Annotated in this window: 214 protein-coding genes, 1 pseudogene, 4 riboswitches and 2 other annotated features; of the genes and pseudogenes, 67 read left to right on the forward strand and 148 right to left on the reverse strand. The window is 39.9% G+C overall.

What is annotated here, in order from left to right; genetic code table 11:
- Nucleotides 1-200 precede the first annotated feature (200 nt).
- Together A374_RS04960 and A374_RS04965 are read right to left on the reverse strand one after the other, a co-directional pair.
- Nucleotides 201-1451 carry an MDR family MFS transporter gene (locus A374_RS04960; protein ID WP_156793131.1) on the reverse strand — a complete coding sequence of 417 codons (1251 nt, stop codon included), beginning with the start codon at nucleotides 1449-1451 and terminating at the stop codon, nucleotides 201-203.
- Between the two features lie 205 nt (nucleotides 1452-1656).
- The gene (locus A374_RS04965) at nucleotides 1657-2274 is read right to left on the reverse strand and encodes a DsbA family oxidoreductase (protein ID WP_007201098.1); all 618 of its coding nucleotides are present in this window, start codon (nucleotides 2272-2274) and stop codon (nucleotides 1657-1659) included.
- 200 nt (nucleotides 2275-2474) lie between these two features.
- Here A374_RS04965 and A374_RS04970 point away from each other — a divergent pair, with 200 nt between their 5' ends.
- The gene (locus A374_RS04970) at nucleotides 2475-3104 is read left to right on the forward strand and encodes a deoxynucleoside kinase (protein WP_040340351.1); all 630 of its coding nucleotides are present in this window, start codon (nucleotides 2475-2477) and stop codon (nucleotides 3102-3104) included.
- 63 nt (nucleotides 3105-3167) lie between these two features.
- On the opposite strand, the gene A374_RS04975 is transcribed toward A374_RS04970, so the two are convergent.
- A complete protein-coding gene (locus A374_RS04975) occupies nucleotides 3168-3491 on the reverse strand; it encodes a hypothetical protein (protein WP_007201100.1) in 324 nt (107 codons plus the stop codon).
- Nucleotides 3492-3612: 121 nt separating this feature from the next.
- On the reverse strand, nucleotides 3613-4551 hold the full coding sequence (locus A374_RS04980; protein ID WP_040340352.1) for an ABC transporter substrate-binding protein: 939 nt from the start codon (nucleotides 4549-4551) through the stop codon (nucleotides 3613-3615).
- 186 nt (nucleotides 4552-4737) lie between these two features.
- Between A374_RS04980 and A374_RS04985 the strand changes: the two genes are divergently transcribed.
- The 5 genes from A374_RS04985 to A374_RS05005 all read left to right on the forward strand — a co-directional run bounded on the left by A374_RS04985 (nucleotide 4738) and on the right by A374_RS05005 (nucleotide 8753).
- Nucleotides 4738-5745 carry a FecCD family ABC transporter permease gene (locus A374_RS04985; protein WP_040340341.1) on the forward strand — a complete coding sequence of 336 codons (1008 nt, stop codon included), beginning with the start codon at nucleotides 4738-4740 and terminating at the stop codon, nucleotides 5743-5745.
- Complete coding sequence (locus tag A374_RS04990) at nucleotides 5742-6785, forward strand: FecCD family ABC transporter permease (protein ID WP_007201103.1); 1044 nt, start codon at nucleotides 5742-5744, stop codon at nucleotides 6783-6785. The genes A374_RS04985 and A374_RS04990 overlap by 4 nt, the downstream gene beginning before the upstream one ends.
- A 12-nt stretch (nucleotides 6786-6797) precedes the next feature.
- Nucleotides 6798-7616, forward strand: coding sequence for an ABC transporter ATP-binding protein (locus A374_RS04995; protein WP_007201104.1), 819 nt, complete (start codon nucleotides 6798-6800; stop codon nucleotides 7614-7616).
- Nucleotides 7609-8355 carry an IucA/IucC family C-terminal-domain containing protein gene (locus tag A374_RS05000; protein WP_007201105.1) on the forward strand — a complete coding sequence of 249 codons (747 nt, stop codon included), beginning with the start codon at nucleotides 7609-7611 and terminating at the stop codon, nucleotides 8353-8355. Before A374_RS04995 ends, A374_RS05000 begins: the two co-directional genes overlap by 8 nt.
- Nucleotides 8356-8438: 83 nt before the next feature.
- On the forward strand, nucleotides 8439-8753 hold the full coding sequence (locus A374_RS05005) for a DUF948 domain-containing protein (protein WP_007201106.1): 315 nt from the start codon (nucleotides 8439-8441) through the stop codon (nucleotides 8751-8753).
- Nucleotides 8754-8791: 38 nt separating this feature from the next.
- On the opposite strand, the gene A374_RS05010 is transcribed toward A374_RS05005, so the two are convergent.
- The 7 genes from A374_RS05010 to A374_RS05040 all read right to left on the reverse strand — a co-directional run bounded on the left by A374_RS05010 (nucleotide 8792) and on the right by A374_RS05040 (nucleotide 16055).
- Nucleotides 8792-9862: an NAD(P)H-dependent flavin oxidoreductase gene (locus tag A374_RS05010; RefSeq protein ID WP_007201107.1), complete on the reverse strand. Its 1071-nt coding sequence runs from the start codon at nucleotides 9860-9862 to the stop codon at nucleotides 8792-8794.
- Nucleotides 9863-10062: 200 nt separating this feature from the next.
- Nucleotides 10063-10644 (reverse strand): undecaprenyl phosphate transporter UptA, encoded by a 582-nt coding sequence (gene uptA / locus A374_RS05015; RefSeq protein WP_040340354.1) that lies wholly within the window; start codon nucleotides 10642-10644, stop codon nucleotides 10063-10065.
- Between the two features lie 209 nt (nucleotides 10645-10853).
- Nucleotides 10854-11891, reverse strand: coding sequence for a ribonucleotide-diphosphate reductase subunit beta (locus A374_RS05020; RefSeq protein WP_007201109.1), 1038 nt, complete (start codon nucleotides 11889-11891; stop codon nucleotides 10854-10856).
- Nucleotides 11892-11910: 19 nt separating this feature from the next.
- On the reverse strand, nucleotides 11911-14169 hold the full coding sequence (locus A374_RS05025) for a ribonucleoside-diphosphate reductase subunit alpha (protein WP_007201110.1): 2259 nt from the start codon (nucleotides 14167-14169) through the stop codon (nucleotides 11911-11913).
- Nucleotides 14170-14295: 126 nt separating this feature from the next.
- Nucleotides 14296-14475, reverse strand: a riboswitch (cobalamin riboswitch).
- A 249-nt stretch (nucleotides 14476-14724) separates the two neighbouring features.
- Nucleotides 14725-15141 (reverse strand): CBS domain-containing protein, encoded by a 417-nt coding sequence (locus A374_RS05030; protein WP_007201111.1) that lies wholly within the window; start codon nucleotides 15139-15141, stop codon nucleotides 14725-14727.
- Nucleotides 15142-15232: 91 nt separating this feature from the next.
- Nucleotides 15233-15424 (reverse strand): hypothetical protein, encoded by a 192-nt coding sequence (locus A374_RS05035; protein WP_007201112.1) that lies wholly within the window; start codon nucleotides 15422-15424, stop codon nucleotides 15233-15235.
- Nucleotides 15425-15551: 127 nt separating this feature from the next.
- On the reverse strand, nucleotides 15552-16055 hold the full coding sequence (locus A374_RS05040) for a MogA/MoaB family molybdenum cofactor biosynthesis protein (RefSeq protein ID WP_007201113.1): 504 nt from the start codon (nucleotides 16053-16055) through the stop codon (nucleotides 15552-15554).
- A 165-nt stretch (nucleotides 16056-16220) separates the two neighbouring features.
- Here A374_RS05040 and A374_RS05045 point away from each other — a divergent pair, with 165 nt between their 5' ends.
- Nucleotides 16221-17171: a metal ABC transporter solute-binding protein, Zn/Mn family gene (locus A374_RS05045; RefSeq protein ID WP_007201114.1), complete on the forward strand. Its 951-nt coding sequence runs from the start codon at nucleotides 16221-16223 to the stop codon at nucleotides 17169-17171.
- A gap of 66 nt (nucleotides 17172-17237) precedes the next feature.
- On the opposite strand, the gene A374_RS05050 is transcribed toward A374_RS05045, so the two are convergent.
- Together A374_RS05050 and A374_RS19870 are read right to left on the reverse strand one after the other, a co-directional pair.
- A complete protein-coding gene (locus tag A374_RS05050) occupies nucleotides 17238-17756 on the reverse strand; it encodes a copper resistance CopC family protein (protein WP_007201115.1) in 519 nt (172 codons plus the stop codon).
- Nucleotides 17757-17863: 107 nt separating this feature from the next.
- Complete coding sequence (locus A374_RS19870) at nucleotides 17864-17959, reverse strand: YjcZ family sporulation protein (RefSeq protein ID WP_083841946.1); 96 nt, start codon at nucleotides 17957-17959, stop codon at nucleotides 17864-17866.
- Nucleotides 17960-18171: 212 nt separating this feature from the next.
- On the opposite strand from A374_RS19870, the gene A374_RS19875 reads away from it, so the two are divergent.
- Nucleotides 18172-18261, forward strand: a complete 90-nt coding sequence (locus tag A374_RS19875) for a YjcZ family sporulation protein (protein ID WP_083841947.1) — start codon at nucleotides 18172-18174, stop codon at nucleotides 18259-18261.
- A gap of 95 nt (nucleotides 18262-18356) precedes the next feature.
- Here A374_RS19875 and A374_RS05055 read toward each other — a convergent pair whose 3' ends face one another.
- The 4 genes from A374_RS05055 to yidC all read right to left on the reverse strand — a co-directional run bounded on the left by A374_RS05055 (nucleotide 18357) and on the right by yidC (nucleotide 23324).
- Nucleotides 18357-20408, reverse strand: a complete 2052-nt coding sequence (locus A374_RS05055) for a peptidoglycan D,D-transpeptidase FtsI family protein (RefSeq protein ID WP_007201116.1) — start codon at nucleotides 20406-20408, stop codon at nucleotides 18357-18359.
- A 398-nt stretch (nucleotides 20409-20806) separates the two neighbouring features.
- A complete protein-coding gene (locus A374_RS05060; protein WP_007201117.1) occupies nucleotides 20807-21664 on the reverse strand; it encodes a patatin-like phospholipase family protein in 858 nt (285 codons plus the stop codon).
- Nucleotides 21665-21685: 21 nt separating this feature from the next.
- Nucleotides 21686-22462 carry a Cof-type HAD-IIB family hydrolase gene (locus A374_RS05065; RefSeq protein WP_007201118.1) on the reverse strand — a complete coding sequence of 259 codons (777 nt, stop codon included), beginning with the start codon at nucleotides 22460-22462 and terminating at the stop codon, nucleotides 21686-21688.
- A 115-nt stretch (nucleotides 22463-22577) separates the two neighbouring features.
- Nucleotides 22578-23324, reverse strand: coding sequence for a membrane protein insertase YidC (gene yidC, locus A374_RS05070; RefSeq protein WP_007201119.1), 747 nt, complete (start codon nucleotides 23322-23324; stop codon nucleotides 22578-22580).
- A gap of 535 nt (nucleotides 23325-23859) precedes the next feature.
- On the opposite strand from yidC, the gene A374_RS05075 reads away from it, so the two are divergent.
- On the forward strand, nucleotides 23860-24066 hold the full coding sequence (locus A374_RS05075; protein WP_007201120.1) for an alpha/beta-type small acid-soluble spore protein: 207 nt from the start codon (nucleotides 23860-23862) through the stop codon (nucleotides 24064-24066).
- Nucleotides 24067-24263: 197 nt separating this feature from the next.
- Here A374_RS05075 and A374_RS05080 read toward each other — a convergent pair whose 3' ends face one another.
- Nucleotides 24264-24782: an acyl-CoA thioesterase gene (locus A374_RS05080; RefSeq protein ID WP_007201121.1), complete on the reverse strand. Its 519-nt coding sequence runs from the start codon at nucleotides 24780-24782 to the stop codon at nucleotides 24264-24266.
- A gap of 72 nt (nucleotides 24783-24854) precedes the next feature.
- On the reverse strand, nucleotides 24855-25751 hold the full coding sequence (gene gnd / locus A374_RS05085) for a phosphogluconate dehydrogenase (NAD(+)-dependent, decarboxylating) (protein ID WP_007201122.1): 897 nt from the start codon (nucleotides 25749-25751) through the stop codon (nucleotides 24855-24857).
- A gap of 185 nt (nucleotides 25752-25936) precedes the next feature.
- On the opposite strand from gnd, the gene A374_RS05090 reads away from it, so the two are divergent.
- Nucleotides 25937-26122 carry a cold-shock protein gene (locus tag A374_RS05090; protein WP_007201123.1) on the forward strand — a complete coding sequence of 62 codons (186 nt, stop codon included), beginning with the start codon at nucleotides 25937-25939 and terminating at the stop codon, nucleotides 26120-26122.
- A gap of 127 nt (nucleotides 26123-26249) precedes the next feature.
- Nucleotides 26250-26564 carry a YtxH domain-containing protein gene (locus A374_RS05095; protein WP_007201124.1) on the forward strand — a complete coding sequence of 105 codons (315 nt, stop codon included), beginning with the start codon at nucleotides 26250-26252 and terminating at the stop codon, nucleotides 26562-26564.
- Nucleotides 26565-26602: 38 nt separating this feature from the next.
- On the opposite strand, the gene A374_RS05100 is transcribed toward A374_RS05095, so the two are convergent.
- The 8 genes from A374_RS05100 to thiD all read right to left on the reverse strand — a co-directional run bounded on the left by A374_RS05100 (nucleotide 26603) and on the right by thiD (nucleotide 33200).
- Complete coding sequence (locus tag A374_RS05100; RefSeq protein WP_007201125.1) at nucleotides 26603-27571, reverse strand: sugar phosphate isomerase/epimerase family protein; 969 nt, start codon at nucleotides 27569-27571, stop codon at nucleotides 26603-26605.
- A 14-nt stretch (nucleotides 27572-27585) separates the two neighbouring features.
- Nucleotides 27586-28626, reverse strand: a complete 1041-nt coding sequence (locus A374_RS05105; RefSeq protein ID WP_007201126.1) for a Gfo/Idh/MocA family protein — start codon at nucleotides 28624-28626, stop codon at nucleotides 27586-27588.
- Complete coding sequence (locus tag A374_RS05110) at nucleotides 28623-29660, reverse strand: Gfo/Idh/MocA family protein (RefSeq protein WP_007201127.1); 1038 nt, start codon at nucleotides 29658-29660, stop codon at nucleotides 28623-28625. The genes A374_RS05105 and A374_RS05110 overlap by 4 nt, the downstream gene beginning before the upstream one ends.
- On the reverse strand, nucleotides 29657-30403 hold the full coding sequence (locus A374_RS05115) for a ThuA domain-containing protein (protein WP_007201128.1): 747 nt from the start codon (nucleotides 30401-30403) through the stop codon (nucleotides 29657-29659). The genes A374_RS05110 and A374_RS05115 overlap by 4 nt, the downstream gene beginning before the upstream one ends.
- Before the next feature lie 227 nt (nucleotides 30404-30630).
- The gene (locus A374_RS05120; protein WP_007201129.1) at nucleotides 30631-30867 is read right to left on the reverse strand and encodes a hypothetical protein; all 237 of its coding nucleotides are present in this window, start codon (nucleotides 30865-30867) and stop codon (nucleotides 30631-30633) included.
- Between the two features lie 75 nt (nucleotides 30868-30942).
- Nucleotides 30943-31593: a thiamine phosphate synthase gene (gene thiE, locus A374_RS05125; RefSeq protein WP_007201130.1), complete on the reverse strand. Its 651-nt coding sequence runs from the start codon at nucleotides 31591-31593 to the stop codon at nucleotides 30943-30945.
- A 3-nt stretch (nucleotides 31594-31596) separates the two neighbouring features.
- Nucleotides 31597-32400 (reverse strand): hydroxyethylthiazole kinase, encoded by an 804-nt coding sequence (thiM, locus tag A374_RS05130; RefSeq protein ID WP_007201131.1) that lies wholly within the window; start codon nucleotides 32398-32400, stop codon nucleotides 31597-31599.
- Nucleotides 32400-33200 carry a bifunctional hydroxymethylpyrimidine kinase/phosphomethylpyrimidine kinase gene (gene thiD, locus A374_RS05135; RefSeq protein WP_007201132.1) on the reverse strand — a complete coding sequence of 267 codons (801 nt, stop codon included), beginning with the start codon at nucleotides 33198-33200 and terminating at the stop codon, nucleotides 32400-32402. Before thiD ends, thiM begins: the two co-directional genes overlap by 1 nt.
- Before the next feature lie 67 nt (nucleotides 33201-33267).
- Nucleotides 33268-33371, reverse strand: a riboswitch (TPP riboswitch).
- Between the two features lie 318 nt (nucleotides 33372-33689).
- Here thiD and A374_RS05140 point away from each other — a divergent pair.
- Nucleotides 33690-33920 (forward strand): IDEAL domain-containing protein, encoded by a 231-nt coding sequence (locus A374_RS05140; protein ID WP_007201133.1) that lies wholly within the window; start codon nucleotides 33690-33692, stop codon nucleotides 33918-33920.
- Nucleotides 33921-34105: 185 nt separating this feature from the next.
- Nucleotides 34106-35041, forward strand: a complete 936-nt coding sequence (locus A374_RS20475) for a YecA family protein (RefSeq protein ID WP_007201134.1) — start codon at nucleotides 34106-34108, stop codon at nucleotides 35039-35041.
- 46 nt (nucleotides 35042-35087) lie between these two features.
- Here the strand turns inward: A374_RS20475 and A374_RS05150 are convergent, their stop codons facing one another.
- From A374_RS05150 to A374_RS05175, 6 genes are all read right to left on the reverse strand, one after another.
- Nucleotides 35088-36182: a GerAB/ArcD/ProY family transporter gene (locus A374_RS05150; protein WP_007201135.1), complete on the reverse strand. Its 1095-nt coding sequence runs from the start codon at nucleotides 36180-36182 to the stop codon at nucleotides 35088-35090.
- The gene (locus A374_RS05155; protein WP_156793133.1) at nucleotides 36179-36352 is read right to left on the reverse strand and encodes a hypothetical protein; all 174 of its coding nucleotides are present in this window, start codon (nucleotides 36350-36352) and stop codon (nucleotides 36179-36181) included. The genes A374_RS05150 and A374_RS05155 overlap by 4 nt, the downstream gene beginning before the upstream one ends.
- A complete protein-coding gene (locus A374_RS05160; RefSeq protein WP_007201136.1) occupies nucleotides 36330-37547 on the reverse strand; it encodes a Ger(x)C family spore germination protein in 1218 nt (405 codons plus the stop codon). Before A374_RS05160 ends, A374_RS05155 begins: the two co-directional genes overlap by 23 nt.
- A gap of 2 nt (nucleotides 37548-37549) precedes the next feature.
- Complete coding sequence (locus A374_RS05165; RefSeq protein ID WP_007201137.1) at nucleotides 37550-39040, reverse strand: spore germination protein; 1491 nt, start codon at nucleotides 39038-39040, stop codon at nucleotides 37550-37552.
- 144 nt (nucleotides 39041-39184) lie between these two features.
- Nucleotides 39185-40213 carry a YkvI family membrane protein gene (locus tag A374_RS05170; protein ID WP_040340358.1) on the reverse strand — a complete coding sequence of 343 codons (1029 nt, stop codon included), beginning with the start codon at nucleotides 40211-40213 and terminating at the stop codon, nucleotides 39185-39187.
- Nucleotides 40214-40362: 149 nt separating this feature from the next.
- Nucleotides 40363-40638, reverse strand: a complete 276-nt coding sequence (locus tag A374_RS05175; protein ID WP_007201139.1) for a hypothetical protein — start codon at nucleotides 40636-40638, stop codon at nucleotides 40363-40365.
- A gap of 230 nt (nucleotides 40639-40868) precedes the next feature.
- On the opposite strand from A374_RS05175, the gene A374_RS05180 reads away from it, so the two are divergent.
- Nucleotides 40869-41273 carry a phage holin family protein gene (locus tag A374_RS05180; protein ID WP_007201140.1) on the forward strand — a complete coding sequence of 135 codons (405 nt, stop codon included), beginning with the start codon at nucleotides 40869-40871 and terminating at the stop codon, nucleotides 41271-41273.
- A gap of 42 nt (nucleotides 41274-41315) precedes the next feature.
- Here A374_RS05180 and A374_RS05185 read toward each other — a convergent pair whose 3' ends face one another.
- Nucleotides 41316-41567 (reverse strand): flagellar biosynthesis anti-sigma factor FlgM, encoded by a 252-nt coding sequence (locus tag A374_RS05185; RefSeq protein WP_007201141.1) that lies wholly within the window; start codon nucleotides 41565-41567, stop codon nucleotides 41316-41318.
- A gap of 15 nt (nucleotides 41568-41582) precedes the next feature.
- On the reverse strand, nucleotides 41583-41822 hold the full coding sequence (locus A374_RS05190) for a hypothetical protein (RefSeq protein WP_007201142.1): 240 nt from the start codon (nucleotides 41820-41822) through the stop codon (nucleotides 41583-41585).
- A 272-nt stretch (nucleotides 41823-42094) separates the two neighbouring features.
- On the opposite strand from A374_RS05190, the gene A374_RS05195 reads away from it, so the two are divergent.
- A complete protein-coding gene (locus A374_RS05195; protein WP_007201143.1) occupies nucleotides 42095-43402 on the forward strand; it encodes a purine/pyrimidine permease in 1308 nt (435 codons plus the stop codon).
- An 18-nt stretch (nucleotides 43403-43420) separates the two neighbouring features.
- Here A374_RS05195 and A374_RS05200 read toward each other — a convergent pair whose 3' ends face one another.
- On the reverse strand, nucleotides 43421-43684 hold the full coding sequence (locus tag A374_RS05200; protein ID WP_007201144.1) for a hypothetical protein: 264 nt from the start codon (nucleotides 43682-43684) through the stop codon (nucleotides 43421-43423).
- Nucleotides 43685-43836: 152 nt separating this feature from the next.
- On the opposite strand from A374_RS05200, the gene A374_RS05205 reads away from it, so the two are divergent.
- From A374_RS05205 to A374_RS05265, 13 genes are all read left to right on the forward strand, one after another.
- Nucleotides 43837-44262: an organic hydroperoxide resistance protein gene (locus A374_RS05205; protein WP_007201145.1), complete on the forward strand. Its 426-nt coding sequence runs from the start codon at nucleotides 43837-43839 to the stop codon at nucleotides 44260-44262.
- A 252-nt stretch (nucleotides 44263-44514) separates the two neighbouring features.
- Nucleotides 44515-45243 carry an amino acid ABC transporter ATP-binding protein gene (locus A374_RS05210; RefSeq protein ID WP_007201146.1) on the forward strand — a complete coding sequence of 243 codons (729 nt, stop codon included), beginning with the start codon at nucleotides 44515-44517 and terminating at the stop codon, nucleotides 45241-45243.
- Nucleotides 45244-45259: 16 nt separating this feature from the next.
- Nucleotides 45260-46060, forward strand: a complete 801-nt coding sequence (locus A374_RS05215) for a transporter substrate-binding domain-containing protein (protein ID WP_007201147.1) — start codon at nucleotides 45260-45262, stop codon at nucleotides 46058-46060.
- Between the two features lie 56 nt (nucleotides 46061-46116).
- Nucleotides 46117-46770 (forward strand): amino acid ABC transporter permease, encoded by a 654-nt coding sequence (locus A374_RS05220; RefSeq protein WP_007201148.1) that lies wholly within the window; start codon nucleotides 46117-46119, stop codon nucleotides 46768-46770.
- A gap of 11 nt (nucleotides 46771-46781) precedes the next feature.
- Nucleotides 46782-47495 carry an amino acid ABC transporter permease gene (locus tag A374_RS05225; protein WP_007201149.1) on the forward strand — a complete coding sequence of 238 codons (714 nt, stop codon included), beginning with the start codon at nucleotides 46782-46784 and terminating at the stop codon, nucleotides 47493-47495.
- Between the two features lie 246 nt (nucleotides 47496-47741).
- Nucleotides 47742-48278 carry a YdcF family protein gene (locus tag A374_RS05230; RefSeq protein WP_007201150.1) on the forward strand — a complete coding sequence of 179 codons (537 nt, stop codon included), beginning with the start codon at nucleotides 47742-47744 and terminating at the stop codon, nucleotides 48276-48278.
- A gap of 114 nt (nucleotides 48279-48392) precedes the next feature.
- On the forward strand, nucleotides 48393-49916 hold the full coding sequence (locus A374_RS05235; protein WP_007201151.1) for a spore germination protein: 1524 nt from the start codon (nucleotides 48393-48395) through the stop codon (nucleotides 49914-49916).
- Between the two features lie 21 nt (nucleotides 49917-49937).
- Nucleotides 49938-51044 (forward strand): GerAB/ArcD/ProY family transporter, encoded by a 1107-nt coding sequence (locus A374_RS05240; protein ID WP_007201152.1) that lies wholly within the window; start codon nucleotides 49938-49940, stop codon nucleotides 51042-51044.
- Entirely contained in the window at nucleotides 51031-52110 is a 1080-nt protein-coding gene (locus tag A374_RS05245; protein ID WP_007201153.1) for a Ger(x)C family spore germination protein, read from the forward strand. The genes A374_RS05240 and A374_RS05245 overlap by 14 nt, the downstream gene beginning before the upstream one ends.
- A gap of 105 nt (nucleotides 52111-52215) precedes the next feature.
- Nucleotides 52216-53217: a C40 family peptidase gene (locus A374_RS05250; RefSeq protein ID WP_007201154.1), complete on the forward strand. Its 1002-nt coding sequence runs from the start codon at nucleotides 52216-52218 to the stop codon at nucleotides 53215-53217.
- Nucleotides 53218-53350: 133 nt separating this feature from the next.
- Nucleotides 53351-53704: a DUF2512 family protein gene (locus A374_RS05255; RefSeq protein ID WP_007201155.1), complete on the forward strand. Its 354-nt coding sequence runs from the start codon at nucleotides 53351-53353 to the stop codon at nucleotides 53702-53704.
- A gap of 137 nt (nucleotides 53705-53841) precedes the next feature.
- On the forward strand, nucleotides 53842-55272 hold the full coding sequence (locus tag A374_RS05260) for an alanine/glycine:cation symporter family protein (RefSeq protein WP_007201156.1): 1431 nt from the start codon (nucleotides 53842-53844) through the stop codon (nucleotides 55270-55272).
- Nucleotides 55273-55438: 166 nt separating this feature from the next.
- On the forward strand, nucleotides 55439-55639 hold the full coding sequence (locus A374_RS05265) for a cold-shock protein (protein WP_007201157.1): 201 nt from the start codon (nucleotides 55439-55441) through the stop codon (nucleotides 55637-55639).
- A gap of 89 nt (nucleotides 55640-55728) precedes the next feature.
- Here A374_RS05265 and coaA read toward each other — a convergent pair whose 3' ends face one another.
- The 4 genes from coaA to A374_RS05285 all read right to left on the reverse strand — a co-directional run bounded on the left by coaA (nucleotide 55729) and on the right by A374_RS05285 (nucleotide 60920).
- Nucleotides 55729-56691 (reverse strand): type I pantothenate kinase, encoded by a 963-nt coding sequence (gene coaA / locus A374_RS05270; protein ID WP_007201158.1) that lies wholly within the window; start codon nucleotides 56689-56691, stop codon nucleotides 55729-55731.
- Nucleotides 56692-56932: 241 nt separating this feature from the next.
- Entirely contained in the window at nucleotides 56933-57874 is a 942-nt protein-coding gene (locus tag A374_RS05275) for a magnesium transporter CorA family protein (RefSeq protein WP_007201159.1), read from the reverse strand.
- A 168-nt stretch (nucleotides 57875-58042) separates the two neighbouring features.
- Nucleotides 58043-60241, reverse strand: coding sequence for a sensor histidine kinase (locus A374_RS05280; RefSeq protein ID WP_007201160.1), 2199 nt, complete (start codon nucleotides 60239-60241; stop codon nucleotides 58043-58045).
- Entirely contained in the window at nucleotides 60219-60920 is a 702-nt protein-coding gene (locus A374_RS05285; RefSeq protein WP_007201161.1) for a response regulator transcription factor, read from the reverse strand. Before A374_RS05285 ends, A374_RS05280 begins: the two co-directional genes overlap by 23 nt.
- 207 nt (nucleotides 60921-61127) lie before the next feature.
- Here A374_RS05285 and A374_RS21265 point away from each other — a divergent pair, with 207 nt between their 5' ends.
- Nucleotides 61128-61259: a hypothetical protein gene (locus A374_RS21265; protein WP_274517044.1), complete on the forward strand. Its 132-nt coding sequence runs from the start codon at nucleotides 61128-61130 to the stop codon at nucleotides 61257-61259.
- A gap of 80 nt (nucleotides 61260-61339) precedes the next feature.
- On the opposite strand, the gene A374_RS20480 is transcribed toward A374_RS21265, so the two are convergent.
- Together A374_RS20480 and A374_RS05290 are read right to left on the reverse strand one after the other, a co-directional pair.
- Nucleotides 61340-61486, reverse strand: coding sequence for a hypothetical protein (locus A374_RS20480; RefSeq protein WP_156793134.1), 147 nt, complete (start codon nucleotides 61484-61486; stop codon nucleotides 61340-61342).
- Nucleotides 61487-61516: 30 nt separating this feature from the next.
- A complete protein-coding gene (locus tag A374_RS05290) occupies nucleotides 61517-62485 on the reverse strand; it encodes a S8 family peptidase (protein WP_007201162.1) in 969 nt (322 codons plus the stop codon).
- A 371-nt stretch (nucleotides 62486-62856) separates the two neighbouring features.
- On the opposite strand from A374_RS05290, the gene A374_RS05295 reads away from it, so the two are divergent.
- Nucleotides 62857-64113, forward strand: coding sequence for a DHH family phosphoesterase (locus A374_RS05295; protein WP_007201163.1), 1257 nt, complete (start codon nucleotides 62857-62859; stop codon nucleotides 64111-64113).
- Between the two features lie 49 nt (nucleotides 64114-64162).
- Here A374_RS05295 and A374_RS05300 read toward each other — a convergent pair whose 3' ends face one another.
- A complete protein-coding gene (locus A374_RS05300) occupies nucleotides 64163-64789 on the reverse strand; it encodes a LysE family transporter (protein ID WP_007201164.1) in 627 nt (208 codons plus the stop codon).
- A gap of 132 nt (nucleotides 64790-64921) precedes the next feature.
- Here A374_RS05300 and A374_RS05305 point away from each other — a divergent pair, with 132 nt between their 5' ends.
- Nucleotides 64922-65185: a hypothetical protein gene (locus A374_RS05305; RefSeq protein WP_007201165.1), complete on the forward strand. Its 264-nt coding sequence runs from the start codon at nucleotides 64922-64924 to the stop codon at nucleotides 65183-65185.
- Nucleotides 65186-65235: 50 nt separating this feature from the next.
- On the opposite strand, the gene A374_RS05310 is transcribed toward A374_RS05305, so the two are convergent.
- The 14 genes from A374_RS05310 to murQ form a co-directional block, all read right to left on the reverse strand.
- Nucleotides 65236-66186 carry an ABC transporter permease gene (locus A374_RS05310; RefSeq protein WP_007201166.1) on the reverse strand — a complete coding sequence of 317 codons (951 nt, stop codon included), beginning with the start codon at nucleotides 66184-66186 and terminating at the stop codon, nucleotides 65236-65238.
- Nucleotides 66179-67105: an ABC transporter ATP-binding protein gene (locus tag A374_RS05315; protein WP_007201167.1), complete on the reverse strand. Its 927-nt coding sequence runs from the start codon at nucleotides 67103-67105 to the stop codon at nucleotides 66179-66181. Before A374_RS05315 ends, A374_RS05310 begins: the two co-directional genes overlap by 8 nt.
- Nucleotides 67106-67118: 13 nt before the next feature.
- A complete protein-coding gene (locus tag A374_RS05320) occupies nucleotides 67119-67814 on the reverse strand; it encodes an ATP-binding cassette domain-containing protein (protein WP_007201168.1) in 696 nt (231 codons plus the stop codon).
- Nucleotides 67811-68197 carry a GntR family transcriptional regulator gene (locus A374_RS05325; protein WP_007201169.1) on the reverse strand — a complete coding sequence of 129 codons (387 nt, stop codon included), beginning with the start codon at nucleotides 68195-68197 and terminating at the stop codon, nucleotides 67811-67813. Before A374_RS05325 ends, A374_RS05320 begins: the two co-directional genes overlap by 4 nt.
- A 3-nt stretch (nucleotides 68198-68200) precedes the next feature.
- The gene (locus A374_RS05330) at nucleotides 68201-68974 is read right to left on the reverse strand and encodes a hypothetical protein (protein WP_007201170.1); all 774 of its coding nucleotides are present in this window, start codon (nucleotides 68972-68974) and stop codon (nucleotides 68201-68203) included.
- A 790-nt stretch (nucleotides 68975-69764) separates the two neighbouring features.
- Entirely contained in the window at nucleotides 69765-70634 is an 870-nt protein-coding gene (locus tag A374_RS05335; RefSeq protein WP_007201171.1) for a MurR/RpiR family transcriptional regulator, read from the reverse strand.
- 3 nt (nucleotides 70635-70637) lie between these two features.
- Complete coding sequence (locus A374_RS05340) at nucleotides 70638-71546, reverse strand: N-acetylglucosamine kinase (RefSeq protein WP_007201172.1); 909 nt, start codon at nucleotides 71544-71546, stop codon at nucleotides 70638-70640.
- Nucleotides 71547-71599: 53 nt separating this feature from the next.
- Entirely contained in the window at nucleotides 71600-72691 is a 1092-nt protein-coding gene (locus A374_RS05345; RefSeq protein ID WP_007201173.1) for a DUF871 domain-containing protein, read from the reverse strand.
- Between the two features lie 5 nt (nucleotides 72692-72696).
- On the reverse strand, nucleotides 72697-73029 hold the full coding sequence (locus A374_RS05350; protein WP_007201174.1) for a PTS lactose/cellobiose transporter subunit IIA: 333 nt from the start codon (nucleotides 73027-73029) through the stop codon (nucleotides 72697-72699).
- A 27-nt stretch (nucleotides 73030-73056) separates the two neighbouring features.
- Entirely contained in the window at nucleotides 73057-74388 is a 1332-nt protein-coding gene (locus tag A374_RS05355) for a 6-phospho-beta-glucosidase (protein ID WP_007201175.1), read from the reverse strand.
- A gap of 27 nt (nucleotides 74389-74415) precedes the next feature.
- Nucleotides 74416-74700 carry a hypothetical protein gene (locus A374_RS05360; protein ID WP_007201176.1) on the reverse strand — a complete coding sequence of 95 codons (285 nt, stop codon included), beginning with the start codon at nucleotides 74698-74700 and terminating at the stop codon, nucleotides 74416-74418.
- A gap of 21 nt (nucleotides 74701-74721) precedes the next feature.
- Nucleotides 74722-76008 (reverse strand): PTS sugar transporter subunit IIC, encoded by a 1287-nt coding sequence (locus A374_RS05365; RefSeq protein ID WP_007201177.1) that lies wholly within the window; start codon nucleotides 76006-76008, stop codon nucleotides 74722-74724.
- A gap of 41 nt (nucleotides 76009-76049) precedes the next feature.
- Entirely contained in the window at nucleotides 76050-76358 is a 309-nt protein-coding gene (locus tag A374_RS05370) for a PTS sugar transporter subunit IIB (protein ID WP_007201178.1), read from the reverse strand.
- Between the two features lie 11 nt (nucleotides 76359-76369).
- The gene (gene murQ, locus A374_RS05375) at nucleotides 76370-77269 is read right to left on the reverse strand and encodes an N-acetylmuramic acid 6-phosphate etherase (protein ID WP_083841952.1); all 900 of its coding nucleotides are present in this window, start codon (nucleotides 77267-77269) and stop codon (nucleotides 76370-76372) included.
- Nucleotides 77270-77489: 220 nt separating this feature from the next.
- Here murQ and A374_RS05380 point away from each other — a divergent pair, with 220 nt between their 5' ends.
- Complete coding sequence (locus A374_RS05380; protein WP_007201180.1) at nucleotides 77490-79091, forward strand: glycoside hydrolase family 10-like protein; 1602 nt, start codon at nucleotides 77490-77492, stop codon at nucleotides 79089-79091.
- Nucleotides 79092-79180: 89 nt separating this feature from the next.
- Here A374_RS05380 and A374_RS05385 read toward each other — a convergent pair whose 3' ends face one another.
- The 8 genes from A374_RS05385 to rpiA all read right to left on the reverse strand — a co-directional run bounded on the left by A374_RS05385 (nucleotide 79181) and on the right by rpiA (nucleotide 91082).
- A complete protein-coding gene (locus A374_RS05385) occupies nucleotides 79181-80977 on the reverse strand; it encodes an IucA/IucC family protein (RefSeq protein ID WP_007201181.1) in 1797 nt (598 codons plus the stop codon).
- On the reverse strand, nucleotides 80964-82292 hold the full coding sequence (locus tag A374_RS05390) for a lysine N(6)-hydroxylase/L-ornithine N(5)-oxygenase family protein (RefSeq protein ID WP_007201182.1): 1329 nt from the start codon (nucleotides 82290-82292) through the stop codon (nucleotides 80964-80966). The genes A374_RS05385 and A374_RS05390 overlap by 14 nt, the downstream gene beginning before the upstream one ends.
- The gene (locus A374_RS05395) at nucleotides 82270-82848 is read right to left on the reverse strand and encodes a GNAT family N-acetyltransferase (RefSeq protein WP_007201183.1); all 579 of its coding nucleotides are present in this window, start codon (nucleotides 82846-82848) and stop codon (nucleotides 82270-82272) included. Before A374_RS05395 ends, A374_RS05390 begins: the two co-directional genes overlap by 23 nt.
- Complete coding sequence (locus A374_RS05400) at nucleotides 82841-84592, reverse strand: IucA/IucC family protein (RefSeq protein ID WP_007201184.1); 1752 nt, start codon at nucleotides 84590-84592, stop codon at nucleotides 82841-82843. Before A374_RS05400 ends, A374_RS05395 begins: the two co-directional genes overlap by 8 nt.
- On the reverse strand, nucleotides 84585-86096 hold the full coding sequence (locus tag A374_RS05405) for a pyridoxal phosphate-dependent decarboxylase family protein (protein ID WP_007201185.1): 1512 nt from the start codon (nucleotides 86094-86096) through the stop codon (nucleotides 84585-84587). Before A374_RS05405 ends, A374_RS05400 begins: the two co-directional genes overlap by 8 nt.
- Complete coding sequence (locus A374_RS05410) at nucleotides 86093-87451, reverse strand: aspartate aminotransferase family protein (protein ID WP_007201186.1); 1359 nt, start codon at nucleotides 87449-87451, stop codon at nucleotides 86093-86095. The genes A374_RS05405 and A374_RS05410 overlap by 4 nt, the downstream gene beginning before the upstream one ends.
- 453 nt (nucleotides 87452-87904) lie before the next feature.
- Nucleotides 87905-89821, reverse strand: a complete 1917-nt coding sequence (gene thrS, locus A374_RS05415; RefSeq protein WP_007201187.1) for a threonine--tRNA ligase — start codon at nucleotides 89819-89821, stop codon at nucleotides 87905-87907.
- Nucleotides 89822-89861: 40 nt separating this feature from the next.
- Nucleotides 89862-90088: a binding site (T-box leader), on the reverse strand.
- A 42-nt stretch (nucleotides 90089-90130) separates the two neighbouring features.
- Nucleotides 90131-90353, reverse strand: a binding site (T-box leader).
- Nucleotides 90354-90416: 63 nt separating this feature from the next.
- The gene (gene rpiA, locus A374_RS05420; RefSeq protein WP_007201188.1) at nucleotides 90417-91082 is read right to left on the reverse strand and encodes a ribose-5-phosphate isomerase RpiA; all 666 of its coding nucleotides are present in this window, start codon (nucleotides 91080-91082) and stop codon (nucleotides 90417-90419) included.
- A 142-nt stretch (nucleotides 91083-91224) separates the two neighbouring features.
- Here rpiA and A374_RS05425 point away from each other — a divergent pair, with 142 nt between their 5' ends.
- Complete coding sequence (locus tag A374_RS05425) at nucleotides 91225-93048, forward strand: APC family permease (RefSeq protein ID WP_007201189.1); 1824 nt, start codon at nucleotides 91225-91227, stop codon at nucleotides 93046-93048.
- A 315-nt stretch (nucleotides 93049-93363) separates the two neighbouring features.
- Here A374_RS05425 and A374_RS05430 read toward each other — a convergent pair whose 3' ends face one another.
- From A374_RS05430 to A374_RS05440, 3 genes are all read right to left on the reverse strand, one after another.
- Nucleotides 93364-95514, reverse strand: a complete 2151-nt coding sequence (locus tag A374_RS05430) for a type IA DNA topoisomerase (protein WP_007201190.1) — start codon at nucleotides 95512-95514, stop codon at nucleotides 93364-93366.
- 122 nt (nucleotides 95515-95636) lie between these two features.
- The gene (locus A374_RS05435; RefSeq protein ID WP_040340364.1) at nucleotides 95637-96134 is read right to left on the reverse strand and encodes a DUF1643 domain-containing protein; all 498 of its coding nucleotides are present in this window, start codon (nucleotides 96132-96134) and stop codon (nucleotides 95637-95639) included.
- A gap of 174 nt (nucleotides 96135-96308) precedes the next feature.
- Nucleotides 96309-96830 (reverse strand): DinB family protein, encoded by a 522-nt coding sequence (locus A374_RS05440; RefSeq protein ID WP_007201192.1) that lies wholly within the window; start codon nucleotides 96828-96830, stop codon nucleotides 96309-96311.
- Nucleotides 96831-96973: 143 nt separating this feature from the next.
- On the opposite strand from A374_RS05440, the gene A374_RS05445 reads away from it, so the two are divergent.
- The gene (locus A374_RS05445) at nucleotides 96974-97579 is read left to right on the forward strand and encodes a GNAT family N-acetyltransferase (RefSeq protein ID WP_007201193.1); all 606 of its coding nucleotides are present in this window, start codon (nucleotides 96974-96976) and stop codon (nucleotides 97577-97579) included.
- Between the two features lie 280 nt (nucleotides 97580-97859).
- Here the strand turns inward: A374_RS05445 and A374_RS05450 are convergent, their stop codons facing one another.
- Nucleotides 97860-98312: an OsmC family protein gene (locus tag A374_RS05450; protein ID WP_007201194.1), complete on the reverse strand. Its 453-nt coding sequence runs from the start codon at nucleotides 98310-98312 to the stop codon at nucleotides 97860-97862.
- Nucleotides 98313-98480: 168 nt separating this feature from the next.
- Between A374_RS05450 and A374_RS05455 the strand changes: the two genes are divergently transcribed.
- On the forward strand, nucleotides 98481-99650 hold the full coding sequence (locus A374_RS05455) for a SpoIIE family protein phosphatase (RefSeq protein ID WP_007201195.1): 1170 nt from the start codon (nucleotides 98481-98483) through the stop codon (nucleotides 99648-99650).
- A gap of 49 nt (nucleotides 99651-99699) precedes the next feature.
- Here A374_RS05455 and A374_RS05460 read toward each other — a convergent pair whose 3' ends face one another.
- The 6 genes from A374_RS05460 to A374_RS05485 form a co-directional block, all read right to left on the reverse strand.
- Nucleotides 99700-100551 carry a CheR family methyltransferase gene (locus tag A374_RS05460; RefSeq protein WP_007201196.1) on the reverse strand — a complete coding sequence of 284 codons (852 nt, stop codon included), beginning with the start codon at nucleotides 100549-100551 and terminating at the stop codon, nucleotides 99700-99702.
- A gap of 14 nt (nucleotides 100552-100565) precedes the next feature.
- Complete coding sequence (locus tag A374_RS05465; RefSeq protein ID WP_007201197.1) at nucleotides 100566-103271, reverse strand: ATP-binding protein; 2706 nt, start codon at nucleotides 103269-103271, stop codon at nucleotides 100566-100568.
- Nucleotides 103272-103869: 598 nt separating this feature from the next.
- A complete protein-coding gene (locus tag A374_RS05470) occupies nucleotides 103870-105246 on the reverse strand; it encodes an L-cystine transporter (protein ID WP_007201198.1) in 1377 nt (458 codons plus the stop codon).
- Between the two features lie 158 nt (nucleotides 105247-105404).
- Nucleotides 105405-105851, reverse strand: a complete 447-nt coding sequence (locus A374_RS05475; RefSeq protein WP_007201199.1) for a GNAT family N-acetyltransferase — start codon at nucleotides 105849-105851, stop codon at nucleotides 105405-105407.
- Complete coding sequence (locus tag A374_RS05480; protein WP_007201200.1) at nucleotides 105848-106777, reverse strand: nucleoside hydrolase; 930 nt, start codon at nucleotides 106775-106777, stop codon at nucleotides 105848-105850. The genes A374_RS05475 and A374_RS05480 overlap by 4 nt, the downstream gene beginning before the upstream one ends.
- Nucleotides 106778-106793: 16 nt before the next feature.
- Nucleotides 106794-106982, reverse strand: coding sequence for a hypothetical protein (locus A374_RS05485; protein ID WP_007201201.1), 189 nt, complete (start codon nucleotides 106980-106982; stop codon nucleotides 106794-106796).
- Between the two features lie 347 nt (nucleotides 106983-107329).
- On the opposite strand from A374_RS05485, the gene A374_RS05490 reads away from it, so the two are divergent.
- Nucleotides 107330-108439, forward strand: coding sequence for an AI-2E family transporter (locus A374_RS05490; RefSeq protein ID WP_007201202.1), 1110 nt, complete (start codon nucleotides 107330-107332; stop codon nucleotides 108437-108439).
- 25 nt (nucleotides 108440-108464) lie between these two features.
- Here the strand turns inward: A374_RS05490 and A374_RS05495 are convergent, their stop codons facing one another.
- Genes A374_RS05495 through A374_RS21270 form a run of 5 tightly spaced genes read right to left on the reverse strand, consistent with a single transcriptional unit; the run spans nucleotide 108465 to nucleotide 113963 of the window.
- Nucleotides 108465-109268 carry a glycosyltransferase family 2 protein gene (locus A374_RS05495; protein ID WP_007201203.1) on the reverse strand — a complete coding sequence of 268 codons (804 nt, stop codon included), beginning with the start codon at nucleotides 109266-109268 and terminating at the stop codon, nucleotides 108465-108467.
- Nucleotides 109268-109948 (reverse strand): class I SAM-dependent methyltransferase, encoded by a 681-nt coding sequence (locus A374_RS05500; RefSeq protein ID WP_238535156.1) that lies wholly within the window; start codon nucleotides 109946-109948, stop codon nucleotides 109268-109270. Before A374_RS05500 ends, A374_RS05495 begins: the two co-directional genes overlap by 1 nt.
- Nucleotides 109917-110657, reverse strand: a complete 741-nt coding sequence (locus A374_RS05505) for a glycosyltransferase family 2 protein (RefSeq protein WP_007201205.1) — start codon at nucleotides 110655-110657, stop codon at nucleotides 109917-109919. Before A374_RS05505 ends, A374_RS05500 begins: the two co-directional genes overlap by 32 nt.
- Nucleotides 110654-111739, reverse strand: a complete 1086-nt coding sequence (locus A374_RS05510; RefSeq protein ID WP_040340344.1) for a glycosyltransferase — start codon at nucleotides 111737-111739, stop codon at nucleotides 110654-110656. Before A374_RS05510 ends, A374_RS05505 begins: the two co-directional genes overlap by 4 nt.
- Nucleotides 111740-111764: 25 nt before the next feature.
- Nucleotides 111765-113963: a collagen-like repeat preface domain-containing protein gene (locus A374_RS21270; RefSeq protein ID WP_007201207.1), complete on the reverse strand. Its 2199-nt coding sequence runs from the start codon at nucleotides 113961-113963 to the stop codon at nucleotides 111765-111767.
- Nucleotides 113964-114185: 222 nt separating this feature from the next.
- Here A374_RS21270 and A374_RS05520 point away from each other — a divergent pair, with 222 nt between their 5' ends.
- Complete coding sequence (locus tag A374_RS05520) at nucleotides 114186-115424, forward strand: aminopeptidase (protein WP_007201208.1); 1239 nt, start codon at nucleotides 114186-114188, stop codon at nucleotides 115422-115424.
- A gap of 105 nt (nucleotides 115425-115529) precedes the next feature.
- On the opposite strand, the gene A374_RS05525 is transcribed toward A374_RS05520, so the two are convergent.
- Complete coding sequence (locus A374_RS05525) at nucleotides 115530-116171, reverse strand: C40 family peptidase (RefSeq protein ID WP_007201209.1); 642 nt, start codon at nucleotides 116169-116171, stop codon at nucleotides 115530-115532.
- A 411-nt stretch (nucleotides 116172-116582) separates the two neighbouring features.
- Here A374_RS05525 and A374_RS05530 point away from each other — a divergent pair, with 411 nt between their 5' ends.
- A complete protein-coding gene (locus A374_RS05530) occupies nucleotides 116583-118445 on the forward strand; it encodes an endonuclease/exonuclease/phosphatase family protein (RefSeq protein ID WP_007201210.1) in 1863 nt (620 codons plus the stop codon).
- A gap of 61 nt (nucleotides 118446-118506) precedes the next feature.
- Here the strand turns inward: A374_RS05530 and A374_RS05535 are convergent, their stop codons facing one another.
- Genes A374_RS05535 through A374_RS05550 form a run of 4 tightly spaced genes read right to left on the reverse strand, consistent with a single transcriptional unit; the run spans nucleotide 118507 to nucleotide 121873 of the window.
- Complete coding sequence (locus A374_RS05535; RefSeq protein ID WP_007201211.1) at nucleotides 118507-119109, reverse strand: response regulator transcription factor; 603 nt, start codon at nucleotides 119107-119109, stop codon at nucleotides 118507-118509.
- On the reverse strand, nucleotides 119106-120236 hold the full coding sequence (locus A374_RS05540; RefSeq protein WP_007201212.1) for a sensor histidine kinase: 1131 nt from the start codon (nucleotides 120234-120236) through the stop codon (nucleotides 119106-119108). The genes A374_RS05535 and A374_RS05540 overlap by 4 nt, the downstream gene beginning before the upstream one ends.
- Nucleotides 120237-120977 (reverse strand): ABC transporter permease, encoded by a 741-nt coding sequence (locus A374_RS05545; RefSeq protein WP_156793148.1) that lies wholly within the window; start codon nucleotides 120975-120977, stop codon nucleotides 120237-120239.
- On the reverse strand, nucleotides 120977-121873 hold the full coding sequence (locus tag A374_RS05550; RefSeq protein WP_007201214.1) for an ABC transporter ATP-binding protein: 897 nt from the start codon (nucleotides 121871-121873) through the stop codon (nucleotides 120977-120979). Before A374_RS05550 ends, A374_RS05545 begins: the two co-directional genes overlap by 1 nt.
- Before the next feature lie 193 nt (nucleotides 121874-122066).
- Between A374_RS05550 and A374_RS05555 the strand changes: the two genes are divergently transcribed.
- On the forward strand, nucleotides 122067-123050 hold the full coding sequence (locus A374_RS05555; RefSeq protein WP_007201215.1) for an NAD(P)H-dependent flavin oxidoreductase: 984 nt from the start codon (nucleotides 122067-122069) through the stop codon (nucleotides 123048-123050).
- Nucleotides 123051-123091: 41 nt separating this feature from the next.
- On the opposite strand, the gene A374_RS05560 is transcribed toward A374_RS05555, so the two are convergent.
- From A374_RS05560 to A374_RS05585, 5 genes are all read right to left on the reverse strand, one after another.
- On the reverse strand, nucleotides 123092-124273 hold the full coding sequence (locus A374_RS05560; RefSeq protein WP_007201216.1) for an aminotransferase: 1182 nt from the start codon (nucleotides 124271-124273) through the stop codon (nucleotides 123092-123094).
- On the reverse strand, nucleotides 124270-124770 hold the full coding sequence (locus tag A374_RS05565) for an Lrp/AsnC family transcriptional regulator (protein WP_169313998.1): 501 nt from the start codon (nucleotides 124768-124770) through the stop codon (nucleotides 124270-124272). Before A374_RS05565 ends, A374_RS05560 begins: the two co-directional genes overlap by 4 nt.
- Before the next feature lie 554 nt (nucleotides 124771-125324).
- Nucleotides 125325-126650: a GntT/GntP/DsdX family permease gene (locus tag A374_RS05570; RefSeq protein ID WP_007201218.1), complete on the reverse strand. Its 1326-nt coding sequence runs from the start codon at nucleotides 126648-126650 to the stop codon at nucleotides 125325-125327.
- Between the two features lie 835 nt (nucleotides 126651-127485).
- Entirely contained in the window at nucleotides 127486-128247 is a 762-nt protein-coding gene (locus A374_RS05580; RefSeq protein WP_007201220.1) for an arylamine N-acetyltransferase family protein, read from the reverse strand.
- Between the two features lie 57 nt (nucleotides 128248-128304).
- Nucleotides 128305-128805 carry a GNAT family N-acetyltransferase gene (locus A374_RS05585; protein WP_007201221.1) on the reverse strand — a complete coding sequence of 167 codons (501 nt, stop codon included), beginning with the start codon at nucleotides 128803-128805 and terminating at the stop codon, nucleotides 128305-128307.
- Nucleotides 128806-129062: 257 nt separating this feature from the next.
- On the opposite strand from A374_RS05585, the gene A374_RS05590 reads away from it, so the two are divergent.
- Together A374_RS05590 and comJ are read left to right on the forward strand one after the other, a co-directional pair.
- Complete coding sequence (locus tag A374_RS05590; RefSeq protein ID WP_007201222.1) at nucleotides 129063-129497, forward strand: NucA/NucB deoxyribonuclease domain-containing protein; 435 nt, start codon at nucleotides 129063-129065, stop codon at nucleotides 129495-129497.
- Between the two features lie 30 nt (nucleotides 129498-129527).
- Nucleotides 129528-129926 carry a competence protein ComJ gene (gene comJ, locus A374_RS05595; protein ID WP_007201223.1) on the forward strand — a complete coding sequence of 133 codons (399 nt, stop codon included), beginning with the start codon at nucleotides 129528-129530 and terminating at the stop codon, nucleotides 129924-129926.
- A 56-nt stretch (nucleotides 129927-129982) separates the two neighbouring features.
- Here comJ and A374_RS21105 read toward each other — a convergent pair.
- From A374_RS21105 to A374_RS05640, 10 genes and pseudogenes are all read right to left on the reverse strand, one after another.
- Nucleotides 129983-130222 (reverse strand): annotated as a pseudogene (locus A374_RS21105) (GNAT family N-acetyltransferase); the annotation flags it as partial.
- A 15-nt stretch (nucleotides 130223-130237) separates the two neighbouring features.
- Complete coding sequence (locus A374_RS05600; protein WP_238535155.1) at nucleotides 130238-130759, reverse strand: hypothetical protein; 522 nt, start codon at nucleotides 130757-130759, stop codon at nucleotides 130238-130240.
- A gap of 393 nt (nucleotides 130760-131152) precedes the next feature.
- A complete protein-coding gene (locus A374_RS05605) occupies nucleotides 131153-131590 on the reverse strand; it encodes a universal stress protein (protein ID WP_007201224.1) in 438 nt (145 codons plus the stop codon).
- 214 nt (nucleotides 131591-131804) lie between these two features.
- Nucleotides 131805-132299 carry a DinB family protein gene (locus tag A374_RS05610; protein WP_007201225.1) on the reverse strand — a complete coding sequence of 165 codons (495 nt, stop codon included), beginning with the start codon at nucleotides 132297-132299 and terminating at the stop codon, nucleotides 131805-131807.
- Between the two features lie 171 nt (nucleotides 132300-132470).
- The gene (locus A374_RS05615; protein WP_007201226.1) at nucleotides 132471-133706 is read right to left on the reverse strand and encodes an MFS transporter; all 1236 of its coding nucleotides are present in this window, start codon (nucleotides 133704-133706) and stop codon (nucleotides 132471-132473) included.
- A 269-nt stretch (nucleotides 133707-133975) separates the two neighbouring features.
- Nucleotides 133976-134737 (reverse strand): peptidoglycan recognition protein family protein, encoded by a 762-nt coding sequence (locus tag A374_RS05620; RefSeq protein WP_007201227.1) that lies wholly within the window; start codon nucleotides 134735-134737, stop codon nucleotides 133976-133978.
- 160 nt (nucleotides 134738-134897) lie between these two features.
- Nucleotides 134898-135242: a hypothetical protein gene (locus A374_RS05625; RefSeq protein WP_007201228.1), complete on the reverse strand. Its 345-nt coding sequence runs from the start codon at nucleotides 135240-135242 to the stop codon at nucleotides 134898-134900.
- 79 nt (nucleotides 135243-135321) lie between these two features.
- Entirely contained in the window at nucleotides 135322-136122 is an 801-nt protein-coding gene (locus tag A374_RS05630) for a polysaccharide deacetylase family protein (protein WP_007201229.1), read from the reverse strand.
- Nucleotides 136123-136181: 59 nt separating this feature from the next.
- The gene (locus A374_RS05635) at nucleotides 136182-136391 is read right to left on the reverse strand and encodes a hypothetical protein (RefSeq protein WP_007201230.1); all 210 of its coding nucleotides are present in this window, start codon (nucleotides 136389-136391) and stop codon (nucleotides 136182-136184) included.
- A 25-nt stretch (nucleotides 136392-136416) separates the two neighbouring features.
- Nucleotides 136417-137175 (reverse strand): TrmB family transcriptional regulator, encoded by a 759-nt coding sequence (locus A374_RS05640; RefSeq protein WP_007201231.1) that lies wholly within the window; start codon nucleotides 137173-137175, stop codon nucleotides 136417-136419.
- A gap of 121 nt (nucleotides 137176-137296) precedes the next feature.
- On the opposite strand from A374_RS05640, the gene A374_RS05645 reads away from it, so the two are divergent.
- Nucleotides 137297-138478, forward strand: coding sequence for an MFS transporter (locus A374_RS05645; protein ID WP_007201232.1), 1182 nt, complete (start codon nucleotides 137297-137299; stop codon nucleotides 138476-138478).
- 132 nt (nucleotides 138479-138610) lie between these two features.
- Nucleotides 138611-138754 carry a hypothetical protein gene (locus tag A374_RS20890; RefSeq protein WP_169313997.1) on the forward strand — a complete coding sequence of 48 codons (144 nt, stop codon included), beginning with the start codon at nucleotides 138611-138613 and terminating at the stop codon, nucleotides 138752-138754.
- Here A374_RS20890 and corA read toward each other — a convergent pair.
- The 3 genes from corA to A374_RS05660 all read right to left on the reverse strand — a co-directional run bounded on the left by corA (nucleotide 138727) and on the right by A374_RS05660 (nucleotide 141492).
- Nucleotides 138727-139698 (reverse strand): magnesium/cobalt transporter CorA, encoded by a 972-nt coding sequence (gene corA / locus A374_RS05650; RefSeq protein WP_007201233.1) that lies wholly within the window; start codon nucleotides 139696-139698, stop codon nucleotides 138727-138729. The genes A374_RS20890 and corA overlap by 28 nt on opposite strands.
- Nucleotides 139699-139974: 276 nt before the next feature.
- The gene (locus A374_RS05655; protein WP_007201234.1) at nucleotides 139975-140835 is read right to left on the reverse strand and encodes a 1,4-dihydroxy-6-naphtoate synthase; all 861 of its coding nucleotides are present in this window, start codon (nucleotides 140833-140835) and stop codon (nucleotides 139975-139977) included.
- Nucleotides 140836-141492 carry a futalosine hydrolase gene (locus A374_RS05660; protein WP_007201235.1) on the reverse strand — a complete coding sequence of 219 codons (657 nt, stop codon included), beginning with the start codon at nucleotides 141490-141492 and terminating at the stop codon, nucleotides 140836-140838. It lies immediately after the preceding gene.
- Between the two features lie 299 nt (nucleotides 141493-141791).
- On the opposite strand from A374_RS05660, the gene A374_RS05665 reads away from it, so the two are divergent.
- Complete coding sequence (locus A374_RS05665) at nucleotides 141792-142079, forward strand: hypothetical protein (protein ID WP_007201236.1); 288 nt, start codon at nucleotides 141792-141794, stop codon at nucleotides 142077-142079.
- Nucleotides 142080-142269: 190 nt separating this feature from the next.
- On the opposite strand, the gene A374_RS05670 is transcribed toward A374_RS05665, so the two are convergent.
- From A374_RS05670 to A374_RS05710, 9 genes are all read right to left on the reverse strand, one after another.
- The gene (locus A374_RS05670) at nucleotides 142270-143349 is read right to left on the reverse strand and encodes a lytic polysaccharide monooxygenase (protein ID WP_007201237.1); all 1080 of its coding nucleotides are present in this window, start codon (nucleotides 143347-143349) and stop codon (nucleotides 142270-142272) included.
- A gap of 172 nt (nucleotides 143350-143521) precedes the next feature.
- Nucleotides 143522-144094 (reverse strand): UbiX family flavin prenyltransferase, encoded by a 573-nt coding sequence (locus tag A374_RS05675; protein ID WP_007201238.1) that lies wholly within the window; start codon nucleotides 144092-144094, stop codon nucleotides 143522-143524.
- Between the two features lie 158 nt (nucleotides 144095-144252).
- Nucleotides 144253-144648 carry a hypothetical protein gene (locus tag A374_RS05680; RefSeq protein WP_007201239.1) on the reverse strand — a complete coding sequence of 132 codons (396 nt, stop codon included), beginning with the start codon at nucleotides 144646-144648 and terminating at the stop codon, nucleotides 144253-144255.
- Nucleotides 144649-144749: 101 nt separating this feature from the next.
- Complete coding sequence (locus tag A374_RS05685; RefSeq protein ID WP_007201240.1) at nucleotides 144750-145451, reverse strand: 5'-methylthioadenosine/S-adenosylhomocysteine nucleosidase; 702 nt, start codon at nucleotides 145449-145451, stop codon at nucleotides 144750-144752.
- Nucleotides 145452-145548: 97 nt separating this feature from the next.
- The gene (locus A374_RS05690) at nucleotides 145549-146025 is read right to left on the reverse strand and encodes a hypothetical protein (protein WP_007201241.1); all 477 of its coding nucleotides are present in this window, start codon (nucleotides 146023-146025) and stop codon (nucleotides 145549-145551) included.
- A 42-nt stretch (nucleotides 146026-146067) separates the two neighbouring features.
- The gene (locus tag A374_RS05695) at nucleotides 146068-146637 is read right to left on the reverse strand and encodes a nitroreductase family protein (protein ID WP_007201242.1); all 570 of its coding nucleotides are present in this window, start codon (nucleotides 146635-146637) and stop codon (nucleotides 146068-146070) included.
- A 14-nt stretch (nucleotides 146638-146651) separates the two neighbouring features.
- Nucleotides 146652-147689, reverse strand: coding sequence for a nicotinate-nucleotide--dimethylbenzimidazole phosphoribosyltransferase (cobT, locus tag A374_RS05700; RefSeq protein WP_040340374.1), 1038 nt, complete (start codon nucleotides 147687-147689; stop codon nucleotides 146652-146654).
- Between the two features lie 31 nt (nucleotides 147690-147720).
- On the reverse strand, nucleotides 147721-148365 hold the full coding sequence (gene bluB / locus A374_RS05705) for a 5,6-dimethylbenzimidazole synthase (RefSeq protein WP_007201244.1): 645 nt from the start codon (nucleotides 148363-148365) through the stop codon (nucleotides 147721-147723).
- Between the two features lie 186 nt (nucleotides 148366-148551).
- Nucleotides 148552-149823, reverse strand: coding sequence for an alkaline phosphatase (locus tag A374_RS05710; RefSeq protein ID WP_007201245.1), 1272 nt, complete (start codon nucleotides 149821-149823; stop codon nucleotides 148552-148554).
- A 335-nt stretch (nucleotides 149824-150158) separates the two neighbouring features.
- Between A374_RS05710 and A374_RS05715 the strand changes: the two genes are divergently transcribed.
- Nucleotides 150159-151361 (forward strand): aminotransferase-like domain-containing protein, encoded by a 1203-nt coding sequence (locus tag A374_RS05715; RefSeq protein WP_007201246.1) that lies wholly within the window; start codon nucleotides 150159-150161, stop codon nucleotides 151359-151361.
- A gap of 68 nt (nucleotides 151362-151429) precedes the next feature.
- Here A374_RS05715 and A374_RS05720 read toward each other — a convergent pair whose 3' ends face one another.
- The 3 genes from A374_RS05720 to tatA are packed head-to-tail and all read right to left on the reverse strand — an operon-like array spanning nucleotide 151430 to nucleotide 154155.
- Entirely contained in the window at nucleotides 151430-153166 is a 1737-nt protein-coding gene (locus A374_RS05720; protein WP_007201247.1) for an alkaline phosphatase D family protein, read from the reverse strand.
- An 18-nt stretch (nucleotides 153167-153184) separates the two neighbouring features.
- Complete coding sequence (gene tatC / locus A374_RS05725) at nucleotides 153185-153964, reverse strand: twin-arginine translocase subunit TatC (protein ID WP_007201248.1); 780 nt, start codon at nucleotides 153962-153964, stop codon at nucleotides 153185-153187.
- Nucleotides 153965-153981: 17 nt separating this feature from the next.
- The gene (tatA, locus tag A374_RS05730; protein ID WP_007201249.1) at nucleotides 153982-154155 is read right to left on the reverse strand and encodes a twin-arginine translocase TatA/TatE family subunit; all 174 of its coding nucleotides are present in this window, start codon (nucleotides 154153-154155) and stop codon (nucleotides 153982-153984) included.
- Nucleotides 154156-154318: 163 nt separating this feature from the next.
- Between tatA and A374_RS05735 the strand changes: the two genes are divergently transcribed.
- From A374_RS05735 to A374_RS05745, 3 genes are all read left to right on the forward strand, one after another.
- Nucleotides 154319-155038 (forward strand): YqeB family protein, encoded by a 720-nt coding sequence (locus A374_RS05735; RefSeq protein WP_156793138.1) that lies wholly within the window; start codon nucleotides 154319-154321, stop codon nucleotides 155036-155038.
- Between the two features lie 73 nt (nucleotides 155039-155111).
- Nucleotides 155112-155435: an ArsR/SmtB family transcription factor gene (locus A374_RS05740; RefSeq protein ID WP_007201251.1), complete on the forward strand. Its 324-nt coding sequence runs from the start codon at nucleotides 155112-155114 to the stop codon at nucleotides 155433-155435.
- A 352-nt stretch (nucleotides 155436-155787) separates the two neighbouring features.
- Complete coding sequence (locus A374_RS05745) at nucleotides 155788-156300, forward strand: YqeB family protein (RefSeq protein WP_007201252.1); 513 nt, start codon at nucleotides 155788-155790, stop codon at nucleotides 156298-156300.
- Between the two features lie 46 nt (nucleotides 156301-156346).
- Here A374_RS05745 and A374_RS05750 read toward each other — a convergent pair whose 3' ends face one another.
- Entirely contained in the window at nucleotides 156347-157249 is a 903-nt protein-coding gene (locus tag A374_RS05750; RefSeq protein WP_007201253.1) for a cation diffusion facilitator family transporter, read from the reverse strand.
- Nucleotides 157250-157445: 196 nt separating this feature from the next.
- Here A374_RS05750 and A374_RS05755 point away from each other — a divergent pair, with 196 nt between their 5' ends.
- A complete protein-coding gene (locus tag A374_RS05755; RefSeq protein ID WP_007201254.1) occupies nucleotides 157446-159782 on the forward strand; it encodes a heavy metal translocating P-type ATPase in 2337 nt (778 codons plus the stop codon).
- Nucleotides 159783-159830: 48 nt separating this feature from the next.
- Here A374_RS05755 and A374_RS05760 read toward each other — a convergent pair whose 3' ends face one another.
- The 3 genes from A374_RS05760 to A374_RS05770 all read right to left on the reverse strand — a co-directional run bounded on the left by A374_RS05760 (nucleotide 159831) and on the right by A374_RS05770 (nucleotide 162177).
- Complete coding sequence (locus A374_RS05760) at nucleotides 159831-160184, reverse strand: VOC family protein (RefSeq protein ID WP_007201255.1); 354 nt, start codon at nucleotides 160182-160184, stop codon at nucleotides 159831-159833.
- Nucleotides 160185-160269: 85 nt separating this feature from the next.
- Nucleotides 160270-161403: a PQQ-dependent protein gene (locus A374_RS05765; RefSeq protein ID WP_007201256.1), complete on the reverse strand. Its 1134-nt coding sequence runs from the start codon at nucleotides 161401-161403 to the stop codon at nucleotides 160270-160272.
- 72 nt (nucleotides 161404-161475) lie between these two features.
- Complete coding sequence (locus A374_RS05770; RefSeq protein WP_007201257.1) at nucleotides 161476-162177, reverse strand: hemerythrin domain-containing protein; 702 nt, start codon at nucleotides 162175-162177, stop codon at nucleotides 161476-161478.
- A gap of 158 nt (nucleotides 162178-162335) precedes the next feature.
- Here A374_RS05770 and A374_RS05775 point away from each other — a divergent pair, with 158 nt between their 5' ends.
- A complete protein-coding gene (locus tag A374_RS05775; protein ID WP_007201258.1) occupies nucleotides 162336-163061 on the forward strand; it encodes a Crp/Fnr family transcriptional regulator in 726 nt (241 codons plus the stop codon).
- Between the two features lie 46 nt (nucleotides 163062-163107).
- Here A374_RS05775 and A374_RS05780 read toward each other — a convergent pair whose 3' ends face one another.
- From A374_RS05780 to A374_RS05860, 17 genes are all read right to left on the reverse strand, one after another.
- Entirely contained in the window at nucleotides 163108-163602 is a 495-nt protein-coding gene (locus tag A374_RS05780; RefSeq protein ID WP_007201259.1) for a hypothetical protein, read from the reverse strand.
- 159 nt (nucleotides 163603-163761) lie between these two features.
- Nucleotides 163762-165174: an MFS transporter gene (locus A374_RS05785; RefSeq protein ID WP_007201260.1), complete on the reverse strand. Its 1413-nt coding sequence runs from the start codon at nucleotides 165172-165174 to the stop codon at nucleotides 163762-163764.
- 233 nt (nucleotides 165175-165407) lie between these two features.
- Nucleotides 165408-165959, reverse strand: a complete 552-nt coding sequence (gene cobO / locus A374_RS05790) for a cob(I)yrinic acid a,c-diamide adenosyltransferase (RefSeq protein WP_274517045.1) — start codon at nucleotides 165957-165959, stop codon at nucleotides 165408-165410.
- Nucleotides 165956-166723 (reverse strand): uroporphyrinogen-III C-methyltransferase, encoded by a 768-nt coding sequence (cobA, locus tag A374_RS05795; RefSeq protein ID WP_007201262.1) that lies wholly within the window; start codon nucleotides 166721-166723, stop codon nucleotides 165956-165958. The genes cobO and cobA overlap by 4 nt, the downstream gene beginning before the upstream one ends.
- On the reverse strand, nucleotides 166716-167351 hold the full coding sequence (locus A374_RS05800) for an NAD(P)-binding protein (RefSeq protein ID WP_007201263.1): 636 nt from the start codon (nucleotides 167349-167351) through the stop codon (nucleotides 166716-166718). Before A374_RS05800 ends, cobA begins: the two co-directional genes overlap by 8 nt.
- Nucleotides 167348-168880 (reverse strand): cobyric acid synthase, encoded by a 1533-nt coding sequence (locus A374_RS05805; protein ID WP_007201264.1) that lies wholly within the window; start codon nucleotides 168878-168880, stop codon nucleotides 167348-167350. Before A374_RS05805 ends, A374_RS05800 begins: the two co-directional genes overlap by 4 nt.
- Nucleotides 168873-170246, reverse strand: a complete 1374-nt coding sequence (locus A374_RS05810) for a cobyrinic acid a,c-diamide synthase CobB (RefSeq protein ID WP_007201265.1) — start codon at nucleotides 170244-170246, stop codon at nucleotides 168873-168875. The genes A374_RS05805 and A374_RS05810 overlap by 8 nt, the downstream gene beginning before the upstream one ends.
- Nucleotides 170247-170260: 14 nt before the next feature.
- Nucleotides 170261-171388 (reverse strand): cobalt-precorrin 5A hydrolase, encoded by a 1128-nt coding sequence (locus A374_RS05815; protein ID WP_007201266.1) that lies wholly within the window; start codon nucleotides 171386-171388, stop codon nucleotides 170261-170263.
- Complete coding sequence (cobM, locus tag A374_RS05820) at nucleotides 171385-172158, reverse strand: precorrin-4 C(11)-methyltransferase (RefSeq protein ID WP_007201267.1); 774 nt, start codon at nucleotides 172156-172158, stop codon at nucleotides 171385-171387. The genes A374_RS05815 and cobM overlap by 4 nt, the downstream gene beginning before the upstream one ends.
- Nucleotides 172158-172859, reverse strand: coding sequence for a precorrin-2 C(20)-methyltransferase (cobI, locus tag A374_RS05825; RefSeq protein ID WP_007201268.1), 702 nt, complete (start codon nucleotides 172857-172859; stop codon nucleotides 172158-172160). The genes cobM and cobI overlap by 1 nt, the downstream gene beginning before the upstream one ends.
- Nucleotides 172856-174067, reverse strand: a complete 1212-nt coding sequence (gene cbiE, locus A374_RS05830; protein WP_007201269.1) for a precorrin-6y C5,15-methyltransferase (decarboxylating) subunit CbiE — start codon at nucleotides 174065-174067, stop codon at nucleotides 172856-172858. The genes cobI and cbiE overlap by 4 nt, the downstream gene beginning before the upstream one ends.
- Nucleotides 174051-175166 carry a cobalt-precorrin-5B (C(1))-methyltransferase gene (locus A374_RS05835; protein WP_007201270.1) on the reverse strand — a complete coding sequence of 372 codons (1116 nt, stop codon included), beginning with the start codon at nucleotides 175164-175166 and terminating at the stop codon, nucleotides 174051-174053. Before A374_RS05835 ends, cbiE begins: the two co-directional genes overlap by 17 nt.
- Before the next feature lie 2 nt (nucleotides 175167-175168).
- Nucleotides 175169-175816 carry a precorrin-8X methylmutase gene (locus A374_RS05840; RefSeq protein ID WP_007201271.1) on the reverse strand — a complete coding sequence of 216 codons (648 nt, stop codon included), beginning with the start codon at nucleotides 175814-175816 and terminating at the stop codon, nucleotides 175169-175171.
- Nucleotides 175816-176592, reverse strand: coding sequence for a precorrin-6A reductase (gene cobK / locus A374_RS05845; protein ID WP_007201272.1), 777 nt, complete (start codon nucleotides 176590-176592; stop codon nucleotides 175816-175818). The genes A374_RS05840 and cobK overlap by 1 nt, the downstream gene beginning before the upstream one ends.
- Nucleotides 176589-177485, reverse strand: coding sequence for a sirohydrochlorin chelatase (locus A374_RS05850; protein ID WP_007201273.1), 897 nt, complete (start codon nucleotides 177483-177485; stop codon nucleotides 176589-176591). The genes cobK and A374_RS05850 overlap by 4 nt, the downstream gene beginning before the upstream one ends.
- Before the next feature lie 21 nt (nucleotides 177486-177506).
- Nucleotides 177507-179135, reverse strand: coding sequence for a precorrin-3B C(17)-methyltransferase (cobJ, locus tag A374_RS05855; protein ID WP_007201274.1), 1629 nt, complete (start codon nucleotides 179133-179135; stop codon nucleotides 177507-177509).
- A 33-nt stretch (nucleotides 179136-179168) separates the two neighbouring features.
- Complete coding sequence (locus A374_RS05860) at nucleotides 179169-179555, reverse strand: (2Fe-2S) ferredoxin domain-containing protein (RefSeq protein WP_007201275.1); 387 nt, start codon at nucleotides 179553-179555, stop codon at nucleotides 179169-179171.
- Between the two features lie 186 nt (nucleotides 179556-179741).
- A riboswitch (cobalamin riboswitch) is annotated at nucleotides 179742-179926 on the reverse strand.
- 228 nt (nucleotides 179927-180154) lie between these two features.
- Here A374_RS05860 and A374_RS05865 point away from each other — a divergent pair.
- From A374_RS05865 to A374_RS05875, 3 genes are all read left to right on the forward strand, one after another.
- The gene (locus tag A374_RS05865; protein ID WP_156793141.1) at nucleotides 180155-181399 is read left to right on the forward strand and encodes an FtsW/RodA/SpoVE family cell cycle protein; all 1245 of its coding nucleotides are present in this window, start codon (nucleotides 180155-180157) and stop codon (nucleotides 181397-181399) included.
- 117 nt (nucleotides 181400-181516) lie between these two features.
- Entirely contained in the window at nucleotides 181517-181786 is a 270-nt protein-coding gene (locus tag A374_RS05870) for a hypothetical protein (protein WP_007201277.1), read from the forward strand.
- A 20-nt stretch (nucleotides 181787-181806) separates the two neighbouring features.
- On the forward strand, nucleotides 181807-182064 hold the full coding sequence (locus tag A374_RS05875) for a hypothetical protein (RefSeq protein WP_007201278.1): 258 nt from the start codon (nucleotides 181807-181809) through the stop codon (nucleotides 182062-182064).
- Nucleotides 182065-182090: 26 nt separating this feature from the next.
- Here the strand turns inward: A374_RS05875 and A374_RS05880 are convergent, their stop codons facing one another.
- From A374_RS05880 to A374_RS05890, 3 genes are all read right to left on the reverse strand, one after another.
- Nucleotides 182091-182762, reverse strand: a complete 672-nt coding sequence (locus A374_RS05880) for an O-methyltransferase (RefSeq protein ID WP_007201279.1) — start codon at nucleotides 182760-182762, stop codon at nucleotides 182091-182093.
- On the reverse strand, nucleotides 182737-183549 hold the full coding sequence (locus A374_RS05885; protein ID WP_007201280.1) for an alpha/beta fold hydrolase: 813 nt from the start codon (nucleotides 183547-183549) through the stop codon (nucleotides 182737-182739). The genes A374_RS05880 and A374_RS05885 overlap by 26 nt, the downstream gene beginning before the upstream one ends.
- Nucleotides 183550-183618: 69 nt before the next feature.
- A complete protein-coding gene (locus A374_RS05890) occupies nucleotides 183619-184344 on the reverse strand; it encodes a ZIP family metal transporter (RefSeq protein WP_040340378.1) in 726 nt (241 codons plus the stop codon).
- A gap of 135 nt (nucleotides 184345-184479) precedes the next feature.
- On the opposite strand from A374_RS05890, the gene A374_RS05895 reads away from it, so the two are divergent.
- The 9 genes from A374_RS05895 to A374_RS05935 all read left to right on the forward strand — a co-directional run bounded on the left by A374_RS05895 (nucleotide 184480) and on the right by A374_RS05935 (nucleotide 194958).
- Nucleotides 184480-185430, forward strand: a complete 951-nt coding sequence (locus A374_RS05895; RefSeq protein WP_007201282.1) for a nucleoside hydrolase — start codon at nucleotides 184480-184482, stop codon at nucleotides 185428-185430.
- Between the two features lie 828 nt (nucleotides 185431-186258).
- On the forward strand, nucleotides 186259-187017 hold the full coding sequence (locus A374_RS05900) for a MerR family transcriptional regulator (protein ID WP_007201283.1): 759 nt from the start codon (nucleotides 186259-186261) through the stop codon (nucleotides 187015-187017).
- 125 nt (nucleotides 187018-187142) lie between these two features.
- Nucleotides 187143-188486 (forward strand): TrkH family potassium uptake protein, encoded by a 1344-nt coding sequence (locus tag A374_RS05905; protein WP_007201284.1) that lies wholly within the window; start codon nucleotides 187143-187145, stop codon nucleotides 188484-188486.
- A 20-nt stretch (nucleotides 188487-188506) separates the two neighbouring features.
- Complete coding sequence (locus A374_RS05910; RefSeq protein ID WP_007201285.1) at nucleotides 188507-189172, forward strand: potassium channel family protein; 666 nt, start codon at nucleotides 188507-188509, stop codon at nucleotides 189170-189172.
- 88 nt (nucleotides 189173-189260) lie between these two features.
- Nucleotides 189261-189815 (forward strand): hypothetical protein, encoded by a 555-nt coding sequence (locus A374_RS05915; protein ID WP_007201286.1) that lies wholly within the window; start codon nucleotides 189261-189263, stop codon nucleotides 189813-189815.
- A 466-nt stretch (nucleotides 189816-190281) separates the two neighbouring features.
- A complete protein-coding gene (gene pepF, locus A374_RS05920) occupies nucleotides 190282-192069 on the forward strand; it encodes an oligoendopeptidase F (protein WP_007201287.1) in 1788 nt (595 codons plus the stop codon).
- A 361-nt stretch (nucleotides 192070-192430) separates the two neighbouring features.
- Nucleotides 192431-192895: a pyridoxamine 5'-phosphate oxidase family protein gene (locus tag A374_RS05925; protein ID WP_007201288.1), complete on the forward strand. Its 465-nt coding sequence runs from the start codon at nucleotides 192431-192433 to the stop codon at nucleotides 192893-192895.
- A 162-nt stretch (nucleotides 192896-193057) separates the two neighbouring features.
- Entirely contained in the window at nucleotides 193058-193753 is a 696-nt protein-coding gene (locus A374_RS05930) for a FadR/GntR family transcriptional regulator (RefSeq protein WP_007201289.1), read from the forward strand.
- Complete coding sequence (locus A374_RS05935) at nucleotides 193753-194958, forward strand: CynX/NimT family MFS transporter (RefSeq protein ID WP_007201290.1); 1206 nt, start codon at nucleotides 193753-193755, stop codon at nucleotides 194956-194958. The genes A374_RS05930 and A374_RS05935 overlap by 1 nt, the downstream gene beginning before the upstream one ends.
- A gap of 42 nt (nucleotides 194959-195000) precedes the next feature.
- On the opposite strand, the gene A374_RS05940 is transcribed toward A374_RS05935, so the two are convergent.
- On the reverse strand, nucleotides 195001-196518 hold the full coding sequence (locus tag A374_RS05940) for a PH domain-containing protein (protein ID WP_007201291.1): 1518 nt from the start codon (nucleotides 196516-196518) through the stop codon (nucleotides 195001-195003).
- A complete protein-coding gene (locus A374_RS05945; RefSeq protein WP_007201292.1) occupies nucleotides 196515-197009 on the reverse strand; it encodes a PH domain-containing protein in 495 nt (164 codons plus the stop codon). The genes A374_RS05940 and A374_RS05945 overlap by 4 nt, the downstream gene beginning before the upstream one ends.
- A gap of 337 nt (nucleotides 197010-197346) precedes the next feature.
- Here A374_RS05945 and A374_RS05950 point away from each other — a divergent pair, with 337 nt between their 5' ends.
- From A374_RS05950 to bioA, 4 genes are all read left to right on the forward strand, one after another.
- Nucleotides 197347-197826 (forward strand): LysR family transcriptional regulator substrate-binding protein, encoded by a 480-nt coding sequence (locus A374_RS05950; RefSeq protein WP_274517046.1) that lies wholly within the window; start codon nucleotides 197347-197349, stop codon nucleotides 197824-197826.
- A gap of 140 nt (nucleotides 197827-197966) precedes the next feature.
- On the forward strand, nucleotides 197967-198545 hold the full coding sequence (locus A374_RS05955; RefSeq protein WP_007201294.1) for a biotin transporter BioY: 579 nt from the start codon (nucleotides 197967-197969) through the stop codon (nucleotides 198543-198545).
- Complete coding sequence (gene bioD / locus A374_RS05960; protein WP_007201295.1) at nucleotides 198524-199231, forward strand: dethiobiotin synthase; 708 nt, start codon at nucleotides 198524-198526, stop codon at nucleotides 199229-199231. The genes A374_RS05955 and bioD overlap by 22 nt, the downstream gene beginning before the upstream one ends.
- Entirely contained in the window at nucleotides 199228-200607 is a 1380-nt protein-coding gene (gene bioA, locus A374_RS05965) for an adenosylmethionine--8-amino-7-oxononanoate transaminase (protein WP_007201296.1), read from the forward strand. Before bioD ends, bioA begins: the two co-directional genes overlap by 4 nt.
- Nucleotides 200608-200689: 82 nt before the next feature.
- Here bioA and A374_RS05970 read toward each other — a convergent pair whose 3' ends face one another.
- From A374_RS05970 to pulA, 5 genes are all read right to left on the reverse strand, one after another.
- On the reverse strand, nucleotides 200690-202357 hold the full coding sequence (locus tag A374_RS05970; protein ID WP_007201297.1) for an alpha-keto acid decarboxylase family protein: 1668 nt from the start codon (nucleotides 202355-202357) through the stop codon (nucleotides 200690-200692).
- A gap of 114 nt (nucleotides 202358-202471) precedes the next feature.
- Complete coding sequence (locus A374_RS05975) at nucleotides 202472-204880, reverse strand: transglycosylase domain-containing protein (protein ID WP_007201298.1); 2409 nt, start codon at nucleotides 204878-204880, stop codon at nucleotides 202472-202474.
- A gap of 344 nt (nucleotides 204881-205224) precedes the next feature.
- Nucleotides 205225-205389, reverse strand: coding sequence for a hypothetical protein (locus A374_RS20490; RefSeq protein ID WP_156793143.1), 165 nt, complete (start codon nucleotides 205387-205389; stop codon nucleotides 205225-205227).
- 12 nt (nucleotides 205390-205401) lie between these two features.
- Nucleotides 205402-206076 carry an MgtC/SapB family protein gene (locus tag A374_RS05980; protein WP_007201299.1) on the reverse strand — a complete coding sequence of 225 codons (675 nt, stop codon included), beginning with the start codon at nucleotides 206074-206076 and terminating at the stop codon, nucleotides 205402-205404.
- 271 nt (nucleotides 206077-206347) lie between these two features.
- Nucleotides 206348-206497: riboswitch (cyclic di-AMP (ydaO/yuaA leader) on the reverse strand.
- Nucleotides 206498-206694: 197 nt separating this feature from the next.
- Nucleotides 206695-209577, reverse strand: coding sequence for a type I pullulanase (gene pulA / locus A374_RS05985; RefSeq protein ID WP_007201300.1), 2883 nt, complete (start codon nucleotides 209575-209577; stop codon nucleotides 206695-206697).
- Nucleotides 209578-209788: 211 nt separating this feature from the next.
- Between pulA and A374_RS05990 the strand changes: the two genes are divergently transcribed.
- On the forward strand, nucleotides 209789-210526 hold the full coding sequence (locus A374_RS05990; RefSeq protein WP_007201301.1) for a SurA N-terminal domain-containing protein: 738 nt from the start codon (nucleotides 209789-209791) through the stop codon (nucleotides 210524-210526).
- 116 nt (nucleotides 210527-210642) lie between these two features.
- On the opposite strand, the gene A374_RS05995 is transcribed toward A374_RS05990, so the two are convergent.
- On the reverse strand, nucleotides 210643-211881 hold the full coding sequence (locus tag A374_RS05995; protein WP_007201302.1) for a helix-turn-helix domain-containing protein: 1239 nt from the start codon (nucleotides 211879-211881) through the stop codon (nucleotides 210643-210645).
- 54 nt (nucleotides 211882-211935) lie between these two features.
- Nucleotides 211936-213189 carry a helix-turn-helix domain-containing protein gene (locus A374_RS06000; protein ID WP_007201303.1) on the reverse strand — a complete coding sequence of 418 codons (1254 nt, stop codon included), beginning with the start codon at nucleotides 213187-213189 and terminating at the stop codon, nucleotides 211936-211938.
- Nucleotides 213190-213431: the final 242 nt, after the last annotated feature.

Consider the following 213431-nt stretch of genomic DNA (forward strand, 5'->3'; position numbering starts at 1 on the left):
TGATTCCATGGAAATCCAGGTAGTGCGCTTCCTTGTGATTGGCCGCCTTGGTTCCACGGAAATCCGGGTTGTGTGCTTCCTTGCGATTGTCCGCCTTGGTTCCACACTGGAAACGGATAGTGCCTATTAGACAAGAAACTCAGCTCCTTATACGTTTACTCCTCTCATGATATGCACCCCTGTCCTTTTTGTATAGGCAATTAAGACGAAGATGAGCTTTTACTTGTTACAGCCTTAGCGCTGTAATCTTGTTTGTATTTTACATGCTGTCCTAGTTGAAAAAAAGGTAATGCAAGTAAAGAGAGAAGAGCTAATGAGCCAAATACATAAAATCCGTGAGAAAAACCAAAGAATTGTAGTAGTACGCCGCCAATCCATGGTCCTACACTAAAGCCGATGGATCGTAATGACATCGCTCCAAAATATGTTCCTTTCATATGTTTGGGTGCTAAATCATCGAGTAAGACATCACTATTTACATAGACTATAATTTCACCAACCGTTAACACAACCATGGATAGAATAAGAAAGAAAGCGTTCGTAGAAAGCCCAAATCCTGCTAAAGCAAGACTAAATGCGAGACTCCCTACACAAAGACCAAACATCGGTGAAAATCGTTTCATATAGCTTGTCAGAGGATACTGTAGTATGAGCACTGTCAATGCATTGGCAACAATTAAATATGAAAACAGTGCAACGCCATTTGTAAATAGAGCTGAATTTGCTGTGTATTGAGCAAGCGTTGTATCCATTTGAGCTTGTGCCATCAAAACAACCATATTTCCAAGTAAAAATAAAAATAAGACACGATCTTTCGCTACGGTGGCAAGCGCTCTTTTTATGCTTATTTTTTCTTCTTTTTCTATATGTAAGCTCCGCTGATACTTTTTCATTAATATGCAAACGAGCAGTGCATATAAAAAGTAAACGCTTGCTGTAATATAAAAAGCCGACATCGAATGTGACGTCCCTAAGTACGTTCCGGCTACAGGACCAATCGCTGCGCCCACATTAATTGCAAAATAACGCGCATTAAACACACTGAGTCGATTTTCTTTTGTAGTAACATCTGACAACAGCGCTCTGGAAATCGGCTCAAACCATGAACGACACAATCCGTTTAAAGCATTTAATAAGAGAAACGTACCGACACTTTCTGCGAGTGCAAAGCCTAAAAAAACACCGCTCCACGCAAAGATAGCCAGAATCATCACCGGAAATCGGCCGATACGATCCGATAAATAACCGCCAATAAACCCACCAAATGTCCCTGTTAAAGCACTAATACCAATAATGAGACCAATCGTTTCTGGTGCGATTCCCCGTTCTTGATACAGGAAAATCGCTAAGAATGGCATTGTCATAAAAAAGGCCGCTCTTGAAAATAATGTTCCTATTATAATCGCTGAAACGATTGGGTGATATCGTCGCCTTTTGCTCATTATCCCCATTACAATCCCCCCACAATTTTCGTTTCTATACACTTTACGACTTAAATGTTATCATTCTTCAAACAATAAAGAACGTATCTTATGGAAAAAAACACACATTTTCTTCTTTCATAAAAAAACTTGCTATAGTTTACATATCCCTACAACCCCTTTTTCATTATATAGTGTAAAGCCCCACAGGTATGGTACCTGTGGGGCTCCTTTTTTAATAACACGAATCACCATCACAAAAATCCATTTTTGCATCACGAATAGCACAACGAATCATTTTCTCAAGAGCAGATTGTTCAACAAAACCGTCGCACTTACGATCACCTATCGTGAAGTGTGGCACATTCTCCATGGACTTCATGTTGTATTTTTCTTTTAACGTCTCTAACCTTAATCGATACCTTTCTTCTTGCAAGGCAGCAGGAAAGCTCTCTTTTTCGAGTCCACTTTTTGCCGCTATGTCCATTAGAACGGGCAGATCGCTAATATCGTCGCCTGTAATAAAATGCGCTTCGTATACGTTTTGTCTAAATATATCATGTTTATTGTTGTCTTTTGCAATTAAATACCCAATTTGAGCATTATAAGTTGACGGATTATACTTAGGCATTTTAATGTCTACTTGAAGTTTTTTAGAAATAGGTTTAATAATGTCCGCCCATTCCTTGTAATTATCTTGTTCTGACTGCCACGATTGTTCTTCATGGTTCAAAAAGAAAGGTAGCCAAGCAACGTGAACATCCTTGCCGTTTATAGCCTGATTAACAATAAACTGCGTTAAATAGCTGTATGGACATGTAAAGCTAGAGTACACTTTTAACGTCATAGTCATGAAGCTCACCTTCCTCAATGTTGATTTAAAAGGACTCATCTCCATCATAGCAAAACCCGTGTAAGAAATGTACTATCCAGCTTTTCATAAAAATGATATATTTAGAAGGCGTCTACGCAAGAACGTACTATATATAGATACGTACATACACTTATTAATGGAAATGCAAGACATACAGGAGGCTTTTTTACGTGATTTTAATGGCAGGAATGATAGGGACAGGAAAAACAACTGTTGCCGAGTTGCTAAGTCAGGCGCTCGACACTGAAACATTTTATGAAAGCGTAGGAGACAATCCTATTCTGCCTGATTATTATGTTGACCCAAAAAGATGGGCTTTCCCACTTCAAATTTACTTTTTAAATACGCGCTTTAAAACGATTCGACAGGCAATGTCTCACGAAAATAATGTTCTGGATCGCAGCCTTTACGAAGATCTTATTTTTGCTGAGTTGAATTACGAAGCTGGTAATATGACAAAGCTTGAATTCGAAACGTACAGCGATTTACTCGAAACAATGATGGAAGAAGTCGGTGCAGGAAATCGTCGACCAGACTTACTTATCTATTTAGATAGCGACCTACAAACCGCGCTACATCGCATTAAGCAACGCGGCCGTGATTATGAACAAATTGATCTTCATCCTGAATTGCTTCACTATTACACGACATTGCATGGCAAATATCGCGAGTGGATTGCTCATTATAATAAAACTCCTGTTCTCGTAATTAACAGTGACCAATTTGATATTTATAATGAACAGGATGCAAATGAGTTAGTTGCCTTAGTAAAGTCCACACTAGAAGAATTGCAATTAGCCACAGTATAATTTCCCTTTTCCCACCTTAAATTACGCTGTTACCTATACAATGACATACGACAACAAGCTGCCCTAGGGTAGCTTGTTGTCATTTAATATTCCCATCGATGCAATGTGTGATTTTGTTAGAGGTTGTCCATGATCATGAATAAACTGATAGACATGTTTTAGACATTGGTCATATTGATCATTTTCTTGATCATTATGATACGAGACGTACGGCACATGCGAACGCCAAAATGTGCCCATCGCTGCCTCGTCGCACGCTTGAAATAATTTTGCAAGCTCGTGCGCCTCATCCTCTGTTGCACAAATTTCAAATTGAAAGCTCGCAACGGAAGAATCTGTATGTATTTCACCTGATTCAACATTTACATAATACGTTGTCTTCTCCACTAAAAACCACTCCTTTATAGAGTAGCTTGTGATAATGACAGCCACTTCATTCTTTTCTCTTAAGAAACTTTTAAGCGCACGTAAAAACGGAGGCCGCCTTAAGACGCCTCCGTTACGTTTATTATTTTTTAATGATAAATTTCTCGATATCATCTAACAGAAGATGAGCCGCTTTTACACCACCAGCTGTATTCCAAATAGCGTCAGATACTTTGTAAGCATGTCCTTTTTGAACACCTTTTAATTTTTTCCATAGCGGATCATTTGTCCATTCTTTTTCTTGTTGAGCGGCTTTACCGTCTCCCATTTCAAATGTGAAATAAAAAATACGATCCCCATCCATCATCGGAGTTTGTTCTTTATTTACTTCTGCAGCAAAATCATCTTTTGCTTTAATTTGCGGACGTTTAAATCCTATTTGTTTTAAGATTTCCCCTGAAAAAGAATTGGTAGAATAAATGCGGGAAACGCCTGGCAAGAAGCGAACAACCGAAATTTTCTCGTCTAATTTCTTACCTGCTTCTTTTTTGAGAGCTGCTACACGCTGATCGTATTCCTTAAGAACATTTTCTCCCTCTTTTTCCTTATGTAATGCTTGGGCATAAAGCGAAAAATTATGTTTCCAGTTGCCACGTAAGTCTTCTGCAAATACCGTTGGTGCAATCTTATTCAATTGCTCATACACTTTTTCTTGTCGTACTTTATTTCCAATAATGAGATCTGGTTTAAGAGAAGCTACTTTTTCCACACTTACTTGTGATTCATCTCCAACAACCGTTACACCGTCCATGTCTTTCTTAATATGATCGTACCATGGGTTACCTAACCACGATTTAACAGCGCCAACTGGTTTCACACCTAATGCAAGCACAGCTTCTGTTCCTTCATTCGTGAGAACAACCACACGTTTTGCACTTTTAATGGTAGCTGTACCCATCGCATGCTTAACACTATATCCCTCTGTCTTTCCTTCTTCTTTTTTCGTAGAAGCGCTATCATCTTTGCCACACGCTGCTAGTAATAATAGGGACAAAGCGGCAATAACCACTCCAAATTTCATAATTGCTGAACGTAAACCTTTCAATGTGTTCCCCTCCAAGTGATAATCATTTTCAATTACAATATGCATATTACAGGAAACTGAGAAAGAATGTCAACAACTATTTGATAATGATTCTCAAAATCATTGACATTACTTTCCGTCTTTTTTAAACTTAAGAAGTAAATATAGATGGCAGGGGTATGTATGAACGGAATCATTCGATCAACGAAAGGAAAAGCGATTCTACTAATTAGTCTCCTTTTCATATTATTAGCTTCTATGATTGCAAGTATTGTCTTTGGGTACACAGAAACAAGCTTTCAGACGGCCTGGAATGCCTTGTTTCACTTTAATGGCTCTACCGCACATCTTATTATTCAAAATACGCGCTTACCACGAGCGCTCATAGGTACAGCAGTCGGCATTTCTTTAGCACTTGCAGGGGTTCTTCTGCAAGCGATTACGAGAAATCCCATTGCATCCACCGATGTATTTGGTCTAAATGCCGGTGCGGGCTTTTTCATTGTTAGCGCCGTCACCTTATTCAACGTTAGTTCCTTACAATCCTTTATGTGGCTAAGCTTTGCAGGTGCTGCTTTAACAGGTATTGGCGTGTATGCGCTTGGTTCAGCTGGAAGGGGCGGATTAACACCGATTAAAATGACGCTAGCGGGAGCTGTATTAGCGGCCATGTTTGCTTCTTTAACACAAGGTCTACTCGTCGCCAATGAGAAAGCATTAGACGAAGTTTTATTTTGGTTAGCGGGCTCCATTCAAGGGCGCAAGTTAGAATGGCTCCTTGATGTATTACCGTATATGGGCGCTGCGTGGCTGCTTTCCTTCCTTCTCTATAGCCAGCTAAACCTTTTTTCACTAGGCGAAGATGTGGCTAAAAGCGTGGGGCAACGAACCGTTCTTTTTAAATGGCTTGCCGGTCTATGTATCGTAATCTTAGCTGGTAGTTCAGTAGCCGTTGCCGGTCCCATTAGCTTTATCGGTATTATCGTTCCACATTTTGCACGTTATTTTGTTGGCTACGATCATCGGTACGTTCTTCCTGTTTCTGCACTATTTGGGGGAATCCTTTTAAACATCGCCGATTTATCAGCACGCTATATCATCATGCCAGAAGAGGTTCCAGTCGGTGTAATGACCGCAATTATCGGTACACCAATTTTTATTTATATTGCCAGAAAAGGAACATTCAAATGAAGAAGTTTGCATCCATTCAAACAAAAAAAGTTTCGTTTTTACTTCATAAAAAAGGACTTATGGTTAGCTTGTTACTTGCGATTGTCGTTATCAGTGCGATCGTTGGAAGCTTAAGCATTGGAGATACACTCTTGTCTCCGCTGGAAGTAATTGCTTCACTGATTGGTACTGGAGATCCTGGTACCTCCTTAATTGTTAGCGAATTTAGGCTACCACGAATTCTCATTGCGACGATTGCGGGCGCCGCTCTTGCCCTATCTGGCAGCATCTTGCAAGGGGTCGTTAGAAATCCGCTTGCATCACCCGACATGTTAGGTATTACACATGGGGCAGGGCTTGCTGCTGTTGCCTTTATTACGCTGTTTAGCAGCGGTCGGCAGTTAAACGTTAGCATTCATTATTTACCGGTTGCTGCCGTAACTGGTGCCATACTCATGGCAATTCTTATTTATATTCTTGCTTGGAGTAAAGGGATCTCCCCTGTTCGCTTTATTTTAATTGGCGTTGGGCTGATGAGTGCCGCCCAAGCATTAACATCACTAATGATTTTACTTGGACCGATCTATGCAGCGTCTCAAGCGACAATTTGGCTAACCGGATCAGTGAACGGATCAAGTTGGAATGACGTAATGAATCTATTACCATGGTTCATAGTACTTCTACCACTGTTAGTTATCATCACCCGTCAACTTAATGTGCAAGCACTCGGTGATGACGTTGCTGAAAGTGTTGGTCACGCTGTTCAAAAATGGCGTATTGCGCTATTGCTCATTAGCACTGTATTAGCAGGATCCGCTGTCGCTTTCGCAGGGGCAATTGGCTTTGTAGGACTGATTGCGCCACACATTGCTAGACGATTAGTCGGCCCTTCTGCCGGCTCACTCTTACCAGTAGCTAGTTTACTTGGAAGCTTGCTTGTCGTATTAGCTGATTTAGCAGGCAGAACACTCTTTGCACCAATGGAAGTACCAGCTGGTGTTTTTACTGCCGCCATTGGGGCTCCATACTTTATCTATTTATTGCTTAAAAACCATGGTTAAGGGGCGATTAGAATGACTTCATTACAAACCGAATCATTAACATTATCCTATGGAAAACAAACCATTATTGAAAACTTACATTTTACGATTCCAAAAGGAAAAATTACGGTTCTAATCGGAAGTAACGGATGTGGTAAATCAACGTTATTGCGCTCAATGGCTCGTCTGCTTACGCCATCTCATGGCAGCATTCTCTTAAATGGAAAAGATATCGCCAAGCGGCCAACGAAAGACATTGCAAAAGAGCTTGCTATATTGCCGCAAGGACCGAGCGCTCCTGAAGGCTTGACCGTTATGGAGCTTGTGAAACAAGGGCGTTATCCTTATCAATCATGGTATCAACTATGGTCTAAAAAGGATGAAGAAGCTGTTCAACGTGCTCTAACAGCAACGAATATGAGCGAATTAGCAGATCGTCCTGTTGATGCGCTTTCAGGCGGGCAGCGCCAACGTGCTTGGATTGCAATGACCCTTGCACAACAAACAGAAACCATATTATTAGATGAACCAACGACCTACTTGGATATGACTCATCAAATCGAAATTTTAGATCTCTTATTTGATTTAAATGAGCAGGAAGAACGGACCATTGTGATGGTTCTTCATGATTTGAATTTAGCCTGTCGCTATGCGCACCACCTCGTCGCTATTCAAGGTAAATCAGTATTTGCTCAAGGTGCTCCAGAAGAGATTATGACAGAACGTCTCGTATCCGATGTCTTCTCTCTTTCTTGTCATGTTATGAAAGATCCTATTTTCGGAACACCATTGTGCGTACCTTTCGGAAAAGGACGCAAGCCCAACAAAGCACGGGAGGTTTATTATGCTTAATTCATTAAACTGGAGCAGTTCGGAGCAAGCTTATTTTGAAAAGACGTGTCATTTTCAATTTCAATTTTCAAAAGAACATGTAGCGATGGAAGCCTCCTCTTTATTCGAAGACAAAAAGCTTGAAGCATTTTTAACAACAATTGGACCAAAAATCGGGTCTGAAAATAAACGTGTTATCGCTTCTTTGTTCTTTAAACGCTATGCTTTTTGCTGTCTAACGTCTTCACTATACGCAATGACCTTCTTAAATAAACAATTTGATATGCGCGTGCAAAATGTCATGTTAATTGATGAAGGCGAACACCAAAGCTGGTTGCCTTCTTTCTCACTTAAGAACCTAGAAGGCCTTTCAATGGTTGGAGATCGTCGAAAATGGCGAGAGTCTGCCTTAACAACTCTATTTTCCGAAAATATTACGCCAACGCTTCAACAGCTTGCCTCTGTAACAAAAGCGTCCAAAGCGATGTTATGGGAAAATGCCTTTATTTATATTGTCTGGTTGTATCAAACATGGTTGCACGAAGATCATTCACCTGAACTAAAAGCCACCATTGCAGAAGATTACGCGTACATTGTAAAGGAAGCACAAGGGACATTATTTAATACATCAAAAAATCCATTTTCGTCCTTCATAGATGCTTGTGAAAAAAATCATTTTACAAAGCGGACCACGTGTTGTTTATACAATCAAACAGAGGCCGGTACGTGTTGTAAAACATGCCCTAATAGCTCCTTTTAACGCTCTAATTCTTTTCTGAAGTGTTTTATTGTTTGTGTAATAATAGAAAAGGGAATACACTCTTACTAAAAGGAGGTTTCTTTGTGATCCTTATCTATTGTAGCCTTGTACTTATTGTTCTTTCTCTAATATACTTAGGGATAACTGCTATAAAAATAGCAAAAGAAAGCCAGAAAACAATGGCGCATGTGAATCAAACTACGCAACTCATGCAAGCCCGCGTTGGAGACATTACAGCGCAAACTGACCTTTTAAGCGAAAAAGCTCAATATTTAAAGTTTGATATGAACCATAAAAAAGAAAGTGTAAAAAGCATTGGCACGTCTCTTAAAGAGTTAAAAACAAGTTCCATCACTTTATTTAAGCAACTTAAGCCTTCTTCTAAAAAAACGTCATAATGAAAGAGACTGCAATTTTTTCGCAGTCTCTTTTTCTCTTATTCAAAACGTTGTAAATGCGTTGTTAGCTTATTATAGGCTGTAAAAAGTTCATGCATGAGTTCTCTTACACTTTTTGATTGAACAAGCGTAATTCCTTGACCGGCCCATAAAGACATGTAATTTCCTTCATGAACTGATTTTGCCCATTGACGAAGAGGCGTAGTGAGCTCATGTTGAATTGGATAAGGAAGTGCTTCAATATTCTTCATTTCAGTAATAAATTGATTGTTAATACCACGTGCGAGTTTTCCGGAGAATGCTTTTGTTAATACAAGATCACGCTCACTTGCTTGTAGAACAGCCTCTTTATACACCTGATGTGCCCCGCTTTCCTGAGCTGCTAAAAAGAATGTACCTAACTGTACTGCGCTTGCACCCAACATGAAGGCTGCTGCCATTCCTCGAGCATCCATAATTCCACCGGCTGCAATGACCGGAAGTGCTACAGCATCACATATTTGTGGAACGAGCGCCATCGTTCCAATTAAGCTATCCTCTTCGCGATCAAGAAACGTACCACGATGTCCCCCAGCTTCACTTCCTTGCGCGCAAATGATATCGACGCCAACTTGTTCTAACAACGTCGCTTCTTTTACAGAAGTTGCCGTCGCAATGACGATCATTTGAGCTTCCTTCAACCGATCTACTAGTGCTTTGGAAGGAAGATGAAAGGTAAAGGAAATGATTTTTACGTCGCTCTCCATCACGGCTTGTAGCTGTTGCTCAAAAAAAGCAAAAGGATCCCGTCGAGACGGTACTTGTTGTTCAAGAGACTTCCCCGCTCCTAATGCACTCAAACGGCGTTGCATTGCTTGGACAGCTTCTTCTTGAACGAAGGTCTCTACTGGCAGAAATAAATTCACCGCAAAAGGTTGCTTTGTTTGTCGTTTAATCTCTGCAATGGCAGCCGTAATGTCCGCTGCTTCCATATATCCTGCTCCTAACGTCCCTAAACCGCCATGCTCACTCACAGCAGCGACTAAGTCTGGGCCGCCTGGGCCACCCGCCATTCCTGCTGAAATAATGGGATAACGCACACCACATACTGTTTGTAAACAATGCTTCAACGTTCGTCTCCTCCTCGTTCTCCATAATTACCTCTAAACAAAGCATTCGCTACATTCAATGTCTCATTTCCCTACAAAACATTCAAAAGATACGCTTTTTTCAAGTGACAATGCGCTCTTTGCATACTATCGAAGGGGCAGAAACAGCATAACAACGAAAAGGAGTCCACATCATGGAAGGGCAATGATGTGGACTTCTTTTAAGACACACGTTTATTTTTCATCATTTTAAAGAGAACGGCAACGAATAGCAGTGCTAAAGCTCCAATTGTAATCCATGTCGTATAAGGTGCAGCAATTGTTTTAATATTTTCCCAATTACTACCAAGTTTACTACCTAGCATAATAAATAAAATAGACCACGGTACGATGGCTACTGCAGTATATACCGTGAATTTCAAAAAGGACATTTTGGCAATTCCCGCTGGAATAGAAATGGCATGTCGTACTACCGGTATAAAGCGCGCAAAGAAAATGACGCCTGTGCCATACTTTTTAAACCAGTTTTCTGAAACATCAATATGCTTTTTTGAGATTAATAAATACTTTCCAAACTTTTCGAGAAACGGCCTTCCCCCATAATAGCCCATCCAATATAAAAACAGTTGAGCAAGTGTACCACCAATCGTACCCGCAATGACGGAGCCAACGAATGTTAAGCGTCCTTGTGAAATCATATATCCAGCATAGGATAGAACAAGTTCACTAGGGATAACCTCTACCATTAGACCAAGCGCAATACCGGTGTGCCCAAGGCCAACGATCCATTCCAATAGGGACATAATCGCTTCTTTCAAGACGTTACCTACTTTCTGTTGTGATAATCCTTTAGATCTTTGTTTTTCGTTTCTTCTAGTTTATGATAGAAACAATAAATTAGAAGAAAACCATGTAATAGAAAGGACTCCTATCTCGCTAGAGTAGGAGTCTAGATCACGTCTCTTATTTTACCATTATTACATCCTTTTTTGAAACAGGTTCCCGAGAAACCTTATAAGTCATCAAAGCCATTTTCATCTGATACTTTCGTATATTGCCTTGACTTCTGCTCAAAGAAATCACTTTTTCCATCATCTACATTTTCGTATGCCTTAATCCATTTCATTGGGTTCTCACGATAGCCTTCAAAAGGACGCTCTATACCAAGTTCATTCACGCGCTTATTCGCCATAAATTTAATATAAGCTTCTAGTTCATCCATATGAAGTCCGGTAAAGCGATTTCCTATAATATAGCGTCCCCACTGAATTTCTAACGCTGCCGCTTTCTTAAATGTAGTTTGAACAAATTGAACCGTTTCTTCACAATCTAATTCTGGTACTTCTTGAAGCAACGCTTGAAAGATTTGTGTAAAAAGACGCACATGCAATTGTTCATCACGATTAATGTAATTAATCATCGTACTAGAGGCAACCATCTTTTGATTGCGTGCTAAATTATAGAAAAAGGCAAAGCCTGAGTAGAAGTTTAAGCCTTCTAATATTACATCATAGACGATGCTCTCCATAAATGTTTTCGGTGTTGGGTTGGCTACAAAAGCTTCATAGCCTTGAGCAATAAAATCATTGCGTTCTCGAAGAATCGGATCGTGCTTCCAATACTCAAATATTTCATCTTGCTTTTGTTTATTTACGAGACTCGAAAGCACGTAAGAATACGATTGATTATGCACCACTTCCTGAAACGAAAGAACGGTCATAAGTGCTGATAAACTTGAATCTGTTAAATAATCAGCCACCCTTGCAGAATAATCCGTTTGAATGCTATCTAAAAAGGCCAGTAGACCAATTACTTTATTAAACGTCTCTTGCTCATCACCGGAAAGCTGTGGATATTGTTTAACATCACCAGACATATTGATTTCAAACGGTGTCCAAAAATTAGCAAGCATGTTTTTGTAAAGTGGATATGCCCACGCGTATCGAACATCATCCCAATTGAGAACATTTGAACTTTTTCCATTAATAATCCCTGTTGAAGCATTAGGTGCATCAACATCGTATAATTTTCGCTGCGTTAAAGATTTCATTTTTTATCCCCCCGTAGTCTTAACTTGAACAGCTTTCACATGCTTCTAGCTCTGACTGCGAAGTAGAGCGAGTATAATACGTCGTTTTTAACCCTGCTTTCCAAGCGGTCATATGAAGATCAAGTAAATCTTTTGCTTTAATTGTATTTTTCACATAAAAATTAAACGAAATCGCCTGATCTACATGACGTTGTCGTGCAGCGTTTTGTTTAATACTCCACTTTTGATCAATTTCATAAGCAGATTTATACAACCATGTCGTTTCAGCATTCAAGTCAGGTGCTGTAACTGGGATTTTATAATCCTTTTTCTCTTCAGAATACTCTTTCTTAAAGATAGGATCTGTTGACGCTGTTGAATTTGCAATTAAACTCGTCGTTGCATTAGGCGCAACTGCCATTAACCATGCGTTTCTTAGCCCCGAAGAAGCGACTTCTTTTTTTAATTGTAGCCACCGTTCCGACGTATAGCTGCGCTTCTCAAAGTACGTGCCAGTCTCCCATTCTGAGCCTTGAAAAACAGGGTATGCTCCTTTTTCAATAGCAAGCTGATTACTCGCCTTAATCGTTAAGTAAGCGATTTGTTCATACAAAGCATCATTGTATTGTACCGCTTCTTCTGATTCCCAACGAATCCCTTTTTTCGCTAATAAATGATGTAACCCAAATGTCCCTAACCCAATCGCACGGTATTTTTTATTCGTTAGCACCGCTTGTTTTACTTCAATGCGATCTCTATTTAAATCAATAACATTATCAAGCATGCGGACTTGAATAGGAATAAGTCTCTCTAGCACATCTTCTTCCACCGCTTTTGCTAGTGAAATCGAGCTTAGATTACATGTTACATAGTCTCCAGGTCTTTTAGTGATGATGATTTTCCCATCTTCAGTATATTCTTCTGTGACAGTCGTAGCCGAACTATTTTGCGCAATTTCCGTACATAAGTTGCTACAATAAATCATGCCAGTATGTTTATTAGGGTTGTCACGATTGACCGCATCGCGATAAAACATATACGGTACACCGGTTTCAAGCTGACTTCTCATAATCCGCTTGAAAATATCAATTGCGGGAATAACGTCATATCCGCCAACCCCTTTTTCACCAAAACGACCTGCCCGGGCTGCTTGGACGCAGTCATAATATCGCTCACGGAAGCTGCCTGCCCCTACTTTTTCATCATAATAATCATCTAATTCAAAGCCCATGACTTCCTTAATCATATGAGGATCAAAAACGTACCAATCTTCTCGTGCTTCTGCTTTTTCCATAAATAGATCAGGCACACTTAAACCGAGAAACAGATCGTGCAGTCGTTGACGCTCGTCACCGTTGTTAAGCTTTGCATCGAGAAAAGAAAGAATGTCTTTTCCAAAAATATTGTAGTAAACAGCAATGGCTCCTTTTCGCTGACCGAGTTGGTCCACACTTACTGCTGTTTGATTTAGTAGCTTTGCCCACGGTAAAATACCAGACGAATTGCCAAGGAATCCTCGAATCGATGATCCTTTACTACGAATTTTTCCTAAGTAGACAGCAATCCCGCCTCCACCTTTTGATAACGTAGCTGCATCGGTTGTTGCATCATAAATACTGCGTAAACTATCATCGACCGTATCAATAAAGCAACTAGAAAGCTGACCATAACTTTTACCCGCATTTGCTAAGGTTGGCGTCGCAACCGTCATATACAAATTCGACATAGCCCAATAGGCTTCTTTCACAAGCGAGAGGCGTCGTTCTCGAGGTTCCTCACTCATAAGCGTCATGGCGATAATCATAAACCTTTCTTGTGGTAGCTCGTACACGTCACCTTCATGCGATTTTGCTAAATAACGATCTGCTAAGGTGCGTAAGCCAATGTATGTAAACTGAGTATCTCTTGTCGGGATGATCACTTTTTCTAGCTCTTCAAGCTCACGACGGTCATAGCACTCTAGTAACATGCGATCATAGATTCCTTTGTCTGTTAAAAGGGTTAATAAGCCATGTAGGTTGCCGTAGCCTTCTTTTGCACCCGTCTCTCGATTCATTGCCGCCTCTTCATATAAACGGCTTAAATGAATGCGAGCCGCTACGAATGTCCAGTCTGGTTCATTCATCGTTACCCGTTCAAGCGCATGTAAAATAGCCGATTGGACGAGAGATTCATCGCTTTCACCTCGTTCAACATAACGCAACATTCTTTCTTTATACGATTCACTCTCCATGTGTGGAAACGATGCTAAGCTTTCTTCTATCCAAAGAATAACCTTATTCGTAATGGTTGTTGTCATTCTTTTTCCTCCTACATCCCTTGTTTTCATAGCAATAAAAAAAGCCCATCCTATTGGATGAGCATAAAAAACGGCACAAATAAATAAAAAAACTGTACCGTTTTTGGTTCTCAATCCCCGAAGAATCAAAACACAGAAGAAAAGGCAGGTCTACTGGCTTATGCTTCATCCTACTCTGAGCCTTCCCGTACGAATTACGTACAGTGGTTTCTCATTTCGTCCACAAAACAGTTGCGGGGACAGCTCCGGCTTTTTCCGGATTCCCTATTAAGTCAAATTCGTGACACCTTTTCTTCTGATTACTATATTTAGTTTCTTATATCAACTTTCACACTAAATATAGTGAAAGTCAACCCTTGATTTTTTGCAACAGCGGAAAAAACGCGGTGCAATCCGCTTTCTTTTTTTATCGTTTCTTAAAAAATAGAGCTGTTTTCAATCGCTTATGTTTCGAAAAGATAGTCTATCATGATTGCTCGATCTTTAACAATAAAAACAACCTTTTTTAGAAAAAACCCCTCATTAAAGTTTATGAACTTTAATGAGGGGTTCCTACTATAATTCTTTATTGTTCCATATTGTATTTGCGCAATATTTAATAATGTCACGGCGACGAATAATTCCAATAAAATGACCTTCATCATCTGTTACAGGAATAAAATTTTGGTCAGTTGATAACGTAATTAAATCTTCCATGTTTGAATTAATAGAAACCGAAATGTTGTTTACACGTTGAGGAACATCATTCAGTTTCATTTTCATCACTTCAGTGTAGCCAATATCTAACGCGTCCTTCAACCTCCACAACAAATCGCCTTCTGTCAATGTACCGACATACTTCCCGTTTTCAGCAACGAGAGGTACCGACGTATACTTATGATATGACAGCTTTTCTAGAGCCTGCCGTATAGTGGACTCAGGATTTAAATACTTTACCTGCTCCTTTGGCAGAAGATAAAAAGCGATATTCATGCAGTAATTCTCCTTTAGTTCTATAATGCTGTATCTACTTGTCCATTTATTAAGCGCCAAACAGATTATTTCTTCCCTCTCAAAACGTTAGTTAAACGTTCTTTTTTTCTTTAGGAGGAAGTTGTTTTTCATATTCGCTGCGCTTATATTCATCTTCTAATTGTGATAGCGGGGTATTAAGTAGTGCTCTTCGCCGCTCATGGCTTAGCAAACTTTCTTTATGAAGTGCTCGAATAAGAAATGCTTTCCTCGCTTCGACAGCTTTTCGCAATTGTCCTTCCATCATATCCTCCTGATTAAGCGTTTTCATAATACTATACGATTCCGACTACAAAAAGTTTCATCTTGTCTACTGAATCATATGGATGTACTTAAACGTATGAAGAAGATGGCTCTTTATGCACCAAACCTTATTTATTTATTTCTGCCACTATGTGACCAATCTCTGGTGCAATTAATTTGTCTAATGCTAACTTGGCTGCTCCTCGCGAGCCAGGAACGGAAAAAACAGCGGTCAAGCCAATGACACCCGCAATCGCTCGTGATAAAAGCGCTGCTGATCCAATGTCCTCCGTATAACTTAGCATGCGAAACAATTCACCAAATCCAGTAATTTCTTTTTCAAATAATGGAGAAAGCGCTTCAATCGTTACATCTCGTTGTGAAAGACCTGTTCCCCCATTTAAAAGAATAACATCTAGTTTACGTTCACAGCCCGAGAGAACAGCTTGTTGAATGCTGTGCACATCATCGGTCACAATTTCATAAGCAACGATCGTATGGCCATTTATTATCATTTGTTCTTTCAAAAACTGACCCGTTAGATCGCTCTCTTCATTTCTTGTATCACTTATAGTAATTACTTTACAACGCAATGCTGCTTTTGCTTGTTGTTTATGTTGTTCTACGCTCATGAGCGTTCTCCCTTCAAAAAACCTTACAAAAATATTATGATTCATTTAGTAGTCATTGTCCACTAATAACCCCATTTGGTAAATCGTAATATTTACGCTTTGCATTTCGAATACTTTCCGTTATAATGGTAAGGATTGTTGACCTTACTGAAAGGAAGTTGCATCATGAAATTTCGCTGCATCGCTATTGTTTCGTTGATATTTCTCTTCGTTGCAAGCGGCTGTGCTCCTCATACAGAACAAAAAACAAAAGATCCATTAGACGTGACAACTACACTTTACCCTCTACAATTTTTCTCAGAGCAGATTGGTGGCCGCTATGTCCACGTTCGGAATGTTGTTCCGCCTGGTAGTGATGCTCATTCCTTTGAACCAACTACGCAAGACATGGTGTCTATTGCGGATAGCAACGTTTTCATATATAACGGAACTGGCGTGGAAGGCTTTGCTAACAAAGTTACTGATATTGTAAAAGATGAAGGTGTAATGACGGTTAAAGCGGCTACTGGCATTCCTTTAGCAAGACTCTCGCACGCACAGGACGAGGAAGAAGAACACGCTGGACATCAAGAGCATGACGAGCACGACGACGGAGATATTGATCCGCACGTTTGGATTGATCCTCTTTACGCGATTGATTTAGCAAAAAACATTGAACAGTCATTTAGTAAGCTTCGTCCGCAACACAAAGCGTATTTTCAAAAAAACTTCTTTACATTAAAAAAAGAGTTACTGCGCATTCATCAATCCTTTCTATCTGTCACAAAACATAAGAAAAACAAAGAAATGATTGTATCACATGCTGCCTATGGTTATTGGGAAAAACGTTATGGCATTCGCCAAGTTGCTGTAACTGGCATTTCCCCATCACAAGAGCCTTCACAAAAACAGCTACAAGCGCTGATTTCTCATGTAAAGCGAACGCACACTTCTTATATACTTTTAGAAAAAACAGCAAGTGATAAGATCGCCCGCATTGTGGAACAAGAAGCAGGCGCAAAAACACTTACATTAAGAAACTTAGAAACATTAACGCCCCAAGAAGAAAAAGCTGGGGAAACCTATCTTTCTTTAATGAAACAAAATGTAAATGTACTGCAAAAAGTACTGAAATAAAAAGACGAAGTAAAGAGGCATTATACTCTTTACTTCGTTTTTTGCTGTTCATTATCAAATTACGTCTTACTTCTTCCGACGAATGATAACAACTCCGATGATTAAGAGAATTAAAACAACACTTATGATGGCAATCATCGGCGTACGATCTTTCTGTTCTTCTTTTGATTTAGTTGCTTGATCCGCCTTTGCTGGTTTTTCCTCTTTTGTTACGTTAGGTTCCACTTTTGACGTAGATGATTTATCTACCGTAAACTCATAACTATTTTCAATCTTATGGCTGTCCGCTCCGATAATTTTATACGTTACAGTATATTTACCATTTTCAAGCGGCTTAGCAAACGTTCCCGTCATCATGTTTCCTTGTACGGATACAGTTGCATCAACAGCCTGTCCATTTTTCGTAACGGAAAGCGTACTTAAATTCTCAATCTTCGTTTCAAAGTGAAGCATAACTTGCTTCACATCTTTTTTAATTACTGCATTCGCGCTAGGATTTGCTTGCTTTAAACCAGTATGAGCAAATGCCTTTGATGAACCTGCAAATACAACGAATAACAACACTAACATTATGTACTTTTTCATACTACATCTCCTTTAATCATTCTTACACATTAACTGTAAGGGATGCAGCAACAAAAAACCACCCCTCGTTCGGGTGGTCTTTTGCTCACAGATTGCCTAGTTAAGGCTTAACCGAACGCACAAGCACATCCAATGATAATTAACAAAATGAACAGAACAACTATAAGGGCAAATCCATTGCCACAACCGAATCCATAAGACATTTTGTTGCCTCCTCTTTCGAGTGAAATATAATCTACACTCCTAACATATGTCGGTGGCAAACATTGGGTACCGGCACATTCGTCTATTTTTTGGATAGAAATGCGACTTGCCCAATTTCGTAGCTAATCCTACAAAGGCCTATACATCTCCTATCGGATTGCCATATAGTGATAAGGAAATGTTGGAATCTCTAATAAAGGAGGAATAACAGATGGGATATGCAATTGGCGGCAACGGTTTTGCCCTCGTCGTCGTACTCTTTGTCTTATTGATTATCATTGGTTGCGCATGCGCATTCTAATGAACGCTAGTATCGCTTAGTAAATTCTTTTCCATTCATTAGCCCTAACACAACCCATTTAAAAAGCACTGAGCGAGATGGCTCAGTGCTTCTTTTTATTCTTTCGGTTTTTTACGTTTTTCTTTTAGTTTCCAATATTCTTCTAACGCTCGTTTACCGATTTCTTTATTTATATTTTCGCCTTTTGTTGCTCCAAATGGCGCTACAACTGCAAAGGCTACTTCTGGTTTATCGAACGGTGCATAGCCAACGAGTGTATGGTTGTCTTTATTACTAATTAGATTACCGTTGCTATCATACTTCTTAACCTCTGCTGTTCCTGTTTTTCCTGCAGCATTATGATACACAGAGCTATTAAAGTCTTTCGCGGTCCCTTGAGACCCATGCATAACTTGCCAGAACCCTTGTTGAACACGGTTAATGTACTCAGGTCTCATGTCTATTTTATTTAGGATCTTCGGCTCAAAGCGATCAACAACCCTACCTTCTTTACCCGTTTCCGTCGAAGGCTCTCGTATTTCTTTCACAAGACGTGGTTGAACGCGATACCCACCGTTTGCAATGGTAGATACATACTGAACCATTTGAACAGGCGTATACGTATCAAACTGACCAATCGCTAAGTCAAGCATGTTACCGAGCTGTTGATAGCCACCATTGTAGCCCGTCGACTCATTAGGGAAATCAATTCCTGTTCGTATCCCTAAACCGAACTGACTAAAGTAATAGCGCATCACATTATAGCCAAGTCGATAGTCATTTCCATAAAATTTTCGTTCATTATAACTATACTTACCAAGACGCATTGCAATATTAAACATGTATACGTTAGAAGAGCGTTCAAGAGCGGTAAGTTCATTGATACTACCCATGTTCGTATACGATTTTTTGGTGGTATTTCCGATTTTTACTGGGGCATCGTAAATATATTCGCCAGTAGAAATCGCACTTTTATGAAGACCTGTTAGTACAGTTGCCCCTTTGACGGCAGATCCCATTTCAAAGGCGTTAAATAAAGCGCCATAGGAATCGTTACTATATTTTCCGTCTTCATACTTCTTACCAGCAATGGCATAAATTCCACCTGTTGTCGGATTCATCATCACAATGTAGGCCGAATTCATTAGTTCATTTCCGCCTCTAGCTTTTGCCTTTTTTAATTCTTGTTCAACGATATTTTCTAAGTTATGTTGTAAATCCATATCAACGCTTAAAACTAAATCTTTACCTCGTTTACCCGCAATTACTTTTGGATCTCCGATGGTTTTTCCCGTTTTCGGATTGGTCATGTACACACTTTTTTCTTTCGTACCACGAAGAGTATCTTCATACTGTGACTCAATTCCCGAAACACCAATCTGATCATTATTGTCGTAATTTAAGGCTTGTAGGAAGGCCTGTTTTTCTCGTGGGATTTGTTTCACTTGACCAAAAATGGTCTTTAATGAATCCCCAAATGGATATTGACGATCCGCATCCGGCATTACATCAATGCCTGGAAGCTTATCTAGGTTTTCCGAAACGACCGAGATTTCTTCGTCGGTAAGCTCTTTTTTAATCGGTGATGGAGAATAGGCATAGCCTGTACTCATTTCTTTACGAACCGCTAACACGTTTAAGTCTTCTTTCGTGAGTGCTTGAATCTCATCTTTCGTAATGCGGCTTTGCAATAAATTATCGAGTTCTTTTCCTTTGAATTTCTTCGCCTCAGCGGCGCTGATCCGCGCATCTATGAGCTTCTTTAGGCCTTGTTCTTGAAGTGACTTTTTGAAAATGAAAAATTCTTGTTTGTCTTTTTCAGTAATTCTCTTTTTCTTGATCGTAACATGTTGTGCAATCCACTTAGCCGTGTCATATAATTCTTGAGACTTTGTACCCGATGTTTTCGTATATGTAAGCGTGAAATACGGTTTATTATCTACTACAACATTTCCGTAGCTATCAAAAATCTTTCCACGAGGCGCTTCTTTTTTCGCTTCTTCTTTTTTAATGGCCTCTGATTCTAAACGCTTTTCTTCACCTTGTACGATTTGCAATACTCCTAATCGTAATATTAAAATCGAAAACAGCAGGAAGACTGCGACGAATAGTACATTCAGTCGAAAAGGAACATGGTTTTTCTTTTTCTTTTGGACCTTTTTTCCCATTCCTTTTTTCCTCCTTCGTTATCTTACAATTACATTATAAAAATGAGTCCTCTCTTAGATTACTAAAGTTTCATAGGGATTCCAAGTTTTTCATGCAATATTTAAGAAAATAAGCTGAATATTTTTCTTGCGAGCAACTAAGTAGGTTTTCCCTGTTAAAGGTATATTTTTACCACCTTCTAAAAATTTTACCTCTAACGTTATTAAAATGCCATTCTTTTCAGAAAAAAATTATGGCGGAACAGTAACGAGTAACGTCGGGAAAGCGATCTACGATGTGGATTTTTCCATAGCTTTTGCGTGCCATAAGATGACCTATGCATATAGATGAGAACACGAACAAACAAAAAAAGCCCAAAAAGCATGTATTGCTAGCTTTTTGGGCTCAAATGAACGGTTTACAAGGTGTACAACCAGCTTTCTAACCGATTATGTAGCAGTGCTGCATCTTCAACACCTTGTTCATATAGAGCTGCCAATTTATATGGATTTCGTTCTGTTCGACTCACCTTTAACTTTTGCAGAGGACGAATAACAAACACTTCTTGTTTGCGCTCCAGTTGCTCAATGTAAGCTAACGTTTCATTATATGTTTTATACCGTTCTAATAAAACAGGCATAAGCCCTGGTAGCTTTTTATAAAGCTGTTTAGCCAACCAGTTCCACTTTGGCTTTTTTTTTCGGTATCCGACGTTTTGGGTGAGAATAATAACATTGCGTCGGTGCCCGTCCCACTGTGCTTTTCGAATTGGAATGGGATCAGATACTCCACCATCAACAAGCATTTGCTCATTATACGACACAGGTGGTGACATAAAAGGAATAGACGAGGAAGAACGTAAAATGGTCATAATATGTTCTTCATGCTCCTTACTATTGTAGTAAATGGGTTGACCTGTTGTAACATCGGTAGTCCCAATCACCAATTGCTCCTGTGCCTGATAAAACGTTTCAAAATCGAACGGTACATGCTTATTGGGAATGTCATCAAAAATAAGGTCCATTCCAAATAAACTTTTTTTCTTCAATAATAAATTTCGATAGGAAATATAATCCGGGTGTCGAACAAAATCAAGGTTAACGACCCGATTTCTTCCTTTTTGGCGAGACAAATAGGACATAGCATTGCATGCTCCTGCTGAAACACCGATTACATATGGAAAATATAAATCATGCTCCATAAAATAATCCAATACACCTGCTGTGTACAGCCCTCTCATGCCTCCACCTTCAAGTACAAGGCCCGTTCCTTGCATGTTTATGCTACCTCTCTTCTTTTAAATCAAACCTGCTTTTCGTAACCCATACCAAATGCCATCTTCATGAACTGGTTTCGTAACAAAGTTAGCGGCTGCTTTCGCTTCTTGTAAACCATTGCCCATTGCAATACCTGTTCCTACATGCTGTAGCATTTCTATATCATTAAGCGCATCGCCAAACGCAAACGTGTTCTCGCGTTGAACAGGCGTTCTTTTTAATAACTCTTCAATCCCTTTAGCCTTAGAACCGCCTGAAGGCATAACATCTATTGCTAGTTGATGCCAACGGATAAAGTCAAATGTGCCATCATATTGTGTGCGATATCCCTCATCTTCAGGATGTTCACAAAATAAGAGGGCTTGATAGATCTCATTATGATGATAATAACTTGGATCAAACGTCGGATACGCTGGCAATAAATGCTTCGTACTTTCATGTACATTATCGGCAAATTCTTTATTTCCTGTAGCACAAGCGTGATCAAGAAACACCATTGGATGGTTAGACCGTTCCGCAATCGTTTCTAATTCCTTTAAACGTTCTACATCAAGCACTGCTTTATAAATCGGCTCACCTTTAAACACAACATAAGAGCCATTGAAACTAATAAACGAATCTATTTCTAACTCCTGTAAAATATGCTCAAACATAAAGGGAGCTCGTCCTGTCGCAATGCCGGCATGAATCCCCTTTTTCTTAAGTTCCGAAATCGCTTCTTTTGCAGAATCAGGAATTTTTCCTGTTGCTTCATCGATCAATGTACCATCTATATCAAAAAACACCATTTTTTCCATTGTAACGTTCCACTCCTTATCTTTTATCTATGATGAATTTCGTCTTGAAGTCTGTCAACTTTTCAGACTTCACGTAAAAAGCCTTCCCATTACGGAAGGCTTTTCCACACTTCACTTACGAAGACATACGATTTAAAATCACCGTCTGAACAATCGCAATCACATTTCCAACAATCCAATACATTGGCAGCACCGCAAATAAGTTCCAGGATGATACAACAATAATGAGCGGCATAATGTAACCCATCATTTTTAATTGCGGATTCATTTCGTTCATTGATGCATTCATCACTTTTTGCTGCACAAACGTTGTTAGTGCGGCAATGATCGGAAGGAGGTGAAGAGAATCAGGATGTCCAAGTTGAAACCATAAAAAGCTATGCACGCCAATTTCCGGTGTGCGAATAATGGCATAATAGAAAGCTATGAGTATAGGCATTTGTATGAGCAGTGGTAGACAGCCCATCGAAATAGGATTTACCTTGTGCTGCTGATACAGGTGCATCATTTCTTGTTGAAGCTTTCGCTGTGTTTCGCGATCCTTACTGCTGTAGGTTTCTCGTAGCTTTACAATTTCAGGTTGCAATTCTTTCATTTTCTGTTGCTTTTTTTTCGAGTAGAGTGCTACTGGAATAAGCAATAAGCGAATGACAACAGTCAATAAGATAATAGCTAGTCCATACTCTCCTGAAAAATAACGAGCCACATGTCTAATGAGCCAAGAGAGTGGATAAACAAAATAGTGACTCCAAATGCCTGTACTATGTTCATCAACAGGTGCTCTACTGCACCCCGCAAGTACTACGATTCCTATCAATAAAAGCCATAACCGACCGTTTCGTGTGAGTCCTAATCGTTTCAATATTGTTCCTCCTTGATTGTTTTGTAACATGACAAACAACCAAAGAAGAAGGACCTTCACAATCGTCGGGTGATATTTTGTTATATTTACAATACATAATTCCTGTTCGCAAAAAATAAAACGACGTGAACGGTTGTCGCTTATTTTGCTTGTTTACGATCAATTGGGAATTTTCAAGTTGTAGATTCTGAGCTGAGATCAACGTCGGCATCTCTTTTGCAAAATGCTTACCGACGCTTATTAAAAGAACCGAAAACAACATGGAGACTAACAACAATTCAGGCATGAACCATTCGATAGGACTCACCTCCTCAATGCTTAGTATACTACATTTCTTGATTTGTGAAAAACGCATACGTAAGTTCATAAAAAAAAGACGGCGCTCCCATCAGGGAAACACCGTCTTTTTTCAAAGCTATAGGGGGATAAAATACTATACGGCAAAGGGCGCAGTTTTGACACAATTTTTTTTTAAAAAGGGATGCATAATTTGAAAACCAATTATACACACTAGTAGTACAAGGAGGTGATACATATGGCACGTAACAACAGTTCAAATGAATTAGTAGTAAGTGGAGCTCAACAAGCTCTTGATCAAATGAAATATGAGATCGCTTCTGAATTCGGCGTACAACTTGGTGCAGACACAACTTCCCGTGCAAACGGATCAGTAGGTGGCGAAATCACAAAACGTCTTGTTCAAATGGCTGAACAACAACTTGGTGGCGGATACCGCAGATAACCAATCTCTCCTCAAAAAAAGGCAGCGAAAACGCTTGCCTTTTTTCATTGTTTCTTTGTTTATAAAAGAATATAAAAATAGCCAGGGTTCTCGTATCCCTGGCTGGAAAAAGGTATCTTTATTATAACATGTACTTCTTGAATTTGAAAAAATTAAAACGCTTTCTTTTCATTTTTTTTAACTTGCCACATCACCCCTTACTCCCACGGCTTTTGTGTACCAAACTCTTCAACTAACTTTTTACTGTTTTCGCGACGTTTTCTTCGACTTTCGGAACGTTCTTCAGCTCCGTTATGCAACCACTTTTCCTCTTCCGTTTCAGGAACGACTCTCGGAACAGGTGTAGGTTTTCCATCTGCTCCTAAAGCAACAAACGTTAAAAAAGAAACGGCACATATTTTTCGCTCGCCTGTAAAAAGGTTTTCTGATGTAATCTTTACGAATACTTCCATTGATGTTTTATGTGTCCACGTTACAAACGATTCTAAACAGACGGATTGTCCCACTGATATGGGGTATAAAAAGTCAACTGAATCCGTCGATGCTGTTACGACGTTACAGCGTGCATGCCGAATCGCTGAAATTGCAGCCACATCATCAATGTATGCCATTAGTTTTCCGCCAAACAATGTTCCATGATTATTCGTGTCTGGCGGCAATACAAAACTTGATTTTACCGTTCTCGATTCTCTTACTAGTTTTTCTTTTACGTCCATAACTTCTCATCCTCTCCCACTTTATTATATAGAAAAAAACCTCTGCCATACAGCAAAGGCTTAAAGAAATCATTATTTTTTAACGATATCATGTCCACCAAACTCATTACGCAAGGCGGCAACCACTTTTCCGTGAAACGTATCATCTTCAAGCGAGCGAAATCTCATAAATTGACTCATGGCAATAACAGGAGCCGATGCTTGGTATTCTAACGCAGCTTCAATCGTCCATATGCCTTCTCCAGAAGAATTCATGACCCCTCGAATTTCCTCTAACTTAGGTTGCTTTGAAAAAGCGTTTTCCATAAGTTCCATTAGCCAACAACGAATAACGGATCCATTATTCCACACGCGTGAAACGGCCTTATAGTCATAGTCAAATTCGCTTTTATCCAATATTTCAAAGCCTTCTCCAATCGCTTGCATCATGCCATACTCAATACCGTTATGAACCATTTTCAAGAAGTGACCGCTACCAGCTACACCCGTTTTCATAAACCCATTTTTTATTGAAACTTTTTCGTACAGCGGAGAGACGTAATCAACCGCTTCTTGATCGCCACCTACCATGACACAAACACCATGGCGAGCACCATCCGTTCCTCCGCTCGTTCCACAATCAACAAGATGAATGCCTTGTTCTTTTAACTCACTATACCGGCGTAACGTATCTTTGTATTTAGAATTTCCAGCGTCAATAATAATATCACCTTTTGCTAGATGAGGAACTAATGAACCGATGACTTGATCTACAATATCCCCAGCCGGAACGAGTAAAATGATAGCCCGGCGGCCGGTAAATTTTTGAACAAGCTCTTCTAAAGAATGAACACCTTGCGCTCCTTGCTTTGTGATTTCTTCCACCGCTCCTTTATTTTGATCGGTGGCAATCACGTTAAATTGATGATCCAACATATTGAGCGCAAGATTATAACCCATCTTGCCAAGTCCTACTAATCCTATTTCCATTCCTAACACATCCTTTTTCAATGGTAAAACATCCTTTTTAGTTATGCCACAACCTTGTTTTTTTTAACCAATCTAGGTCGTTATTTATGCCGCTTATGAATCTCTTTTTAACGAAAAAGTCTTTTTACTCATAAAAATGCTGGAAAAGGAGTATAATATAAGTATTACAAATAAGGGGGATACCCATGGCTTTTTTTTCCAAGAATCCGATCGAACCTGTACCCGATGTTGAAACGAAAGTGTGGGCATGTGAAAATGACCAGTGCACATGCTGGATGAGAGCGGATTATTCGCTACAGAAAACGCCTAACTGCCCAATTTGCAATTCTGAAATGACTCAAGAGATTCGCATGCTTCCCGAGTTAAAATAAGAAGATTTACTTTGCATAAGCGCTCCTTCCGAACTTTTTTCGGACAAAGGAGCGCTTTTTGCATAAATCGATTTGGCGTTTTAAACATCGTCCTTACGGGTAGTAAGTTAAAAAGGAGGAATTTCAAATGAGTTCAACAACAACAAAAGTAACAACAGGAGTACTTGTCGGAGGAGTAGTAGGGGCAGCGGCTGCCATGCTACTAACACCAAAATCAGGGAAAGAAATGCGTCAGCGTTTAGCTCACCAAACGGCAAACTTAAAAGATAAAACGATCGAATTAAAAGATGAAGCGGTATTACAAACGAAGTTAGGTACAATGGCTGGGAAGGAAAAAGCATCTAATTTAGTAGGTAGTGTTAAAGATAAAGCAGCAGGTGTTTCGAACCAAGCCAAAGAAAAAGTATCAGCTATGATGAGTAGTTCTTCTACGAATGAATGAACAATCCCCCTTTAACTAATATGTTAAAGGGGGATTACTTATGTCCACCACATGTCCGTAGGTGTTTCGTGAATGAGTACTTCGTTTAAATTTTTCACAGCTCTGTTAAAGCCTTCATTAATAGACATTAACGGATCTTCATGCTCAATGCTTACAACATAATCATAACCATACGCACGCAGCGCTGAAATCATATCAGACCATTCTTTTAGACTATGACCGCAACCGACTGAGCGGAACGTCCATGCCCGGGTACGAACGTCGCCATACGGCTGCATATCGGTTAAGCCATACATATTAATATTGTCTTGATCAAGATACGTATCTTTCGCATGAAAATGATGAATAGCCTTCGCTTTGCCTAATATTTTAATGGCAGCCACTGGATTTATACCTTGCCACCATAAATGACTTGGATCTAGATTAGCACCAATAGCATCGCATGTTTCTTCTCGAAGCTTCAACAGTGTATAAGGTGTATGGACGAGAAAGCCACCATGAAGCTCCAAGCCTATTTTTACATTTCTCTCTTTTGCATAGTGCCCCCATTGGCGCCAATAGGGAATTAATTTCTCCTCCCACTGCCACTTTAAAACATCACCATATTCGTTGGGCCAAGGCGATACAGGCCAATTGGGATATCGCGCTTCTTCATGATCTCCTGGTGTACCCGAAAAACAATTCACAACCGGCACGCCAAGTAAGTGTGCTAAATCAACCGTTTTAACAAATGTTTCATGACAAGCGTCAGCAAATGCACGGTCTGGTGACAATGGGTTTCCATGGCAACTTAACGCGCTAATTTCAAGATCGCGTACGGTAATCGCCTGTAAAAATGCTGTCCGCTTTTCCTCACTTGCTAACAATTCATCTACGTTACAATGGGCATCTCCTGGATAGTTTCCTGTTCCGATTTCAACAGCTTTTACTCCAGATGCCTTCACATGATCCAACATCTCTTCAAAAGATAGCTCTGAGAACAGGACGGTAAATACGCCAAGCTTCATCGATAAATCCCCCTTTATGATAATGTAATGCTGCGTTTTAAATCACTACTCTTATAAATAGTTTCAATAAGATAGGAGACTTTACGTGCTTCTTCTGGCTTCACAAGCGGTTCTGCCAATCCTAAACAACTATCAATAAAATGAATGGCTTGGCTGATGCCAGGATCTTCTTCACCAGGAATATAAGGAGCGACTGTATCAAGTAACATACCGTGTTTGGCTTGGTTCACATGAAACGGAAAGACATCAAGCCCCCCTCGATCTCCGGAAATACTTACATTTTCAATATCAGCTTGAATGTTTGCTGACCAAGAAGTTTCTAATAATAGAGTGGCTCCATTGTCAAAACGGATATAGGCTGTAACATGATCATCTACATCAAACGTTTCGTAATCAAAGTCTCCCCATTCATTCACTTGTTCTGGCATTTTACTTAACGTATTGTATTGCGAACCACTCACTTCAACAGGCGTTGCATCTCCCATGAGCCAGAGCGCTAAATCAAGCAAATGACAGCCGTAGTCCATTAAACTGCCACCACCTTGCAGTTCTTTATTCGTAAACACACCCCAACCTGGTACTTTTCGTCTTCGCATCGCTTGAACACGGATCACAATCGGTGTACCAATCTCATTAGCAAACATGACTTTCTTAGCCGCTTGGGCATTTTTCATATAGCGATAATGGTAGCCGATCGCTAACACTTTATCCGCTTTTTGCGCCGCTAGGAGCATTTCATCACACTCTGCCACCGTTAATGCCATCGGTTTTTCACATAAAACGTGTACATCTGCTTGCAGAGCAGCAATAGCAATCTCACTATGAAACTTATTCGGTGTGGAAATAACAACCGCATCTACAAGGGACAATAGCTCCTCATATGTATCACTCACATGATCAACCTTAAACGTTCGCGCTACTTCTTTTGCTCGTTCCTTATTCGTATCATAAACACTTACAATCACTGCTTTATCTTGTACAGAAGAAATCGCCGGCATATGACGAGACTGTGCAATCCCACCAACACCTATAAAACCAACGCGTACGAGGCTCATGAAAGCACCTCTGTGCGAATAGAAATGGTTCGTTTTTCTTGGTGTGCTTTTAAAGCTGCCATAATGACCGCTAACGAACGTTTTCCTTCTTCACCAGAAACCGCTGGTTCACGATCTTCTTTTATACAGGTCACAAAGCGATCAATCACACCCGTATCGTTTTGACCGCCGCTATCATTACTTTGAATGTGCCCTAAAGCATAATTAACAACCGTACCATCACCGTATTGGACAATGAGCGCATATTCTGGATGTTCCTCTAACCGCACTATTCCTTTTTCACCATAAATAATTGTCGAATTATCTTCTTTTCCAACATAAGACCAACTAGCTGCTAATGTGCCAATCACACCGCTTTCCGTTTTTAAAATACAAACAGCTGTATCATCTACCGTCGCTTGTTTTTTTGCGGATGTTTCTACAAACGCTGCCACCTCTTCTATTTCTTCATTTAAGAGAAAACGAAGCAAGTCTGTTTTATGGACACCTAAGTCGCCCATCGCTCCGATTTGAGCTTTTTCTTTTTGAAAAAACCAACTATTTTCTCCATCTACACTCCATGATTCTGGCCCTGGATGACCAAAGGCTGTTCGGAAGCTATATATTTTCCCAATTTCCCCAGTTGCAATAAGCTCACGAGCTTTTTCATGAGAAGGTACAAAACGTTGATTATGAGCAATCATTAGTTTTTTACCATGTTCCTTACTCGCTTGAATCATCCGTTCAGCTTCTTCAACAGACACTGCCATCGGCTTTTCACATAAAACATGTTTTCCCTTTTGAAGAGCCGCTATTGTCATGTCTGCATGTAAATAATTCGGTGTACATACACTTACCGCATCCATTTGTTCATTTTCTAGTAGTGCTTCATAAGAATAATAAGCTTTTGCTCCATATAATCGCGCCATTTCATCAGCTCGTTGATGATTTGTATCACATACCGCTACAATAGAAGTCATTACATGATTCTCATACTCTGGCAAATGTCGAAAACGAGCAATACTGCCACACCCGATTACGCCTACTTTAATCATCGTTTGTTGTCTCCTTTTGAATTTGTTTTTGCTCCGATTGGCTCAAGCGGCTCCGCATGACCATAAGTTGGCATTGCACTTCCCAATCCAGCAGCCCATTTCACACTATTGGAAATTGTGCGCTGAATGTCTGGATGATGATACGTTGGGTATGTTTCATGGCCTGGACGGAAATAAAAAATTTTCCCTTTACCACGTTTATAGGTACAGCCACTGCGGAAAACTTCCCCACCTTCAAACCAACTCACAAAGATTAATTCATCCGGAGCTGGGATATCAAAATGTTCGCCATACATCTCTTCTTGCTCTAACGTTATGTATGAACCAAGACCCTTCGTAATTGGATGCGCTGGATCAACGACCCACAAGCGTTCTTTTTCATTCGCTTCTCGCCACTTTAAATCACAAGACGTACCCATTAACTTTTTGAAAATTTTCGAAAAATGACCTGAATGCAGCACAATTAAACCCATACCCTCTAGCACCCGTTCATAGACACGCTGAACGACTTCGTCCCGTACTTCATCATGAGCTAAATGGCCCCACCAAATTAATACATCTGTTTCATTTAATACAGCCTCTGATAAGCCATGCTCCTCTTCATCTAAAGTTGCTGTATTGACTGTAAAGCCATCTCTTTGTAAAAAATACTGAATCGTTCCATGAAGGCCTTCTGGATAGATTTTTCTTACATTTTCATTACGTTGTTCATGCCGATTTTCATTCCATATAGTTACCTTCATCGTTTATATCCTCCTAAAATGAGAGCGTAGTATAGTACAACGTAAACGTTTACGCAAAACTACAAAAAAACTTCTTTTCTTAAAAGAAAGCGTTTTATCTACATTGTAAGCAACTCTCGTTATTTGTCAATCCAACTACTCCAAAAAATGGTTGAGTTCCATAAAAAAAGCGAATTCGATTCGTAATGATGTACGATTCCAATTCGCTTACCCTTCTTTCTGTCCTTTTACCATTCTTGAAAAGCAAGCCATATAAATAGGACTGTTACACTCCCACTAAACCAACATTCAGCAGTCGTACCATATATCTTTCGTTCAATCGTACGAAACAGAAAAACAGTTGCCACAAGCAAAAATAAGGTAGCCGCACTATTGACATATAAGCCATTCCATATCGCTAAAAGAAAGGCTGCCACGCCGATGCCATATTCAAAACCAATCCAGCATTTACTCTTATTTTTCATGAACATCGCCCCTCTCGTTCGTTCCTTTGTATAGTACGAAGAAGAGGCGATATTCGTGCGTTAACCGTTTATTACTTATTTTGAATGGCTAACGGCTTCTACTAGATTACGAGTGGCTTGCTGTGGGTGATCGGCATGACTTATCGCTGTTATGACTGACACCCCATCCGCTCCTGCACGAATGGCTATATGAGCATTTTCAGCTGTAATGCCTCCAATTGCGACAAGAGGGATTGTTAGGTCGTTAGCACGTAATTGTTCTAACACATTTCCTCCCATTACTTCTCGGGCATCACGCTTCGTTTCTGTCGGAAAAATTGGGCCAACTCCAAGATAATCTGCACCAAGCGCTACCGCTTTTTTCGCTTCTTCTAACGTATGAGCAGAAATTCCGAGCAATTTTCCTTTCGTTTTCTCACGAATATGCTCTAAATCGCCATCTTCTTGTCCGACATGTAAGCCGTCAGCATTGATTTTTAGCATTAACGCTACGTCATCATTGACAATAAAGGGAACATCGTATTGATGACAAAGCGCTAATAAACGACGAGCAAGCACTTCCTTATCTTCTCCCTGAAGAGCGCCGGGCCCTTTTTCTCGGAATTGAAAAAGTGTTGCTCCGCCTTTTAATGCCTCTTCTAAAACTTCTTGTATCTCATGATTCAGACAGTTGTTACTACCTGCTATAAAATAAACGCGCAGTTTTTCTGCAATGTTGCATTCCATAAGTTACATCTCACTCCATCTTGAAGCTGTTGTAAGCTCTTCTGATTTTAGGTTAAATAAAGCATCAAGTAAATGAACTTGGAATGTTCCCGGCCCATTTGCTGTTTCAATCGCCCGTTCTGCGGCCAAACCTAGCATCGTAAGGGCAGCTGCAGCTCGCTCCACAATGGAGCACTCTGTCTCGAGTCCTTTAGCTAAGAAGAGGGCGATCATAGAGGAAGAAAAGCATCCTGTACCCGTTACATAGGCTAACATTTCATGACCACCTGTAATGGCAATGGTTTGCGAGCCGTCACTAACATAGTCTTGTTCACCAGTGATCGCCACTGCCGTATTAAACTTACGTGCCGCTAACTGAGCTAACTGAGCTGATGTACCATCCAATTCTCCATCGACACCTTTTCCACTCCAGTTGCCTTCATATAAATAAGACAACTCTGCAGCATTTCCACAAATAAGATCGGGACGTACCTCTTCAATCAGTTGTCGCACGGTCTCACTTCTAAGGCGACTTAATCCTACTCCTACTGGATCAAGCACAACAGGAATGTTTTGTTCTTTTGCTTTTTTTCCGGCTGCAATCATTCCTCGTAACCAAGATGGATCAATTGTCCCAATATTTAAGACGAGAGCAGCTGAAGCAGCGACAGCCTCTTCTGCTTCTTCTTCACTATGTGCCATCATTGGGCTTCCCCCCGCTGCTAACACACCATTTGCTAAAAAATTCATCGTTACAAAATTCGTAATATGATGAATAAGTGGTTTCTCTTCACGAATCGTTTGCAATAAAGTACGAATATCCTTCACTATACATTCCTCCTATACGCCCAATGATTTGTTGGGCCATGACCATTTCCAATATTTAATGGGTGACTAATCGCAGCTTGTATAAAAGCTTTAGCCGTCTCTACCGCTTCAAACGGCGATCGACCGAGCGCCAATTGTGCCGTAATTGCCGCTGCAAATGTACAACCTGTTCCATGCGTTTGCTTCGTTTCTATGCGCTTACCTTTGAATTCATGCATACTGCTACCATCGTAATATAAATCAACTGGTTCTTCGATTCCTTCTAAATGACCACCTTTAATCACAACACCTTTAGCACCAAGACTATGCAAATATTTTGCTGCTTCTTCGCGATCCGTTCGACTTACAATCTCTTTACCAGTAAGTTCTTGTGCTTCGGGAATGTTAGGTGTAATAATTGTTGCTAGTGGCAGTAAATGTTTCTTTAATGCTTGCACCGCCTCTTTTTTTAACAAGTCTGCTCCGCCCTTAGCAATCATCACTGGATCCACAACTACCTTTTCCCAGCCATAGCGCGCAATATGATTTGCCACAACTTCAATGATTTCAACACTAAACAGCATGCCTGTTTTAATCGCTTCCGGACGAAGATCTTCCTCAATCGCCTCTAATTGACTACTAACATGCTCGACAGGTATAGGATGAATATCCTTCACTCCTAATGTATTTTGGGATGTTATTGCCGTAATGACTGACATTCCATATGCACCAAGCTCTTGAAATGTTTTTAAGTCTGCTTGAATACCGGCTCCTCCACCGCTATCGGATCCCGCAATCGTTAACGCCTTACCCGTTATCATCTTTTTACAACTCCTTCTTTTACGTTACCTGTAAACAACAAAAAAACGCCCCGTAAGGATACAGTGGGCGTTCTACACACCACTTCCCTACGCCGGAATAAACCGGATCAGGTTCAAAGGGTCAAAGGTCAAAGCCTTTTCTCAGCTATAGAAGCTCCCCTAGTGGACACAGGTCAAAAAATTGATTTGCTTCTATCGTAACGGACACAGCGGAAACCGTCAAATATTCGAAAGCGATTGTCGAAACAAGCAGAAAATTGCGTTTAAGCGGATCATAAATCGGGGATAATGAAAGAACATAACAGTATAACAAAGTAATTTTCCTATCAGCATGTTAGCAAATAATAAAAAAAAATGACTCTATAACATTCCTATGAAAGAAGGTGAATTCAGAAATAACTAAATTTTCAGATAAAATACTTGCTATTCATGCAATCCGCTATTATACTGAGTGAAACTTAACCATTTTTATTCAAGGAGGAGTAGAGCATGAAAGACAACACGTCCTATAACCAAAATATGAACGAACATAAACATGGCAAAGCTCAGAAAAAAAATGATCCGTTCGCTTTTGAAATCGTTGCTCAGTTGATCCTTGATGAATCGCTGCATCACTTTCAAATCAAACGGTATAAACAACAAATAGACGAAGCACTCATGAATAAAGATGAGGAAGCTTTTCATAAACTTACAACAGAATATTTAAAGTTGCTAGATTAACCATCTACCAACTCGTGTGTAAAAACAATCCAATCTACACTGGATTGTTTTTTTGTGCTGTTTCTTTACGTCTTCACCTGACAAATTCGAGACAATTAGTTGCAATATCATACCAATATGCTAGTATTTACAAAGGAAATTATTTTTTTATTAGCATACGCAATTGTGCAACAACGGAGGAAATTATGGGTAAAATAGGTAGAAACGAACCATGCCCTTGCGGCAGCGGAAAAAAATATAAGAATTGTTGTGATACAGCATTTACGACGCGCACGTTAAAGAAGTTTGTAAAAATTAGTACACACCAAGCAGATCTTATTAAATTCGCCTTCGATCGTCATCAAGATGCAATCGGAGAAAAAACTCGCAACGCATTGCAATCAATTACTGTCACTCAAGAGCAAATGCAATCTGTCGCTAATGTGTTAGTTTGCAATGAAGTTTTGAATGGGACAACGGATGAAGGAATAACACCGATTGAACAATATGTAAAAACGGTGGATACTTCTGAAGATGCTGAAATAGTTAAAGTAGTAGCAAGTTGGAAGAATACAGCGCCGACAATTTTAAAGGTAAAAGGCTATGTAAATGGTTATACAGCTCAATGTGAAAATGTTCATACAAATGAGATGATGACACTATCGCTTGGTAATCGCACAAAGCCTGCTGTTGATTCTTTCGTTCTAGGTTTTCCTATTTTTGCAGGAGAGCATTACGAATTCTATATAGATTTCTTAACGATTGATCGTCAACTCACAGAAATCGAAAGCGTCTTACCACTACATGCTAGCAACTTCACTCAAGCACTAGGTACGCTACTCGGACAAAGTCCATCATCACAAACGGATGTTGCTGACGTCAATGAACAAGAAGATGACGTTCTTTCTCTCGTTGGACAGCACTTAACACAACAAGGGTTCGAAAAAGCGGCTGCTTTCTGGAGTGTATGGTCCAAAGAACATCAGCCTACCATTCGAAAAGCAGAACCATATGCAGCAGCGCTTCATTATAAAATTGCGAAAGATGAACTAGGCGAACACGTAACACAAAGTGCATGTGCCACATTATATGGCATCTCAGCATCTAGTCTTTCTACTAAATACCGTGCTTTTAAAGCATAAAATACGACGAAAAAAAGAAACTGTTTATATAAAAGCAGTTTCTTTTTTATTCCGTGCTAGTTGTATGTTTCTTTAAAAAGATGCCTACAGTCATAATGACCGTTAACAATGCATACATGGAAAACCACCACAATGTCCAGTTTCGTGCGACAAACTCTGTAAATTGCATCATATTCCCATGAATATGGTTACTTAATGACCATACTAAAATACCAGCAGGTAGTATAAACGGGTGAAAGTTCTCATGTTGTGCCACGTGTTGTAAGCCAAAAAATGCAGTAAATAAACAAATGGTTACTTTTACAAAAATACCTACAATCCATACTACAGCAATTAAGATTTCAATACGTTCTAATATTTTAAAGAGATTAATTGTTCGCATAAGCTCATAGGTTGGATACGACATACGACTGACCATAAAGGCACCATCACAGCCTATCACGATAATGATTGTCATCGTAAGCACTAAACCCGAGATGACTATAGCCAGTAAATACCGTTTCATTATCTTTCCTTTGTGTGTAACAAAAGTAAACAAACTAGAAAAAATAATGATTTCAATAAACGGAAAACCTGTTGTCGTATATGCGCCTTGCATCATTTTTCGGACTGGCATTTCAAAAGCTGGTTTAAAGTAATGCCACTGAAAACGGTTTAGCGTGAGCAGAAGAGAACCGAAAAATAATAGAGCCATAATTGGGTTTAAAAACTCATTTACTCTCGATAAATTGTTTAATCCCGAAAATGTAGAGTATAGCGCTACACAAAGTAACATAATTTGAAAAATCCACACGTTTGTATTAGGCAATACATTAGAATTCATAAAGTTACTTAAGTTTCGCACCACATAGGCACAGAGGTGAAGTGCATAAAAGACCAAGATTAAGGAAATAGCGCGTCCCACCCACTTCCCAGCTACCTTCTCTACTATTATAAAAATGGACTGGTAATGATATTTAGACAATAAATAAATCCAAATCACATTTAGCACTAAACCAATTCCAATTGCAATTAACATAGATACCCAACCATCTTGCTTAGCATAAAAAGCTGTTAAATCCGGAGCCATTAATAAAGAACTGCCGGTCATAAAGCTTACTAGCAACCAAAACAGTTGAGAAGAACTTAAAATGTGCTTCATAGCTTTTCTCCAAACCATTTACTATAAATAGGTTCAAATAGATTACCAATCCAGCGATTGAGATGGAGAAAATCATGCTCGGTTAAATAACTATACGTATATAAAATGGTGAATAACCAAAACCCGATAGTTACCAATACTAATGCTTTATTTTTTTTGATCGTTAACACTTTCAATTCTCGCTCCTGTCGTTTCTAACTTCATATCAACATGAACTTTTATGTTAAACTGCGACAACGACTTGTCTTGTTGCCTTTTTTGGCGCCAAAGTACTGGATTTGTTTCATATAACATTTGACCTAAACCGAGGATATCAACTTTGTCTTTTTTCGCACGGTGAATCATCGTATTAATATTTTTTTTCATTTCGTCGGAAACAAGCTTTTCAATTTTTGTAAGTGTTTTAGGATTGCCTGTAACCATGTTACACGTCACTTCTTGTAAGTACCCTTTTCCACTAATAGAAATAGTAAAAGTCACATCCTTGCCGTGAATGTTTGGTTTAAGCTTAGAGTGTATAGATTTAGCCACATACGCTAAATGTCCCTTTTTTCTATTGGGACAAGAATTTGTCATTAATGTAACTGCTCGTGCTCGCCCTTTAGCAAGCGTCCATGCTTCAGATTCTTTATACGTCATCCAGCGCTTAAAATGATCTTTATTAAATACAGCAAGACCCGTCATAATAAAATTTTTATTATTTGCTCGTATATCACTTAAGTTGGACATATTGCCATCATCCTTACTCGGTTTATAAATACGCACTCCAGGAATAACGGGATCCGTATGCTCACCATATAACTGACGGACAATGTCTTTTTCCATCACCACATTTGAGAACCCTGTTGTCATCGCAGAAGATATTAAACGGTTTTGTAACGATTCACTAGGAATTTTAAAAATGGCCGTATACATCGATAAAACTTCCTTTGCTGTTGTTCGGGTGGCAATAAATACTGGAACGGTTTCACGAAACTCATAATTGCGTTCCATAAAGTCAAACATTGGCTTAAGTCCTACTTTTTTGGCATATTCTTCTCCTACAATAACGCTATTTATGTGCGAGTACACTAAGTAACGTGGAGCAATGCGACCAGCAATTTGTAAAGCATCATAAACAGTTCTTCCGGACACAGTGTACGTATAAACAGAGCCTCCTACGCCTCCAGAAGGTGCCCCACCTTGATTTCCAGCTGTTCCTCCTGCATGAACGACTTGAATATGAACATCCGTTTTCCCATTTTTCCCAGCATCCACTCCTACAGATGAAACGAGTAGCACATCATTTAATTCTCGTCGACCTGAACACCCAACTAAGAGCGTGCACAAAAGTAAACACGTAATTGCCTTCGAAAGTCTTTTCATGATTACCTCTTTATTTTCTTGTACAGTTTTGTGTTTTTCCACCAAAATGGTAAACGCAGCATTGTATCATTCGCATCACCTGTTAAAGGTTTAGGTGAAGTAAAGTATGGTTTACCCATAGATTTTAGAGAACATAGGTGCGTCAGTAACAAAATATAAAACATAATCATGCCAAAGATTCCTGTCGTCGTTGCAATGACCATGAGTACAAACCGTAAAATCCTTGCTGCACCGCTAAATGCATAAAAAGGTGATACAAAGCTAGATATAGCCGTTAGAGAAACGACAATTACGATGGCTGGAGATACGAGACCAGCTGCCACCGCTGATTCACCAATAACAATAGCTCCTACAATGGAAACTGCTGAACCGATTGGTCGAGGCATGCGAATACCAGCTTCACGGAGAATTTCAAAAATCACCTCCATGATGAGTGTTTCAATAAAAGCAGGAAACGGGACTCCTTCTCGCTGAGCGGCAAGACTGACTAAAAGTTGTGTAGGAACAAGTTCTTGATGGAATGTCGTAACAGCTATGTAGAGTGCTGGTAGAGAAAAGGAAATTAGAAACGCTAACACACGTACTATTCGAATCGCACTTGATAAGTCATATTGATTGTAGATATCCTCTGCTGCCTGAAAAAAAGAAACAAATGTAATAGGTGTTAATAATACGAATGGACTTCCCTCAACTAAAATCGCAATTTTTCCTTCTGTTAATGAAGAAGCTACAACGTCTGGTCGTTCCGATGAATGAAACGTAGGGAATGGAGAATATCTGTTTTCATTCAGCATTTCCTCAATCATTCCACCTTCAAATACGGAATCAGTCGTCATCGTTGAAAGTCGATTCATAAGATCATTCAACACCTCTTGATCCGCTAGGTTATGCATATACGCAATTAAGACCGATGTATTTGTTAAGCTACCTATCTGCACCATATGGAAGCGTAGTGCCGGATTAGAAATCCGGCGACGCAGTAAAGTTGTATTAATTTGTAACGATTCTACAAAGCCCTCTCTTGGGCCACGCACTGTTGTCTGTGATTCCGGTTCATCAATGGCACGCAGTGGAAAGTGCTCTAACGGCACAGCGTAGCCTATTGTAAGGCTATTAACAAAAATAGCAACTTGTCCTTTTAAAATTCCATTAATAAGTGGTCCGAACGTTTTGAACTCATGAACGAGCGAGCTGACTTCAATTTGTTCCATAAATTCTGGTGCCTCAATTTCTGGAGACGTTTGTTGCCAGCGGTGAACTGGTTCAAGAATAGATAAATCAATTTGTGATTTATTAACAAGACCTTCAATAAAACAGACGATAAATGGTACGGGACGATCGCGAAAATAAAGAATCTTAACGTCCATACTGTCACCTAAAATTTCTTTTAAGTAAAAAAAGTTTTCATTACTATCCGGAGAAACTTCTATATTTTGATAAGATGCCTTTTCTGTTCCAACACGCGCTTTTGATGGCCCTCGATTTTTTTTCATCTGCTTCACCTCATTTCTTCTGCTCATTTTCTGCAATTTAGCTAATTTTATGCACAAGAAAAAGCTCGCTTAAAGAGCGAGCTTTTCTATCAAGTCATTAATCATCTAAAACAATACCTCTTTCAATTCATTAATTTACCAATTTCATGACGTAACCGTTTTTCTTCGGGCTAAAATGACCATAAATAAAAGGCCAATCGATCCAAACAGAGGATAGATATAATGAAGCAACGACGAATATCCAACTAAACTTATTAAGTAAGCACCTAGTAGAATGATGAGCATCACGATTAGCGAGGGTAATGCCAAGACCTTCTTAATCGTAGCAGTTAAACCGAAAAGATTACCAATTAATGTAGAGAAAATCTCTCCGTAAACGACAGCTAAAAAAAGCAAATGTAGCGGCGTACCTAGTTTCTCGACGATAAAAGCAACGGGTATATTAAAAGTTTGTGCTTGTGGATGAACGTACAGTGCATACTGACTATTAAACAAAATAAAGGCAAGGCCCATTCCACCGATTATACCGCCCCACGTAATACTTCGACGATCACTAGCTTCCCATCCGAGTGGAACAAGAACTGCTTGAGCAAGCGTTAAGTTAAATGCCACATACGTAAAAGGACTCCATAACCATGAAATGTTACGTATAAAATCTTCTTTTACAAAAAGTGATGGTTGTACAACAGAAAAAAAGGAAGTACATGCGATCACCATTGAGAATAAAATCATAATTGGAACAATAAATACATTCGCTGTTACAAGCCCGCTCATTCCTTTTCGCATCACGAGTAAGCAGCACACAATGGTCGCTATAACACCCACATGAAACGGAAGATGAAGTTGCTCTTCAAAGAGAGCACCTGCTCCTGACAACATTACCGAGGTTACACCAAATAGCATGATAAATAACACCATATTAATAGCTATGGAAAGCTTTTCTCCAAATAATACAGTAGTTAATTCCTCGTATGTTTTTGCCTCCGTATGTCTCGCTAGATGCATGATCTTTGTTCCTAAAGCAATAAACAACCAACCAGCAATGCCAATGCCGACAAACCCCGCTGTTCCGTATTTTGTAAAAAACTCTATGATCTCACGACCTGTAGCAAAGCCTGCTCCTACAATCGTACCAATATAGACTGCAGCAATTTGAAAGGCTTGTTTCCACATTTGCACCGTATCTGCCTCCTCTTCTACTAAAATGTATGCTTGTACCTACACTTTAGAAGGAAAAGCAGGCTGCGTTTTGCTTCAATCTTACTAAGTTAGCATGCAAAAAAAAGGTAGTATGGAGAGGTTCTCTCCACACCACCTTTTTATTACGCTTTCTTTTTCCGTTTTGGTAATTTATCCAACAACCAACCTTTGCCAATTTCACAAAACCGAATCGGCATTTCTAAAGAGAGTAAAATACAATCTTTTCCTACTATATTTAAAATCCCAGTTTCCTCGTTGAGAGCATTTACCTCGGCTCCCTCCGTCCCGGCCACCGGAACGACCATTTTTTCGTTATTGATTCCTTTAATTTTAAAAACCTTGCCATCATAAGACACCTTGTGACAATGTGGAGGAAGACCAAGTGTAATTTTGTTCATATTATAAGACCTCCTTTAAGATTTTCTCTATTGTAACAGAAATCCACACTAATTGTTCTGAATTTTGTATTTTTTCAAAAATATTTTTTATTGTACAAAAATTTCTCATCATTCATACCCAATCAATCATCTATTTTTAACATGATGGTTGATTGTACAAGCACAGACGAAGAGCATGCATAACTTATAGTAGAGCTCTTTTTTTGTGAAGAGTTCGTAGGGGGTTTTTTATGAATCGATTTGAACTTTTATTGAAAGGCGGAATTGCAGGAATCGGCGCATACATGGGCAACGTATTTGGACCTATGTCACCAATGCTTACCGCCCTTGTCTTCTTAGCTGTGATTGACTATGTTTCGGGCGTCTGTGCTGCAATCTATCAAGGGAAGCTATCTAGCTCAGCAGGTTTTAAAGGGATTATTAAAAAAGTGATTATTTTTTGTATTGTTGCTGCCGCTCACTCACTTGATTTATTATTTGGTGGTGAAGCTATTCGCAGTGCCGCCATCTTCTTCTATATTTCTAATGAGCTTATTTCCATTATTGAAAATGCTGGAAAAATGAACATTCCACTTCCACGTGCTTTTACAAAAGCGATTGCGGTCTTAAAAGATCGTGAAAAAAATGAAAACTAAAAAAAGCTCATCACTGCTTCTTAGTGATGAGCTTTCTACGTATTACATATTATAATGACGTGCAATTTTCTTTGCTACATCATTAGGATTAGGCTTATATTCCTGAGCTTCAATGAGCTTTTTTAATGCTTCGATCTTTGCTTCTCTCTCTTTTGTACCTTGGCTGTATAATTGTTGTGCTGCAGTTGAAATTTCTATGGAATCTTGGCGCACGGTCGAAGCTTGTTGCGATCCATCATTGCGCTGTTTTCCTTCTCTCACTTCGAATCCTTTTTGAATGTGATTGATTTTCATACTAAGCCCCTTAATTTACAGTGTGACATCTCCAACGCACACCCAGTCATCTTCAATTTCAGACGGTTCTAGGTAACGCATAAAAAGTCGCTGACAGCTTTTATCATATTTACCTTCGAATTCTTTTTCATTTCGTTTCGATTCACAAAAAAAGTGAATGGAATCTTCCGTGAAAAGATAAGGTGTGAAATTCTTAAAATCCTCCAAATTTCTTTCTACCCATTCTAGAATATCTTCTTGTTTCACTGTTTTCATAATCTCTTCCCTTGCCCCATTTATTATGATGGTTGTTTGAATGTATGTATGAATACCCAATGAAATTCCTTCATAAACACACAAAGATATTTCTAACAGGTTTCGAACCTACATTACATTAAATGGGGGTAAAATTCAATTCCTTTGTCGATTTTATTTTTTCATTACGATTATTGGCGCTTTTACTTTTTGGGAAAAAGCCTTTCTCTCTCGTTAGAATGGGTCTATAATAGTACTCATGTCTAAAGATTATAGTCAGAAGGTGTTATACAATGAAGGTTGTCTTTTCTTCTTTTCAATGGCTCGTTTTTATTCTAGCAGGCAGTATTGTCGCCCCGATTTCAATTGGAGCCGCTTTTCATTTATCACCATTAGCTACAGCTGAGTTATTGCAGCGTACTTTTTTTATTATTGGCATTTCTGGCCTTTTACAAGTAATGTTCGGTCATCGTCTCCCCATTACAGAAGGACCTGCAGGATTATGGTGGGGCGTTTTCATTGTTTATTCTGGATTAATAACCGCTGGGTCTCTTAGTGGTTTTGACGTACTACATCAATTAGAAATGGGCATGCTTCTTTGCGGTCTTCTTTTTATTTTTCTCGGATTAATGCGCTGGATTGGGCATATTAAAAAATTATTTACGCCACTTGTTACAGGAACATACTTAATGCTACTTGTCGCCCAATTAAGCGGCTCATTCATTAAAGGGATGCTTGGCATTGGCTACTTCTCATCTCATGTTAACGGGAAAATCGCTCTTATTTCTATTGGGATTTTATTGCTTTCCGTTACGTTAAGTTTTTCGAATAACCGCCATTTAAAAAGCTATTCTATTCTTATTAGCCTTGGTGTGGGTTGGCTTGTTTTTTCACTGTTTCATTTAACAAAACCATTAACGGCAAGCACGCAATGGATGACTTTACCTACGTTTTTTTCCTGGGGAATGCCCCATTTCAGTGGTGGCGTTGTCATAACTTCTATTATGATCGGGTTCTTATTATTAGCAAATATGGTCGCTAGCGTTAATGTAGTTGACACACTTTATAAAAAAGCCAATCAACCGCACAAAAACGTGAACTACAATGTAACAACAACCGTGATGGGCATTACTACTGTTTTCGCTGGCATCTTCTCCGCCATTGCGTGTGTTCCCATCTCCGGAACAGCTGGATTTATACTCACAACAAAAATGTACCAGCGCTTGCCTTATATTTTAGGCTGTGCTCTACTCGTATTCATTAGTTTTTTTCCACCATTAACTTTTTTCTTTGCAAGTATTCCCGCTCCAGTAGGCTACGCAACGATTTTCATTCCGTTCTCTGGCATGATCGGGTTAGCACTAAAAGAATATCGGTCGGTACCCTTTAATGACAACACACTGTTTATAATCGCTACATCGCTCATGATCGGCCTTGGTTGTTCCTTTATTCCTACAAACGCATTAGTAGCCTTACCAAGTATTTTTAAAACTGTCTTAAATAACGGCCTCATCGTTGGCATGTTAATGTGTATTCTATTAGAACAAGGTATGAAATTAAAACAGACCAAAACGAAAACAAGCGACTCTCCTTCTCCGTAAAAGGGGGTCGCTTCTTTTTTACACTTTTTCGCATTTGTTTTTACAAATAAAGTGAAGCACGTCATCTTCTTCATCAAACAAGCGTGAACCTACAAGTACACCTTCTTCATCATAAAACGTTGTTTGGAAAAAACCACGCCCTCCTTGAGGTACATAGCGTATTCTCCCAATTTCTCGCTGAACATCAGGTAACCCTGATTGAAATGTAAATTCAAATTCGCGCTCAGGATTTTTTACTAATCCTTCGATGGCAACTTTTAATTGCATGGTCTCTACGTCCATCTTCCTAACCTCCAGTTGTTTCTTATAGAATTCCCATTTTATCTGAAGCTAAACCTTCCCTTCTTTCATAAAAAATTCAAGGTTTAGAATCTCTTCTTTTAGAGAATGTTTATGGAGAAACAACTAATTACACTTGAAGGAGCGAATGACTCATGAGTAAAGGATTATATACAGCAAATGCTACAGCACAAGGTGGACGTGAAGGAAAAGTCACAACTAATGATGGCAAACTAAACTTACGCTTAAATATGCCTAAGGAATTACAAGGTTCAGGAGGTCCTGGAACAAATCCAGAACAATTATTTGCTTGTGGTTATGCAGCTTGTTACCATAGCGCATTACAACTTGTGGCAGGTAAACAAAAAATGGATATATCAGACAGCAGTGTAACAGCAGATGTGACAATTCATAAAGATACAGACAATGGCGGCTTTAAGCTTTCTGTCGTTCTAGCGGTTGCGATTCCAGGACAAGATCAAGCTACCGTTCAAAAACTCGCTGATGAAGCCCATCAAGTGTGCCCTTATTCAAAAGCAACACGCGGTAACATTGATGTTGAAATTTCTGTACAACAATAAATCATGCATACCAAGCAAAACCGGGAATCTTCTCCCGGTTTTTTGTTTTTTTATGTCTTTCCCCCCTCTTTTGTTCCTGCTCCTTGTCTAGACACCATCTCACCATGAAGAAATTCCAGTAAACGAGTTATTAATTTCAATACATATTTTTTGACAATTTTAGAGGTTTTTAGGGTTTTACGTCGAATGATAGAATACAGAAATTTCAATAAATAGCTCGTTCATGACGACATCTGGAAAAGGAGGATTGGATTGATTACATTTCAAAACGTAAATAAATATTTTGGTGATTTTCACGTCTTAAAGAACATTAACTTAGAAGTAAGCGAAGGTGAAGTCGTTGTCATAGTTGGTCCCTCTGGATCAGGAAAAAGCACGCTTCTACGCTGTATTAATCGCTTAGAAAACATTACAGAAGGATCTCTACAAGTGAACGGCCAGTCTGTCAATGCACGTGAAACAAACATTAACACGTTACGAAAAAATATTGGCATGGTTTTTCAACACTTTAATCTTTATCCTCATATGACTGTCCTACAAAACATTACACTCGCACCGAAAAAAGCATTAGGAATTACAGATGAAGAAGCTAAAAAAACAGCGATGCTTTATCTTGAAAAAGTAGGTATTCCCGACAAAGCAAATAGCTATCCTTCTCAGCTATCAGGCGGCCAACAACAACGTGTGGCCATCGCGCGTGGCCTTGCCCTTCATCCATCTATTATGCTCTTTGATGAACCAACCTCAGCGCTTGATCCTGAAATGATTGGCGAGGTTCTTGATGTGATGAAAGCACTCGCTAAAGATGGCATGACAATGGTTGTTGTTACACATGAAATGGGCTTTGCCCGCGAGGTGGCCAACCGCGTCGTCTTTATGGATCACGGTGCCATTTTAGAAGATAGCGCACCTACCGATTTCTTTGCCTCACCGCAAGAAGAGCGCGCTAAGCTCTTTTTAAGTCGCGTACTTAATCATTGAAAAAGGGGAGAAAACAATGAAACAAAAAAAACCATGGATTTTTATACTTCTTGCTGTTCTTGTGTTGAGTATGCTTGCGGCATGTGGCAATGACAAAACATCAGGTTCAGGAGAAGACACGCTTGCTGCCATAAAAAAACGCGGTAAGCTCGTTGTTGGCGTCAAATATGATACACGATTGTTCGGTTACAAAGATCCAGGTAGTGGCAAGGTAGAAGGATTTGATATCGATATTGCGAAAGCACTCGCTAAGAAAATTTTTAAAGATGAAAACAAAATCGAACTAAAAGAAGTTACGTCTAAAACGCGTGTTCCTATGTTGAAAAACGGGGATATTGATGCCATCGTAGCGACAATGACCATTACAAAAGAACGAAAAAAAGAAGTTAATTTTTCCGATGTATATTTTGAAGCCGGTCAATCGCTACTCGTAAAAAAAGGCAGCTCAATTAAAAATGTAAATAGCTTAGCAGGCAAAAAAGTATTAGCGGTAAAAGGTTCAACGTCTGTTAAGAACATTAAAAAGGCAGCGCCTAAAGCACAGGTCCTAGAATTTGAAAACTACACAGAAGCGTTTACAGCGCTAAAAGCAGGGAAAGGTGATGCGCTTACTACTGACAACTCCATTCTTTATGGAATGATGGAAGAAAATCCGAAATATGAAATGGCTGGCGATAAGTTTACAGATGAGCCATATGGCATTGCCATGATTAAAGACGATACAAAGTTTACGGACTATGTTAATTCATTCTTAAAAGAATTAAAAGACAGTGGCGAATATGAAAAAATAAAGAAAAAGTGGATTAAACAACAATAATAGAGCCGAGGGCAGATGGGTCACCATCTGCCCTTTCGTAAGAGGAGGAGCGCTTCATGCCTGACTTTAGCATTTTGACCGATCATTGGGATACGTATATCGAAGGATTTTTAACAACGATTAAAGCGAGCTTATTAGCTCTTGTACTTAGCTTTATTCTTGGTACAATTATTGCCGTCATGCGGATTGCCCCTATCGCACCGTTAAGATGGCTTGGCACACTATTTGTTGAATTTTTCCGCAACATTCCACTCGTTTTAATATTGTTTTTTTGCTACTTCGCCTTACCGGAAGTAGGCTTACCGTTAGATGGATTTCAAGCGGGCACTATTGCACTGACAATTTATACGGCCTCCTTTATAGCGGAAGCCATTCGTGCCGGTATTATGGCTGTCAATACAGGACAAATGGAAGCTGGGCGCTCGTCTGGATTAACGTACATCCAAACGATGCGTTATATTATTTTGCCGCAAGCGATAAAAATTGTTATTCCACCGCTTGGTAACCAATTTATTAATCTTGTTAAAAACACGTCTGTGCTTGGTATCGTTGCCGGACTGGATCTTATGTATTTTGGTGACTCGATTTCATCGGAAACGTACGATGTTTTTAATGTTTATATTTTCGTTGCTGCATTTTATCTCGTTCTAACCGTGCCCTTAAGTTTATTCGTCGGGTTCCTAGAGCGGAGATTAGCAGTCACTAGTTAGGAGGAGGATTATTGGATTTTTTTGGTGCTTACTCATCAGATAATGTGTTATTCTTACTAGAAGGCTTAGGCAATACGTTATTTGTCGCGGCCATTGCCATTGTTTTCAGTTTTCTCCTAGGAAGCATCATTGGGATTTTACGCTACGCTAAAATACCGGTTGTCTCTCATCTACTCGCTATTGGTGTAGAAATCATTCGTAATTTACCACTGTTATTGATTATTTTATTTACGAAATTAGGTTTACCTGAAGTGGGCATTCAGCTCTCCGTGTTCTCAGCCGCGATTATTGGCTTGATCGTATTCGAATCTGCAATGTTATCAGAAATTGTCCGCAGTGGCTTAACGAGTATTGAAAAAGGTCAAATTGAAGCTGGGAGATCGTCTGGTTTAACGTACATACAAACAGTGCGCTATATTATTTTGCCACAAGCATTGCGACGAATGGTTCCTCCAATCGTTAGCCAATTTATTTCCTTGCTTAAGGATACATCGCTTGCTGTCGTTATATCGTTACCAGAACTTCTTCATAATGCACAAATAGTGTATGGAAAAAATAGCAATTATGTAATGCCGATTTTTATTCTTGTAGCTGCCATGTATTTTATTATTAACTTCAGCCTATCCATTGCTGCACGAAAGTTAGAACAGAAAGAACGCAAAGGAACAAAAGCTGCAAAAGCAACCATTTCAAACGAACCATATACAGGTAGCACAGCACTCTAATGGTACGTAGTAAGGATGTGTGTAGTTAGCATGAAGAACGTCATACGGCTGCTTCTCTTTATCGGAGGCAGTCTTACATTCATTTATAGTTTATATTGCCTTTTTAGAAGAATAGACGCTGGCGGGATCGTACTTTTCCTTCTTGCTTGTTTTTTTCTTTTCAGTAGCTTTTTTTACAAACGAATTCTTCACTTTTTTTCTTTACATAAAGGATGGCGTTGGATTTGTATCGTTAGTGGAACCTGCATGATATTAGCAAGCATTGCTTTAGAGGCTTTCATTCTTTCTTCTATTAATAATGATCAGCCTTCTTCAGTAGATTATGTTCTCATATTAGGTGCTGGTTTAAAAAACGACAAGCCCACACCGGTTCTAAAAGAAAGGTTAAATACCGCCATTGCTTATTATAAGAAACATCCTCACACAACGCTTGTAACGAGTGGAGGGCTCACAAAAGGGGATCATACATCTGAAGGCGAAGCAATGGCTCAGTACTTAGTTATGCACGGTGTCCCGAAGAAAGATATTGTTCAAGAAACAAAGTCAAAAAGCACAAGTGAAAATATCGCTTTTGCCTCTAAGCTTATGAAAAAAAGAATCGGTAACCATAAACATCACGTTCTTCTCGTCAGCAATGACTTTCATCTTAAGCGTGCTAAAATGCTCGCTTCAAAAGAAGGAGTCATTCCTTATGGTCTTGGTGCTTCCACACCACTACCAGTCATCCCTCAAGTTCATGTGCGCGAAATACTCGCTCTAGCAAAATACTTTCTTTTTGAATAAGCATTGCTTAAAGCATCCTTAATATGGATGCTTTTTCTTTATGAAGAACGTACATATCCTAGCCGCATTCTCGGAAACCTAAAAACACAGATTTTTTGACAGGGAGGTTTCGGCATGTTCGGTTTTTCAAAAAATAAGGCAAAGAAAAAAAAGCAGCAAGATTCTTCCGCTGGAGCTTCTGGCGGTGGAGACATCACGTTTGCCGAGCTTATAAAAAAATGTGAGCAGTCTCACGATTTTGTCACCTTTAAAAAAGGCGTAGATCATCCATTTACGCTGTATTATTACAAAGCGATGGTTAACCCATTAGTCATCCATCAAATTTTGCTGCCACAATTAATCCAACATACCGATGTTTCACTAAAAAAATTAGAAAAACTGCTTTCACTAGAAAGTACCGTTTATACGAATGATGTTCAGAAAATCCAAAATAGCATTCTCACTGGTTCTATTTTTATTTGTTCCGAGCACGAAAAAGGCTATGGCATTCTTGTTCCTGCAGCAACAGCTGAAAAGCGAACAATCTCCATTCCTGAAACAGAATTTAGTGTAATAGGACCAAAAGAGGCTTTCGTAGAAACGATTGAAGTAAATATGAATATGATTCGCAAACGATTACCTATTCCTGAGTTGCAAATTAAAGAAATGCGGATTGGGAAGCTTTCAAAAACACGGGTTGCGATTTTATTTATAGACGGTATTGCCAACAAAGAAAATATTGAAACCGTAACGCAACGGATCGAGAAAATTGAATATGATCACATCATTGATAGCAACTATGTGTTACAAATGATTACCGACAAACAAACATCGATCTTCCCGCAATTAATTAATACTGAACGACCAGACCGTGTCGCCTCTGTTCTAGCAGAAGGAAAAATTGCAGTGTTAGTAGACGGTTCACCGAGTGCTTTAACAGGACCAACAACGATTACGGAGTTCTTCTCTTCCTTTGAAGATTATTTTCTTTCATGGCACGTTGCTTCCTTTTTCCGCTTAATTCGTTTGTTTGGTGTTTTATTTTCTGTGTTATCAACACCCTTGTACGTTGCTGTCTTAACATTTCACTATGAAATTATTCCAAGCGATCTTCTAGGAACCTTAATCGCCTCACGGTCAGGGATTCCTTTCCCTCCCATAGTTGAAGCAATTATTTTAGAGCTAGCGATTGAGTTGTTACGAGAAGCCGGTGCCCGGCTGCCATCGAAAGTAGGGCAAACCATTGGGATTGTCGGCGGAATTGTTATTGGTACAGCAGCCGTTCAAGCAGGCTTAACAAGCAACGTTTTACTGATTATCGTCGCATTAGCTGCTCTTGCATCGTTTACAACGCCTGTTTATCAAATGAGCAATACCATTCGTCTTCTTCGTTTTCCGCTTATCATTTTTGCTCAATTTTGGGGAATGCTAGGCGTAGCGATTTGTTCTGCCTTATTACTTGGTCATTTATTGCGGCTTACATCCCTTGGACGCCCTTACTTAGAACCCATTTTCCCATTAAGACTAGCAGACTTTCGCGATGCGCTTTTTCGGTTACCGTTTAATAAACAAACGAGACGACCTGAACATTTATTAACGCAAGACCCCAATCGTCTTAATAAACAAAGAGTAAACAAAAAAGATGATATTGATGAATAACTTCTAAAGGAATGTGACGTTATGACACTTATACAACCACATGAAAAAAGCCTTGTATCACCTTATTTCGCCTTTTATTTGATTGTTTCTATGCAAATAGGTGTGGGAATTCTTGGCTTTCAACGCTATATTGCGAAATCGTCAGGTCACGATGCATGGATGACCGTAATGATCGCTGGCGTTGCGATCCATGCGCTTGTTTGGATGTGCTATTCTTTATTGAATAATAGCGGTGGTGACCTCGTTTCGATTCATGAACAGTTATTTGGTAAATGGGTTGGTGCTGTATTTAGCACGCTGTTCTTTCTTTATGCTGTTTTTTTGGCACTAACCGCTCTACGTACGTACATTGAAGTCATTCAAGTATGGATGTTTCCGCATATTAACGCTTGGGGAATTGGCTTTTTATTGATTTTTGTTGCCTACTATTTTGTAAGTGGAGGCTTTCGCATCGTAACAGCTCTTTCCTTTTTTTGTGTTTTAATTGGTACCCCAATTATTTTCTTAAAATATTTTGCGCTGAAAAATTCTCATTTCTATAATTTACTGCCTTTGTTTGATCATTCTTTAATGGATTACTATGCAGGTACGAAAGCGATGACGCTTAACTTTCTCGGCTTTGAAATGTTGCTTATGTATTACCCTTTTATAAAAAATCCAGCAAGCAGCCATAAATGGTCGCAATGGGGTGCGTTCTTTACACTATGTATTTATACCCTTACCGCCCTTGAATCCTTTGCTTACTATAGTCAGGGACAGTTAAAACATACCATTTGGGCTACAGTTACTATCTGGAAAATTGTCGAATTTCCATTCATTGAGCGCTTTGAATATATTGGTATTTCAATGTGGCTATTTGTCATTTTACCGAATATCGTCATTTCCATTTGGGTTGCTACCCGTATTTTTAAACGGGTGTATACTATTAAACAAAAATATTCTATCTTTCCCATCATGCTTTTATTGTGGATTGGCTGTTTTATTTTTAAAGATCGACAATTCATTGATGCCTTAAATACGTACGTATCTCGAATTGGCTATTACCTCATCTTTTTTTACATTCCACTTTTATTCATTATTCAGCGCATCGTCTTAAAAGTGAAAGGAACAAAACATGCGAAAATATAAAGTATGGTTCATAACTTTACTGCTATTAACAGCGTGTACTCCCCAAAAACAAGTGTTGGAAGATATTGAGCTTGTCGGAACTGTCGGCTATGATTATGCTTCAAAAGATTTAGTAGAAGCTTCTGCCGCCTGTCCGATCGTGACCGGAGGATCTCAGCAAGCCACATTAGAAAATGTTGTCTTTTCCGCAAAAGCACATACGAGTAAAAGTATTCGTCAAGAACTCCAAGCGCAATCCCCTCGCCCATTTGGGTCTGGCAGAATTGGGGTCATCTTATTTGAAGATAAATTAGCGCAAAAGGGAATTACTAAAATCATTGATTCACTACAGCGTGATCCTTCTGTCGGTCGTAATATTTTCTTAGCTGTTACAGAAGGAAAAACCAAAGACATGTTAACAAAAAAGTACGTGGTGAATGATATTGTTCCCGTTTATTTGAAGAAGCTAATTGAACAAAACATTAACTTAACCATCCCAAGAACGAACTTTCACCATTTTAACTATTCTTATTATGGCAATGGCAGTGACCCATTCATGCCGCTCTTAGCAGTCAGTGGAAAGTATATAAAAATAACGGGACTCGCCCTTTTTGATCATTCCAAATATGTCGACCATATTAGCTTTGATGATTCAATTATCTTTAAATTCATGTATCAAGACTTCCGCCAAGGTTCACATGAGTTTAAAATGAAAAACAACCGTTATTTGACACTTGAAAACTTAAATTCCAAAGTAAAATATGAATATAAAGACATTCTTGGTTCACCAAGGTTAACCATGCATATTAAAATAACCGGCAAAGTAAATGATGCCGCCGGACTTAGCCTCTATAAGCCACAAGACATTACGAAAATTGAAAAAACAATAAAAAAAGAACTAGATCAGGATGCAGAAAGGCTTGTGAAACAATTTCAAGAAAAGCAAATTGATCCACTTGGCATTGGGGATCGCGCACGCAGTAAAGTACGTAATTTTACCTTTAAGGAATGGGATCAAAAATACCCAACGATGCCGGTTACTGTTTCTTCAGAAATTAATATTACGCAATCAGGTATCGTTGAATAAATAAAGTTCACTCTTAGAAACTTTTTTACGAAAATATAAAAAATAACAAGGAAACAATCTCCCTCATACCGAACGTTTACAGCAAACGAAAAATGAGGTGATTGGATGAAATTTCGACAGTTTGCTGGTATGTTAGCGGCTGCTAGCCTTACGTTGTCTTTCTTTTCAACAGATGTATTGGCCTTTGATTCTACTCATCATACCGCTTATGTTGATGTGGCGGCCGCTACCCTATGGGGGACGCCTTCAGATGCACGACCGCTAGATCAACCTTCTTTAACTAATCCTGTTGATTTAAGAAAATGGACAACAAGTATGACGTATGATGAAAAGCTTTGGTTAGTCGGTCCGTTAGAAACACAAGCATTGTATGGAAATAAAGTAACAATTACTGAAGAACAAGGGGATTGGGTAAAGGTCGCTGTTGATGGCCAACCAACGCCTCGCCTAGCTACCGGATATCCTGGGTGGATGCCAAAACGACAGCTCACCTACTCGAAATCATTTCGCCGCATGCAAGATAAGCCGTTTGTTCTAGTGAAACACCCAACAACATGGCTATTTAAAGACAGCAAGCGTAAACAGGCTGACAAAGAGATTAGTTACAATACACGCTTGCCGATTACTGATGTACAAGGCCCAACGATTGGCGTCATGATTCCAAATGGCGAAACACGCTACATCGAGCGTGCACATATTAAGATCTACTTTATGAAAGAAGCCATTCAACCCCCTTCTCCGGATGAACTCGTTAATGAGGGTAAAAAGTTTATTGGTCTTCCTTATTTATGGGCTGGTACCTCTGGATTTGGATTTGATTGTTCTGGATTTACCCATACCCTATATAAAGCCGCAGGCATCACCATTCCACGAGATTCTGGACCTCAATCGCAAGGCGGCCAGCCTGTTGCAAAAGAAAACTTACGAAAAGGCGATCTTCTCTTTTTTGCTTACGATCAAGGCAAAGGAAAAGTTCATCACGTGGGGATGTATGCTGGAGACGGAAAAATGATTCATTCACCAAATACGAGTACAACCGTCCGCATCGATCCAATCGAAGGAATTTATAAAGAAGAGTTTGCTGGCGCAAGGCGCTATTTACCATAGCAACACGCCCCGAACAGCGAGACCGTTCGGGGTTTTTCTTTTGACTAAAAACAAGACTTCACTCTAACATTTACTTGTGCTTGCATAAAACCACGTTTCATTGAAGAAAATAATGGAAAAGGAGGCCTATGCCATGCAGAGCTTATTACTAAAAATTGTTTGCATTCCTCTCATTCTTCTTCTTTGTACGTTTTGGTTTGAGAGCGTTACATTTAATCAACCGCTTCCCTTTCTAATCATTACGATCATTTTGGCGCCTATTAGCGTTGTGATGGAGTATATTCTCATACCTCGCATTGCCCGATGGGTGATTACCGTTCTTGATTGGATTCTTGCCTTTTTGCTTGTTTATATCGTTAGCTCACTAATGACAGGCGCTTTTGTCACGCTGTTTGGCGCTTTTCTTATTGCTCTTTTTTACACTATTGTCGAATGGCTTATTCATAAGCAGCTCGCTTCACAGCAGTTGAATCATTCCTATAGTTAAGTGATCTGTCACGAGGAAGCTCATAACTTCATCCTTTACGTAAAAAGTCCTTGATTTTAGATTGCCAACCATGTTAGCTTTTGTTACATTTGTAGTAATTGTTTTTTTTCAACAAGAATACACAAAAGGAGAAAACTATGAGCTTTTTTACAACATTGTTCAACTTTTCAAATGATTATTTATGGGGAATCCTCCTCATCATCATGTTGATTGGAATTGGACTGTATTTCAGCGTTCGCACGAAATTTGTGCAATTTCGTATGATTTTTGAAATGTTTCGTCTCTTAGGAGAAGGAGCAGTCCAATCAGGGGAGAAAAAGGGCGTATCTTCTTTCCAAGCATTTTGTATTAGTACGGCTTCACGAGTTGGTACAGGAAACCTTGCCGGGGTAGCATTAGCAATTACAACTGGGGGGCCTGGAGCGGTCTTTTGGATGTGGCTAATTGCTTTAATTGGTTCAGCCTCCGCTTTCGTGGAAGCAACGCTTGCCCAAATTTATAAAGTAACTGATGAAGCAACCGGAACGTTCCGTGGTGGCCCTGCTTATTACATGGAAAAAGCACTCAATGCTCGTTGGATGGGTATTTTATTTTCGATTCTCATTTCTATTACGTTTGGCTTAGCTTTTAACTCTGTACAAGCAAATACGATTGCAAGTGCCTTTAACAACGCTTTTCATGTAGATCCACGTTGGACAGGTCTAATTATTACGGTTATTACAGCACTTATTATCTTTGGTGGAATCACTCGCATCGCGAAAGTGGCCGAGCTAATGGTTCCATTTATGGCTGGTTTGTATATCTTACTTGCAATCTATGTGATTGCAACCAATATCCCAGCACTACCAGCGATGTTTGAACTTATTTTCAGCGATGCCTTTAACGGCTTTAAAGGCTTGTTAGGTGGTGCAGTTGGTGCTGCCATTATGCAAGGAATTAAACGTGGTCTATTTTCCAATGAAGCAGGGATGGGGAGTGCACCAAATGCGGCGGCAACTGCCAATGTAACACACCCAGTTAAGCAAGGGCTTATTCAAGCACTAGGTGTATTTGTGGATACACTTGTTATTTGTAGCTCGACTGCTTTCATTATTTTACTTTCTGGCATGTATAAATCCTCTAATTCTGATGGAATTGCGCTTACACAAGCTGCATTAGGACATGAAATTGGTTCATGGGCAACAACGTTAATTGCTATTATTGTTTTGCTTTTTGCGTTTAGTTCAATTGTAGGTAACTACTACTATGGTGAATCAAATATCGAATTTATAAACAGCAATCGTATTTGGCTATTTATTTACCGACTTGCTGTCATCGGCATGGTTATTTACGGTTCTGTTGCCAAGCTTGAATTCGTTTGGAATTTAGCGGATTTATTTATGGCATTAATGGCGATTGTTAACTTAATTGCCATTGCACTTCTCGGAAACATTGCTTTTAAAGCACTCCGAAACTATAAAGAACAAAAACGTGCAGGGAAAGATCCTGTTTTCTATAGCGACACGATTCCTGGTTTAAAAAATATTGAAGCATGGGAATCTTCTAAGAAAATAAATAAAACAAAGTAAAACAAGATAACACACTTGATTAATACGATGAATCATGATACATTAAGAATAGTTATTTTTGTTCGGTACATGACTTCTTCGCAAAGTGTTGCGTCTTGAATGATATTTGAGCAGGAATAGTAATAAAACGTGGATGTATTCATATCCACACAGGAGGACATTTATTATGTTACAAGGTAAAGTAAAATGGTTTAACGCTGAAAAAGGCTTCGGTTTCATCGAAGTAGACGGACAAGACGATGTATTCGTACATTTCTCTGCTATTCAAGGCGACGGTTTCAAAACACTTGAAGAAGGTCAAGATGTTTCTTTCGAAATCACTGAAGGCGCTCGTGGACCACAAGCTGCTAACGTAACTAAAGCGTAAGCTTTTGTTATCTATAAAAAAGCTCCCATCTGGGGGCTTTTTTTTATGCGTAAAAAAAGAAGCCCTTGCAAGACAAGAGCTTTCTTTTTTTACATTTTACGCATTTTCACACCAGATACAGTATGATCTTTCCCTTTTTCTAGTATAAGATGAGCGCGGTACTTCGTTGGTAAAATGTTTTCATGTAAGTTCACACCATTAATCGTATTCCATATCGATAAAGCAAACTCATCTGCTTCACCATCTTTAATCGATGCATAGCGATGAAAATACGATACAGGGCTTTGAAAGGCTGTATTTCTTAGAATTTTAAAGCGTTCCACATACCATTCTTTAATATGTGCCTCGTCCGCATCAACGTATAATGAAAAATCAAAATAATCGGATACAAAATTTTGAGGCATCTGCTTATTGCGACGTTGTTTTGGCACCTGTAACACATTAATTCCCTCGACAATGACAATATCAGGCTCCGTTACTGTTTGAACACGATCAGCCAAGATATCATATTCTAAGTGAGAATAAATCGGTGCTTCCACATGCTTCTTGCCAGATTTAACATCCGATAAAAAGCGAATTAAATTTTTCAGATCATAGCTCTCTGGGAAGCCTTTACGCCCCATTAATCCTTTTCTTTCTAGCTCACTATTTGGATATAAAAAGCCATCGGTCGTGACGAGTGCAACTTTTGGTGTATTGGACCACCGTGAAAGCAACGCTTGAATCATCCGAGAGGTCGTGCTTTTACCAACCGCTACAGAACCAGCTATTCCGATAATAAATGGCGGCTTCTTCGTTTGCCTTTGTAAAAAAGCATTTCGTTGCTGATGAAGCTGTTGTGATGAAGTCACGTATAAGTTTAATAATCGGCATAATGGCAAATAAATGGATGATACTTCATCTAAAGATACATTTTCATTTATTCCTTGCAGTTCGGCAATTTCCCATTCTGTTAGTGGTTGAATATCCGCTGAATACAAGCTAGCCCACTCTTCCCGTGAAAAGGACAAGTAGGGAGACAACGATTCGCTGTCTAACATGGTCTGGCTCATTTCTGGCATCTCCTTTTTGAGTCACTCATTCTTAAGCTGTTTTAGTTTATTAGTTAAATGGTTTTTTCTGCTGTTTTACAATCGTACCATACATTGTAGTCACGTGTTAACATGATTGTAAACTGAAAAGCATTCAATTAGAAAGCGTTTTCTTTTTTTCTTTGTTACAAACGATTTTCGAACGAGTAAAAAAGGGCTCTTCTTTACAAGAAGATACCCTGATTTATATCTCATTATCCGACTATTTTCGAAAGAATCGCTTTTTCCAAAAAATAAAGGCAGCAAAGGCAGCAACAGAAAAGACGATACAAATAACAATTAAAAATGCATGTGATGATTCCTGAAATGGAAGTGGGATGTTCATTCCATAAAAGCTTGCAACCATCGTTGGCAGAGCTAAAATAATCGTAATCGCTGTTAAGAACCGCATTTCAATATTTAAGTTATTTGAGATTACAGATGAAAAAGCATCCATTAAGCTTTTTAAGATGTTGCTATAAATTAAGCTCATTTCAATAGCCTGCTTATTTTCTATAATAACGTCTTCTAATAAGTCCTTATCTTCTTCATACATCTTTAAGTAACTAACTTTTAATAACTTTTCTAACACGGCATCATTTGATTTCAAGGAAGTGGCAAAATAAACGAGGGATTTTTCCAAACTTAACAATTCAAACAGATCATTATTTTTTAAAGATAGTCGTAGCTCCGTTTCAATTTGCTCTGTTTTTCGATTAATTTGACGCAGATAGCGCAAATAGTACGTAGCAATCATTTGTAGTAGTTGAAAAACGAATCTCGTCTTCTTATACGTGTAGAAATTTTTCACTTTATGTTTTGCAAATAACTCCAAAATAGGATTATCACGAAGACATACCGTTATAAAGTAAGAATCGGTCGTAATCATCGCTAGTGGCAGCGTGTCATATTGGATCCCATTTTCATCAGAAGCAATGACAGGAAGGTCAACGATAACACTAACCGTACTTCCGTCTTTCTCTGCTCTTGAGCGCTCTTCTTCATCGAGGGCATCACGAATAAAATCGGGGTCGATCCCAATTTTTTCGACAACATGCTCAATTTCTTCATTCGTCGGAGCAATGAGATTAATCCAGCATCCTTTTTGAATTTCATCTTTTTCAACCAATTGATTTGAACTTTCTGTGTAGTAAACTTTTAGCATATGCTATACCTCATACTTTTCGAGTCTATCCCTATAATAAAACAAATCCATTGAAAAATGTAAACCGTAACGATATTTTTTCAAAAAATATCATGAAAAACGCTTATTTCATAAAAAATAAGGCATCGTAGCTTACATTAGGATGCCTTATTTCTCTATTTTTCTATTCTATGCAAGATCGATTTTAATGATTGCTTTAAATAAATCACCTTCATTGTCAATATCCATCGTACCACCATGTAAATCGATAATTGATTTTGAAATGGCAAGCCCAAGTCCAGAACCTTCTGTATGACGAGAAGCATCGCCGCGCTTAAAACGTTCGAATAATTCATCGACATTACTTCCAAGTTCGAACTTCGAGACATTTTTAAAAGAAATAACCGCTTGATTGTTTTCTATATGCAATGAAATGTAGACGCGTGTATGTTCTAAAGAATAATTTAAAATATTACCCAGTAAATTATCAAATACGCGCCAAATCTTTGGCCCATCTACAACCGCATGCATGGGGCGCTCACTAATCGACGTACGAAATTGCAAGGTAGAGCTTTGAATCCGTTCATCTTGTTCAGCCATCGCTTGTTGGAACAATTGCACAAGATCGACTTTAGAGCGATGAAGCTCAATGTTGCCACTAGCCATTTTAGACGCTTCAAATAAGTCATCGATTAAGATTTTTAACCGTTTTGACTTTCGATCAACTATCTCAATATACGCATTGCGAGTCTCTTCGTCTAAATGTGGCGTTTTTAAGAGCTCACTATACGTAATGATCGAGGTTAATGGTGTTCTTAAATCGTGGCTAACATTTGAGATGAGTTCCGTTTTCAACCGCTCACTTTTTGCTTCTGACGTTTGCAGTGTTTTCACACCTTGCTTGAGCGTATTGATATTGCGCGCTAAATTCGCAAGAGGAGACTTCCCTTTAAACGGCAAATCTTCAACCGTTTTCCCTTCAGCTAGCTCTTTCGTTGTTTTTATGATGTTGTTAAACTTTGCTAAGCGATAGCTAAAATAAAAATAGGATGGAATGACAACAACAACAAAAAGAAAAAGATAAATAATTGCCGTTCCACTTGTTTGTACAGCAATTGGAACCCCAAATCCTGCCAAGAAAATAACGATAAATAATAAATGAAAGCGCGTAAACAGTCCAAAATGCTTGAAATTTTGTGGCATAGCTTTCCAAAAGCGATACGTTAAAGAGCGTTGCCAGTCTTCTTTGAGCGTTTCTTTTAAACCAGCACGGTGGAATAACCAAATGATTTGAATGATATAACAGGTCAAATAAACTATGTCTGGGATTAAGCGAATAAAATCCCAATTTCTCCAAAATTGCGCGAGATCATTAAAAACAACAAGTCCAAATATTGATGTAATACCTAAAAGAATAATACGTAAATCAAGGGGAAAGACCTGATATACTTTACGTGCTCGCCACTTTCCTATTTCATTAAATAACTCTTTCTTTTTACCAATCCAAATCGTTAACACACTTGCGATGATTCCTGCCACAAGAAGAAGAATACATAGTAATCGTTGATAATTGTAATATTTATAAGCATTATATATATCTTCACTATTCTTAAAGGTTGATAAAATTCCGATTTTCCCTTCAAATTGACGTGAGTTTACATTAGTATTTACAGTATTACTATATTCACTTAACTCTAACTTAAGGTCATAGTCGCTCGTCTGGTCACCAAAATCCAGATCATTATCAACGAATGACTTTAGAAAAACGGTGTTCTCTTCTTTCAAGTCTTTACCAGCATTCTCAGATGAGGCACCAGGAATATTCGTATATTCTTTACCGTTCTCTTTATTTTTTACATAATAGAGAAATGATTGTTGCCTTTTAGCAAACTCCCTTTTCAGTTCTTGTATTTTTTGGATTAAAAGGTCTATTTTACGTTCTTCTTTTTCTTTAATACGCTTTTTTACATAGTTGTCGTCACGGAAAAATTTTTTTAGTTTTTCAATTTTTTGATCGCGTTCTTTTTTGTAACTTGTAACAAGACTTGTTTCTTTAATATCTTTAGCCTCTTCTATTTTTTCTGCATATGTCTCTTTAAGATCCCTAATTTGTTCTGTTAATGAACCCTTAGCTGTGCGGTAATTGTTAATATCACTTCCGCTAATGGTAATTTGTTTTTTTAACGTTTCCGCTTTTGGTAAATCAATGAGAGCTATATTTAATTTATTTACAAAATCATTATATTCATATCGAAACTCCTCTGTATCCCAATAACTTTGTGTATATTTAATTGGTGTGAAAAACGCTGACAAAACACCACCAATTCCTATTATAAATAGAAGTAACCATATGATTATGCCGATTTTACTTTTCCATTTTATAGCCAACGCCCCACACCACCTTTAAATACATCGGATTTTTCGGATCAATTTCAATCTTTTCACGGATTTTTCGAATGTGAACGGCGACTGTATTTTCGGCATTGTAACAAGGCTCTTGCCAAACGCGTTCGTAAATGTCATGAATGGAGAACACACGCCCCGCATTTGTCATTAGCAATTCTACAATGCGATATTCAATCGGTGTGAGCTTAATAAGTTCACCGTCAATCGTAAGCTCTTTTGCTTCTAAATCAAGCGATAGCCCCTTTACTCGAATGACTGTGCTTTCCTTTTGGCTTCCCTCATATGTTCCAAGTGTGACATAACGACGAAGCTGTGATTTGACGCGTGCAACCAATTCCACCGGATTAAAAGGCTTGGAAACATAATCATCCGCCCCAATTTGTAATCCTAATATTTTATCGGTATCTTCACTTTTAGCACTTAGCATAATAATAGGAATGTTTTTTTGCTCGCGTATTTTAAAAGCCGCACTAATTCCGTCAAGCCTTGGCATCATCACATCTAATATTATTAGATGGACCTCACGTTCATTTAAGCGTTCCAGCGCTTCGATTCCATCCTTTGCTTGGATCACAGTTAATCCTTCATTACGCAAGTAAATCTCAATCGCATCGCGAATTTCTTTTTCATCATCAACAACTAATACTGTAAATTCATTCATGGTCTCTAAACCCCCCTGAAAAAGTATAACATGGTTTTTTTCTCTAATTTGTACTATACCTTGAAAATCTTAACATTCATGTAGTATAAATCTTAAGACTTTCTTAAGAAGGAGGTACTTTAGGGTATGTTTTTCAAATCCGAAGCGAAGACATGCTTTTATTTATGGTAAAATAACTTCTATGACAATCCAACTGGAGGAAGACATATGAAGTCATTACTGATCAAAGCCGGATTGGTAGGCGTGATTGCTCTATTGCTTTATCCTGCAAATAGCGCCCATGGTCAAACGCAGGATAACAACACAATGGATCATTTGCGCACACTGCGAACAAAATAGCGCTATTTTTTCCCAACTCCTATATACATAAAAAAAAAGGGTTTAATCATCCCTCGATGATTAAACCCTTTCTCTCTATTTCACGCGCCTTTTGCTCGTTTTTTGGGACTCGTGGACTTCTTTTTTGCAGGGGGTGTTTTTTTGCTTTTGCGGTTCAGCTCTTCAACCATTTTCAAGACAAGCATGGCAAAGCTAATCATGAGCATAATGACTTGATATACCGCCATTCGCAACAACCTCCCTTTAAAATTAACAACTCACTGCATGGAGGTAACAGACTGTGTTTGACGTTGACAGGCTTTTCGTGATTCACTGTCTAAATAGACGAGACCATTGCCTTCTCCACGTTTTGATAAACAAATGGTCGTCGTATTCTTACATAACTGCGCATAGACTTCTGGTTCCGTCAATCCTCGCTCAAATTCTTTCTCTTCTTTTTGGATGAGTAAGGCAATTGCTCCAGACACATGAGGCGTAGCCATCGATGTTCCGGATAGTTTTGCATATTTTCCACCAGGAAACGTAGAGATAATGTTCACACCTGGTGCTACAACATCAATTTCATCGTTCGTATTGGAAAAGGAAGCTAATTTTTTCTGCTCATCAATGGCACCAACTTGAACCACTTCCTTATAATAACCAGGATAGCTTTGCTCATCGCTTTTTTCGTTCGAATCTCCCTCGTTCCCAGCAGCACAGACAACAACAATTCCCTCTTCAACGGCCGTTTTGATTGCCTCATGCATGTTAGGATCATCTTCTGGTCCGCCAAGAGACATAGAGATGACGCGTACGCGCTCTCCCTTATCACCTCGCCACGAGATAGCATAGCGAATTGCTTCATTAATCCCTTCATAACTGCCACTTCCTTGTTCATCTAGAACACGCAAGATTAACAGCTTCGCTTCGGGTGCTACCCCCGTTACTCCTTTAGCAGAAAACGAGGCAGCAATCGTCCCTGCCACATGTGTACCATGATAGTGTGCATCTGAATAATCAGAAGGATCACCACCAATAAAACTCCGGCCACCAATAATACGATCCTTTAGATTAGGATGCGTACCATCACACCCTGTATCTAAGACGGCCACCACAATGTCGGTGCCTTTCGCGTCTTCTTGCCACATAGCTGGCGCATTCATCATCTGTACACCATATGGAATCATTTCATCTAATTCAGGCATCACTTCTTCAAGGGCAAATGGGATTAACCTCACATTACGCATTTAGCTCTTCCTCCTTTGTATTACGATCTTTTTTCGAGAACGAAGCAACTAAAAAAAAAGCTATGCCACAAAGAATACAGACAAACCGAACAGGCGCCTCCTTTCTTCTTGCTATAACTTTCCCTCGAAGTAATGAGAATGTTTGTTTGTATAGTTTATCATTGTAATATACTGTTTTCAACCAAATATTGAAAAATAAGGAATACTAATTATTCTTTTTTGAAAATGCACAAACAAAGGACTTTAGTCCTATTTTTAGCTAGTGTTTCATGAAGAGAAATACTGACAAGCCATTTCTCACCTTTTAAGGTTGAAAGAAAACGCTGGTGCCTATACTATTGAAGGTGGACTTAGAAAGGAGGCGGCTTTGCATGAAGCTTTTTTCACACAATGATTTGGACGGAAAATCATGCGGAATTGTTGCCATGTTAGCACTCGGTGAAGAACAAGTAGAAACATTTTACTGTTCACATGAAAATATTAATCGCCGAGTAGCGGACTTTATTAGCGATGAAACCCATAAGAAGCGAACTGTATACATAACAGATATCGCCGTAAACGATGAGGTAGCAAGTGAGCTACAATCACAATTCGAGGAAGGTCGCGATGTTCAACTAATTGATCATCACGTAACCGCCAAACATTTTAATGATTATCAATGGGGCTGGGTTACCTCTGAACAACCGGACGGAAAACTGACATCAGCAACCTCTATGCTCTACCAGCATTTTGTAGAAAAAGGGTTATTAAAGGATGAAGGCGCTCTTAAAGAGTATGTAGAACTTGTTCGTCAATACGATACGTGGGAATGGTTCGCTAATGAAAATGAACAAGCGAAACGGTTAAATGATTTATTTTATTTACTGCCTCCTGGTGAATTTGAAAAGAACATGATGGAGCGTCTGAAAACAGAAGCTCATTTTTCGTTTACCGATACCGAAGAGACGATTTTAGCATTAGAAGAAGAAAGTAAGAAAGCGTATATTTCCAAAAAACAACGCCAAATGGTTGAAGTATGGGATCACGAGTATGAAACAGGAAAAGAACGATACCGCATTGGGATTGTTCATGCAGAAAGTCATCATTCAGAGCTTGGTAACGAATTAAATCGTGAGAATCCTCATCTTGATTTGATTGTCATTTTAAATATCGGCGGCAAACGAGCCGGCTTTCGAACGATTTATGACGAAGTAGATGTGTCAAAATACGCTGCTCAATTTGGCGGTGGAGGTCATCCGAAAGCGTCTGGTTGTACAATGTCACCAGCAGCATTTCAGCGCTTCGTCGTTCCTGCGTTTGAAAATCAACCTCGAAAACGTGATGCTCGCGACAATGAATACAATCTTAAGGAAAATGAAGCTGGCACTTATTATAGCAATCATGTACGTGAAAAAATCTTTATTTATAGAGCAGATGATGCTTCTTGGTCTATTCATTATCAAGGAAAGACACTTCATGAAACGTTTGCTACTTATCACTTAGCTGAAAACTATTGTAAACGTCATTACAATTGTTGGCTTATGAATGATGAAAAATATCTCGACTTTTTAGCTTCCTCTCTTCACCTTAGTGCGGAAGAAATTCAAGACAATTACCACTCCATTATGCGTAAAATTTCTTTATTCTAACAGTAACGCTTGCTAGTGCCAAATTAGGCATGTAGCAAGCGTTCCTTTTTTAATGAATGAAAAGCTGAATTGCCTGATAGCCGAAATAGAAACCAAAACAGATGAGCGTTAGTCCTGATAACTTACTAATGAGCAGGACAAAGCGGTCTGGAACAACTTTTCGAAACGTACTCGCTACTAAAGCCATAAAAAAATCCCACAATAAAATCCCCGCATAGATCGCTGCACTATAGACTATTAATTGACTCGTTTCATAACGACTTACTGTTTCCGCAAGCACCGCACCGTAAATTCCGATCCAAAACAAAATGGTTAACGGATTGGTCAAAGACATAAAAAAACCTACAAAAAAACAGCGTAGCTTTTTTTCGTGTTGCCGCTGGTCTCCCACCTCGGGTAATGCGGTCGTTTGCATGCTTTCAATTCCTGTATACAAGAGAACAAAACAACCGAATAACCATAAAAACGCTTTAATGAGCGGTATGTCTAAAAATCCAACGAGTCCCATGTATACAAAGAACATATACACCGCATCTGCTGTTGTTGCTCCTAATCCTAATAACCAAGCATGCCAAAATCCAAAACGCATTCCTTTATCCATTTGTGCCGCATTAACTGGTCCAATTGGCGCAGCTAATGAAACACCAAGCAATGCATACTTTATTAAAATCCCCACTTAGGCCCTCCTACTGTTTGTCCATTTGTCCAAGTATATTCCGATCAGGCGCCTCGTAGGACACTTTTATAGGTGAATAAATGATGTGCTAAACGAATAAGCTAAAGGCAATAAGAAAAGGAGCGACTGCTAATGGATGAAAATATGCAGTATGCACGCACCCTTGATCAGGTGGAGGCGGCGCGAAAAGCGATTGAAGAAGCACAAAGCAACTACAACCCAGAAGAATTTCAGAATGCTAGACAGCTGTTATCCATTGCAAGACAAGGAGTAAAACAGACCGAACACGATGCAACACTCAATCCAACTCAACAAAAAGAACTTTTTCATGCACGCGAACATTTACGACATTTACAAGAAACCATCCACGCGATTGAAATAACCCGTTATACGTGAAAAACTCCCGAGCCACTCGCATACAGCGAATGATTCGGGAGCTTTTTTAATTAAGCAGCAACGTCGCGCTTTTTAAAGACGACAACGGTGAGAACGGTAAAGACAATAAAGTAAACAAGTAAGACGGCAATAGAGAAGTTTAAAGTCATTCCTTTTACAAGTGGTGTTCTTCCTGCTGTATACATTGTAAGATCTGTATTGGCAAACAACACATACTTAGACCAACTATATTTACTAATAAACGACATTATTATAGAGCCTGACATTGAAAGGATAATTGAAGCTGCAATTGCTAAAGAGCTATTGCGGAACATGACAGATAGCATGAACGCAAATGTTGCCATAATAATTAATTCTATACAGCCATATCCATATTGTTTCCATATTTCCCCAAAAACATTCATCGTTTCAACGTGACCATTTACATATTCTAAGATTGGTTGTGAAGCCCCTTCAAAACCATAAACAAGACCACCAATAATGAAAGATGCAACAAAGTTCAATAGCAACAGTACAATGGCAAACAAAATTACGGCAATAAACTTCGATAAGAGAATCATCGTCCGACTTGAAGGACGAATAAGGAGCATTTTAATGGTGCCAGCTGAAAATTCCCCTGCTACACTTCCACCTGCCACAATGAGCGTTAATATGACGATTATAGAAACCATACTAGTACTTTTTTGTAAGTAGTCTGCTACACTCCGAATTGGCTGATAATTATGTTTTATGCGGTACTTGTTAATTTCAATTTTTTCAGTGTTATATTTAACAATACCAGGATTGCTTTTCGCTTCTTTTTTTATTTCTTTTTGAAGCTGAACATTTTCCGTTTGTAATTTTTGTTTCCAATTTCCTGTAACGGTCTCATCTACTATGTTCTTAAACAGGAATGCTGTAATTAGTACTAAAGCTACTAAAATACCCATCATTACAAATGTGCCTGGCTTACGATAAATTTTCATATTTTCATTTCGAATTAATCCCCAAAAGTTAGACAACGCTTTCCCCTCCTGTTACTTCTAAGAATTTTTCTTCTAACGTTTGTGTTTCAGCTACAATACTATAAATGCGAACGCCTTCTACAACGAGCGTTGCCGTTATTTCTGGAATATCTTCTCGCTCCACAATCATCTCAATATAATCATCACCTGTTCCAATTTCTCCTTCTTTAAGATGATGACGGGCAGCTTTTTCAGCTGCTTGAGGCTGATCGACAACAAAGCGCACCTTTTTCGTTCCAGCACCTTGCACAAATTCGCGCGTTGCTTGCAAACCAATTAACTCACCTTTTTGAATGATCGCAATGCGGTCGCACATTAATTCCATTTCAGATAGCAAATGACTAGATACGATGACAGCTATGCCTTCTTTACGAGCAAGGTCCCGTAAATATTCACGTATTTCACGAATACCTGCTGGATCTAATCCGTTCGTAGGCTCATCTAAAATTAAGACAGATGGTGAATGGAGAAGAGCTTGCGCAATTCCTAAACGCTGACGCATTCCTAATGAGTAGCGTTTTACTTTTTCATGAATACGATCCGTCAGCCCTACAAGTGCCACAACTTCTTTAATCCGTTGCTTTGATACACCTTTTACCATACGACTAAAATGAAGTAAATTTTGATAGCCTGTTAAAAACTTATACATTTCAGGGTTTTCAACAATAGCACCCACATTCGCAATGGCTTCTTTATATTGCGTCTTAATATTTTTTCCCTTGATCGTAATTTCACCACTAGAGAGACTCATTAAGCCAACCATCATACGAATGGTCGTTGTTTTCCCCGCCCCATTGGGACCGAGAAAACCAAACACTTCTCCCCCATGTATATCAAAGCTTAAGCCTTTAATAATTTCCTTACTTCCAACGCTTTTTTTGACATCTTTAAGCGACACTAATACGTTATTTTCCATTCTGTCTCCTCCTTTAATCTTGATACGCTTGCTTCATCCATTCAACGACCGTTAATCCGTGTATTTCTCTCATCGTTTCTACCTCTTCAATGCTAACAACTTCACCGTTTTTTAATAACATCACCATATCTAGCAATGGTTCGATTTCTATGATTTCATGCGTAGATAATAGTACCGTCTGTTTTTCAAAATCCAAAAACGATATTAAGCCTTTAACGATTAAGTCTCGTACAATGGGATCAAGATTTGCTAACGGTTCATCTAATAAAATAATCGGTGCTTCACGCGAAATGGTTAGGATCATTTTTAAACGGGCCCGTTTTCCTTTTGATAACTCTTTTACTTTTTGCTTCTGATCGAGCTGCATAAAATTAATCATTTGATTCGCTTTTTCAGTGTTGAAATCTTGATACAGAGCTTCATAATACGCGACGGTTTCTTCAACCGTATAAAACGGATAATAGGCATCATTCTCTGAAAGGTAGGCAATTTTTTTTGAAATAAGGCGTGATGGACGTTCACCTAAAACACTAACCGTTCCTGTCGTTGGTTGAATCAGTCCCGAAATTAATTTAAGGATGGTCGACTTACCGCTTGAGTTTTCGCCAACGATGCCAATAAATTTGCCTGTTGGCAGAGAAAAGGTGACTTCCCGCAAGGCTTTTCGATTTCCACGGTACTTTTTGGTTACCATATTAAATTGAATCACTGTGCATCGCTCCCTTCAGCATCCGAAGCAATGTACGAGCGCAAACCTTGCATCATTTCATCCGTAGAAAACCCCATTTCTTTCATTTCAGTAAAAAAAGTGTGGATATGTTCTTTTTTTAACTGTTGGCGAAGGTCCTGAAGAACCTCTTCGTTTTCCGTTACAAACGTTCCTTGTCCGCGCTTCGTTTCCACGATTCCCATCCTTTCAAGCTCGCTATACGTCCGTTGCACTGTGTTAGGATTTACTCCAGACGTAACCGCCATCTCTCGTACAGAGGGTAATTTTTGTCCCATTTTAAGTTCATCACGTAAAATTTGTCGGTTGATCCGATCTGCTAATTGGACATAAATGGGCTTGGAGGCATTAAAATCTTCTGGCATCTATTACACCTCTACTTTTCGATCGACTAACATGGCTGCTAACAGGAAAAACATCACCGTGATCGCCCCGTAGTAAACAATATTACCGATATTAAAATCAGTGAAAATGCGAATAAGCTCGTAATTTTCTGTAATCGTCGCTCCCTTTGTCCAGCTAATATCGCCCCAGGAAAACAAATATTGAAACAACGTACTATCTTCCCACTTTGCCATAAAAAACGGGCTTATAAAAAAGAAGCAAACAAACAAAACACCACCGCTGATTTTACCGATTGTTTTGACAGTAGCCATATAAAAAGCCCAAACAAGTTGCAGAAAAACTCCTGTTGATAGTGAATTAAATATGATAAAAAAACTACCTAGAATAAATAACAAGCCGATTTGCCCATTTGGCATTTGTAGATCTTGTATAACAGACGACGCACAAATGATTACACTATAGGCTGATCCAGCGATCAAAACCAATGATCCAATTAAGCCGTATAATCCCACAATTAATTTAGCGAGCAATAAATGACGAGCCGATAGCGGTGTTTGTAACCATAAATGAAAGAGTTTTTGTTCTTTACGCAAGCTTAGCCAAGAAAATAGCGCTAAGTAGAACAGTTGCGCAACTAAAAAAGTTAACGAAACAAAAACGTATACAGCAGGACTTTGAATTTTCCATGCTATAATTCCTGCCATTCCTAACAAACCAGCTTGAATTCCCCAACTCCAAAAAATCATGGATCGATTCATTCGCCATTCTTTCGCTAATTGGCCCCTCCAAGGGTTCATGTATGCAACCTCCTTTGATGAATTGATCTAGTGTACTAGTGACATAATACACTAAACAAAAAAACTTTGTCAAAAGGTTTTTTTCTTTAGCATGATGCATAGACCTATTTTTCAAACAAAGAGGCGGGAACACAATACTTCCTCTGTTTCGTGGTGCATGCGGGGAATGGACTTGGTCTTGCGCAAACGGGGGCTTCTGTGCGCGATTCGGAATCTCTTGTTGAGCTTTACTCTTCTTGCCATCATTAAAGAGCTTTTACGCTATTTCCTCTCATTTTTGAGCGCATTTACGAAATTATCTCTTCATTTTCTCTAATTTTCATCCCTTACCTACCTTGTTGTAAGCAATTTACCTGGTCTGCGCGCGAATCAGGGGCCCTTGCGCGCGAACGAACCTAGTCTGCGCGCGAATCAGGAACTCCTGCGCGCGAACGAACCTAGTCTGCGCGCGAATCGGGGGCTCCTGCGCGCGAGTTGACTTCCCGTGCGCGTTCATTCCAATTTTTGGTGCATTCTATGACTGCTTATATACGCAAAATATTCTAAAATAAAACAAATGAGTGACATTAAAAAATGGCTTGATCATCGAAACGGATGATGAAGCCATTTTTTATGTGCTAAGGCTGTTTATGTCGCAGCCTCTTTATTATGCGCATCTCTAGCAGGCAAACTCCCTAAAGGTCGTCTGACCTGGTTTGTGAACAATGTGAAGTCTCGAATACTCTTGCACACAACTTACTCTTTTTTCCATGATCGAATGGCTTGCACACGCTGGTTCATTCGACCGATCTTACCTTTCTAATTTTCGCTGTGTAAACGCACGAACAGACTCTCGAGAGCGCTTCATTTCTTGTTCATATTCACTATAATACTTGGAAACATATGCATAAAAAATCATACTAATTGTAAGCAGTTGCGCAAATAAAGAGCTTGTTGCAGCACTTCTTAATGGTGCTTCTGGAGCCCGCACATGTTGCAGAGAAAGATTCACTTTCTTTTCAAGAGTATTCGTACCAAACCTAGTGAGGCCAATGGTTTGCACACGATAGGCTTTAGCGATATCTACTAATTGTAGAATTTCCGGTGTTTCGCCACTATTGGAAATACAAAATAATACAGCCTTTCCCTTGGAAGCAGCTAAGCTGGCTGCTGTTAAATGTGGATCTTGGTGGGCATGAACCGCTTTGCCCAATCGCAGCCACTTATGGACTAGATCTTGTGCCACAAGCCACGAAGCCCCCAGACCATACACATAAATCACCTCAGCCTCTTTCATCGCCTCAATTACGGCATAGACTTTATCTTCTTGCAAATGATGCGCTGTCTCTTGAATTGCTTGCACAGAATTCGCTACAATTTTCTTTTTGATAGAAGTAAGTTGCTCATCTGGCTCAATATCGTAAAATCCTTTCACTTCTTGTGATGTTGAGCGTAAAGAAGAAAGTAGCACTTTTAATTCTGCATAACTAGGTACAGCAATCGATCGACAAAAGCGCGTCACTGCCGAACTGCTCGCTTCAGCTTCTTTTGCTAGCTCGTGAATGGTCATCCGACTCACCTCGTAAGGATGATGAAGCACATAGTGCCCAACTTTCCGCTCTGACGTTGGTAATTGTGCTACCACACTTTGAATGCGTAGTAGTATGTTTGTTTCTTCCATTCTCTACTTCCCCTTTATGTCTCTCCAATGTTTACTAAATAAATAATAACATCCTTTTGTTGCCGAAATCGGTGTAAAGAGATAGTCCAAACCATTAATCCTCTCTTCCATGTGATGAATAAAGGATGCTCGTACAATTTCACAATGCTCAAAAATGCCACCATATCCCGCTATACGCATCTGTTGGTTTTCACATCGGTTCAACACAGAGATCGTCAACTGTGCAAGCTTTTGACCAGCTTCTTTTAAAATGCCTAATGCTGTATGCTCTCCTTGATCTCCTTGCTGTTGAACGATGACTGCTAGTGCTGCAATTTTATCTTTTGTTGCGCTATAAACAAAGGACTTTATGTCATGCACCGTTTTCAGTTGAAGCGCATGAAACACTGCCTGTGATAACGCACTTCTCGGGATACGTTGATCCTCTTCACTCACCATATGACGTAAGGCTTGGATCGCGATCCAATAAGCACTGCCTTCATCACCGAGTAAATGCCCCCATCCGCCACCACGTAAGTACTGATTGTGACAGCACCCTAAACAAATAGAACCTGTTCCAGCAATCGTTAAAATTCCATCCTTCCCTTTAAACATTGCCGCATGAGCAATAGTTGCATCATCTTCAATCTGACACGCGATCCCGGGAAAGTTTTTTCTCATATAGAGCTGTAGCGCTTCTACTGTCTGCGGTGTATACCCTGCCATTCCAATCCAAATACCACAGCATGATCCTTCCTTAATGGCAGACATACTTTGTTGTACGGCCTCGGCAATATGCCTACTTGCCTCTTCATGATGAAGTAATAAATTCCCGAAAGAGGACACACCATGCCCGATTTCTTTACCAGCTAGTGTATAAGCTACCGCCTCTGTTTTCGTTCCACCCGCATCGACGCCAACCATAAACTTCATCACAGATCTCCTTTCGTGTAACAGACAAAAAAAGAGTGCGCACAGCACTCTTTCTATTCTTTAATGGTCTCAAATTGAAACGTATCCCACGGCTTTAAGTGATGGAGTAAAAACAGTTCTTCTTCAACAATGTGTCCCACCACATTTGTGTTCCCGGAATTCTCCATATCTTGCAAGGCGATTTGTAATTCACCTTTATATTGACCGTACCCATTATTATCAATTAAAATGTCACCGCGTTGAATAGGTTTTGTATTGATAGCTGGAAAATCAAATGCTTTATACGTAACCCGAGATTGTGTTGAACGAATGAGATAATCTGACACGTCACCACGATAGACATGCCGCTCTTGAAGCACAATCTTTTTCTCTAAAGCCGTAATGTGCTGATCTAGCTGAACCGTTAACGTTAGACTCTTCTGATCGAGAGCTGCTAACGATTGAAGCTCAGCCTCTGATGCATAGGCATTTCCTATAAGCAGATCATCGATAAGTCCTGTAGCAACTAGATGCTTCGCTTGCACAAGAAGGGGTAGCGTTCGATGGCGTTCGAGCGTACATAATCCTTCCGTAATTTCCCACGGTCCAAAGGTGGCAGCTTGTGAAGAAATAAAGCAGGCCGTGCGAATGTTGTGCTTTCTAAAATTTTGACAGCATTCATAGAAGTGCGCTTCACTTAAGCCAGAATAGCGATGAGGATAAAAGTTATGAGAGCCTGTTAAACGCTCGCGATTCGGTTGATAGGACATAATGTTATCTAAATAGCGCGTGTTGTTACTCATATTAATTTCAATATCTAGTTCATGATCATTATGCGTCATAAGTGCCTCTTCACGGCCACTAAAACCGAGATCTAATCGGATGCCTGTCGCGCCTAAATCAGCAAAGAAAGAGAGATCATTATACGATATGTCAAGCTTAGTAAACACGCGTGGTGAAATATCAAGCACTACGTCCATACCGAGCTGTTTTGCATAACCAATGACTTCTTTAAATCGTGCGATAATCTCTTCTTTTTTTCCTTCTGCTGATAGTAAACAAGTAAATAGTTTCGAAAAGCCATAGCGATGTGCTAACGTGATATACGCTAGATCGTCTTTTGGCGTTGATACCTCAGGATAAATGGATATGCCTAGCTTTCTCATCACCCTTATCCCTCCCGACTCGCTTGAGGCGCAAGTTTTTTCACAATAGAAATCATATGCTCAATTAGCTTTTGTTCACTCATAGCTGTCATTAAGTGATCTTGTGCATGTACTAACAATAAGGTTTGCTCTGCAGGTTCACCATTTAGCTCTGCCGTAATTAATTTAGTTTGCGTTCCATGTGCTAAGCGCATCTCCTCTTTACTATCATTCATGAGTTGTTCTGCTGTAACAAAATCAAAGGCCTCAGCCGCTGTTAAAGCTTCAAAACACATACCTCGTGCATTACCGGCATGCGATATGATTTTAAAAATATCCATTTCATGCTTCGTATTCATCGGTTCATCTCCTCATGATGATTCTACTCATTTTGTTTCTGAAAAAAATTGTGGTAAATACGCTTTATGTGCCGCTAACATCTCCTTAAGAACGGTTTCTGCTAATTCTTCATCAGGAACGAGCGGATGAATCGCCATGGCAAGAAGCGCTTGTTCATAAGAGCCTGTTACAGCAGCTTTAGCAGCTACTTGCTCATAGGATTTAATTTGTTGAAGTAAACCATGAACATGAATAGGAAGAGCACCCATTGATAAAGGAGTGGGGCCATGTTTTCCGACGATGCAATTTACTTCGACGACAGCATCTTCTGGAAGTTCACGTATAGAGCCGTTATTGCGAACATTTAATACTTGAACATCTCGCGTATCATTCACGATTGAAGCAATGACATTGCAAGCAACGTCACTATAATACGCGCCTCCCCGTTGCTCTAATTGCGGTGGCTTCACGTGCAAGTCTTCAGACTCATAGAGCTGGAACAACTCTGTTTCCAACGTTTTTACGACTTCTGCTCGCGTATGGCCGGAATGAAACGCACGTAACTCTTCTTCTAAAATTTTCTTCGTTTGATAGTAATAACGGTGATACGGACAAGGAACAAGCCCTAATGCTTTTAGAAACGTTCTGCCCCACGGTAATGGTGCGATATTTTTCATACTCAGCGCCATCTCCGGATCGCTCAATAATTCTAAGACAGCGTCCGTTACATCTTCTCCGTCTACGTACACATGGGTACCAAAGACAAGATGATTTAATCCAGCAAAATCGATAGATACGCTGTCTTTTTCTACTCCTAGCATGCTGGCAATCGATTGATGCATGTTATATGGCACATTGCAGACTCCAATTACTTTTTGGTGTGCGCTATAGCGAAGTAATGCTTCAGTTACTAAGCCTGCTGGATTCGTAAAATTAATAAGCCAGGCGTTTGGACAATAGGTTACAATGTCTTTTGCAATATCCAGTAACACTGGAATGGTTCGCAATGCTTTAAATAACCCACCTGCGCCATTCGTTTCTTGCCCAATTATGCCATGTTGCAACGGAATGCGTTCATCGATGATGCGTGCATCTAACAGCCCAACTCGTAATTGTGTTGTTACAAAATCAGCACCTTGCAACGCCTTTTTACGATCAAGGGTTGTATAAATCGTCAGATCAACTCCTGCTTTTTTAACCATGCGACGCGCTAACGCTCCGACGATTTCCAACTTTTGATGACCCGCTTCTATATCGACAAGCCACAATTCACGAACAGGTACCTGCTCATAACGCTTAATAAATCCTTCTACTAACTCAGGAGTATAGCTTGAGCCACCGCCAATCGTTACGACCTTAATTCCTTGTTTCTTAGTCATAGTTCGCGCCCTCTTTTCGTAAAAAACTTACATAAATAGAATGGCAAAGCACGTAATTCCGCTCACTACTAGCAAAAGAGCAAACACACCAACAAGCGCTTTCCTTTCCCGTAATCTACCCTCTAGTAAACGCAATACACCTGTCATTCCTATACTGACAGCAAGACTATTAACAACGAAGAGAGAGAGATTTTCTGATAAACCCATTCCTACTAACAACGGATGACCACACACATTCATTAGAAAAAGAAAGAAAAAGAAAACAAAGGCACTTCGATAACTAAAGTAGTGGAGACTAGACGCTTTATTCACTGTAATCGCTCCCTTTTTTTCTCATAGTGCTAACGTGTTATGATCACTCACATCCGTTGTCTGCTCTTGAAGTAATAATTTCTTATCATAAATTCTAAAAAAAGGTAAATAGACAACGATAGAAATCGCAATGTTTATAAGAACAAGAATGATCGCTCGCCAATCGCCACCTGTTGCTAAATAAGCACCGATGGGCGCTGGTAACGTCCATGGTACCTGTACGTAAGTAGCTGTTACAAAGCCTAAGGCGGTTGCTCCATACGCAAGAGAAGCGCCTATAAGTGGTGTTACAATAAAAGGAATGATAAGCACTGGATTTAACACAATGGGCATACCGAAAATAACAGGTTCATTTATGTTAAAAAGAGAGGGAACGACGGTTGTTCGAGCCATCGTCTTGCTATAGCTCGATCGTCCGACAAGAAACATTGCAATTACTAACCCAAGCGTAGCACCTGAGCCACCAATCCAAACGAACCATTGAAAAAATGTTTCTGGCGCAATATGCGGAATAGCCTGACCACTAGCAACAGCGCTTGAGTTGTTACCTAAGTAAACTTCCCATACTGGTCGAGCTACCGCTCCAACGACAGACACACCATGAATGCCAAATGACCAGAAGAAGGTAATGAGGAAAACAGGAATGAGGACACCTGGTAATGTATCTCCTGCCTTGACGAGCGGTGCAACGGCACGATCGACTAACGAGTGCAAATTAACTCCGAAAACAACGGTAACGATCGTCATAATGATTAAAACAATAGCAACGGGAATAAGAGATTCAAAGGAACGAAACACAGATGGCGGTACCGAGTCTGGTAGTTTAATCGTAAAATTACTGTGCTTACAAAGCCTCAGTACTTCAACAGCAAAGATGGAAACGATCATGCCCACAAACAAGCCATGTCCACCAAGGTTGGCCATCGGTAAAAAGAAGGCTGTATTAAACGTTTGAACGCCGATACTAAACAAAAAAGCAGCAACGGACAATAACCCACCCGATAATGGATCAAGCTTATAACTTTGTGAGAGGTTATAACCAATTCCAAACGTAATATAAAGCGTCATGATAAACATGGTTAATCGATATGGAATCAGAATTTCACTGATATGACTTGCAGCCCAATGAGCAATCATTGAGTCTTTTGGAACAGGCGGGAAAGCAATAATTAGAAAGATACTCCCGAAAATAATAAACGGTAAGGCTGACACAACGCCGTCACGAATCGCTCGTAAATGTTTTTGTTCAGACAGCTTTGCCATCGGTGTTGAAAAATTCTTTTCTAAAAATGCAATTAACTTTTCCACCGTTGATCCCCCTTTTAAATGACTTGCTCAATTTTTGTTAATTACTGCTGTACTCCTTGTTTGACGACTTTTAATAACGTTGGTCCTCCTAGTGGGTTATAGGCTTGTGGCGGTATTAGTTCACATGGCACCGAAGCTTCTGTTGCTTGTGCTAAAAACGTGTCAAATATATGGCGCACTTGCGGAGCTACCATCGCTAAATCCCAACCATTCTTTACTTCCTGTGCAAACTCTTGGGTACCTACTGCTTTCACTTCAAGGGCTAACCCTTCTTTCGCCGCTTCCTTTTTAAGCGCATTAACGACGATGGCGCTCGACATACCTCCCGAGCATACAAATAAAATTTTCATCTTTACTCCTCCTAATCTACAATTGACTGTCGTATAAAGCCCCGAGCCGCATCTAGCTTCTCAACTGCCTCTTGTTCATTTACATTTGTTAAAAGCATTACGATCGCTACTTTTGGCCGATTGTTTGCTTTTTCCAAGTAGTATGTCGCTTCATCGTATGAACACTCCGTTGCTTCCATCACAATTCGCTTGCCTCGTTCAATCAGTTTTTCATTCGTAAGCTGTAAATCTACCATTAAATTACCATATACTTTTCCTTGTAACACCATCGCAGCCGTGCTGAGCATATTACATACTAGTTTTTGAGCTGTTCCGGCCTTTAAGCGGGTAGAGCCGGTTAGAATCTCCGGTCCTGTTTCAACTTCAATCGCTATGTCTGCTAGTTTGCTAATGCTTGCATTTTTATTGCAGCTTAGCGCAATGGTTGTTGCTCCAAGCGAATGGGCATACGTTAGTCCACCCATTACATAGGGTGTTCGCCCACTTGCCGCGATGCCTACGACAACATCACGAGAAGTTAACTGTACGTTCTTCAAGTCTTTAGCGCCCTCTTCAAAACAATCTTCAGCACCCTCTACCGCTTTAAGAAAAGCTTGCGATCCACCTGCAATCAATCCAAGCACTTGATCTGGTTGCGTATTGAACGTCGGTGGACATTCTACAGCATCCAATAATCCAAGACGGCCACTCGTTCCTGCTCCCATATAAAGAAGACGTCCTCCATTCTGAAAGGCCGCACTGATTTTTTCCACACTTCGCGCAATGTGCGGAAGTTCTTGCTGCACACAGAGAGGAACCGTACAATCTTCTTCATTCATTACGTGTAATAACTCCATCGTCTGCATGATGTCTAAATCCATTGTTTTTGACAAACGATGCTCTGTTGATAAATGCTCCAGCAATACGATCACCCTTTTCTCAAGAAGGTTTGAAAGCGCTTTCTTTTACAGGTAAAATGTACCACCTTTAAAATATAATTTCAATATGATTATTAAAAAATTAAAAAAGTATTTCAAAAACTGTTCTATCATTCCTTAAATGAAATAAAATGGTATAATCGTTCTTTAGACCACCTTCAAAAGTCCTACTACTTGTACACTATTATTTTAAAGAAAAGAGGTTTTAAGATTGATGAAGTTAACCGTAAAAGCCCCTCTATTGCCCATCATCCTGTTCACATTTCTCCTCTCCCTACTTGCACTCACTACAGAAGCAGAGGCCACCTCTTCAAAAGCCATGAAAGTCCTACCAGAAGCACAACGAGAGCTTCGCGCTAGCTGGATTGCCACCGTGCAAAATATTGATTGGCCCTCCAAACCAGGGTTACCAATCGACGCACAAAAAAAAGAGTTTACCCTCTTGCTTGATCAACAAAAGAACATTGGAATGAATGCAATTGTCATGCAAATTAAACCGGTGGCTGATGCCTTTTATCCTTCAAAATACGGACTTTGGTCACAGTATTTAACAGGTGTTCAAGGACAACATCCTGGCTATGATCCCCTTGCCTTTATGGTCAAAGAAGCACACAAGCGAAACATGGAATTTCATGCATGGTTTAATCCGTATCGCGTGACTATGCCACTAGGAAAAAAGGCAGAAAAGAGTGATGTCTACTCCCTACCATCTAATCATCCTGCTCGCCAACATCCGGACTGGGTCGTGCCATATGGACAACAATTGTACTTTAATCCTGGACTGCCAAGCGTGCAAAAATTTGTGACGGCAGGCATTATGGAAGTAGTGAAACACTATGATATTGATGCCGTTCACTTAGACGATTACTTTTATCCTTATAAAATAGAAGGTGTCGCTTTTCCAGACGAAGATACGTACGCAAAATATGGAAAGAAACAATTCTCCACCATTGGAGATTGGCGCCGCAACAATGTAAATGAACTCGTAAAGAACATTCATACATCCATTCACTCTGTTAAAAAACATGTAAAATTCGGCATTAGTCCGTTTGGTGTCTGGCGAAATAAAGCAAAAGATCCTACAGGCTCTGATACAGCAGCTGGAGTAACCAATTATGATGATCTATATGCCGACACACGAACGTGGATTAACAACGGTTACCTTGATTATATTACGCCGCAACTGTATTGGAACATTGGTTTACCAGTAGCGGATTACAGCAAGCTTGTCGACTGGTGGAGCAAGGAAGTGAAGAATAAAAAGGTTCATCTTTATATAGGGCAAGCAGATTATAAAATTAACACGGTATCGAACGGGGTAAACAACTGGTTTGATCCTAATGAATTACCGAATCAAATCTTACTCAATCGAACGTACAAAGAAATAAAAGGAAGCATGCATTTTAGCGCGACGAATGTTCGAGATAATCCACTCGGAATTGCTGACCGATTGCAGCACGATTTATACCGCGCACCGGCCATCATCCCATCTATGTCATGGTTATCTATGAAAGCACCACAACCACCAACGCTTCGTCACGTTCTCGCTAAAAGTAAGCACGTCTTTTTACACATCTCCAACAACAAGAATACTAACGATACCGTCTCCTATGCTGTGTACCGTTATAAACATACCGAAAAAAACAAACGCACAAAAGGCGTTTTACTCGCAACACTTCGGAATAAAAAAACGTTGCAAACTTTTTATGATTATTCCGTTAAGAAAGGCACGACGTATACGTATGCGGTAACTGCCATTAATCGCAATCATCATGAAAGCACACCCTCTCCTGGGGTAACCGTTACCGTTAACTAACAAAAAAATCCGAACAGAATTGTGATTTACCTCTTTTTGAAGCGTTCCTAGAGGTTGTTCACGATACGTGTTCGGATTTTACTGTTGTTTTAGACAATACGTGCTGGTGCAAACTGAGCTAACACATTCGTTACTTTGCCATAATGAGAAGCATGAGGACGATCCTCACCATCTTCATAACCATAATCAACCATGCGATTACGATTTAAACAAAGCTTGGTAAACTGAGGTCGAAAGAGTGAAAACAGCTCGAACCGTTCGGCAAGCTCTGGGAACTGTTGCTGATACTTACTTATTTCCGCTGCTAGCAACTGCCAGAAAACCATTTCATCTAGCACGTCTTTTCGATGCAGCAACTGCGATACATAACGGAAATTACAAATAAATAAACCAGTAAAAATAAACTGCGTTAGCCCTTCTGGTGGCTCACTTCGCAAGACAGCTTTTAACTCAGGTGCTAGGTCGGCAAGTTCAGGAAATGGCTGATCACTAATATTAACGTCATCCACAAAGTCTTTAACCGCTAACCGATGAGGTGCTCCATTTTTTAAAACGAGAATCGTATTTTGTCCGTGCGGAGAAAAAACAACGCCATATTGATACATGTAATGAAGCAACGGTGGCATGAGCACATGAAACAGCTCTTTCACCCAGTCTTCTGCCGTTAGACCCGATTTCTCCATGAAACGTTGTATAAGGGGACGACCATCACTGCCAACATGATGTAACGCGGCAAGTGTGATCGCTTGTTCACCTTCTTCTAAATAACTGTATATGCTTTCTCTCCAAATCACACCTAACATTTCAAGATACTGATACGGCGCACCAGGTAACTTTTCATACAGTGAATGAGCTACATTGATACTCGCAATTTCTCCTGGCAATATAACACGACACGTCTTCTGTAAAAAAGCATCCTGATCCGCAATCTCTTTAATAAACGTTGTAATTCTAGGCGCAATGACTGTACGCTCTGCTGGCAAACCACGATAAACGAGCGTATTTAAAATACTCATCGGTAGCTTGACATGATGCTTCTTACGATGCGATGTGTTTGAAAACGTTCGAATTGATTGCTGCGGCAAATAGGAATCACTGCCAACACCGACAGGAACGATTTCTTGTTGCGCAATTTCCTTTGGAAAGTGCTGAATAATGACATTTTCCCATTGCCAGCTATGCACGGGCATGAACACATAGTGCGCAGGGTCCAACTTGCGCTTCTTTAATTGTTGTCGAAAGTGCAGCCGCTCTTCTTCTGATAGCTCATGCTCCATAAGCTTTTCGTAGGAAACAGATGCTGTACTTTGAAAAGAAGCGCGGTCTTTTACCACAGCAATCCATAGTAAGTGCACCGCTTGTTTTTGTTCTGGGGCATAGCGGACATAATCATCATAGCCAAATCCAATTCGCCCTTTGTTATAGGTAATCCATGGATGTCCTGACATTTCCCCCTCTAATGCTTCATACGAAAGCTCGATCATCTCATCCGCGGTTTTCGAATGGTTCGTTAGTAGATGAACGTCCGCTAACAGTGTTGCCTGTATTTCCTTCACTAAATGCCCGGTTGTTTCCACGCTCATCCCAATGTCCTGACGAAGCTGTACTAAAAATTCTGGCGCGGAAATAACCAAGTGCTCCCCATTTCGTTCACAAGTAATCGTAGCTACATCTACATCAAAACTATCAAAGGCACGTGGTTCAGCAGAAAAGGCATACCTATAACCTTCATTCGTAAGAAATTCATACTGATTCGGTCCTGTTTGCTTCGGAACAATCATTTGTTCATACATAAATTCCGCAAGCATTTTTCCGACCAGTGTGCGATTCGCTCGCTCCCACGCCTCACGGGTCACATTTCTTTGGAGCATTTCAAATGGTTGCATACGCTTCTACTCCCTTCTTTTTTGAAAGACTATGAAACTGTTGAAAAACATAGTGGTCGTGGATCGGGTAAATCGTTCGTTGTGCTATGGCATTCAGAATGACGGCGTTTCGATACGCCCCTAATCCGAGATCTGGAGCAGCAACGCCATGCGTATGAAGCTCACCATTTTGAATAAACAGTTGACTATTTTCCGGGAAATTTGTCTTTATTTGATAGTCCCGGGAAATAAGAAAGCGCCCCCTGTCATCTTTACAAAGATCGTTCTCCAATGAAGAGAGAAATGGGGGAAGTTGGCGCTCATAGCCTGTTCCTAGTACAACGATGTCCGTTTCATGGGTAACCGCTTCTTCACTTACCCGCTGTGCGCCGCGCACGATATAGGAATTCTCTTGTTTTTCAATCGCTGCAATTTCTGTCATCGCTTGCAATACGATGTTAGGTTGCTTCCCGCCAATAGACTTCTCATATAACACGTCATAGATCGCCGCAATCGTTTCCATATCGATGCCTTTATATAACAAGCTTTGCTGTTGTAACAACTCGTCTTTTTTCTTTTGCGGCAATCGGTAAAAGAAATCTATATAATCAGGCGAGAAGTATTCCAACCCTAACTTTGAATATTCCATTGGGAAAAAGCCATTAGAACGTGTGAACCATGTCAACTGTTGCGTATCTTTTAGCGTACGGGCAAGATCCAAAAACACCTCTGCCGCACTTTGTCCAGAACCGATTACTGTAAGCGAGCGTGCCTCCTTACAGTGCTGTTGTTTTTGTACATAGTGAGCTGAATGAAACACATGAGCATCTAGAGCTGGTTGCAACGCCTTTGGTACAGAAGGAACACTTCCGATCCCTAACACAACATGCTTAGCCTCATACGTCGTTACTTCCTTCGTACGCAAATCTTGAACAGTGACTACAAAATGGGCATTCGTTGCCGAACGTTCGAGACCGATCACTTCTTTTGAAAAATGACAGTTTTGCAACTGAGAAGCGACCCACTGACAATAGTGATTATATTCCACTCGAGGAATATGAAATTTTTCAAAAAAGTAAAAGTGATACAAGCGGTTTTGCTCGTGTAAATACGATAAAAAACTGTACCGACTTGTTGGCTGAATCATCGTTACTAAATCCGCAAGAAAAGGAACTTGTAAGGAGCTACCTTCAATGAGCATTCCTTCATGCCAAGAAAATTCAGGTTTCTTATCAAAAAACAAACAATTTAATTCGGTATCTGCTGCGAGCGCAGCCATGCCTAAATTAAAAGGGCCAATGCCGATCCCAATGCTATCGTACACGTTCGTTCTCATGCTGCCACCTCCTGTTGAATGTTTCTCTGTCACACATCATAAGCTGTGCTTTTTTATCAGGCAGTTGAATGGTTGCTTGTTTTTCAAAACCACATGCTTGAAAAACACGTATCATTTTTTCATTTAAATAATGAGGCTCTGCGACAATTCTTGTCGTGCGTTGATCTTGCCATTGAAAGGCAACCATCGCTTTTAAGAGCGGTAAGGCTAAGCCTTTTCCTAAGTAGCTAGGCTCTCCAATTAATAGATGAACGCCTTGATCGTAAGGTAATGCATCATAATAAGAAGCAAGCACATCATCTTTTACCCAATAAGACTCCCAATAGCTCATGGGCACACCGTCGATACAGCCAATATAGAGCGTTTGATGCTGATCGGCTAACGCTTGTTCTAAATGCTGTTTAAAAGCTGCTTTTGGACCATTCAACTGCCAGTAAGGAATGACGTGCGGCTCATTCATCCATTGATGCAGTCGCTCGAAATCTTCACTCATTGTTACTTTGCGAAAAGCAATCTCTTGATCTACGTGTGGACTGTGCTGCCGAAAGTCAAACATGCTGCAGCACCTCTTTTAAAAGAAGTGGATTTGCTACTGACACATAGACTGATTGATCTTCCATGGCCCCTACTAGCTCATCCATATCAAAAAAGCGTGTAAGAAGGTTAGCTTTACAAGCTAAAGATTCATGTTCTAGCAAACTCGTAAGAAGTGGTGATGATTTTTGTTGCTGTAAATACGTTCTAACAATACTAAGTAATACTTCTTCTCCTACCAGCTTGCCACAACCAAACGCATTAATTAAGCCAAAATAATGATTAAAAAATAAATAATAACGCAAACGCTCATCCGCCACTTCTGCTGAGCAAATCGTTTCACTATGTTCACTTAATGCTGGACATAGAGCGCGCAATTCATCTGCTTTCGATTCCGCATAATAATAGCCTTGATTGTCTCGGTAATAAAAAGCAGATGGATAGCCATCCTGTAAAGCAAGCACTGAATTTTGTTGATGTGCTTCAAGCGCTAGTCCATACGTTTCATATAGAAATAACATGGGTAATAGCGAACACTGTACATAACGATGAAACCAGTCTACACTTACTTCCTCTGTCGTTCGCCCTTCCCGAGCAGCAATTTCTTTGATAATGACGGTTAGACGGTTGGGACCGCCACTGCGTAAGTCTTGACACAATCCAGCGATTAAACTCACATGCTGAGCTTGATCAAGGAAAGGATTTTCTCGAATCACCACTTCAAAGCCTGACTCTTCATCAGCAAGATTCACCGTTAAATACGCCGGATCTTGAATAATATGAAAGTCAGGAAAGTGTGTATGTACAGCTTGCTTGAGGCCATTTTTCCAAAGCGAAGACATTTCAACGCCACGTGCTAATTCTTTTTGCTTATTCACACGCAATGAATTGGTTATTTTTACAGGTACTGAAAACTTGTACATATACGGTGCCTTTTGTTCATAAACGGTGCGTAGAGAACTCGTCGCTGCATAAGGGCGCCCAAGCTGACCGAGTGAATAGATGAGCTCTTGACGCATGAGCTGTTGGACGTCTTCTCGTTGCAACAGTTCCCGTGCCTGTAGCGGATGAGCTGGAAGAAGACAATAACCCGTCTTTTGTTCAATCGTCACTCCCTCTTGTTGTAGCTGTTGTGCCACTAGCTCTTGCGCAGTACGATCGACGGTTGAATCTTGTACAACGAGCGAATGATGCACTTGGAAATAATGCAGTGCAAAGCTTCCTTGCAACTCAGGTGCATAAAGCGCTTCTTCTAGCGCCGTCATGCCTTGCTTACTTTTTGGCGTCGGATGTAGTAAATGACCAATTAATAAAGACTGCTCGGCTTCAATAAAGGAAAAGTCGGTGGCAGACAACTGTTGTTCATCTTTTAGTCGCTCCGAAAGATATCGTTTAATATTCTGACAGCTTAGAATGACGCGTAACATGAGTTCATCCTGTGTATCAACACGCTTATATTCGATCATAAGCTCTCTGCATAAAAGCGCTGTAAGCGTTATGTAATCTCCTTCCATGAGCTGATCCTCACTACAACCATAATAGATTGGAAAGGCAAAAAGATGCCTTCCCGTTAGCGACCAATAGCGAAGCGGTACATAGATGTTCAACTGTTGATGTGGTAAAGAAACCTTTAGCACATGATCTCTGGCTGCTTCTATCAAGCGAGGTTGATATGATTCATAGAACTCCCCATTGCCTGTTTCTTTTATATAACAATTTAAAAAGCATTGAATGGCTGCTCGTTCTGCATGTTCACTGCTAGTCACGTCCGTTCCCTCCACGTTGTATAAAATTCTGTCCGATTCTCTCAATATCATCAAGTAACGCTCGCAATGCTTCCATCGTTATCCGTGGGTTCAATAACGTTACTTTTAAATAAAGACTGCCCTCATACGTTGTTTTTGCTATGACAGCTTTGCTTTCATAAAACAATTGGTGATGAATCTCTTTTGTCATCTCGTCTCTCGCATAGTCACCTTTTGGCTCATAGCGAAAGACAACGGCGCTTATTTCCGGCTCTTTATTGACAACCACAAAGTCCGGAGACAGATCTAATTCCGTTGCGAAGCGCCGTGCTACTTGCAGCGTATCATCAATCATTTCTCCAAATGTTTCTAGCCCCATTGTTCGCAGAGATAGATAGAGCTTTAATGCATCAAAACGACGTGTCGTTTGAATCGATTTATTAACGAGATGCACCAAACCGTCTTCTTCATCCATTTCAGGATTTAAATAATCTGCATGAAAGGTAACATAACGGAAATGAGCTGCGTTTTTCACAAAAAAAGCACCACAACTAATTGGTTGATAAAACAGTTTATGAAAATCAATACTTAAGGAATCTGCGAACTGTATGCCTTGAATCTTACGAGCACCTTCTTTACTAAAAGCTAGCGCGCCACCGTATGCGGCATCGACATGAAACCATAAGTCATGAGCCTCGGCGAATGCAGCAAGCTCTTCTAACGGATCAATGCTTCCAAAGTCTGTCGTTCCACACGTTCCAACGATCGCAAATGGTGAAAGATTTTCTTTTTGCAATTGCGCAAGCTTCACTTGTAAATCAGTAAGAGAAAGGCGCTGTTTCTCATCTGTTTCAACAAGAACAACAGAACGCTCGCCAAGTCCGAGCTGAGAAGCCGATTTTAAAACCGTAAAATGTGCCGCCTTTGAACATAAAATGCGCATAGTGCCCGCTTCCTTGGGCAGTCCATCTCTTTGTACATTATGATTCCAAGTTTTTTCACAGTAAGCGTCACGCGCTAAGAGTAAGCCCATATAATTGGATTGCGTACCTCCACTCGTAAACGTACCATCACTTGTTTGACCTAATCCGTAAAGTGACGTTAACCATGCTATTATTTTTTCTTCGATATAGGTAGCTGCTGCACTTTGATCCCATGAATCCATTGACTGATTGAACGCCGAAATGAGCATTTCTCCAGCTAGTGACGGTAAAAGTGGCGGACAATGAAGGTGCGCCATGCAATGGGTATGATTCACATGAATGTTATGAGCAAGAAGTGGCGTTAACTCAGCAAGCACCTGATGTAATGCTGTTTCCTTTGCCTCAGGCAATGAAAGACGATTGACCTCTTCGGCTACTTGCTCAGGAGAAGCCCCATGATAAGGGGCCTTCATCCTTTCTGTAACGGCTGATACCACATCGACCGCTGCAGCGACGCTTTCATAGTACGCTCTCAAGCCTTCTTGTCCTTCATGTAGAAACCATTTTTCATAAGGTAAAGTAGCGGTAGTATTCGTACTCATCTCTTTGTTTCCTCTACTGCGGCAAGAAGGGATTCTTTAAAAATAACCATAATGTCATGCAGTTGTTGCTCTGTTACAATCAGCGGTGGTAAAAAGCGCATAACACTACCATGTCGACCGCCCACTTCAATCATTAATCCCCGATTAAAGCATTCTCGTTGAATGCTTTTTGCTAGCAAAGGATGGGCGGGATAGCTACCACTTTTACTTCTTGCTCCCGTCGGATCTACCATTTCCACACCAATCATGAGTCCACGGCCACGAACGTCCCCGATTTCTTTTATGAAATGCTGCCATTCTTTTAACGTTAGCATGAGCTTCTCACCCATCGCTGCTGCATGATCGCTTACTTGATGCTTCTTTATATAACGAAGTGTTGCTGTTCCTGCTGCCATCGCAAGCTGATTCCCTCTAAATGTACCGATGTGAGCCCCAGGCTGCCATTGATCTAACGCCTCATCATAGACAACGAGAGCTAGCGGTAAGCTTCCTCCGATTGCTTTTGAGATTACTACGATGTCAGGGACAATCCCCGCATGCTCAAAGGCAAACATTTTCCCTGTTCGCCCTACACCTGTCTGAACTTCATCGATAATGAGAGGAATATTGCGTTCTTTTGTTATGCGGCGCATTTCTTGCAACCATTCTATTGGCGCTGGAATGCTTCCCCCTTCTCCTTGAACAACTTCAAGAATCATAGCTGCTGGAGGAAGAATGCCACTTTCAGGATCATCTAATAACTGTTCAATATAATGTGCGCTTATAAGATGTGTCTGCTCGCCTCCAAAACCAAATGGACAACGATATTGATACGGATAAGGAAGAAAATGAACATCTGGAATCAAACCTCGTACGTGTTCTTTCGGGCCTAAATTCCCGCTAATGGCCATGGTTGCATGCGTCGCTCCATGATAGCCACCTTGAAACGTTAAGATGCCTTGTCGACCTGTAGCTGTTTTGGCAAGCTTAATGGCCGCTTCAATGGCGTCGCCCCCTGTTGGGCCACAAAACTGTACTTTCGCACGTTGTGCAAACGAGGCAGGTAAACTATCAAACAACTCGGTAACGAATTCTTCTTTCACAGGTGTTGTTAAATCTAGCGTATGAAGCGGACGCTGATCTGCTATGACTTTTTCCATCGCTTCAATAACAACCGGATGATTATGACCGAGTGCAAGCGTGCCCGCACCCGCTAAGCAATCGTAATATCTGCGACCATCCGCATCCCAAACGTAAATTCCTTCTGCCTTTTCAATCGCCAATGGTAAACGACGCGGATACGACCGCGCACTCGATTCTCTTTTTTCCTGTTGCTCTAAATATTCTTCATTTCTACTCCGTTGTGTCGTTGCCATCTATCAAAACTCCTTATTAGGTAATTGATAACGATTATCATTTTCATGTACAAACTTACTCTAACTGATAACCGTTCTCATCGTCAATCATACTTGAGAACCATTCTCATTCTTCATTATGCGTTCGTATGCAAGGCTGGTTTTAAGCCTTTTATCGTCGTTTGTTAGGTATTTAGACCTAGTTTAAAAGAATTCTATATTGTTTTTATTATGGAGCTGGGGGCGCCTTCCGAATCGAGAGTGCCTTTTAAATGATGTATGCAACTAAATCGACCTCCTTTAAACGTAAAGAACGGCCTGGTTTCATAGCCGTCTCCCCTCATTTCGAGCTTTGCCTTTTTGCTACCTTCTTATAAAAAATATATTTTAAGCTTGACAAGCGCACTTCCCAGTCTAAAAAAACGAAAAAAAGAACGCCATGGTGTGCGTCCTTTTTTCGTATTGTTTCCCTTGTTAGGCGTTTTTTTCTTGGATTTGAAGAAGCATCTTGTCAATGACCTGATCTACCGCTTGAAAAGAGGAGTGGTCTTCTTTATATTTGCGAACATTCATGCCTCTTTTTTGTTGCTCTTCATCACCAACGATGAAAACATATGGTATTTTCTTTAACTGTGCCTCGCGCATTTTATAGCCTAGTTTCTCCTCGCGCTCATCGCTTGAGACTCGGAGACCCGCTGCCGTTAACTCTTGAAGAAGTTCTTGTACATAGGCACCGTGTATTTTAGGAGAAACCGGAATAATAAGCGCTTGCACAGGAGCAAGCCATAATGGAAAAGCACCTCCATAATGCTCAATTAAAATGCCTAAAAATCGATCTATAGAACCTAAAATGGCTCGATGAATAACGACCGGTCGTTCTTTCTCATTATGTTGGTTAATATAATGAAGATTGAACTTTTCTGGCATTTGAAAATCAAGTTGAACAGTCGCACATTGATGACTTCTCTTTAGACAATCAGAAATATGGAAGTCGATTTTCGGACCGTAAAACGCCCCATCTCCTTCATTAATACGATATGGTAAGTTAAAGCGCTTAAGCACATTTTCTAAAGCTGCTTCCGCTTCATTCCACAACGCATCATCTCCCATAGAGTGTAGTGGTCGTGTTGAAAGTTCAATACTATACTCAAAGCCAAATGTACGATACACTTCGTCGATTACGAGAAGCACATTGTATATTTCTTCTTCAATTTGTTCGGGCGTTACAAAAAGATGAGCGTCATCTTGACAGAAGGAACGAACACGCAAAAGTCCATTTAATGCGCCACTGTATTCATGGCGATGAACATGACCAAATTCGGCTATTCGCATTGGTAACTCCCGATAAGAACGTAACTTATTTTTAAATATCAGCATATGACCGGGACAATTCATCGGCTTTAGCGCAAACTTCGCCTGATCCACTTCAGAAAAATACATATTATCATGATAATGATCCCAGTGCCCAGATTCCTCCCATAGCCGTTGATTCATAAGAAGCGGGGTTTTTACTTCATCAAAGCCACGTTGTTGTAAACTGCGCAAATAGTGCTCTAGCTCATTGCGAATGATTTGACCTTTTGGAAGATAAAAAGGCATTCCCGGCGCTTCTTCAGAAAACATAAATAGCTCTAATTCACTTCCGAGCTTTTTATGATTTCGCTCTGCCGCTTCTTTAAGAAATTGCGTATGTTCTTCTAATGCTGCTTGCGAAGCAAAGGCAATCCCATAAATTCGTTGCATCATCGCATTATTAGCATCTCCTCGCCAATAGGCTCCCGAAACCGATACGAGCTTAAATGCTTTAATCCAGGCAGTTGATGGTACGTGAGGGCCCCTACATAGATCAATAAAGTCTCCTTGCTTATAATGGGTAATTACGCTTCCCTCATCAATAGCATGTAATAGCTCTAGCTTACGAAAATCACCTTGTTCTTTCCAATAGCGCTCACTTTCTTCACGTGACACTTCCATTCGCTCAAACGCTAAATTTTCTTTTATAATTTTGCGCATTTCTTGTTCAATTTTCACTAAATGTTCTTGTGTTAACGATTCATTCAACTCAAAATCATAATAAAAACCATGCTCAATCGCTGGACCTACCCCAAACTTTACATCTTTATATAATCGTTTCACCGCTTGTGCTAATACGTGAGCTGCACTATGGCGCATGATTGCTAGCCCTTCTTGATCTTGAAGTGTATACAGCTTTACCGCTCCATCTTCTAAAATAGGTTCATTATAATGTAATGGTTTACCATTCACTTCGCCTGCCACGACTTTTTTCTTTAGCGAAATCGCAATACGTTCAGCCACATTTTCAATCGTTACACCCTCATTAAATTCTTTCTTTTGTCCATCTGGAAATTGAAGCTGCCGTTGTCTCTTCATAGATCCCACTCCTTTATATAAAAACGCACACCCTCCCTATGATAGGGACGAGTGTGCGTTACCCGTGGTTCCACCCTGGTTCCTGTTCCTTAACAACAAACAGCTCCATTTCGCGATAACGTTGCGTCTACGGCAAAGGATACTCTTATTTCCCCTTTGCAGCTCCAAGGTGGTCAATTACTAGGATCATCTAGGAGGCTTGCAGCCGAGACCTCCCTCTCTGTAGGATGTTCACTTAGTAATTGGTGTCCTTTTCTTTGCTTTTTTTCTATATATGAGATGACATAAAAAAACGCACGCATCCCTCTCTATAGGGACGAGTGCGTTTTACCCGTGGTTCCACCCAGATTCCCAACAAACATCCGTTTGTTGGCTCTAGCGCTTTAACGCAGCGTGTACGGTTGCTAGCTACACCTCTGTTCACTAGCTCAGCTTAAGGATGGTTAATCATTTCCCTTGTTGAGGAGTTTTCAGCAACCTCCCTCTCTGTACAACCGGTTGAAATGACTGTTGTTCCTATCATTGCTTTTTACGTTCGTTTTTAGATTTATAATAGAATATACAATATACTCCAAAAAGATACAACCATTACTTTCTATTTTTTATAAATTCTTACTTGATCTCCCTCTCCAACAATGAGCGTGTGCGCCATATTTAAGAAAAGTCCATGTTCAATGACACCTGTTAGCGTATCAAGCCAGGCGGCAAATGCCTCTACATTCTCATCCTGTGGCAGTTGAATATCAACAATATAATGACCACTATCGGTAATGAATATTTCTTCATCACTTCGACGTAATTGAGGTTGTAGTCCCTTCTGTTCAAATAGCGCTATACTATGCGATGCCCCAAACGGTAACACTTCAATGGGTAATGGAAAAGCACCTAACGTTTTTACTTTTTTCTTAGCATCAACGATCCAAATGACTTCTTTAGAAGCTTTTGCTACAACTTTTTCATATAAGAGTGCGCCTCCGCCCCCTTTAATTCCATTTAAGTGATCATCCACTTCATCGGCACCATCAATCGTCACATCAATATGTGAAACATCATCAATCGAAACGAGTGGAATGCCCCATTTGTTTGCTAAATCGGTCGTTGCTTGTGAAGTAGCCACCCCTTTGATCGATAAGCCTTCTTGTACACGTTGCGCCAATGCTTTTAACATATAATAAGCCGTTGAGCCTGTGCCAAGTCCAACAACCATTCCGTCTTTTATATAGTCACTTGCTCGCTCTCCTGCTAACTGTTTCTCATTCATTTCATAAAACTCCTTTACTTCTAAAAAAATAACTTCTATTAGCATACACGTTTACCCATCATAAGAGAAATTTTAGGATTGCAAATTTGTATTTTTGGGGTATCATAAACTATTGTTATAACTTAACTTTGGCGGTGAAACTATGCTCACGAATATGAAACGGTTGTTAATCGGACGACCGTTAAAATCAGCGCAAGCTGGTGATCAAAAATTAAATAAATTAAAAGCTTTAGCCATTCTTTCATCCGATGCATTATCGTCCGTTGCTTATGGAACGGAACAAATATTAATTGTGCTCGCAACTGTTGGTGTTGTTGCTTTTTGGTACTCGTTACCGATTGCTATTGGTGTACTTATTTTATTGCTGGCGCTTATTCTATCCTACCGACAAATTATTTTCTCTTATCCTCATGGCGGTGGTGCCTATGTGGTATCAAAGGAAAATCTCGGGACTAATTATGGATTAATTGCCGGTGGGTCGTTGCTTGTTGACTACATTCTAACTGTAGCGGTTAGTGTGTCAGCGGGAACGGATGCGATTACATCTGCCCTTCCATCGTTACATGCTCATAATGTAGCCATTGCTGTTGTACTCGTAATGATCATCACGATTTTGAATTTACGCGGGTTAACGGAATCAGCAACGATTCTTGCTTACCCTGTCTACTTATTTGTTCTCGCTTTAATTGTCATGGTAATCGTCGGAATCTATCACATCGCAACTGGCGCGGTTCCTGCGACTGCACATACACCAGTTGGTACATCGGTTACAGGCTTAAGTCTTTTTATATTATTACGTGCTTTTGCATCGGGTTGTTCGGCATTAACTGGTGTTGAAGCTATATCAAATGCCATTCCGAACTTCAAAAGTCCACAGGCTCGAAATGCGGCGACAACCCTCATTATGATGGGGTCACTGCTCGCTATTTTATTTACAGGCGTTACGTTCCTTGCCTATTGGTATGGAGTGGGACCTAAAGGAGACGAAACAGTCGTTTCGCAAATTGCTGCAGAGACATTCGGACGAAGCTATGTGTATTATTTTATCCAAGGAACAACTGCTCTCATTCTTGTGTTAGCTGCCAATACAGGGTATTCAGCGTTTCCACAGCTAGCTTATAACCTAGCAAGCGATAAATTTATGCCACGTATGTATACGATGCGCGGTGATCGTCTTGGTTATTCAAACGGTATTATTACGCTCGGTGTTGGCTCCATTTTGCTCATTATCGCTTTTGGAGGACAAACAGAAAACCTAATACCTCTCTATGCTGTTGGTGTATTTATTCCTTTTACGCTCTCGCAAACAGGTATGATTATTAAATGGGTTAAAGAGAAGCCTAAAGGTTGGATTCCAAAACTAACAGCGAACTTAATTGGTGCGCTCATTACATTAACTGTACTGCTGATTTTCTTAATTACAAAGTTCTCACAAGTATGGGCTGTTTTCATTTTCTTACCATTAATTATTATAATGTTTCATCGCATTCACCGTCATTATCGTGATGTTGGTGATCAATTGCGTCTTGAATCTGAACAACCACCGATTCCAATTGAAGGAAATGTCATTATCGTTCCCGTTGCTGGTATGACACGCGTTGTTGAGAACTCAATTAATTACGCTAAAACGTTATCTGATCAAGTGATTGCCGTATATGTTGCGTTTGATCGCGAAGACGAAAAACGCTTTGAAGAGAAATGGAAGCAATGGCAACCAGATATTCGTCTTGTTACCTTGCATTCTCAATACAGAAGTATTATTGGGCCACTTACGAAGTTTATTGATACAGCAAGCAATAAAGCGAAAGAATCAAATTATTGGGTAACAGTTCTCATTCCTCAATTTATTACGAAGAAAAACTGGCATAATATTTTGCACAACCAATCAAGTTTATTAATTCGTGCCTATCTTCTCTATCGAAGAAATGTAGTAGTTACGACAGTACCATATCGCTTTAAAAAATAAAGGATTACACAAATAAAAACACAATGTACTTACAATTATAAGTCATTGTGTTTTTTTGTCATTTATATGGTAAAACTAACATAAGGAGAGTTATCTAATACATTGATTGATAGAACTGTTACAGGCTACAACAACGCCCAATCACAACTCGTTGTTATACTCTTAGCGGTTATAGGAAAGAGGTATCCCGTTCAATTAATGCTCCTACATTACACAAGAAACTTCTACTTTAACCTGGGTTGTAATGCACTGCACGTAACCTACTTTCATTCATTTGCTCACAATAAAACCGTGGCCATCACCACGGTTTTAGTATTACAGTTTAAATTCAATTTTAAACGTCTCTGGATTTAGTTTTAATGCTGCTGCAAAAGGGTTTCCTTGTTTGTTCTTAAAGCCTTTGAGTGTCGTTGTTTCACCTTTTTCTAACAAGCGTTTCGCTTGTGCGGGCGATAGTTTCTTTTTGGCAATGATCCCGGAAATAGAAAATTTACAGCCTTCTTTGTAACCTGAACAACCGTAAAAATGATTGCGTTTAATATACACCACATCTTTACCACAGACAGGGCACGTACCTACCCGCTCTGCGCCACCTTTTGGTGATGAAACCGCAATATGATCCACCTTCCATGATGATGCTCCTGCCATTGCCTCCGTAATAACCTTTTGTGTCATGCGCCGAGTCAGCTCCATGAATTGACGGGCATCCGCTTTCCCTCTACCAATTTCAGAAAGCCGTTGCTCCCACACAGCCGTTGTTTCGGCCGAAGTTAAAATGGACGTTTCGCCAATCGCATCAATCAATACTTTTGCTTTTTCGGTCGCAAACACTTGGTTTTTCACTACGCTAATATAGTTTAAGACTTCAATTTTTTTAATAATGCTACTGCGCGTAGCCTCTGTTCCTAATCCTTGGACTTGCTTTAGCACTTTACTTAATTCTTCATCTTCAATCGTTTTTCCCGCTGTTTTCATAAGCGTCACTAGACTTCCGAGCGTATACCGCTTAGGCGCTTGTGTTTTGCCTTCGGTGACAGTTGTTTTCTTGGTACATCCTTCTGCACCTACAGCTACATCGGGTAACAGCGCTTGCTCTTCGTCTTGATCAAGTGGCTGATACATCACTTTCCGCCAGCCTTCCTGGATGACAACTTTTCCTTTTGAAAGAAATAAATCACGACCGGCGATCAACGTTGAAATTGTCGTCGTATCGACAATCGTCTGTTCATGGTGAGCCGCAATGACACTTTTAATAATCAAATCATAAATGTTGCGCTCATCCCTACTTAAAGAAGATGGGTCTTTAACGTTTTCGGTCGGAATGATGGCATAGTGATCCGACACTTTAGCGGCATTTACAAAGCGTTTATTGCCCATAATCGTCGGTTTAGGCGCAGGCAGTACCTGCTTATACGCCGGGTATTGCTCTAGCTTTGCTAAAATAGCCGGTAAGGTTTTTGCCTCTTCTTGCGTAATATGCGCGCTATCAGATCGCGGATAGCTGACCAGTTTCTTTAAGTAGAGCTCACTCGTAATATTCAATGTCTTTTCAGGCGAATATTTAAAAAGCTGGTTCGCCTTAGCTTGAAGAGTGGATAAATTAAACAGCAGCGGTGGCTCATAGGCTTTGCGCTCTTTTTTTACATCGGTAACCCGTCCTGCTTGACCATGACTTCGTTGTTGCACAAGCTCGGCTTCTTCTTTCGTCTTCATGCGACTATTGCCTTTGTCATCGTGCCATTTTCCTTGAAACGTCTCATTTCCCATTTGTAGCGTTGCGAGTACTTCATAAAACGTTTCTGGTTGAAATTGCTCAATTTCGCGTTCGCGTTTAACGATCAAAGCAACCGTAGGTGTCATTACTCGACCGGTAGGAAACGTTTGCCGGCCCGCACCATTTTTTTGCATGAGAATCGTATACACACGGGTTGTATTTAAGCCTACAAGCCAATCAGCACAAGCGCGTGCATATGCTTCATAAAAAACAGGCAGCGTTTCTGCTCCAGACTTCAACTGATGAAACCCATCTAAGACTGCTTTTTTCGTTAACGAAGAGATCCATAATCGCTTCACAGGTTTGTTACACTTCATATGGATAAGCAGTGACTTATAAATAAGTTCTCCTTCACGACCAGCATCCGTCGCGCCAATAATTTCGGTTACAGCCGGCTGAAAGGCTAGCTTCTTAATGAGTTGAAATTGCTCCCACTTAGACGATGACACTTTGTAGCGAAACCGCTCCGGCATCATTGGCAACGTCTCTAACTTCCATTTTTCCCACTCTGGCTTGTACTCTTTCGGTGGCACAAGTTCTAATAAATGCCCTACACACCATGTTAAGTAAGCACCTTGCTCAAACGGAGCCTGCGGGGGAATCTCATAATATCCTTTATGCTTTTTCACTTTAGAAAAAGGCCCGGCAAGCGCCTGAGCCTGAGAAGGTTTCTCTGCAATAATTAGCTTCATTCCTTGCTCCTTTTCACACCTTATAAGAAGAAGGCGAACATTTGTACTGTTAAGTATAGCATGAAAGATAGGAGGTCGTCACGAATACTGTTGTGAAAAAGTGAGTACGCAATGTAGTACGTTTATTCATAAAAAGGCTGTGGAACTTTGTTTGCTGCAATATACAATGGATGTCTAGGGTGACCGTTTTGAGTTCGCTCTATCGTGCAAATAGCGGTTGAATTCGCGTGAAGAAGTAACTGTAGCACCGCCTGGTCCCTCCTAAACAACTTACCATTTACTCCCCAAGCGAGGATTACTTTTTCACTATTCGCTACCGCCTGCAAAATATAGTGATCGTTGTCCTTTCCAATCGGATCCAGTGCTTCGCGTAACTTGTTAGGGTTCGTCGCTCTATACGCAAACAAATTCACAACTTCTAATGAACCATAGCCCCAATCTTTCGCAAACTGTACACATCTCCGTAACGTAGGATCATCTGTTAAATGATCAGCCGTACTTGGATTAAGCATAATAAAAGTAACCTTTGGGAGTGTGTGCTCCCAAATTCTCCATAAGGAATAGCGATACTCGCCATCAATAACCGCCCCACTACTATTCTCTACTAGTCTTGTATCCACGCTAACTTTTATCGTAAGCACCTCGTTTCTTAACATGGTATATTTTTATTGATTTCCTACGATTCAGCTAGTCTCCTAACACTTCATGACGTAAAAAAGGTAGATCAACGTCATCTACGAAAAACGCATTTCTTAAGAAATGCGCGCTTCCTAATTATTTATATTCCTTCAGAGCTAGTTTTTCGTATTCATCACTTTTTGCTGCTCATACATGTAGTAAATATAATCCGTCGCTACACCTTTTTCTCCTAATTGATGAAGCATCGCCGATAAGTTACCTCGATGATACGTGCCATGATTCACAACATGTTGCATAAAGTCACATAAAGGTGCGGTCGCTTCACCAAGTGCAGGATGATGGATGGTAAGTAACGCCGTGGAATCTTCTGTTTGTTCCAGAAGCTCAACAAACTGTTGCAATAAGTTTTCATGCTTTTTGTGTAATTCATCTAGATTACACTCTAATTCTGCTGTTAGAGATTGCAGTAACATGACGACTTCATCATAGCTTTTACCAGAAATAACGGCATACCAAAGGTAATCTGTTTTTACCATATGAAGAAGGGTATCACGAATACTTGGGAATACACTTTTTAGTTCGGTTGTTGTTAACTGTGCAGGTAAAGCTTGCACGTGCATAAACCACTTTTTGTTTGCCCAGCGATGATAATGGATGTTCTTCAACGCAGAATCCATAGACAGTTCCTCCATCTTCTCTTGACTTCATCACTTCTTATAATTCACGCTCTACCGAAAGAATTCCTGCTTGTCCAATAACAGGAATCTAAACGTTTATTGAAGAATAATTGAGGAGGATTGAACCTAGTAAGGAGGACTGTATGGGCCATTCACGCGTACGACTCCAAGAGATGACTCTCGCTGATTTTCCTAGTGTTCATGCGTACGCTTCACTACCAGCTTGCGCAACGTATCAAGCGTTGGGACCGAACACTGAGGAAGAAACCTATGCCTATATTCAGCAAGTAGTAGAAGAGGCAACCTATGAGCCGCGATCACGTTTTGTGTACGTAATATGCGAGGGAACCACCTCTGTACACGGAATTGGTGCGGTTGAATTACAAATCAAAGACCCCATTCAGGCTGTTGGTGAAATGGGCTATATTATTCATCCGCACTATTGGGGTCGTGGCTATGCGACAGAAGCCGCCGCGCAACTTCTGCAGATTGGCTATTCTTTTTTACGGTTGCAGCGAATTTATGCTACGTGCCATCCTGGCAATAAAGCTTCTTCTTCTGTTTTAGAGAAACTCGGCTTTCATTACGAAGCACTGCTTCCCAATCATATAAAAAGAATGGATGGCACTTGCAGTAGTTTTTTATACAGTCTTTTAAAAGAAGAATGGCAAGCGTTACGAGGACGAGAAAAGGACTTAGGGTTCAATGCTTCCTCTGTTTTATCGCATCTTCTGGAGCTTGAATCTTGATTTGCTCGCTTCTTAATTTCCTGCCCATACTTTGAGAGAGGTTTTGTCTGGCTTGCACGCGATTCACTTTGTGACTTTTTTCTACTCAATTTTTTGCCGCACTTGAGACTTTATTTTCTTCCTCCTCTCGCTTACGTTTCACACGTTTGCATCTGTAAGAGAAAAGACAAGCACAACATAAACGTGGCGTTACGTTCATGTCAGGAAGCTTGAAATAACCTGTAACATAAAAAAATGGCTTCAACATCAAAAACTGATGCTGAAACCATTTTTAAATTACTTAATCTGCAGCAACCGTAATGGTTGCTTCTAACGAAACATCAATGTTCCCTTGAACAGCTCGCGTAATCATACAAGATGCTTCCGCCTTTTCGGCTAATCGTTGCGCGCGTTTAACATCGTGAGAAGAGGCATTCTGTGCTAAGACGATAACTGGCTTGTGTATAATTTTCTTATACGTAATGACACCATTTGTTTCATCAACAATTCCCTCTGAAGACATCGTGAGAGATTTCTTCGTTAGGCCGCTGCGCTCCATCATCGCTGCAAGGGTAATAATGTAACATGTCGCCGCAGCGCCAAGTAACATTTCATCAGGGTTCGTTCCGATGCCTGGTCCATCCATCTCGGTAGGTATGGATATCGCCGTCTTCAAATGTGCGGTTTCAATCTCGCCAATGTCATTTCTTAGACCTGGCCAATTCGCTTTCAAATGAAATGTATGTTCTGCCATATTACAATCTCCTTTACAAGTAGTCTTCTTGCATTGTAACAAACTGCGTTAGCCACCGCAGGAAATATGCTAACAGAGTTAAACTATCTTTTCCTATAGAAAACATATAAAATAGTAAAGGGTGTTGTTTGTGACTAGAAAAGAAACACTAAAGGGGAAAAAAGAAACATGTCTATTCTTTTAGTAGATGATAATTCGGTTAATTTATTCGTCATCGAAAAGATTTTAAAAGGCGCTGGCTATGAAGATACCGTTTCTCTCTCATCCGCACAAGAGTTGTTTAATTATCTACAGCTTAATGATCCTACTGCAAAAAAAAGTGATGTGGACTTAATTCTCCTTGATATTATGATGCCAGAAATCGATGGTATTGAGGCGTGCACACAAATACAACAATCAGAGCGCTTAAAAGATATTCCTATCATCTTTATTACCGCACTTGAAGATAGTAATAAGCTTGCGCAAGCGCTTGATGTTGGTGGTATTGACTATATTACTAAACCGATTAATAAGGTAGAGCTGTTAGCGCGAATTCGTGTTGCGCTTCGTCTAAAGTATGAAAAAGATTGGCATATGGAACAAGAGAAAAAAATGCGTGATGAACTTGATTTAGCGATGCAAGTACAACGAAGCCTGTTAAATCCACCATTACAAGATGACTATATTAATATTAACGTTTCACATTTGCCGTCATTTAAGCTTGCTGGTGATATGTATTATTGGCACCGTTTTAATGAGCATCGGTACGGCGTTATTTTATTAGATATGATGGGACATGGCCTCTCTTCTTCTCTCGTGTGCATGTACATTTCCTCAGTTATGCGAGATGCTATTAAAATGTTAGAAGATCCCGAGCTTGTTATTCAAGAATTAAATCGATACATGGCGCTGTTACACAATCAGAAGAATTTATATAATTACTATTTTACGTGTATCTACTTAGTCATTGATACGAATGAAAAAACGATTGAATATGTGAATGCTGGCCATCCGCCCGGCTATGTCCTGGTTGACGATACAGAGCTGGTAATGCTTGAACGTAGCTGTGTACCAGTAGGCTTTTTTGATTCAATCGACGTTAAAAAATCACAGTTAACGTTTACAAACGATGCACAGCTTTTACTCTTTACTGATGGGGTCGTTGAAGCAAATCGGGATGAAAATAAGATTTTAGATAAGTTGAAATACATCGCTTCTCAAAAATGGAATCAAACTATCACATCCCCGATTCACCTTGTTATTCCGGAAGAAGAATTACAGAATCAGCAGGATGATATGTGTATCTTAATGATTCAAGCGACTGCTAGCAAAAAACCAGCTTCCATGACAACATCATAAGTTGAAAGAAAAGCCGTATGAACAAATGTTCATACGGCTTTTCTTATGTTTAGTGTTTTTTTCGATAAATTTTTTGTAGCGTAGAGAATTCTTCATAGCCAGTGGCACATTGAGAGAACCGTAACGATTCTTTATTCCCAAGCCCTAAAAAGCCGTCTGTACATAAGCTTTCATAAAACAGCGACTGCACTTCATTTTGCAACTCACTCGTAAAGTAAATGAGTACATTTCGGCAAATAATGACATGAAACTCATTAAAGGATGAATCGGTTACTAAATTATGCTGCGCAAATATAATATTTTTTAGGAGCGAAGGTTCAAAATAAGCAAAATGATTATCTGCTGTATAATATTCTGAAAAAGCTTCAGAACCTCCAGCTTGCAAATAATTTTTCGTATAGGTTTGCATTTTTTGTAGCGAAAACATCCCTTTTTTCGCTTTCTCCAATACTTCCTCATTCATATCGGTAGCATAAATCGTCGTTTTCTCCATTAAGCCTTCTTCTTTTAAAAGAATCGCCATTGAATATACTTCTTCACCCGTTGCACAGCCTGCATGCCAAATACGAATACTCGCTAACTTCTTGAGCTCGGGAACGACGGTATGTCGAAACACTTTAAAAAAATCGGGATCACGAAACATCTCTGTTACATTAATCGAAAAATCATTTAAAATCTTTTCTACAAAGCCACTTTCATGGAAAAGCTTTTCCTGCATCGAAGAAATGGTTGTAGCGCGCTCCATGCGCATCCGATTTTGCAAGCGCCTAACGATTGAAGAACGCATATATTTGCGAAAATCAAAACCCGAAAGTCGATACACTGCTTCTAAAAACAAATCGATTTCCATTTCTTCCATCGGCGTGAGATAATCTTCTTGTGATAACCCTTGATCGTTCATACATACCCGCATCCTTACTGATTTGAAATCCACACACGCATCACTGAAAACAATTGCTCAATCTTTAGCGGTTTGCTTACATAATCCGAAGCACCCACTTCAAGACATTTTTCGCGGTCATTTTTCATTGCTTTTGCCGTTAACGCAATAATCGGAATGTCTTGATATGCTTCTTGCGCACGAATGGCCTGTATCGTTTCATATCCATCCATCACTGGCATCATAATGTCCATTAAAATCAAATCAAGATTTTCTGTTTCTTCTAATAGCGTTAGACATTCATGACCATTTGCAGCTGTAATGACTTGCATTCCTTCATTTTGGAGCGCCGTCTTTAGCGCAAATATATTACGTTGATCATCATCCGTAATAAGAACGGTTTTCCCGCTAAAAAATCCTAATGCTCCTTGTTCGTTCGGTGGAAGCTTCTCTTCAACCTCTACTGTTGCTGCGACTTCTTGTAAGACCGTTTCCTCTTCAACCGAAGCAAGCGTTGTTACGCCTTCTGGTAAGCTCGGTAAATACATGTAAAATGTACTTCCTTTTCCTTCTTCACTTTCAAGTTCCAACGTACCACCTAAAAGTTTAATAAACTCTAAGCTAATCGATAAGCCGAGTCCTGTTCCACCAAACTTACGCGCGGTTGCTCCATCACCTTGCTGAAAGGCTTCAAATATATGGTCATGCTTTTCTTTTGGAATACCAATGCCCGTATCACTAACGGCAAAGCATAACCAATGATTTGCTTCTACCCTTTTCTCTTTTGGTGCTTGTGAAGAAATATGAACCGCCACCGTGCCTCGTTCGGTAAATTTAATCGCATTAGATAATAAATTCTTCAAAATTTGTTGAACTCTTGTTTCATCGGTATAAATGAGTGGCGGAACGTCGTTTTCCATCGCAACCCGGAAATCCAGTCCTTTTTGTTGTGCCACATGCGCAAAATTACGCTCTAATTGTTGCGGTAATTCACTCATATTCACTTCATTGAACAGCATTTCAAGCTTTCCAGCTTCTACCTTTGACAAGTCAAGAATATCATTAATTAAGTGCAGCAAGTCTTGTCCAGAAGAATGAATGACCCGCGCAAATTCCTCATCTTCCGCTAATTGATGGCTAGCTGCATTTTCCGCTAGCATCTCTGACAAGATTAAAATACTATTTAATGGCGTCCGTAATTCATGAGACATATTGGCTAAAAACTCAGACTTATACTTCGAACTTAACGATAGTTCTTGCGCTTGCTCTTCAAGCTCATTTTTTGCTTGTAATAACTCGCGCGATTTTCCTTCTGCTTCCAAGGATCGTTGCTCTAATTGCTCATTAATCATTCGCAATTCTTCGGATTGCATTTGCAGTTCCTCAGATTGCGTTTGAAGTTCTTCCGATTGTGCCTGAAGTTCTTCTGTTAAAGCTTGTGATTCTTTTAACAAGCGAACGATTTCCATGCGTCCGCTAATACTATCAACTGTTAATCCAAAGGTTTTTGTTACATTTTCAATTAAGGCCTTATGTTCTTCTGTAAAGGTTTGTAACGTTGCTAATTCTAAAACAGCAATCGTATCGCCTTCAAATAAGACAGGCACAATGATCACGTTTTTTGCTTGCGCTTCTCCTAACGCTGAGGAAACTAAAATATAGTCGTTCGGGACATTTTCGATAAGCAAGGGACTCTTTTCAATAGCACATTGACCGACTAACCCCTCTCCTATAGTAAAGACATCGCGACCAACATCAGCCGCCGTTCCGGCAAATTGTCCTTTTTTTATAAACTTTTTAGAATCCATACTTTCACGTACATAAATCGCGCCATAACTCGCATCCGTACTGCGAGCTACACCTGAAATAAACGTAGTACCAAGCTCATTCATTGTAGCTTTTCCTTGGTATTGACCGACAATTCCATTTGTACTTTTTTGTAGCCAATCACGCTTTTCTACGGAATCTAATAAGTCATTCGTCGCATGAGCAAGCTCGCGTATTTCATCCTTCGTTTTTACAAAAATTCGCTTTGACACATCGCCACCATTAGATGTCATCGCTTTAATGGATGCGATCACTTCTTTTACGGTATTAACAATAGATCGAGAAATAAATAAAGCAAGTCCAATGGATAAAGCAATTACCACGACGAGCAGCGAAATAAGACCATACGTTAAATTTTTATTTCTACTATCCAAATGAGCGGCTCGCTTTTCTGTTAATGAAATTTCAGTTGAGCGAAATTGTTCAAATTGCGAGCGAATATTTTCAACGTTTTGAATACTGTTTTCTTGTTGTAATCCCTTAACAGCTGCTGCATTTTTGTTATTTTTCTTGAGGGCGATGATGGGCTCACCTGTTTCATTAACCCATGACATCATCGCTTTTTTAATGTTAATTAAATTGTTTTGTTGAGAGGGGTTATCCGCTAATAATGAATAGAGTTGATTAAAATCGTCTCTCCAGCTATTTTCTGCTGCATTATACGACTTTAAGAAACGTTCACTACCCGTTAACACATAGCCTCGTTGCCCATTTTCCATTTCTAGAAGCTTTTTTTCAATTTCGTTTGTAAGACTATGCACTTGCAAATCATGATGAATAATGAAGTTCCGTTCTTTTTGCATGGTAGAAAGTTGATTATTGACCACAAAAATTGAAATCACAAGACATACAATAATCACTGCATAACCAGTTATAATTTTAGCAGAGATACCAAATCTATTTTTACCAATCATTCCTTGTTCCCATCCTGACTTATTTTGACGTCATCCAACACCACTTTTTATTATAAACAACTATGTTAATGTTGGATAGCAAGAGAAGCATAGTTTTTCTAAAAAAAGAAATAAGAAAAGACTTGGGACATTCTATTTCCTCAGTTTTGTGACGCATTCGCGAGCTGGGCTCTTGATTTGCTTTCTTTTTGATCTCTTGCACGTGCTATGAGGGATGATTTGCCTTGTTTGTCGGCGATTCGAGCGTTCCTGCGCGCGAATCGGGTGCTCCTGCGCGCGAATCGGGTGCCCCTGCGCGCGAATCAAGCGTCTCTGCGGGCGAATCGGGTGTCCTGCGCGCAATTCAAACGTCTCTGCGCGCAATTCACTCTTTTCGAAATCCTTAATTTGTTTCATGCTATTTCTAGAGACTTTTGCGTTTGATCCGTCTACAGGGAAAAGCAAAAAACTAGGCGTTGCGTTCATGACAGGAAACTTAAACGCAAGACAACCTAAAATGAAAATAACAAACGACATAAAAAAACAGCTTCAGCATCAAAAAACGATGATGAAGCCATTTTTTATGAGTAGGGTTGTTTATGTCCCAGCCTCTTTCTTCTTACAAATCTCCGAGCGGCTCGTTGTATACTTGCTCATCTAACTCATTGCGAACTTTACTACTTAAAATGCCTGCCGTCATAGAGCCAGACACATTTAATGCCGTCCGCCCCATATCAATGAGCGGTTCAACGGAAATAAGCAATCCTGCTAAAGCAATAGGTAGATTTAAAGAGGATAAAACAAGGATGGCCGCAAACGTTGCTCCCCCTCCTACACCAGCGACACCAAACGAACTAATTACCACAACCGCAAGTAAGGCTAGTATAAAAGAAGGCGTTAACGGATTAATGCCTACTGTCGGCGCAATCATTACGGCTAACATCGCTGGATAGATGCCTGCACAGCCATTTTGACCGATTGTTAAACCGAATGATCCAGCAAAGTTAGCCGTTACCTCTGGAACGCCCAGCTTCTTTTGCGTGCTCACATTCAGTGGTAACGCCCCAGCACTTGTGCGTGACGTGAAGGCGAATGAGAGGACGGGAATTGCTTTTTTTATATACGTTAACGGGCTTAGCCCGGAAAAAGTAATAAATAACAAATGCAGAATAAACATAAAAAGAAGTGCTACATAAGACGCAATAACGAACGTACCAAGCTTAGCAATGGCGTTAAGATCACTTACTGCTGCTGTTTTCGTCATGAGTGCTAGTATGCCATAAGGAGTTAATCGTAGCACAAGTTGAACGAGTTTCATCACAAGCTCATGAAGAACAGTAACGCCCTTTTCAAAATAAGCGACTTCCGGTCCTTGCTTACGCCTTATTCCTAAATAAGCGATGCCAAGCAACGATGCAAAGATAACTACAGCGATCGTTGAAGTAGGTCGCGCTCCCGTAAAATCAAGAAAAGGATTAGCAGGTAGTAAATCAAGTATTTGTGCTGGTAACGTTTTATCTTTAACTTCTGCATATGACATTTGCAGCTGCGATGCACGAGCCATTTCGGCCTTTCCTTTTACGATTGAATCGGCATCTAAATGAAAGGATAGTGCGGCTGCAATACCAACAGCTGCGGCAATCGCTGTTGTCATCAGTAAGAACGCAAGTACCGTGCCTCCTAATTTACCAACATCTTTCGTTTCCTTTATTTTTGTAAACGCGGAAAGAATGGAAACGAAAACAAGTGGTATGACGACCATTTGTAGCAATCGAACATAACCGCCACCCATTAAACTAAACCAATCATTTGAAGAAGTCGTTACAGCTGACGTACTATCGTACACATATTGCAAACTAAAACCAAAGATCAGGCCTAAAATCATAGCAAGAAAGACACGTTTTGCAAACGACCAGCCTTTTTTCTTTAACCAATAAAGACCTCCGGCTAATAGAAGTAAGATGATCACATTAACAATGGTCCAAATCGTTGTCACGAGCCATTCCCTCCTTTAGCTTTCGATAACCTCTTTTTCTCCTCCTTTTTGTTCAACTAAAAAAGCGACTACCTTTCGTAAGGTGAGTCGCTTTTCTCACTGCTTGTTGCAGCGGTGAGCCAACCCCTTGCCCCACTATATTCTAGGCCGCGGTTGTCCTATTCTGATTTTAATACTTTATACATCACAATATGTGGGCCGATTCCAGGTAAGTCAAACACGGGACCCTGCTTACGTAATCCTAGCTTTTCATAATAGCCACTCACTTCTGTTCGCGCATTGCACCACCAAACATCTGCCTGACGTTCATTAAGCATTTGTTCGGCATAACGCAATAGTGAGCTTCCAGCCTTTTCTTTACGAAAGTCACTTTTAGTTGCCATTCCCCGCAAACGATAGTGCTGTTTTCCTATAATGCTAGCTTGTACTTCGCAATAAAAAGAAGCGATCGAAATTAATTGATTCTCTTTAAATGCACCAAGATGAAACGTCTTTTTATCGAAATCACCATCAAATTGGCACGATTGCAAGGGTTGATTTGGACGAAGAACTTCTTGGCGAAGAGCATACGTTTCTTCTGCGGAAATTTCTTTAATCGTAATCATGCGAACAAACCTTTCTGAACACGCTCTAAGAAGTGCTGCGTAAATCGTTCACGATCAACGCGGAGCGCTACATCAATTCCAGACGGCGCTTGTTCTCCCACGCTTTGACCCCGACGCTCACCTTCTCGTTCTACGATCACATTCATTTTTTCCGTTTGTACAAAGCTTTGGTCAATCGCTACCCCAACAGCTAATGGATCATGCAGCGCACAACCGCCAAGCTGAGGATTTTCTTTTTCATAAAAATCCATATAAAAGTGGCACATTTGGGCAAAAAGCTGACCCGCCTTCGTCCCGCTATGCTCCCATACTTGTAATTCATCTCGCTTTAGCAACGTTTGCATCGTGACATCTAAGCCAATCAAGGTAACAGGTACGCCTGATTGCAGTACATAATGCGCACTATCGGCATCGCCAAAGAAATTTGCTTCCGCATAGGGTGTCACATTACCCGGCACTGTAACAGCACCACCCATCATAACAATGCGGTCAATTTCTTTTACCAAAGATGGTTCTTTTTCAAGAGCAAGTGCTACGTTTGTTTGGGTCGCAACTGTAATGAGCGTCACTTCATTCGGAAACGCTTTCACCATAGAAATAATAAAATCTACTGCGTGTTCTGTTTCTATTACATCGTTAACATCTGGAAACTCTGCATTACCAAGACCGTTATCACCGTGTACTTCATAAGCACGATGCCGCGTATCGCTCTGCTTAAACGGATGCTCGGCGCCTTGGAATACTTTAAGCTCTGGGGATTGAAGCAACGCTAGAATTTGTTTTGTATTTCGTGTTGCCTCCTCTGCCGAAACATTACCATAACCAGTCGTAATTCCAAGCAATTCAATTTCTGGGGATTGAAGCGCATAGGCGATAGCTAGCGCATCATCAATTCCTGTATCAACGTCTAAAATTACTTTTTTCATAGCCATCTCTCCTTTATTATCTCATTCCAATGTATAAACCAAGTCCAACGATGCAACAAAGGATGAGTACTACATAAATTCCCGACAAGCGAAATAAATTACTTTTCGTTGATGAACCGTACTTCTCATCCTTTTGTAGACCGACCATTACTGTTAATAACGTAACAATAAGACCTGCTCCAATTGCAATAAAAATAGCTGTCATTGGAATCCCCCCTCTCCCTATCGTAAAGGAGCTTTCCTTTAAATGCCACTATGTTTTTCAAGACTTTTTTGACAGTCGTGTTTCAAATAGAATCATAGCAGGGAATACTAATGCTAGTAGGTTCAACATTCGAATTTTTATAGAATGGTAACAGGACTAAGGAGAAGCTTGTAGAATGTGTTAGTAAGCTTTTTTTGTGCGTCATCCACTAGAAAGGGTTAACTTTCTATCACGTTACACGCTACTCATGGTAAAATAAGAAAAATCCCAACATAAGAAGAGACGTACTGTATCTTATTGCTCCTTTTTGTACTACAACTTGCACTATATGAACTTGAGGTGATTCGATGCCAAATACTAAGTTTTTTCGATTTGGTTATACCATTATAATACTACTGCTTATTATTCTTCTATCTTCTAAAGTAAGCTTTATTTTTCATCCAATTGAGATTATCTTTAATACGCTTTTCTTTCCGCTTCTCATTGGTGGGGTCATTTTTTATTTACTTCGTCCTATTGTGTACTACTTACATAATAAAAAAGTACCGAAAGTCCTTTCCATCCTTTTAATTTATTTGCTCTTTATCGGGCTTGGGACGTTGCTTGTCTTTTTAATTGGACCGAAGTTACAAGATCAGTTTGAAGGACTTATTCGTAACATTCCAGGCATTGTTGACTCACTGAACCAAAAGATTAACACGTTACGAGAAAATAAATGGTTTGATCGTTTTCAGCATAATGACTTTCTATCGCTTGATAGCATTATGACAAAAGCAAGTGAGTACGCTAAAGAATTCGCCAATGATATCGGCTCTAAAATTACCGACATTATCGGTATTCTAACAAGCATTGCAACCATAATTGTCACAGTTCCATTTATCGTTTTTTATCTCTTAAAAGACAGTCAAGGACTTGGCACGCGTGCTGTCCGTTTCTTACCTTACTTACAAGCAACCGAAGCAAAGAAAATTATTAAAGATATGGATGAGGCCGTCAGTTCGTATATCCAAGGACAAGCACTCGCAGCTTTTATTGTTGGGGTAATGATGTATATAGGATACTCCATTATCGGTTTACCGTACGGACTAATCCTTGCCGTTATTGCTATGATTACGAACATTATTCCTTTTCTCGGTGCTTTTATCGCTTTCGTGCCTGCAATCATTATTGGACTCATCACCTCTCCGGTCATGGCCATTAAAGTAGCTTTTGTTGTTATTGTTGTTCAACAAATTGATGGAAACGTTACGTCGCCACTGATCATGGGAAGAAAACTTGATATCCATCCATTAACAGTCATTCTAATCTTACTCGTAGCCGGAAATTTAGGCGGCTTACTCGGGATGATTCTCGCTGTTCCTACCTATGCTTTATTAAAAGTAATTGTGAGTCATACGTATCGTTTATATCGATTAAGTAAAGACAAAGAAAAAGATGGGATTCAAATTATTGAATAACGCTAAACGAAAGACAGTCGGTCTCTCAAGAAGTCGACTGTCTTTTACTTTCTTCAACGTTCGCCACTTTCTCTAAATCTTTTTTCCGATAGAGATGCAGCGCTGGATAATGTGTGTCAACATACAAAGAAAAACCTAACGCTACGGCACGAATACAAAAATGGCGATCTTCACCCCAAAATGAAACATTCTCTAATTTAGAGAAGTTAACACCAGCCTTAAGTACTTTGGCACTAAGGAGTGTACATGCCCCGAGCCCACCTACCTTATAAACACCTTTCTCGCGCAACTGTAATAAAAAAGCATACATTCTTTCCCTTTGTTCTGCTGCCGTTTGTTGCTTATGCTTTTCAAACATAGAATATTCATCTTCAAGCCAAACTTGCGGTAATTCCATCGCCCCCTCTTTCCACTGCGTCCAAAAAATCTCACTTATAATCTCTTTTTGCAAGCTACATAAATGAGAAAGCGTCTGCGGATGTAACACAAGATCAGAGTCTACAAGAAATAAATAATCAACAGCTTGCCGAAGAGCCTCAGCAATAAAATAATTTTTAAACTGCGCTACTTTCCATACAGATCGATCATCCCAATAATGTGTATCCTCATCTTTCCGATACCCTTCTGAATCGTCAGCGGAAATCACGATGGCATTCTCTAGTGAGGCCGCAGCATTTCCTAACAATTCTGACGATGCTTTTTGCTCATTATGATCAATGAATAAATAGCTAACAGTAAAATCACGCGTCACTAATTGCTGTAAAGAAGTTAAGAAGGCAGTTAAAATGGCGGGGTCCTGACGAATGGGACTAGCAATCATAATCCGCATTATGATTGCGTTCCTGTTAATTCTACGAGAATCCATTTATGAGTGGTCCACGTTTCTTTATAAAGTTCTTTACATGTATAAACTTTCTTTAAATCTTCTAAAAAAGGATAATGATGAAAATCATCGATTAATACGAGTGTACCTCGTTGTAATACATGTCGAAATAAAGGAAAAGCGAGAGAACGCCCATTACCGTGAGGACCATCTAATAAGAGAACATCGATTGGCTGTTCTTGTAGAACAGCTGGTAATTTAGTATAAAATGCATTGCGAACCGTATAGTGATGACGCTGTTCAAAAGGGAGCGCCGTTACGCTTTTTTTCCATAGAGTAAGAGGATCATCGCTTATAAAAATCGCCTCTTTTCTTTCCTCTGTTACGGTTGATAAAGAATCATAAACAATATGGATGGCATCAACTGTTGCCGTTTTCAGTTTCAGTGCATATCCCCATTCGCTATCGTGCGTGATGGTCGTTACATTTCCTAAAAACACACCTTTCTCCATTAAATATTTCCAATATACTGTCGATCGCCCACCGCCTAGTTCAACAACAGTTGCGTTCGGCTTTGCATGACGAGCAACGTGAAAAAAGGCACTTTTTGAAATAGAATGATCTTCACAAATAGCTGCACTCTCATGAATAGCCTCATGCTCTATCACATTTCGAATCGCTTGCACGTTCAATGGCATCTTCCTCCCATTCTAGTAAGTGAGGATTTGCGTCTAAAATTGACTCATATTGACCTAAACTACCATATTTACCGTCTGAATCTAACGCTTTATATCGCTCATACTTTGCGCAACGATCCTTAAGCGTTGACCAGCCTAAGTGTTGCATGCGATAAGGTAAGCATTGATAGCTAAATGACTGTATCGTGGTTGGGAACCTTCCACAATGAAGTGGCTGAGTAAGCCATTCGTACGGAATATCTTTTTTGTAACGAACAAGAAAGGGGCGATATATCTTATGAGCACTCCAATATTGATCTTCTCGATAATGAGTGGCGGACCACATATCGTACATTCGAAAATAAAAAGCATCTACCTCTGAACAACGGGTATAGTGACGGATTTGATGATAAAAAGACGTTTCAAATCGTTCATCTGCATCCATCGTCAAAATCCACTCTGGATTAAAACTTGTTGCCACTTCCCATTGTTGTTTTCGCAAGGCAACTTCATTGGTAAATAACGATGTGTTATTACGAATAATTTGGTGTGATGTATGACGTAACACGTCTAAACAGCAAGCTATGGTACGATCTGTGCTTCCGTCATCAATAATGACGATATGATCACAAATGGTTTTATACTCTGTTAAAACTCTTTCTAAATATCGGTTTTCTTCATTTTTTACAATCATCGACAACAGTAGATGAGGATTCATAGCTTTTGTTCCTGTCGATCACGTTGAAAAAACATTTCATTTGATAGGATGGATGAATGACTGTCGTTCAGTCGCATAGCTTCTTTATGATGCTCCATAGCCTTTTGACGATTATTTACCTTTTCGTAACATACCGTTAATTGAAGATGTGGAAGCCAAGACCAAGCTGCTTCATTATGGGTAATTCCTTTCATTAGAGGCTGTTCTTTTCGCTCTAGTGCTTGTTCATACCAATAGATGGCTTGACGCAGATGATTCCCTTCTAAATAAATCGCCCCTAATCGACAGCAAACTTCTGGGCGAGGTACATCGTAAATAAAACTGCGAACCAAACATTCAAGCTCCTCTTCCGTTTCATATAACATTTCATAACATTTTGCTAGTTTAAGACATGCGGAAATCCGATCCTCTACCCACCCCTCTTTACAGTCTAAGAAGGTTGTATAAACTGAGATTGCCTCTTCCCAATAACTATGATCGAGTAGTTCGTTGCCATAATAAAACATATCTCGAACACTCAATTCCTGCCCACTCTCTAGATAACGATGATAAATTTTCAAATTACGGTCGTTATATGCTTTCTCCTTTTTATGCAGAATAGAAAGCTCCGTTGTTACAATAACCCCAGACACTTCTAAGTATTCATGAACGACTCCTTGCCACTTAAACTGACACGCTCGTTTAACAAGCCGATTCCTCACAATACTTTTCGTTGGCTGCCCTCTTTGGTCAAAGGCCAGGTGATAATTCATTTGAACACTATCAACCTCTGGAGAAAGGTTTTTTTTCAATTGAATAAAGGCCTCTAAATCATTTTTATGAAAGACATCATCTGCATCTAGCCACAATATATACTCTTTAGATGCGTGAGAGAATGAGAAATTACGAGCTAACGCAAAATCATCCTGCCACTGAAAGGGAACTATATGTTCCGTATATTTTTGCGCAATACGAAGCGTATCATCTGTCGATCCAGTATCGACAATTATAATTTCATCAACCACATCCTGCACTGAACATAAACACCGCTCAAGCACGGCTTCCTCATTCTTCACAATCATACAAAGACTAATTGTAATCACTTTTTTCTCCTTTCCTATTGATCGCTTAAGTTCCACTCCCAAAACAAACTGCATTCACATTTCTCGCTTCCACTGCTGAGCTAAGCACATTTAATACCGTTGTATATTCAATGGTAATTGTATAAGCATTCGTACCTGTAGCACCGACTGTATCTACATACGTATTAGAAGTAACAAATCGAATCGTTCCCGATGCAGAGCCACCCCGCGTAATCGTTACCTCGTTCAGCAACGTCCCATTTCTCCGAATACGTAAGCTATAAGAGAAGTTCCACGCCAATACGCCTAAAGTAACTGCTACTTGAGTTGTATGATCAATTTTCACCCTTTGACCACTTACTACAGGAACGTTTAAAGTTTGTATGGTTGTCTCTCCTGAAAGAGGTACAGACAGAGAGACATTTGCGCTATTATCGTAAAGTGAGTTTAATGCTGGTACTGAACTCCCTGTTGCTCCAGTAGCACCTGTTGCTCCAGTGGAACCCGTTATACCTGTTTGACCCGTCACTCCTGGTAGACCTGTCGAACCCGTTTCTCCAGTTACACCGGTGTTACCAGTTGCTCCGGTTGTTCCTGTTGTTCCAGTGGAACCCGTTATACCTGTTTGCCCCGTCGAGCCCGTTACACCTGTCGAGCCTGTTACTCCGGTGACTCCCGTTGCGCCAGTTGGACCTGTTGTTCCCGTGGAACCTGTAATACCTGTTTGACCCGTCACTCCTGGTAGACCTGTCGAACCCGTTTCTCCAGTTACTCCGGTGACACCCGTTGGGCCGGTTGCGCCGGTTGTTCCCGTGGAACCTGTAATACCTGTTTGACCCGTCACTCCTGGTAGACCTGTCGAACCCGTTTCTCCAGTGACTCCAGTGACTCCCGTTGGGCCTGTTGCGCCGGTTGTTCCCGTGGAACCTGTAATACCTGTTTGCCCCGTCACTCCCGATACACCTGTCGAACCCGTTTCTCCAGTGACTCCAGAGACTCCCGTTGGACCTGTTGTTCCCGGTAGACCTGTCGAACCCGTTTCTCCAGTTACTCCGGTGACACCCGTTGCCCCGGTTGTTCCCGTGGAACCTGTAATACCTGTTTGACCCGTTGCTCCCGTTGCTCCCGTTATACCTGTCGAGCCCGTTTCTCCAGTTACCCCGGTGATACCCGTTGCCCCGGTTGCTCCGGTTGTTCCCGTGGAACCTGTAATACCTGTTTGCCCCGTCGCTCCCGTTATACCTGTCGATCCCGTCTCTCCAGTGACTCCCGTTGGGCCTGTTGCGCCGGTTGAACCCGTGGAACCTGTAATACCTGTTTGCCCCGTCACTCCCGGTAGACCTGTCGAGCCCGTTTCTCCAGTAACCCCGGTGACACCCGTTGCCCCGGTTGCGCCGGTTGAACCCGTGGAACCTGTAATACCTGTTTGCCCCGTCACTCCTGGTAGACCTGTCGAACCCGTTTCTCTAGTTACCCCGGTGACACCCGTTGCCCCGGTTGTTCCCGTGGAACCTGTAATACCTGTTTGCCCCGTCACTCCCGGTAGACCTGTCGAGCCCGTTTCTCCAGTAACCCCGGTGATACCCGTTGCCCCGGTTGCTCCAGTTGAACCTGTAATACCTGTTTGCCCCGTCGCTCCCGTTATACCTGTCGATCCCGTCTCTCCAGTTACCCCGGTGACACCCGTTGCCCCGGTTGCGCCGGTGGAACCTGTTGGACCTGTAGCTCCTGTTTCTCCTTGCACTCCAGCTAAACCTGCAGCTCCTGTAGGCCCTGTTGCACCCGTCGCACCTGTCAATCCAGTCGCACCAATCACAGAAATACCTGTCACATTCATAATAGGATCAGGAGGATCGTAAATGGCCAAATTTAAAAATGAGCGTTCAATAAGAGAAATTAAAATCGCTTTAGAACAACAATCATCACAAATTAGAACAATTAACTGTAATATTTTATTTAAATACGATTGAAGTAATATTCCTAACCCTTTTGGCGTAAATGATGATCCATTTAAAAATGTACTTAACGTCTGACTAATGACAACTAACTCTTGATAAGCTGGCCTCATATTCAGTTCACAAAATAAAGCATCCAGTTGATAAATTGTTAAAGAAAGAAAAGAACGTTTTTCCATTGTAGGGTTCGAGAAGATCGTTACTATTTGATTAGACAGTGAAAAAATAAGATTAGAGAGTCTTTTACTTTGCAAAAAAGAAATTTCCACGCAACCTGCTACTGTATTCATTTTTTTCTGCTTTAACCTGCATTCATCACACAAGAATTTTCGATTATGTTTACGCAATGGCTTACCGCAATGGAGACAGCGTTTACTCACTAAAATCCCCTCACTAGAAAGCATCCTTCTTGTCATGTTTATGCACTCTCTAGTAAATGTAAGACATTGTAAAATGAATAAAATTTCACAATTTACAGACTTATAGTAAAATAAAAAACAGGAGGGATTATAATGACAAAAACATTTGAAGAAAAATTCAATGACTATGCTGAGCTAGTCGTTAAAGTAGGACTTAATTTACAAGAAGGACAACGTTTATTAATTAAGGCACCAATGGAAGCAGCTGGTTTTGTTCATAAGGTAACTGAACACGCATATAAAAATGGTTGCAAGCGTGTCTTTGTAGACTACAAAGATGCTGCATTAGAACGGATTCACTATACATACGCAGCTGAGGAAGTCTTAGAAAACTTTGCACCTACTTGGGAACAAGAACTATTCACCTCTTTAACAGAACATAATGATTGTTGCCTACTCATTACTGGAGAAGCACCGAATGCTTATAGCGGTATTGATAGTAAACGACTAAAGATGGTAACAAAAAATAACGCCAAACATACGGAAGCATTTACAAAGGCACGGTTGAATGGTGAGGTTCCTTGGGTGATTGCTGGTGTCCCTACAAAAGGGTGGGCTGCTTCTGTCTTTCCAGATCAAACAGAAGAAGAAGCTATTGCATCACTGTGGGAAGCCATCTTCCAAACCGTCCGAGCAGATGTTACGAATCCAGTAGAGGCTTGGGAAACACATGTACAATCATTAACTCAAAAAGTAAATTTCTTAAATGAAAAGAGAATAAAAACACTTCACTACCGCTCAACAGGAACCGATTTAACAATTGAACTTCATCCCGATCATCTATGGATGGGCGGTGGACACCAATCTACTGCTGGAAAAATGTTTATACCCAATTTGCCAACTGAGGAAGTGTTTACAGCTCCTTTAAAATACGGAGTAAATGGAACGGTTTCGAGTAAAAAACCACTCTCAGCAATGGGGAACATTATTGATCATTTCTCTCTTACATTTAAAGATGGTAAAGTGGTAGATTACGCTGCAGAAAAAGGTTATGACACCTTAAAAGAATTACTTTCTTTAGATGAAGGTATGCTTTATTTAGGAGAAGTTGCCCTTGTACCTCACGATTCACCAATTTCAAATTCAGGCGTTATTTTCAACAATACATTATTTGATGAAAATGCCTCTTGTCACTTAGCAATTGGTAACGTCATTTCTATGAATATCGAAGGTGCAGGCGCAATGTCAAAAGAAGAATTAGAAGAAAAGGGAATTAATAGTAGCACAGGACATACGGATTTCATGATTGGTTCCCATGATTTACACATTGAAGCAGTTGATTATCAAGGACATTCTTTCACTTTATTCGCTGATGGAAATTGGGCTATTTAACCTAGCAACAACGTCAGTAGTGAATACGTACAAACTAGAATAGTAGGAAAATTTGCCCGTCATAAAATATCTTTTATGACGGGCTATCACGGTATAGAGAATACATTAACGGTATCTTCTTGCTCCTTCGTAATGTTTTTTCCAATACGGATTATCCAGCTCTGCTTCGGTTACTCCTTTTGTGGAAGAAGCATGCATAAAGTTTCCATTACCACTATAAAGTCCTGCATGAGAAACACCAGATCCTTCTAAATCAAAAAAGACAATATCCCCCGGTTTAAGCTCTCCTACTCGATCCCCATGCTCATATATATCTTTAACAACTCTCGGTAAATCTACGTCTGTTGCTTCTTTAAAAATATAATTCAGATATCCACTACAATCAAACCCCTTTGGTGATTCCCCGCCCCATACATACGGTGTACCCCTATATTTTTTTGCTGTATCAATTAGCTTTCCCGGATCAAATGCATTGAGTGCACTAAGCACACTTTTACCCGCGACGCCGTCTACTACTAAACCATTGGCCTTCTGAAAAGATTTCACTGCTTGTTCGGTTTGCGGCCCATAATATGCTAGCTTGTCTTCCGAATAGTAGCCTTCAGCTCGTAGCTTTTCTTGTAACTGTTTCACACCATGATTCACCATCTCTTTATGTAATGTGTGATCGTCAAACTGTGCCTGAGCAGATACAGGACCTCCTACAAGAACAGCAACGCCTAGTAAGCTCCCTAAAAATTTTTTCAATATAATTATCTCCTTTTATCCATCTCAAATCTTCTACATCGTAACAAAGAAAAATCACAACAATATAAAAGGAAACTTACAATCCCTTTACAAAAATAGCATCATTTCACCTACTCACGTCCTCTTGTACTATACTATTCACCCCTTAAAACTACGAATCTACTTATTACTTCTATATAAAGGAAAAGGATGTACTATTTCCGCGGAAATGAAAATAATTCAAAAATAAAAATTAATGCCTATTTACTTTTTGGATAATAGGTATATATGCTCATTTTAAAATGAAAGCGCATTTATTCGTCAAAATACATGATATATTTACACTATTCGGCCTGTTACTTTAAAAAAAGACAGGTCTTCTTTACCCCGTATAGTTTTATACTAAAATCATAGGACGAAGGGTGAATTACGATGAAAAAACATACTGTAAAAAAAGGCGGACGGCTTGCACTACTTGTACCGCTTGTCGCTGGACTCATTATACCGGCTACATCAAGCTCGGTAGCAGCAGAGGAAATGAAAGCACTTCGCATTCACGACATTCAAGGCGCTACTCATGAATCACCATACGCCAATCAAAATGTCAAAGAAGTAGAAGGTGTCGTAACGTATGTTGTCGACAAAAACAACTTTTACATGCAAGATTTGCAACCAGATGATGATGACCGTACATCAGAAGGTATTCTTGTCTTTAAAAAGAATCACGGTTTAGCAAAAGGTAATGTTGTAAACGTTTCGGGGATTGTAAAAGAGTGGGTTCTTGATGGGTATAATGAGAAACTAACAACTGATTTGCCTGTAACAGAAATTAACGCAGATACAGGTGGAACAGTGACAGTTACTGAAAAAAGCCACAGTTTACCAGCACCTGTTATTCTCGGAGATGCAGGCAGACACATTCCAACTAAAATTATCGATAATGATAATTTTGGTTCATTTGATCCAAAAGAAGATGGCATTGACTTTTATGAAAGCTTAGAAGGCATGCTCGTTACTGCACAAAACCCAAAAATTGTTGCTCCACAAGCAAACGGTGAACTTGCTGTCGTTACACAAAATGAAGGAAATACACCGTTTAATACATCAGGTGGTATTAACATTGCAAAAGATGATTACAACCCTGAACGCATTCTTGTAAACATGGGGGATCGTTCATTTGTTGCCAAATCAGGTGACTATTTCACGGGTGATATTTCTGGTGTTATTAGTTATGGATTTAGCAATTATAAGCTTTTAACGAAAAAAGAAGATTTACCGACCTTCCATGAAGGGTCAACAAAGCCAGAAACAACAAAGATTCAGAAAAAAGATAAAAAACTAACGGTAGCAAGTTTTAACGTAGAAAACTTCTCAGCTGTAAAAACAGGAAAAGACAGCACAAGCGATGAAAAGGTAAGCCGCATTGCCAATTCAATTGTCGGCAACTTAAATGCACCAGATATTGTTGGTTTATTAGAAATGCAGGATGGCAGTGGTCCTAAAAATGACGGTACCGTTGACTCAAAAGCAAGCGCTGAGCGCCTCATTAAAGAAATCACTGCAAAAGGCGGACCAACTTACGCTTATACAGATATTACACCTGAAGATGGAAAAGATGGTGGTGTTCCAGGCGGGAACATTCGTCAAGGGTTCTTATACAACCCAGAGCGCGTACAATTAGCTCCTGGAAAAAAAGGAACAGCTACAGAAGCAACGCAATATAAACATGGTCAGCTTACATTAAATCCAGGGCGAATCGATCCAACGAATAAAGCATTTGAAAATAGCCGTAAACCACTTGTTGGACAATTTATTTTCAACGGCAAAAAAGTGGTAGTCATCGGAAATCACTATAATTCCAAAGGTGGCGACGAGCCGTTATTTGGTAAGCATCAACCGCCAACTTTAAAAAGTGAAGTACAACGATTAGAAATCGCACAAATTGTTAATCATTTTGCTAAAAATATTCGTCGCGACAATCCAGAAGCGAACATCGTTATGGTTGGTGACTTTAATGACTTTGAATTCACGCCAGCTCTGCAAACAACCATTGGTAAAGAGTTCACGGATATGATTACGAAAGTACCTTACGAGCAACGTTATACGTATTCATACCAAGGAAATGCGCAAGTGCTTGATCATATTATTCTATCTGACAACGTTGCTAAAAAAGCAAAAGTAGATGTTGCGCACATTAACTCACAATTTATGGAAGCACATGGCCGTGCTAGCGATCATGATCCTGTCATCGTTCAATTTAAACCAAAGAAAGAAACAGGTGGTTACGACCGTTAAGCAGTAAAGGCACTTTATGAAAAAATCCGAATGGAGGTTTACCTCCACTCGGATTTTTTCGTTATATCCAACCTTTTTCTTTGGCGATGATGATTGCATCCATCTTATTTTTGGCATGTAATTTTTGATAGATTTCAGAAATATAGTTTCGCACCGTACCCGACGATAAGAATAACGTATGTGCAATCTCTTTTGCCGTATATCCATCTGCTACTAAACGCAGTACGTTTTGTTCTCTCATTGAAAGTGGATTACCCGCTCCAATTGCTCCGACAATAAGCTCGGGCGCATACTCTCTTTTTCCACTGACCACCTGTCGAATACATTGTGCTAAAGCATCACTAGACCCATCTTTCAATAAATAACCGTGCACACCCGCTTTGATCGCTCGTTCAAAGTAGCCCGGACGCGCAAAAGTAGTAACGATGATTACTTTCGTAGCCAGTTGTTGCTCTTGCACTTTTTCAGCTACATCAAGTCCAGTCATGAGCGGCATTTCAATATCTAGTAAACAAACGTTCGGCTGCAACGTTTGCAGCAAGTGCAACGCTTCCTGGCCATTACCCGCTTGCCCAATCACATGTAAATCTGCTTCTAAATCAAGTAACGAACCGAGTGCTCCCCGGAGCATTCCCTGATCTTCTGCAATAACAATTGTAATCATACTCCCATCTCCTCTTGGCGATGATTCATAACGATAGGAAGGGTTATGACTACTTGGGTGCCAGCCACTGCATGGATTGTTAGCTCACCATCTACTAAAGAAAGCCGTTCTTGCATACCTTTTAGACCGTTTCCTAACACCAGCTCTTCCTCTATTCCTCGACCATTATCCGATATACAGATGGATACTTCTCCTAATGAGCGCTCAATAACAATTTCACAGCGCGTTGCTTCTGCATGCTTCACAATGTTCGTTACCGCTTCCTTCATACACATACTGACTATATTTTGCATGAATTTTGGAACATTTAACAGCGTTGGATCTCCTTTTAGCTCAAAAGATATACCAGCTGCTTCTAACAATTGTTGAATGGACACACATTCTTCAGCAACTGTTGTTGTTCGCATCTCTGTGACCAATTCTCGAACTTGCGCTAAGGCAGCGCGTGATGTTCCTTCAATATCTTTTGCTTCTTGACACGCCCGCGCCGGATCTACCGCAACTAGTTTATGAAGAAGCTGACTTTTTAATGTAATTAACGAAAGGGTATGACCGAGAGTATCATGTAAATCACGAGCAATGCGCATGCGTTCTTCTTTTTGAACAAGTGCTTTTATTTGCTCATTGGCCTCATATAGCTCCTGCTGTAGCTGTTGCTTTTTCCGACCAGATCGAATGGCAAAAGCCATCCCAATCATCACAAACAGAAAAGGAACAGTATAGAACCATGTCTTCCAATCAACATGATTAAAAAAAAGAAGGTAGGCAACTGCTAATACTTCAGTAGCAATAAACAAACCTATCATTATACTAAATTTTTTCTTCTCCTCATAAAAGGAGAGCATAGGTGAAATAAAAAATCCTAGCATCATGTTCATTGGATGAGCGTACAAAGTAAGAACAACTAAAAGACAGAGCTGAACAAAAATCAACTGATCATAGCGACGTCCTTGTACAAAATACAACTGGCGGTATAAGACTAAAAACACAGCAAGCAACGTGTAAATGATGATGCGTTTCCAGCCAGTTTCATTGCTTGCCCCTAGTAATGGTAAAATAAAATAAACAAGGCCGATATAAGGATAAAATCCCTCTTTTTTCGGAAAGAGTCGAAATGACTTAAACACTTACGCAACACCTTCCTGTTTCTTGTGAATATATAGCGATACTACCATAAAAAGCAAGAAATAACCTATTAAACTTGCCATCATTGAAAGAGATGGATAATGCCCTGTCGTAATGGCCCAGGCACCTGAACCATACTGATAGGATGGAAGGTAGTGCACCATTTTTTGGACAAGAGACGGAAATACGTCTACAGGCATCCATAATCCACCTGTGATTGCGAGTCCTAAATAAAGTACATTAGCAATCCCCGCGGCTGTATCTACAGATTTCATCGTGCCAATCATTAACCCTAATGCTAGAAATGGCAAAGACATAACAAGAATCCAGCAAGCCGCACCAATCCAGCTACTCCACGTTAACTGAATATCATTCATAACATAACCTACTAAAAAAATAATGATAATAGACACTACGTGAATAAGCGTTTGACTCACCATTTTCGCTAAAAAGTAAAGCGAAGAAGGAAGTGGCGTTACCCGTAAATAATGCGTCCAACCAAAAGCTCGTTCTTGAACGAGTCTCATTCCAATGGACATAATAGAGGACCCCATTACACTAAAGACTGTCATCGACATTAAATAGTGTATGTGCCACGCTTCTTCATTTTTCATAGGAATTGAAATGATTTTCGTATATAAAAAGTAGAAAAAAATCGGTACACAAAGCGACCATATCACGTAAAATTTATTCCGAAACAAGCGTCTCAATTCCGCCTGACATTGTGCAATAAACATTGTCATCATATGGCCTCCCCCTTAGTTAAGGTTTCAAAAGCGACGTCTAACGATCCTTGTGATACCAAAATCCCATTCACATTCCACTGCTTTTCAAACAACGCTTGTAAGACCCTATCAGAATTCTCTACTTTAAGAATAATTCTTCCATCATCCTCTTGAACGTCCTTCACCGTCGGTAGCTCCGCACACATGGAGCATGTAATACCTGAACCCGGAATAAAGGAAATGACATGCAGCGCTAGCGATCCTTTAATGGTTGCGACTGAACCATCTGCAATGAGTGTTCCTTGCTTAAACAGAAGTAAGCGATCAGCTACCTCATCCGCTTCTTGTAAATAATGGGTCGTAAAAACAATCGTTTTTCCTTGCTGTTGTAAAGCGTTAATTGTTTGCCAAAATAAACGGCGTGCCGTAACATCCATACCGACTGTAGGCTCATCAAAAAATAACAGTTCTGGATTACCTGCTAACGCTAAAGCAAAGTTAACTCGTCGCTTTTGACCACCTGATAACTTTTCCACTCGCCGCTTCAGATCATTTGGTGTTAGCCCTGTTAATGTCATTAACCTTTCAAATGAAAGGGGCGCACTATAATAAGAACGAAACAATTGCAGCAATTCGCCAACTTTTAAGCCATCCATTACACTTACGTCTTGAAGCATCGCCCCTAACCGCTCCTTTACTCCCCGTGCATTAGGGGTATGACCAAACAAGGTCACCTCCCCACTTGTTGGTGTCATCAATCCTAGCATTAAAGAAATTGCGGTCGTTTTCCCAGCCCCATTTCCGCCAAGAATAGCCGTTGTTTCACCTTTACGTAGCGTAAAAGACAAATCTTGAAGCGCCTGTTGCTCTTTATATAGTTTTGAAACATGAGAAAAAGTTACGATATCATCCACTCTTGCCACCTCCACCTTCTACTTACAGTGTACGTTTTCAAGGTGCTGCTAGTTAGTAACCTCTGTCATCACTACAAGATGACAACTGTCATGAATATTTACACTTGACCTACTCTTCTTATTTGCAGTACCTTTAAAGTAGCTTATAAAATGAATGGCTATTCATTCATTTTTAATCGAGAGGAGAATACTTGTGTCTAATCAATCGCCTGAACAGTTTGTACAAACACTCGAACTACCTGTGATTTCTGCACCGATGTTTCTCGTTTCTAGCCCAAAGCTTGTAATTGAAGGATGCAAAGCTGGTATTATTGGGTCTTTTCCTTTATTAAATGCCCGAACAAGTGAACAATTAGATCTCTGGATGGAGGAAATTACAACGGAATTAGCGGCCGCCTCTCTTTCATCTCCTGCCCGAAAAATTGCTCCGTGGGCTGTCAATATTATCGTACATAAAACGAATACACGCTATGCGAGTGATCTTGAACTGATTGCCAAGCATCAGCCGCCAGTCGTTATTACTTCACTTGGTCATCCTGGTGAGGTCGTAGATATTGTCCATGAATATGGCGGTCTTGTCTTTTCGGATGTCATTCACTTAGCACACGCTAAAAAAGCAGCTCAAACAGGAGTGGATGGCTTAATTCTCGTCTGTAACGGCGCTGGTGGTCATGCTGGAACACTTAATCCCATGGCCTTTGTCGGCGCTGTGAAAGAATTTTGGTCGGGACTAACAATTCTTGCTGGCTGTATTTCTAGCGGCGAAGATGTTTTAGCTGCAGAAGCACTCGGCGCTGACCTTGTTTATATGGGCACGCGATTCATATCAGCTTCCGAAAGCTTTGCAAGCAATGAGTATAAAGAAATGCTTATTCACTCTTCCTTTGAAGACTTACTTTACAGCGATGCCTTTAGTGGTGTTCATGCCAACTATTTAATACCGAGCATTGAAAAAGCAGGTCTTGATCCAGCTAATCTTACTGCAAAAGGCAAAGTAGACATGTCACATATCGATGCTTCCAATGCAAAAGCTTGGAAAGATATATGGTCAGCAGGACAAGGTGTGCATCATATTAAGCATGTTCAGCCAATGAAAGAGATTATAGCCGAGCTTCGTCACGGCTACGACACAGCTCTTCAACGAGTAATGACCAAATACCGCATGAAGCAATCTTAATGAAAAAAGAGCGTCAACTCTTCTGAGAGTGACGCTCTTTTTTATGATTGCAAAGATTGTACGAAACGCTGAATGCGCCGCATCGCTTCCTCTAGTTTAGGAATGGACGATGCATAAGAGCAACGAATATACCCTTCGCCACTTTCTCCAAATACATTACCAGGTACAACAGCTACTTTTTCTTTTAACAATAGTTGCTCAGCAAATTCTTCAGATGTTAAGCCGGTTTCTTTAACACATGGAAATACGTAAAAAGAGCCACCAGGGAGATGACAAGCTAACCCCATTTCATTTAATGAACGCGTCACTAAACTGCGGCGCTGACGATAGCTTTCTTTCATTTTCATGACATCTTTTGCTCCATTACTTAATGCTTCGAGCGCTGCATATTGTGCCATCGTTGGTGCACACATCATCGTATACTGATGAATTTTTAACATAGCCGCAATAATTTCCTTTGGACCACAAGCAAAGCCCAGTCTCCAGCCAGTCATCGCAAAGGCTTTTGAAAACCCGGAAATTAAAATGGTCCGCTTCTGCATGCTAGCGATCGATGGAAAGCTAGTGTACGGCTCATCGTATGTTAGCTCACCATAAATCTCATCTGAAATAACGAGTAAATCATGCTTTTCAACCATTTCAGCAATGCGTACTAATTCTTGTTTGCTAAGGACAGTACCTGTCGGGTTATTCGGGCTACAAAGAAGCAATGCTTTCGTTTTTGCTGTAATCGCTGCTTCAATTTGTTCAGGCTGCAACTTAAACTCTTGATCTGGTTGCGTGTGAATCGGAACAGGTACACCACCAGCTAATGTAATCGTCGGTGCATACGATACGAAGCTTGGCTCAACGACAATCACTTCTTCACCAGGATTTACTATGGCCCGCAGCGCGATATCAATCGCCTGAGAAGCACCGACGGTAACGACCATCTCTTCTTCTGGTGAGTAGGTAACTTGAAAGCGACGACGCATGTACTTGCTTATTTCTTGACGCAACTCTAGTAGTCCAGCATTTGCCGTATACGCTGTATATCCACGCTCTAAAGAGTGATAACTCGCTTCAATAAACGTCCATGGAGTTACAAAATCAGGCTCCCCAACTCCGAGTGAGATTACATCCTCCATCGAAGATGCTAAATCAAAAAAACGACGAATGCCTGATGGCTTAATGGCTTGTACATGCTGAGACAAGTAGTTTTTCTTTTCTTTTACAGAAATCATGGTGTCACCATCATGCGTTTGTCTTCTTCTTGATCTGAGAACACCAATCCATCATGCTTGTATTTTTTAAGTACAAAATGCGTTGTTGTACTAATCACCGAATCAATCGTTGATAACTTTTCAGAAACGAACTGAGCCACTTCAGCCATCGTTTTTCCTTCAATGGATACTGACAAATCGTAAACACCTGACATGAGATAAACCGCCTTCACTTCAGGAAACCGATAAATACGTTCCGCTACTTTATCAAAACCGACACCGCGTTTTGGCGTTACCTTCACATCGATCATAGCTGTCACCGCTGCTTCATCTGCATCTTTTGCCCAATTTATAATGGCAGAATAGCCCAATATGATGTTCTCTTTCTCTAACTTTTTAAGCATTTGTGACGTTTCTTCTTGCGTTATATTCATTAAGTTTGAAATGGTTGAAATATCTAAACGACCATTTTTTTCAATTAATTGTAGAAGTTCGCGTTGTTTCGCGTCCACATTCATCACTCTCTTTTTATAGAATATGGAGAATATTATAACAAACCATAAATAAAAGCCAATGAATTTTGTAAAAATCACGATAATTTATGACCTAAAATATTAATTACAAAAGATTATGCATAGGGAATTCATGAAAAAAGAAATTGATGAAATTGTGACTACTGAACGTACTTGTACCTACAAGTTCCGCGGCAGAGGTTATACTTTTTATATCACCTATTTACTTTTTAAAAGAAACGGACTATACCTATGTAAAAATCGGTTTAACGAATCAAGAGTTACGTACCATTATTACGCAACAGTTACTGCTACTCTTTTTTGTTCCAATCGCTGTCGCTTTTGTTCATAGTACATTTGCCTTTATTGCGTTTCAGAGCTTTTTTAAACTTTCTATTTTCAGTGAAGTAAGCAGTGTGCTCTTAAGCTTCCTTTTGTTGCAAGTACTCTATTTTTTACTATTACGCTCTCGTTACTTACAAAACATACTTCGTGCACTATAAAATCTACATTATACGAAAAAATCCACGACTACTCAGAAGGAGTCGTGGATTTCTTTTTTATAAAACTGCGCTTAGTAACATCGCGCCACCAAAGGCGATAAAAGAGAGCAATGTTTCAAGCACCGTCCACGTTTGGAACGTTTCTTTGACACTTAAACCGAGGTATTCTTTCACCATCCAAAAACCCGCATCATTTACATGAGAAAACATTAACGATCCTGCACCGGTTACAATGACGAGCAATTCAACGTTAACACCGCTCATATTTTCTATAATCGGCGAGATAATGCCGGCCGCTGTCGTAAGGGCAACGGTTGCAGAACCCGTCGCAATCCGAATAAGACCAGCAATAATAAAGGCGAGTACGAGTGGAGATAGCGCTAAATGTTGAGACATTTCACCGATTGATTTGCCCACACCACTATCTATTAAAATTTGTTTAAATCCGCCGCCAGCACCAATAATCAAAATAATGGAACCAACCGGCAGTAGGCTTTCTTCTGATAATTTCTTTAACTGATTTCTTCCCATACCTTGAGCCATTCCGAGAAAATAAAAAGCAACAAAAACACCAATTAACAAGGCAATTAACGGGCTTCCAATAAAGGACATTACTTCTTTTACTGTCGATGAAACGCCTAAATAAGGGGCAAGTGTCGCAACAACCATCAAAATAACAGGAAGTAAAATAATAAAGAAGGAAAGACCAACAGATGGGAGTTGCTTCGATTTCTCCTCACCACTAATTAATCCTGGTTCTCCCTTAGGCACAACTCGCTTATTGATCCATCGCGCAAAGACAGGCCCCGCAATGATCGAAGCTGGTATCGCGATGACTAATGAATACAACAATACTTTTCCTAAATCAGCATTATAAATTTTAATAGCCGTTAACGCACCTGGATGCGGAGGCACAAGACCATGAACAATGGATAACCCAGCAATAACCGGTAAAGCAATTAATAATAGATTTTGTTTTGACGTTTTATGAATAGAAATAACGAGTGGTAATACAATTAAGATTCCGACTTCAAAGAATACCGGAATTCCAATGACGAAACCAGATAGCAGCATCGCCCAAGGCAATAGCTTCACTCCGAGCTTGTTGACAAAGAACTGAGCTACCTGTTCACCTGCGCCAGAAGTTGCCATCATTTTTCCAAGAATCGTACCGAGAGCAAGAATGCCTACTAAATGACCAAGAACGCTACCAACACCTGTTTCGTAGGCGCTTACAATTTGATTAAGAGAAAGTCCGGTGACAATCGCCAGAAATAAACTTGCAATGACTAAACTAATAAAAGCATGCCATTTGAATACAGAAACTCCTATGATGACGATTACAATTGATAATAGTGTCATAAGAAGTAAATAAGTTGTCATAAAAAATCCACCTTTCAAGCAACGTATCACCGCGGAACATCGCTATAAATCCTTATCTATCGTAACAAATAATAAAAGAAAATGCTTACAATATGCTTTAGCAGATTAAATAAGGAAAATACCAGGACACAATACTTCCTCTGTTTCGTGGTGCATGTGGGGATTGAACCTGGTTTGTGCGCCAACCGAGAACTCTTGTGCGCTTTACGCTTTTCGCCATTATTGAAGAGCTTTTACGCTATTTCTTCTCATTTTTAAGCACATATACGAGATGATCTCTTCATTTTCTCTCTTTTTCATCCCTTACCTACGTTGTTGGAGGCAATTTACCTGGTCTGCGCGCGAATCAAGGGCTCCTGCGCGCGAACAAACCTGGTCTGCGCGCGAACGGACCTGGTCTGCGCGCGAATCGAAGGCTCATGCGCGCGAACGAACCTGGTCTGCGCGCGAATCGAAGGCTCTTGCGCGCGAACGAACCTGGTCTGCGCGCGAATCAAAGGCTCCTGCGCGCGAACGAACCTGGTCTGCGCGCGAATCGGAGGCTCCTGCGCGCGAACGAACCTGGTCTGCGCGCGAATTGGGGGCTCCTGCGCGCGAACAAACCTGGTCTGCGCGCGAATCGGGGGCTCCTGCGTGCGAACGGACTGCCCACTCGCGTTTACAGAAGAGTTTGCTCTCTGCTCTAATTTTTGGTGCATTCGATGGCTGCTCATATACGCAAGAGAATCTAACATCAAACGAACGAGCGACATGAAAAAATGGCTTGATCACCGAAACGGATGATGAAGCCATTTTTTATGTGCTAAGGCGATTGATGTCCCAGCCTCTTTTTATATTAAAAATAGTTTTTTTTCAATTGCTGAAAGCGTTGCTCATCAATTGATTCTTTATGAAGCTTGCCATCGTACCATTCGGTCCACGATGTAGCGGTTAACGTTCGGCTTCCATGTGGTGTTAGTTTTGTGAAAAGCAAGCCTTTATTAAAGGGTGATTGCTCATCTTGTCTTATGATGCGTTGAATATCGTTTAACACTGCTTGCTCATTATGAAGAGGTTCCGTTGAAAAAGCATAACCCGTCTGCCACTCCGTATGTTTATTGTTAACAATCATTTCTAATACATGATTTCCAAAAGGTGTCATTTCACGTCTAATTCGGAATTGACCATTCGCTGACTGCACAATCTCTCCGTTTAAAGGAACGGGCACTAGAGGAAGGTTACCACCAAATCCTGTGTCTACTAAGTAATCTTTACCCTCATGGTGCAGTAAAATTGCAACATGCGTTCCACCTAGGTCCGTAAAGGCTTGTTGCTCGGGGTTAAATACCTCGCCGCGAATAAGGCGGACATGAAACCCATTTTCTTGAAGAAAATAGTATAGCAGGCTATTTAGTTCGTAGCACAAGCCACCCTCATTGCGTTGTAATAGTTTTTCAACTATTGACTCTTTCGTAATAGCCTGACAACGCTGTTCAATAATAGCTGCATTTTCAAAGGAAAACGTATACGCAATCGTCGGCAAAAGTTCCTTTATGTCTTCAAACGTTAGTTGTTTCTCATGAAGATTGATTTTACTTCGGAATCTTTCATCTAACATAATAGTCACCTCTTCCTCATCATACCTCGCCATACTTTTTAAAGAAAAGGAACTTGCTTATAAATCTAACGCCATTAAATCTTCATCATAATAACAATCATCAACCTTTAATGCTTTTTGCTCTACTCCATACGTTTGAAACCCTTGGCTTTCATATAATCGTTTTGCTCGTACATTGCTGGATACGACCATAAGTAATAACCTCATAAAGCCCCGTTCTTTTCCTTTTTCAATAGCCGCTCGTAACAACGCTTGACTCGCACCCGTTCCACGGCTTTCCGGGCTAACATACATCGCTGTCACGTTCGCTTTATGCTTCATTTTTTCAAGTGGTACAGGAACGAGCGAAACCATTCCTACAAGGCTCTCATTTATAAAGGCACCAAATGTATAGCTGTCATCTTTACTGAAACGTTGTTTTAATTTCTCAATTGGTTCCTCTTCCTTCATAGCCTCTTCGTAGGAAACGGCAAAGGCCGCTGGTGTTTGCTGAAGGGCTTCCAACCTTAGTTCCCAATAAGCGGGGGCATCTTGCTCCTGTAGTATGCGAACTTGCATCGTAACTTTTCTCTCCTGTCTTACGCTTTTTCTTTTATTATCTCCTTGATCAAAACTTTTGCAATCTTTTTATGCTGTAAAACTACGGTAAAATCTCTAATGCTATTTCCCTATAAAAATGTTTAAAGACGCGTCAACGCTTCCATTCTCCTAATAAGTGATATTGTCTTTTAATGCAATCGTAAAGGTTGTTTAATAAAAAGATTTTACAATTGTATTATAAACAAAATAAAATTTTATCTTTGGAGGCATAACTTATGAAAGTAAAAGCGTTTCTTCTTGGTGTACTAGCACTTGCTGGTGTGTTCGTTGGATTTGACTTACAGAATTCACACGGCACATCCTTTGCAGCCAAAAAAGCTGCCAATTATGATGAAAGCGTTACACTACCAATGGCAAAATATCCTGAAACAGGGAAACATATTAAGGATGCCATTGCTGCTGGTCATTCAGCTGTATGTACGATTGATCGTGGTGGGGCTGCTGACCGTCGCAAAGAATCATTAAAAGGATATCCAACTAAACCAGGTTATGATCGTGATGAATTTCCAATGGCTATGTGTAAAGAAGGTGGTAAAGGGGCGGACATCCGCTATATTACGCCAGCTGATAATCGTGGTGCCGGATCTTATATCGGTAACCATGTAGAAAACTATCCAGATGGAACAAAAGTTTTAATTTCTGTGAAATAAGGAATAGGCTACAAAAAGGAGTGTTCTTTCGTGAACAAACTACTTATTTCTTATTCTCAACTTATTATTACAAATACCGACGAAGAACATTCATCGTTTCAATGGAGCGATGAAGATGTTAAAAGAGGTTATAGTGTGCAACGAGGCGCTGTTGCAATTGAGGCAATCAATAATGATGAAAGTGAAATTGAGGTAATCGTAGGATCTTATCTTCCAAGTGAAAAGGCTACAGTGACATATTCACTGCCATTTCCCGTACGCGCTGACTCAATCATCGTTACAAGTCCTGGTGCTGTGACGCTTCCGTTTTCAGTACCAAAAGGAACCTATCAACTTCATGTTGAAGCTATTCCTCTCCAACAACCAACTGATGACGGGCTATTTCCTGTCCGCTATCAGCTTTATTTTGATACCAATGGGTCTAAATAGTCCAAGAACCAACAAATCACCTTCCTATAGGCATGTTGTTGGTTCTTTGATCGTTGTTATGTATTTAATTCTCCATGTACTTCTTTAATACTTTTCCCACCTAAAAAAGCATGTCCCATTTTCAGCGTACCTACCGTTTGAAAACCATATTTTTCATACACTTTAGCGACATTTTCATTAATCGCCGTTACCCACAGTTGGGGAATGCCTCTTCTCATTATTTCAGATTGAAGATGACCGATGAGTGCACCTATTAAGCCTTTTCCACGAAAAGCTTTAATCGTCCCAACACTTTCGAGGCGCGCTTCGTTTTAATGCTGAAAGATGCAAGCTAAAGAGCATGGAATGGAGTTTTCACGCAATAAATAATAAGTAAACGCCGGATTTGTGAATTGTTTCTTAAAAACTTGCGCTACATTCGTCTCATTTCCATTCTCCCATATGTTTCGTTCTACCTCTAAAGCTTCTTGAAAATGATCTTCTGTTACGATTTCAATTGATCTATCTGGATGTTGAATGTGCTGCTCTATTTGAGAGTTCCATACTTGCACCGGGTTACTTAGTTCCTCATAGTGAAATCCTCTTGCCAACAGCGCAGCAATCAAGGCGCTTTGCTGCTGAGTTTCATAAATATAAAATCGAGGAATTATATGCTTGGATTGGAAATACTGTATGACTTCATCAATGACTTGCTGCTCATGAGCGTGATTAGAGTCGTAGTAATTCGGCTGCTTTTCATTACAAAAAATGGCGCCCCAAGCAGTATCTTTCCGGTTTGTAAACGTGTCTAAATAGGCAAAATCCAAGGCCAACATAGATGATAACTGTAGCATAAACATTCTCCTCTCATGAAAATTATACCATTTATAATAAAGCACACTATTTCCCCTGTTTTGTGGCGCATTCGCGAGCTTGGCTCTTGATTTTCTCTCTTTTTAATCCCTTGCACCTGCTTTGAGGGAGGATATATCTTGTTTGCACGGAAATCAATCTTTTCGGGATCATTGATTTGCTTGGCACGCTATTTCTAGAAAGCTCAACTCTCTCTGGCATGCTCCTGCGTTCGACACGTCTACATGTAAAACAGCGCGTTCAAGACAGGAAACTCGAACGCCAAACAAGCGACAATGAAAATAACAAGCAACAAAAAAATGGCTTCAGCATCACAAACCGATGATGAAGCCATTTTTTATGAGGTAGGGCTGTTTATGTCCTAGCCTCCTCATTTATTGATTTCTAACAATCAACACATCACACTTCGCATAACGAGCGGTATGTTCAGATACGCTTCCCATAATAAAGCGATCGACACCACTCATACCCGTCGCACCACAAATGATTAAATCAGCCTGATGTTCGCTAGCGATTGTTTTTGCTAATGTTGTTTTTGCTGAGCCAAATTCAATGACCGTTTTCACATGAGCTACGCCGTGCTGATGTGCTTCTTCTTCAAAATTTTTCAACAGCTCTTCGCCCGCATCTTTTGCTTTTTCCGCCATTTGGGTATACCAATCATAGGTTGAAAACGTTCGTGCATCTACAACATGTGCTAAGATCAGTTCTGCCTCATTTTTTTTAGCTACTCTTACTGCTTTTTCAAAAGCTAATTTGGAAGCATTAGAGCCATCCAATCCTACTAAAATATGTTTGTATGGTTGATCCATGATCAATTCCCCCTTTTATTACCGTCTTGGCTATATAAAAAAGCGCAAGCGGCCTGTGGATTAAATGAAATACCTCTTTAGCCTCACCACACCTTTTCTCCTATGTCAGTGGCTACATCTATAAGATATATGAGCTTTAGAAAAAATAATGTGAATTTTATCACATGTACCCATAAAAAAACCGTACAACAATCGTTGCACGGTACTGCCTCTATTAAGCCGGATAGCCCCCTCCAGGAGGCGGCCAAGCGCCAAACAAACGGCGTAGCAAAACAATTTCACCAAGATGGTATGTATTATGAGAAGCAATGTTCCGAAGAATCCCTGCATTCGATTCTGTTGGAAAAAAGTTTACACCTTCATCTAGCGGCAAACTTTTAGCATACGAAATCGCTTGGTCTAGCCCATTCAAAAATGCCGCCAACGTGCGTTGCCATTCTTCGGAAGTTGGCGCTTTTTGTTCTGGCCAGCTTTCTGTTACACTCTTTGGTCTCTCTGGTTGCTTCCCTTCTAAGTACTGTAATAAAAATGTTTGCCAATAGTTCATATGCCAAACTAGTTGGTAAATTGTATAAGGAACGCCTTCTATTTCTTTCCCTACAAGTGCTTCGTCCAGATCAGATAAGGCTCGGGCAATGGGAAGATGTCCTCTCTCACCAACTAACGATTTTACGAGTGCCTCTGAAAAAGCTTGATTGGCTTCAGTCATGATTAAACCTCCTATTTTCACAATTACTTGCTATTATTTCCAATTTTCTTGCAACACAATCTCTGTGTTAAAGCTGTGTTTCATATTTTACCTTACTTCAATTAAAAGTAAAAATAATTGAAGCCTAAAAAAAGCCCAATAGGAAGAACCATTGGACTTTAGGATCACTAGCTATACTTTGAGAATGTGTTTCTTTTTCAAAAGAGGAACTAAGATGAGAACACCGAGAAGCATTAAACATGCGGCAGTTTCATAAATAGTGAGAATGGACAAATGGGCTTTCATCCAGCCCCCAATCGACATCATTACTACCATCGCCCCCATAAAGAGTGGATTCAAAATGCCCATCACCCTTCCAACGAAAGCTTCTTCTGTATTTTGTAAGATCATTGTATTAATACCAATTTGAATACACGGCATAAAGAGGCCCGATATAAACTCCGCCATGAGTGTTACCCAAAACGTAGTGGAAAAGCCCATAGCAATAAGTCCAATCGCATTAATCGTCATGCCTATAGCTAATAGCGTTTGAGGTTTCATTTTTTTAGCAAGCGAAAGAATGAATCCACCGCCTAAAATCATGCCGATTCCAAAGGCAGCTAACAACCATTGCAGCATCTCTTTCGGTAATCCGAGTCGTTCCGTTACTAAAAAAACAGCAAGTGGTTGGGTCATCCCAATGGCAAGCCCCGCAGCAGCAAAACACCCTCCTAACAGCGTTAATAGCTGGTTGGAAAGAACGTAACGAAAGCCTGCCTTCATTTCTTGTATCAAGGTCGTTCGTTCAGTTCCTCGTTCAACCTCACGATCTTTCGGTAATCCGATGAGCGCAAATGCTGAAAGAAAGAAGGCACAACCCATAATGCCGATTGCCGCCATAATTCCGAATTGTTGATACACGACTGTTCCAAGTACAGGTCCAAGAATCATAAATAACGCAAAAACCGTTTGGTACATTGCCATACCCGGCTGAATGAGCGCTTCTGGAACGTGAAGTTTAAATAATTTCATGCCGGCAGGCTGAGAAAACTGCGATAATATGGAAGAAAGAAGCGTAGCAAAGAAAATCATTTTCCAGCTACCCACAAGCAGTGTAAGCAATACAAGAAAAACCGATGCACCACTTAACAAATCACAGCTAATCATCGTTTTTCTTGGCTTCCATCTGTCCGCGAACGTCCCACCTATAAATGAAAAAAGGAAGATGGGCGCAAATTCCGCTACGGAAATTAAAGAAATGGCAATGGGGTTTTCCTTTGTTTTCTCAATAACAAACAAAAGAATGGCAAAGTTCCGTACCCAAATCCCAATTTGTAGAAAAAGGACCGAAAGTAAAATGGTTCGGATCACCCTATTTTGAAGAAGCGCTAGCATGCCCGTACGTTCTTGCGCAGCTGTTGTTGACATAAAAAAAGAAGCCTCCTTATCCCTATTTCTGGACAGGAGGCTTCGCGAACTGTTCACACAATCATACGTTACTAGCAACATACAAAAGAGGAACAAACTGAAGAATGCCTGAACAAATCCTATCCAGAAAATAATCGTACTACATATACGAATCTTTTTCTTAGAAAATAGGATTAATTGTTCATCGGCCCATTCTTCACCCTTCCGTTACGTAATACCTTTATATTACCTCATTATAGTTCTACATTCAAAGTTTATTACAAAAATTTTCAAGAAAATAAAGCTGCCCATGTTTTTGGACCGACTATTCCATCTACTTGTAACTTTTTTGTTTTTTGAAACGTTTTAACAGCAGCCGTTGTGATTGGACCAAAAATACCATCACTTTTTACATTCAATTTCGCTTGAATTTTTTTGATGTTTTGAACGTCTTTGCTTCCTGTTTTAATCAAGTGCCCAGGATAAGGCTCGTCTTTTATTAAACAACGATAGTATTCGTTAATAATGTCTTTTCTAAGCTGATCATAGGTTTTACCATAACGCTTGAGTGCATTGGAAGGATCATCACGACGAGGTGGATCCAGTTTCTCATGACCAATCCATCGGCTCGGATCAAATTTAAACACATATGATACGTATGCACAATACCAAACATAGCGCTTATATGCTTCAGCAAAGGTAATATTGCCACCGAAGCATAGTTCTACACCTACTGCTTTATCATTCGCATCATCACCAAAAAGTTCATTATCTTCTGGTCGATTGTAACGAACATGAAACGCTTTTTCTGCTTTACCGGTCGTTAGTGGAATGATTTCTAAAATGGTTTGATCATCTATAAACGTATGAGCACTCGCTGAACTAGGGTCGTTCGGAGTGGAATTAAAATATTTTTGATTGTTACGCGCTGTAGAACCTGGGTTACCTGTATCATGAAGAACGCCGAAATTCGGTGTAAAATAATCTCCACCACGACGTGTTCCTTTTTGAATATAGTCTTTACTAACTTTATATTTCATGTTGAATTTCACAAAAATCCCCCTTTACATCGGAGCAATTGTAAATGCAAATAAAAGCAGACATTGCCCCACTATATTGTATGAACCATCGTCATTGTTTGAATGGTTCCTTGTCCTACGAGCAAAAAAAACAGGAAAGCGCACGTTTTCCGCCTTCCTGTTCGTTCCTATTCTATGCTCTTTGCCACCATCGCTTTTTTTCAGAAGTCGTCACTAAACGCTCCAATTTTTCATTGATCTGAAGTAACGCGTCCTTCACTTCCTGTAACTGAGCGCTAAGTACTTCTTGCTGTTGAATCACTTCTCCAATGCCCTCAATCGCTCCTCCATCTCCTGAAAACAGATGGTCCATCGCTTCTGTTTGACCAAAACCAAGCTGATTAAGTAAGCCATCTTCTTTTAAAAAATTAGCCGCCATCATCATCATGCCATTTAAATCCAGTGTTTCTTCACCATGTTCAAAAGGTGAGGTGGTTGCCTCATTTCTTCTTTCTTTTTCATTATGGCTTTCGGTCATGAATAAGCCCCCCTTTTTTAATACATACAGTGATGCTTTCGAGCTATTGTATGCAAAAGGAGGCTCATTGGTTATTCGCCTATCGAATTTCATTAAAAATACGAAACGGCTCTAGATCTGGGTCTTGTTTAAATAAAGAAGCAAAGCGCTCGTGTTTCATCATAAGCTGTGAAACCGTTACGAATTTATAGCCTTTTTTCTTTAAAATGGGCAAAATCATTTTCACTGCTTTTACCGTCTCTTGACGATTGCCACCTGCATCGTGCAATAAGATAACATCACCATTACGCACGTGAGAGACAACATGCGTAGCGATCGAACTTGCCGATGGATGCATCCAATCTCTCGGATCTTGATGCCACGACCATAGTAAAATTTTATAGCCCTTTTTTATCGTATAATTAATAATCGGCTTATTTAACGTTCCACCGGGAGGACGAAAAAGCTTCACTTGATTTTTTTGATATTGTTCAATTAGCTTCTCGGTTGCATCAATTTCTTTTTTATAGGCCGATGGAGGAAGCCGATAAGGGTGCGTATACGTATGATTTCCGAGTTCATGCCCTTCTGCCACTTCTCGCTTAACGATGGCAGGGTGACGTGCCACATTGCGTCCTACAAGAAAAAACGTTGCTTTCGCATCATATTTTTTTAACGTATCTAAAATCTCATTTGTATACGCTGGGTTTGGTCCATCATCAAACGTAATAGCCACTTCTTTTCGCTCGGAAGGAAGATCCCAAACTACTTCACCTTTTTTCTCATAATAAAACCGATTAATCTTAAAAGCGGCACCTGTTTCCATTGGGTGATACATAATAAGGCAGCCCGAAAACAGAGCACTTAAGATTAGCGTTATCCATCGTTTATGAACCGCCATGCAATCCCTCCTGCTGTTTTACTCCATCCTTATTATGCAGCAAGAAAGAAAAAACATTCCTAGATTTCTTCACCTAAAATAGGACTATTTTTAATGTAATCCCATTGTGATTGAATATCGCTCCTAAGCTGCTCATTCTTCATGTTGAGGAGCTGATCCATTGATCCCCGCACAAGAATCCCTTCTTTAAAATCCATTAACTGTATGATGATCTTGTGAGAGACGGCTTCACGCTCTTTATACATAAAATGATACCGAAGCTCGTTCATCCACTCTCCTCCAAATCACAAAAAATTAATATCGTAGCTTAAGAAGCAACGCTTTTACTGCCTCATCCTTCATGACAATATCTTTATATTTTCGTGTGATTTCAGTAAGTGCCACATCATGATAAAAGAATTCGGTTAAAAACATAACAAGTGGACGTGCTTCTGTCGTAATGGCTTGCCATTTCGTATCTTCAATACCTGCAAATAACATTTCTTGTTCATCAACAACGAGGAGGCGACTTCTTTCTAATGCGCCATGATGTGGCTCTGGAATAAGCGTAGAAACGTGTTTAAGCGAAGTAGTAATGTGACCAATCACATGAATGGACACATCCACTCCATCTTGTTCCTTTGCCTCTAACAGCGGAAGAAAATGCTCAATATCATCATACCAGCCTGAAAACACAATGGAGGTGTCCGCCTTATGAAGCATCGTTTGCATAAAAGCCTGAATGGAGTGATTATCTTTTAATGTCCATACACGATCATCTGCTATCACTTTTTTTTGTTGGGCCGCCTTTAACTGCTTTACATTCTCTTCAAAGTCCGCTTTTAATTTTTCAATTGCCTCATCTAACGGCAGCGGCACATACAATCGCTTCTTCTCGACCGTCGTTTCTAAAATCATTCCCTTTTCTAAAAGACGGTGCAGCACTTCATACACTTTAGATCTTGGAACGGCCGATCGCTTGACTACATTAGTGGCATCGAGCGGTTCAGATGATGTGAGTAAAGCTTGATATACTTGACTTTCATATTGTGTAAATCCGAACTGTTGAAGCATCATTAAACTCCTTTATAACCATAATCATAGCTAAATCATACCATAGGTGAAATAGGACTTGAAATCATCATAAAAAATGTTACTATTACAGTGGTAACATTTTTTAAAAGGATGATGATATATGAACAAACGTGTCTACCTCCTAACGATTGTTTCGTTCGTCGTTGGCATGGTTGAATTAATTATTGGTGGTATATTAGATTTAGTGGCTAAAGACTTAAATATTAGTCTTGGTCAGGCTGGCTTTTTAATTACAGTATTTTCGCTTGTATTTGCCATAGCCTCCCCTGTTCTTCTTGTCGTAACAGCTAAGATGGAACGAAAAAAACTAACACTCATTACGCTTATTGCGTTTTTCTGCGCGAACTTAGTAGCTATTTTTAGCTTTTCCTATAGCTTACTTGTGCTTGCTCGAATCTTATCAGCTGCAAGTGGTTCATTGCTTGTGGTCTTATGTATCACAATGGCATCGAGTATCGTCACAGAACAGTACCGTGCTCGAGCCATTGGGGTAATCTTTATGGGTATTTCCGCTTCTCTCGTACTTGGTGTTCCGATTGGATTATTACTCGGAAACGCCTTCGGTTGGCGGGCGCCCTTTATTTTCATTGCCGCTTTAACACTGCTTTCATTGGCTGGCGTTTACTTTTTCATGGATCGTATGGCACCTAAACCATCCGTACCGCTTTCCGTACAAATACGTACGTTAAAAAATCGAAAACTGCTTTTTGCTCAATTAACTTCCTTTTTATTTTTAGCTGGTCATTTAACGTTATACGGTTATTTAACACCTTTCCTTAAAGAAGCTCTTGGCTTTGGAGGAACGATGGTCAGTATCGTTTACTTAATTTTCGGTTGTGCTGCAGTCACTGGTGGCGGCATCGGAGGTTTTCTTGCAGATCGATTAGGAACAGCTCGGTCCATTATTAGCTTTATCGTTTTATTTGCAATCATTATGTTCGTTATTCCGTATACGACATTTTCAGTTCCTGTTTTTCTACTTGTCATGATTATATGGAGTATGCTTAGTTGGGCAATTACTCCCGCTATGCAAAGTTACCTTATTGAGTCATCCTCTGCAGAAACAGCAGATGTACAACAAGGCTTAAACAATACAGCACTTCATTTAGGGATTGCATTCGGATCCGCTGTTGGTGGCTACGTTATTGAACAATCATCCGTGCTATCAAACGCCTCAGTTGGCGCGTGCTTTATTATCGTGGCACTTGTAACGAGTCTTATTTCGATAACAGCTGGTGTACGTCGTTATAAAGTTAAGCATCCTAACCATACTGCTTCATAAAATTAGAAAGAGCTCAACAGCCACATGGCCGTTGAGCTCTTTCTAATGAACTGTCTCTTTTTCTTAAAAATGCGCATACTAGTGTAGAAAGCCTTTTTTTATCCTAATGGTCGTAACAAAGGAGGCGTAATCATGAAAAATGAACAGCAACCGATTTTAACCGATGAATTTCTAAAAGAAACTGCAAAAGATATTAATGAAGAATATGGTTGGGATTCTGCTGTATCAAATGAAGACAACAACTTGTTCTATAATAATTCATTCTTTTTAAAATAACGCCACATTCCCCACGTTAAAACAATTAATAAGCCAACAATCACAACGGTTGCTAGCGGGGAGTGTGCATATGGCAAAGGTACGTTCATGCCAAAGAATCCTGTCACAAAGGTGAGCGGTAACATAATCGTTGAAATGAGTGTAAGAACATTTAACTTTTCACTCGATTTTGCGTTAATAATGGAATAATACGTGTCGAGTGCACTGTTAACGAGATCACGTGACGTTTCCGTCGAATCTACAATTCGTTCCAAATGATCCACTAGATCGACGAAGAACGGGACATTCTCTTCACGGATATCAATTTTCCATTGCCCATCTACGGTCATGAAAATCCGCCGTTGCGGCAAAATGACGCGTCGAATTAAAATAATCGTTCGCTTTAACGATAAAAACTCTTCAGTTACGCCCCGTACACCCTCTTCATATATTTCATTTTCTAATTCATCAATCCGAATGCCAATGCGATCGAGAATTGGAAAATACTCATCCGTAATTCCATCAATGAGCGCATATAATAACAGATCCGCTCCATTTTTCATATACTTGCAATGACTTGTACAAATCGCATCCATTTGTCCTAGCCATCTCATTCGGTCTTTATGAATCGTTACCACATAATTAGGCCCGACAAAAACATTTAATTCGATCGTAGAAATTTCATTTTCTCCCTCTTCATCATAACGAGGTGCATGAAATACGTAAAACTGATAATCTTCATAATCATCCATCTTAGCGCGTGGGCTATCGTGAAGACAATCTTCAATTGCTAACGGATGAAAATCAAAAAGAGCGGCTATATCGTATAGCTCTTTATTCTTTAAATCAAACACATCAATCCATAATAAATTCCCTTGATCTTGTAAACAGCTATGAACATCTGCAAAGGCAAGATCTGTTTTCATTAACTGTTGTTGATGATCGTATAAATACGTTTTAATCATTTCCCTCACCTCTTTTGTAGTCAGAGGCAGTAAAGGCTGTCGTTATTCTTCTTTAAAACGTAGTAGAGGAACATGAGCACTTCGTTGCCTCTTTCATCACTTTCTTTATATTGCACTGATAATTGGGGCCATCTGCGCCCATGAAATCCCCACCTCCTGAATTTGTGTAAAAAAATAAAACTATTGCCAATATATGAAAACTCCATAGAAAAGTCAATCACTTTTTTATGTACAGCTCTAAAAAGACCCTCTCAATGATTGAGAGGGTCTACCTATTTAGTAAAGAATGGTACGTGCTAATTCAGTCGTATAATCTCGTTCTGGAATTAATCCTTCTTTAGCAGCACGATTTAGTAAGCCTGTAATGGCCGCGAAACCATCCTCTCCAAGATTTTCTGTAAATTCATTCACATACAAATCGATATGTTGTTTCGCTACTTCTTCTGAAAGTTCACTTGCGTGTTTCATGACATAGTCACGTGAAGCTTCTGGATGCTGCCACGCATACTGCACAGACTGTCTAATCCATTCGGAAATGCGCTCGTGATCCATATGTTTTTGGACGATAATTGCCCCTAACGGTATAGGTAAACCGGTATCTTCTTCCCACCAACTACCCATATCTGCTAACATGGTTAATCCATAATTTTGATACGTAAAACGCGCCTCGTGAATAACAAGTCCCGCATCAATTTTACCTTCACGAACGGCCGGCATAATTTCATCAAATGGCATTACAACGGTTTCACCGATTCCACCAGGCACGTGATCAGCTGCCCATAATCGAAACAGCATGTACGCCGTCGAACGTTCTGATGGTACGGCTACTTTTTTCCCCGCGAGCATTTCTGGTTTCGCATGTTCTTCACCATTTACGAGCACCAATGGGCCACAGCCACGTCCGAGTGCACCTCCACAAGGTAAAAGCTTGTACTCATCAAGTACATACGGAAGCGCTGCATAAGAAATTTTCATAATTTCTGGCCCTTCTTTTCGTGCTGCTAGTCCATTCGTAATATCGATGTCGGCATAGGTTACATCGAATGATGGCGCTCCTTCTACCAAGTCATGAACGAGCGCATGAAAAACAAAAGTATCATTTGGACAAGGCGAAAAAGCAATCGATTGTTTAGTCATTTAAAGTACCTCCACTAAGTATTTACTCACTTCTTGTAATGATTGCAGTGCTTCTTTTATTTTCCACGAGGATCGATCGCGTGGACCAACAGGATTAGAAATGGCACGAATCTCTAAAAACGGCACATTAAATGTTTGCGCGGCCATTGCCACGCCATAGCCTTCCATCGCTTCAGCTGCCGCTCTTGGCGCCCGTATTTGCAGGCGCTGAGCCGTTTCTTCTGTACCAGTCACCGTTGATAGCGTTAAAATGGGCGCTATACAACTTTTCAACTGAGCTTGTTGACAGCGTGCTAGAAGGGCTTTTGCAACACTATGCTCCGTTTTAGCAACAACAGACGCTCCAAACCCTAGTTCATCCAGCGTTAAAAAACCATCCTCTGCTTCTGCTCCTAAATCAAGGGCAATGCTTTCATCAGCAATGACAAGTGAGCCGATGTCCGCTTTCTCGACAAATCCGCCAGCGATGCCCATATTAATGACGAATTGATAGTGATTCGTATGTAGTGCTTTTGTGGTAGCAACAGAAGCGGCTACAGGACCTACTCCGGCAATCTCTACATGGAAGCCCTCTTTCATACCAATACCAGCTAACACCGCTTGGCGCTCTGCTTCTACAGACGTCATGATTAGTACTGTTTGCTTGTTTTCACTCAATCTCGTTACTTCCCTTCTTTAGAAACATCCACTGTAAAGGGTAGCATGTTCCAAGACTTCTTTTCCACTATCAAGTTCTGGCAAGATGGCTAGATTGCTAATGTCTCACCGTTATGTTTTACTAAATTGTTACTGATGGAGGTTTTTAGGATGAAAAAAGGCTATGTTGAATGATTTGATTTTTCACAACCACGTAGTGTAAAAAAGGCGCTAGAAGGCTTGTTACATAACAAATAGTAGGTAGCCTTACCGCACTGTGGAATGGCGAGAAACAAACGCTTGAAGAATTAGCAGGCTATGTGAAACATCCAGACTGGCAAATCCGTCAGCAAGCGCATGAAAGGTATCGCGATAGCTTGAATCATTCACCGCAAGAACGCAATACCATGTTTTCTACATTGATGCATGATTTTAAAAGCGATGTGATGGACTATAAGGATGAGCAGGACTGGACAGAACATTTTTTTGAATCACCATTTTATTTTATTGAGTATGGTATGGCTCAAATTGGTGCCTTCCGGTTGTATCAACAATTTAAGAAGATCCAACCGGTATGCTGCAACGCTTTAACGAGGCTTTATCTTTAGGAAACCGTGTCTCTATAGCCGAAGTGTAGGAAGCAGCAGGAATTTCATTTGATTTCTCAGAAAAAGTTGTTCAAGAAACGATGACTTTTATTGAACATGAACTTAAAGCATTAAAGACAAAAAAGCAAATCTCACGCGTCAGTAAACTGAAAAAAGAACGAAAGCGATGTGCTTTCGTTCTTTACATTGACTATGCAATTACTTTCCAAAGGGAAGAGTGAATCCAATTCGAATCGCCGTGTCCTTCGTAATCTTTGGTTGCTTCATACGTTTTTCCTTTATACGTGACACGATCTCCTTTTTTATACGCTGCTTTTGCGCTCCATTCCTTGAGATGCGTTGCCACTTTTTCTTTTGTTTTGACCGTAAAGAGACTGCTTTTCGCTCCTTCTTTTCCTGCTTTGCTAACAGCCGCAATTTGATAATGATACGTCGTTTTAGCTGCTAAGCCTTTGTCAAGAAATGCTGGATCTTTCGTTGTGCTTACTTTTTTCAGCTTGGCTCCCGTGCCGCGGTAAATAGCATAATGATCGGCATTTTTAACACCAGACCACATGAGAGAAACGCTAGAAGACGTCGTTTTCATACTATGAACACCTGTCGGCTGATCAGATGACGGTTTTTTAGTTGGCGGATGAGGTTCGTCCGTTTTCGGCGGTAGTGTTCCGTTATTTACAAGGTTAATATCAATCGTGCTATAAAATGCATTTGACGTATCCGCAACATCCCATACCGCTAAGATGACGTAGTATCCACTACGATCTTTTGGTAGGGAGACTTTATGAGAAAGTTTCGTAGAGGCCGCAGAGCCATCATGCTTGATCGTTGTTAATTTTTCAAAACTTGCGCGCGTTAATGGCTGATTCGGATTCCAGCCTTTTTTCGTAATATAATACGTCCACTGACTCGTATTATGAGCCGCTGTGTAACTCCAAGTAAACGTATTTTCCCCACCAGTCATCGTCGTCTTATGCCAGCGATTGGTCGTCTGCTGATCAAGAATTCCCCCAAATAACCCACCAGCAGAAGCGATTTTTCCATCAGCTGGTCCTTTGGCAGGGAACCCTTTTGGCGCCTCTAAACTTTGTGGTTCGAACGCCACGCCACCACACTCTTTATTTAAAGAACCGAAGGCTGAGCTACATAAAGCGCTTCGACTCGCAGGCTTTGATACATAACCGTGTGCTGATGCTTGTTGCGGAATAACAAGACTCCCAAGAACCCCTGCTGTTACCATTGCTGCACTTACTTTTTTCCATGTATTTTTCATTTTGTGTTTTCCCCCTAGATGTTTGATTCAAAACAAAGTTCGCCTCGTTGATTTACTTTAAGAGTGTAAACACACAAATGTCATGTAGCCAACATATTTGTAACATAAAAGTAATTCTTACAATTATTAAAAAAGCGCTGAAGTCATAGACTTCAGCGCTTTTTTAATAAAATTAGAGATCTTCTCCCCAACGCGGAAATTCACCAGTTTCCAAATCAAATAAATCTAACACGCGTCCAACCGTTTGATTGACAAGATCATCAATCGTTTGTGGTCTCGTATAGAAAGCAGGTACTGGTGGGAAAATGATGCCGCCATTTTCCGTAACGGCTTGCATGTTTCGGATATGCGTGAGTGATAGTGGCGTTTCACGCAACATAAGCACTAAGCGCTTTCGTTCTTTTAATACGACATCGGCGGCACGCGCCACTAAATTATCCGTCATACTAAACGCAATTTGCGACATCGTCTTAATAGAACAAGGGGCAACAATCATGCCCATCGTCGGAAATGAGCCACTAGAAATGGCAGCACCAATGTCTTTCACCGAGTAGGTAACATCCGCCAATTCTTTTAATTCTTTCATCGTAAGATCAGTTTCATAATGAAGTGTGCTTTGAGCTGATTGACTTACAATTAAATGTGTTTCAATGTCTAATTTTCGTAATACTTCAAGTAAGCGGATGCCATAAATAATACCGGTTGCCCCTGTAATAGCAACGATCATTCGTCGTTTTCGTTCCATATCTTTCACCTTATATTCATGATCTATTTTTAAGGATAGTTATAAAAAAAGATTACGTTTATGTATTATAACTACGGATGAAAAATTTTTAAGTCCTTATGAAAGCATTGTACCAATATCATCACGAAACCGCAAACTACCTTTATTAAATAGGAGGACTAACGATGATAACGATAATATGTGCTATGCCATTTTTTCATTTGAGGAGAGGTCAAACGTAGTTTTGATGATCCAAATAGGGTAAAATCAATATGTTTTCCGATAAATGGAGATCTTACACCATCTTCTTGCCAAGTGGCCTTCATAATAGTATGTACTACTTTCCCCGTCGTTTTTTGAATAGTGAATATTGCAGTGGGAACTGTCATTGTGTCATCATAGATCCGAATTTCTTTCTTAGTGACAACTAACTTTTGCTTGTATTCCCCATTCCAATACCACTTGCCTGCTAGGCTTCTAGCATCAAATTTTTTAACATAGCTTGCCTCTGTCTCTTGTTGTACGTACACCATACATAGCATCATACAAGTGAATATAACTAGTATCTTTTTCACTTTCACTACCCCCTTTTCCTTTATCATACAATAAAAACATACTATATACCTAGTTATTTCAGACTAAAAAAGAGCTTTTAGATAAAAGCTCTTTCATGGTATTAACGTTTTCTTACGATAAGTGAAATCATTTCTAACCCAATTTCAGTAGATGTTAAGTCTGCTTGTGTAACGTAGCGATTATAGTCAGCAACTGCATTTCCATTAGCGTAGTTAGAAACGTCCTTCACAGCGACAAAAGGGATTTCTCCTAAGAAAGATAATTCTCCATACGTCCCACACTCTGAATCTATAAATGTACCGTTAAATGTCCTTTGCAATTGTTGCGCGGTCGTCCCATTTGCTATAAAGCGGTCCCCACTAATACATCTGCCTGTTACGTAGCGAAATCCTACTTTCTCACTTGCCACTTTAGCAATTTCTATAAGGGTGGCATTTGCATAAAACGTACCTTGACCTAAAAATGGAGGAACCGTCAGTGGTTCACCTAATGGCGTAAAGTTCACATCATATTGCAATGCATTCGTGACGATTGCAATATCTCCAATAGCAGCTAGTTGAGGTTGCAAAGATCCAACATTGCCCGTTGAAATAAATGATGTAATGCCATACTTCTGATTTATTCTTCCAAACACATCGCTCATTTGAACTTTGGTATAGCCTGGTGAAGTAATAATGATGGGCTTTCCATAAAAAAGAGAAACATAAACAGTGATCCGATCAAATGACGCCACATCAATAATTTTTCCTTTTTGGGCAGCATACCGTGCATTTTCCTCACTATCAACAAACAAACAAAGCATAGCGTACGCTCCTTTTCCTTCTATTCATCTATGGACATAGAATCCGTACGCTATACTATGCAGTTAGTAGCCTTATGGGACAGGCTATATGCTTATTTTATGGAAATAAAACGCAGTTGATGGGCACATCATGGACAGTGAGCAATGCATGAAGCTGACCTTGATGATGGTAAACATGGGCAATCAATTGCTGCATCCATTCGATTTTCGAACGTGTATGTCCCCACCAGCTACGACTTCTCACTTCCCATAGCGACCAAGGTGTTGAGCGTGCTTCATGAGTAACCACTTGTAGCGAGAGAAGCAGTTGCTGTTTTATTTCTGTTCTTGTCTGTGGATCATGCGTAGCATAAAAATGATTCATTTCCGCTTCACTGGCTTCATTCATGATTAAAATATCTGCTTGTCCAATCACCGAAAGATGTGCCAATAAATCATGCACATTTCGCTTCTCATGACCGAGAGACAAGGAAAAATGATGATCATGTAGTTGATCAATAATCGTCAGTAAAGACGTTGTGATTTCTTGAAGTTGTGAGATCATTGCCTCAATAAAAACTGCCGAATCCTTCACACCTTTGGAACTCCTTTTCTTTATTTAAAGAGTCATTACACTTTAGAGCCAAATTGTTTTCTCTTCAAAAGGAGTACGTTTTGAAGGCTTCATTTTTTCTAAAGCTTGCTCATCCGGATAACCGATGCAAAGGTTGCCTATAATTACTTCATTTTCTGGCGAGCCAATAAATTCATGCATGCGTTGATCATGAACAAGCCCAACTCCTCTTGTTCGCCAAACAAACCCTAGTCCAAGTTCTTTTGCCACAAGCCACATCGAATGAATAGCGCAGCAAACCGCATATTCATTATCTTTTGATGCCGCTTCATCTCCTGGTACAATTTCACTCGTAACGACGATGTTAACTGGTGTGTTTCGCAACGACTTTAATGAACTCTCCACAAGGTTTGGCTTGGCTTTGAATCGTTCTTGTAAATAGCCTTCCGCTAATTTTTCATAACGATCTTTCGCCTCTCCTTTAATAACATAAAAGCGCCACGGTTCTCTCATACGATCATTTGGTGCCCAGGTCGCCGCTTCTAAAAGCGCTTTAATTTTTTCATCTTCAACCTCGCGCTCCATATAGTCTCGTACACTTCTTCTTTCTTTTAATTGCAGTAATAATGACATCTCTATCTTCCTCTCTATTTGTCTTTTCCAGATATACTTGCCGTTTGAAACGTGGCCATTTCAGCTAACATAAGAGAAGCTGAATGAACTACCGAGAAAGCAACTGCTGCCCCACTTCCCTCGCCGAGACGCAAGCCTAAATCAAGTAGAGGCTTCTTTCCTAAATAAGCGCTTGCCACTTCATAGCCTTGTTCTGTTGAGCGATGACCACAAATCATATAATCCGTTGTAGCTTCACATAGTTCTTTTGCTAGGATGGCAGCAACTGTACAAATAAAACCATCCACAATGATAGGAATACGGCGAGTCGCCGCAGCCAACATTGCTCCAGCCATCGCGCCAATTTCTAGACCGCCTACTTTCATTAACACGTCCAGTGGATCTTTGCGGTTTGGCATTCGATTGCGTAATGCTCGTTTAATAACCGTTGTTTTATGTAAAAGCTGTTCCTCAGAAATCCCCGTTCCAATTCCAATTACTTTTTCTACAGACATACCACTAAATACAGCTAACATCGCGGAGCTCGCTGTTGTATTGCCAATACCCATTTCACCGAGCACTAAGCATTTTGCTCCTCGATCCATTATGCTCATGGCTTCTTCATAGCCTGCCGTTATGGCTGCCTCTGCTTCTGCTCTTGTCATCGCATTCTCATTACACATGTTAGCGGTTCCAAAACGAACATGGCGATTGACGACAGCCTGTTCTGTTACCGAGGTTGCTACCCCAACATTAACGATTTCAAAGAGCGCACCAATTTGCCTACTAAATACATTGATGGCCGCACCACCATGAACAAAATTTAACACCATTTGCGCCGTAACTTCTTGCGGAAATGCTGATACTCCTTCTTCTACAACACCATGATCTCCAGCAAATACGAGGACTCCTGGTGGTGTTACAACAGGAAAAGCGTTACCTGTCATCCCTGCTAAATCTCCTGCTAGTTCTTCTAATCGTCCAAGACTTCCTAATGGTTTGGTTAACGTATCGATGTGTTGTAAGGCAACTTGTCTCATCTCTTGATTCATTCCCGTAATTGTTTCCATCATATTCAACATACCTTTTGTCGCCACCTATCTTTTACGCTTTTGTATTCCAGTAGTTATGAAAAATGAGCGGTTCTAACGAACGCCGTTTTTCCCAATTTTTTTGTTCTAAAATGGGTTGTGTAGGATAATCATCGGTATACCCAATTGATAGAAGTGCTACCGGTTCAACATGAGGAGGAATGTGCAAAATGTCTCTTACATCATTTTTCTTGTAAAAACTAACCCAGCCCATCGCTAGCCCTTCCGCACAAGAAGCAAGCCACATATTTTGAATGGCACATGCCGTTGATAACAGATCAGTTTCTGGAATTGAATTTCTTCCTAGTACATGCGAGCCACCACGCGTTCCGTCACACGTAACGCAAATCGTGAGCGGCGCTTCCTTTAAACCCTCAATCTTCAAATCGAGAAATTGTGTTCCCCGTTCTTCCTCAAAGTGAATAGCTAGCGCTTTCCGTTCTTTTTCCGCTGCCCAAGCAAGTTTTTCCTTGACTTCTGGAGCAGAGATGATAATAAAATTCCATGGTTGCATAAATCCAACTGATGGGGCATGATGACCTGCTTCAATAATCCGTTGAATTTTCTCTTCTTCTACAGGGGTAGACCGAAACGTTCGGATATCTCTTCGTTTATAAATAACTGAATATATGGCATCACGTTCATCTTTAGAAAACATTAACTCACTCTCCATCTTTATCAAGCTTGCTTTTATTTTACATGAACTTTAGAACTTTTTCAGAAGAGATTTCTAAAACTTGTCTACTTTTCTTGTAACCAATTGATACGTAAAGTTCCTCATTTCACATAAAAAAGTCTTCATCGTCACGAAACACGATAAAGACTTTTTTAATCTAACCTCTTACTATTTTTTTAAGTGTAGTGCTTGTTTTATAGCTTTGTGAATGTTTGTATTTTCATACACACCTGCTAGCGCTCCGGATCCAGGTCCCATTGCCGTTAACGGTACAGGTTGTCCACCGTGGGAATTTGTTGTCCAGTCCAGAATGAATTTTTCTTTAGAATGTGCCACTGTAAATGGACCATCTTCTTTAGAAATACCATCGCCGCTTTCATCATTGTTATTGACCTCTTCGATGGTTAACCCACCACACTCATGATCACCAACGACTAATACAAGTGTATCTTTATGTTTTTTTGCATAATCTTTCGCAATTTTAACGGATTGATCAAGCTTACTTCCAGCTTTCATCATAAGCTTCCCGTTATTTTCATGCGCCATTTCATCAATGCCCTCTTCTTCTACCATCAAGAAGAAACCTTTTTTATTTTGAGATAAAGTATCTAGTGCTTTTTTTGTCATTGCAGGCAGAGGAACGACTGGTTTGTATTCATCACCTTGGCCTTCAGGGCGTTGTTCAAACATTTCTTCATTCGCGAACAATCCAAGAAGCTTTGAACCTTTTGCCTTTTTTAATTCTTTGTCACTCGTTACATAGTTGTAGCCCATCTTTTTTGCTTTATTAACAAGATTGCCTTCTGTTCCTTTGCTCGCTTCTTCTTGATCTTTAGCAGGATGATCTGCAAAGGCACCTTTTTTTCCTGCCGGATACCAATAGTCTTCACCGCCGCCTAGCATGACATCAACTTTGCTTTTTGTAAGAAATTGATTCGCAATTTTGCTCTGCTCTTTTCGATTCTCTACATGTGCTCCACCAAAGGCTGCTGGAGTAGCATCTGTTATTTGACTTGTTGTTACAAGACCCGTTGCCTTTCCTGCTTTTTTAGCCATTTCCAAAACCGAAGTCACAGGCTTCTTGTTCACATCAACACCAATGGCACCATTATACGTTTTTACGCCGTTAGACATAGCCGTTGCAGCTGCCGCAGAATCAGTGACTGGCGCTGTTGAATGCGTGTGTACGATACCCGCAACTGGCATTTTATTCATCTCTAAATCATCGTTCATCCCCTTATATGCTAAGCGAATGGCTTCACGATGTGACATTCCCATACCATCACCAATAAACACAATGACATTTTTTGCAACAGCTGCTGATGGTGTCGCCTTTTTATGATGTTTAGCTTCTTTAGCCTCAATGGTTTGTCCCATTGATAGTGAAGATAATAATGTAAGTGATAAGGCACCTGCAGCCCATTTTGTATATTTTTTCATGTGAGTTGTCATCTCCTAATCATGTGATACGTTTATTGTAAGAAACAACTATTAAGGCTCTATAAATACAATGTAATGACTTTGTAAATTTCTTTCACACACAAAGTATGCGCTATTACATAACAAAGAAATCGCCCGATCAATTAGAAGTAAACGAAATAGACCATAGATTTTTTTTACAAAAATGAATGTAAAAGGTAAAGTATCCGCTTACAAATACATTCTTTTTAGAAAATTCATGAAAATATCTCTTTCTTGCTTATTATGCATTGACATTCCTATGATAAAGCGTAAAATGGGCATTAAACTTTTTTATAAAAACCGAGGTGTCTGTTTTGAATTACACATTTGCTGATCGCGTTCGCTCCTTGCAGTCTTCTGCAGTGCGAGACATTTTAAAAGTCGTTAACCAAGAAGGCGTTATTTCATTTGCTGGTGGATTACCAGATGATCAACTTTTCCCACTAGAGGGAATTGCAGATTCATTTGCGAAAGTATTTGCTTCAGGAAAACACGGCCTTCAATATACAGAAACAGAAGGTTACTTACCACTACGTGAAATTTTATTAGACCGCATGGAGAAAAAAGGAATTAATAATTATACGACGAAAGAACTTATGTTAACAACCGGTTCACAACAAGTAATTGATTTGTTTGCGCGTGTGATGTTAAATCCTGGTGATGTCATTTTAACCGAAGATCCAACGTATTTAGCTGCTCTACAAGTGTTTCACTCCTATGAAGCAACAGTGATTGGCGTGACAACCGACGAAGATGGCATGATTATGGAAGATCTAGAAGAAAAGATTCGTGTGTACCAGCCAAAGTGTATTTATGTTGTCCCGACTTTCTCTAATCCGTCAGGAAAAGTATGGTCCTATGAGCGTCGAGAGAAACTTGTATCACTCGCTCACGAACATAACTTTATTGTTCTTGAGGATGATCCATATGGAGAATTACAATTCAATCGAGAAGAGACGTATACACCAATTGCTGCTCTAGATAATGGAACTTCTGTCCTGTATACGAGTACTTTCTCAAAAACAGCTGTACCTGCTTTACGGACTGGTTGGGTCGTTGGTCCTTTTGAAATTATTGATATGATGTCACAGGCGAAACAAGCGAATGATCTTCATTCTAACTCGCTATCACAGCAAGCACTGTATCATTTTTGTACAAGCTACGATTTGGATGGTCATATTGAAACGCTCATTTCTGAATACGAAAGTCGTATGAATCTCATGTATGATTTGCTAAAGAAAGCTGATTTACCTGGTTTAAAGCTAACGAAACCCAAAGGCGGTATGTTTTTCTGGCTAGAGCTTCACGAGAAATTAAATACAACGGAACTACTTCCAAAAGCCGTTGCTCGCGGTGTAGCCTACGTTCCTGGAGAGCCATTCTTTGCCTCTCAACCGAAAACAAATACACTTCGCTTAAACTTTAGTCATGCCACGACGACACAAATTGAACATGGCATCGCTATTTTAACAACCTTATTTAAAGAAGCATTAGAAGAAGCAGAAGTAACTGTATAAAGACACATAGCTAAGCGGCTTTAGCCCTTTTTTAAAAGGAGCTAAAGCCTCTTTTTTACTACACGACATTAACGCGTGATTTCTAAATGTTTTTGTTGTTGCTTTTGGATTGCTTTTTTATGAGCAGTCAAGCGATCTTGTTCAACAAGAGAGGATTGCTTACGTCCACCGTCAATCGTCATCGAAGAGACTTTCTTTAAACCTGTTTGATCTTTTTTATAAATAAAAGAAGCACGTGTTGAGATGGCTGCACCTGGTTCCGTGACAAAAGGAAGCACGCGATAATCACTTTGCCACTGATGCTCTGTTACTTTACAACGAACATACCCCCGGTAATCATTAAAAAATTTTATATGAGGGTTTTGTTGCAGAATAGCATCTGTATCTTTCCGTTGATCGGCACCATTCCCCCCAGATGTAATCGAAGTTCCTACAAACTCAGCCCCAAAAATCGGAGAACTAGCTTTATTAAAATCAAGCAATAAATTATTCGCCCAACTTGCGTGCACATCGCCAGACAACACAATAACATTGTTTAGTTTCTTTTTCGCTATAGTATCAATGATTCGTTGACGTTGGGCAGGATAACCGTCCCATGAATCCATGCTATAGACGGGTGCTTGGGTCGTTCCGAAATTCCATTGTGAAAAAAAGATTTGCTGTGCCATCACATTCCAATTCGCATGCGACCGTTGGAGTTCATTGAGTAGCCATTGTTCTTGTTTCTCACCAAGCAATGTTCGTTTTGGATCCATCGACTCTTGAGATGGCGGCTTATTGCCATCTCCATTCGCTTGATCGTCGCGATATTGTCTTGTGTCAAGCACGTTAAAGGCAGCTAGCGTTCCGTATTGAAAAGAACGGTATAATTGCATATCAGGACCCTGTGGCAATGTTGAAAGACGTAGTGGCATATGTTCATAATAGGCTTGGTAAGCTGCTTGCCGCCGTTCAATAAAGGCATCTACCGCCTGTCCTTTTTCAGGAATTGTATTCGCATAATTATTCTCAACCTCATGATCATCCCACGTCACGATCCAAGGAAAAGCAGCATGTGCTTCTTTCAAATGGGCATCACTACGATATTGCGCATAGCGATTACGATAATCTGTTAACGTCATGACTTCCTCAGAATGATGCGTGCGAATATTTCCGGTTGGAGAAATATATTCATTAGGGCCGTATTCATAAATATAGTCCCCAAGGTGCAACACAAAATCAAGCTTTTCTTTTGCCATATGGTGATACGCCGTGTAATAACCATGTTCATATTGTTGACAGGAGGCAAAGGCAAACGTAAGAGAGGACACACGGGCATCTTCTTTAGGTAGTGTCTTCGTTCTCCCTATCGGACTTAACTCATGTCCTGCTTGAAAACGATAATAATACGTTTTATGCGCCTCTAACCCGCTTACCTCGACATGAACAGAATGTCCTAGATGTGGCGTCGCGAGCGCGGTTCCTTTTTGAACAACATGGCGAAATGCTTCGTCTTTTGCCACTTCCCAGGTGACGGGTACCGATGCTTTACCCATTCCCCCTCCATTTAATGGATCGGGTGCTAATCGTGTCCATAGAACAACGCTATCTGACAAAGGGTCGCCTGATGCAACGCCTAATGTGAAAGGGTAGCTTCGGAATTTTATAGCAGCATTTACTTTTAATGAAGGAATTGATTGCGCTAGTAATAAAGCCAACGATAAACCAGCTACTTTCCCCGATCCTTTTAAAAACGCCCGCCGATCAAAAGGAATCCCATTTTCACTTTTTTCTTTCAACGATTTCATCCAATCTTCCATAGGCATCGTAGACATTCTCCTTTATTAAGATGTTTTTTGCCAATTTCTACGTGCAGTCTCTTCTGATCGTTGCTTTTTTTTATGTACGAGTTGGGATAAGATAATGCTTACTTCATATAGAAATAAAAGTGGAATCGTTACGATGAAATCGGACACAAAATCTGGTGGTGTAATAAGGACAGCTGTAGCAATTAATAAGAAATAGGCAATCTTGCGAAACTTTCGAAGCAGCTGCGGTTGAATAATACGAAGAGACGTTAGAAACATAGTGATGAGTGGAATCTCAAATAAGAAAGCAAAAGGCAACGTTATATTCAACATAAATTGAAAATAATAAGATGCTGTAAAAAGCATTTCAAATCTACCCTTTGTTATGGAAAGAAGAAATTGTAAAATCATTGGATATACAACAAAATACCCAAAGGCAAGACCACCGATAAAAAGTAAAAACAAAGCCGGAATATAGCGAAGAGCGGTTCGAGCTTCGTGTTTAGAAAGAGCTGGAGAAATAAAAAGCCAAAGCTGAAAAGCAGCAACAGGAATCGTACAAGCAACCGCTACAATACATGCAAGCAGCATATACAGCCAAATAACGTCAGTCGGACTCAAGAGGGCTAGTTTATGGTGGAGATCGCGAACAAGAAAATCATAGATATCTTGTACGTACAGAAACGAGCCTACAAGAAAAAGAAAAAAACATAAACACGTGATCAACAATCGTTTTCGTAATTCTGTGATATGACCAATGAGCACCATTTCTTTCTTTACGCCTCGCGCCTGTGTGTAACGTTTTAAAAAGGTCATGTACTACCCTCACTTTTTTATTTGTCCTCTTTCTTTCCTTCCGTTGACATCAGTTCGGATGCAGACTGTTTAAATTCTCGTAACGTATTACCAATTGCTCGTCCTAACTCCGGTAATTTTGATGGCCCAAATATAATTAACGCAAGTACAACAAGCAGTACTAATCCTGGAATGCCGATGTTTTGAAACATCTTTCCTCCCCCTTTCTTGCACAAAAGTAAGAGCTATCTCTACGATACCCCTACTCTATTAAGCACATATAAACAAAAGGTGAATAATTTGTAAAATAATTCCTTGGGGCTTATTTTTTTATGGTAAACTTTTTCTATAAAAATCATTAAGAAAAGTAGGTGCATGATGACTGTCCACTCAAAAGAAAGTACAAGTGTCGGATACACTCCAAAAGAGCGGCGTTTTTTGTATGGATTATTAAGCTTAACTGGCCTTATTCTCGGTTATTTTCTACCTAAACTAGCCGCATGGGCTCTTACGCTTCCTTGGATTCCATTTTCAGGTCCTCTTAGACTCATTACTTCTTTCAATCACTTTTGGCCTAATCTAGCGATTGCTGGTGGGGGCCTTATAGCCGGTATCCTACTCGCCTTTTATCTTATAAAAGAAGCGGGTCACCTTGAAGTAACGGATGATCATGTGTCTGTTACGATTGATGAGCGCAGCTATGCTTTTCCCCGCGAAGACATAGGGGCGGTTTACTTTGATCAAAAAAAACTTGTGTTGTTAACGATTACTGATGTCGAAGTAATGAAAGAGCATCTCGATTTTTCTTCTAAAAAAATAAGAGATGCTTTTACCACTCATTCTTATCCTTGGTATGATCGTGATCCATACTTTAATGAATACAAGCGCTGGATCCCTGATAGCAACGACTTACCATCAAGTGTAAATGCCATCTTCAAAGCACGTGAAAAAGCGTTAAAAAATGAAGATGTTACTGATAGCATTGAACTGCGTGAAGAGCTACAAAAACTCGGCTTTAATGTTCGTGAAGAAAAGCTTCGTCAATATTGGCGAACCATCACTGCGCTTGAGCAACGTTCTCATCATAAATTGTGAGTAATGAACGTTTGAGTTATAACGTCATTCACCGTATACTGTAAGAACAATGTGAAGAAGAGGAGCGCTTGAAATGGAACAAGAAGAACAAGTAACGAACGTACTACATGAGCTAGATAGCGAAACACTTTTTATCGTGTCCCAAACATTTAAAGCACTCTCAGATCCGACACGCATTCGAATTTTAACACTGCTGTTCGATGGTGAACACTCTGTAAATGATATTGCAGAACGACTTTCTTTGCTTCAAAGTACTGTCTCCCATCAACTACGCTTCTTAAAAAACCTACGGCTCGTCAAGTATCGTCGTGAAGGAACGTCTATGTACTATTCACATGATGATGAACATGTGATTGACTTATTAAAACAAACGATTGAGCATGCTCAACATACGTAAATAATAGTACGAAAAAAAGGCATGCTGTCATGTAAAATAACAGCATGCCTTTTTATGTGTAGCACTATCCTTACAGGCTCGTATTCAAGCTGTTCATCACTAACGGCTTCGTAACTTACCTTCTGAATTTCCTCATGATAGATTTTATGTCTTCCCCTTATCCTTCTTACTTAACATGAAACCTCAGCTATCATAGTAATAGCTATAAATACAGTGTAAACGCCATAGACAATCTAACACTTATATGGTACGATTTTACTGTTTCGCAGTCTAACAATGTGTAAGCTATGTAGCGTATTTCTTTTGAAATTAAGTTGTTTTACACTAAACACATGAAGGGTAGATTCGCATAATGGATAAGCGTTATTATACAACGATTGAAGCATCTTCATTTGATAAAGGGCTTCTTTATGTTGTTTTCAGTGTACTCGGACTTTCCTTTGGTTTCTTTTTATTGAAAGCTACTCTTTGGATTCTCTCTTTTCCTATGATTCCTAAAAAAGGACCCTTTCTTTTAATTAATTCATTGAATAATTATTGGACAATTCTTACCGTAGGGATTCTTGGATTGATTTTAGGGGTTATATTTAGTCATCAGCTTTTTCAAAATATGATGACGTTAAATATTAATCATGAAGAAGTACAAATTACAATTGGCAAACGCTATTATGAATATCCAAAAAACACGATTTCTTCACTATATGTAAGTAACTCGAAGCTCATTATTATTAACGAAACCGGTGAGGTAGTCTTACAAGAAACGATCGCATACTCACCACATAAAGTCGCTCAAGCTTTCCAGAATCATCATTATCCATGGCGCGACTCTGCACAACCTAGTTCCCCTCATACGATGAATACGTAATAAAAAAGCGAAGGATCCTTTTTAGGGATGCTTCGCTTTTTACCGTTTACACTTTGTGATCATCTTCTAATGAACACGAATATGAATTCGTTTCTAGTTGAATCGTTGCATGCTCTATATTAAACCGATCATGAAGATCAGCCGTCACTTTCTTTAAAAACATATCACTATGTGTTAATGAATGTAATACAATATGAACACTTAATGCCGTTTCCGTCGTACTCATTCCCCATATATGCAAATCATGTACAGACAGAACACCTTCTTGCTTTCTTAAGTAAGCTAGTACGTCATCTGTTTGGATGCCTTCTGGTACAGCATCTAAAGAAAAATGAATTGATTCTTTTAATAAACTCCACGTACTTGTAAATATAACAATGGCAATAAGTAAACTCACAATTGGATCAAGCCATGTTAGTCCTGTCCCATAAATAATGGCCCCGGCGACAACTACACCAGCGGATACAATAGCATCAGCTGCCATATGTAAGTAGGCCCCTTTTATGTTTAGATCCTTTTTTGATCCAGACATGAACAATACCGCTGTAAAGCCATTAATAAGTATACCGATGCCAGCAACGATCATAACACTCACCCCGGCAACAGGCGCGGGTTGCCAGAAGCGTTGGATTGCTTCCCAAGCAATGGCGCCAATTGCTACGAGCAATAAAAGAGCATTTAACAACGCTGCCATAACCGATGATTTTTTTAATCCCCACGTATGTTTTTTAGTTGGCAGTGCATTGCCCAGCCGAACTGCAATCCAGGCAATGGCAAGCCCTAATACGTCACTTAAATTATGTCCAGCATCTGCTAGTAACGCTAACGAATCAGCAGTAATGCCATAAATAACTTCAATGATAATAAAAAGAGTATTTAATACGATGCCAACTGCAAATGCTTTTCCATAATGGGTTGGATGATGATGATGATCATGATGATGTGCCAACCTTGTTCCTCCTCACTGCTTACCTTCTACCCTACCTATTTCCCGTTTTCAAAAAATTTATACACAAATGATTGACCAGTGGCAAAATGGAACATATAATAAATTTAAGTCAATATATGAGCATCTAATCATATAATGAATTTTAACATACAATCACTTAATCCATACTACTAGGGCGAGTGGAGTTGAAGAATCAATGGGTACAACTAAAAAAAGCGAATGGCTCCTGGAAGGACTAGATTGCGCACATTGTGCAACAAAAATTGAACAAGGCGTCGCCCAATTAGATGGGGTAGCTCTATGCCACGTTAATTTTGCAACGAAAACTATGCAACTTGAAACGGCTGCGGGGAAAGAAGTAACTTCTGCTGCAAAAGCACTTATTCATCAATTAGAACCTGACGTTACCGTTCGTGAGAAAAAGAGAAAAGAATCGCAACAAGTATTCATGTTGCAAGGGCTCTCTTGTGCACATTGTGCCACAAACATTGAAAAGGAAACAAGCCAATTACCTCAAGTTACCGCTAGTTCAGTCGACTTCGTTGCTCGAAAACTTACGATTATAGGCGGTACCCCTTCAACTGAACGAACAGAAGCCATTGTTTCGATTGTTCACCGTCTAAAGCCTGAAATAAAAGTCATTGAAGATGAAGGTTCTGCTGCGCAAGCTCAGGAAAAAAATCACACGAAACCTCTCATTATGCGAATTTTAGCAAGCAGTTTACTGTTAGGCATCGCAACGCTACTCACACTCCCAGAATCGCTTACTGTCGCCTTATTTATCGTTGCTTACCTCCTCATCGGTGGTGATGTCCTACTAAAAGCAGGTCGCAATATTATGCGTGGTCACGTATTTGATGAGAATTTTTTAATGGCTATTGCAACAATTGGCGCTTTTGCCATTGCGCAATATCCTGAAGGCGTAGCCGTTATGCTTTTCTACCAAATTGGAGAATTCTTTCAAGGAATTGCTGTGAATCGCTCACGGCGTTCCATTACAGCCTTAATGGATATACGACCTGATTATGCCAATCGAAAAATAAATGAAGTGATTGAAAAGGTACCTCCTGAAGATCTTTCAATTGGGGAAACGATTCTTGTCCGCCCTGGAGAAAAAGTTCCGCTTGATGGCGTCATCATTGAAGGGCGAGCTAATGTCGATACATCGGCTCTTACTGGTGAATCTGTGCCACAAAGTGTAACTGTTGGCGATGAAATATTAAGTGGTTCTATTAATAAAGATGGTGTAATTACAGTATCCGTAACAAAAGTTTACGGAGAATCAACGGTTTCAAAAATTCTAGAGCTAGTTCAAAATGCGAGCAGTAAGAAAGCTCCAACTGAAAACCTTATTACGAAGTTTGCAAAATATTATACACCGTTTGTTGTTATGGCTGCTACCGCACTCGCTTTTATCCCGCCATTATTAATAGCGGACGCGACTTTTTCACAGTGGATCTATCGAGCTCTCGTATTTCTTGTCATCTCCTGTCCTTGTGCGCTTATGGTTTCCATTCCTCTTGGCTTTTTCGGCGGAATTGGTGGAGCATCCAAAAAAGGAATACTTGTAAAAGGAAGCAATTATTTAGAAGCACTAAACGATGTGAAATATGTTGTTTTTGACAAAACAGGGACGTTAACAAAAGGTGTTTTCAAGGTTACAAGGATCGTACCTGAAGCTTCCTACACGAAGGAACAGTTGCTTCTGTATGCTGCTCTAGCTGAAGCACATTCTGCTCATCCGATTGCTTTATCCATTCGTAAAGCATACGGACACTCAATCGATCAAACGCGTATAAAAAAGTATCAAGAAATTGCCGGACAAGGAATTTCTGTACACATTGATGATTGTCATGTTTTAGCAGGAAACGAAAAGCTAATGAGAAGTCATCAACTGTCTGTTCCTCCTGTTCATGAAATGGGCACGCTTGTTTATATCGCCATTAACCATACGTTTGCAGGCTATCTTCTTATTTCGGATGAAATAAAAGAAGATGCAAAAGAAGCCATTCTTGCTTTAAAAAAACTTGGCATTAAAAAAGTGATGATGCTAACTGGTGATGCAAAACATGTAGCGCTTGCAGTGGGCAAACGTCTCGGATTAGACGAAGTGCATGCTGAACTACTTCCTCATCAAAAAGTAGAGCAACTCGATCAACTGTTTGCTCAAAAAAGTTCAAAAGAAAAGCTAATTTTTGTAGGAGACGGCATTAATGATACGCCCGTCCTAGCGCGTGCTGATATTGGGATTGCAATGGGCGGACTCGGTTCAGATGCAGCCATTGAAGCAGCTGACGTTGTCATTATGACAGATGAGCCATCCAAGATTGCTACTGGGCTTGCTCTAGCAAAGCGCACGCGACGAATTGTTTATCAAAATATTACACTAGCACTTCTCGTTAAAACGATTTTCCTAGCGTTTGGTGCCTTCGGATATGCGACCATGTGGGAAGCCGTTTTCTCCGATGTAGGTGTTACGCTCCTAGCTGTTCTTAATGCCATGCGCGTCTTGCGTGTCGATCAAGTAGAATAACCATTAAAAAAAGCCATTGCGTTGTGATGGCTTTTTTCACGCTTTCCATTATTCAGTAGCCGTTACTTCAAACAATAAACCATCCAATGCTTGAAAGTAAAATGAATACTGCCCCCGCACAATTTTGGGTACACCTGTGGAGTAGCCATCGGCAACAAGCCTTTGATGTATCTCATCTACTTCTTGTGCTGTTGTCACATAAAATCCGAGATGAAAGCTGAAAGGATATGTTGGATGCTCCCCTCCTAAACTACTTAAAACGAGTGTAAAACCACTCTCATCTTGCAATACTTTTATCACATCGTTACAATCATTTCTAGCTTTAAATTTAAAGTAATGAATAAAGAAACGTTCTGCCTCTTCCAAATTATCAACGCATAAATTTAAATGATTAAGCAACATGTACTCCCACCTTTCGTTCACTTGCCATCGTATCAAGTACATGTTTATGCTCAATCTTTTATAAAATGTATTGTTTTCTTTTACTTTATAAAGGCTCTGTACAAATGGTAAGCAAATCAATTCCAAATGGTGTATTTCCAACTGGTATATTCCCAATAAATGTATTACTTACTAAATCGACGACAGAAACCGTACCACCATTGCTATTCGTTACATAACCTAACTTACCATCAGGTGTAATAGCCATTTCTACTGGAACATCAAAACCGCCTGTAATCGTTCCTATAATCGTATCTGTAGCTGTACTGATAATTGTCACACTGTTATCACTCTCATTCACAACATAGGCTAAACTTCCATCTGGACTGATGGTAACACCAAATGGGGCACTTGTAATTCCAATGCTAATCGTAGAAGTTACTGTATTGGTCGCCACATCAATGACGGAAACCGTTCCATCTCCATTATTTGCAACATAAGCTTTCGCCCCGTTTGGTGTAATAGCTACTTGTTGTGGAATGTTTCCAACCGTAATTGTCGTAGTTTCTGTATTGGTTGCGGGATCAATGACGGAAACCGTTCCATCTGCTTGATTAGTAACAAGTATTTTATCACCACTAGGCGTAATCGCAAGCGCTGTTGGTTGACTATTTACACCGCTGCCGACTGGAATCGTAGCAACATTTTGAAATGTTGTCGTATCTATAACAGTTACCGTACCACTATTCCCATTTGAAATGTACGCAAGTAAGCCATCTGGTGAAAAAACAACAGCCGTCGGACTATCCACAACAAACGTTTCTTCGACCATTAACGTTCTCGTATTAATGATGGAAACGGTATTACTCGTAAAGTTTGAAATATAAACATATTGACCACGAGGTTGCACCTTTACATTAAAAGGCCCTTCTTGGACTGTAATAACAGCAATTACTTCATTGGTCGTTCCGTTAATGACAGAAACGGTATTATCTCCAAAGTTACCAACATAAATATAGTTTGTGCATATGGGGGAAGGAAAATTTCCTACAAATACAGACACGACGTCACAACAGTTAAATGTAGCGATCGTGCCATTTTCACGAACACCTTGGATACACCCCGTCATCGGTGATAAAGACGTAAGCGTCACTCGTAGTAACGAAGAAGTCGTTGACAATAGAACGATGAATTTAGAACCCAGCGGAAGACGAAATAAAAAATCACAAATACAGGACATACGCTTGCATTCACCTCATTTCATTAAAGTGTATGCAAGGCAAATTAACATCGTTCGGGCTGTCCAAGACTGTCATTTAGATAAAGACTGTAATGCTTGAAGCACTCTTGGAAATAACACATAATTTTCTAAATAGAAATGTTCCATAAGATCTGTTTCTAATTCATCGAGCTTTATATAACTCTGTTGAGTAACGATGCCTTGTTCATTTGTTATCAAAAAATCATTCGTTAGTTCACGAAGATCTTGCATAAGACTACTAATATGATGATGTTCGTGATGCAAATCCGTAATATATTCAGAAAGATCAATAAGCGCATGAAGTGTTGGTGACTTTTCATAAGCTACTATTTTCGGAAAAATCACTTCTTCTTCTATGACAATATGTTGCTCCAGCTCTGTTTTTACTATAGAAAATAAAAAGGCAATTGCTTCTTGATTGACGTGACAAGACTCCTCGTTTTCCTGTAACATGCGATGCAGCTGAGGTAAAACCATATATAAATAGGAATGATGGGCATCTATAATATATGAAACAAGAGCATGAAGTGATTGGTTCTCCCAATCTATTGCGCCTTGTTCTTTATGGATTAGTTTATTTAACTCACTGAGCGTTGACTCAGCATCAAGCTGAAAACTGCTCATAACATGAGCCAACGTATCATGACCACATAATGAATAATTAATGCCATGCTTTTTGAGATAATAACCCATTCTTGGATAGTGCCGTAGCATTTGACTAATCGTCTGTGTAACGTCGACTGTCTGCTCCATTGCTTATGCCCCCCTCTATTCTTTTCTCTTACTATACGAAATATTTGTTGTGAGTACCGTGACACATATCACATAAAAAAATCGGGGAATTCCCCGATACCCGAAAACTTGTCTCATTTTTATACTGTTAATAAGAAGTAATGAAGGAGGCAACCAACATGAAGACTTGTGACATTCCTCGTGACTATAATGCCGTACAAAATACAGAAGTTTTTTCGGAAGAAACTATCAATATCTTAAATGAATTAAGTATAGAGTGTCGGATTTCCAAAGGAACCATGCTATTTATCGACCATGAGCCTGCAACCAAACTATATTTCGTAAAAGAAGGGATTGTAAAAGGAACAAAAGTAACAGAGGAAGGTAAAGAACTCGTACTATCCATGTTTCAAAATGGCGATTTGATAGGTGAGTTAAATGCATTAGGCGATGAAAAATATAACTTTAGTGCCATTGCCTCTACCGATTGTGTTGTAGGTGTTATTCATCAAACCGACTTAGAAGAACAAATGCGTTTGCACGGTGAAATGGCGCTCGAATTTGTACGATGGACCGGCCTTATGCACCAAATCACACGTTCTAAGTTACGCGATCTTATGCTTTATGGGAAGAATGGCGCATTATGCTCCACCTTAATTCGTCTTTCCAATTCCTACGGTAAAATGAGCAAAGATGGCATTACACTAACGCTACAGCTTACGAATGCAGAGCTAGCTGAACTTGTAGGTACTTCAAGAGAAACGGTCAATCGTATGCTTGCGGTTTTGAAAAAAGATCAGATTATTCATCACGATCTCCAAGGAAATTTCGTGATCACAGATCTTCATTATTTAAAAAACATCTGTAACTGTGAAGAATGCCCGTTGCATGTTTGCCGAATTTAACGAAAAAACGAAGCATGTGCGCAACTGACACATGCTTCGTTTACGGTTAATTGAATTTTTTAAGAAACGTCTTAAATGGTGCGACTTCTTCACCATCTTTTGTATATTGAGGGATAAAGGTAACGATTTTCCCTTCTTGAAACAAGCCGATAATTTTCTTGTCTTTCCCATTGCTATGTACGTTGAGCAGCGTCATCGCATACTCATCTTCGCCTTTTTCATTATTTACGGATTTTTCAACCGTTACTTTCGTAATTTTTGGCGCTTTTTGTTCAATGAGCTGTTTAAAAAGCGCTTTCGCTTGATCTGTAACATAGTCTTCAACAAATTGTTCTTTCTTCTTTTGATCCGAACTGTTTAGCAACCCAAAAAATTCTTTTGAAAGCTGCTCTTTCGTTTTTTTCTGAACCTCTTTAGGAGAAGCTTCTTTCGTTTCACGATGAGCTGCGTTTGTTTTTGATTCCTCTTTTGCATTGCCACAACCACTCATTATACTTGCTGTCAGGGCTGCGATCATGCTTGCTGCGATCCATTTTTTCACGAAAAACACGCCACCTTATTCATTATTTTCCTTATCGTACCACAATTTCCTTCTTCTTTAACATCCATTTAAGATAATTTTAAGATTTATTATTGTAATTATTTAAATATTTTTTTTCGTTAAAAAAACGCAGCTTATTAAAAAGCTGCGTCCTTCTTTTTAAGGCTTTTCTATTTCTTCTTTCCACCATAGAGCTTGTTTTGGTTGAAGTGTATGAAGCTCTTCTTTCTTTTCAATTGCTGGTTTAGAGCCTCGTAAAGAACGACCTGCTGTTTCTTTTACAAAGAATAGCATGACAACTAAACCAATGCCACAAACTACCATTAAATAATAAGCTGGTGCCATTGAATTGCCTGTCTTTTTAACAAGCCAAGCTAAAATAAGTGGGGCTGTACCACCAAATAAGGATGTTGATAAATTAAACGTAAGTGCCAATGAGCCGTACCGAACCTTTGTAAAGAAAAGAGAGGGTAACAGCGACGGTAAGACGCCTTCAAAGGCTGCACACATAATTCCTAATAACAAGACCCCGCTAAAAGTCGGCACAATAGAAGCTGTTCCAAACATCATAAAGGAAGGAATGCTTAAAGCAATTACACCTATTAAGGCCGCAACAATTACTTTATTCCGTCCAATTTTATCACCGAGATAGCCTGATAGTATAACGAAAGGAATCATTACAATCATGACAAATAAAATAATGACTAACCCTTTTGATTCACCAAATCCCACTTGTTCTGTTAAATAAGAGGGCAAGTACGTAAATTCAAAATATGTCATCGTGTTAAAAAACAATACGATCCCCATAGAAATCAATAATTCTTTCCAATACGTTTTAATAATATACACAAAAGATACTTTATTCTCTTCTTGCTCAGATTCTTGCATTTTCTTAAAGGCTGGTGTTTCTTCCAGCTTTGAACGGAAGTATAAGCCAACGAGTCCTAATGGAGCTGCGACGAAAAAAGGAATTCTCCATCCCCAAGCTAACATAGTATCTGATCCAAGGGTAAGCGTTAAGATCGTTACTAATCCTGAACCACAAATGTAGCCAATTAACGTCCCGACTTCTAAACCACTTGCTAAAAAACCACGTTTCTTATCAGGTGAGGATTCCGCAATAAATGTCATCGCACCGGCGTACTCTCCTCCTGTAGAAAAACCTTGAAGCAGTCGAGCGGTAAGTAATAATATAGGAGCAGCAATACCAATCGATGCGTAGCCTGGAATTAGACCGATACTTAAAGTAGAAGCTGCCATCATAATAAGCGTTATCGCCAATACTTTTTTTCGACCGAGTCGATCACCTACTAATCCAAAGACAATCCCACCAATTGGGCGCGCTAGAAAGGCGACAGCGAAGGTAGCAAAAGAATAGATCAACTGAAATCCACCGCTAATTTCAGGGAAAAATACCTTCCCAATAATAACGGCTAAATAAGAATAAATGCCAAAATCAAACCATTCCATTGCATTTCCTAAAGCTGTACCAAATACAGATTGCTTTGCGACTTTTGCATCTACAACAGTCACATCTTTTTCTGAGAGTCGTTTTTTACTTTTTCGTTCCACGCACCCTACCTCCTCCTGTCGTATTACTAGCTAGTTCCCTATCCTTTCATACTTCTAACCTGTCTATTCTTGGTATGTGTTAAAAATAATGGCGAATCGCTTCCTTTACGAAGGGATCCCAGTTTCGTCTCAATGTCTCGTTAGATAGAAAGATTCCTAGTAAACCAAGCACTAGAATGCCATTTACCTAACGCAAAAAAAATAGCAGACCGACGAATCGGAGCTGCTATTGCTTAAAATTCTATTCCTTTGATGGCGGGTATACCTTCATCATAGTAATGTTTAACAGGCTGCATTTCTGTAACAAGATCGGCAAGTTCAATTATTTCTTGCTTTGCGTTTCGTCCCGTTAAAATAACATGCATGTTGACGGGGCGATTACGCAGTGCTTCTATTACTTCCTGAAGCGGCAATACATCATCAATTGGAAATTTTTCTATACTTAATGCATTATTAATTTCATCCAGTATTACCACATCATACTCCGAATTGTTAAGCTTTTCTTTTGCTAGTGACCATGCGTTTTGCAACGCCACACGATGTTCTTCCGGTGTTTTTGTCCACGTAAATCCAACGCCGCATTGTTGCATTTCGATACCAATCTTATCAAATAAAAGCTTTTCACCATACGTTCGAGATGGCGATTTAATAAACTGTAACATACACACTTTTTTACCTCGCCCTACTGCTCGAATGGCTAAACCGAGAGACGCTGTCGTTTTTCCTTTACCGTCTCCTGTATAAACAAGTGTCATCCCTCGCATCGCACGCTTCCTCTCTCTTATGAACTCGCCATGACTTCACGATCGAACCAACGAATCTTCTCACGCAACTGCACGACATCTCCAACGATAAAAAGTGCTGGATGTGAAATGTTCGCTTGTTGTGCAACGTGTTCAATTGTTTCTAAATTACCGGTTACCGTACGCTGTCGCTTCGTTGTACCCCACTCGATGACTGCAGCCGGTGTTGTTGATTTTTTGCCATGCTTTATTAATTCCGTACATATATGATGCATATTGCCAATTCCCATATAAAAGGCAAGCGTATCGCTTCCAAGTGCAAGCGCCTCCCAATGAATATAATCTTGTCCCTTCTCTTGACGACCATGTCCGGTTACAATCGTAAAAGTCGTTGCATGATCACGATGCGTAACGGGAATGCCCGCATAAGCTGGTGCCGCAATACCCGCTGTTACACCAGGAACAATTTCAAAGGGAATTTCATGATAAGCAAGTACTTCCGCTTCTTCGCCGACACGTCCAAATACACACGGATCGCCACCTTTTAAGCGCGTAACAACTTTCCCTTGTAACGCTTTTTCTACTAACACATCGTGAATCTGTTCTTGAATCAGAGCATGCTTTCCAGGAAGCTTCCCGCAATAAATAAGCTCTGCATCCTTTTTTGCGTACTCTAAAAGTTCCATATTAATTAAGCGATCATACGCAATAACATCCGCCTGCTGAATACACTCCATACCACGCACGGTAATGAGTTTCGGATCGCCCGGCCCTGCTCCTACTAAATATACTGTTCCTTTATTCATGCGCTCCGTCTCCTTCCTTACACCACACTTGAAACAAGCGCTCTTGTTCTTGTCTCGATTGTTGCTGAAATTCTTTATCTAGCAATCTTGTTAATATTTCTTTGCGTTTCGCTTCCTGTTGAATCGTTTCTTTTACCGTTTGTCTCGCTTGCGCAAGAAAATCGAGATAGGCAGCAAACTGAGCATCATACGTTGCCGCTAGGTCTTTCGTTATTTGCTTTGCAACACCAGGACTAGCACCGGTTGTTGAAACCGCAATGGTTAGTTTGCCACGCGTCATGCGCGCCGGTACGGTGAAATTCCCAGTCTCTGGAGCATCCACAACACAAAGTAATGACGAAGACGCCGTTGCCTGTGCTACCGCTTGATTCACAGTCTCGTCATTCGTTGCTGCTATAACAAGGAACGCATGAGTAAGATCACTTGTTTGAAAGTTACGTCTTTTCCATAGAAGTTCCTTTGCGTTTGCCCATTGTTCTACGTCAGCAGAAGCTGTTGGACTAACCACCGTAACGTTTGCACCTGCTTCTTTTAAACATTTGATTTTATGTGTAGCAATGCGTCCGCCTCCAATAACGACAGCTTTCTTGCCTTGCATATCTAGCATGATTGGATAGGGCTGACTCATACAGAACTCCTTTTTAGCATCCTGTTCTCTTGATACACACGCATATGCTCATATAGTTTATCCATGTTTACATGCGTGCGAACATGATCAGCTAACGTGTTAAAACTTTCTTCACGAAGTTCTAAAAAACGCAATGGTTCTATCTTTTTTGGTGCACCTTTTTGCACACGAAGTTGATTTAATAAGGCAAGACGAAATTCATCATTATGAAAAAGATGATGAAAGTACGTACCAATAATTTGTTCCGTTTCGTTTTTCACACCATCTAAATGCCCGTTTTGCGTTTGAATCCAACGATTGGCGTCATCATCAATGACCGATTGTCCCATATGTATTTCGTAACCGTTAATCTCATAATGCTTTTCAGCAAACAAAGCAACGCCTTGTGAACGAACTGTCGTTTTCTCTTGTAATAACGTTGTCGTAATTGGCAACAGCCCTAAACCACGTTCTTCTTCGTGCGTTGTTTCCACATGATCTGGATCACGTACAATCGTTCCAAGCATTTGATAGCCACCACAGATGCCAAATATTTTTGTTTTGCCTTGATTCGCTAACTGCAGAATTTCATCGTACAAGCCTGAATTCTTAAGATGTTGTAAATCCTCAATCGTATTTTTACTGCCGGGTAAAATGAGTAAATCGGGCGAATGAAGCTCTGACGCTTTTTTTACGAAGCGAACCGAACAGTCCTCTTCGGCAAAGAAAGGATCGATATCTGTAAAATTTGAAATCATCGGATATTGAATAACAGCAATGTCTATTAATTTTTGCGCATCACGGTGTTGTTGATAACTACTGAGCACAACAGAATCCTCTGCCTCAATTGTCAAATTCGGAATATAAGGAATGACGCCAAGCACCGGTACGCCAGTATACTCTTCAAACCATGACAGTCCTGGTTCTAAGAGGGTTACATCGCCACGAAACTTATTGATGACCACCCCAACAATTCGTGCCCGATCTTCCTTTTCCACTAATTGGAGTGTACCTACTAGACTAGCAAACACGCCACCTTTTTCGATATCACCGACAAGAATCACAGGTGCATCAGCCAGCTGTGCTACTTTCATGTTGACAAGTTCACGATCATTCAAGTTTATTTCTGCCGGACTTCCCGCTCCTTCAATTACGACACATTCATATTGTTCATAGAGACAGTGAATAGCTTCTTCTATTAAACGCAACCCTTCATTATAGAACGAGCGACGATAGTCAAAAGCATTCATATTCTTATACGGCTTGCCGTGTACAACAATTTGCGAATCATTTTCACGACTTGGCTTTATAAGAATAGGATTCATATATGTCGTTGCCTCAATACCGGCAGCTTCTGCTTGCACTCCTTGAGCCCGACCGATCTCCCTACCATCAATCGTAATATATGAATTTAATGCCATATTCTGCGATTTAAACGGAGCTGTTCGGTAACCATCTTGTGAAAAAATGCGACATAGTGCCGTTGTAATCACACTTTTACCTGCGTCAGAATGAGTGCCTTGAACCATAATGGAAAGAGAATCACGCATGTTGTTTCCGCTCCTGACAGACTTTCATCCAATTTTCTACCATTTCTGGAGAGGATGCGAAATGAAAATGTGCGTAACCGGCGACAAGGTTATTCACTCGATACCCTTCTTTTTTCACACCACGCATCCCTTTCGTTTCATACGCATAGGTCAAGTCTTCCGTTGCTTGAAACGTTGAATAATGAAATTCATGGCCTTTCGCTAGTTGACCTTGCTTCAATAAAAAATGCTCGTGTTCAACTGTAATTTCTCGATAACCGAGCGCAGCACGCTTACGTTGCATAACAGCCGTCCCAGGGATGACACCGACCATTTCATGCGTAGCTCCATCGGTCGTTTGAATGGCTTCTGTTAAGTACATAAAGCCACCGCACTCTGCAAGGGTAGGAATTCCGGCCTGAATAGCTTGTTTAATTGATTGTTTGACTGCTGTCATTTGCGACAATTCTTTAGCGAACTCTTCCGGAAAGCCACCGCCAATATATAGTGCTTGTGCATCTGCTGGTACTACTTCTCCTTTTAACGGGGAAAAGAAGTGAAGATGTGCTCCGTACGCTCTTAATAGTTCCAAATTCTCTTCATAATAAAAGTTAAAAGCAGAATCACGAGCAACCGCTACGTTTACAGGAGGCATGTCACGTGTTGCAAAAAGGGACGAGGGCTGCTCTGTAAGCGCTGGTGCTTCGGCTAGTTGAAGCAACAGATCAAGATCGATGGTTTCTTCCACTAATTGTCCGAGCTCATTGAAGAAAGGATCTAAATCACCTCGCTCAATGGAAGGTATAAGACCTAAATGTCGCTCAGGAATGTGCAATGCCTCATGACGACTTAAATAGCCAATCACAGGTACATGACATTCTTGCTCAATCGCTGTTTTCACAATGTTAAAATGACCTTTTGAACCAACTTTATTGGCAATGACACCCACAATGTTCGGACCCGTAGCAAGCATTTGAAAACCTTTCACAATTGCCGCTGCACTGCGGGCCATACTTGCACAATTTACGACTAGAATGACGGGACTTTCAGTTAACATGGCGACCTCAGCTGTGCTTCCAGCATTGGTTCGCGGATCTTTTCCATCAAAAAAGCCCATTACGCCTTCAACAACGGCAATATCAGCATCCACTTGTCCACGGTGAGCAATCTCCATAACCGCTTCTTTTGAAGTCATCCAACTATCAAGATTACGTGAAACACGTCCCGTTACTGCTGTATGATAGGTTGGATCAATATAATCTGGGCCACATTTAAAGCCTTGAACAGTTAACCCACGCTGATGCAATGCCTTCATAATGCCGATCGTTACTGTCGTTTTACCAACACCGCTTCCTGTTCCAGCAATAACAATGCGCTTATTCCCCATACTCGTACTCTCCTTCATTCGTGAGAAATGAGTCCAACCGAAATCGTTACATTTCCTGATTTTTTCTTAACAAGTTCTAACGCAGAGGCGCCACTTGCTAGCTTAGCAGCCGGTTCACTAACTCCATAAGCACCTGTATATTTATAAACGGTTTGTGAAGGGTCTTCAATCGTAACCTCATTAAGTTGTTCCGGTGTATAGCACGTAAAGTCCCAGTTAAAGCGCGCCACCGTATCAAGCAACCCTTGTTCGTCACTCTTCAAATTAATGGTGGCAATTCCTTTCACACTTTTAATAGAAATACGTAATTCAGTTAACGTTTCCTCAATAACCTGTTGAATTTCTTCTTGTGACGTGCCACGATTACAACCTATACCTAGAATCACGACTTTCGGTCGATACAGAACGCCATTGGTAAGAATGCCTTGTTCCTCTTGCGTTAATAAGCGATGTGTAATAACGAGTGCCGCATCTGGCTTATGTTGCAGTGCCTCGGCAATTGAAGGAACTGTAAATAAATGGGCAGGCATCGGACGATCTTGCTCCCACCACCCTTTTTCCCCTGATTCTTGAACAATCGCTACCCGTTCTTCATTAACTACTGAAGCCGAAACGGGAGTAAGCTTCTCTGCGGAATCCCATACCCAACCGAATCGTTTTCCGAACAGATCAACAGGAATTGTTTTCTGCACATCTGATGCGGTCGTAATGACAGGAGTTGCTCCTAGTAGCGCCGCAATTTCCTTTGTTAGTTCATTAGCACCACCAAGATGTCCAGAAAGAACAGAGATGGCATATTGGCCTTTGTCATCTAGCACGACCACACCAGGATCGGTTTTTTTATCTTTTAATATGGGTGCAATCATGCGAACGACCGCACCGAGTGAAATAATTAAGATAATTCCTTTATATTCTTTAAAAAGAGCAGGTAACAGTAAGCGCACACTGCCTTCAAACAGTTGAATGTGCTTTGCCGATTCGTCTCCTTTTTCAAACTTTTTCATATAGTACAAATCAGTCTGTTGAAAAACGCCTTGTAATTTACGAGCAAGCGCTACCCCGTGCTTTGTAATAGCAACGAGCGCATAATCATGTCTCGTTACGACGTTAGGCACACTTCCTTCTAGTAGCACATGGTTCATGATGTAACTCCTTTTCGGAATCCGTGGGTAAATGTTTTATCATAAAGCTTGGAGCGAAAATCCTTTTCATGAATGTGCTCATCGAGTGCCCAACCCGCTAAAATCATTACTTGCTTTCGCATCCCATTACGCTTTAAGTCTTCATCTAATTGCTCAAGCGTCGTTCGGACAATTTTTTCATCTGGCCAGGTTGCTTTATACACAGCAGCTACAGGCGTATCTTTACTCCAGCCTGCTTCTAAAAACTCATTAACGATTTTTTTCGTAAGCGTGGCACTTAAAAAGAGCGCAATCGTACAATGATGACTAGCCAAATCTTTTAATTTTTCCCGATCCGGCATTTTCGTACGACCTTCTGCTCGTGTTAAAATAACCGTTTGTGTTAAATCAGGAACCGTTAGTTCGGCACCGATCGCGGCAGCGGAGGCAAAGACTGAGCTGACACCAGGAATAATTTCTACATGTACACCTTGTTGTTTTAAGAGCGTCATTTGTTCAAGTGTTGCGCCATAAACAGCGGGATCACCGGTATGAACACGCACAACTTTTTTTCCTTCTTTTACGTAGGACACCATTGTGTTGACCATTTCTTCTAAGTGCATTCCAGCCGTCTTAATTACTGTCGCATCTTCACGACTTTTTGCAATCAGTGCTTCACTTACGAGTGAATCTGCATACATCACCACATCTGCTTCTTGCAACAACCGTAACCCTTTTACTGTAATTAAATCCGGATCTCCTGGACCTGCTCCAATAATTGTTATCTTCATTATTTTCTCACCACCATTAATGTTAAGTATTCAAGCTCTGCATGCTCTAGTTCATTTATATCCCAAACCACTTCTTCATCAGATGTTACTTTTGTAACGACTTTTGCTTTGTCCATTAAGTTCAATTCACGCAACACGTTAAGCATAAGCGGCATTACTTTCGCTACTTTAATAAAAAAGATGCAATCATGCTCCACAATCGCTTTTTTCATGGCTTCATAATCATCGCGGGCCGGAATAATTGCAACATGATCATCGCCTTCTGCTAGGGCAAGACCTAGTGCAGAAGCTGTCCCATTAATGGAAGAAATGCCGGGAACGGTTTGGATTGGAACGTCTGGATGACGCTCTTTCATCATGTTCATCATATGAATGAACGTACTATACAAAAGCGGATCGCCCTCTGTTACAAAGGCAACATCTTTTCCTTGTGAAAGCTTGTCATAAACCGTCTCCACAGTATGGGACCATTCGCGTTCTAAAATGACTGGATCTTTTGTCATCGGAAAAATGAGGCCTAGCATTTCTTTGCCACTATCTTTTAAATACACATCTACAATCTTATGCGCATAACTTTTCGTACCTTTGCGTTTTTTCGGATACGCAATAACGGGAGATTCTTTTAATTTACGAAAAGCTTTTACGGTTAATAGTTCTGGATCTCCTGGGCCCACGCCAAGTCCATATAATGTACCTGTCATCCTTCTTCTCCTACTTTCTGAGTTGCTTTAATAATATAAATAGGATTTAATCCTTCAAATCGCGTTAAATTAAGAATTGGCTTACTTCTGGAAATTTGTGCAAGCGTCACGTTTGTTTCATAGTTACGTTGTTTAAAAGCCTCAAGTGCTTGAGCTAAGTTTTCAATCGTCACCGCATTTAAAACAATTGCCCCACCAGGCTTTAGACGACTGCAGCACACATCAAGAATTTGTTCCATTCCGCCTGCTGTTCCACCTATAAAAATAGCATCTGGATCTGGAAATTCTTCAAGACGTTCGGGGGCTTTACCACCAATTGCCGTAATGTCAGCTCGAAACTTCTTCATATTTTCATAGCAGTTTGCTAAGTCCTGCTCATTTTTTTCGATAGCAAATACCGCGCCTTCTCGTGCTAATTTTGCAGCTTCAATCGCTACAGAACCCGTACACGTTCCAATATCCCAAACCGTACTATCTTCTCGAAGAGCAAGGGCACCAAGACTTAAGGTGCGAATTTCTTTTTTCGTAATAAGTCCTTTATCCGGTTTACGTTGTGTAAAGGCTTCATCTTCCATACTAAAACGCCAAGAAGGTCCTTCTGTTTCTTGCTTTAAGATCACGACATTTAACGATGAACCCTGCCACTGAGTCATATCCTCTAGCGTCATATGCGTACAACGCTCTGTTTCGCCACCTAAGTTTTCAGCTACAAAAGCGCTATATTCTGTCATCCCAAACGAAAGCATATAGTCGGCAATGGCAGCTGGAGAATTTGTTTCATCCGTTAATAATGCAACCTTTTTCTTACCATCCACTTTTTGTGCCAATCCTTTTATTGAACGGCCATGTAAACTAATTACGCGTGCATCTTGGTGACTTTCTTTCATTTTGGCAAAAGCCAGTTGCACCGAGCTTACATACGGATAGATATCGACATCTACGCGCTGAGCTAAATAGTGACCAATTCCAAAAAAGAGCGGATCGCCACTAGCTAAAACAACAACGTTTCGCTGTTCGTTCTGCAACTGAGCTAAGAGCGCCTTTAAACCACCTTTAATTACTAGCTTTTCCCCTTTATAGTGGGGGAAAAATGCTAAATGACGTTCGCCACCGACGAGCAACTCGCTGTCTTCAATCATTTGTAAATAGGGAGGCAATAAATGATGTATTTCATCGCCCATTCCAATTACTTTAATGCTCGCTGTCATGTTGTACCGCCTTTCCTAATAACTCACCTTTTAACGTATAAAGACTAGTTGAAACAACAAGTCCACCTTTCATTTCTTGCCATGCATGTTCATTACAACTGCGACAAAGTTCCTCAAAGAAGGCAGTTACACCATGTTCAGCCATTAACTCGCCAACCTGAGAGGCTGTATTTGCTTCTTTTACCTGCTGAATAAGCTCTATAGCTGCACCTGCTCGTTCAGCTACTTCTGCTAAAAACGCAAAGTTAATTGGCGCGCTTTTGGAATGAACCATCATGACACCTTGCGCAACTTTAGAGAATTTCCCCATCATACCTACTAATGAGACTCGCTTCATTCCTTGGCGTTTGCACTCTTTTAACGTAAAACCAACAAAGTCACCCATTTCAATAAAAGCTTCTTCCGGAAGTTCAGGATATTCTTTAATACCATACTTCTCGCTACGACCACCGGTTGTGATCACAACATGCTCACAACCGCTCGCTTTTGCTACCGATAACGCTTGTACGATACTCGCTTTGTACGCAGCAGACGAAAAGGGAATAACGATTCCCCTCGTGCCGAGAATCGATATACCCCCAATAATGCCTAAGCGACCATTTAACGTTTTCTTGGCAATCTCTTCCCCAGCCGGTACAGAAATGACGATTTTAACGCCGCGGTTACACTCATGAAGCATCAGTACTTCATGAGCCATTTCGCGTAACATTTTACGAGGCACAGGGTTAATGGCCGCTTCACCGACAGGGATCGGCAGACCTGCTTTCGTTACGCGTCCAACACCTACCCCACCGTCAATCACAATAGTGTTATCTTCATGCCATGACACTTCTGCTAAAATAAGCGCTTGATGGGTCGCATCAGGATCATCACCAGCGTCTTTAATCGTACCAGCTACTACCGCTTCGTCTGAAACTTCACATTGCTCCATTTGAAACGTTGCGAATTTCCCTACAGGCAAGTAAATCGTCGCTTCCGTTTGTGGCTCTCCTGTAATTAACGTTATTAATGCCGCTTTCGCAGCAGCAGTTGCACAAGCTCCTGTCGTATAACCTTGCCGAAGATTCTTCTTTTCTTCAGCACCTGTCTTACTTTTCATCATTAAACCTGTTCAGCGAGAAGAGAAATAGCATTCAGTGCCGCTACTGTTACCGTACTACCACCTTTACGGCCGATATTCGTAATAAATGGAATATCTAGCTTTGCAAGTTCTTCCTTCGATTCTGCTGCCGACACAAAGCCAACTGGCATTCCAATTACAAGACCAGGCTTTGCTTCTCCTTCTTTTACAAGACGAATAAGTTCAAGAAGAGCGGTAGGTGCATTGCCAATCGCATAAATGCCGCCGTCTGCTTCTTTAATCGCCTTACGAATGGAAATGATGGCTCGCGTTGTATTTAAGCGTTTCGCTTCTTTCATCACATCATCATCAGATATGTACACGTTTACTTCACCGCCGTACTTTTCAATGCGGTTTTTACTTACGCCAACTTGTACCATTTGCACGTCAGCAACGACTTTCTTTCCACTACGAATGGCTTGAATGCCTGCTGTAATAGCATCCTTGTGAAACAGCATACTCTTACCTAATTCAAAGTCAGCAGAGGCATGAATGACACGACGAACAACCGGATATTGTTCTTCTGTAAAAGGATGTTCACCAATTTCCTCATCGATCATTTCAAAGCTTTTACCTTCAATCTCTTGTGGTTGTACTGTTAGTGGTTTAAATTCTGTCTTAAAATCCATTACGAACGTACTCCTTTCCATTCCCGGGAAATATGGGCAATGACCTCATCATAGTGTGAATATTGATTTTCATACTGTATTTTGGGGCGTTGAATCATAATGACGGTAATCCCCATGTCAAGAGCTGCCTCTACTTTTTCATCAACAGCTCCTTGTTTTCCGCTCTCTTTTGTAACCATCACATTAACATTAAATTGTTGAAACAACGCTTGGTTGAATGCTTTTGTAAATGGGCCTTGAATAGCTACGATATTTTTTTGTGGAAAGCCTAGCGCTTCACATTTTTCCATATTATCTTTCCGTGGCAACATGCGCGCAATTAAGGTCACATCGGGTTGATGTAACAATCGGTCGGTAAACGTTTGCAACGTTTTGCTACCTGTTGTAAGCATGACAACGCCACCCATTTCCAACGCTTTTTGCGCCGCTTCTTCATACGTGCTTACTCCCCAAAGGTGGGGATGCTCATACGTTTGCGTATCGCGCTCATAACGAATATAGGAAATGCCTTTATCTTTTGCACCCGCTATCGCATTCTTACTTGCTTCTTCCGCAAAAGGGTGGGAGGCATCGATAATCGCAGTAATACGATGCTGCTCAATCATCTCGCCCATTTCTGCTTGATTTAAACGACCTACATGCACATCAATGTGCTGATTATTCAACTCAATGGCTGCATTTTCCGTAACCACCGTTGCAAGTAATGGAAAGCCCGCTTGCTTCACTTGGATCGCAAGCTCTCTTGCATCACTCGTCCCAGCTAAAAACAAAATCATACTTTTTGTTCCTCTTCTTCATGATGGTGATGGTGGTGATGATGATGACCATGATCGTGGTCATGATCGTGATGGTGATGATGGTCAATATGCTCCATCGCATCAATACGATATTGACACGTATCACAATTCATTTTCACTTCACCCTGTAGCACTTCCGCAACACGATCGAATAAAATGGTTTCTAGCTCTGGATGAAAGCCGAAATAGTTTGCTAGTTCAAACGTATGCTGCGGATACTGTGTCGTAAAATCATCCACCATTTTTTCCAGACGGTTAATTAAAATGCCAGTAAATAAGAAATAAGGTAAAATAATGACTTTTTTAGCACCTAGTTTCAAACAACGCTCTACGGCTTGGGCAACTAAAGGATCTGTTACGCCCATAAAGGCTGGCTCTACGAGTGTATAGTCTAATTTTTCCCATAGAAGGCGGGCAATTTTATAAAGATCACTATTTGCATCCGGATCACTGCCACCACGACCTAATAAGATGACAGCCGTATCTTTAGCAGGTGCTGCTGTATTCTCACCTAATTCTTCTAACCGTTGTTGTAAAATGGTAAATGTAGCTTCATGAATACCGATGGGACGTCCATAAGCAAAGCTCACATGAGGATAGGTTTCTTTTGCTTCATCGATTGCTGCTGGAATATGAATTTTTGAATGACCAGCTGGCAAGAGCATAATAGGCACGACCGCTACACTTGTTGCGCCTTTTTTCACACACGTTTCAATTCCTTGATGAATTGTAGGTGCCTCAAATTCTAAAAAACACGTTTCCACTAAAAGCGTAGGATCCATTTTCGGTATCATATTTTTTATAAATGACCGAACTTGTTCATTACCTTCTTGATCTCGACTGCCATGACCTACCATTAATACTGCTCTCATTGTTTTCCTCCTTTAATATCTTTAATCGCCACAAGGGGCAGGTTCTAACTCAATGACTGGTGCCATATCTTTATGCTTAAAGCCTTGCACTGATTGAACACGTTTGAAAAATTTAAAGAAACGTTCATTTGGGTGACCTTTTTCTTTATATTCCTCAATAACAGCGGTTACAAGGTTAACAAGATCCTCAGGTTCTACGCCTTCCATTACAGGTTGGGCAGAATGAGCGGTACGGCTTAATGGCTTTCCACCTAAAAACAGGTCAAACTTCCCTTTTCTAAACACGATTCCAATATCTTCTTGAACGCCTCCGTAGCAAGCCATGCCACAGCCATTAAAGCCAAGCTTTAGCTCTTTCGGTAAACTCATACCACCAAGCTCTTCTTGTAACTGCTCAACATAGGGAATTGAATCATGCTTTTCACCATCACAAAAATCACATGCTTTTATTTGCAACACATCGCCCGCTGGAAGCAATAAAAATCCTTCCCGTTCAAGACGGCTCGTAATGACTTCTGGAGTAGCAGTAGAAAGCGATACTTTAATATAATGATGCGGCGTATATTCCATCTCCCCATCATCCCCAACAATTTCAGCCAATGTTAGCAGCTGCTTCGATGTGAATTTTTTATTCACTATACCTGGACTAACGCCAAATTCAAGAATGGATTCCATGCGATTTGAGCGATGTTGTGTTTCTAAGACAGGTTCCGCTTGCTCACCCGCCACGAGTGATAGCGCTTCGGTCGCAAGCGCCAAAGAATCCATCGCAACCGCTTTCTTGTCAGTTGATGCAATTGGTAGCGCTTCCTCTTCTTCGTCTTGTAATGCCCATGGCTCATTTTCTTTGCGCAATCGTTCATGTGGCTTTAACCGTTGTTTCTCTGTATTTAGCGTATACTTACGCTGATATCCTCGCGGTGTAATTAACTTATTGTCATCGTATAAAAAGGTTTGTGAATTTCCAACAATAACAGTCGTTAACATTCCGATATCATGGTTAAGCATCTCTGCTAAATTCGTAATGATCACTTCCTCTCGTTCACGATACGCACTTTTCACAAGACCAACTGGCGTTTCAGGTGAGCGATGTTGCAGTAATATCCGCTGTGCTTCTACAATTTGTCGCGTTCTTCTTCCACTTTTCGGATTATAAAAAGCGATTACAAAATCTGCTTCTGCAGCAGCTTGAATTCTTTTTTCTATGAGTTTCCATGGCGTTAAGTGATCGCTTAAACTAATCGTACACGCATCATGCATAACTGGTGCTCCTAGAAGCGAAGCACACGAATTGATCGCTGAAATGCCTGGAATGACCTCAACCGTAACACCGGTACTTTCCTTCCAGCCTCGTTCCACAAGAACCTCATAAACAAGTCCACTCATACCGTATACGCCCGCATCACCACTTGAAATGACAGCAACTGTCTGACCTTCTTCTGCAAGTTTCACAGCAGCCTGAGCACGGCTCACTTCTTCCGACATGCCTGTACTAATAATTTTCTGATCCGTAATGAGCCCTTGAATTAACTCCACATACGTTTTATATCCTACGATACAGTCGCTCTCTTGGAACGCCTGCTTCGCACGTTCTGTAATATGATCATAGCTTCCCGGCCCAAATCCGATGATGAGCAATTTCCCTTTCATCTTTGTAGCCTCCTTTTTCCACATCTGTCCTCGTTATACCGTTTCTTTTTTCTTATCTTTTTCAATACCGCGCACACGTTCAGTTGAACCTGCACTATGCAGAACTTCTTCACTGTACTCATAAATTAAATGCTGTTGAAGTGGCACGCCATCTCGTAAATGTTCTGTAACGATGCTCCGCGCTATTTGTTCATCTGGCACACTATACCAAGCTCCCTCTGGATAAACAATGGCCACACAAGCATCCTTACAGCGACCATTACAGCGTGTGCGTGTCGTATGAATCGTCTGATCAAGTCCTTGTTTTGTAATCTCATCACGAAGGGCGACAGTAACTTCTTCGCCTCCCTTTTTGTTACAGCTTGAGCCATTACAAATGAGTACATGATGCTTCATACCATTTAAATTCCATGTCGTCATTAAAACCACTCCACTCTATTAAAAGTACAATACAAAAAAGGCGCTCTATGTGCGAGCCCCCTTAATCATTACTTACTATCAATCTCGGAGGTAACACATAGACCGCCTTGCACTATTAGCAAAGTTGATCCGCATTATACAGTCAACGACCTATATCTGTACATACAACATTCTCCCTCCGAGAATTGTATAGCTACTTTAAAAGCAGGTCTCCTGGCTTGCACTTCACTTGAACTCCATCTCCTTCCCGGCCAGTGGCTAGTGGACTATGATAGGTTCATCTGTGCTTACAGTAACGGGGGCTGCACCGGACTTTCACCGGTTTCCCTATTATCTCAATAACATTGAGCACTCTTAAAGAAATATGCAATTTATAAATCTTCTTTCCTAAACCTACTATACTTTCAGGAAATTCACAATAGTTATTTAAAGTAGAGAAGACCAATCATAGACTAGAAAATCCTCCTATAATCGTCGTGATCAAGGATTGTTCTCTTGCAAAAAAATGATTTCTCCCAATCTTCACTATGGAAATTTTATTAAATTTTCACCATTTTGTACAAATAACTTCAAACATATGGTAAAAAGCAGTATAATAAATGGATAGTTTTCTAACGAGCATCTTATTGTTCAACAAATTAAAGAAGAAGGTCATAGATGTGCAGGAGATTAAAGAGTTTTTTTCCAAATTAGATTATGGTTTATTATTTTTTCTGTTTCTATTTAGCATTATTAGCTGTCTTTTTGTATTTAGTGGTCAGCAAACAGGACAGTATGAAGCAAACTTTGTGCCAAAACAAATAGGATGGTATGTCTTTAGTATATTGCTCATGTTAGCCGTTGCCTTTCTAGATTTTGATCAATTAAAACGGCTCTCTTGGTATATATTTGGTTTTGTACTTGTATTTATTATTATCCTAAGATTCTCACCCGAATCAATCGCTAAGCCCATTAACGGTTCAAAGGCTTGGTTTCAACTTCCGTTACTAGGTTCATTTCAGCCCTCTGAATTTATGAAAATTGCCTTTATTATTTTATTAAGTAATATGGCTGAAAAGCATAATGAACGCTACATAGCTCGTACTATTTCATCTGATTTTCGACTTATTGGTAAAATGACCCTTGTTTGCCTTGTTCCTTTTATATTCGTTTATATTCAACCTGATACTGGAATGATTATGTTATATTTAGCGATTATCATTCCTATCCTTATAACATCAGGTATTAGTTGGAAAATCATTGCTGCCGTTGCTGCCTTACCGACCATTATTCTTTCAACCTTACTCGTTCTATACTTTAAGTACAACGATTTTTTTGAATCGCAACTGCTATCGCTCGTTCAAAATCATCAACGTGAACGCATTAATGGATGGTTAAAGCCCTACGAATATGTGAATGAAGGCTATCAAACGAAGCAGGCCATTACTGCCATAGGATCTGGCATGGTTTCTGGAAAAGGCTGGACAGAAGGTAATATGTATGTTCCGGAAGCACATACTGATTTTATTTTTTCTATGATTGGCGAAGATCTTGGTTTCGTCGGAACAGCTGCTGTCGTTACTTTATATTTTATTCTTATGTACAAAATCATCGGTATTGCTCACGGTAGTAAAAATTCCTTCGGGGGCTATATGTGTGCGGGTATTGTTGGAGTATTATCATTTCAAGCCTTTCAAAATATCGGTATGAATATCGGTCTCTTGCCGGTAACAGGGGTAACATTGCCCTTTTTAAGTTACGGTGGAAGTTCGCTTCTATCTAACATGATTCTTATGGGTCTTGTTGTAGGTGTCAAAGTACAAACGCGGAAATTCATGTTTGAAGTCAATGATTTAAAAATGTAAAAAAGGAAAGTCTCTGTATGAAGTGGAGACTTTCCTTTTTTATTTACTGCCAGGCACTCTTTACTTTCCTAGTAATACGCTATAGGTAAATGCCCTTATGAGAGGAGCGTACTGTCTATGAATGAATGCTCGACCTGTAATTGTCTATGCCAACAGTTAGATGCTTCTAAACGAGGGAAAACCTTTTTTATATTTTTACAAGGAGCACTCTTACCCTTAGGGATTAGCATTGCAACGCCTCCAGCATCTACGTTATTTACATTAGTTAGCCATGATGCTTCTTCGTGTTGTGTTATCTTTTCCTTTCTCGGTGCTTCTGGAGAACCTCGCATTCTCATTTTAGACTGTCGACAAATTGCTGCTATTGTTCCTGGTATTCTTACGTAACGATTAAGGGAGGATAAAAAATGAGTGTACAATGTTGTTCTTGCGGAAGTTGTCTTTGTGATTGGTTTCAAACAACACAAGCAGGCACCAACTTTTTATTAATTCCAAAAGCACAAAGCAATCCGTATCCTATTTTATTTACCTTTGTGTCTTATTGCGTAGATTCTTGTTGTGTAACCCTAGAATTTCCTGGGCCAGGGCGACCTGCTATTTTCATTGTAGATTGTTCAAAACTTGCTGGTGTTATTCCTTTAGCTACACCAGCTGACCTTGCCTAACTCGTTACTTCTTGCCAATAGCACCCCTAACCTTTGTCCCGCACTACACCTAAAATAAACCCATCATAACCTTTAATGCCAACGGTTTGTAGCGCCGTTGCCTCAAGTCTACCTTCAGACTGCAACTGTTGAAGAAGTGCTCGAGATCCTATAACACTCTGATCCTTACTTTCTTCGTCAATAACGTGACCTTCTCTAACAACATTATCGATGACGATGATGCTACCTGGCTGCGAAAGCGTAAGTGCCCATTGAAGATAGTGAGGATTATTTCCTTTATCTGCATCAATAAAGATTAGATCAAAAGATTGTTCCTCTTTCGCAGCAAGCAGTGGAAGTAGCTTAAGTGCAGGGCCAACCTTAATTTCAACTAACGAAGCTACGTTTGTTCGTTGCAAATTACGTAGCGCCACATCGGCATGCTTTTGTTCATATTCAAGCGTAATAAGCTTGCCATCCTGCGGTAATGCTCGTGCCATCCAAATCGTACTATAGCCGCCAAGCGTGCCAATTTCTAAAATTCGCTTTGCTCCTTTTATTTTTGCTAGTAAGTATAAAAACTTTCCTTGACTAGCCGACACATCAATAGGTGGTAATCCTGCTTCTCTATTCGCTTCTAGAACCTCATCCATCGCTTCTTCCACCATATGTAGCGACTGCGTTAAATAAGCATCAACGTCTTTCCAAACGTTCTTCACTAAGTACTACCTCCTGTGTAAGAAAGGATTGAAGACATTTTGTATAGGTTTCTCGTTCCTCCGCACTAGGCGCATGGCCAGAATGTTCAAATTCAACAAACTGTGCGCCTTGAATGAGATGCGCAGTTTCCCTTCCGTAATGTGGTGGATTGAGTCCATCATGTTTCCCACTAATGACAAGCGTTGTTGCTGTAACCCTCGAAAGAACTGTTCGAAAATCAAAATGCGTGATGGCATTTTGAGCGGCTTGACGCTCAATCTCACTCCAAACATATACTTGCGGTTCAATTTTCATTGCCCACTCCATTACTTTCTTTACATCATGGTATATATATGGAACAAGATGATTCATGACTTCTTCTTGTGGGATATCATGTAACGTTTCTTTATGCTGTTCGATCAGTTCCGCTATAGATGACGATTGACTGTAGGATTTCGTGACAACAAGAATAAGCTTTTCAATGCGCTCGGGAACTTCAGAAGCTACTCCTTGTGCGATATAACTTCCCATCGACACACCGAGTAGTGATGCTTTCGCTAGATGTAACGCATCCATAAAAGCAATCACATCTTGAATAAGGTCGGAAAGTGTAAATTGCGCTGGCTTTTGGGAGCATCCATGTCCTCGTGCATCGAGCGCAATGACGCGGTAATGAGCTTGAAGTGCTTCTTTTTCTATTTCCATCGTCTGCTGGTCACCACCAAGTCCGTGAAGCAAAAGGACTGGCTCTCCCTGCCCGCATTCTTCATAATAAAGTTGAATACCATTTACTTGAATTGTCGGCATTATTCTACTCTCCTTTTCTTCTCTTTTCCCCACCTTCGACAAGTTTCTCTCAAATCCTTTTTGTCGCTTTTAGCGAAGAAAATGGGTAAATGAAACCATCATGAGAAAACCAAGAATAAACGACAAGGTCGATACGCGCTCATTGCCATCACCGTGACTTTCCGGAATAAGTTCCTTATAGACGATAAAAAGCATGGAACCTGCCGCAAATGCTAATCCATAAGGAATAATAAAAGCAAAAGATTGTCCAAATAAGACCCCTACAAGCGCTGCTATTAATTCTACGCAAGCCGTTAATGAGGCAAGCATTGTTGCTTTGAATGGTGAAACGTTTTGTGTCATTAAAAACAGCGCAATCAAAAACCCTTCTGGGATATTTTGCAAACCAATTGCAAAAGCGACGACCGGCGCTAGATCCGTAGCACCACCTGCATAACTAATGCCTACCGATAACCCCTCTGGCAAATTATGAAGCGACATTGCAATGAAAAACAGAAAAAAACTTGACTTCGTTTCTAACGAAAGATTATTTTGTAAGTCCACATGCGGCAACGTACTTTCTAGAAGTGTTAATACGAACGTTCCAACTAACACGCCTACAATTAACACAAAAACATTCGATAGCTTGATAGCTGATGGAATTAATCCATAGGCGGAAGCAGCCACCATAATCCCAGCCGTGTATGCTAGCAGGATATCTTTTCCTTTATGTGTTACGTTTTTAATAAAAAAGACCGGCAGTGCCCCAATTGTCGTACATAGCGATGAAAACACAATGGAACTAAAAATCATCATATTCACCACAGCATGTCCCCTAACCCATGAATCTATTACAGCTTATGATGAGAAGTCTCCTTTTAAAACTTTCTTCTTTTTTTCACCTTTCCTCATATGCTTTTAGAAACAAAATCAATAGAAAGAGGTGATGCAATGGGAAAGAAGGTATTATTATTTGCGGATGTAGGCATCGATGATACGATTGCCCTTATTTATGCAAGTTTAAGTAAAGAAGTAGACATTGTTGGAATTGTGGCTGACTATGGAAATGTGCCTCGGAAAATGGGGCTACGAAATATTACGTATTTAACACGTCTGTTTCCGTTTTCTCCAGACACAAAAGTCATTCTTGGTGCGGAAAAGCCAATGACCGGAGAAAATCCCGTCTTCTATCCAGAAATCCATGGTGAGCAAGGACTTGGTTACTTAACACCTCCAGAAGATTTATCGCCAAACGGCTATAGTGAAAATTTTTATGAAGTAGTATCCATTATTAATAAATACGCTGGAGAATTAACCATTGTAAATACCGGTCGCCTTACTTCACTCGCTAGTATGTATATTTTATTTAACGACTTAATGGATCAAGTAAATGAAGTGTATGTTATGGGAGGCGCTTTTTGGGTACCTGGAAATGTAACAGCCGTATCAGAGGCTAACTTCAATGGCGACCCGATTGCTGCAAAAATTGTCTTTCGCTACGCAAAAAACTTAACAATTATTCCCTTAAACGTCACAGAGCATGCCATCGTTACGCCACAAATGGTCGATTATATTCAATCAAAAGGAAAAGCAAAAATCATTAAACCCTTGCTAGATTTTTATTATCAATTTTACAAGAGACGCAATCCAAGTATAGTAGGAAGCCCTGTTCACGATGCATTAACACTCATTGCAGCCATTAATAATAGCATGTTTTCATTTGGAACGTATCCTGTATATATGGACATTAATTCCGGTGTCACAAAAGGACAAAGCATTGCCGATCTACGTCCCTCTCCGTCCATGACCAATTCAGAGCGGAGACACCGCATTGCTTTCTCATTTGACTATCCTTTGTTTTATCATGATTTTATGTCGATTATGACTGGGGAAACTGTTTAAATTTCTAAGACGAGGCTGAGACATAAACGCCACTAACACATAAAAAATGGCTTCATCATCGATTTCGGTGATTAAGCTATTTTTTCATGTCGCTCGTTCGTTTGTTTTTAGATTGTCTTACGTATGTGATGAGCCATCGCAGCACTAAAGGATGCAAGCTCTTCTATAATCACGCGTAGACCAGATAAATCGCTTCCAGCAACGGTGTAATGGATGATCAATAGAGCAAATGAAGAGATAATCTCGTAAATGCGCTCAACAATAAGAAGAAATAGCGTAAAAGCTCTTCCATCATTGCGAGAAGAGTGAAGCGCGCAGACCATGTCAATTCGCGCGCAGGAGCCCTCGATTCGCGCGCAGACCATGTCCGTTCGCGCGCAGGAGCTCTCGATTCGCGCACAGACCATGTCCGTTCGCGCGCAGGAGCCCTCGATTCGCGCGCAGACCATGTCCGTTCGCGCGCAGGAGCCCTCGATTCACGCGTAGACCAGATCAATCGCCTCCAGCAACGGTGTAATACATGAAAAATAGAGCAAATGAAGAGATAATCTCGTAAATGCGCTCAACAATAAGAAGAAATAGCGTAAAAGCTCTTCAATAATTACGAAAAGAGTGAAGCACACAAGAGATTCTAGTTCGCGTGCAGGAGATCGACTATAAACGCAATCCAAGTCAATTCCCCCGCATGCGCCACTAAACAGAGGAAGTATTGTGTCCCAAGTCCGTCTTTTTTTGATGTTATAGATCAGCCATTACAAAAAAACAAAAAGAAGTATTGACCTTCACGTTACGTCAAGCGATATGCTAGGAACAGAAAGGAGGAATAATGTGGAGTATACGATCCAACAGCTTAGTAAAATTGCAGGTGTAACGACACGCACGCTCCGTTACTATGATGAAATTCAGCTCTTAAAACCATTGCGACTTAACAAGGCGGGCCATCGAATGTATGGTGAAAAAGAAGTCAATAGACTACAGCATATCTTATTTTATCGCGAACTCGAACTACCACTGCATACCATACAATTGATTCTAAGTGATTCGGATTTTCATGAGCTCAACGCATTGCAAGAGCATTACGCACAACTCTTACAAAAAAAAGAGCGCATGCAATCGCTTTTACAAACACTTGAAAAAACAATGGCTTCACACGAAGGGAGATTAATGATGTCCGCTCAAGAAAAATTTGCAGGCTTTAAAACTGAACAATTATTAAAAAACGAAGAATTGTATGGCGAAGAATTAAAAGAACGATATGGCGAAGCTGCTGTCCTTGCTGCCAATGCAAAGTTTCAAACATTAAATCAAGAAGAGTATTCAGTTGCACAAGAGATTGAAAAAGAAATGATACATCTCTTGAAAAAAGCAATGGATAGTGGCGATGCTAAGGGGAAGCTTGCCGAGCAAGCTGCCGCTCTTCATAAAGAATGGCTTTGTTATTATTGGCCATCTTATAGTAAAAAAGCGCACGCTGGCTTAGCCCATCTATATAAAGAGGATGAACGTTTTTCTGCTTACTATAATCAAAAACAATCAGGTATGACCTCCTTCTTAGTAGATGCTATTCTTCATTACACAAAAAAATAATGCATAACAACTCCATGGAATGGGCGTTACATCGCTTTCCTTATGGAGTTGTTTATTTTTAGAGCCTAAAACAAACAATAAAGGGAATACATAGTGAAAGCATTACACAAAAAGGAGAACGTTGAATGAAAACAAACAAGCAACCACTCTTAACACCCCCGAAAATGCTCGTTATAGGATTTGCTCTTATGATTCTACTTGGGATGTGCCTTCTAACTTTGCCAATTGCAACAGTTGATGGTTATGGACTTTCTTGGTTAAATGCGCTTTTTACTTCTACGTCCGCAACGTGTGTAACAGGGTTGATTGTCGTTGATACGGGAGATTCATTCACGCTGTTTGGACAAATTGTAATTTTAAGCTTAATTCAAGTGGGTGGACTAGGGTTTATGACCTTTGCTACGTTTGTTGCGTTTCTTTTTAAACGAAGAATTTCATTTCGAGAACGTCTTATCCTTCAAGAGGCGTTAAATACAAATGAACCTCAAGGCATTGTCAAGCTTGCTCGCACCGTTTTGCTATTCACAGTTACTTGTGAACTGATTGGAGCCCTTTTGCTTGCTTTGCGTTTTTCATTTGATATGCCGATCAAAAAAGCGCTTTACTACGGAGTATTTCATGCTGTCTCTAATTTCAATAACGCGGGTTTTGATATTATGGGAAATTTCAAAAGCTTAACAGACTATAAAGAAGATCCCGTCGTAACGTTGACAGTTAGTTTTCTTATTATTTTAGGAGGAATTGGCTTTATTGTCGTTAATGATGTCCTCCACCATAAACGTAATTTACGTTGTATAAGCTTACATTCAAAAGTTGTGATTACGGTTACACTCATTCTTCTCGTAGCTAGTACAATTCTAATTTATATACTGGAGCTACATAATCCGAAAACGTTAGAGCCATTATCACTACACGGAAAGTGGCTATCCTCATTTTATCAGGCGGTCACTCCGCGAACGGCGGGTTCGAACACCCTTAACATTACTGATTTAACACAACCTACCTTGTTTTTTACGATTATTTTAATGTTTATCGGTGCTTCGCCAGGTTCAACCGGTGGAGGGATCAAAACAACAACATTTTTAACGCTCATAGGTGCAGCCTGGTCACAAATTAAAGGAAAAGAAGATGTTGTTTTTTTTCGTCAACGTATTGTACCGACGATGATTTACAAAGCGCTAACTGTGAGTCTTAGCGCCATGCTCCTTGTCATTACCGTGACGATGCTCTTATCTATTACAGAACATCAAGCACAATTTTTGAAGCTTCTCTTTGAAGCAGTCTCTGCCTTTGGTACAGTTGGTCTTTCGATGGGCCTCACCCCTGAACTAACACCTATAGGCAAACTACTGATTGTGATTACCATGTTTATTGGCAGGCTTGGCCCGTTAACTGTTGCTATTGCCCTTGCCAAGCGGAAGGAAAAAGAGTTTTATCGCTACCCAAAAGGAAAATATATGATCGGATAACTATAGAAAGAAGGTAGACTATGAAAAAACAATATGCTGTCATTGGACTCGGACGATTCGGATCTCACTTAGCACGTGCTTTATATGATGAAGGAAATGAAGTAATAGGTATCGATCTAAATGAAGAAAAAGTGGAAGCTTATCAAGATTCTCTTAGCCAAGCTTTCATCGCAGATAGTACAGAGGAAGCTAGTATGAAAAGCCTCGGTCTTCGTAACTTTGATGTTGTTATTGTAGCAATTGGTGATGATATGGAATCAAGCATCTTAACTGTCGTGCTCTTAAAAGAGTTGGAAGTGCCCTATGTAGTGGCAAAAGCATTAAGTAAACGTCATGGTCTCGTATTAACGAAGGTAGGCGCTGATCAAGTTGTCTTTCCAGAACGTGATATGGGGTTACGTTTAGCCAAACGATTGATGCATCCTAATATCATCGAGCATTTGAAACTATCGGATGATTATAGCGTAGAAGAAATTAAAATCCCAAGTTCCTTAGTAGGAACCTCCATACAACAATTAAATATTCGTAAACGCTATCGTATAAACGTTATTGCGATCCGGCATAAGACCGATAAGATGTCTATTTCACCGCATCCTACTGACGTGCTGACAGAGGGAGATTTATTAGTGGTGATTGGAACGAATGATGATTTAAAAAGCTTTTCAGATACGTTAGAAAATCAGTAGGCTCGTGCCTTTCCACTTTTCCCTTGTGCTGCATAACCTGTCTTATAGTCGTAACAGATTATACTACAAGGAATGGAAGTGCACAGCTGTGGATACAATTGGTTCCATTAGTACAAGAAAAAGAACGAGTGAAGATCTTCAAAGAACAATATTCGAGACGGCAAAAAAACTCGTTGGACGAGATGTTTTTTTAGGCACCATTCTCTTTAATTACCGCGGGAGACTTCTAGCAGTAAATAAAGACGGTTCACTACTAGCAACCATATTAGCCTCTTCAGGCTCATTTAAAAGAATTCGTGTGGACCTACCTCTCGTTAATCAACTGTGCCCGCTCTCCTCAGCCTATCCACGAGCAGGAGACTTATTTGCGCCAGAGATTGTCGGAGATCGCTGGTATAACATCGCTATGCTTACGAACACGACTCCTGATTTAGAAACAGCTCTAACTAACAAAGCACGCACATTTGAAGGAAAAGTTGCCGTTATTGAAACGGATCTATACAACTACATTGGTACACTAGCTAAAGTAACAGATGACTATCTATTTATGACGCAAATTATTGATGTGGATCCTGCCTATTCTATGAACTTTCGTATTTCAACTAATTTAATAACAGAAGTATCGCAAGTTCCTTATTCCTAAGCAAGATTTGTAAAAGGCTGAAATGTGATTTCAGCCTTTTTTACGTACCTCCTGAAAGACGACAACCTGACTTTTCAATCATCTTGCTTTTAAGTCTGAAGTAAAAAGGCTACAATGCAAGTAGTACCTCATTCTTAAACTTTGATAAGAAATGGCGAGAAACGAAACTCATACAGTTAGTTGAGCCTCTATTATTAATGAAAACGGAATGGTGTCGACTAACTATAAGTCAATACCATACATACTTTTCAAACCCTACAGTAGTCGTGCAGCTTTCAGTTAAACAATACCGCTACTAGACATTCCACCTCTAGGATGACGAATAAATCTGGCAATCCATTCAAGTAACGGTTTATTCACTTATGCAGATTGGACCCTTGTTACAATGCTTCTTTAAGTTACACTCATGTTCTTACCTGCTTTATAATACATTTAATTAAATCCAGTAATACGAAAGGATGTTACGATGAAACACTATAATTCTCGAGAAGAAGTCCCTACTCATGAAAAGTGGGACTTAACAGATATTTATTCCTCTCTTTCAGACTGGGAAAAGGACTATCAACACGTTTTAGATATGACAGAGCAATTAAAGAAATACGATGGGAATATTCAATCTGGAGCGACCCTCTATGATTATTTAAGTCGCAGTGAAAATCTGTCAAAAACGTTTAATCTTGTTTATGTATATGCCATGTTAAGTGGTGATCTCGATACAAGAGATCATCATGCACAGTCACTGTTAGATCGAGCAAAGCATGCTAGTGTAAAAGTAAGTGCAGCCTCTTCCTTCTTTATGCCTTTTTTACTTAGCCTGGAAGAAGAACAACTAAAAAAATATATTGAAGAAGAGTCACGTCTTGATTATTTTGCCGAAGATTTATATGATTCGTTCCGCTATAAGCCTCATGTTCTATCAAAGGAAGAAGAACAAATTGTTTCCCGTCTTGGCGAAGCTATGTCCTCCCCAAGCAACACATTTGGTATGATAAATAATGCAGATATTATCTTTGGTGATGTAACCGACGATGATGGAGGAAAAGTTCCGCTCACACGTGGAATGTATGCAAAACGCATTGAAGACGAGGATCGGTCTGTACGCCAAGAAGCGTATAAAGCGTATTACAAGCCGTATACAGAAATGAAAAATACGATTGCTTCTACACTAGCAGCCGCTATCAAAAATAATGTGGCTATGGCAGATATCCGTCACTATCCTTCTGCCTTAGAAAAATCGTTATTTGCTGATAATGTATCTCTTTCTGTTTATGAAAATTTAATTGAGACAACCAAAGCGAATATAGAACCGATGCATCGATACAATCAGATTCGCAAAGAAAGATTAAACGTTGATGAACTTCGTCAATATGATTTAAGTGCACCGCTTGTTTCCGGTGTGAAGCTTGAAATTCCATACGATGAAGCGTATGAAACGATGCTTCTAGCTCTTCGCCCATTAGGAGATGACTACCAAGAAACGCTTCGTAGCTTTAAAGACAAACGGTACATCGATGTTCGTGAAACACCTGGCAAACGTTCTGGTGCTTATAATCTTGGCGTTCATGGTGTTCATCCATTCGTCTTATTAAATCATCAAGATGACCTTGATAGTTTATTTACGTTAGCTCATGAAATGGGACACGCCATGCATAGCTATTATTCTAATAAACATCAGCCACGTATTTCAGCTGGCTACAGTATTTTTGTTGCTGAAGTAGCCTCCACCGTAAACGAAGTATTACTGATTCATTACCTATTAGAAAAAGAAACAGATCCTACGATTAAAAAGCATTTAGTCAATCACTTTATTGATCAATTTAAAGGTACGCTCTTTACACAAGTAATGTTTGCTGAATTTGAAAAGCGTACGCATGAGCTTGCACAAAAAGGGCAACCGCTTAATGCAGAAGTGTTCAATTCTGTTTACGAAGAGCTTTTTCAAGAATTCCAAGGAGATACACTTGTCTTTGATCCTGAGGTAAAATTCGGATGGTCACGCATTCCTCATTTTTATCGTCCATTCTACGTCTATAAATACGCAACTGGCTATATTTCAGCCATTCATATTGCCACTCGTCTTCTTGCTGGTGATCAAGAAACACTTAAGACGTACTTAACGTTCTTAAAAAGTGGTAGCTCAGATTATCCGATTGAACTACTAAAGAAAACCGGAGTAGACTTAACAAGTGAAGAACCGATTAAAAGCGCTATGAAAAAATTCAGTGAGCTTGTAGAAGAATTTTCAAAACTATAACAGTTGAGGCCGAGTCATAAACCGCCCTAGCTCATTAAAAAATGGCTTTATCATCCGTTTTTGGTGATAAAGCCATTTTTTTATGCCACTCGTTATTTTAATTTTAGATTGTCTTACGTATGTAAGCAGCTCTTGTAAGAACCAACAATCGGAGTAGGATGCAAGCCCTTCAATGATCGCGAAAAGAGTGAAGCGCGCAGGAGCCCTCGATTCGCGCATAGATCAGGTCAGTTCGGTCATAAGAACATCCGAATGTGCCACAAAACAGAGGGAGTATTGTGTCCCAAGCCCTTTTTTGTTCTAACTCTTACGTATGATTCATACATTAATGGAGAAAAGATTTGTATGAAAGGAGCTTACAATGCGATTATATGATTTTACGAAATACACACCATTGAATATGCAAGAAATTCTAGAGGTACTTGATACACAAGAAATATCTGTATTAGGAACAATAGGAGACAGCCGGGTTAATCTTGCCCCGATGTACTACGTTACATCATTCTCAAATGAATGCTTAACGGTTTACATGTACAGTAAGGATAGTGGTACAAAAATAAGAAACATGTATAACAATCAGGATGTCGGCGTTGAAGTCCAAGGAGAATATAAAGATCGACGCGGACCTGTTTTTAAATCCGTTGTTGTTAATGGGAGAGCAGTCATTTCTACGGATTCACAAGAGATTGCATTTGTTGAGCAAAAGTTTATAAAAAAATACGGAGAAATCCCGGGATTGTGTGACTTTAGTAACGTCGCCATTATTAGAATTCAAGCTCAAAAAGTCGGTGGACGGCTCTATAATCAAGTTTCTGATTGTAAATAACCTAGCGCGTTTACACATTATGTGTAAACGGCTTTTTTTATGTTCAAAAGGTTCTTTTTTATAATTGAGTTTCCTAAAACATTTTTATTTTCATTTTACATACACTATGTTAGTATATCGGATGTACCAATCATCCTACGTTTAAAAAAGAGGGAAATAAAAATGAACATTCAAAAAGCAAATCGGTTAACGCTCGTTGAACAAGTAACAGCGCAAATGGAACAGCTAATTGAAAGTGGCGAATGGAAAGTTGGTGATAAACTTCCCCCAGAGCCAGCACTTATGGCTTGTTTTGATGTGAGTCGTAACACATTACGTGAAGCGATTAACTCGCTTGTTCACACTGGACTCGTTGAGAAAAAACAAGGAATTGGCACGACTGTAATCGGTTCTAGTCAACTTGGTATGGCTCTGCAAAAGAAAGTACGAAAATTAGATTTACTAGACACATTAGAAGTTCGTCTGACGTTAGAACGTGAAGCGGCCCAGCTTGCTGCACTAAGAAGAACATCAGAAGATTTACAGCACATGGAAGAGCAACTTAGGCGTTGTCAGGAAGCAGCAGAGATGAACGATCCTTGTCATTTTAGCAAGATGGATACGCTTTTTCACAAAGCTGTGATTCAGGCCACGCACAATAGCCTTTTCATAGAACTCTATGAGAGTATTACAGATTCAATGCAGCACTCAATTTTAACCATTATGAGCATGAAAAAAAGTATAAAAATTGAAAGAGATGTACATATAGATCTTTTCGAAGCGATCCATCAACAAAATGCCGTATTAGCCATGGATTGTGTTACATCGTATATGGAAAAGGCAAAAACATCTCTTTCCATGATGTTGGAGGAAGAATAATGGAAAAACCATTAACAATTGAAGATCAATCAAAAGACAGCTCTATTCGCACCTGGATGCTCGTCATTGGTGTCATTTTCATCGCAACAAATTTACGTGCACCGATTACAGCAGTAGGACCGGTCCTTTCGTCCATTAAAGACACATTAGGTTTATCTAATGCTATGGCTGGCAGTATTACAACGATTCCATTGCTTGCGTTTGCCATTTTATCGCCATTAGCACCAAAAATCGCTAATAAAATTTCATCTGAAGTAACTGTTTTTTTAGCGTTACTTTTTTTAACACTTGGTATTGGACTAAGAATCTTCCCTTCACCAAGCTTACTATTTATCGGAACAGCTATTATCGGCCTTGCGATTGCTATTTGTAACGTGTTACTTCCTAGCATTATTAAACAAAACTTTCCGCTACAGCTTGGTGTAATGACCGGAATTTACGGAATATTTATGAACGTATTTGGCGCAATGGCTTCAGGAATTAGTGCACCACTAGCTAATAAAATTCAATATGGTTGGAGAGGCTCTCTTGGTTTTTGGGGCATTCTTTCCTTCGTGTCATTACTCATTTGGAGTGTACAGCTCATTAAACGAAACAAAAATACAGTAGCACTTCAAGCGAAACCGGAAGTAGAACAAAGCATATGGCGTTCTCCGATTGCATGGAAAGTTACAGCTTTCATGGGGTTACAATCTCTGTTTTTCTATACGCTAATGACATGGTTACCTGCCATTATGGCAGATCATGGCTATTCTACAAATGAAGCCGGCTGGATTGTATCTTTAATGCAAGTTGCTATTATTCCAATGACGTTTATTATTCCAGTCATTGCTGGCAAAACTCAGAAGCAAAGTATGCTTGCTCTCATTACAGGGATTCTTTTTGTGATCGGTTCAGGAGGGCTATTAACAGGGGCGTCTTTCCCTGTTTGGATTATTATTCTTGGCATTGCAAACGGTAGCGCCTTCGGACTATCGATGATGTTCTTCGCACTGCGCACAACGAGTTCTAAACAAGCGGCTGAATTGAGTGGTATGGCTCAATCCATTGGTTACTTACTTGCTGCATTTGGTCCAAGTGTATTTGGTGGATTGCATGATGTAACAGGAGATTGGAAAGCTCCTTTACTATTGATCACGGTTATGTCCCTATTCATTTTGCTTGCAGGCTGGGGCGCCGGTAAAGGAAAAATTTCAGCGAAGTAAAAAAAGAGGGGCAGCATCCGTTAATGATGTTGTCCCTTTTCTTTATTTTTTTTGATCCTCATTTACTATTGATATTTCTTGGTCTCGCTCACGATACCAAGTGAAAAAAGTATCAGCTAAGGGAATTGGAACGCCCGACAACCGAAACCGATGAAGAACCGGCTTGCCTCGATTACTCGTCACAATGGTTGCCAGGTCAAACCATTTTTGTATAGGGCCTCTTTCAACACTAACGTCTATTACTTTCGTTCGCTTTGTTAAAAAGAGCTCTGTGCCAAACCCACCATGTTTCATTTGTATGTACGAGCCATTCATAACATACTGTGTATTGCCATACGCTAGTATTTTACGAAGTACAGACAAAAGTAAGATAAAAGCGGATACTCCATATAAGAGCCAAGTGTAGGGTTGAAGTGCTGGAACCCAAATGACGAGACCTGCGATGATTGCTGTACTTAGGATCCAACTATAACTTGGTATAGAAAGCTTATACCATAGTGATCTACGTGGCAACGAGTGCATTGTTGAAATCACTTGGTATTCTGGTAAAATTGTTGAAATCATCGCCTCTGCATCTTTGCGCGGCAAAAAAGGAAACAATGAATTAATATCATCCTTTGCTTCACTATGATCAATTCCTCCTGCTGAAATCAGCTTTACTTCTGCGATACGAAACAGTCGTTTTAAGAACGGTTGTTTAATAACAATAGCTTGTACTCTTTTTTTCTCAATAGAAAAAGAAGATTCATTAAGCAGCCCTTGGATGATATATACGTGTGTTTTATCGGAGGATACTTCATACTTTCCATACTTTAAAAACGTGCGTATAATCCCCACAACAAACGATATGCATACCATAATGATGAGCAGCACAATCATCATGATCCACGTTTGTTGAACAATAAATGACTGAGCTTGATCTTCAACCCATTGAATAGGAACAATCTCCTTCAATTCATCTAATTTCGAGTATAGCGATAGTAAAATAGGGATGACGACAAACATACTTAAGGAAGTAAAAGACGCTCGAAATAAATCTTTGGCTGTCGGAGAAAAATGAAGCGTTCGCTCTTCTTTTGTTATAACCGATGGTTCCACTTCTTGTTGCTCTTTTGTTTCCAAAGAATCAGACTTTGTTTGAATAAGCTGTTGAATACGCCTTGCTTCCGCTATAGTAATTACGTGAAACGTAATCGTATCATCATCCCCATCCATACCTGTATCTAGCTTTAATTGCGTCACCCCTACTACTTTATAGAGAAACGGTGTGCGCTGATTGCAATTTTGAATTTTTGAAAAGGGAATACTTTTTACTTTTCTCGTAAAAACGCCTTCATTAACATGAATCGTTTTCCCTGTAAGTGTATACGTCTCCATGCGCCACCTTATAATATCAAAAACGAAGAGACAGAACAGGATGGCAAACATGCCATATTGCCACCAAGAAAATGACAATTCATCTTTAACTAAAGAAAGGGCCAGAGGAATCACCCAATATTTAATAACATTAAAAAATTCAACGACAATATAAAAGGGGTGAAAACGTTTTGGCTTCGTCATACTTCTTCTTCCTTCAATTTAGCCAATACAGCAAGCGTATCTCTGAAGGTAAAAGCAACCTCTTTTGGTAGTGCTGGAATGGTATGCGAAGATCCCATCGTTTTAACGGTAACCGCATAGAAATCATAACGACGTAGAATGGGTCCTTGTTTCGTGGACACCGCTTGTATTTTTGTCATCGGCACAATCTCATGCTTTTCAATAAAGGCCCCAGACTTCATTTTGAAAAAGGTTTCATCGTTACCATAGCGAAAATTCCGATAGATTAGTATAGGCATTAGCCATTTAAAAACTAAATAAAAGAGAGCAAAGATACCCAGCCCGTGGATCAATAAATGTGTCCACTGGTCCCATTCTAAATAATGAGCCAACCAAATAAATGTGCCGTACATAAGTACCCCAATGAGTGTTTCAATCATTACTGTAATGAAGCTTACCGTTTTATACTGCCGTGGTAGCTTAAGAGTCGGTTGATCAATATGCGAGTACATGTTGTTGTATCTGCTACTATCAATCTGCTAGTAACAGATTCACCTCTCTTTCATAGAATAATAGTCCCATTCCTACACTTATGAAATGGCACTTAGTAAAAATATAACAATCACTTTTCTAACTAACAACCTTTTTTACTATTTTCAAACGAGATAGCTATCAGAAGGCCTAGGAGCACTATATGAAATTTGACCTACAATGCTTGTTCCCTATTTATTATATCGTCCCTTTATGCTTTTTCTTTGCACTCAGATCGTAAACAAATAGATCATAAAAGGAAAAACAGCACATGAAAGGAACTCCAATGAATTAGCAGATCATCAATCATCCATTATTATTCAGAATACGTCTAAAGAGCTATTTAATTCGTTGAAAGATAACCGTTTAGATGCAGCCATCATTGATCAACACGCCGCAAGTCATGTTTATTGGCAAGAAGATCTCTTTTCAGAGTGTTATTATGCTATCGTCTCCCTACAGCATTCATTAGCATGTCTTGACGCTGTAACGATTGAGCAGCTTAGTAAAGAGACACTTATCCTTCATCAAGCACCGTGTAATTCTCGAACACATTTGCTTACTGCTTTTAAACAAAGTACACACCAATCTACTACACTTGATGATGTACCATTTGGTGATTATATTTTCGGTCTTGTGATGGCAAATAGGGGCATTACCATGATGACAGAGCTTGCAGCCATGGCAACAGCTCACCTACCTTTAAAGGGCCCCCCAATTAAAGATGCTCCACTGCAACGAATCATTTCTCTTGTTGCTAAAAATAAAAATACGGGTCAAAAGCTGCTGCACCACTGATCTTAAGGGCTATGTTCCTTTACTCTCCACGTAAAGGAACCGCTTACCTTTCGCTTAATTGTCAACCTAAAAACTTTTTAAGTTGACAATAGCGGTTTTATTCCTGCAAAATAAGGTTTGTAGAAAGGTGGTTTGCTTGTTTGAAAGTAAAAAATATTTCTTTTGTCGCCATGTTCGCTGCTTTAACTGCGATTGGAGCTTTTATTAAAATTCCGATTCCTTACATTCCTTTTACGTTACAAATTGTTGCGGTCTATTTGTCAGGTGCCCTTCTTGGTGCAAGGCTCGGATTCTTTAGTCAATTATGTTATATCGCAATTGGACTCGTTGGCGTTCCTGTATTTGCTGATGGAGGTGGATTTACATATGTGCTAAAGCCTAGCTTCGGCTATTTACTCGGCTATGCTATAGCAGCCTTCGTAGGTGGTTTACTCATTCACCGTTATCGCTATACATCATTTCGCGCTATTTTTCTCAGTAACCTCTTTTCGTTATTCATTGTGTATTTAATCGGTTGCGCTTGGTTATATATGGCGATGAAATGGCTTCTACAAGCGCCATTATCAGCGAAACAAGTCATTGTAACAGGCTTTTTATTGCCTGTACCTGGGGACCTTATTTTATGTCTTTTCTCTACCCTACTCATTATGAAGATTTCACCACAAATTAATCGTTATCTCGGAAAGGAGAATAAAAAATGGGCAAAGCCTTCTTTATAACAGGAACAGGAACGGAAATCGGCAAAACCGTCGCCGTTAGTGTTCTTTTTTTATCATTAAAAGCACTTGGGAAAAAGGTAACTATATTCAAGCCTTTTCAAACCGGACTACTTCACGAAAGCAATACCTATCCTGATCTCTCTTGGTACGAGGAGCAACTTCATGTAAAAGATGCAGGTATGTATATGCTAGAGCCTGAAACATCACCACATTTAGCTCTTAACTTAACGAAAGCTGTGGTTGATCCTAACCGAATTATTAACCGTGTAAAAGAATTAACAGCCGCCTATGATATCGTTCTTGTCGAAGGAGCAGGAGGCATCGCTGTTCCTCTCATTGAGAGGGAGAACGATTTTTACATGACAACAGATTTAATAAAAGATTGCAAGCTGCCCGCCGTTCTTGTCTCTACTAGTGGTCTTGGGGCCATTCACCATGTTCTAACAACGAAAAAGTATACAGAAGCAGCAAACATTGACATTGCTACGATTGTATTTAACTTTTTTGATAAAGAAAATATCATTCATGCGGATAATATTCGCACAATTACAAAGCTTACGAAGCAACAGCCGCTTGTTACGATTCCTACGTTTACAACAGTGGAAAGTGAACTTCCTTCTTATGTAGACCAATTATTACAAAATACAACATATATCCAACAGTTGAAAGAGGTGTTTTTTAGATGACATATACTCACAATGAATTAGAACAATGGGATAAAGACTATGTATGGCATCCCTTTACACAAATGCAAACATACCGTCAAACCAATCCATTAATTATTGAACGTGGTAAAGGTAGTTATCTCTATGATACAGAAGGTAAAGCTTATTTAGATGGCTATGCTTCTCTATGGGTAAATGTTCACGGTCATAGTGATCCTGAACTAAATGAAGCCTTAAAAGAGCAAATTGATAAAGTCGCTCATTCCACTTTACTTGGTTCAGCAAACGTCCCTTCCATTCTATTAGCAAAAAAACTAGCAGAAATTACGCCGGGTTCACTTTCCAAAGTTTTTTATTCTGACACTGGGGCGGCCTCTGTTGAAATTGCCTTAAAAATTGCTTATCAATATTGGAAGAATAAAGATGCTACTCGGTATGCAAAGAAAAATAAGTTCATCTCTCTTGACGAAGCATATCATGGCGACACAGTCGGTGCGGTTAGTGTTGGCGGTATGGATTTATATCATCGAATTTTCCGTCCGCTTCTCTTTCAACGCATCGGTTCTCCTGCACCATATAGCTATCGCATGGAAGAAATCGGTGATGAAGAAGCAGTTAAAGACTACTGTTTAGCCGCTTTAGAGGAACGTTTACAGCAACAAACAGAGGAAGTGGCCGGTGTCATCGTGGAATCACTTGTGCAAGGGGCGACAGGCATTCATACACACCCAGTAGGCTTCTTAAAAGGCGTTGCTGATCTATGTAAAAAATACAATGTCTTGCTAATTTGTGATGAAGTCGCGGTTGGTTTTGGACGTACAGGAACGATGTTCGCCTGTGAACAAGAAGATGTCGTTCCAGATCTACTCTGTTTAGGAAAAGGGATTACAGGAGGCTATATGCCCCTTGCTGCAACGATTACAAATGATACAATTTTCAATGCCTTTTTAGGAGAACGAGAAGAGCATAAAACGTTTTACCACGGTCATACGTATACAGGAAATCAACTTGCGTGTTCTGTTGCGTTAAAGAACATTGAACTTATGGAGGAACGCGATCTCGTAGCAAGTGTTTCCCATAAGGCAGCAAACTTAAAAGCCACGCTCGAAACGTTATATGAGTTGCCAATTGTTGGTGATATAAGGCAACGTGGTCTCATGATTGGTATTGAGATTGTGAAAAATAAAAACACAAAAGAAACCTTTACAGTGACGGAAGGCGTAATCTCTCAGATTATCGAAACCGCGCGTCAAAAAGGGTTAATTATCCGTGAACTTGGCTCTGTTATTACGATGATGCCAGTGTTAGCCATGTCAGAGCAAGAATTACAAAAAATGGTCGGTATTACTTATGAATCTATACAAGAAGTATATGAAACGATGGTAGTCAACGCTTAAGAGACCACTAAAAACAATCCAAAGAAAAGAACGGATATTAAAGCGCTAGCTAGTAGCCTTATTTCTCCGTTCTTTTTCATGATTAGTTTTGTTGCTCCTTTAAATGCTCTCTCATTTTCATCAAATAAGGAGGGGCATCCAATGGATCGGTTATGATCATTTCAATGATACATAGCTTTTCTTGGCATAGCGTTGCAGCTGCTTCCACCGCTTCTTTGAACTGACCGTTCGTTTCAACTTGTACGGCAAATGCATCTCCACCAAAAAAGTCGACACTTTTTATATAGTTCCACTCAGGAATATCATTGTATGGTTGCTTTTGAATCGGTGTTTCCACATTTAAATATTTTTCAATAGTATAGCCTTTATTATTTAAAATAAAGAGAATAGGTGTACACCCGTTACGTAACATAGAGCTTATTTCTTGAACAGTAAGTTGTAGCGAGCCATCTCCTGTAAATAACAATACACGCTTGTCTCGTTCAGCGATACAGGCGCCAAAGGTAGCCGGTGTCGCATAACCAATGCTTTGCCAGCCTGGTTGGGCAAGATAGTTGACGTCCTTCTGCAGACGAACCTCAGCCATTCCATAAGCAAACGTTCCTGTTTCTGTTACAATGATATCGCCTTCTTCAATCATTTCTTGAATGTAATGATAATAATAGGCAGCTTGTAACGGTTCATGTGCTTGTCCTTTTGGTTCATCATAAAGACGTGGTGGCACGGCAATACGTAGTGAGCGATCATGAGACCACGTACACATATGCTGAACCACTGTATCCATACGAACACCTAAATAGCACTCATCTTCTATTTTGATCATATCTGGTTGGATATCAATTATATTTTCCTGCTTAATCTTTACCGTGTGTTTCGCTAAATTCACATCAGACCATAAAGCACCAATAGCTAGAATACAATCCGCAGCTTCAACGATGTGGGTCACTTCTTCATTACCAAAGGCTCCGCTATACATACCAATAAATTGTGGATGTGTTTCTGGGAATACTCCCTTTCCATGTAATAACGATGCTACAGGAATTTGTAAGTGTTCGGCTAACGCAAGCACGTCCTTCTCCATACCCCATCGATTCACTTTCATATCGACAAGCATAAGAGGGTTTTTGGCTTTTTCTAAACGCTCCTTAATATGCATAAGAGCTTCATTTAGTGAGGTAGGATCCTCGCTATCTTCTTTACAATAGGTTGAAGATCGTGAAGATATTGTTTTGGTCACATCGTCAATGGCTATTTTCATATAAACAGGACGCCGTTCATGTTTCGCAATGGCAATGGCCTTTTTTATTTCTAATCTCGCATTCTTTGGGGTAATCTCCACTGAATAGGCACATAACGATTCATATGTTTGTTGAAAGACGGCAAAGTCACCATTCATAAAGGTATGATGAACCGATTCTTGCTTTTCTTGAATACTTGATTTGGGCGCACCAACAATATGTATAAGCCCAACATGTTCACTATATGCTCCGGCGATGGCATTGCAGGCACTTAGTTCTCCAACACCAAACGTTGTAATAAGCGCTCCCAATCCTTTAAGGCGTGCATAGGCATCTGCTGCATATCCTGCATTCAGTTCATTGCGACTATTTATAAACGAGACCCCTTCAAACACCTCTAACGTATCAAGTAAGGAGAAGTTATAATCTCCCGGTACTCCGAAAATATCGGTTACACCTTCATCTTTTAAACAAGAAAATAAATAGTCTCCAACACTTTGCTGTTGCTCCATCATAACGCCTCCTTAGAAAAATTGTTCCTTTATTGGTATACCCTAAATTCTCAGAAAAGCGCTCGTTTTGAATCAAAAAAACCCTCCATGCTTCTTAGGCATAGAGGGCAGCTCTTATTCTTCTTCACGTTTCGGTACTTGCTGTGGCTGTTTTGCTGGACTTTGATCATCTCCACCGTTAGGATTATTCCCTTTTTTCGGTGGCTTTCCTGGATCTGTTGGTTTTGTACCCCCATCTCCTGGATTTGTTCCTCCGTCACCTGGTGGTTTTGGCTTACCGTCATCTTTTGGCGGTTTTGGTTTATTATCACCGTCACCTGGTTTATCGTTGCCTCCATCGCCTGGTTTTTGGTCAGGTGGTGTGGTTGGACCTTCTGGTGGTTGATCGCCATCTTTTGGCTTATCTTTGTTATCATCGTCCTTTTTATCTTCATCGTCTTTCTGATCTTGATCTTCTTTCTCTTTGTCTGCATCATCTGCAGGATCTTTTTTCTGATCATCATCTGATACTTCTGGTGGTGCTGCTGGCATAGAAGTTCCTTCCACATATAGCTCTCCTCCGCGTTCTACAACAGATGAAGGCTTTTGGAAATCCTCTGTATCTTTATTTTGCGAAGCATAGCCGACAAGAGATTTGAAAATCATTTTAGAAATATTTTGATCTTGATGTCTAACGTACGCATTGGCTCCCGGTCGATCATAACCAGTCCAGACGGCAGCAGTATAGCGTGTCGTATAGCCTGCAAACCATGCATCCGTGGATCCATCACCAGCAACACCCGCTGGCATATTCGTTGTTCCCGTTTTTCCTGCTACATCAAGACCAGGAATTTGGGCTGCTGTCCCTGTTCCCGTTTTTACAACCGAGCGAAGCATATCCGTTACCATATAAGCCGTATATTCGCTCATTGCTTGTTTTCCTTTTTGTTCATACGTCTTTTCTTCACCGTTCGGATACACAACTTTTCGCACAGTCGTTGGTGTATGGTATACACCGTTGTTTCCAAATGCTGAGTAAGCACCAGCCATTTGAAGCGGAGAAACACCTGTTTTAAAGCCTCCGATGGCATACGCTGGCATGATTTCTTTTAAACCTAGTCCTAGGTTATTAGCAAATTGCTTGGCACGATCTGCACCAACTGCTTGGAATGCTTTAATAGCCGGTATATTATAAGATTGCTCTAGCGCTTTTCTCATAGAAAGCGTTCCGTGGAATTGATGATCCCAGTTTTGAAATTGTTTTCCGTTAATTTGTAATGGCTCATCTTTTATTCCAGTAGCTGTTGACCATTTTAAATGCTCAATAGCCGGACCATAATCAAGTACAGGCTTAATCGTTGATCCTGGTTGTCTCGCAGTATCCGTCGCATAGTTAAAGCCTGTTGCAACAGCAGTATTGGCATCATTACGACTACCACCGATCGCTCGAATTTGCCCTGTTTTCGTATCTAATAATACAACACCTGCTTGGAACTTTTTATCAGGATATTGAACATAATCATTGGTTTCTAACACTTTTTCAGCATGCGTTTGTGCATCTGGATCGAGTGTCGTATAAATTTTCAAGCCACCTTCGAATACATCCTTTTCGGAAATCCCTTGCTTTTCAGCATCTTTAACAACTTGTTGGAGGAACGCTTCATATTGTGGCTTTTCTTGTTTCTTTTTCACAACCATTTTTTCAATCGATTGTTTTTTGGCTTTTTCTTCTTGGTCTTTTGTAATAGCACCATATTTATTCATTAAGTACAGAACCGTATTACGACGATCCTTCGCATTCTTCGGATATTTGTATGGATCATAGCCGTTTGGTCGCTGAGGTAAGCCTGCTAACAAAGCTGCCTCTCCTGGCGTTAATTCATCAAGCTTTTTATCAAAATACAACTTAGCCGCTGTTTTTACGCCATATGCTCCATTTCCAAAGTAAATACGATTTAAGTAAAATTCTAAGATTTGATCTTTTGAATATTGTCTTTCTAGCTGCATCGCTAAATAGGCTTCTTGAAGCTTACGTGTTGCTGTTTTTTCCATTGTTAAAAAGGAATTCTTAACAACCTGTTGTGTAATTGTACTAGCCCCTTCAGAGCCATATCCTCTCGTGAGATTGGATAGTACTGCACCAAGAACACGTTTTGCATCAATACCATTATGCTTATAAAAACGAACATCCTCCGTATCTACAAAGGCTTTTCTCACTAATGGTGGAATGCTATCAATTTTTGCATAATCCCGCTTTTCTCCGCGAACGATAGAAGCGACTTTTTTGTCGTTCATATCGTACACCGTAGAAGAGCTGGAATACTTCAATTTATTAGGATCTAAATCCGGTGTTCCGTGAATGACTTTATAGGCATACGCGCCTCCGCCTCCAAGTACTAACAGAAGCAAAACGAGAAAAGTACGAAACCCGTATTTTAGAAATTTACGAAAACCCGTCGGCTTTACTTTTTCTTTTTTTGACGGTGGTTTTTTACCGGTTTGTTTTCGTCGATCCATTCTTGAAGATGAAGTGTTATTTTCCATGACTACTCTCCTTCATTTAATCCGATGGACGTTTTATACTAAAATAGTTTAAATTACCTCATCACTAACATTATACTATTTTAATAGATAAACCCCCACTTTGAAAACTCAAATATTACATTTTTGTTACAAAGGTTCTATGTTACACCTCCATATTCGCTTATTATAATCCTTATGAAATAAAAAATGAACAAGAACCTTTCATTATGAGTGTAAACTCTTTTGTTAGCAGCTACTTTTCGAGTCTGTTGCGCGCCATTCCTTTCCTATAAAAAAAGAGCAACCTCATAGATATAAAAGGTCGCTCACTGTTTGCTCATTTTGTACGTGGCAGCTATAATCAATTACTCTTCTCTTAATCCTCGTTTCCCTTTCTTACGCTCCATACGCGCACTCCATACATCAACTTGACGTTTCTTATACCGTGATACTTTTGAAGCTCGTTCTTTCGTTTCTACTCCTTCTGAGCGTTCCCATTGATCAAACATCATATAATTAATTTTCATCATTCCTCATCCCTTCTAGGCCACATTTTCAATTTCTACACTTTGTATAGCAGCAATTGCTTTAATTTCATAGTAAACTTCTGAAGTATACCGTTCATCGCTCATCAGTACATGTAAATCAATTTCATTTTCTTGTTGTGGTAAATCTTTAATTTTCACTTTTTTTATATGAAGATCTTTCGCTTTAATTTTTTTTAACACATCCGTAACGATTACATTTTTATGAAGGGTTAGTGAAATATGAATTTCCTTTTCACGAAAACAACGTGGCCCCAACCGTTTCATCACTGCCGGCATAACCTCTACACTAAATAATATTAGACCAACAGCCAAAACGGCTTCCAAATAAAAGCCTGCACCACAGGCAATGCCGATTCCAGCCGCTCCCCATATAATGGAGGCAGTTGTTAAGCCTGATATAACGTCATTATGTCTTCGTAAAATAACACCCGCTCCTAAAAAACCGATACCAGAAATAATTTGAGCCGCCAGCCGCATCGGATCCATCCGCACTTCATTTGTTTTTGGAAATAAGTACGCGGACTCGATTGATATAATTGTTAACAAGCAAGAAACGATTGAAATAACCATACACGTTCGCAATCCCACCGGTTTCCTTCGAATCTCTCGTTCTATACCTATTAACATACCTAACAACACAGTAACGCCTAGCTTGATTGCCATATCCATTCCACTTGTCACCTTTTATTCTCTTTACGATTGATAAACGCTTCTTCCATCCTTCTTCTAATACGTGTCTCACGCTTTACGGGTAGTAGTCACTCATCATACAATTCCTTTCCTAATGTTATAAGCAAACTGTTCTCCCATTTATAATGTGTTTCATCTACCATTACGAGTTGGCGCATCGAAAGACGAAAAAAAAGCCTACCAGAAGAGGGACTCTTCGGTAGACTTTACAAAGCTCATCACTAAATAAGCGTGTAAATTACACGATTGCGGCGCCTCTCTCCATACGCTTACGAGGTTAGCTGACGGATTCGGGCTAGAGAGTAGCCCTACCTAAAACCTTTAGGATTCACCCCATGCTATCAATGGATAACAGAATGGTTCCCCCGCTTTCAAACTTGAAATTAAGCGATAAAGACACATTATTCTTTTTTCAACGCTCTCGAAAAATGAGCGAGAGCGATGGAAGATAGCCATAATCTTACTCCTAGCACTTCTGCTTGTAAATTGGAAAAAAAGCTAAAAAACGAGACAAATCATCCGTTTTTTAGCTTTTCATACGGTAGTATCAAAGAAAATAGTATATTTTCGCTTATTTTCATTAAATATCAGTGAACTTTATTTTCTTTGAAGTACAAAGGTAGAAATAGCCGAAACACTTACTTGTTTTCCTTTTACAGTCGCTAACGTTTTCGTACCTGCTTGCTTCCCATCAACGAGAACACGCCACGTTCCCTTAGTCGGTAACGTTACAGTTACCGCTTGACGATTTGCATTATGAATAACGAGTAAGTCTTTCTGATTTTCACCTCTAAGAGAGTAGACCACCGTATTAGCTGGTGCTTGGATAAATGATACACTCTTCCGAATTGCTTTTGCCGTTGACAACGTTAGCAGTGGTTGTGTTTTGCGTAGTGCAATTAATCCTTTAACATAATTATTTTCTGCTTGAAACTCATAGGCTCGTTGCCAATCAAGTTGATTAACAGCATCGGATGATTTATAGCTGTTGTGATCGCCGTCTTTTGTTCTCATAAACTCTTGTCCTGCATGAATAAAAGAGATTCCTTCACTAGTTAATACAATGGAAGATGCTAATTTATGCATTTGCTTGCGCTCAGTTACTGAAGCGGTAGGGTTTGTTAAGGTAAGTTTATCCCAGAGCGTTAAATTATCATGTGCCTCAACATAGGAAATCACTTGAGTTGGTTGCTGATACGAAGCAATTGATGATGGGTAGTCAATTCCTGCCTTTATACCCTCCTTAATCGCAGCTTCTTTATGACTTTGTCCATTCACAAATCCTTTATCTACGTTCTCGAACACGCTTCCTTTTAAGCCATCTCGAAGCTGATCATTAAAGTGAGCAATGTTTTCCATTTTTTTTGCGTTTTTTTGATTGGCTTTAACGTTTGGATCGAGCGGAGTATTTAAGTCCCAGCCTTCGCCAAGTACAATAATAGATGGATCAATTTTGTTTAAGGATTTTCGGACGGCATTCATCGTTTTTACATCTAAAATGCCCATTAAATCAAAGCGGAAGCCGTCTAAATTGTATTCTTTCGCCCAATAACTAACAGAATCAACGATAAATTTAGACATCATCTTTCGCTCTGATGCGGTATCATTCCCCACTCCTGTGCCATTACTTAATGTTCCATCTTCGTTATATCGGAAGTAATAGCCTGGAACTAGTTTATGAAAACTAGATTGCTGTGCTGAAAACATATGGTTGTAAACGACGTCCATAATGACACGCATGTTATTATGATGAAGCCCTTTTACCATCGTTTTTAGTTCTTTAATCCGCACGGCAGGCTTGTAGGGATTGGTTGAATACGAGCCTTCCGGTGCATTATAGTTTTTTGGATCATAGCCCCAATTATATTGAGGTTTAGTAAGTTTCGTTTCATCTACTGTTTGATAATCGTAGATTGGTAGGAGTTGTACATGAGTGACGCCTAAATCTTTTATATGGTTTAAGCCCGTCTTAACACCTTTTGGTCCAGTTGTATTTTCTTGTGCAACACCTAAATATTTCCCTTTATGCTTAATGCCGCTTTTCGGATGAATAGAAGCATCGCGTACATGCAATTCATAAATAACAGCTTTTTGTGGCGAAAAGCTTGGCATTCTCTTTGTAAAATGAGTTGGATTGGTTTTTGCTATATCAATAATAGCTCCCTTATCACCGTTTACACTCACGGCTTTTGCATAGGGATCGACAGCTTCATTAGAGCCACCAGCGACGTTTACTTTATACGTATAATAGCGTCCTGCTTGATTGCCTTTTACTTCTGCTTTCCACGTCCCATGCTCTCCTCGCTTCATCTTACGAACGTGACCCTTTTTATCATTCCAATGATCATACATAATAAGCTCAGCTTGGGCTGCGGTTGGTGCCCATAGCTTAAAACTAGTTTTCTTTTTAGAATACGTATTCCCAAGGTCTTTGCCTTTATAGAAAAAACGTTGATCAAACGCCTTACTTCGCACCACTTTACCAATTGATGCTTTTGCTGTTCCAAAATTTTTCTTACTTATTTTATAGGTCTTTGTTAAATCCCATTCTTTCTTAGTGTAGACATATACTTTATTCGTAACTTTTTGGCCATTAACAGGCACAACCTTTTGAATCCTAACCTTTCCACTTAGAGAGAGCCCATGCTTCTCTGTATCAAATGGAATGTTTGTTTCTACCGTCATGCGGTGAAACGAATCAATGTTGCTTGAAATAATTTTTGGTGAAATGTCAAGATCACTGGCATCATAGAAAACGCGTTCTTGGCCTTGGGCAATCCAAACCTCAGCAGAACCATCTTCTTGAAAGCGCGTAATAAATCGATCGCCAAATTCTTTTTGCTCCCACTCGTTCCCTTTGACACTTTTGCGGAGAATCATACCTACTTTATGAACATTCTGTAGGTCATTCCACTTCATTTTCGCCACTTTTCCAAAGGCATCCTTTTCTGTGAATGGTATGGCTTTTCCTTTACCATGTTCCGGCCAAGCCCAGAGATTCCAACCATCATATTGGCCGTCATAACGATTATAATGAACAGTTACATCTATGTTCTTATACGCAGGTGTTTCTCGATATTCGCCATCTGGTGGCTCACTATACGTTTTCTCATCACCTGATTTTACCCATACTTCCCCTTCGCCACCCGATAGCGTAATCGTGCGGTCGCCGCCGTCTTTCTCCCACGCATCGGTTCGAACGATAAAGCCTGCTTTTTTTATAGCGCCTTCCACTGTGATTGTCGCTATCTTTCCAAAGGCATCTTCTCCGTTAAAAGGGTACGCTTTCCCTTCTTTTCCTTCAGGGAAAAACCAAATATTCCAGTCTTTCGAATCATTCTTTCCTTTTTGATAATGAATAATTACGGTGCTTTTCGAGACCACTGCAAACGATTGCACGAAACTGGTTGAAAAGCTCCCTCCAAGTATTACGAATAAAGCAACTACAATCGTTGCTATTCGCCTTCCTATGTTTTTCATAGTCAATCCCCCTAGGCTTATACTCTTAAACTGCACACCTCCTTACTGTATCATGGGCGGTCTCTTTAAGAAAGCGTTTGCATAAACTTTTTTACCCTCGTACTTCCTTCTATACACTTACTACACTTTTTATAAAAATAGTGCTTATATTTCCCTTTTTTCTGTATATCCTTTATAATGCGCAACATGGACATAAGAAAGGAGTGGCAAGATGAAAAAGTTAGTAACGGTACTTCTCGTCGGATTACTTGCCTTTGCATTAGCAGCTTGTGGAAACAAGGATAAGAAAGAGGACAAAGCCGACAATTCAAACAAACAAGAGCAGCAATTGAAAGATATGCAAAAGAAACTCAATGCCCAAAAAGTGGACGAGAACAAAGTTGTTGCTGTAGTTAATGGAAAAGAGTTAGTGGGTAAAGACTATAACCGCGCCCTTTCTTCCGCACAACTTCAAATGCAACAAACAGGACAAGACCCTACAAGTAAAGAGGGCGAAAAAGCAATAAAAAAACAAACGTTAGATAATCTTGTTAATAATTCAGTCGTGCTCCAAGAAGCTGAAAAGAAAGGGTTCAAACCAACAGCTAAGGAAGTTTCGTCTGAATTTGATACAACGAAAAAGCCTTATAAAACCGATCAACAATTTAAAGATGCACTTAAGAAAGCTCATCTAACAGAAGATCAACTAAAGAAACAAATTACAGATGGACTAACCATTAAAAAGTATATTAAAAAAGAAATCCCCACTGAAAAAGTATCAGATCAAGAACTAAAAGATTTTTACGATAAAAATGTTAAAAACAGTGGCGATAAAAAGCAAAAAGCACCAGCGTTTGATAAAGTGAAACCCCAAATCAAACAACAAATAGAACAAGAAAAACAACAAAAACAAATCATGAAACGCGTCGATGAATTGAAAAAGAATGCAAAAATTGATTTGAAGATGTAAGACAAAAAGATAGAGCCAGAGGGTTTTCATTCTGGCTCTATCTTTATTTATATTCTTTTCAGTGGTGTTTGATCATTTACTATATTGTCTAATTCAATCGTTCATAAAACCCATATTTACTTTTCACTTAACTTAAATCGTTTTGCATAATACTCATTGGCTTTTTTATATTTAAAGTGCTTAGTATAATACTGTGCAGCCTCTTCATACACATCTAAAAGGAGTTTGTAACATTGATTTTTCTCTAAATATGGAATAGCAGATTGCTCTAGAAAATGCTCATACTCATCTTTTTGAATATAATTTTCTATTTGATGTTCCAGTAATTTAAATAAAATAGTACATACACTCGTCTCACTTATAGATTTATACCCTTTAAGCAACCATTTTCTAGCATGATTAAAATCCCTTTTTTTTATATAAGCTTTTATAATAACAAATATGGTGAACTCTATATTATTACCTTTATTTTCTTTATAGCTTTTCATTAAATAATGAAGTGCTTTATCATAATTAGATTCTAAAAAATAACAAAATCCTAAATTATGCAACACACAACCTAATTCTTCTCTATAAATCGGATTGTTTTTCATAACTCTCAATGCAATATAGTAATGTTTTCTAGCCATAGAATAGGCTTTGAAATACATACTACATATTCCTAATAGGATATGACAATCGGTACTGCGCTTATAGTTAGCTTGTTTTTCTAATTTACCTAGTGCTTTTTTAGCTAAAAACATGCATTTTTCTCGAAAACCCAAATCAAGGTTTAACACGGCCAGATGATAGTAAAATATAGGATCGTCAATGTTTCCTTCAATCATTAATTTTTCAGCTTCTTTAAATAGATTATGAGTTTTATCTAGATTTTTAAGCTGATTTTCATACATAGCTTCAAAAAACACAAAATAATAACGGGTATGAACGGAATTGCTCAATGTAATGATATGCTTAATATCATCGATTACAACTTTAGCTTTTTTAAAATCTTTACAGAATATATGATACCGAATAGAAATAACTTTATATAAAAGTACAATTTCTAAATCATCAACTTTATGAATGATACCACGCAATGAATTATATTCATATAAACATTGTTTCTCGTTGCGATAGTTAATATAATCTAGCCAAGACATAATCTGCTGACGAATGCTACCTATATCTAGAGTAGGACCTAGATCTACGTTTATTTTCAACCGTTTTTTTAACGCCATTACAATGTCTTTACTCGGTACTATAGTATTATTTTCAATTTTACTTAAATAAGAAACAGAGCAAATTCCTTCACTGACTTCTTTTTGTGTAAGTTTTAATTTTAATCTTCGATAATACAGTTTTTTCCCTTCCACTTTCAATACCGATCCTTTTTTATCAATACTAAACAGCTACAAAGTTCAAGCTGCTTACACATATTTTTTATATAACTTATTTAACTTAATATAATAATTATTTGCACTTTTATGAGCATGTTTAGCTGTATAGTAGTTTGCAAGTGATTCATATAAATGAAGTAAAAATAGGCGATTTTGTGTTTTTTCTAAATATGGTAAGGCTGTATCTTCTACGTATGCTTGATAAGCTGAAGTATGTTCCGTTTTATTCATTGCGAACTTATGGAGCATTAATTCAATCAAATCCACACTTTGCTCTTTGGTTTCCATTGCATTAAACCCATTATTTAACCAAGAATGGGCCTTTTCTATGTCATCCGTCTTAAAATACGCTCGTGATAGCGCACAACAAACTTGGGCATGGTTTATGCTGGTCACGTCATAGCTCTCTAAAAATAATTTAATTGCTTCTTCGTATAGTTCTTCATCATATAAACTTTTACCAAAATGATAAAGAATTGGAGCCATAAATTCTGAGAAGACCGGATTTGTTCGCGTAGCATTTAAAGCTGTTTTAAAGTGCTCTTTAGCTGTTGTATATTCTTTTATGTATCTGTTTAACCTTCCAAGAAGTATGTGGCATTCTAAACTTCTTTTATAATTAGCAATAGCATCAAAATCGGCTATTGCTTCTTTAGCAAATAAAATGCCATGGTGAAACATCCCTATTTTCATACAGAAAAATGCCAAATGATATAAAAAATCTGAGTCCTTCTTTCCAATATCAGAGCCTAAAGAGTAAGCTTTTTCATAAAATTCATGAGCACTTTCAAAATCACATATCATCTCGGCATATAAAGCATTATTAAATACAATAAAGTATTGTAATTCGTTATCTTCAATCTTTCTATCTTGATTTAATAAATCTAGTTGATCAAGAAGTTCTTTCGCTTTTGTTTGTTCCTCATAATATAAATGAAATCGTATACAAACCGTGTAATACAAAAGCAACAATTTAGGGTGATCCATATCCTGCATTAATTCTGTTATTTTTTGATAACCACTCATAATTCTATCTTCTTGATGAAAAATTAAGGCACGATGCCACTCATGAATTTCTTGTTTAATATGTACTATTTGTGTCTCATCATAAGAAGAGCGCGTCATTTCTAGTCGATCATACAAAAGATTAATTATCTCTGAACTAGCAACTATACTATTGTTTTCAATTTTGCTTAAATAAGAGACCGAGCATATTCCTTTGCTTGCTTCCTTTTGTGTTAATCCACGTTTTTTTCGATAATAATATATTTTGTTGCCATCCAAAGCACGATCCCCTCACTTTACTCCTTTACAGGGAGTATTTTCACGTGAAAATTTTATCATAATTTTAGGTGAATTCAATAGATTTAATGAAATAAATTTCAAAGTATAACAAGTCTTAGTTTAAAAAATGCTAATTCCCCCTCTTATACTGTGTTTATTACACACCACTCTATTAAAAAACACACTAAAAAAACGACCAAGCAATGTTGAACTGCACCCCAATTGTTAGACATCATTAACAA

Source organism: Fictibacillus macauensis ZFHKF-1 (assembly GCF_000269865.1).
Taxonomy (GTDB): Bacteria; Bacillota; Bacilli; order Bacillales; family Fictibacillaceae; genus Fictibacillus_C; species Fictibacillus_C macauensis.

Excerpts from the sequence above, each read along its gene's own strand:
- A374_RS05635 (WP_007201230.1), bottom strand. The coding sequence starts at position 136,391 with ATGAACGAGCTTCGGTATCATTTTATGTATAAAGAGCGTGAAGCCGTC.
- bluB (WP_007201244.1), bottom strand. The coding sequence starts at position 148,365 with ATGTTTTCTAAAGATGAACGTGATGCCATATATTCAGTTATTTATAAA.
- A374_RS05940 (WP_007201291.1), bottom strand. The coding sequence starts at position 196,518 with ATGACGAAGCCAAAACGTTTTCACCCCTTTTATATTGTCGTTGAATTT.
- A374_RS05060 (WP_007201117.1), bottom strand. The coding sequence starts at position 21,664 with ATGCAAGGAACGGGCCTTGTACTTGAAGGTGGAGGCATGAGAGGGCTG.
- A374_RS05275 (WP_007201159.1), bottom strand. The coding sequence starts at position 57,874 with ATGCTAAAAGTTTACTACACAGAAAGTTCAAATCAATTGGTTGAAAAA.
- A374_RS05755 (WP_007201254.1), top strand. The coding sequence starts at position 157,446 with ATGGGTACAACTAAAAAAAGCGAATGGCTCCTGGAAGGACTAGATTGC.
- A374_RS05925 (WP_007201288.1), top strand. The coding sequence starts at position 192,431 with ATGCGATTATATGATTTTACGAAATACACACCATTGAATATGCAAGAA.
- A374_RS05990 (WP_007201301.1), top strand. The coding sequence starts at position 209,789 with ATGAAAAAGTTAGTAACGGTACTTCTCGTCGGATTACTTGCCTTTGCA.
- A374_RS05335 (WP_007201171.1), bottom strand. The coding sequence starts at position 70,634 with ATGGAAGAAACAAACATACTACTACGCATTCAAAGTGTGGTAGCACAA.
- A374_RS05185 (WP_007201141.1), bottom strand. The coding sequence starts at position 41,567 with ATGAAAATCAATCACATTCAAAAAGGATTCGAAGTGAGAGAAGGAAAA.
- A374_RS05030 (WP_007201111.1), bottom strand. The coding sequence starts at position 15,141 with ATGAATATCGCTTTTTATCTTCTGCCAAAGGAGCAGGTAAAGTATTTA.
- thrS (WP_007201187.1), bottom strand. The coding sequence starts at position 89,821 with ATGAAGAGACAACGGCAGCTTCAATTTCCAGATGGACAAAAGAAAGAA.
- A374_RS05890 (WP_040340378.1), bottom strand. The coding sequence starts at position 184,344 with ATGATGATTTTTAGTTCCATTGTGTTTTCATCGCTATGTACGACAATT.
- A374_RS05380 (WP_007201180.1), top strand. The coding sequence starts at position 77,490 with ATGAAGTTAACCGTAAAAGCCCCTCTATTGCCCATCATCCTGTTCACA.
- A374_RS05490 (WP_007201202.1), top strand. The coding sequence starts at position 107,330 with ATGCCAAATACTAAGTTTTTTCGATTTGGTTATACCATTATAATACTA.
- A374_RS05475 (WP_007201199.1), bottom strand. The coding sequence starts at position 105,851 with ATGATTACGATTAAAGAAATTTCCGCAGAAGAAACGTATGCTCTTCGC.
- A374_RS05945 (WP_007201292.1), bottom strand. The coding sequence starts at position 197,009 with ATGTACTCGCATATTGATCAACCGACTCTTAAGCTACCACGGCAGTAT.
- A374_RS05175 (WP_007201139.1), bottom strand. The coding sequence starts at position 40,638 with ATGAACAAAATTACACTTGGTCTTCCTCCACATTGTCACAAGGTGTCT.
- A374_RS05165 (WP_007201137.1), bottom strand. The coding sequence starts at position 39,040 with ATGAAAAAAAATCGAGGGCCATCAAAAGCGCGTGTTGGAACAGAAAAG.
- thiE (WP_007201130.1), bottom strand. The coding sequence starts at position 31,593 with ATGGAATGCAACATTGCAGAAAAACTGCGCGTTTATTTTATAGCAGGT.
- A374_RS05765 (WP_007201256.1), bottom strand. The coding sequence starts at position 161,403 with ATGTCCTGTATTTGTGATTTTTTATTTCGTCTTCCGCTGGGTTCTAAA.
- cobK (WP_007201272.1), bottom strand. The coding sequence starts at position 176,592 with ATGATTTTGTTTTTAGCTGGGACGAGTGATGCAAGAGAGCTTGCGATC.
- A374_RS05285 (WP_007201161.1), bottom strand. The coding sequence starts at position 60,920 with ATGAATGAATTTACAGTATTAGTTGTTGATGATGAAAAAGAAATTCGC.
- A374_RS04990 (WP_007201103.1), top strand. The coding sequence starts at position 5,742 with ATGAAGAAGTTTGCATCCATTCAAACAAAAAAAGTTTCGTTTTTACTT.
- A374_RS04995 (WP_007201104.1), top strand. The coding sequence starts at position 6,798 with ATGACTTCATTACAAACCGAATCATTAACATTATCCTATGGAAAACAA.
- A374_RS05020 (WP_007201109.1), bottom strand. The coding sequence starts at position 11,891 with ATGAAATCTTTAACGCAGCGAAAATTATACGATGTTGATGCACCTAAT.
- A374_RS05315 (WP_007201167.1), bottom strand. The coding sequence starts at position 67,105 with ATGGAAAATAACGTATTAGTGTCGCTTAAAGATGTCAAAAAAAGCGTT.
- A374_RS05840 (WP_007201271.1), bottom strand. The coding sequence starts at position 175,816 with ATGGATTTTAAGACAGAATTTAAACCACTAACAGTACAACCACAAGAG.
- A374_RS04985 (WP_040340341.1), top strand. The coding sequence starts at position 4,738 with ATGAACGGAATCATTCGATCAACGAAAGGAAAAGCGATTCTACTAATT.
- A374_RS05465 (WP_007201197.1), bottom strand. The coding sequence starts at position 103,271 with ATGATTGGTAAAAATAGATTTGGTATCTCTGCTAAAATTATAACTGGT.
- A374_RS05100 (WP_007201125.1), bottom strand. The coding sequence starts at position 27,571 with ATGAAGCTTGGCGTATTTACCGTCCTGTTCTCAGAGCTATCTTTTGAA.
- A374_RS05215 (WP_007201147.1), top strand. The coding sequence starts at position 45,260 with ATGAAACAAAAAAAACCATGGATTTTTATACTTCTTGCTGTTCTTGTG.
- A374_RS05605 (WP_007201224.1), bottom strand. The coding sequence starts at position 131,590 with ATGGATCAACCATACAAACATATTTTAGTAGGATTGGATGGCTCTAAT.
- A374_RS05410 (WP_007201186.1), bottom strand. The coding sequence starts at position 87,451 with ATGGCAACGACACAACGGAGTAGAAATGAAGAATATTTAGAGCAACAG.
- A374_RS05430 (WP_007201190.1), bottom strand. The coding sequence starts at position 95,514 with ATGAAGCTAATTATTGCAGAGAAACCTTCTCAGGCTCAGGCGCTTGCC.
- A374_RS05170 (WP_040340358.1), bottom strand. The coding sequence starts at position 40,213 with ATGTGGAAACAAGCCTTTCAAATTGCTGCAGTCTATATTGGTACGATT.
- A374_RS05520 (WP_007201208.1), top strand. The coding sequence starts at position 114,186 with ATGACAAAAACATTTGAAGAAAAATTCAATGACTATGCTGAGCTAGTC.
- A374_RS05235 (WP_007201151.1), top strand. The coding sequence starts at position 48,393 with ATGTTCGGTTTTTCAAAAAATAAGGCAAAGAAAAAAAAGCAGCAAGAT.
- cobI (WP_007201268.1), bottom strand. The coding sequence starts at position 172,859 with ATGACAGGTACATTATATGGACTTGGCGTGGGCCCAGGAGATCCAGAA.
- A374_RS05895 (WP_007201282.1), top strand. The coding sequence starts at position 184,480 with ATGGGAAAGAAGGTATTATTATTTGCGGATGTAGGCATCGATGATACG.
- A374_RS05885 (WP_007201280.1), bottom strand. The coding sequence starts at position 183,549 with ATGCCGACAATTCAAGTAAATGGTATTCAACTTTATTATGAAGAATGC.
- A374_RS05760 (WP_007201255.1), bottom strand. The coding sequence starts at position 160,184 with ATGTTGCTTAATCATTTAAATTTATGCGTTGATAATTTGGAAGAGGCA.
- A374_RS05975 (WP_007201298.1), bottom strand. The coding sequence starts at position 204,880 with ATGGAAAATAACACTTCATCTTCAAGAATGGATCGACGAAAACAAACC.
- A374_RS05645 (WP_007201232.1), top strand. The coding sequence starts at position 137,297 with ATGAACAAACGTGTCTACCTCCTAACGATTGTTTCGTTCGTCGTTGGC.
- A374_RS05230 (WP_007201150.1), top strand. The coding sequence starts at position 47,742 with ATGATATTAGCAAGCATTGCTTTAGAGGCTTTCATTCTTTCTTCTATT.
- corA (WP_007201233.1), bottom strand. The coding sequence starts at position 139,698 with ATGATTAAAACGTATTTATACGATCATCAACAACAGTTAATGAAAACA.
- A374_RS05565 (WP_169313998.1), bottom strand. The coding sequence starts at position 124,770 with ATGAATGTGGACGCGAAACAACGCGAACTTCTACAATTAATTGAAAAA.
- tatC (WP_007201248.1), bottom strand. The coding sequence starts at position 153,964 with ATGACCTTTTTAAAACGTTACACACAGGCGCGAGGCGTAAAGAAAGAA.
- A374_RS05205 (WP_007201145.1), top strand. The coding sequence starts at position 43,837 with ATGAGTAAAGGATTATATACAGCAAATGCTACAGCACAAGGTGGACGT.
- A374_RS05385 (WP_007201181.1), bottom strand. The coding sequence starts at position 80,977 with ATGCAACCATTTGAAATGCTCCAAAGAAATGTGACCCGTGAGGCGTGG.
- A374_RS05930 (WP_007201289.1), top strand. The coding sequence starts at position 193,058 with ATGAACATTCAAAAAGCAAATCGGTTAACGCTCGTTGAACAAGTAACA.
- pepF (WP_007201287.1), top strand. The coding sequence starts at position 190,282 with ATGAAACACTATAATTCTCGAGAAGAAGTCCCTACTCATGAAAAGTGG.
- A374_RS05655 (WP_007201234.1), bottom strand. The coding sequence starts at position 140,835 with ATGACTAAACAATCGATTGCTTTTTCGCCTTGTCCAAATGATACTTTT.
- pulA (WP_007201300.1), bottom strand. The coding sequence starts at position 209,577 with ATGAAAAACATAGGAAGGCGAATAGCAACGATTGTAGTTGCTTTATTC.
- gnd (WP_007201122.1), bottom strand. The coding sequence starts at position 25,751 with ATGGAAATAGGATTAGTAGGACTTGGCAAGATGGGTTATAATCTTGCG.
- A374_RS05120 (WP_007201129.1), bottom strand. The coding sequence starts at position 30,867 with ATGAAAAATAAGAGTAAATGCTGGATTGGTTTTGAATATGGCATCGGC.
- A374_RS05630 (WP_007201229.1), bottom strand. The coding sequence starts at position 136,122 with ATGGCGGTTCATAAACGATGGATAACGCTAATCTTAAGTGCTCTGTTT.
- A374_RS05095 (WP_007201124.1), top strand. The coding sequence starts at position 26,250 with ATGAGTTCAACAACAACAAAAGTAACAACAGGAGTACTTGTCGGAGGA.
- coaA (WP_007201158.1), bottom strand. The coding sequence starts at position 56,691 with ATGAGCCAGACCATGTTAGACAGCGAATCGTTGTCTCCCTACTTGTCC.
- A374_RS05340 (WP_007201172.1), bottom strand. The coding sequence starts at position 71,546 with ATGAAGTTTATGGTTGGCGTCGATGCGGGTGGAACGAAAACAGAGGCG.
- A374_RS05260 (WP_007201156.1), top strand. The coding sequence starts at position 53,842 with ATGAGCTTTTTTACAACATTGTTCAACTTTTCAAATGATTATTTATGG.
- thiD (WP_007201132.1), bottom strand. The coding sequence starts at position 33,200 with ATGATAACGGGTAAGGCGTTAACGATTGCGGGATCCGATAGCGGTGGA.
- A374_RS05570 (WP_007201218.1), bottom strand. The coding sequence starts at position 126,650 with ATGACAACTTATTTACTTCTTATGACACTATTATCAATTGTAATCGTC.
- A374_RS05240 (WP_007201152.1), top strand. The coding sequence starts at position 49,938 with ATGACACTTATACAACCACATGAAAAAAGCCTTGTATCACCTTATTTC.
- A374_RS05305 (WP_007201165.1), top strand. The coding sequence starts at position 64,922 with ATGGATGAAAATATGCAGTATGCACGCACCCTTGATCAGGTGGAGGCG.
- A374_RS05250 (WP_007201154.1), top strand. The coding sequence starts at position 52,216 with ATGAAATTTCGACAGTTTGCTGGTATGTTAGCGGCTGCTAGCCTTACG.
- A374_RS05195 (WP_007201143.1), top strand. The coding sequence starts at position 42,095 with ATGAAGGTTGTCTTTTCTTCTTTTCAATGGCTCGTTTTTATTCTAGCA.
- A374_RS05625 (WP_007201228.1), bottom strand. The coding sequence starts at position 135,242 with ATGACCGAAAGCCATAATGAAAAAGAAAGAAGAAATGAGGCAACCACC.
- A374_RS05710 (WP_007201245.1), bottom strand. The coding sequence starts at position 149,823 with ATGAAAAAATATACAAAATGGGCTGCAGGTGCCTTATCACTTACATTA.
- rpiA (WP_007201188.1), bottom strand. The coding sequence starts at position 91,082 with ATGAATGAGAAACAGTTAGCAGGAGAGCGAGCAAGTGACTATATAAAA.
- A374_RS05745 (WP_007201252.1), top strand. The coding sequence starts at position 155,788 with ATGGATAAGCGTTATTATACAACGATTGAAGCATCTTCATTTGATAAA.
- A374_RS05050 (WP_007201115.1), bottom strand. The coding sequence starts at position 17,756 with ATGAAAAAGTACATAATGTTAGTGTTGTTATTCGTTGTATTTGCAGGT.
- A374_RS05585 (WP_007201221.1), bottom strand. The coding sequence starts at position 128,805 with ATGCAAGTTCGCATACTACAGGAGCAAGATGCCCCCGCTTATTGGGAA.
- A374_RS05080 (WP_007201121.1), bottom strand. The coding sequence starts at position 24,782 with ATGGACGTAAAAGAAAAACTAGTAAGAGAATCGAGAACGGTAAAATCA.
- A374_RS05190 (WP_007201142.1), bottom strand. The coding sequence starts at position 41,822 with ATGAAAACAGTGAAACAAGAAGATATTCTAGAATGGGTAGAAAGAAAT.
- A374_RS05815 (WP_007201266.1), bottom strand. The coding sequence starts at position 171,388 with ATGAACCATGTGCTACTAGAAGGAAGTGTGCCTAACGTCGTAACGAGA.
- A374_RS05530 (WP_007201210.1), top strand. The coding sequence starts at position 116,583 with ATGAAAAAACATACTGTAAAAAAAGGCGGACGGCTTGCACTACTTGTA.
- A374_RS05345 (WP_007201173.1), bottom strand. The coding sequence starts at position 72,691 with ATGAGAAAGCTAGGCATATCCATTTATCCTGAGGTATCAACGCCAAAA.
- bioA (WP_007201296.1), top strand. The coding sequence starts at position 199,228 with ATGACATATACTCACAATGAATTAGAACAATGGGATAAAGACTATGTA.
- A374_RS20490 (WP_156793143.1), bottom strand. The coding sequence starts at position 205,389 with ATGATGAAAATTAATTATATGATGTTTGATCAATGGGAACGCTCAGAA.
- A374_RS05245 (WP_007201153.1), top strand. The coding sequence starts at position 51,031 with ATGCGAAAATATAAAGTATGGTTCATAACTTTACTGCTATTAACAGCG.
- A374_RS05670 (WP_007201237.1), bottom strand. The coding sequence starts at position 143,349 with ATGAAAAATACATGGAAAAAAGTAAGTGCAGCAATGGTAACAGCAGGG.
- A374_RS05350 (WP_007201174.1), bottom strand. The coding sequence starts at position 73,029 with ATGAATACGAAGCATGAAATGGATATTTTTAAAATCATATCGCATGCC.
- A374_RS20480 (WP_156793134.1), bottom strand. The coding sequence starts at position 61,486 with ATGGCGGTATATCAAGTCATTATGCTCATGATTAGCTTTGCCATGCTT.
- A374_RS05355 (WP_007201175.1), bottom strand. The coding sequence starts at position 74,388 with ATGACTAAGAAACAAGGAATTAAGGTCGTAACGATTGGCGGTGGCTCA.
- A374_RS05450 (WP_007201194.1), bottom strand. The coding sequence starts at position 98,312 with ATGGCAGAACATACATTTCATTTGAAAGCGAATTGGCCAGGTCTAAGA.
- A374_RS05675 (WP_007201238.1), bottom strand. The coding sequence starts at position 144,094 with ATGGAACGAAAACGACGAATGATCGTTGCTATTACAGGGGCAACCGGT.
- A374_RS05105 (WP_007201126.1), bottom strand. The coding sequence starts at position 28,626 with ATGAGCCTCGTACGCGTTGGTTTTATAGGTGTTGGTGGGATTGCACAG.
- A374_RS05905 (WP_007201284.1), top strand. The coding sequence starts at position 187,143 with ATGAAAACAAACAAGCAACCACTCTTAACACCCCCGAAAATGCTCGTT.
- A374_RS05395 (WP_007201183.1), bottom strand. The coding sequence starts at position 82,848 with ATGTTTGACTTTCGGCAGCACAGTCCACACGTAGATCAAGAGATTGCT.
- A374_RS05055 (WP_007201116.1), bottom strand. The coding sequence starts at position 20,408 with ATGGGAAAAAAGGTCCAAAAGAAAAAGAAAAACCATGTTCCTTTTCGA.
- A374_RS05485 (WP_007201201.1), bottom strand. The coding sequence starts at position 106,982 with ATGACAGCTATTTTTATTGCAATTGGAGCAGGTCTTATTGTTACGTTA.
- A374_RS05325 (WP_007201169.1), bottom strand. The coding sequence starts at position 68,197 with ATGCCAGAAGATTTTAATGCCTCCAAGCCCATTTATGTCCAATTAGCA.
- A374_RS05875 (WP_007201278.1), top strand. The coding sequence starts at position 181,807 with ATGAGTGTACAATGTTGTTCTTGCGGAAGTTGTCTTTGTGATTGGTTT.
- A374_RS05615 (WP_007201226.1), bottom strand. The coding sequence starts at position 133,706 with ATGTCAACAACAGCTGCGCAAGAACGTACGGGCATGCTAGCGCTTCTT.
- A374_RS05220 (WP_007201148.1), top strand. The coding sequence starts at position 46,117 with ATGCCTGACTTTAGCATTTTGACCGATCATTGGGATACGTATATCGAA.
- A374_RS05610 (WP_007201225.1), bottom strand. The coding sequence starts at position 132,299 with ATGACTGAAGCCAATCAAGCTTTTTCAGAGGCACTCGTAAAATCGTTA.
- A374_RS21270 (WP_007201207.1), bottom strand. The coding sequence starts at position 113,963 with ATGAATACAGTAGCAGGTTGCGTGGAAATTTCTTTTTTGCAAAGTAAA.
- A374_RS05480 (WP_007201200.1), bottom strand. The coding sequence starts at position 106,777 with ATGAAAAAAGTAATTTTAGACGTTGATACAGGAATTGATGATGCGCTA.
- A374_RS05370 (WP_007201178.1), bottom strand. The coding sequence starts at position 76,358 with ATGAAAATTTTATTTGTATGCTCGGGAGGTATGTCGAGCGCCATCGTC.
- A374_RS05045 (WP_007201114.1), top strand. The coding sequence starts at position 16,221 with ATGAAATTTCGCTGCATCGCTATTGTTTCGTTGATATTTCTCTTCGTT.
- A374_RS05805 (WP_007201264.1), bottom strand. The coding sequence starts at position 168,880 with ATGCGTGATTCTCTTTCCATTATGGTTCAAGGCACTCATTCTGACGCA.
- A374_RS05065 (WP_007201118.1), bottom strand. The coding sequence starts at position 22,462 with ATGGAAAAAATGGTGTTTTTTGATATAGATGGTACATTGATCGATGAA.
- A374_RS05160 (WP_007201136.1), bottom strand. The coding sequence starts at position 37,547 with ATGAAAAGACTTTCGAAGGCAATTACGTGTTTACTTTTGTGCACGCTC.
- tatA (WP_007201249.1), bottom strand. The coding sequence starts at position 154,155 with ATGTTTCAAAACATCGGCATTCCAGGATTAGTACTGCTTGTTGTACTT.
- A374_RS05455 (WP_007201195.1), top strand. The coding sequence starts at position 98,481 with ATGTCTATTCTTTTAGTAGATGATAATTCGGTTAATTTATTCGTCATC.
- A374_RS05075 (WP_007201120.1), top strand. The coding sequence starts at position 23,860 with ATGGCACGTAACAACAGTTCAAATGAATTAGTAGTAAGTGGAGCTCAA.
- A374_RS05735 (WP_156793138.1), top strand. The coding sequence starts at position 154,319 with ATGATGACTGTCCACTCAAAAGAAAGTACAAGTGTCGGATACACTCCA.
- A374_RS05115 (WP_007201128.1), bottom strand. The coding sequence starts at position 30,403 with ATGAAGGTAACTATATGGAATGAAAATCGGCATGAACAACGTAATGAA.
- A374_RS05425 (WP_007201189.1), top strand. The coding sequence starts at position 91,225 with ATGCTCACGAATATGAAACGGTTGTTAATCGGACGACCGTTAAAATCA.
- bioD (WP_007201295.1), top strand. The coding sequence starts at position 198,524 with ATGGGCAAAGCCTTCTTTATAACAGGAACAGGAACGGAAATCGGCAAA.
- A374_RS05440 (WP_007201192.1), bottom strand. The coding sequence starts at position 96,830 with ATGGATTCTGCGTTGAAGAACATCCATTATCATCGCTGGGCAAACAAA.
- A374_RS05600 (WP_238535155.1), bottom strand. The coding sequence starts at position 130,759 with ATGCTACAGTTATCATCTATGTTGGCCTTGGATTTTGCCTATTTAGAC.
- A374_RS05150 (WP_007201135.1), bottom strand. The coding sequence starts at position 36,182 with ATGAAGCACATTTTAAGTTCTTCTCAACTGTTTTGGTTGCTAGTAAGC.
- A374_RS05295 (WP_007201163.1), top strand. The coding sequence starts at position 62,857 with ATGAAGCTTTTTTCACACAATGATTTGGACGGAAAATCATGCGGAATT.
- A374_RS05200 (WP_007201144.1), bottom strand. The coding sequence starts at position 43,684 with ATGGACGTAGAGACCATGCAATTAAAAGTTGCCATCGAAGGATTAGTA.
- cobJ (WP_007201274.1), bottom strand. The coding sequence starts at position 179,135 with ATGAAAGGGAAATTGCTCATCATCGGATTTGGGCCGGGAAGCTATGAT.
- A374_RS05090 (WP_007201123.1), top strand. The coding sequence starts at position 25,937 with ATGGCTTTTTTTTCCAAGAATCCGATCGAACCTGTACCCGATGTTGAA.
- A374_RS05390 (WP_007201182.1), bottom strand. The coding sequence starts at position 82,292 with ATGAGAACGAACGTGTACGATAGCATTGGGATCGGCATTGGCCCTTTT.
- A374_RS05935 (WP_007201290.1), top strand. The coding sequence starts at position 193,753 with ATGGAAAAACCATTAACAATTGAAGATCAATCAAAAGACAGCTCTATT.
- A374_RS05535 (WP_007201211.1), bottom strand. The coding sequence starts at position 119,109 with ATGATTACAATTGTTATTGCAGAAGATCAGGGAATGCTCCGGGGAGCA.
- A374_RS05800 (WP_007201263.1), bottom strand. The coding sequence starts at position 167,351 with ATGAGTCAGCCCTATCCAATCATGCTAGATATGCAAGGCAAGAAAGCT.
- A374_RS05835 (WP_007201270.1), bottom strand. The coding sequence starts at position 175,166 with ATGAAAAGTAAGACAGGTGCTGAAGAAAAGAAGAATCTTCGGCAAGGT.
- A374_RS05290 (WP_007201162.1), bottom strand. The coding sequence starts at position 62,485 with ATGCGTAATGTGAGGTTAATCCCATTTGCCCTTGAAGAAGTGATGCCT.
- A374_RS05560 (WP_007201216.1), bottom strand. The coding sequence starts at position 124,273 with ATGATTTCTGTAAAAGAAAAGAAAAACTACTTGTCTCAGCATGTACAA.
- A374_RS04970 (WP_040340351.1), top strand. The coding sequence starts at position 2,475 with ATGGCAGGAATGATAGGGACAGGAAAAACAACTGTTGCCGAGTTGCTA.
- A374_RS20475 (WP_007201134.1), top strand. The coding sequence starts at position 34,106 with ATGGGTAAAATAGGTAGAAACGAACCATGCCCTTGCGGCAGCGGAAAA.
- cobA (WP_007201262.1), bottom strand. The coding sequence starts at position 166,723 with ATGAATAAAGGAACAGTATATTTAGTAGGAGCAGGGCCGGGCGATCCG.
- A374_RS05330 (WP_007201170.1), bottom strand. The coding sequence starts at position 68,974 with ATGAACCCTTGGAGGGGCCAATTAGCGAAAGAATGGCGAATGAATCGA.
- A374_RS05110 (WP_007201127.1), bottom strand. The coding sequence starts at position 29,660 with ATGATTAAAGTAGGCGTAATCGGGTGTGGCAGTATTGCTCGTTTTCGA.
- A374_RS05590 (WP_007201222.1), top strand. The coding sequence starts at position 129,063 with ATGAAAGTAAAAGCGTTTCTTCTTGGTGTACTAGCACTTGCTGGTGTG.
- A374_RS05000 (WP_007201105.1), top strand. The coding sequence starts at position 7,609 with ATGCTTAATTCATTAAACTGGAGCAGTTCGGAGCAAGCTTATTTTGAA.
- A374_RS05775 (WP_007201258.1), top strand. The coding sequence starts at position 162,336 with ATGAAGACTTGTGACATTCCTCGTGACTATAATGCCGTACAAAATACA.
- A374_RS05505 (WP_007201205.1), bottom strand. The coding sequence starts at position 110,657 with ATGAATCCTCATCTACTGTTGTCGATGATTGTAAAAAATGAAGAAAAC.
- A374_RS05870 (WP_007201277.1), top strand. The coding sequence starts at position 181,517 with ATGAATGAATGCTCGACCTGTAATTGTCTATGCCAACAGTTAGATGCT.
- A374_RS19875 (WP_083841947.1), top strand. The coding sequence starts at position 18,172 with ATGGGATATGCAATTGGCGGCAACGGTTTTGCCCTCGTCGTCGTACTC.
- A374_RS05255 (WP_007201155.1), top strand. The coding sequence starts at position 53,351 with ATGCAGAGCTTATTACTAAAAATTGTTTGCATTCCTCTCATTCTTCTT.
- A374_RS21265 (WP_274517044.1), top strand. The coding sequence starts at position 61,128 with ATGAAGTCATTACTGATCAAAGCCGGATTGGTAGGCGTGATTGCTCTA.
- A374_RS05850 (WP_007201273.1), bottom strand. The coding sequence starts at position 177,485 with ATGAGAGCAGTATTAATGGTAGGTCATGGCAGTCGAGATCAAGAAGGT.
- A374_RS04980 (WP_040340352.1), bottom strand. The coding sequence starts at position 4,551 with ATGAAATTTGGAGTGGTTATTGCCGCTTTGTCCCTATTATTACTAGCA.
- A374_RS05580 (WP_007201220.1), bottom strand. The coding sequence starts at position 128,247 with ATGTTAGATGAAAGATTCCGAAGTAAAATCAATCTTCATGAGAAACAA.
- A374_RS05445 (WP_007201193.1), top strand. The coding sequence starts at position 96,974 with ATGGGCCATTCACGCGTACGACTCCAAGAGATGACTCTCGCTGATTTT.
- A374_RS05740 (WP_007201251.1), top strand. The coding sequence starts at position 155,112 with ATGGAACAAGAAGAACAAGTAACGAACGTACTACATGAGCTAGATAGC.
- uptA (WP_040340354.1), bottom strand. The coding sequence starts at position 10,644 with ATGTCCCTATTGGAATGGATCGTTGGCCTTGGGCACACCGGTATTGCG.
- cbiE (WP_007201269.1), bottom strand. The coding sequence starts at position 174,067 with ATGACAGCGAGCATTAAAGTAATTGGAATGGGCGATGAAATACATCAT.
- A374_RS05180 (WP_007201140.1), top strand. The coding sequence starts at position 40,869 with ATGAATCGATTTGAACTTTTATTGAAAGGCGGAATTGCAGGAATCGGC.
- A374_RS05685 (WP_007201240.1), bottom strand. The coding sequence starts at position 145,451 with ATGCTTTGTTTGTTTGTTGATAGTGAGGAAAATGCACGGTATGCTGCC.
- A374_RS05910 (WP_007201285.1), top strand. The coding sequence starts at position 188,507 with ATGAAAAAACAATATGCTGTCATTGGACTCGGACGATTCGGATCTCAC.
- A374_RS05040 (WP_007201113.1), bottom strand. The coding sequence starts at position 16,055 with ATGAGCGTAGAACAACATAAACAACAAGCAAAAGCAGCATTGCGTTGT.
- A374_RS05025 (WP_007201110.1), bottom strand. The coding sequence starts at position 14,169 with ATGACAACAACCATTACGAATAAGGTTATTCTTTGGATAGAAGAAAGC.
- A374_RS05770 (WP_007201257.1), bottom strand. The coding sequence starts at position 162,177 with ATGGAGCAGACAGTCGACGTTACACAGACGATTAGTCAAATGCTACGG.
- A374_RS05980 (WP_007201299.1), bottom strand. The coding sequence starts at position 206,076 with ATGGATATGGCAATCAAGCTAGGCGTTACTGTGTTGTTAGGTATGTTA.
- cobM (WP_007201267.1), bottom strand. The coding sequence starts at position 172,158 with ATGAAGATAACAATTATTGGAGCAGGTCCAGGAGATCCGGATTTAATT.
- A374_RS04960 (WP_156793131.1), bottom strand. The coding sequence starts at position 1,451 with ATGGGGATAATGAGCAAAAGGCGACGATATCACCCAATCGTTTCAGCG.
- A374_RS19870 (WP_083841946.1), bottom strand. The coding sequence starts at position 17,959 with ATGTCTTATGGATTCGGTTGTGGCAATGGATTTGCCCTTATAGTTGTT.
- A374_RS05640 (WP_007201231.1), bottom strand. The coding sequence starts at position 137,175 with ATGCTTCAACAGTTCGGATTTACACAATATGAAAGTCAAGTATATCAA.
- A374_RS05695 (WP_007201242.1), bottom strand. The coding sequence starts at position 146,637 with ATGTCATTATTACTGCAATTAAAAGAAAGAAGAAGTGTACGAGACTAT.
- A374_RS20890 (WP_169313997.1), top strand. The coding sequence starts at position 138,611 with ATGAAAAATGAACAGCAACCGATTTTAACCGATGAATTTCTAAAAGAA.
- A374_RS05035 (WP_007201112.1), bottom strand. The coding sequence starts at position 15,424 with ATGGAAGGACAATTGCGAAAAGCTGTCGAAGCGAGGAAAGCATTTCTT.
- A374_RS05265 (WP_007201157.1), top strand. The coding sequence starts at position 55,439 with ATGTTACAAGGTAAAGTAAAATGGTTTAACGCTGAAAAAGGCTTCGGT.
- cobT (WP_040340374.1), bottom strand. The coding sequence starts at position 147,689 with ATGATGGAAACAATTACGGGAATGAATCAAGAGATGAGACAAGTTGCC.
- A374_RS05405 (WP_007201185.1), bottom strand. The coding sequence starts at position 86,096 with ATGAGTACGAATACTACCGCTACTTTACCTTATGAAAAATGGTTTCTA.
- A374_RS04965 (WP_007201098.1), bottom strand. The coding sequence starts at position 2,274 with ATGACTATGACGTTAAAAGTGTACTCTAGCTTTACATGTCCATACAGC.
- A374_RS05865 (WP_156793141.1), top strand. The coding sequence starts at position 180,155 with ATGGATAGTTTTCTAACGAGCATCTTATTGTTCAACAAATTAAAGAAG.
- A374_RS05860 (WP_007201275.1), bottom strand. The coding sequence starts at position 179,555 with ATGACGACATGGAATTTAAATGGTATGAAGCATCATGTACTCATTTGT.
- A374_RS05970 (WP_007201297.1), bottom strand. The coding sequence starts at position 202,357 with ATGGAGCAACAGCAAAGTGTTGGAGACTATTTATTTTCTTGTTTAAAA.
- A374_RS05495 (WP_007201203.1), bottom strand. The coding sequence starts at position 109,268 with ATGCGGATTATGATTGCTAGTCCCATTCGTCAGGACCCCGCCATTTTA.
- A374_RS05140 (WP_007201133.1), top strand. The coding sequence starts at position 33,690 with ATGAAAGACAACACGTCCTATAACCAAAATATGAACGAACATAAACAT.
- A374_RS05460 (WP_007201196.1), bottom strand. The coding sequence starts at position 100,551 with ATGAACGATCAAGGGTTATCACAAGAAGATTATCTCACGCCGATGGAA.
- A374_RS05720 (WP_007201247.1), bottom strand. The coding sequence starts at position 153,166 with ATGCCTATGGAAGATTGGATGAAATCGTTGAAAGAAAAAAGTGAAAAT.
- A374_RS05810 (WP_007201265.1), bottom strand. The coding sequence starts at position 170,246 with ATGGGGAATAAGCGCATTGTTATTGCTGGAACAGGAAGCGGTGTTGGT.
- A374_RS05545 (WP_156793148.1), bottom strand. The coding sequence starts at position 120,977 with ATGACAATGTTTATTGCACAATGTCAGGCGGAATTGAGACGCTTGTTT.